Source organism: Edaphosphingomonas fennica, from assembly GCF_003034225.1.
GTDB classification, from domain to species: domain Bacteria; phylum Pseudomonadota; class Alphaproteobacteria; order Sphingomonadales; family Sphingomonadaceae; genus Sphingomonas_E; species Sphingomonas_E fennica.
Map to the genome: position 1 here is coordinate 1 of NZ_PHHF01000042.1, position 170,528 is coordinate 170,528.

The 170,528-nt window shown below is 68.2% G+C and carries 163 protein-coding genes and 1 pseudogene; 71 read left to right on the forward strand and 93 right to left on the reverse strand.

Annotated elements, in window-relative coordinates; all coding sequences use genetic code 11:
• Positions 1 to 15: 15 nt before the first annotated feature.
• The 13 genes from CV103_RS09370 to CV103_RS09430 all read right to left on the reverse strand — a co-directional run bounded on the left by CV103_RS09370 (position 16) and on the right by CV103_RS09430 (position 13,089).
• On the reverse strand, positions 16 to 2,796 hold the full coding sequence (locus tag CV103_RS09370) for a glycosyltransferase (protein ID WP_107394749.1): 2,781 nt from the start codon (positions 2,794 to 2,796) through the stop codon (positions 16 to 18).
• Between the two features lie 37 nt (positions 2,797 to 2,833).
• On the reverse strand, positions 2,834 to 3,742 hold the full coding sequence (locus CV103_RS22125) for a class I SAM-dependent methyltransferase (RefSeq protein ID WP_146163407.1): 909 nt from the start codon (positions 3,740 to 3,742) through the stop codon (positions 2,834 to 2,836).
• A 169-nt stretch (positions 3,743 to 3,911) separates the two neighbouring features.
• Positions 3,912 to 4,883 carry a glucokinase gene (gene glk / locus CV103_RS09380; RefSeq protein ID WP_107394751.1) on the reverse strand — a complete coding sequence of 324 codons (972 nt, stop codon included), beginning with the start codon at positions 4,881 to 4,883 and terminating at the stop codon, positions 3,912 to 3,914.
• Between the two features lie 4 nt (positions 4,884 to 4,887).
• Complete coding sequence (gene ribH / locus CV103_RS09385) at positions 4,888 to 5,310, reverse strand: 6,7-dimethyl-8-ribityllumazine synthase (protein WP_015458938.1); 423 nt, start codon at positions 5,308 to 5,310, stop codon at positions 4,888 to 4,890.
• A gap of 7 nt (positions 5,311 to 5,317) precedes the next feature.
• On the reverse strand, positions 5,318 to 6,466 hold the full coding sequence (ribB, locus tag CV103_RS09390) for a 3,4-dihydroxy-2-butanone-4-phosphate synthase (RefSeq protein WP_015458939.1): 1,149 nt from the start codon (positions 6,464 to 6,466) through the stop codon (positions 5,318 to 5,320).
• Positions 6,456 to 7,067, reverse strand: coding sequence for a riboflavin synthase (locus CV103_RS09395; protein ID WP_107394752.1), 612 nt, complete (start codon positions 7,065 to 7,067; stop codon positions 6,456 to 6,458). The genes ribB and CV103_RS09395 overlap by 11 nt, the downstream gene beginning before the upstream one ends.
• A 12-nt stretch (positions 7,068 to 7,079) precedes the next feature.
• Positions 7,080 to 8,027, reverse strand: a complete 948-nt coding sequence (gene ribD / locus CV103_RS09400; RefSeq protein ID WP_107394753.1) for a bifunctional diaminohydroxyphosphoribosylaminopyrimidine deaminase/5-amino-6-(5-phosphoribosylamino)uracil reductase RibD — start codon at positions 8,025 to 8,027, stop codon at positions 7,080 to 7,082.
• Positions 8,028 to 8,049: 22 nt separating this feature from the next.
• Positions 8,050 to 8,373: a hypothetical protein gene (locus tag CV103_RS09405; RefSeq protein ID WP_015458942.1), complete on the reverse strand. Its 324-nt coding sequence runs from the start codon at positions 8,371 to 8,373 to the stop codon at positions 8,050 to 8,052.
• Positions 8,374 to 8,510: 137 nt separating this feature from the next.
• Positions 8,511 to 9,155, reverse strand: coding sequence for an energy transducer TonB (locus CV103_RS09410; protein ID WP_015458943.1), 645 nt, complete (start codon positions 9,153 to 9,155; stop codon positions 8,511 to 8,513).
• Positions 9,156 to 9,531: 376 nt separating this feature from the next.
• Positions 9,532 to 10,416, reverse strand: coding sequence for an alpha/beta fold hydrolase (locus tag CV103_RS09415; protein ID WP_107394754.1), 885 nt, complete (start codon positions 10,414 to 10,416; stop codon positions 9,532 to 9,534).
• 16 nt (positions 10,417 to 10,432) lie between these two features.
• Entirely contained in the window at positions 10,433 to 11,815 is a 1,383-nt protein-coding gene (gene pgmG / locus CV103_RS09420) for a phosphoglucomutase/phosphomannomutase PgmG (RefSeq protein ID WP_015458945.1), read from the reverse strand.
• 63 nt (positions 11,816 to 11,878) lie between these two features.
• Entirely contained in the window at positions 11,879 to 12,298 is a 420-nt protein-coding gene (locus tag CV103_RS09425; RefSeq protein ID WP_070931888.1) for a J domain-containing protein, read from the reverse strand.
• Positions 12,298 to 13,089 carry a division plane positioning ATPase MipZ gene (locus CV103_RS09430; RefSeq protein ID WP_015458947.1) on the reverse strand — a complete coding sequence of 264 codons (792 nt, stop codon included), beginning with the start codon at positions 13,087 to 13,089 and terminating at the stop codon, positions 12,298 to 12,300. Before CV103_RS09430 ends, CV103_RS09425 begins: the two co-directional genes overlap by 1 nt.
• 93 nt (positions 13,090 to 13,182) lie before the next feature.
• On the opposite strand from CV103_RS09430, the gene panC reads away from it, so the two are divergent.
• Together panC and CV103_RS09440 are read left to right on the forward strand one after the other, a co-directional pair.
• A complete protein-coding gene (panC, locus tag CV103_RS09435) occupies positions 13,183 to 14,028 on the forward strand; it encodes a pantoate--beta-alanine ligase (protein ID WP_107394755.1) in 846 nt (281 codons plus the stop codon).
• 117 nt (positions 14,029 to 14,145) lie between these two features.
• On the forward strand, positions 14,146 to 14,442 hold the full coding sequence (locus CV103_RS09440; protein ID WP_070935352.1) for an SEL1-like repeat protein: 297 nt from the start codon (positions 14,146 to 14,148) through the stop codon (positions 14,440 to 14,442).
• Positions 14,443 to 14,469: 27 nt separating this feature from the next.
• Here CV103_RS09440 and CV103_RS09445 read toward each other — a convergent pair whose 3' ends face one another.
• The 3 genes from CV103_RS09445 to mutS all read right to left on the reverse strand — a co-directional run bounded on the left by CV103_RS09445 (position 14,470) and on the right by mutS (position 18,712).
• Positions 14,470 to 15,153, reverse strand: coding sequence for a Fe2+-dependent dioxygenase (locus tag CV103_RS09445; RefSeq protein WP_015458950.1), 684 nt, complete (start codon positions 15,151 to 15,153; stop codon positions 14,470 to 14,472).
• 47 nt (positions 15,154 to 15,200) lie between these two features.
• Positions 15,201 to 15,953, reverse strand: a complete 753-nt coding sequence (locus tag CV103_RS09450; RefSeq protein ID WP_107394756.1) for an energy transducer TonB — start codon at positions 15,951 to 15,953, stop codon at positions 15,201 to 15,203.
• 143 nt (positions 15,954 to 16,096) lie between these two features.
• Entirely contained in the window at positions 16,097 to 18,712 is a 2,616-nt protein-coding gene (gene mutS / locus CV103_RS09455; RefSeq protein ID WP_107394757.1) for a DNA mismatch repair protein MutS, read from the reverse strand.
• 202 nt (positions 18,713 to 18,914) lie between these two features.
• Between mutS and CV103_RS09460 the strand changes: the two genes are divergently transcribed.
• Positions 18,915 to 21,179, forward strand: a complete 2,265-nt coding sequence (locus tag CV103_RS09460; RefSeq protein ID WP_107394758.1) for an NADP-dependent malic enzyme — start codon at positions 18,915 to 18,917, stop codon at positions 21,177 to 21,179.
• Positions 21,180 to 21,302: 123 nt separating this feature from the next.
• Here CV103_RS09460 and CV103_RS09465 read toward each other — a convergent pair whose 3' ends face one another.
• Complete coding sequence (locus CV103_RS09465) at positions 21,303 to 21,794, reverse strand: outer membrane protein assembly factor BamE (protein WP_015458954.1); 492 nt, start codon at positions 21,792 to 21,794, stop codon at positions 21,303 to 21,305.
• 150 nt (positions 21,795 to 21,944) lie between these two features.
• Between CV103_RS09465 and CV103_RS09470 the strand changes: the two genes are divergently transcribed.
• From CV103_RS09470 to CV103_RS09490, 5 genes are all read left to right on the forward strand, one after another.
• Positions 21,945 to 22,463, forward strand: coding sequence for a ubiquinol-cytochrome C chaperone family protein (locus CV103_RS09470; RefSeq protein WP_015458955.1), 519 nt, complete (start codon positions 21,945 to 21,947; stop codon positions 22,461 to 22,463).
• The gene (locus tag CV103_RS09475; RefSeq protein WP_015458956.1) at positions 22,460 to 22,996 is read left to right on the forward strand and encodes a YceD family protein; all 537 of its coding nucleotides are present in this window, start codon (positions 22,460 to 22,462) and stop codon (positions 22,994 to 22,996) included. Before CV103_RS09470 ends, CV103_RS09475 begins: the two co-directional genes overlap by 4 nt.
• 158 nt (positions 22,997 to 23,154) lie before the next feature.
• Positions 23,155 to 23,694 carry a translation initiation factor IF-3 gene (gene infC / locus CV103_RS09480; RefSeq protein WP_041864887.1) on the forward strand — a complete coding sequence of 180 codons (540 nt, stop codon included), beginning with the start codon at positions 23,155 to 23,157 and terminating at the stop codon, positions 23,692 to 23,694.
• A gap of 229 nt (positions 23,695 to 23,923) precedes the next feature.
• Entirely contained in the window at positions 23,924 to 24,682 is a 759-nt protein-coding gene (gene rlmB, locus CV103_RS09485; protein WP_107394759.1) for a 23S rRNA (guanosine(2251)-2'-O)-methyltransferase RlmB, read from the forward strand.
• Entirely contained in the window at positions 24,679 to 25,374 is a 696-nt protein-coding gene (locus CV103_RS09490) for a hypothetical protein (protein ID WP_015458959.1), read from the forward strand. Before rlmB ends, CV103_RS09490 begins: the two co-directional genes overlap by 4 nt.
• 16 nt (positions 25,375 to 25,390) lie before the next feature.
• On the opposite strand, the gene CV103_RS09495 is transcribed toward CV103_RS09490, so the two are convergent.
• Positions 25,391 to 26,062 carry an HAD family hydrolase gene (locus tag CV103_RS09495; RefSeq protein ID WP_015458960.1) on the reverse strand — a complete coding sequence of 224 codons (672 nt, stop codon included), beginning with the start codon at positions 26,060 to 26,062 and terminating at the stop codon, positions 25,391 to 25,393.
• Between the two features lie 183 nt (positions 26,063 to 26,245).
• Here CV103_RS09495 and CV103_RS09505 point away from each other — a divergent pair, with 183 nt between their 5' ends.
• From CV103_RS09505 to CV103_RS09520, 4 genes are read left to right on the forward strand one after another with little or no spacing between them, the layout of a single operon-like run.
• A complete protein-coding gene (locus CV103_RS09505) occupies positions 26,246 to 27,346 on the forward strand; it encodes an ABC transporter permease (protein ID WP_015458962.1) in 1,101 nt (366 codons plus the stop codon).
• Entirely contained in the window at positions 27,346 to 28,152 is an 807-nt protein-coding gene (locus CV103_RS09510) for an ABC transporter ATP-binding protein (protein WP_084653414.1), read from the forward strand. Before CV103_RS09505 ends, CV103_RS09510 begins: the two co-directional genes overlap by 1 nt.
• A 6-nt stretch (positions 28,153 to 28,158) precedes the next feature.
• On the forward strand, positions 28,159 to 29,112 hold the full coding sequence (locus CV103_RS09515) for an MlaD family protein (RefSeq protein ID WP_015458964.1): 954 nt from the start codon (positions 28,159 to 28,161) through the stop codon (positions 29,110 to 29,112).
• Between the two features lie 5 nt (positions 29,113 to 29,117).
• Positions 29,118 to 29,699 (forward strand): ABC-type transport auxiliary lipoprotein family protein, encoded by a 582-nt coding sequence (locus CV103_RS09520; RefSeq protein ID WP_107394761.1) that lies wholly within the window; start codon positions 29,118 to 29,120, stop codon positions 29,697 to 29,699.
• Positions 29,700 to 29,928: 229 nt separating this feature from the next.
• Here CV103_RS09520 and ppc read toward each other — a convergent pair whose 3' ends face one another.
• The 5 genes from ppc to CV103_RS09545 all read right to left on the reverse strand — a co-directional run bounded on the left by ppc (position 29,929) and on the right by CV103_RS09545 (position 35,464).
• Positions 29,929 to 32,610, reverse strand: coding sequence for a phosphoenolpyruvate carboxylase (gene ppc, locus CV103_RS09525; protein ID WP_107394762.1), 2,682 nt, complete (start codon positions 32,608 to 32,610; stop codon positions 29,929 to 29,931).
• A 54-nt stretch (positions 32,611 to 32,664) separates the two neighbouring features.
• Positions 32,665 to 33,075 carry a hypothetical protein gene (locus CV103_RS09530; protein ID WP_015458967.1) on the reverse strand — a complete coding sequence of 137 codons (411 nt, stop codon included), beginning with the start codon at positions 33,073 to 33,075 and terminating at the stop codon, positions 32,665 to 32,667.
• Between the two features lie 186 nt (positions 33,076 to 33,261).
• On the reverse strand, positions 33,262 to 33,990 hold the full coding sequence (gene gloB / locus CV103_RS09535) for a hydroxyacylglutathione hydrolase (protein ID WP_107394763.1): 729 nt from the start codon (positions 33,988 to 33,990) through the stop codon (positions 33,262 to 33,264).
• Positions 33,987 to 35,054, reverse strand: coding sequence for an NAD(P)H-dependent flavin oxidoreductase (locus tag CV103_RS09540; RefSeq protein WP_107394764.1), 1,068 nt, complete (start codon positions 35,052 to 35,054; stop codon positions 33,987 to 33,989). The genes gloB and CV103_RS09540 overlap by 4 nt, the downstream gene beginning before the upstream one ends.
• The gene (locus CV103_RS09545; protein WP_107394765.1) at positions 35,048 to 35,464 is read right to left on the reverse strand and encodes a VOC family protein; all 417 of its coding nucleotides are present in this window, start codon (positions 35,462 to 35,464) and stop codon (positions 35,048 to 35,050) included. The genes CV103_RS09540 and CV103_RS09545 overlap by 7 nt, the downstream gene beginning before the upstream one ends.
• 322 nt (positions 35,465 to 35,786) lie before the next feature.
• On the opposite strand from CV103_RS09545, the gene CV103_RS09550 reads away from it, so the two are divergent.
• A complete protein-coding gene (locus CV103_RS09550; protein WP_015458971.1) occupies positions 35,787 to 36,152 on the forward strand; it encodes a UrcA family protein in 366 nt (121 codons plus the stop codon).
• A gap of 134 nt (positions 36,153 to 36,286) precedes the next feature.
• Here the strand turns inward: CV103_RS09550 and CV103_RS09555 are convergent, their stop codons facing one another.
• Positions 36,287 to 37,039: a LytR/AlgR family response regulator transcription factor gene (locus tag CV103_RS09555; protein WP_107394766.1), complete on the reverse strand. Its 753-nt coding sequence runs from the start codon at positions 37,037 to 37,039 to the stop codon at positions 36,287 to 36,289.
• The gene (locus CV103_RS09560) at positions 37,029 to 38,300 is read right to left on the reverse strand and encodes a sensor histidine kinase (RefSeq protein ID WP_015458973.1); all 1,272 of its coding nucleotides are present in this window, start codon (positions 38,298 to 38,300) and stop codon (positions 37,029 to 37,031) included. The genes CV103_RS09555 and CV103_RS09560 overlap by 11 nt, the downstream gene beginning before the upstream one ends.
• Positions 38,301 to 38,532: 232 nt before the next feature.
• On the opposite strand from CV103_RS09560, the gene CV103_RS09565 reads away from it, so the two are divergent.
• A complete protein-coding gene (locus CV103_RS09565) occupies positions 38,533 to 38,796 on the forward strand; it encodes a hypothetical protein (protein ID WP_236626767.1) in 264 nt (87 codons plus the stop codon).
• 269 nt (positions 38,797 to 39,065) lie between these two features.
• Here the strand turns inward: CV103_RS09565 and CV103_RS09570 are convergent, their stop codons facing one another.
• The 4 genes from CV103_RS09570 to CV103_RS22400 are packed head-to-tail and all read right to left on the reverse strand — an operon-like array spanning position 39,066 to position 41,627.
• The gene (locus CV103_RS09570) at positions 39,066 to 39,758 is read right to left on the reverse strand and encodes an endonuclease/exonuclease/phosphatase family protein (protein ID WP_070931922.1); all 693 of its coding nucleotides are present in this window, start codon (positions 39,756 to 39,758) and stop codon (positions 39,066 to 39,068) included.
• A gap of 11 nt (positions 39,759 to 39,769) precedes the next feature.
• The gene (tldD, locus tag CV103_RS09575) at positions 39,770 to 41,200 is read right to left on the reverse strand and encodes a metalloprotease TldD (protein ID WP_107394767.1); all 1,431 of its coding nucleotides are present in this window, start codon (positions 41,198 to 41,200) and stop codon (positions 39,770 to 39,772) included.
• A 43-nt stretch (positions 41,201 to 41,243) separates the two neighbouring features.
• The gene (locus CV103_RS09580; protein ID WP_107394768.1) at positions 41,244 to 41,450 is read right to left on the reverse strand and encodes a zinc-finger domain-containing protein; all 207 of its coding nucleotides are present in this window, start codon (positions 41,448 to 41,450) and stop codon (positions 41,244 to 41,246) included.
• Positions 41,451 to 41,483: 33 nt separating this feature from the next.
• Complete coding sequence (locus CV103_RS22400; protein WP_170112600.1) at positions 41,484 to 41,627, reverse strand: hypothetical protein; 144 nt, start codon at positions 41,625 to 41,627, stop codon at positions 41,484 to 41,486.
• A 147-nt stretch (positions 41,628 to 41,774) separates the two neighbouring features.
• Here CV103_RS22400 and CV103_RS09585 point away from each other — a divergent pair, with 147 nt between their 5' ends.
• From CV103_RS09585 to CV103_RS09600, 4 genes are all read left to right on the forward strand, one after another.
• Positions 41,775 to 42,698, forward strand: a complete 924-nt coding sequence (locus tag CV103_RS09585; protein WP_015458978.1) for an ABC transporter ATP-binding protein — start codon at positions 41,775 to 41,777, stop codon at positions 42,696 to 42,698.
• A 48-nt stretch (positions 42,699 to 42,746) separates the two neighbouring features.
• The gene (gene nadB / locus CV103_RS09590; protein WP_015458979.1) at positions 42,747 to 44,339 is read left to right on the forward strand and encodes an L-aspartate oxidase; all 1,593 of its coding nucleotides are present in this window, start codon (positions 42,747 to 42,749) and stop codon (positions 44,337 to 44,339) included.
• Between the two features lie 780 nt (positions 44,340 to 45,119).
• Entirely contained in the window at positions 45,120 to 47,909 is a 2,790-nt protein-coding gene (gene polA / locus CV103_RS09595) for a DNA polymerase I (protein ID WP_107394769.1), read from the forward strand.
• A 142-nt stretch (positions 47,910 to 48,051) separates the two neighbouring features.
• Entirely contained in the window at positions 48,052 to 48,558 is a 507-nt protein-coding gene (locus CV103_RS09600; RefSeq protein WP_015458981.1) for a Dps family protein, read from the forward strand.
• Between the two features lie 234 nt (positions 48,559 to 48,792).
• Here the strand turns inward: CV103_RS09600 and CV103_RS22825 are convergent, their stop codons facing one another.
• The gene (locus tag CV103_RS22825) at positions 48,793 to 49,458 is read right to left on the reverse strand and encodes an Npun_F0296 family exosortase-dependent surface protein (protein ID WP_170112601.1); all 666 of its coding nucleotides are present in this window, start codon (positions 49,456 to 49,458) and stop codon (positions 48,793 to 48,795) included.
• Positions 49,459 to 49,836: 378 nt separating this feature from the next.
• Here CV103_RS22825 and CV103_RS09610 point away from each other — a divergent pair, with 378 nt between their 5' ends.
• Positions 49,837 to 50,010, forward strand: a complete 174-nt coding sequence (locus tag CV103_RS09610; protein WP_015458983.1) for a DUF1328 family protein — start codon at positions 49,837 to 49,839, stop codon at positions 50,008 to 50,010.
• 25 nt (positions 50,011 to 50,035) lie between these two features.
• Here CV103_RS09610 and CV103_RS09615 read toward each other — a convergent pair whose 3' ends face one another.
• Positions 50,036 to 51,034 (reverse strand): ligase-associated DNA damage response exonuclease, encoded by a 999-nt coding sequence (locus CV103_RS09615; RefSeq protein WP_107394771.1) that lies wholly within the window; start codon positions 51,032 to 51,034, stop codon positions 50,036 to 50,038.
• 63 nt (positions 51,035 to 51,097) lie between these two features.
• On the reverse strand, positions 51,098 to 51,274 hold the full coding sequence (locus CV103_RS22405) for a hypothetical protein (protein WP_170112602.1): 177 nt from the start codon (positions 51,272 to 51,274) through the stop codon (positions 51,098 to 51,100).
• Positions 51,275 to 51,336: 62 nt separating this feature from the next.
• Between CV103_RS22405 and CV103_RS09620 the strand changes: the two genes are divergently transcribed.
• Positions 51,337 to 53,745, forward strand: a complete 2,409-nt coding sequence (locus tag CV103_RS09620; RefSeq protein ID WP_107394772.1) for a ligase-associated DNA damage response DEXH box helicase — start codon at positions 51,337 to 51,339, stop codon at positions 53,743 to 53,745.
• On the opposite strand, the gene CV103_RS09625 is transcribed toward CV103_RS09620, so the two are convergent.
• Positions 53,742 to 54,161, reverse strand: coding sequence for an Rrf2 family transcriptional regulator (locus tag CV103_RS09625; protein WP_015458987.1), 420 nt, complete (start codon positions 54,159 to 54,161; stop codon positions 53,742 to 53,744). The two genes, CV103_RS09620 and CV103_RS09625, sit on opposite strands and share 4 nt — an antisense overlap.
• A gap of 83 nt (positions 54,162 to 54,244) precedes the next feature.
• On the opposite strand from CV103_RS09625, the gene CV103_RS09630 reads away from it, so the two are divergent.
• On the forward strand, positions 54,245 to 54,691 hold the full coding sequence (locus CV103_RS09630; protein ID WP_015458988.1) for a globin domain-containing protein: 447 nt from the start codon (positions 54,245 to 54,247) through the stop codon (positions 54,689 to 54,691).
• Between the two features lie 97 nt (positions 54,692 to 54,788).
• Here the strand turns inward: CV103_RS09630 and CV103_RS09635 are convergent, their stop codons facing one another.
• The 4 genes from CV103_RS09635 to CV103_RS09650 all read right to left on the reverse strand — a co-directional run bounded on the left by CV103_RS09635 (position 54,789) and on the right by CV103_RS09650 (position 58,494).
• Positions 54,789 to 55,646, reverse strand: a complete 858-nt coding sequence (locus CV103_RS09635) for an SDR family NAD(P)-dependent oxidoreductase (protein ID WP_107394773.1) — start codon at positions 55,644 to 55,646, stop codon at positions 54,789 to 54,791.
• Positions 55,647 to 55,663: 17 nt separating this feature from the next.
• Complete coding sequence (locus tag CV103_RS09640; protein ID WP_070935357.1) at positions 55,664 to 56,422, reverse strand: glucose 1-dehydrogenase; 759 nt, start codon at positions 56,420 to 56,422, stop codon at positions 55,664 to 55,666.
• A 110-nt stretch (positions 56,423 to 56,532) separates the two neighbouring features.
• A complete protein-coding gene (locus CV103_RS09645) occupies positions 56,533 to 57,294 on the reverse strand; it encodes an SDR family NAD(P)-dependent oxidoreductase (RefSeq protein ID WP_107394775.1) in 762 nt (253 codons plus the stop codon).
• 15 nt (positions 57,295 to 57,309) lie between these two features.
• The gene (locus tag CV103_RS09650) at positions 57,310 to 58,494 is read right to left on the reverse strand and encodes an acetyl-CoA C-acyltransferase (RefSeq protein ID WP_107394776.1); all 1,185 of its coding nucleotides are present in this window, start codon (positions 58,492 to 58,494) and stop codon (positions 57,310 to 57,312) included.
• Positions 58,495 to 58,632: 138 nt separating this feature from the next.
• Between CV103_RS09650 and CV103_RS09655 the strand changes: the two genes are divergently transcribed.
• Positions 58,633 to 59,469, forward strand: coding sequence for a class I mannose-6-phosphate isomerase (locus CV103_RS09655; RefSeq protein WP_107394777.1), 837 nt, complete (start codon positions 58,633 to 58,635; stop codon positions 59,467 to 59,469).
• Between the two features lie 20 nt (positions 59,470 to 59,489).
• On the opposite strand, the gene CV103_RS09660 is transcribed toward CV103_RS09655, so the two are convergent.
• Positions 59,490 to 61,370, reverse strand: coding sequence for an ABC-F family ATP-binding cassette domain-containing protein (locus CV103_RS09660; protein ID WP_107394778.1), 1,881 nt, complete (start codon positions 61,368 to 61,370; stop codon positions 59,490 to 59,492).
• A gap of 81 nt (positions 61,371 to 61,451) precedes the next feature.
• Positions 61,452 to 62,054, reverse strand: coding sequence for a DUF4142 domain-containing protein (locus CV103_RS09665; protein WP_107394836.1), 603 nt, complete (start codon positions 62,052 to 62,054; stop codon positions 61,452 to 61,454).
• A gap of 194 nt (positions 62,055 to 62,248) precedes the next feature.
• On the opposite strand from CV103_RS09665, the gene CV103_RS09670 reads away from it, so the two are divergent.
• Positions 62,249 to 62,608, forward strand: coding sequence for an EF-hand domain-containing protein (locus CV103_RS09670; protein WP_107394779.1), 360 nt, complete (start codon positions 62,249 to 62,251; stop codon positions 62,606 to 62,608).
• Between the two features lie 131 nt (positions 62,609 to 62,739).
• Entirely contained in the window at positions 62,740 to 63,021 is a 282-nt protein-coding gene (locus CV103_RS09675) for a DUF3175 domain-containing protein (RefSeq protein WP_015458997.1), read from the forward strand.
• A gap of 41 nt (positions 63,022 to 63,062) precedes the next feature.
• Here the strand turns inward: CV103_RS09675 and CV103_RS09680 are convergent, their stop codons facing one another.
• Genes CV103_RS09680 through CV103_RS09690 form a run of 3 tightly spaced genes read right to left on the reverse strand, consistent with a single transcriptional unit; the run spans position 63,063 to position 65,986 of the window.
• Positions 63,063 to 63,260, reverse strand: coding sequence for a KTSC domain-containing protein (locus tag CV103_RS09680; protein ID WP_107394780.1), 198 nt, complete (start codon positions 63,258 to 63,260; stop codon positions 63,063 to 63,065).
• A gap of 13 nt (positions 63,261 to 63,273) precedes the next feature.
• Entirely contained in the window at positions 63,274 to 64,128 is an 855-nt protein-coding gene (locus CV103_RS09685; protein WP_107394781.1) for a glucose 1-dehydrogenase, read from the reverse strand.
• A gap of 58 nt (positions 64,129 to 64,186) precedes the next feature.
• A complete protein-coding gene (locus tag CV103_RS09690; protein WP_245896752.1) occupies positions 64,187 to 65,986 on the reverse strand; it encodes a tetratricopeptide repeat protein in 1,800 nt (599 codons plus the stop codon).
• 546 nt (positions 65,987 to 66,532) lie between these two features.
• Between CV103_RS09690 and CV103_RS09695 the strand changes: the two genes are divergently transcribed.
• Positions 66,533 to 68,344 (forward strand): ABCB family ABC transporter ATP-binding protein/permease, encoded by a 1,812-nt coding sequence (locus CV103_RS09695; protein ID WP_107394783.1) that lies wholly within the window; start codon positions 66,533 to 66,535, stop codon positions 68,342 to 68,344.
• Between the two features lie 2 nt (positions 68,345 to 68,346).
• Here the strand turns inward: CV103_RS09695 and CV103_RS09700 are convergent, their stop codons facing one another.
• The 8 genes from CV103_RS09700 to CV103_RS22410 form a co-directional block, all read right to left on the reverse strand.
• A complete protein-coding gene (locus CV103_RS09700; protein WP_107394784.1) occupies positions 68,347 to 69,102 on the reverse strand; it encodes a CPBP family glutamic-type intramembrane protease in 756 nt (251 codons plus the stop codon).
• A gap of 441 nt (positions 69,103 to 69,543) precedes the next feature.
• A complete protein-coding gene (locus tag CV103_RS09705) occupies positions 69,544 to 70,917 on the reverse strand; it encodes a glutamate--cysteine ligase (RefSeq protein ID WP_015459003.1) in 1,374 nt (457 codons plus the stop codon).
• Between the two features lie 64 nt (positions 70,918 to 70,981).
• Positions 70,982 to 71,341: a DUF4870 family protein gene (locus tag CV103_RS09710; RefSeq protein WP_107394785.1), complete on the reverse strand. Its 360-nt coding sequence runs from the start codon at positions 71,339 to 71,341 to the stop codon at positions 70,982 to 70,984.
• Positions 71,342 to 71,398: 57 nt separating this feature from the next.
• Positions 71,399 to 72,154 (reverse strand): 16S rRNA (uracil(1498)-N(3))-methyltransferase, encoded by a 756-nt coding sequence (locus CV103_RS09715; RefSeq protein ID WP_107394786.1) that lies wholly within the window; start codon positions 72,152 to 72,154, stop codon positions 71,399 to 71,401.
• A 41-nt stretch (positions 72,155 to 72,195) separates the two neighbouring features.
• Positions 72,196 to 74,394, reverse strand: a complete 2,199-nt coding sequence (locus tag CV103_RS09720) for a putative bifunctional diguanylate cyclase/phosphodiesterase (protein ID WP_107394787.1) — start codon at positions 74,392 to 74,394, stop codon at positions 72,196 to 72,198.
• Between the two features lie 237 nt (positions 74,395 to 74,631).
• Positions 74,632 to 75,915 carry a UDP-N-acetylglucosamine 1-carboxyvinyltransferase gene (gene murA, locus CV103_RS09725; protein WP_107394788.1) on the reverse strand — a complete coding sequence of 428 codons (1,284 nt, stop codon included), beginning with the start codon at positions 75,913 to 75,915 and terminating at the stop codon, positions 74,632 to 74,634.
• A 230-nt stretch (positions 75,916 to 76,145) separates the two neighbouring features.
• On the reverse strand, positions 76,146 to 76,922 hold the full coding sequence (locus tag CV103_RS23065) for a cold-shock protein (RefSeq protein ID WP_070931961.1): 777 nt from the start codon (positions 76,920 to 76,922) through the stop codon (positions 76,146 to 76,148).
• Positions 76,923 to 77,023: 101 nt separating this feature from the next.
• Positions 77,024 to 77,179: a hypothetical protein gene (locus tag CV103_RS22410; protein ID WP_170112604.1), complete on the reverse strand. Its 156-nt coding sequence runs from the start codon at positions 77,177 to 77,179 to the stop codon at positions 77,024 to 77,026.
• On the opposite strand from CV103_RS22410, the gene CV103_RS09735 reads away from it, so the two are divergent.
• The 4 genes from CV103_RS09735 to CV103_RS09750 are packed head-to-tail and all read left to right on the forward strand — an operon-like array spanning position 77,178 to position 79,808.
• Positions 77,178 to 77,975: a TerC family protein gene (locus CV103_RS09735; protein ID WP_107394789.1), complete on the forward strand. Its 798-nt coding sequence runs from the start codon at positions 77,178 to 77,180 to the stop codon at positions 77,973 to 77,975. The genes CV103_RS22410 and CV103_RS09735 overlap by 2 nt on opposite strands.
• Positions 77,976 to 78,026: 51 nt before the next feature.
• Positions 78,027 to 78,644, forward strand: coding sequence for a ribonuclease D (locus CV103_RS09740; RefSeq protein ID WP_015459010.1), 618 nt, complete (start codon positions 78,027 to 78,029; stop codon positions 78,642 to 78,644).
• Positions 78,637 to 79,275, forward strand: a complete 639-nt coding sequence (lptC, locus tag CV103_RS09745) for an LPS export ABC transporter periplasmic protein LptC (protein ID WP_107394790.1) — start codon at positions 78,637 to 78,639, stop codon at positions 79,273 to 79,275. The genes CV103_RS09740 and lptC overlap by 8 nt, the downstream gene beginning before the upstream one ends.
• Positions 79,276 to 79,280: 5 nt before the next feature.
• Positions 79,281 to 79,808 carry an LptA/OstA family protein gene (locus CV103_RS09750; RefSeq protein ID WP_015459012.1) on the forward strand — a complete coding sequence of 176 codons (528 nt, stop codon included), beginning with the start codon at positions 79,281 to 79,283 and terminating at the stop codon, positions 79,806 to 79,808.
• A gap of 38 nt (positions 79,809 to 79,846) precedes the next feature.
• On the opposite strand, the gene CV103_RS09755 is transcribed toward CV103_RS09750, so the two are convergent.
• The gene (locus CV103_RS09755; protein WP_070931964.1) at positions 79,847 to 80,842 is read right to left on the reverse strand and encodes an adenosine kinase; all 996 of its coding nucleotides are present in this window, start codon (positions 80,840 to 80,842) and stop codon (positions 79,847 to 79,849) included.
• An 83-nt stretch (positions 80,843 to 80,925) separates the two neighbouring features.
• On the opposite strand from CV103_RS09755, the gene CV103_RS09760 reads away from it, so the two are divergent.
• From CV103_RS09760 to CV103_RS09770, 3 genes are all read left to right on the forward strand, one after another.
• On the forward strand, positions 80,926 to 81,615 hold the full coding sequence (locus tag CV103_RS09760) for an EI24 domain-containing protein (RefSeq protein WP_107394791.1): 690 nt from the start codon (positions 80,926 to 80,928) through the stop codon (positions 81,613 to 81,615).
• Positions 81,612 to 81,983: a hypothetical protein gene (locus CV103_RS09765; protein ID WP_107394792.1), complete on the forward strand. Its 372-nt coding sequence runs from the start codon at positions 81,612 to 81,614 to the stop codon at positions 81,981 to 81,983. Before CV103_RS09760 ends, CV103_RS09765 begins: the two co-directional genes overlap by 4 nt.
• 183 nt (positions 81,984 to 82,166) lie before the next feature.
• On the forward strand, positions 82,167 to 83,102 hold the full coding sequence (locus CV103_RS09770; protein WP_107394793.1) for an alpha/beta fold hydrolase: 936 nt from the start codon (positions 82,167 to 82,169) through the stop codon (positions 83,100 to 83,102).
• Positions 83,103 to 83,123: 21 nt separating this feature from the next.
• Here CV103_RS09770 and queG read toward each other — a convergent pair whose 3' ends face one another.
• On the reverse strand, positions 83,124 to 84,275 hold the full coding sequence (queG, locus tag CV103_RS09775) for a tRNA epoxyqueuosine(34) reductase QueG (RefSeq protein ID WP_245896753.1): 1,152 nt from the start codon (positions 84,273 to 84,275) through the stop codon (positions 83,124 to 83,126).
• Positions 84,276 to 84,386: 111 nt separating this feature from the next.
• On the opposite strand from queG, the gene CV103_RS09780 reads away from it, so the two are divergent.
• From CV103_RS09780 to msrB, 3 genes are all read left to right on the forward strand, one after another.
• Positions 84,387 to 85,325, forward strand: coding sequence for an ABC transporter ATP-binding protein (locus CV103_RS09780; protein WP_107394794.1), 939 nt, complete (start codon positions 84,387 to 84,389; stop codon positions 85,323 to 85,325).
• Positions 85,322 to 86,545 carry an ABC transporter permease gene (locus tag CV103_RS09785; RefSeq protein ID WP_015459018.1) on the forward strand — a complete coding sequence of 408 codons (1,224 nt, stop codon included), beginning with the start codon at positions 85,322 to 85,324 and terminating at the stop codon, positions 86,543 to 86,545. The genes CV103_RS09780 and CV103_RS09785 overlap by 4 nt, the downstream gene beginning before the upstream one ends.
• A gap of 105 nt (positions 86,546 to 86,650) precedes the next feature.
• Positions 86,651 to 87,151 carry a peptide-methionine (R)-S-oxide reductase MsrB gene (msrB, locus tag CV103_RS09790; RefSeq protein WP_107394795.1) on the forward strand — a complete coding sequence of 167 codons (501 nt, stop codon included), beginning with the start codon at positions 86,651 to 86,653 and terminating at the stop codon, positions 87,149 to 87,151.
• Between the two features lie 12 nt (positions 87,152 to 87,163).
• On the opposite strand, the gene CV103_RS09795 is transcribed toward msrB, so the two are convergent.
• The 3 genes from CV103_RS09795 to CV103_RS09805 form a co-directional block, all read right to left on the reverse strand.
• Complete coding sequence (locus CV103_RS09795; protein ID WP_107394796.1) at positions 87,164 to 87,919, reverse strand: isocitrate lyase/PEP mutase family protein; 756 nt, start codon at positions 87,917 to 87,919, stop codon at positions 87,164 to 87,166.
• 104 nt (positions 87,920 to 88,023) lie between these two features.
• Complete coding sequence (locus tag CV103_RS09800; protein ID WP_015459021.1) at positions 88,024 to 88,824, reverse strand: LytR/AlgR family response regulator transcription factor; 801 nt, start codon at positions 88,822 to 88,824, stop codon at positions 88,024 to 88,026.
• Positions 88,821 to 89,915 (reverse strand): sensor histidine kinase, encoded by a 1,095-nt coding sequence (locus CV103_RS09805; RefSeq protein WP_015459022.1) that lies wholly within the window; start codon positions 89,913 to 89,915, stop codon positions 88,821 to 88,823. Before CV103_RS09805 ends, CV103_RS09800 begins: the two co-directional genes overlap by 4 nt.
• Positions 89,916 to 90,590: 675 nt before the next feature.
• Between CV103_RS09805 and CV103_RS09810 the strand changes: the two genes are divergently transcribed.
• Together CV103_RS09810 and CV103_RS09815 are read left to right on the forward strand one after the other, a co-directional pair.
• A complete protein-coding gene (locus CV103_RS09810; protein ID WP_245896756.1) occupies positions 90,591 to 92,474 on the forward strand; it encodes a putative bifunctional diguanylate cyclase/phosphodiesterase in 1,884 nt (627 codons plus the stop codon).
• A complete protein-coding gene (locus CV103_RS09815; RefSeq protein WP_107394798.1) occupies positions 92,471 to 94,375 on the forward strand; it encodes an ATP-binding protein in 1,905 nt (634 codons plus the stop codon). Before CV103_RS09810 ends, CV103_RS09815 begins: the two co-directional genes overlap by 4 nt.
• Here CV103_RS09815 and CV103_RS09820 read toward each other — a convergent pair.
• Positions 94,347 to 95,225, reverse strand: coding sequence for a LysR family transcriptional regulator (locus tag CV103_RS09820; protein WP_245896754.1), 879 nt, complete (start codon positions 95,223 to 95,225; stop codon positions 94,347 to 94,349). The two genes, CV103_RS09815 and CV103_RS09820, sit on opposite strands and share 29 nt — an antisense overlap.
• A gap of 139 nt (positions 95,226 to 95,364) precedes the next feature.
• Here CV103_RS09820 and CV103_RS09825 point away from each other — a divergent pair, with 139 nt between their 5' ends.
• From CV103_RS09825 to purT, 8 genes are all read left to right on the forward strand, one after another.
• On the forward strand, positions 95,365 to 96,447 hold the full coding sequence (locus CV103_RS09825) for an aromatic ring-hydroxylating dioxygenase subunit alpha (protein WP_107394800.1): 1,083 nt from the start codon (positions 95,365 to 95,367) through the stop codon (positions 96,445 to 96,447).
• Positions 96,448 to 96,578: 131 nt separating this feature from the next.
• Entirely contained in the window at positions 96,579 to 97,103 is a 525-nt protein-coding gene (locus CV103_RS09830; RefSeq protein ID WP_015459027.1) for an RNA polymerase sigma factor, read from the forward strand.
• Positions 97,100 to 98,134, forward strand: a complete 1,035-nt coding sequence (locus CV103_RS09835; protein ID WP_107394801.1) for a FecR family protein — start codon at positions 97,100 to 97,102, stop codon at positions 98,132 to 98,134. Before CV103_RS09830 ends, CV103_RS09835 begins: the two co-directional genes overlap by 4 nt.
• Positions 98,135 to 98,228: 94 nt before the next feature.
• On the forward strand, positions 98,229 to 101,333 hold the full coding sequence (locus CV103_RS09840; protein ID WP_107394802.1) for a TonB-dependent receptor: 3,105 nt from the start codon (positions 98,229 to 98,231) through the stop codon (positions 101,331 to 101,333).
• 59 nt (positions 101,334 to 101,392) lie between these two features.
• On the forward strand, positions 101,393 to 102,157 hold the full coding sequence (locus CV103_RS09845) for a phosphatase PAP2 family protein (RefSeq protein WP_170112605.1): 765 nt from the start codon (positions 101,393 to 101,395) through the stop codon (positions 102,155 to 102,157).
• Positions 102,154 to 103,185 carry a BPSS1187 family protein gene (locus CV103_RS09850; RefSeq protein WP_146163408.1) on the forward strand — a complete coding sequence of 344 codons (1,032 nt, stop codon included), beginning with the start codon at positions 102,154 to 102,156 and terminating at the stop codon, positions 103,183 to 103,185. Before CV103_RS09845 ends, CV103_RS09850 begins: the two co-directional genes overlap by 4 nt.
• A 34-nt stretch (positions 103,186 to 103,219) precedes the next feature.
• On the forward strand, positions 103,220 to 104,563 hold the full coding sequence (locus CV103_RS09855) for an L-serine ammonia-lyase (protein WP_107394805.1): 1,344 nt from the start codon (positions 103,220 to 103,222) through the stop codon (positions 104,561 to 104,563).
• Positions 104,564 to 104,667: 104 nt separating this feature from the next.
• On the forward strand, positions 104,668 to 105,837 hold the full coding sequence (gene purT / locus CV103_RS09860) for a formate-dependent phosphoribosylglycinamide formyltransferase (RefSeq protein WP_107394806.1): 1,170 nt from the start codon (positions 104,668 to 104,670) through the stop codon (positions 105,835 to 105,837).
• Here the strand turns inward: purT and CV103_RS09865 are convergent.
• Together CV103_RS09865 and CV103_RS09870 are read right to left on the reverse strand one after the other, a co-directional pair.
• The gene (locus tag CV103_RS09865) at positions 105,825 to 106,853 is read right to left on the reverse strand and encodes an alpha/beta hydrolase (protein ID WP_107394807.1); all 1,029 of its coding nucleotides are present in this window, start codon (positions 106,851 to 106,853) and stop codon (positions 105,825 to 105,827) included. The two genes, purT and CV103_RS09865, sit on opposite strands and share 13 nt — an antisense overlap.
• A 99-nt stretch (positions 106,854 to 106,952) precedes the next feature.
• A complete protein-coding gene (locus CV103_RS09870) occupies positions 106,953 to 109,286 on the reverse strand; it encodes a GH92 family glycosyl hydrolase (protein WP_107394808.1) in 2,334 nt (777 codons plus the stop codon).
• A gap of 155 nt (positions 109,287 to 109,441) precedes the next feature.
• Here CV103_RS09870 and CV103_RS09875 point away from each other — a divergent pair, with 155 nt between their 5' ends.
• Positions 109,442 to 110,002, forward strand: a complete 561-nt coding sequence (locus tag CV103_RS09875; protein ID WP_107394809.1) for a hypothetical protein — start codon at positions 109,442 to 109,444, stop codon at positions 110,000 to 110,002.
• A 34-nt stretch (positions 110,003 to 110,036) separates the two neighbouring features.
• On the opposite strand, the gene gyrB is transcribed toward CV103_RS09875, so the two are convergent.
• Both gyrB and CV103_RS09885 read right to left on the reverse strand, forming a co-directional pair.
• Positions 110,037 to 112,532 carry a DNA topoisomerase (ATP-hydrolyzing) subunit B gene (gene gyrB, locus CV103_RS09880; RefSeq protein ID WP_413818408.1) on the reverse strand — a complete coding sequence of 832 codons (2,496 nt, stop codon included), beginning with the start codon at positions 112,530 to 112,532 and terminating at the stop codon, positions 110,037 to 110,039.
• A 103-nt stretch (positions 112,533 to 112,635) separates the two neighbouring features.
• Positions 112,636 to 113,205, reverse strand: coding sequence for an energy transducer TonB (locus CV103_RS09885; RefSeq protein WP_107394810.1), 570 nt, complete (start codon positions 113,203 to 113,205; stop codon positions 112,636 to 112,638).
• 140 nt (positions 113,206 to 113,345) lie between these two features.
• Here CV103_RS09885 and CV103_RS09890 point away from each other — a divergent pair, with 140 nt between their 5' ends.
• On the forward strand, positions 113,346 to 113,936 hold the full coding sequence (locus tag CV103_RS09890; RefSeq protein WP_107394811.1) for a hypothetical protein: 591 nt from the start codon (positions 113,346 to 113,348) through the stop codon (positions 113,934 to 113,936).
• Here CV103_RS09890 and recF read toward each other — a convergent pair.
• The 6 genes from recF to CV103_RS09920 form a co-directional block, all read right to left on the reverse strand.
• A complete protein-coding gene (gene recF / locus CV103_RS09895; RefSeq protein ID WP_015459040.1) occupies positions 113,918 to 115,024 on the reverse strand; it encodes a DNA replication/repair protein RecF in 1,107 nt (368 codons plus the stop codon). The two genes, CV103_RS09890 and recF, sit on opposite strands and share 19 nt — an antisense overlap.
• Positions 115,025 to 115,107: 83 nt before the next feature.
• The gene (locus CV103_RS09900; protein WP_015459041.1) at positions 115,108 to 116,118 is read right to left on the reverse strand and encodes a GGDEF domain-containing protein; all 1,011 of its coding nucleotides are present in this window, start codon (positions 116,116 to 116,118) and stop codon (positions 115,108 to 115,110) included.
• 125 nt (positions 116,119 to 116,243) lie between these two features.
• Entirely contained in the window at positions 116,244 to 117,803 is a 1,560-nt protein-coding gene (gene rpoN, locus CV103_RS09905) for an RNA polymerase factor sigma-54 (RefSeq protein ID WP_107394812.1), read from the reverse strand.
• 45 nt (positions 117,804 to 117,848) lie between these two features.
• Positions 117,849 to 118,628, reverse strand: coding sequence for an LPS export ABC transporter ATP-binding protein (gene lptB, locus CV103_RS09910; protein ID WP_015459043.1), 780 nt, complete (start codon positions 118,626 to 118,628; stop codon positions 117,849 to 117,851).
• A gap of 211 nt (positions 118,629 to 118,839) precedes the next feature.
• Positions 118,840 to 120,048 (reverse strand): dual-specificity RNA methyltransferase RlmN, encoded by a 1,209-nt coding sequence (rlmN, locus tag CV103_RS09915; RefSeq protein ID WP_107394840.1) that lies wholly within the window; start codon positions 120,046 to 120,048, stop codon positions 118,840 to 118,842.
• Positions 120,049 to 120,159: 111 nt separating this feature from the next.
• A complete protein-coding gene (locus CV103_RS09920) occupies positions 120,160 to 120,648 on the reverse strand; it encodes a hypothetical protein (RefSeq protein WP_070932007.1) in 489 nt (162 codons plus the stop codon).
• A 153-nt stretch (positions 120,649 to 120,801) separates the two neighbouring features.
• Here CV103_RS09920 and CV103_RS09925 point away from each other — a divergent pair, with 153 nt between their 5' ends.
• The 3 genes from CV103_RS09925 (at position 120,802) to dnaN (ending at position 123,448) form a co-directional block, all read left to right on the forward strand.
• Complete coding sequence (locus CV103_RS09925; protein WP_107394813.1) at positions 120,802 to 121,377, forward strand: outer membrane protein; 576 nt, start codon at positions 120,802 to 120,804, stop codon at positions 121,375 to 121,377.
• A gap of 290 nt (positions 121,378 to 121,667) precedes the next feature.
• A complete protein-coding gene (locus tag CV103_RS09930; protein WP_015459047.1) occupies positions 121,668 to 122,183 on the forward strand; it encodes an outer membrane protein in 516 nt (171 codons plus the stop codon).
• A gap of 152 nt (positions 122,184 to 122,335) precedes the next feature.
• Positions 122,336 to 123,448: a DNA polymerase III subunit beta gene (gene dnaN / locus CV103_RS09935; protein ID WP_015459048.1), complete on the forward strand. Its 1,113-nt coding sequence runs from the start codon at positions 122,336 to 122,338 to the stop codon at positions 123,446 to 123,448.
• Between the two features lie 386 nt (positions 123,449 to 123,834).
• Here the strand turns inward: dnaN and CV103_RS09940 are convergent, their stop codons facing one another.
• From CV103_RS09940 to CV103_RS09950, 3 genes are all read right to left on the reverse strand, one after another.
• Entirely contained in the window at positions 123,835 to 125,334 is a 1,500-nt protein-coding gene (locus tag CV103_RS09940) for a catalase (RefSeq protein ID WP_107394814.1), read from the reverse strand.
• A 97-nt stretch (positions 125,335 to 125,431) separates the two neighbouring features.
• Entirely contained in the window at positions 125,432 to 126,004 is a 573-nt protein-coding gene (locus CV103_RS09945; RefSeq protein WP_107394841.1) for a DUF2585 domain-containing protein, read from the reverse strand.
• A complete protein-coding gene (locus CV103_RS09950; RefSeq protein WP_015459051.1) occupies positions 126,001 to 126,435 on the reverse strand; it encodes a lipocalin-like domain-containing protein in 435 nt (144 codons plus the stop codon). Before CV103_RS09950 ends, CV103_RS09945 begins: the two co-directional genes overlap by 4 nt.
• Positions 126,436 to 126,602: 167 nt before the next feature.
• Here CV103_RS09950 and gmk point away from each other — a divergent pair, with 167 nt between their 5' ends.
• The 3 genes from gmk (at position 126,603) to CV103_RS09965 (ending at position 128,346) form a co-directional block, all read left to right on the forward strand.
• Complete coding sequence (gene gmk, locus CV103_RS09955; RefSeq protein WP_015459052.1) at positions 126,603 to 127,235, forward strand: guanylate kinase; 633 nt, start codon at positions 126,603 to 126,605, stop codon at positions 127,233 to 127,235.
• 89 nt (positions 127,236 to 127,324) lie between these two features.
• Positions 127,325 to 127,885, forward strand: coding sequence for a hypothetical protein (locus CV103_RS09960; protein WP_015459053.1), 561 nt, complete (start codon positions 127,325 to 127,327; stop codon positions 127,883 to 127,885).
• Entirely contained in the window at positions 127,882 to 128,346 is a 465-nt protein-coding gene (locus CV103_RS09965) for a cupin domain-containing protein (RefSeq protein ID WP_107394815.1), read from the forward strand. The genes CV103_RS09960 and CV103_RS09965 overlap by 4 nt, the downstream gene beginning before the upstream one ends.
• A 19-nt stretch (positions 128,347 to 128,365) precedes the next feature.
• Here CV103_RS09965 and CV103_RS23215 read toward each other — a convergent pair.
• Positions 128,366 to 128,692 (reverse strand): annotated as a pseudogene (locus tag CV103_RS23215) (glycine zipper 2TM domain-containing protein); the annotation flags it as partial.
• A 540-nt stretch (positions 128,693 to 129,232) separates the two neighbouring features.
• Entirely contained in the window at positions 129,233 to 129,982 is a 750-nt protein-coding gene (locus CV103_RS09975; RefSeq protein WP_041865374.1) for a sulfite exporter TauE/SafE family protein, read from the reverse strand.
• Between the two features lie 136 nt (positions 129,983 to 130,118).
• On the opposite strand from CV103_RS09975, the gene CV103_RS09980 reads away from it, so the two are divergent.
• The gene (locus CV103_RS09980; RefSeq protein WP_107394816.1) at positions 130,119 to 130,610 is read left to right on the forward strand and encodes a hypothetical protein; all 492 of its coding nucleotides are present in this window, start codon (positions 130,119 to 130,121) and stop codon (positions 130,608 to 130,610) included.
• Between the two features lie 28 nt (positions 130,611 to 130,638).
• On the opposite strand, the gene CV103_RS09985 is transcribed toward CV103_RS09980, so the two are convergent.
• From CV103_RS09985 to hemC, 4 genes are all read right to left on the reverse strand, one after another.
• Positions 130,639 to 131,334, reverse strand: coding sequence for a pirin family protein (locus CV103_RS09985; RefSeq protein WP_015459058.1), 696 nt, complete (start codon positions 131,332 to 131,334; stop codon positions 130,639 to 130,641).
• Positions 131,335 to 131,462: 128 nt separating this feature from the next.
• Complete coding sequence (locus CV103_RS09990) at positions 131,463 to 132,386, reverse strand: hypothetical protein (protein ID WP_041864893.1); 924 nt, start codon at positions 132,384 to 132,386, stop codon at positions 131,463 to 131,465.
• Positions 132,387 to 132,401: 15 nt separating this feature from the next.
• A complete protein-coding gene (locus CV103_RS09995; protein WP_107394817.1) occupies positions 132,402 to 133,094 on the reverse strand; it encodes a uroporphyrinogen-III synthase in 693 nt (230 codons plus the stop codon).
• Positions 133,091 to 134,005 carry a hydroxymethylbilane synthase gene (hemC, locus tag CV103_RS10000; protein WP_107394818.1) on the reverse strand — a complete coding sequence of 305 codons (915 nt, stop codon included), beginning with the start codon at positions 134,003 to 134,005 and terminating at the stop codon, positions 133,091 to 133,093. The genes CV103_RS09995 and hemC overlap by 4 nt, the downstream gene beginning before the upstream one ends.
• Before the next feature lie 42 nt (positions 134,006 to 134,047).
• Here hemC and tsaD point away from each other — a divergent pair, with 42 nt between their 5' ends.
• The 3 genes from tsaD to opgC all read left to right on the forward strand — a co-directional run bounded on the left by tsaD (position 134,048) and on the right by opgC (position 137,266).
• Positions 134,048 to 135,079 carry a tRNA (adenosine(37)-N6)-threonylcarbamoyltransferase complex transferase subunit TsaD gene (tsaD, locus tag CV103_RS10005; RefSeq protein WP_015459062.1) on the forward strand — a complete coding sequence of 344 codons (1,032 nt, stop codon included), beginning with the start codon at positions 134,048 to 134,050 and terminating at the stop codon, positions 135,077 to 135,079.
• Positions 135,076 to 136,053, forward strand: a complete 978-nt coding sequence (locus CV103_RS10010; protein WP_107394819.1) for an NAD(P)H-dependent glycerol-3-phosphate dehydrogenase — start codon at positions 135,076 to 135,078, stop codon at positions 136,051 to 136,053. The genes tsaD and CV103_RS10010 overlap by 4 nt, the downstream gene beginning before the upstream one ends.
• Positions 136,054 to 136,162: 109 nt before the next feature.
• Positions 136,163 to 137,266 (forward strand): OpgC domain-containing protein, encoded by a 1,104-nt coding sequence (gene opgC / locus CV103_RS10015; protein WP_245896758.1) that lies wholly within the window; start codon positions 136,163 to 136,165, stop codon positions 137,264 to 137,266.
• A gap of 6 nt (positions 137,267 to 137,272) precedes the next feature.
• Here opgC and CV103_RS10020 read toward each other — a convergent pair whose 3' ends face one another.
• The 3 genes from CV103_RS10020 to CV103_RS10030 all read right to left on the reverse strand — a co-directional run bounded on the left by CV103_RS10020 (position 137,273) and on the right by CV103_RS10030 (position 141,344).
• A complete protein-coding gene (locus tag CV103_RS10020) occupies positions 137,273 to 138,790 on the reverse strand; it encodes a lipopolysaccharide biosynthesis protein (RefSeq protein WP_015459065.1) in 1,518 nt (505 codons plus the stop codon).
• Positions 138,791 to 138,837: 47 nt separating this feature from the next.
• Positions 138,838 to 140,934, reverse strand: a complete 2,097-nt coding sequence (locus tag CV103_RS10025; RefSeq protein ID WP_015459066.1) for a RelA/SpoT family protein — start codon at positions 140,932 to 140,934, stop codon at positions 138,838 to 138,840.
• 104 nt (positions 140,935 to 141,038) lie between these two features.
• Positions 141,039 to 141,344 (reverse strand): CC_3452 family protein, encoded by a 306-nt coding sequence (locus CV103_RS10030; RefSeq protein WP_107394821.1) that lies wholly within the window; start codon positions 141,342 to 141,344, stop codon positions 141,039 to 141,041.
• Between the two features lie 122 nt (positions 141,345 to 141,466).
• Between CV103_RS10030 and CV103_RS10035 the strand changes: the two genes are divergently transcribed.
• Entirely contained in the window at positions 141,467 to 141,979 is a 513-nt protein-coding gene (locus CV103_RS10035; protein ID WP_051128838.1) for a winged helix-turn-helix transcriptional regulator, read from the forward strand.
• A gap of 84 nt (positions 141,980 to 142,063) precedes the next feature.
• On the opposite strand, the gene rpoZ is transcribed toward CV103_RS10035, so the two are convergent.
• The gene (gene rpoZ / locus CV103_RS10040) at positions 142,064 to 142,405 is read right to left on the reverse strand and encodes a DNA-directed RNA polymerase subunit omega (RefSeq protein ID WP_015459069.1); all 342 of its coding nucleotides are present in this window, start codon (positions 142,403 to 142,405) and stop codon (positions 142,064 to 142,066) included.
• A 163-nt stretch (positions 142,406 to 142,568) separates the two neighbouring features.
• Here rpoZ and CV103_RS10045 point away from each other — a divergent pair, with 163 nt between their 5' ends.
• The 7 genes from CV103_RS10045 to CV103_RS10075 all read left to right on the forward strand — a co-directional run bounded on the left by CV103_RS10045 (position 142,569) and on the right by CV103_RS10075 (position 151,235).
• Positions 142,569 to 143,771: a phospholipase D-like domain-containing protein gene (locus CV103_RS10045; protein ID WP_245896755.1), complete on the forward strand. Its 1,203-nt coding sequence runs from the start codon at positions 142,569 to 142,571 to the stop codon at positions 143,769 to 143,771.
• Between the two features lie 131 nt (positions 143,772 to 143,902).
• Positions 143,903 to 144,106: a 50S ribosomal protein L35 gene (gene rpmI, locus CV103_RS10050; protein ID WP_015459071.1), complete on the forward strand. Its 204-nt coding sequence runs from the start codon at positions 143,903 to 143,905 to the stop codon at positions 144,104 to 144,106.
• A 12-nt stretch (positions 144,107 to 144,118) separates the two neighbouring features.
• Positions 144,119 to 144,496 (forward strand): 50S ribosomal protein L20, encoded by a 378-nt coding sequence (gene rplT, locus CV103_RS10055; RefSeq protein ID WP_070932031.1) that lies wholly within the window; start codon positions 144,119 to 144,121, stop codon positions 144,494 to 144,496.
• 201 nt (positions 144,497 to 144,697) lie between these two features.
• Complete coding sequence (locus tag CV103_RS10060) at positions 144,698 to 145,012, forward strand: GIY-YIG nuclease family protein (RefSeq protein WP_107394822.1); 315 nt, start codon at positions 144,698 to 144,700, stop codon at positions 145,010 to 145,012.
• A gap of 41 nt (positions 145,013 to 145,053) precedes the next feature.
• Positions 145,054 to 146,136, forward strand: coding sequence for a phenylalanine--tRNA ligase subunit alpha (gene pheS / locus CV103_RS10065; RefSeq protein WP_015459074.1), 1,083 nt, complete (start codon positions 145,054 to 145,056; stop codon positions 146,134 to 146,136).
• A complete protein-coding gene (pheT, locus tag CV103_RS10070; protein ID WP_107394823.1) occupies positions 146,133 to 148,502 on the forward strand; it encodes a phenylalanine--tRNA ligase subunit beta in 2,370 nt (789 codons plus the stop codon). Before pheS ends, pheT begins: the two co-directional genes overlap by 4 nt.
• Before the next feature lie 120 nt (positions 148,503 to 148,622).
• Entirely contained in the window at positions 148,623 to 151,235 is a 2,613-nt protein-coding gene (locus CV103_RS10075; protein WP_107394824.1) for a M1 family metallopeptidase, read from the forward strand.
• A 57-nt stretch (positions 151,236 to 151,292) separates the two neighbouring features.
• Here CV103_RS10075 and CV103_RS10080 read toward each other — a convergent pair whose 3' ends face one another.
• Together CV103_RS10080 and CV103_RS22415 are read right to left on the reverse strand one after the other, a co-directional pair.
• Positions 151,293 to 151,643, reverse strand: a complete 351-nt coding sequence (locus CV103_RS10080; protein WP_015459077.1) for a hypothetical protein — start codon at positions 151,641 to 151,643, stop codon at positions 151,293 to 151,295.
• Positions 151,644 to 151,655: 12 nt separating this feature from the next.
• Entirely contained in the window at positions 151,656 to 151,820 is a 165-nt protein-coding gene (locus CV103_RS22415; RefSeq protein WP_015459078.1) for a hypothetical protein, read from the reverse strand.
• Positions 151,821 to 151,916: 96 nt separating this feature from the next.
• Here CV103_RS22415 and gcvA point away from each other — a divergent pair, with 96 nt between their 5' ends.
• The gene (gcvA, locus tag CV103_RS10085; protein WP_107394825.1) at positions 151,917 to 152,843 is read left to right on the forward strand and encodes a transcriptional regulator GcvA; all 927 of its coding nucleotides are present in this window, start codon (positions 151,917 to 151,919) and stop codon (positions 152,841 to 152,843) included.
• A gap of 5 nt (positions 152,844 to 152,848) precedes the next feature.
• Here gcvA and CV103_RS10090 read toward each other — a convergent pair whose 3' ends face one another.
• Genes CV103_RS10090 through CV103_RS10105 form a run of 4 tightly spaced genes read right to left on the reverse strand, consistent with a single transcriptional unit; the run spans position 152,849 to position 156,359 of the window.
• Positions 152,849 to 153,634, reverse strand: coding sequence for a 3'(2'),5'-bisphosphate nucleotidase CysQ (locus CV103_RS10090; protein WP_070932045.1), 786 nt, complete (start codon positions 153,632 to 153,634; stop codon positions 152,849 to 152,851).
• Complete coding sequence (locus CV103_RS10095) at positions 153,621 to 154,967, reverse strand: TldD/PmbA family protein (RefSeq protein ID WP_107394826.1); 1,347 nt, start codon at positions 154,965 to 154,967, stop codon at positions 153,621 to 153,623. The genes CV103_RS10090 and CV103_RS10095 overlap by 14 nt, the downstream gene beginning before the upstream one ends.
• A gap of 58 nt (positions 154,968 to 155,025) precedes the next feature.
• Positions 155,026 to 155,943, reverse strand: a complete 918-nt coding sequence (ubiA, locus tag CV103_RS10100) for a 4-hydroxybenzoate octaprenyltransferase (RefSeq protein ID WP_107394844.1) — start codon at positions 155,941 to 155,943, stop codon at positions 155,026 to 155,028.
• A gap of 32 nt (positions 155,944 to 155,975) precedes the next feature.
• Positions 155,976 to 156,359: a VOC family protein gene (locus CV103_RS10105; protein ID WP_107394827.1), complete on the reverse strand. Its 384-nt coding sequence runs from the start codon at positions 156,357 to 156,359 to the stop codon at positions 155,976 to 155,978.
• A gap of 202 nt (positions 156,360 to 156,561) precedes the next feature.
• Between CV103_RS10105 and CV103_RS10110 the strand changes: the two genes are divergently transcribed.
• Positions 156,562 to 159,333, forward strand: coding sequence for a TonB-dependent receptor (locus CV103_RS10110; protein ID WP_170112607.1), 2,772 nt, complete (start codon positions 156,562 to 156,564; stop codon positions 159,331 to 159,333).
• A gap of 99 nt (positions 159,334 to 159,432) precedes the next feature.
• Here CV103_RS10110 and CV103_RS10115 read toward each other — a convergent pair whose 3' ends face one another.
• Positions 159,433 to 160,203, reverse strand: a complete 771-nt coding sequence (locus CV103_RS10115) for a VOC family protein (RefSeq protein WP_107394829.1) — start codon at positions 160,201 to 160,203, stop codon at positions 159,433 to 159,435.
• 29 nt (positions 160,204 to 160,232) lie between these two features.
• Positions 160,233 to 160,991 carry a DUF899 domain-containing protein gene (locus CV103_RS10120; protein ID WP_107394830.1) on the reverse strand — a complete coding sequence of 253 codons (759 nt, stop codon included), beginning with the start codon at positions 160,989 to 160,991 and terminating at the stop codon, positions 160,233 to 160,235.
• 104 nt (positions 160,992 to 161,095) lie between these two features.
• Between CV103_RS10120 and CV103_RS10125 the strand changes: the two genes are divergently transcribed.
• A complete protein-coding gene (locus CV103_RS10125) occupies positions 161,096 to 161,536 on the forward strand; it encodes a MarR family winged helix-turn-helix transcriptional regulator (RefSeq protein ID WP_107394831.1) in 441 nt (146 codons plus the stop codon).
• A gap of 90 nt (positions 161,537 to 161,626) precedes the next feature.
• Complete coding sequence (locus CV103_RS10130; RefSeq protein WP_107394832.1) at positions 161,627 to 164,065, forward strand: zinc-dependent metalloprotease; 2,439 nt, start codon at positions 161,627 to 161,629, stop codon at positions 164,063 to 164,065.
• Between the two features lie 120 nt (positions 164,066 to 164,185).
• On the opposite strand, the gene CV103_RS10135 is transcribed toward CV103_RS10130, so the two are convergent.
• The 5 genes from CV103_RS10135 to rpmF all read right to left on the reverse strand — a co-directional run bounded on the left by CV103_RS10135 (position 164,186) and on the right by rpmF (position 167,315).
• Positions 164,186 to 164,548 carry a MerR family transcriptional regulator gene (locus CV103_RS10135; protein WP_015459089.1) on the reverse strand — a complete coding sequence of 121 codons (363 nt, stop codon included), beginning with the start codon at positions 164,546 to 164,548 and terminating at the stop codon, positions 164,186 to 164,188.
• 22 nt (positions 164,549 to 164,570) lie between these two features.
• Positions 164,571 to 164,870 carry an integration host factor subunit alpha gene (locus CV103_RS10140; RefSeq protein WP_015459090.1) on the reverse strand — a complete coding sequence of 100 codons (300 nt, stop codon included), beginning with the start codon at positions 164,868 to 164,870 and terminating at the stop codon, positions 164,571 to 164,573.
• Between the two features lie 114 nt (positions 164,871 to 164,984).
• A complete protein-coding gene (locus CV103_RS10145) occupies positions 164,985 to 165,947 on the reverse strand; it encodes a beta-ketoacyl-ACP synthase III (RefSeq protein WP_107394833.1) in 963 nt (320 codons plus the stop codon).
• Positions 165,944 to 166,981: a phosphate acyltransferase PlsX gene (gene plsX, locus CV103_RS10150; protein WP_015459092.1), complete on the reverse strand. Its 1,038-nt coding sequence runs from the start codon at positions 166,979 to 166,981 to the stop codon at positions 165,944 to 165,946. The genes CV103_RS10145 and plsX overlap by 4 nt, the downstream gene beginning before the upstream one ends.
• A gap of 154 nt (positions 166,982 to 167,135) precedes the next feature.
• Positions 167,136 to 167,315, reverse strand: a complete 180-nt coding sequence (gene rpmF, locus CV103_RS10155; RefSeq protein WP_015459093.1) for a 50S ribosomal protein L32 — start codon at positions 167,313 to 167,315, stop codon at positions 167,136 to 167,138.
• A gap of 197 nt (positions 167,316 to 167,512) precedes the next feature.
• Between rpmF and CV103_RS10160 the strand changes: the two genes are divergently transcribed.
• A complete protein-coding gene (locus CV103_RS10160) occupies positions 167,513 to 167,944 on the forward strand; it encodes an MAPEG family protein (protein WP_015459094.1) in 432 nt (143 codons plus the stop codon).
• A gap of 20 nt (positions 167,945 to 167,964) precedes the next feature.
• Here the strand turns inward: CV103_RS10160 and CV103_RS10165 are convergent, their stop codons facing one another.
• A complete protein-coding gene (locus CV103_RS10165) occupies positions 167,965 to 168,633 on the reverse strand; it encodes an MBL fold metallo-hydrolase (protein WP_107394834.1) in 669 nt (222 codons plus the stop codon).
• A 44-nt stretch (positions 168,634 to 168,677) separates the two neighbouring features.
• Here CV103_RS10165 and pabB point away from each other — a divergent pair, with 44 nt between their 5' ends.
• Positions 168,678 to 170,438 carry an aminodeoxychorismate synthase component I gene (gene pabB / locus CV103_RS10170; RefSeq protein WP_107394835.1) on the forward strand — a complete coding sequence of 587 codons (1,761 nt, stop codon included), beginning with the start codon at positions 168,678 to 168,680 and terminating at the stop codon, positions 170,436 to 170,438.
• Positions 170,439 to 170,528 lie beyond the last annotated feature (90 nt).

Genomic DNA, 170,528 nt, shown 5'->3' on the forward strand with positions numbered 1-170,528 from the left:
AAAAGTGGACGACTTTTACGCCGCCCGCAGCCGGACAATCCCGCCGCTACCGTGGTCTAGTTTTCCACCGCCGTTCTCACCGGAAGCCAGGGCTTCCGCTAGAGCATTGGGGAATCCTTCAAACCGCGATGGCAGGACGAAGAGCTTCGCCTGGGCAAGCGCATCGAATATATACTTGGTCTCTCCCTTCAGCAGGACCCGACCGGCCAATCCGAGCGACTGGGTCAGTTCCTCTAACGCTGCGGCGCCGCCAGCTTGATCCTTGCCATAGAGAACCAGGCGATATTGTGGGAATTCCTCAGCTATCTCCGCAAAAGCGCGGACAAGCAAATCCTGTTGTTTCTGTTCCAGAAATAGCCGGGCGACACAAATGATCTGATTCTCTCGTTGAATATCCTCGTGAGCTCGAATGGCGGGAACCGGGTTGGGAATCGTTCTCATCTTCCGCTGCACAGCTTTTGGGAAATACCTGCGAAAGCTATTAAACTGCACCGCTACCAGCGTCGCTTTGCGATAAGCATTAATATAATCCGATTTTTTGAAATCCTTCCAATAGGTTTGAAAAGATTCCGCAGGATCGGCTCGCTCAGAGAGCAAAAATGGTATCTTTCGCGAGGAAAGTGCGGATACGAACTCCCGTACCACCGGTCCGGAAGCCAATATCATCGCAGCGCGAAATTTATAACGATCGATCATCTTATCGATTGCTGCCCGATCTCCCACTCGAATATTATGGAGCCGAACGTTGTCCGGCAGCGGGAATACCGGACGCGGATGCCTAACCGAAGGATCTCCCGACGTTAATATAACAACGTTATAATTCTGATCCAAATCGGACGCTATATATGAAACAACGCGTTCCACGCCACCCCTAACCCTGGTCAGAGCCGGGCAGTATATGAGGATTGTCTTCAATCCCCGTCGTAATGTCCGATCATTTCTGTTAAAATAGATATCATGCAACGACCTTGCGTCGGCGGTTGACATGCTGTCTTCGTGAGGAAGCTGGTGGAAAAGGGCCGCGTCGGTTGGATACTTCCAAAGTGCCCGGAAAGTCCGATCAAAATGCCCGGAATCAAAGGGTACATTCAGACACTTGTGCCCAAAGCGTTCAGTAAGATCCTGTACGAAGGCCAGCGCTCCATCTTGCACAGCTAGAATATTCTGACGCTGAAGATCGGACAGAGATGGCGTCGAGAAAACCGGAGTGCCACTTTCATCAAAATATTCGACCGATCCGGACGTGGAAGATAGCAACGCTTCGAATAATATTGTATCGAGCTTGGACGACTTCTCGCCGAGATGAATGTGATTATAGAAAGTGAAAAATTCATTAGCCAATAGAGTTTTGTTTATATCGGAATGGGTTACCACATATGCGCCAATAACATCTTTCTTCAAGGTATGATGGAAGAAAGATTGAAACGTGCCTTTTCGGCCGACGTCAAATATCAGGCTTCGGCTGTTATCGGGCAAAGCGGCGCTATAATATATGTCTGCTGCCTTGCAGCGGTTTCGCATCGCTACGAGTATCATTGGTTCATGGTGCTGCAATGCATCGATAAGCCTATCCCGAACATCAACAACAGCACTGCCTGCCATCGCTTGAAGATCAGCGTCACTCGCGAGGAGAGAGTCCGTCAAATCTCGTCCAAGGCGATGACTCAGGAAATCACGTACCTGAAAATCTTTCGCAAACGCTATATCAAATAATGTACTGACAACGCCGCCTTCAAGGACACGGTAGGGTAAAATCGCCTTCCTCGATACATATACATAGTTCGTGTCAATTTTCTGCTTTGGAGCAGCCGCTGCCTGCATCAGGTCAAAAGCGGCTTTTGGGAGATAGCCGTCCCTAGCGAGAAAAATCAGATTACTGCAACCGTTCGTTCTTGCATGATTTGCTAGCCAGGCACTTAGTTCTGCAAGAAAAGGTCCCAAAAGAGAATATCCAAGATCATACAGATTTCCTCTAAAGATATCTCTTGGTTCTAATCTATTAATATTATTGCGATTAAGTTTATGGGATATTAGGCCAATATTTATACTTTTAGCCAATGAGATGCGATTTGTGTTTTCCCATAATATAGCTGCTGGGCGCGCCTTCGCCACGACATCATCGCTATTTTTGCGATAGTTTAATACAAATATCCCATGCTCTTTTGCGCGTTCTACGTCAGATTTGAAATTATCCCCTATATGAAGAACATTCTCAAAATCAACCCTTATTATATCCCGGACGGCGGGATATATATTTCCAAATTTTTTTGCGAGGTTCATTTCATTCGATACGAATATATCTTCGTATTGCGTGAATCCGGCGTTGTGCAGTATAGTTTTCACAATATCTTTGGAGAGATAAGTGTCCGTGATAAATATCACTCGCTTGCCAGACGAAATGGCATGCTTATAGATCGCAAAAATACGCTCGTTCTTATAGCACATCCCACATTCAGCCGATAGTTCAAGCTGAAGTATCTCGTTTCTATATGGTTCCAGTCCGGGATGGGAATCGCATAACTGATCATAAATCTGATCTATATTAGGGTCGCTTTTTATTTCAGCGGCTTCCATGGCGATTCGAACATCTTTTTCCGCCTTCATACGGATTTTGCGGAAATCTATGTTGAAGTTTCCAACAATTTCTCGAACATCTCGGCCGATAAACTCGAAAAGATCATCGGGCCGCAGGAACGGACGCACGACTGCCGTGTCAAAAACATCGAAGCTCACAACCTGGATGGATGGTTTCGATATTGTACCTGCAACCGGGAATAATTCGACATCGAGATTCATGGCTTTGAGTTCTCTGTTGCAAATGATTTTAGAAAGATTATTTATCTTTTAGAATTTCTTCAATAGTAATTCCCGTGCTCATGGCCTCCGCGTTGCCTACTTCGGGTGGGTATTGAAAGGCGTTTTCGGAGAATGAACGAATTTCTTCTGATGTAACGTCGAGCTTAATTGCAGCCATATTGTAACACATTCCCCAACCGATTACTTTCTGTCCGGGCCATAGGGTGCTGACAAGATTGCCGCCTCTGCATGGCGTGGGGCAGGGAACGCCCAACTCCACGCTATTGGCTAACCATCTCTCCATGACCTGCGTATCCTGATGGAGAACCCAAGAGTTTTTGGGCAGCATCCGTGTCATCGCTAGCGTATCAATGAGGGGCCAGGGATGCATGTGATTGGCATCTATGAAGCCGAGGCTGGGCTGATCCGCTCTTATGGCGTTCAGAATATCCGGTCTATGCAGCACAGCGTCCGGCATCGTGGTTTCCACGATCAGATTCCAATAGGGCAGCAGGTCCGGATGATTGAGCCGCACAACCTGGCCGACTTCATTCTTCGCTGGGCCGTGAAAGCGTAGAAGGTCGATGCTGTGGAGGAATTTCCGACCTTCTTTAAGCAAGCCCAGCTTGCGTCCGGCATAAAGCGTAAACGCGGAGGATACGCCAGCGCAGACGCCTACTTCGATCACAGATTTCGGGCGCTTCGCCGCCAAGAATGCCGCCATGAAGAAGGCGTCTCCCGGGGTAATGGGCCCGCCAAATCGCCCCTTGATCGGAGACTTGAAGAATGACTTTACGATATCAAGTATATTTTCCCAATCTTTGCGATCTATGTCTGCAAAATCTTGAAGATTATTTAATATGCTTATGACCTGGCTGGTTCCGGCATCTAGTTTTTCAATTTCCGTTCCGAAAAATATGTCTTTCAAAAGTCTGTTCTTTATCACGCTTCTCTCCGCCGTAACGATGGTCGTTCATCGCTAACATGTGAAGAGATATTCGTCGATAGAATGGCTGCCCGATTTCAGGAGGCCCCATGGCGGAGCCGAGATCGGTGCCCAAGACGTCATTGAAGGATGGCCGCTTACCCTCAGGGGCAGGTAGTGAGCAAGGCGATCAAGCGCCTTTATCCCGCTCCCCGAACGCCACCGCCGCGCCCAGCAGGCCGGGCTGGGGGTGGGTGATGAGGCGGATGGGCATGGCGGCCATCATTTCCTGGTAGCGGCCCTTGGCGACGAAGCGGTCGGCGAAGCCGGAGCGGGGGAGGTGGCGGGCCAGGCGCGCGCCGACGCCGCCGGCGATCACCACGGCGTTGGCGCCCTGCACCAGCGCGATGTCGCCCGCGACGCTGCCGAGCGCGAGGCAGAAGCGGTCGAGCGCGGCGGCCGCCAGCGGATCGCTGCCCTCGATCGCGGCGGTCCACAGGTCCTTGTCCTCGCGCGGCGGCACCGGCTGGCCTTCGATGGCGGCGATGGCGGCGTGGATCGCGGCGAGGCCGGGGCCGGCCACCACTCGTTCGGTGGAGACGCGGCGATGCTGCGCGCGCAGCCGGGCGAGCACGGCCTCCTCCAGCGGATCGAGCGGGGCATAGTCGCCATGGCCGCCCTCGGTCTCGATCACGAACTGCCGGCCGCCGCGCCGGAGCAGCGAGGCGACGCCGAGGCCGGTGCCGGGGCCGACGATCGAGATCACGCCTTCCGTGGGCAGCGGCCGGTCAGGCCCCGCGATGTGGAGGAAATCCTCCGGCCCGGCATGGGCCACGGCATGGCCGACCGCGCCGAAATCGTTGATCAGCACCAGCTCGTCGACGCCGATCTCGTCCGCCAGCGTTGCCGGGCGGATCAACCAGCTATTGTTGGTGAGCTTCAGCGTATCGCCGCGGATGGGGGCGGCCACCGCGATGCCGGCGGCGCGCGGCAGCGGCCGGCCGATCCGCTGGGCGAAGGCCGCCCAGGCGAGCGGCAGGCTGGCATGGGCGGATGTCGGCAGCGTCACCGGATCGCCCAGATGGGTGACGCGGCCGTTCTCGATCGTCGCCAGGGCGAAGCGGGCGTTGGTTCCCCCGATATCGCCGGCGACGATCTCCATGCCGTCAGTGGCCGAAGCGCTCGCGCAGCGCCAGCATGGCCAGCGCCGCCTTGGCGGCCTCGCCGCCCTTGTCCTTCTCGTCGGGACGGGCGCGGGTCAGCGCCTGCGCCTCGTTCTCCACGGTCAATATGCCGTTGCCGATGGCGATGCCGTCCATGCTGAGCGCCATCAGGCCGCGCGCGCTTTCGTTGGAAACCACCTCGAAATGATAGGTTTCGCCGCGGATGACGACGCCGATCGCCACGAAGGCGTCGTAGCGGCCGGTTTCGGCCGCCAGCGCGATCGCGCCGGGTATCTCCAGCGCGCCCGGCACGGTCACCGTCTCATGCTTGTGGCCGCCTTCCTCGATCGCGGCGCGCGCGCCCTCGATCAGCAGGTCGTTCAGATGGTCGTAGAACCGCGCCTCGACGATCAGCACCTTCGCCATGGTCGTATCAGAGCCCTTCGGTGGAGATCGGCTGCTCGCCGATGATGTTGAGGCCGTAGCCCGAAAGCGCGATCAGCGTGTGATGCGAATTGGTGAGCAGGATCATGTCGTGGATCCCCAGCTCCGCCAGGATCTGCGCGCCGATGCCGTAATCGCGCAGCTCGTTCATGTCGTCCGAATCCGGGCCCTTGCCCTCGGCGCGGGCGCGCACCACGGTGGACATCGCGTTCACCAGCGCGCGGTTGATGATGACCACCACGCCCGATCCCGCTTCGTCGATCGCGCGCATCGCGCCTTGCAGCATGCCCGAACGGTCGTTCAGCTCGCCCAGCGAATCGTTGAAGATGTTGAGCGTGTGCATCCGCACCAGGGTGGGCTTGGCCGGATCGATATGGCCCTTCACCAGCGCCAGCGTCTCGGTGCCCACCGCCTTGTTGCGATAGGTGATCGCCCGCCATTCGCCGCCATAGCGGCTGTCGAACTTCGTCTCGGCCACCTTCTCGACATTATGGTCGTGGCGGCGGCGATAGGCGATCAGATCGCGGATCGTGCCAATCTTCAGATTGTGGAGCTGGGCGAAGGCGACGAGATCGTCCAGCCGCGCCATCGTCCCGTCATCCTTCATGATCTCGCAGATCACGCCGGAGGGGTTGAGGCCGGCCAGCCGCGCCACGTCCACCGCCGCCTCGGTATGGCCGGCGCGCACCAGCACGCCGCCCGGCCGGGCGACCAGCGGGAACACATGGCCCGGCGTCACGATATGCTCGGGGCCCTTGGAGGCGTCGATGGCGACCGCGATGGTGCGGGCGCGGTCGGCCGCGGAGATGCCGGTGGAAACCCCGTCGCGCGCCTCGATCGAAACGGTGAAGGCGGTTTCGTGGCGGGTGCCGTTGTGCCGGCTCATCAGGTTGAGGCCGAGCTGGTCGACCCGCTCCTTGGCCATGGCGAGGCAGATCAGTCCGCGGCCATATTTGGCCATGAAGTTGATCGCGTCCGGCGTCGCCATCTGCGCGGGGATGACGAGGTCGCCCTCATTCTCACGGTCCTCGTCGTCGACGAGGATGAACATGCGCCCGTTCTTGGCCTCGTCGATGATCTCTTCGGGGCTCGAAAGGAAGGCGTGGCGCAGGCGGGAAAGCTCTGGGTTACTGGACATGGCGTAGCTGCTCCATCCGCCCGAGATAGCGGGCGAGAATGTCGATTTCGACATGGATCGCGCGGCCGGGCGCGATGGTGTCGAAGGTTGTGTTCCGGGCGGTGTGGGGGATGATGTTGACGCCGAAATGCACGGCCCCGCCGGGCGCGTCGGCCACGTCGTTCACCGTCAGCGATATGCCGTCCAGCGCCACCGATCCCTTGGCCGCGATATAGGGGGCGATTTCCGGGCCGCCGGCGATCACGATGCGCTGCGAATCGCCCTCCGGCGTCACGGAAAGCACCTCGGCGATGCCGTCGACATGGCCGGTCACGATATGGCCGCCCAGTTCGTCGCCCACCTTCAGCGCGCGCTCCAGGTTCAGGCGCTCGCCCTCGTTCCAGCGGCCCCGCGCGGTGCGGGCCAGCGTTTCGGCGGAAATGTCCACGGCGAACCAGCCGGGGCCCTTGTCGACCACCGTCAGGCAGGCGCCCGAACAGGCGATCGACGCCCCCATGTCGATGGTCGCGGTGTCGTAGGCGGTGGCGATCCGGGCGCGCAGGTCGCCGCGCTGCTCGGTCGCGGTGATGGTGCCGATGTCCGTGATGATTCCGGTGAACATGCAGATGGGGTCCTATTCTCGGACGCGCTCGTAAACCTCAAGCCGATCGATGCCAAGCATCCGCTGATCGTGCAGCCGCCAGCGCCCGTGCGCGCCCTCCAGATGGACGAGGCCGATATCGGCGATGCCGGGCCGGCCCCCGCCGATGACGATCGGCGCGCGGTAGACCAGCAGGCGATCGACGAGGTCGGCGGCGAGGAAGGCGGCCGCCGCGCCCGCGCCGCCTTCCACCAGCACGTCCAGGGCCGGCGTGTCGGCGATCGCTTCCGGCCGGTCCACGGCGATCCAGCCGAACGGCGCGGCGCCATGGCCCAGCACGGCGCGCGCGGGCGATCGATGCGCCAGCCCCGGCAGCCGCACGTCCAGCTTCGGGGCGTCCGCCTCCAGCGTGCCGCGCCCCACCAGGATCAGCTCGGCGCGGGCGCGTTCCAGATGCGCGTGGGCGCGGGCGGCGGGGCCGGTGATCCAGCGGCTCTCGCCCGATGCCAGCGCGATGCACCCGTCGATCGAAAGGCCAAGCTTCAGCGTCACATGCGGCCGGCCGTGCCTGGCCCGCATCAGGAAGCCGGCCATGGCGCGTTCCGCCTCGCGCGCGGCGATGCCGGTGGCGGTGGCGATGCCGGCCGCTTCCAGCCGGGCGATGCCGCGGCCGTCGGTGCGGGGATCGGGATCGCGGCAGGCGATCACAGCGCGGGCGATGCCGCTTGCGGCCAGCAGGTCGGCGCAGGCGGGGCCGCGCGGCGATTCATGCGCGCAGGGTTCCAGCGTCACATAAGCGGTGGCGCCGCGCGCGGCGGGGCCGGCGGCCTCCAGCGCCATCGCCTCGGCATGGGGGCGCCCGCCCGGCTGGGTCCAGCCCCGGCCGACGACGCGGCCGTCGCGCACGATCACGCAGCCGACGGCGGGGTTGGGCGCGGTCTGCCCCCGGCCGCGCGCGGCCAGCGCCAGCGCCGCGCCCATCCAGCGCGCGTCCCGGGCGGTGTCAGTCAACCTTGATGCCGAGCTGATCGGCCAGCCGGCGATATTCCTGCCGCTTCGCCTCGCGCTTCGCGTCCAGCTTCTTCTGGTCGATCTTCTGCTGGGCGATGATCTCGGCATCGCTGCGCGTGGCGGGCCAGCTCGGGATGAAATACATTTGGGGCTTGGGCGGATCGACCCGCGAATCGACATAGAATCCCGCCACCAGCAGCGCCGGGATTAGGACGGATATCAGGCCGATCAGCAGCTTGTGCCGCTGGTTGCCCGCCATGAAGGCGCGCAGGTCGCGCCACACGGCGGATGGCTTGGAAGGGCGGGGTATGGCCATGGCCGCCTAGATAAGCCCAGTGGGCCGCTTATGCCACCCTTGGCCGAAGGGCCGCCCCGCCGGGCCCGAAGGCGGCGGGGCGGGTGGCGCCGGGGAGAGGGAGAAGAGCCGGCGCCGGTATCGGCCGGGGTTCGCCGTCAGGCCTGCATCTCGAACTTCACCCGCATCGTCCGCCAGCTTTCCACCGCCACGCCGTCGCGGGTGGCGGGGCGGAAGCGCCATGCGCGCAGCGCCTGCCGTTTCGTCGCCTCGAAGAAGGCGGGATCGGTGGCGGAAACCTGCTCCACCGCCTTCACCCGCCCATCGGCGCCGATCAGCACGCGCACCACCACCACGCCCTCGATCTCCTGCCGCGCCATCCGCGCCGGATAATCGGGCTGGAAGGGCACGCGCGGGTCGATCACCGCATCGGTCAGCACTGGGGCGGTGGGGGGCACGATCTCCTCGCCCTTCGGCAGGGGCGGGGGATCGATCGGCTTCGGATCGTCCGTGCCGGTCCGCGTGAAGATGGTCTCGTTCGTCGTCTGCGTGGCGACTTCGGTTTCGGGCCTGGTCACGGGCCGCTCGGCCCTTGCGACCGGCGGGGCCTCCTTCACCTCCACCGGCGGCGGTGGCGGCGTTTCCGTGATCGGGATCAGGGGGAATACCGGCATTTCATGGACGATGAAGCTCGGCGGAAACAGGATCAGCGCCGCGATCGCCGCGCCGTGCAATCCCGCCACGATCGCCACGCCGGCGGGGCTGCGATTGCGTTGATTGAGGAAACCTGCCTGCTCTTGCATGACGCCCTCCTGTTTCGGTGATGATACACCGTAACAGAAACGTTATACTATTTCATTGCCGTGGAAAGAGGGTTTTTGGTGGGCCCGGATCTTGCGATCCGCCGGGCGGGTGCGCGGGGACGCTGTCGCATCGCCCCCTGAAATCGCTGAGGTGCCCGCATTTGGGCGCGCTGAACGACCATTGGCAGGCACTGTTTGCTGGAAGCGGAGAGGCGGGCGCGCCGACAGATCCGTCTCTCCCGCGCAGGCGGGAATCCATTGTGTCGGGTGCTATCGAGCCAACCGCGCCCATGGATCAGCTACGCTGGCCTCCCGCTCCCGCCTGCGCGGGAATGACGATCGGAGGGGTGCTGAAATATCCGCGGCAAGCCCCGTATCAGCCGATGAAGGCGCGCATCATCGCGATGAAGGCGTCGCGGTGATCGTGGTGCAGCCAGTGGCCGGCATCGTCGAACATCTCCACCCGCGCATCGCGGAAATGGGTCGCGCGGCCGTCCTCGGCGGGGCTGGAGGCCCAGCTTTCGCGGCCATAGGCCAGGATCACCGGGCACGCGACGGCCGCCCACAACGCATGCTTCTCCGTCTGCAGCAGGTCGACCGGGGACATGGCGCCCACCGCCGGATCGAACTTGAACCGCACCCGCCCGTCCGCGCCGGTCCGCGATCCGTGGATGGTCAGGTGACGGGCCAGGTCGGACGCCAGCCGGGGATTGGCCGCCATCATCCGCGCGGTCGCGGCCTCGATCGAATCATAGCTGCGCTGCCCGGCGGCGCTCATCCGCTGCTGCCGCGCGATCCAGTCGCGCATCCGCGCGACGATCGGCTCGGCGGCGATCTCTGCGGCGCGGGCGGGCGACGGGCCGAGGCCCTCGATCACGATCAGCCGGCTCACCCGCTCGGGATAGAGGCCGGCATGGCGCAGCGATATGTTGCCGCCCAGCGAATGGCCGACGACGGCGGCCCGCTCCACGCCCAGGGCCGGGAACAGAGCGGCCATGTCGGCGACCAGATCGGCCATCTCATAGCTGCCGTCCGATACCCAGTCGCTGTCGCCATGGCCGCGCAGGTCGGGCGCGATCACGCGGAATCGATCGGCAAAGGCGGCGGCGATCGCATCCCAGCTGCGGGCATGGTCGCGCCCGCCATGCACCAGCAGCAGGGGCGGGGCGGCGGGATCGCCCCATTCGGCATAATGCAGCTTCAGCCGCTGAGTGGTGAACCACCCGTCGCGCGGTTCCGCCGCCTTCCCGCCGCCCGCCATGCCCCGCCCGCCCGGATCAGTGCCCGGCGGCAAGCACCGGCTTCACGCCCGAAGCCTCGAGCTGGGCGTTGATCTGCGCCACCAGCCGGTCCAGTCCCGCCTGGTCCTTCGCCTCGGCTCGGGCGACCAGCACGTCCTGGGTGTTGGATGCGCGCAGCAGCCACCAGCCGTCGGGCGTCGTCACCCGCGCGCCGTCGGTGCGGTTCACGTCGGCGCCGGCGGCGGCCAGCCGGTCCAGCACTTCCTCCACCACCTTGAACTTGCGGTCCTCGGACGATTGGAAGCGCAGCTCCGGCGTGTTCACCATCTTCGGCATGGCATCCTTCAGCGCCGTCAGCGATCCGCCCAGCAGGCGGACGGCGCGGATCAGGCGGACGGCGGCATATTGCGCGTCGTCGAAGCCGTAATAATCGTGCGCGAAGAAGATGTGCCCGCTCATCTCGCCGGCCAGCGGCGCGTTGGTCTCGCGCATCTTGGTCTTGATCAGGCTGTGGCCGGTCTTCCACATCAGCGGCTTGCCGCCCAGCTCGGCGATCCGGTCGTAGAGCGCCTGGCTGGCCTTCACGTCGGCGATGATGGTGGCGCCGGGCTCCTCGCGCAGCACCGGCTCGGCCAGGATGGCGAGAAGCTGGTCGCCCCATACCACGCGGCCCTTGCCGTCGATCGCGCCGATGCGGTCGCCGTCGCCGTCGAAGGCCAGGCCGAAGTCCAGCCCCTTCTCCGCCACCAGCGCCTTCAGGTCGGCGAGGTTCTTTTCCTCGGTCGGATCGGGATGGTGGTTGGGGAAGGTGCCATCCACCTCGGTGAACAGCAGATGGTGCTCGCCGGGCAGCAGCTTCACCAGCTTCTCGATCACCGGGCCGGCCGCGCCGTTGCCGCAATCCCAGCCGATGCGGAAGGCGCCGCCGGCATAGCCCGCCAGCAGCCGGCCGACATAATTGTCCATCACGTCGGCATTGGTCACGGCGCCCTCGCCGCTCTCCCAATCGTCCTCGGCCGCCATCCGGCCGATATCCTGGATGTCCTCGCCGAAGAAGGGCTTGTGCTGCAGCACCATCTTGAAGCCGTTATAGTCGGCCGGATTGTGGCTGCCGGTGATCTGGATGCCGCCGTCCACCTCCAGCGTGGCTTCGGCATAATAGAGCATCGGTGTGGGGCCGAGGCCGATCCGCACCACGTCCACGCCGCCCTGGGTCAGCCCCTCGATCAGCGCGGTTTCCAGCACCGGGGAGGATATCCGCCCGTCATATCCCACCGCGACGCGGGTGCCGCCGGCGCGGCGCACGCGCGTGGCGAAGCCGCGGCCGATCGCATAGGCGTCGGGCGGGCCGAGCGTCTTACCCACGATGCCGCGTATGTCATATTCGCGCAGGCTCGTGGGATCGAAACGGTGGCTCATGAAAGGGTCTCCTCGGGTAATTCCATGGTCAAGACGCGCCCGGGCCGTTGTGGTTCAATCTGGTCACCGACGATATCGCTCGCGCTGCTCGATCGCGCCCAGCAGCGTATCGCGCGCCAGGTTCACCCGCCGGGTCAGCGCGGCCGATCCGCCCGCATCGGGATGGACGCGGCGGATCAGCCGGCGATGCTCGGCGCGGATCGTATCGGCATCGGCATCGGCCGGCACGTCCAGCACCGCGCGCGCTTCCTCGATCGACATGGCGGGCAGGGCGCGGTCCTGGATGCGGCGGGCGCGGTTCAGCATCATCGCCGCGCCGATCAGCAGAGGAATGCCGATGATCGGCTTGCCCTTGGCGGCGGAAGCCGCGCCGGCGATGCCCAGCAATATCGCGATCGCCTCGGCCGGGGTCGGCGCGCGCAGCCGCCCTTTCTTCCAGGCCCAGGCGATCAGCGCCAGGGCGGCGATGGCGATCCACGCCATCAGCCGTTGGCCGCGCGCTGCACCGGCCAGTCGGGCAGCGCCAGCCCCGATACCATCTCGCGCAGTTCCTGCCGGGCGGCGATATGGGCGATGCCTGGCTCGCCGATGGCCGAAAGGTCCAGCAGCGTCACCCCCTTGGGGAACAGCTCGCGATAGATCACGCGTTCGGAAAGGCCGGGGATCACGCGGAAGCCCACGCGCCGCGCCAGTTCGTCCAGCGCATTGGCCACGCGGCGCATGTTGCGCGCCTCCACATGCTGCAGGCGGTTGCGCAGCAGCACCCAGTCCACCGTCTTGCCGTCGGTCTTGGCGCGCGCCTTGCGGGCATCCCACACCACCTCGGCATAGAAGCTGGGCCGGCGGATCTTGTAGGTTTCGGGATCGACCTGGCCGATCAGGTCGAGGTCGATGAAGCTGTCGTTGATCGGCGTCACCAGCGTGTCGGCGCGCGCGATCGCGGCCAGCGCGTGCTGGTCGTCGCGGCCGGGCGTGTCGATCACCACCACGTCGGCGTCGGCGGCCAGCCGGTCGATCTGCTCGTTGATCGGCTCGCCTCTGGCGGGGTCGAAGGTCTCCGCCCTGGGCGTCGGCAGCTCGATCAGCTGGCGGCGCGACGTCGCCTCGCGATTTTCCATGTAGCGGCCCAGCGTGCGCTGGCGCGTGTCGAGGTCCAGCGCGGCCACGCGGCGCCCGGCGGCGGCCAGCGCCACGGCGACATGCACCGCCGTGGTCGACTTGCCGGAACCGCCCTTCTCGTTGGCGAATACAATCAGGTGGGCAGCGGCGGCCATGCGTGTCGGGTTCCCTGCTCTTGATTCCGCCCGCGGCGGCCCCCAAAGACGCCCCGGACGATCCGTCCAGCGCTTATCGGAGGTTCCCTGCCCGTGCAAATCGTTCGTACCGTCGCCGCGCTTCGCGAGGCCGTGGCCGCGCTTCGGGCCGATGGCGGCCGGGTGGCGCTGGTGCCGACGATGGGCGCGCTCCATGCCGGGCATCTGGCGCTGGTGGCGGAAGGCCGCGCGCGTGGCCCGCATGTCGTCGTCTCGATCTTCGTCAATCCCACCCAGTTCGGCCCGAACGAGGATTTCGATGCCTATCCCCGACGCGAGGCGGCCGATGCCCGCCTGCTGGAGGATGCCGGCGTCGCCATCCTCTGGGCGCCGACGGTGGAGGAGATGTATCCCCAGGGCTTCGCCACCTCCATCACCGTCGCCGGCATCACCGAGGGGCTGGATGGCGCCGCCCGGCCCGGCCATTTCGATGGCGTCGCCACGGTGGTGAACAAGCTGTTCGCGCAGGTCCGCCCCGATGTCGCGCTGTTCGGGGAGAAGGATTATCAGCAATTGGCGGTGATCCGGCGGATGGCCGCCGATCTCGATACCGGGGTGGAGATCGTCGGCGTCCCCACCCAGCGCGACGATGACGGCCTCGCTCTCTCCTCGCGCAACGCCTATCTCCAGCCCGAGGAGCGGCAGGCCGCCCGCGCGCTGCCCCGCGCGCTGGGCGAGGCGGCGGCCGCGATCGCCGCCGGCGGCGATGTCGCCCAGGCGCTGGAGGTCGCGCGCGGCCGGCTGACGGACGCGGGCTTCGCGCCGATCGATTATGTCCTGCTCTGCGATGCCGCGACGCTGGAACCCCTGTCCCGCGCCGATCGCCCGGCCCGGCTGCTCGCCGCCGCCAGGATGGGCCGCACCCGCCTGATCGACAATCTCGAAGTCTCGGCGGCGTAAAGATCGCGGCTTATCTTGCCGCCATCTTTCCTGCTATTTCCGCCGATCGTGCGTTAACCATTTATTTCTTCCTCTCATGACACTCCTTGTCCGGTGAAGAACCGGCAGGGGGCCGAAATGGGACAAGTTCTGAAAAGCGTGGACGCGCTGCTCGAAAGCCGGCTGGCGCAGGCGGCCAACGGCAATCCCCGCGCCTGCTTCGATCTCGGCATCGCTTATTCCACCGGCGCGGCCGGGGTGGAGGTCGATCTCGTCGCGGCGCATAAATGGTTCAACCTCGCGGCGCTGGGCGGCCATGCCGAGGCCCAGGCCTGCCGCGCCGAGATTTCCGAGGACATGACCGCGCGCGAGATCGCCGAGGCCCAGCGCCAGGCCCGCGCCTGGCTGCAGCTCACCACCCGCCAGGCGGCGTGATGCTTTCAGGCGCCGCCAGCTGACCCGTCAGGCATCCGCCCAGCGGCGGAGCAGGTTGTGATAGACGCCGGTCAGCCGGATGATCGCCGGGTCGTCCTGCCCGCGATCGGCGGCCACCGCCTGGATCGAGGTGTCGAGGTCGAACAGGGTGCGCCGGGCGCCGTCGTCGCGCACCATGCTCTGGATCCAGAAGAAGCTCGCCACCCGCGTGCCGCGCGTGATCGGCTCCACCCGATGCAGGCTGGAGGCCGGATAGAGGATCATGTGCCCGGCCGGCAGCTTCACCGCCTGCACGCCGAACTGGTCCTCCACCACCAGCTCGCCGCCGTCATAGCTGTCCGGATCGGCGAGGAAGAGCGTGGCGGAAAGATCGCTGCGGATGCGGAAGTCGGTGCCGCGCTGGATGCGCACGGCATTGTCGATATGGGTGCCGAAGGTCTGCCCCGGCCCATAACGGTTGAACAGGGGCGGGAACACCTTGAGCGGCAGCGCGGCCGCCACGAACAGCGGCGACCGGCCGAGCGCGTCGAGGATGATCGCGCCGGCCTCGCGCGCGGCGTCCGAATCCTCGGGCAGCTGCTCGTTCTGCTTGGCGAGCGCCGATTGCCGGCCGGAGGTGACGTTGCCGTCCACCCATTGGGCCGCATCGATCAGCGCGCGCACCCGCGCCAGCGCGCCCGCATCCAGCAGGTCGGGAATGGCGATCATCATAGGGAATTGGGCATCATAAGGAAATCGGCGTCATCGAGGGATAGGCTCTAGCTCTTGAGGACGAAGGGGATTTCCACCACGCCCCGCACCATCATCGGCTGGCCGCCGCGCATGGTGGGGGACCAGCGCCATTGCCGCACCGCTTCCAGCGCCGCCTTGTCGAGCCGTTCGAACCCGCTCGACGTCTGCACCGAGATATCGGCCACGGCGCCGTCCGTGCCCAGCAGCAGCGCCAGCACCACCGTGCCCTGTTCCTTGCGCCGCCGGCATTCCACCGGATAGCGGGGCGCCTTGAAGGAAATCATGTTGGACGAAAGGTCGCCCGCGCTGATGGGCGCGGCGGAAGGCGCTGCCGGGGCCGCCTTGGGCGCCACGATCACCGATTGCGGCGGGGGCGGCGTCGCCGTCGTCACCACAAGCGGCGGCGGGGCGGGTGTCTTCACGATCGGCGCGGGCGCCACGATCACGGGCTCGATCGGCTTTACCGGCTTCACCTTCTGCTCGGGCGGTGCGGGCGGCGGGGCGGGCGGCTCGGCCAGCAGCTCCACCACCAGCGGCGCGGCCTTGATCCGCTTCACCGGGATGACGTTCATCTGGATCAGCGCGGTGAACAGCGCCGCATGCACCAGCGCCACCGCGCCGATCGCCGGCCAGTTGGCCCCGCTGCGCGCGCCGTAGCGGGCGGGGGCCGACTCGATCGCCGCCTCGGCCTCGGCCGGCGGCGGATCGATCGGGAAGCTCGCATGGAACACGGCCTCGCGGCGGGCCTCGCCGGCATCGCGCAGGGAAACCGTGTGCATTCGTCTCACCTCGCCACCGCCCCCTTGCGGGCGATCCAGACACATTCTGACATGTGCCGGTAGCGCGAATACTATTGCGGATCAATCGCAAGAATCGAAGGGGAGGCGGCTATTCGGTATAAAGCCGGCCCTCGCCGAACCGTTCAGCCGGTCGCGATCCCCTTCAGGCGATAGAGCAGGTCCAGCGCCTCGCGCGGCGAAAGCGCATCGGGCTGGATCGCGTCCAGCGCCTCGCGCAGGGGATCGGCGGCGGGTTCGGGCGCCTGGGCCGCGGCGGCGAACAGGGGCAGGTCGTCCAGCCCCGCCGCGATGCCGCCGGTCGCCGCCCGGCCGCTTTCCAGCTTGGCCAGCACCGATTTCGCCCGCGCCAGAACGGCGGGCGGCAGCCCGGCCAGCTTGGCGACGGCGATGCCGTAGCTGCGGTCCGCCGGCCCGTCGGCCAGCTCGTGCAGCAGCACCAGATCGCCCTTCCACTCGCGCGCGCGGACATGGTGGAGCGATAGCGCGTCCAGCCGCTCCGCCAGCCGGGTCAGCTCATGATAATGCGTCGCGAACAGGCAGCGGCAGCGGTTCATGTCGTGCACCGCCTCCACCACCGCCCAGGCGATGGCCAGGCCGTCATAGGTGGATGTGCCGCGCCCCACCTCGTCCAGGATCACCAGCGATCGTTCGGTCGCCTGCGCCAGGATGGCGGCGGTCTCGACCATCTCGACCATGAAGGTCGATCGCCCGCGCGCCAGATTGTCCGAAGCGCCCACCCGGCTGAACAGCCGGTCCACCAGCCCCAGCCGCGCGGACGTCGCCGGCACATAGCCGCCGGCCTGCGCCAGCACCGCGATCAGCGCGTTCTGGCGCAGGAAGGTGGATTTGCCGCCCATGTTCGGGCCGGTGACCAGCCACAGCCGCCGGTCCGGCTCCAGCCGGCAGTCATTGGCGACGAAGCGTTCGCCCGTCGCCGCCACCGCCGCTTCCACCACCGGATGCCGCCCGCCCTCCACCGCGAAGCAGGGCTCGTCGGCAAAGGCCGGCCGGCACCAGCCGCCCTCGATCGCCCGCGTCGCCAGCCCCGCCGCCACGTCCAGCCGGGCCAGCGCGTCGGCCGTCGCGGCGATCTCCGCCTTGGCGGCGAGCGCGGCGGCGATCAGCTCCTCCAGATGCGCGGCCTCGGCCGCCAGCGCGTGCGCGCCCGCCTGGCCCACCCGCATCGCCTGCTCGTGCAGGTCCGGCGCGTTGAACCGCACCACGCCCGCCAGCGTCTGGCGGTGGGTGAAGCCGGATTCGGGCCGCATCAGCGGATCGGCATGCCTGGCCTGCACCTCGACATGATAGCCCAGCACGCCATTGTGGCGGATCTTCAGGCCGGCGATGCCGGTCTGCTCGCGATAGCGCGCCTCCAGCGCGGCGATGGCGCGCCGGCCCTCGCCGCCGGCCGCGCGCAGCTCGTCCAGCGCCGGATCATATCCTTCCGCGATATAGCCGCCCTGCGCGGTATCGATCGGCGGCTGCGGCACCAGCGCGCGGGCCAGAAGGTCGATCAGCGCGCCGTGCCCGCGCAGCCGGGGCAGCAGCGCGTCCATCAGCGCCGGCCGCGCGGCCAGCCCCAGCAGCCGTTCGTGCAGGCCGTGCGCCTCGTCCAGCCCGTCGCGCAGCAGGCCCAGGTCGCGCGGGGAGCCGCGCCCCGCCACCAGCCGGCCCAGCGCGCGGCCGATATCGGGCGCGGCCTTCAGGTTGGCGCGGATCGATTCCCTGAGGCCCCCGTCCTCGACGAAGCGTTCCACCAGGTCCAGCCGCGCCTCGATCGTCGCGCGCTCGGCCAGCGGCGCGCCGATGTCGGCCGCCAGCATCCGCGCGCCCGCGCCGGTGACGGTGCGGTCCACCGCGTCCAGCAGGCTGCCCTTGCGGCCGCCGCCCTGCGCCTGCGTCAATTCCAGGCTTTCGCGGGTGGCGGCGTCGATCAGCATATGATCGGCCGGCTGGCGGCGCGCGGGCGGCTGCAGGAAGGGCAGCTTGCCCTGTCCCGCCCGGTCCAGATAGGCGATCAGCCCCGCCGCTGCCGCCAGCTCCGCCCGGCCGAACCCGCCATATCCGTCCAGCGTCGCCACGCCGAACAACGCCTTCAGCCGCGCCTCGCCGGCCGCGCTGTCGAACAGGCGGGGCTCCTGCGGGATGGCGTCCGCCGGGGCGCCGGCCATGCCCTCGGGCACGATCGTCTCGGCCGCCGCCAGCCGGGCAAGCTCCGCGTCCAGGCTGCCTTCGGCGATCGCCGCCAGCTCGAACCGGCCGGTGGAAATGTCCGCCGCCGCCAGCCCGGTGCGCCCGCCGGCCTCGGCCAGCGCCACCAGCCAGTTGGCGGCGCGCGCGTCCAGCAGCGCTTCCTCGGTCAGCGTGCCGGCCGTCACCACGCGGATGATCGCGCGGCCCACCAGCGCCTTCGATCCGCCGCGTTTCTTGGCCTCGGCGGGCGTCTCGGTCTGGTCGGCGATGGCGACGCGGTGGCCGGCCTTGATCAGCCGCGCCAGATAGCCTTCGGCGGAATGGGCCGGCACGCCGCACATGGGCACGCCGTCCCCGCGCGATGTGAGCGCTATATCGAGGCACGCCGCCGCGATCTTCGCATCGTCGAAGAAAAGTTCGAAAAAATCCCCCATGCGGTAGAAGAGCAGGCAATCCCGCGCTTCCGCCTTCAGGGCGTGATACTGGGCCATCATCGGCGTCTGCGCCGTGGGTTCCGTAACGGTTTCATTGGTTCCGCGAGCCATATCGGCGCTGATAGCGGCTTGTCCCCAAGCCGGCCATGCCCCAAAAGGCCCTTCAGAGCCTGCGTCGGTATTGTCCGGCAGGATAGTGAGAGATTCTTCGTGCCCGGCGCGGGCATCCGCCCGCCTGCCCGACCCGGACCGGTTTCGACACAGGCTCCCGAAAGAGCATGCGACAACCGGTGTCCCAAGGAGCAGCACGACGATGAGTGAAGGCAGCAACGTCCAGTTTTCGGAGCGCGAAGCGCTGCTGTTCCACTCGCACGGCCGCCCCGGAAAGATCGAGATCGTCGCCTCCAAGCCGATGGCGACCCAGCGGGACCTGAGCCTCGCTTATTCGCCGGGCGTCGCCGTGCCGGTGCGGGCCATCGCCGAGGACCCGGCGACCGCTTATGATTATACCGCCAAGGGCAATCTCGTCGCCGTCATCTCCAACGGCACCGCCATTCTCGGCCTCGGCAATCTCGGCGCGCTGGCGTCGAAGCCGGTGATGGAGGGCAAGGCGGTGCTGTTCAAGCGCTTCGCCGACGTCGATTCGATCGATATCGAGGTCGCGACCGAGGACGTCGAGAAGTTCGTGGAGGCGGTCGCCCTGCTCGAACCCAGCTTCGGCGGCATCAATCTGGAAGACATCGCCGCCCCGGGCTGCTTCATCATCGAGCAGGCGCTGCGGGAACGGATGAACATCCCGGTCATGCATGACGACCAGCACGGCACCGCGATCATCGCGGCGGCCGGCCTCATCAACGCCTGCCACCTCACCGGCCGCGACATCCGCGACATCAACGTCGTCGTGAACGGCGCCGGCGCCGCCGCGATCGCCTGCGCCGCGCTCATCAAGTCGATGGGCGTGCCGTCCGATCGCGTCATCATGTGCGATCGTTCGGGCGTGATCTACCAGGGCCGCGAAACCGGCATGGACCAGTGGAAGTCCGCCCATGCGGTGAAGACGGACAAGCGCACGCTGGCCGAGGCGATGGTCGGCGCGGACGTGTTCCTCGGCCTGTCGGCGGCCGGCGCGCTCAAGCCGGAAATGGTGAAGACGATGGCGGACAAGCCGATCATCTTCGCCATGGCCAATCCCGATCCGGAAATCACCCCGCCCGAAGCCAAGAAGGCGCGGCCCGACGCGATCGTCGCCACCGGCCGGTCGGATTATCCGAACCAGGTCAACAATGTGCTGGGCTTCCCCTTCATCTTCCGCGGCGCGCTCGACGTGCGGGCGACCACGATCAACGAGGAGATGAAGATCGCCGCCGCCCAGGCGCTGGCGGAGCTGGCGCGCGAGCAGGTGCCGGAGGAAGTCGCGCTCGCTTATGGCGGCGCGGCGCCGCATTTCGGCAACGACTATATCATCCCCGCGCCGTTCGATCCGCGGCTCATGGAAATCGTGCCGGTCGCCGTCGCCAGGGCGGCGATGGATTCGGGCGTCGCGCGCAAGCCGATCCTCGATCTCGCGGCCTACAGGGAGGAGCTGAAGGCCCGGCTCAACCCCACCACCTCGGTGCTGACGCTGGCTTATGAAGGCGCCAAGGCGCACCCCAAGCGCGTCGTCTTCGCCGAGGCGGAGGAGGAAGTGGTGCTGCGCGCCGCCATCCAGTTCCGCGACGGCGGCTATGGCATCCCCGTGCTGGTCGGCCGCGATGACGTGCCCGAACGGCTGCGCGCGCTCGGCGTCGACAAGCCCGAGGAGTTCGAGCTGCACAACAGCCGCGTCTCGCCGCTGGTGCCCAAGATGGTCGACTATCTCTACCAGCGGCTGCAGCGGCGCGGCTATCTGCGCCGCGATGTCGAGCTGATGGTCAATCAGGATCGCAACATCTTCGGCTCGCTGCTGGTCGCCCTGGGCGAGGCGGATGCGATGATCACCGGCGTCACCCGCACCTATTCGCAGACGATGCGGCAGGTCCGCCGCGTGATCGATCCCGCCGCCGGCCGCAAGCCGTTCGGCATCCACGTCCTCGTCGGGCAGAGCCACACGGTGTTCATGGCCGATACCACGATCACCGAACGGCCGACCGCGGAGGAACTGGCCGACATCGCCGAGCGCACCGCCGCCGTCGCCCGCAGCATGGGGCATGAACCGCGCGTCGCCTTCCTGTCCTATTCCACCTTCGGCAATCCGTCCGGCAACTGGCTGGAACCGATCCGGGGCGCGGTGTCGCTGCTCGACGAACGCGGCGTCAGCTTCGAATATGAAGGCGAAATGGCGCCGGACGTCGCGCTCAACCCCAAGGTGCAGAAGAATTATCCCTTCATCCGCCTGTCGGGCCCGGCCAATGTGCTGATCATGCCGGGCCTCCAGTCGGCCAACGTCTCGGCCAAGCTGCTGCGCGAGCTGGGCGGCGATTCGGTGATCGGGCCGATGCTGGTCGGCATGGAAAAGCCGGTGCAGATCGCGACCATGGGCGCGTCCGCGTCCGAACTGGTCACGCTCGCGGTGCTGGCCGCCGGCGGCATCGCCCGCTGATCGGCCGGCCCGGCCCGCGCACAGCAAAAAGGGGGCCGTCGAGCCCCCTTTTTCATGCCGCTTGTTCCTTGCATCCCCCCGAATCAGGCACGGGGTGACGGCGCTTCCTAAAAAGCGCGCCGCTTATTGGGGATTGTCGGTCGTGCCGCCGCCCACCGGCGCGCCGACGCCGCCGACCCGGCCGATATTGCCGAACAGCTCGGCGAAGAAGCCGCGATCGCGGCCCAGGGTCGGCGTCTTGTCGCCATTGGGGCTCAGCGTCACCACCTTCTCCAGCCCGCTCTTGTCGACGGCGGTCACGTTGCCCGCCTTGTCGAACCGCACCGCCAGCGTCATCTGCGAAACGGGGCGGGGGCTGGCGAAGGCGAGCTGGCGGGTGTCGCGGCTGATATAATACCAGCTTTCCGCGCCGCCCTTGTCGAACTGCCCGGCGAAGCTCGGCCGGCCCAGCGTCTTCGACACCGAATCCTTGTTGTCGATGCCCGGCTGCACCGAATCGATCAGGGTCGCATCGACCACATAGCCCTTATGGTCGCGGATGCGCGCGCAGCCCGCGGTCGCCAGCACGGTCAGTGCCAGGGCCGCCGTTCCGAGGCGCGAAAGCGTAAGCGACATAATAAGGCATCTCCTGATCGGCGCATCTGCGGGCGGCCCATGCGCGGGCGCGCTGCCGAATGCCATTGCATCGGCGCCCGCCCGCCTCAATATGCGGGGAAGCCGTGCCGACGCAAGCGCGGCGAGACAGACCGGAAAGTGCCTGCCCTCGTGTCCATCCTCCGCCGCCTCTTCCCCGAACGCGATCAGCGCGCGCCCTATCGCCCGCTCTACGATGCCATCGTCGCCGAAGCCCGCCAGCCCGCCTGGTATCTGGAAGGCGGCGCGCCCGATACGGTGGACGGCCGGTTCGACATGGTGGCCTTGGTGCTGGCGCTGGTGCTGATCCGGCTGGAGGCGGAAGGCGTGCCGGGCCGGCTGCCCTCCACCCTGCTCACCGAATTGTTCGTGGACGACATGGACGGCCAGCTCCGCCAGATCGGCGTCGGTGATGTCGTGGTCGGCAAGCATGTCGGCCGGATGATGAGCGCGCTCGGCGGCCGCATCAGCGCCTATCGCGCGGCGCTGGCCGATGGCGGGCCTTTGGCGGACGCGCTCGGCCGCAATCTGTGGCGCGGGGCGCCCCCGGCCGATACCGGCCCCGCCGAGGCCCGCGTCCGCGCCCTCTACGCCGCGCTCGCCGCCATGCCGGCCGATGCCCTCTATGCCGGCGGGATGCCCAGGCTGTGACGACCGCGCCCGAATTCGCCCGCCCCATCCGCTTCGATTCGATCGGCGAGGCGGAACGCGCCGTCGATCTGGAGGCGACGCCGGAAGAGCGCGCCGCGCTCGCCCGCCGCTTCGGCCTGATCGCGCTCGATCGGCTGGTGGCCGAGGCCCGCCTTCACCGCCAGGGCCAGGCCGTCCTGGCCGAAGGCCGGCTCGCCGCCGAGGTGCAGCAGGCCTGCGTCGCGACCGGCGAGCCGGTGCCGGCCGCGATCGACGAATCGTTCCGCCTGCGTTTCGTGCCGGAGGCGGAGATGTCCGCCGAAGGCGACGAGATCGAGCTTTCCGAGGAGGACTGCGACACCATCCCCTTCGACGGCGCCCTGATCGACATCGGCGAGGCGGTGGCCGAGACGCTGGCCCTCGCGCTCGATCCCTTTCCGCGCAGCCCCGATGCCGCCGCCACGCTCAAGGCGGCGGGCGTGCTGCTGGAAGGGGAGGAGGAAACCGGGCCGTTCGCGGCGCTCAAGGCGCTGCGCGACAAGCTGGGCGGCTGAACGGCGGACGGCACGGGGGCGAAAAGCGCGTCCGCCCTGCAACAATCGCCACGAATCTGCATGTGCGGGCGCCGCCGCATCTTCCAAAATGCCCCTCCGCGCATTACATCGCGCCCTTGCTGAAAGCCTCGACAGGAGAAACTGCTATACGTCCGCCCATGATGCGCCGCCCGCTGGGGCAGCCGCCGATGCCGCTCAATGGCCCGCGATATAATGAGTTCATCCAGTCGCCCAAGGTACGGGTGATTGATGAAAACGGCGAGAATCTGGGCGTGATGTACACGCGCGAAGCGATGGAGCAGGCCCAGGAGGTCGGGCTCGATCTGGTCGAGGTCTCTCCCAACGCCGATCCGCCCGTGGCCAAGTTCCTGGACGTGGGCAAGTTCAAGTACGAGGCGCAGAAAAAGGCCAACCTCGCCCGCAAGAGCCAGAAGACGCAGGAGATCAAGGAGATCAAGATGCGTCCGAACATCGATGACCATGATTACGACACCAAGATGAAGAAGGTGTTCGAGTTCATCGAGGAAGGCGACAAGGTGAAGGTGACGCTGCGCTTCCGCGGGCGCGAGCTGGCGCACGGCCAGCTCGGCATGCAGGTGCTGCAGCGCGTCCAGGCCGACACCAACGAAGTGGCCAAGGTGGAACAGTTCCCCCGCATGGAAGGCCGCCAGATGCTGATGGTGCTGGCGCCCAAATAAGAGCGGGTTTTTCCTCACCTTCACTCATTTTCCGGCCGTCATCCTGACGAAGGCATGTCCCGGGCGAAGTCACGGGGGTCAGGATCCATTGCCGCTCCGGCCGTTATCGGGCGCTGCGGGCAATGGATGCTGAATCAAGTTCAGCATGACGGTGGATGGGCGGCGAATAATGCGGCAGGCCCCCACGGCCCGCTTGCGTCCGGCCCCGCTCCCCGCCAAACACGCGGGCATGCGTAGAGGCCATCGTCCATCCGCGCCGGCTTCGGGCCGGCCCCGTTTCTGGGGGCGCCATGCGGTTATCGCCGCGCTCGCCAATCCCGATCGCACCGTCCGCCGCATGTGGGGCACGCGGGAGGCGCTGGCCGCGCTCGATGTGCCGCCCGTCATCCCCGTCACCTTCGCCGATGTCGCCGATCTCGGCCGGCTGGTGCCGTCCGATGCGCCGCATCAGGGGCTGGTGATCGAGGTCGATCCGCTGCCCGATATCTGGCTGGGCGACCTGCTGGAACGCGGGCGCGACGATCGCCGCCCGCTGATCGTGCTCGATCAGGTGACGGATCCGCACAATGTCGGCGCGGTCCTGCGCTCGGCGGCCGCCTTCGACGCGCTCGGCATCGTCACCCAGGATCGCCACGCGCCGCCCGAATCGGGCGCGCTGGCGCGGGCCGCCTCGGGCGCGCTGGAGATCGTGCCCTGGGTCCGCGTCGTCAACCTCGCCCGCGCGCTCGACGAGATCGCCGAGGCCGGCTTCTGGCGGATCGGCCTGAGCGGCCATGCGAAGCAGTCGCTGGGCCAGGCGATCGGCACGGCGCGCGTGGCGCTGGTGCTGGGCGCGGAGGGCGAGGGCATGCGCGCCAATACCGAGGCGCATTGCGACGAGCTTGCCAAGCTGCCGATCAGCCCGCGTGTCGAAAGCCTCAATATTTCCAATGCCGCGGCGATCGCGCTCTATGCGGTGGCGACGCGCGACCAGGGGATTGATCGATGAAGCTGGCGCGTCTCGCAGTGGCCTTTCTCGCGCCGCTCCTGCTCGCGGCCTGCGTGCTGCAGCCGGGCAAGTTCGCCTCCGCGCTCACCGTCAAGGCGGATCGCAGCTTCACCTTCGCCTATAAGGGCGAGGTGATCGCCATCGATCCGGCGGAGATGATGTCTTCCAGCCTGGCGACATCGTCTTCCGACGACGGGGATGGCGAGGCGGCGGCCGATCGGAAGGCGGAAAAGGCGAAGGAGGCCGGCGAGAACGAGGCCAAGCGCAAGGCGATCGCCGAAGCGCTGATGAAGGAGGAGGGCTATCGCGCCGTCACCTATCTCGGCGGCGGCAAATATCTGATCGACTATGAGATTTCGGGCAAGCTCGATCACGGCTTCGTCTATCCGTTCAATTCGGATGCGGAGGTGCTCTTCCCCTTCATCGCGATCGAGCTGCGCAAGGACGGCCTGGTCCGCGTCTCCGCCCCGGCCTTCGTCGGCTCGACCAAGAAGGCGGGCGGCGCGCCGGGCATGCCGAGCAGCAACGATGCGGTGGACGGCAGCTTCACGCTGACCACCGATGCCGAGATCACCATGCACAATAACGAGGCCGGCGCGCAGCCCGGCCCCGGCGGCATGAAGACGCTCAGCTGGCGGGTGACGCCGATCAGCAAGGACGCGCCGACGGCCGCCCTGCGGCTGGCGCGCTAGGCCCCGGAACGGGGCGTCAGCCCCATTCGGCGGTCGGCCAGCCGCGCTCGGCCGCCAGCCGGCGCAGCCGGTCGTGCGCGTTGACGGCGAAGGGCTCGTCCGCCCATTCCATCACCGGCGCGTCCGAGGCGTGATCCGAATAGAAACGGATGTGGCAGGCCTCGCGCGCCAGCCCTTCGGCGGCCATCCAGGCCTGGATCATCCGCAGCTTGGCCGGGCCGTAATTATTCTCCCCGTCGATCCGCGCCCGGATCCGGCCATCCAGCCCGATCACGCTGTTGGTGGCGATCACGTCGTCGAAGCCCAGCCGTTCGCCGATCGCCTCCGAATAGAGCCGGTAGGATGCCGTCGCCATCACCAGCCGCCGTCCGGCGGCGCGATCGGCGGCGATCTGGGTGAGCGCGCCGGGATGGATGTTGGCCGCCACCGTCCGGTCGGCGAAGCTTTCGGCCACCGGCGCCAGATCGGCCGGCGATATCGCGCGGCCCAGCAGCAGCATGTGGTTGATCTCCTTCAGCCTGCCCCGATCGATCAGCTTCAGCACGTAAGCCAGCATGGACAGCAGCACGATCGGCACGAACAGCAGCCGCCACGGCGCCCGCCGCCGCGCCGCGTGGAGCAGGAAGGGCGTGTAGGTGGCGATCCGCGTGATGGTGCGGTCCATGTCGTAGATGGCAAGCTCGGTCATGTCCGCGCCTTAGAGCCTGTTCGGCCGGGATTGAAGGGTCGCGCGGCCGCGATCGGCGGATGAATCGCCGCCGCCGTCCGCTTCGCTTCGCCCCGCGCGACGGAAAAGAACGCGATCTCCGCGATTTCGCGGGTCAGCTTCCCGGCTTGCCGCGCGGACGATCCTCCCCCATGGTTGTCGGGCATGAGCGACGCTGCGGATTTCACGATAGACGACCAGCGGGTCCTCCGGCTTTCCGGGGAATGGACGCTGGCGCGCCTGGGCGAGGTGCCCCGCCGGATCGAGGCGCTCGATACGCCGCCGGCGCGGATCGACCTCAGCGATGTGCCGCGCATCGACACGGTCGGCGCCTGGCTGGTGCACCGGCTGTCGCGCGACAGCGGCGCCGCGATCGACGGCACCAATGCCGATGCCGCGCAGCTCATCGACCAGGTGGCCAAGGCCGATCAGGCCACCACCGTCCGTGCCGAGCATGTATCGCCCACCACGCGCATCCTTTCCCAGGTCGGCCTGGCCACCGTCACCGCCGGGCAGACGCTGGTCGGGCTGGTCGGCTTCTTCGGTGCGATCCTCATTTCCTTCTGGTCGGTCGTCCGCCATCCCCGCCGGTTCCGGGGCAATGCCGTCACCCGCCAGTTCGAGGTGGTCGGCGTCGACGCGCTCGGCATCATCGGGCTGATGAGCTTCCTGATCGGTATCGTCATCGCCCAGCAGGGGGCGGTGCAGCTCCGCCAGTTCGGGGCGGAGGTGTTCACGATCAACCTGATCGGCCGCATCACCCTGCGCGAGCTGGGCGTGCTGATGACGGCGATCATGGTCGCCGGCCGGTCGGGATCGGCCTTCGCCGCGCAGATCGGATCGATGAAGCTCGCCGAGGAGGTGGATGCGATGCGCACCATCGGCATCGCGCCGATGGAGGCGCTGGTGCTGCCGCGCGTGATCGCCACCGTCGTGCTGATGCCGCTGCTGGGTTTCTATGCCTCGCTGGTCGCGATCGTGGGCGGCGGCATCCTGTGCTGGATCTCGCTCGATATCCCTCCCGCCACCTATATCCAGCGCATGCGCGAGGTGGTGCCGATGACCGATCTCTGGGTCGGCCTGGTCAAGGCGCCGGTGTTCGGCGCGATCATCGCCATGGCGGGATGCTTCCAGGGCATGCAGGTGCAGGGCAATGCCGAGGAAGTGGGCCTGCGCACCACGGCGGCGGTGGTGCAGGCGATCTTCCTGGTGATCGTGCTCGACGCCTTCTTCGCGGTGTTCTTCTCGTCGATCGGATGGATCTGATGGCGGGGGAGGACGATATCGCCATCCGGGTCGAAGGGCTGAAGAACGCCTTTGGCGACCAGGTGGTGCACGAGAATCTCGATCTCGAGGTCCGGCGCGGCGAGATCATCGGCGTCGTCGGCGGATCGGGCACGGGCAAGTCCGTGCTGATGCGATCGATCATCGGCCTCCAGCGCCCGGAAGCCGGCGAGGTGACGGTGTTCGGCGTGCCGATGACGGGCGAATCGCTCCACACGCCGGAGGCCGAGGCGATCCGGCGGCGCTGGGGCGTGCTGTTCCAGAACGGCGCGCTCTTCTCCACGCTCACCGTGGCCGAGAATGTGGAAGTGCCGCTCCGCGAATATTATCCCGCGCTCGATCAGGAATTGCTGGACGAGATCGCCGGCTACAAGATCGTGATGTCGGGCCTGCCGGTCGATGCCGGCCCCAAATTCCCGTCGGAGCTTTCGGGCGGCATGCGCAAGCGCGCCGGGCTGGCGCGGGCCCTCGCGCTCGATCCCGAGCTTCTGTTCCTGGACGAGCCGACGGCCGGCCTCGATCCGATCGGCGCGGCCGCCTTCGACGAATTGCTGCACGATCTCAGCAGGACGCTGGGCCTCACCGTGTTCCTCATCACCCACGATCTCGATACGCTCTATGCGATCTGCGATCGGGTGGCGGTGCTGGCCGATCGCCGGGTGATCGCGGTCGGCACCATCCCGGAACTATTGGCGTTGGACCATCCGTGGATTCAGGAATATTTCAACGGGCCGCGTGGAAGGAACGCCGCGCAATCCGCGGAGCGGGCCGGAACGGGGAGAGACTGACGAATCATGGAGACCCGTTCTAACCACGTCCTGGTCGGCAGCGTCGTGCTGGCGCTGCTCGCCGCCGTGCTGCTCTTCACGGTATGGCTCGCGCGGCTTTCCGGCGCGAACGAGCATGAGTTCGACATCTTCTTCAAGCAGTCGGTCGATGGCCTGGCCAAGGGCACGGCGGTCACCTTCTCGGGCGTGCCGGTGGGGCAGATCAAGGAAATCGTGCTGATGCCCGATCAGCCGGAATTCGTGCGCGTGCGGATATCGGTGAAGGGCGACGTGCCGATCCTGCAGGGCACCACCGCCACGATCAGCGGCGTCGGCTTCACCGGGGTCAGCCAGATCAACCTCGACGGCGCGATCCGGGGCCAGCCGCCGATCGCCTGCCCGGACGACGATCGCAGCGCCCAATGCCCCTATGGCCGCCCGGTGATCCCCACCAAGCCCGGCACGCTGGGCGAGCTGCTTAACAGCGCCCCCCAGCTCATGGAGCGGCTGTCGACGCTCACCGAGCGGCTGGGCGAGCTGGTGAACGACAAGAACCAGAATTCGGTGGCCCACATCCTCGCCAATCTCGAACGGCTGAGCGGGTCGCTCGCCGATCGCGGGCCGGAATTGCAGGGCGTGCTGGCGGACAGCCGCGTCGCCATCCGCCAGGCGGGCGATGCGGCCGAGCAGATCGGCGCGCTGGCCAGCAGCACCAACGGCCAGCTCCAGCCGATCGCCGCCGATCTGCGCCGCACCGTCCAGTCGGCGGAGCGCAGCATGGCGGAGCTGGAAGGGGCGATCGGCGATGCCCGGCCGGGCCTCAAGGCCTTTTCTACCCAGACGATCCCCGAGGTCGGCCAGCTCGTCCGCGATCTGACGGAGATGTCGGAGGCGCTGACCGGCGTCGCCAACAAGCTCGATCGCGGCGGCGCGGGCGCGGTGCTGGGGGGCAGCAAGCTTCCGGACTACAAACCGAAATGAGGCGCATGAAACCGCATCCGATCCTGATCGCGGCAGTGCTGCTGCCGCTCGCCGCCTGCGTGCGCATCGGCGAAAAGCCGCCCGCCAGCCTGATGACGCTCACCTCCACCGCCGCGCTGCCGGCCGGCCCGCCGCGTACGGCGCGCGATGGCCAGGCGGTCGCCGTGCTGGTGCCCAGCGTGCCCCAGGCGCTCAACGTGCTGCGCGTGCCGGTGCAGACGGGGCCGACCGGGCTCGCCTATCTCAAGGATGCGCAGTGGGTGGAACCGCCCGCCCGCCTGTTCCGCAACCTGCTGGCCGAAACCATCGCCGCGCGCACCGGGCGGCCCGTGCTCGATCTGCGGCAATATTCGCTGGCGCCCGGCATGCGGCTGGCCGGCCGGCTCCAGCAATTCGGGCTGGATGCGGGTAGCGGCGAGGTCGTGGTGATCTACGATGCCACGCTGGCGCGCGGCAACGATGTCGAAACCCGCCGGTTCGAGGCGCGGACGAAGGTGACGCGCGAGGAGCCCGGCCCGGTCTCCGCCGCGCTCAACCAGGGCGCGAACGAGATCGCCGTGCAGGTGGCCGACTGGATCGGCGCCTGATCCGGCCCGCGCCGGCATTTTAGGCGGCGTGGGGGAAATAAGTGTCGGCGAGGAGGCCGACGCTTAAAAAAGCCCTCCCCCCGTCATTCCCGCTAAAGCGGGAATCCATTGTGTCGGAAGCTATCGGCTCAATCGAGCCAACCGCGTCCACGGATTAGCTGCGCTGGCCTCCGGCCCCCGCCTGCGTGGGGAATAACGAGGGAGGGCGTCCGCCCACCCCCGATCCTTGTCACCCGCTGTTGCGCAGCGCCGTGGCGATGGCGTTGATCGAAAGCTGGATGCCTTCGTGGATGCGGGGATCGTCCTCGCCGGCGCGGTGGCGCTTCAGCAGCTCGATCTGCAGGTGATTGAGCGGCTCTATATAAGGCAGCCGGAGCCGGATCGATTCGTCGAGCGCCGGGCTCTTTTCCAGCAACCGGCTCTGCCCGGTGATGTCGAGCAGATTGTCCCGCGTGACATGCCAGCCGTCGCGGATGCGATCGAAGATCGTCTGGCCATGCGCCTGATCCTCGACCAGCGCGACATAATGGCCGGCAATCTCCATGTCGGACTTGGCGAGCACCATTTCGAGATTGGCCAGCGTCGATTGCAGGAAGGGCCAGCCCTCCACCATCTCGGCCAGCAGCCCGCGATCCTCGAACGCCGCCAGCGCCTGGCCCACGCCATACCAGCCGGGCAGCATCACGCGGGCCTGCGCCCAGGAGAATACCCAGGGGATGGCGCGCAGGTCCTCGATCCGGTCGCTCTTGGTGCGGCTGGCGGGGCGCGATCCGATCTTGAGGTCGGCGATCTCGGCGATCGGCGTGAACTGGCGGAAGAAGGTGCGGAAGCCCTCGGTGCCGTAGACGAGGTCGCGATAGGCGTGGAAGGCGGTGTCCGAAAGCTTGGCCATCGCGCCCGCGAACCGCTCATATTCGGCCTCGGCGAGCTGCGGCGGCTCCAGGCTGGCCAGCAAGGTGGCGGATGCCATGGCCTCCAGATTGGTGACGGCACTTTCGCGGGTGCCATATTTGGCGGCGATCACCTCGCCCTGCTCGGTGATGCGGATGCGGCCCGCGACCGTGCCGGGCGGCTGCGCGCGGATCGCCATGAAGGATGATCCGCCGCCCCGGCCCACCGCGCCGCCCCGGCCGTGGAACAGCTGCATCGCCGCGCCCGCGCGTTCGAACACCGGCGCCAGCGCCCGGCTCGCCTGGTGCAGGCTCCACACCGAGGTGAGGTAGCCGCCATCCTTGTTCGAATCCGAATAGCCGACCATCACCTCCTGCACGCCGCGCGCGGCGGTGATCGTCGCGGCCTCGGGCAGGGCGAACCAGGCGGTCATCACCTTCGGCGCGTTTTCGAGGTCGGCGATGGTCTCGAACAGCGGCACCACCATGATCGCGGACGTGGGTGTGTCGCCGGGGACGTAGAGGCCGGCTTCCTTGAGGAGGATATGGACCTCCAGCAGGTCCGACACGCTTTCCGCCTTGGAGATGATGTAGGTGGTGATGGCCTCGGCCCCGTAGCGGGCGTGCGCCTCGGCCGCGGCGTGGACGATCGCCAGCTCGGACGCGGTCTCGTCCGAATAGGTGACATAGGGGCTGGAAAGCGGGCGGGAACTGGCCAGCTCCCGCCGCAGCAGGGCGACGCGGCCTTCCTCGTCCAGCGCGCGATAATCCGCCTCGACGCCGGCGCTGTTCAGCAGCTCCGCCACCACGCGCTCGTGCACGTCGGCATTCTGGCGCAGGTCGAGCGTGGCGAGGTGGAAACCGAAGGTCTCGACCGCGCGGATCAGCCGGCCCAAGCCACCGCCGCCCGCCAGCGCGCCATCGCCGTCGCGGGCCAGGGCATGGGCGATCGCGACCAGATCGGCGCGGAAGTCGGCCGGATAGGCATAAGGTTCGGCATCGGCCGAGGCCGGCGGCCGGGGCGGCTCGCGGCCGACCAGCACGCGATACGTCGCCGCCAGCCGCGAATAGACGCCGGTGATCGCGCGGCGGAAGGGCTCGTCGCTGCGGCTGGGGGAATCGTCGCCGCTGCGTTCGGCCAGCGCGATCACCTCCTCGGTCACGGGCGTCAGCTCGGTCGAGATCGAAAGCTCGGCGCCCAGCCGGTGCAGCAGGTCGAGATAATGGCCGATCACGGTCTCCGCCGCCCGGCCCAGCGCCAGCCGCAGCGAATCGGCCGTCACGTTGGGATTGCCGTCGCGATCGCCGCCGATCCAGCTTCCCGGCCTCAGGAAGCTGGGCGGGCGCTGGCCCAGCGCGCGTTCCCAGCGGGCGTGGAGCGCGGGGATGACGGGCAGGAACACGTCGCGCAGATAGGCGAGCGCGGTCTCCACCTCGTCGGCGACATAGAGCCGCTCGCGCCGCAGCGGCCGCGTCTGCCAGAGCAACGCGATCTGGCGGTAGATCGCCTCCTCCACCAGCTCGCCGCCGTCGGTTTCCGTGCGGCCCATGTCGCGCAGCTTCATCAGCTCGGCGATGTGGTTGCGGTGGTCGATGGTGGACTTGCGCCGCACTTCGGTCGGGTGCGCGGTCAGCACCGGCGCCACCAGCGCCTGCTGCAGCAGCGCCGTCACCCGATCGCGGTCGATCCCCTCCGCCTCCAGCCGCGCGATCGCCTGGGCGACGTCGGCCCCCGGCTCGGCCGCCACGCCCTGCCGGTCCTCGGCCAGGTTGGCGAGCATCGAGAACAGCATGAAGCCGCGCACGAAGGAGATGGTGTCGTCGAGGGTGAGCGCGTCCAGCCCTAGCTCGATCGAATCCGGCGCGGCGATGCCGCGATGCCGGTCGACCGAGGCGGACCGGATATATTCCACCCGCCGGAACAGCGCGTCGCCGCCATAGGCCCGGATGACGTCGCCGAGCAGGCGGCCGAGGAAGCGGATGTCGGGGTTCTGGCGGGTATGGGGGATCGCGATGCGCATGCGGCGACGCTGCAACGCAACAATCGTGGCGTCAATGCCTCGCTTGGCCGAATATCATTGTTTCTTGCGATATTCGGTGAAGGTGCCGAGCGGGCAGGCGCCATATTGGATCGGCGAGGGCGGATCGATCACGGTGACGAGATCGAGGTTGCACAGATTGCCCGTGGTGATGCGGGTGACGAGCGCGCGGTCCTTGCGCAGCCCGGTGCAGCGTCCGCCGGCGGGCTGGTTCACATAAAGCCGGTTGGACGTGATCTCGTAGATGATCGCGGTCGGATCGATGATCCGGCTGCTGCGCACCTGGCTCAGCGGGATGCAGTTCGCCGTGCCGACGGGCTCATAGCCGGCAAGCGCCTTCTGGGCGGCTTCGCTCAATGGGGCGTCGGCCTTGCTGTCGGCGGCATAGGCGCAGCCGCCGATCGTCATGGATGCGGCCAGGGCGGCGACAAGATGGAGGTTGCGCATTGGTCTGTCTCCCGGATCCCATCCCCTGATGGCGCGCATCATAGCATGGGCTGGGCTGGCTGTTTTGAAAATCCGGCTTTCGCCGGATTTCGGCGGCACCGGCCCGCTCCCCCACCCGGCCGCCCATTAAGATACTGCCGTTGGGCAGCCGGTGGGGGAGCGGGCCGGTGCGGCGCTGACAAGCCCTCAGCCCCGGAACGAATCCTTGGCGGCGCGGCGTTCGGCCAGCTCCTCGATCGATGCGGCCCGCATGAAGGGGTTGGTGGCGCGTTCCAGCGCGATGGTGGTGGGCACGGTCGCCTCGCCCCGGGCGCGCAGGGCGTCGACTTCGGCCATGCGCCGGGCGATCGCTTCATTGCCCGGTTCCGCCGCCAGCGCGTAGCGTCCGTTGGACTGGGTATATTCGTGCGCGCAATAGACGGCGGTGTCGCCCGGCAGCGCCTCCAGCTTGCGCATGTTGGCGAACATCTCGGCCGCCGTGCCCTCGAACAGCCGGCCGCAGCCCATGGCGAACAGCGTGTCGCCCACGAACGCGGCCTTCGCCGCCGGCATCAGATAGGCGATATGGCCCGCCGTATGGGCCGGCACGTCGATCACCCGCGCGGCATGGCCGCCGAGATGGACGACATCCCCTTCCGCCACCAGCCGGTCGAGCGTCGGGATGCGTTCCGCCTCGGCCGCCGGGCCGGTGACGGTGCAGCCCGTGGCCTGCCTGATCTCCGCATTGCCGCCGGTGTGGTCGGGATGCCAGTGGGTGTTCCAGATCTGCGTGATCCGCCAGCCCCGCGCCTCGGCGGCGGCGAGCACGGGCCCGGCGACGGCGGGGTCGATCGCCGCCGTCTCACCGCTTTCGCCGTCATGGACCAGCCAGATATAATTATCGGTCAGCACGGGGATGCGGGCGATTTCGATCATAGCTGCCAGCCTGTATCGGTCCGGCCGAGCAGCGCAAGCGCATCCGCCGCGAGATGCTCGGTCAGCGTCCTTGCCGGCAGCGGCCGGCCGATCCGTGCCGCCTGCCCCGCCCAGCAGGGGCCGAAGCCCTCGGGATCGGCGGTGCGCAGCCGCGCCAGCGCCGTGGAGGCATAAGGGAAGCGCGGCGCCTCCTCGCGGATCGGGCCCAGCGCCTTCATCAGCCGGTTGGGAATGCCGCGGGCGAGGCCGCCGCTGAACAGGTTGGTGAAAAGGCTATGCTCGGCCGCCTCGCTCGCCAGCAGGTCGCGGTGCGGCTCATGGATCAGGCTTTCCGGGCAGTGGAGATAGGCGCTGCCGATCTGCACCGCGCTCGCGCCCAGCAGCAGGGCGGCGGCGATGCCCCGGCCGTCGGCGATGCCGCCCGCCGCGATCACCGGCACGTCGACCGCGTCGACGACCTGCGGCACCAGCGCCATCAGCCCCATCTGCGCCGCCGGGTCCTCGCCCAGGAAGCGGCCCGCATGGCCGCCGGCTTCCCAGCCTTGCGCGATCACCGCGTCCACGCCGTGCGCCGCCAGCCAGCGCGCCTCGGCCACGCTGGTGGCGCTCGCCAGGATCAGCGCGCCGGCGCCGCGCGCGCGGTCCATCAGCGGGGGATCGGGCAGGCCGAAGTGGAAGCTGACGATCTCGGGGCGCAATTCCTCCACCAGATCGGCCATCGCGGCGTCGAACGGCGCGCGCAGCGGCGGCGGCGTGGTGGGCGGGCCGACATGGAATTCGGCGTAGAAGGGCTCCAGCAGCGCCCGCCACGCGCTGTCGTCTGGCTCGGCGCCCAGCCGGTGGCAGAAGAAGTTGAGGTTGATCGGGCCGGCGGCCCGCGCACGCAATTCGCTATACTGGCTGCGCAGCGCGCCGGGGGACAGCATGGCGCAGGGCAGGGTGCCCACCGCGCCGCCCGCCATGGCGCCCGCCGCCAGGCCCACCCCGCCGGCGCCCGCCATGGGCGCCAGCAATATGGGGTGGGCGGACCCCAATCGTTTCAGGAAGGAGGCGCGGGTTACCATGTCCCCGTATTGGGCATCGAGGCCCAGGGCTCCTGCGGCGGCAGATGGCCGTCCTGGAGCAGCTCGATCGAGATATTGTCCGGCGTGCGGACGAAGGCCATGTGGCCGTCGCGCGGCGGGCGGTTGATCGTCACGCCGGCCTCCATCAGCCGCTGGCAGGTCTCGTAGATATTGTCGACGCGATAGGCGAGGTGGCCGAAATTGCGGCCGCCATCATAGCCGCCTTTCTCGTCCCAATTGTGGGTCAGCTCGACCTGGGCCTCCTCGTCGCCCGGCGCGGCGAGGAAGATCAGGGTGTAGCGCCCTGCCTCATTTTCCATGCGGTTCACTTCCCTGAGGCCCAGCAGCTCGAAGAAGCGGATGGTCGCGTCCGGGTCGGACACGCGGATCATGGTGTGCAGATATTTCATCCTGCCTATCCTAGGCGCGGATGCCCGCCGGTTGAAGGGGAAAGCGGCGGATGCCCGCAGGCTTCCGCCCGAATCGAATCGCGGGGAAGGCCGCCGTCACCCCTCGCCGCCCGCGCTCAGGTCGTTCGTCGGTGGCTTTTGCATGTTCGTCGCAATCGCGGGGAATTGGTAGAGCGAAGGGGCGCTCCGGTCGAACCTGTAATGCGTGCGAAGCCAGCTTTCCGTAGGGAAAATGCATGGCGACGGGGCAGTCCGTTCACCGTCTCCAACAGGATCGCAAATCCGGCCGAAAGGCCCTGTATCGGTTCGAAGGAGAGTTACCATGTTCACGCGTTTCACCCGCTCCGCTCTTTTAGGCAGTCTTGGTGCCGTGGTTGCTTCCGCGACGCTGCTGGCGGCTCCCGCCTCCGCCCAGAGCGAACCCCGCACCGCCGTCGTCCGCTACGGCGATCTGGATCTGAACTCGAGCGACGGCGTCGCCGCCCTCGACAGCCGCGTCCGCCGGGCCGTCGCCAATGTCTGCGGCGTCGGTGACTCGCAGACGCTCACCGAAATCGCCCAGTCGCGCAAATGCGCCCGCACGGCGATGAACGAAGCCAATGGCCGGGTCCAGTTCGCGGTTGCCGCCGCCCGGTCCAAGCAGGGCTATGCCAGCAACGACGTCACGGTGAAGACGCCGGCCCGCTGATCGGCCCGTCACACGGAATATCGCCGGCGCAGAACTGGAAATCAGTCCCTTCCACGGCGTCTGCGATGCGCCCCCGGGGTTCCCTTGCCCCGGGGGCGCTTATTCATGGGCCCGTGCCGGCTGGAAACCGGCGCTCAGCGCCCCGTGATCGCCTTGGCGGCCTGCAGATAGGTGCGGCCGATCCGCACCTCGGTGCCGTCGGCCAGGTCGGCATGCCACACGCCCAGCCCGTCGTGGCGCAGCTTGGCGATATGATCGCGGCGGACGATGGTCGATCGGTGCAGGCGGATGAAGCGGTTGGGGTCCAGGCGCCGTTCCAGCTCGCTGATCGTCTGGTGCAGCAGGAAGCTGCGCTGGCCGATATGCAGCCGCATATAATCGCGCTCCGCCTCGATCCGGTCGATATCGGCGGCGGCGACGCGGATCATCTCCGATCGGTGCGGCACCCAGAATTCCTCGGTCCAGCCGGTCGGCTGCGGCTTTTCCGTCGGCGGCTGGCGCAGTTTGTCGTGCACGCGGGCGACGGCCTTGCTCAGGCGCTCGCCAGAGACCGGCTTCAGCAGATAATCGACCGCCGCCACGTCGAAGGCGGCGACGGCGAACTGGTCGAAGGCGGTGCAGAAGATGATCGCCGGCCGGTCCGCCTGTTTTTCCAGCGCCTGCGCCACGCCCATGCCGTCCAGCCCCGGCATGGCGATGTCGCATAGCAGCAGGTCCGGCTTCAGCGCCTCCACCAGCCGCAGCGCGGCCTCGCCGTCGCTGGCCGTGCCGACAAGGTCGATGCCGTCGGTCTGGGCGCAGAGGATCTGCAGCCGCTCGATCGCCAGCGGCTCGTCATCGACGATCAGCGTGCGAAGCGCGCGTTCGGGCGCGGTATCAGCAGCCATGGCGCGACAGCGGCAGGAACAGGGTTACGGCGAAGCCGCCGCCCGGCAGCGGCCCCCAGCGGCAGCTGCTGTCGCTGCCGAAGCGGGCGGCCAGCCGTTCGCGCACGTTGCGCAGGCCCACGCCCGTGCCGCCGTTCATCTCATTTTCCGGCATCGGGTCCCCATCATCCTCCACCGTCAGCACCAGCCCGTCCGAATCCTCGCGGGCCTTGATGCGGATCGTAACCGGACGGCGCGCACGCGAAACCCCATATTTGACGGCATTCTCGACCAGCGGCTGGAGGATGAGGCCCGGCACGCATGCGGTGCGCAGCGGATCGGGCACCTCCACCTCCACCTTCAGCCTGTCCGGGAAGCGCACCGCCTCTATGTCCAGATAGAGGCGCTGCAGCCGGATCTCCTCGTAAAGCGGCACATCCTCGGTCGGGTCGCCGGTCAGGCTGGTGCGGAAGAAGGTGGAAAGGTTCATGATCATCCGCTCGGCCTCGGCCTTCTTGTCGGTCATCACCAGCGAGGAGAGGGAGTTGAGCGTGTTGAACAGGAAATGCGGGTTCACCTGATAGCGCAGCGCGCGCAGTTCGGCCGATTGGGCGGCGGCGCGGAAGCTCGCCGTCTCGCGCTCCGCCCCGCGCACGGCGGCGGCATAGCAGAGCGCGAGATAGAGGGCGGCCCAGCAGGAGAAGAAGAAGAAGCCGTTCGCCCCCTGATCGGCGATCACCATGATCGGCTTCTTTTCCTCGTCGGTCATGTCCTCCTCGTCGCCGCCCACCTGGATGGTCACCTGGCGGCTGGCAGACGGCGCGGGCGGCGACGGCGGGGCGGGCGGCGCCATCACGCCGCCGGGCAAGGCGGGCGGCGCGGCCGGCGCGGGCGGGGCCTCGCCCTTCTCGATGATGACCTTGGTGGTCTTGCGATCATGCTTGCTGGGGAAATGGCGGTCGAGATGCTCGAACGCGATCCAGTTGACCGTCGCATAGGTCAGCGCCGCCGGCACCGCGAGCAGCGCCGCCGCCGCGATCGCATGCTTCAGCGAACGGCCCACCACCCGCCGCAGGATCAGGTAGACGAGGAAGGTGATCCCCATGCTGATCAGGGTGACGACGGCGCGATAGCCGAGCATCACCACCTGATGATCGTAACCCAGCCCGGCACCGCGCAGCGTTATGATCGTGAAATAGAAAAGCCAGAAGCCGACGATGGAGAGCAGGGCGACGCGGTGGCTGATCTGGACCTTGGAAGACTCGTCGTGATCGTTATGCATCGTCCATCTATAACGCTCCCTGCCTTAATCGGGAGTGGCGTGTCGCCGCCGTCCGTCGAACCCGGCCCTACGTTCATCGAAAGTTCAGGTTGAACGCCCCGGTTGCACCGACGGAACATGCCCCTGTCGCCGCGCGTTTTTGTCCAAACGAGAGGCCGGAATGCGGGCCTCCGGATCGGCCCCGATACGAGCCGGGGCCGTGATTTCCAACGCGAATGGCCGAGAGGATCGGATGATGGACGCACATGGCGGCAAGCCGAGCACGGATGACTATCCCACCACCAAGATCAGGACCGCGCACGATGCGAGCGACGACCGGCGCCTGCGCCGCGATCCATCGGACGAGGATGCCAAGCTGGACGTGGCGCTCGACGAAAGCTTCCCCACCTCCGATGCGCCCTCACTCACCCAGCCCGCCAAGGGCAAGGACCCGGCGCCCTCCTCCGGCTATGACGAGGCGGCCGAACGCAAGCGGGCGGAGAAAGCGAAAGGCTAGGCGGCGCGGAGGAATGATCGGCAGGAAGCCTGCGCTTTGCTTTCGCGTGGAGTAGAAACGCCCCACCGACATAGCCCCAAATCCGTCATTCCCGCGCAGGCGGGCGCCATTAGGCCATCGCAGCTAATCCCCAGCGCAGCTAATCCATTGTGTCGGGTGCTATCGACTCAATCGGGCCAGCCGCCTTCCATGGATGCCCTGCGCGGGAATGACGGATTTGGAATCGCCGCCCCCCGAAAGACACTCCGCGTCAGGCCGAGGCGGACGGATCAGATGGAAAGCCGCGCCCAGATCGGCAGGTGATCGGACGCGGCCGAGGACCGGGCCGAACGGTGCACGCCGCAGTCGCGCGGCGTGAACTGCCGGTCGATCAGGATGCGGTCGAGGCTGGCGAGGGGGCGGCGGCTGTGGAAGCTGCGGCCCGTGTCCAGCGTGCGGAAGCCGCCGGCGGCGAATTCGGCAAGGCAGCCGCCGGTCTTCGCCCATTCGTTGAGGTCGCCCATCATCACCGTCGGCTGCGGCGCGCGCTCGGCAAGCTGGGCCAGGATGGAGCGCACCTGCCGCCGCCGCCACAGGCCCGAAAGATCGAGGTGCATGCCCACCACCCGGATCGGCCGGCCATGGACGCTGAGGTCCGCCCACACCGCGCCGCGCGGCTCGATCACCGGCAGGTGGATCGGCGCGTGGGCGACGATTTCCACATGACGCTTCACCAATATCGCATTGCCGTGCCAGCCGATGCCGCCGGGGCGGATATCGTAATCGACGGGCTTGTAGCCGCTATGCTCGGCGATCATGTCCACCGGGATCGCCGAGGTGCGCGATCCGAAGCGCAGGTCCGCTTCCTGCAGCGCCACGATATCGGCGTCGATCTCGTGCAGCACGTTCAGGATGCGGGCCGGATCGCGCCGCCTGTCGGTGCCGACCGCCTTGTGGATGTTGTAGCTGGCGACGGTGATCATCGCCGGCATGGTCAGGCCGCCGTTCCGCCTACGGTGAGCCCCTCGATCAGCAGCGTCGGCTGGCCCACGCCCGCCGGCACCGATTGGCCGCCCTTGCCGCAGATGCCGATGCCCTCGTCCAGCGCCATGTCGTTGCCGATGGCGCGCACCTTGGTCAGCACGGAAGGCCCGTCGCCGATCAGGGTGGCGCCCTTGATCGGCGCGCCGATGCGGCCGTTCTCGATGCGATAGGCCTCGGTGCAGGAGAAGACGAACTTGCCCGAGGTGATGTCCACCTGCCCGCCGCCGAAGCTGGTGGCGTAGATGCCATTCTTCACGCCGGCGATGATGCCGGCCGGGTCGTCCCTGCCGCCCAGCATGAAGGTGTTGGTCATGCGCGGCATCGGCGCATGGGCGAAGCTTTCGCGCCGGCCGTTGCCGGTGGCGGGCACGCCCATCAGCCGGGCGTTCAGCCGGTCCTGCATATAGCCGACGAGGATGCCGTCCTCGATCAGCACGTTGCGCTGGGTGGGCGTGCCCTCGTCGTCGATGGTGAGCGATCCGCGCCGCCCGGCGATCGATCCGTCGTCCACCACGGTGACGCCGGGCGCCGCCACCCGCTCGCCGATCCGGCCGGAGAAGGCGGAGCTGCCCTTGCGGTTGAAATCGCCCTCCAGCCCGTGGCCGATCGCCTCGTGCAGCAGCACGCCGGGCCAGCCGGGGCCGCACACCACCGTCATCTCGCCGGCCGGCGCCGGCACCGATTCGAGGTTGACGAGCGCCTGGGCCAGCGCCGCGTCGATCGCCCGGTTCCAGTTCGCCTCGGCGAACAGGTCGTCATAGAGATAACGGCCGCCCAGCCCGAAGAAGCCGCTCTCGCGCCGCCCGTTCTGTTCGGCCACGATCGAGACGTTGAGGCGCACGAGCGGCCGCACGTCATGCGCGACGAAGCCGTCGGGCCGGACGATCGCCACCACGCTCCACGATCCCGAAAGCGCCACCGTCACCTGCGCCACGCGCGGGTCGCGGGCGCGGGCCGCCGCGTCGATCTGCTGGCACAATGCCACCTTCTTCGCGAAGGGCACCAGGTTCAGCGGATTTTCGGCGGTGTAGAGCGCGGCGTTGGTGCGGCGCGGCGGTGCGGCCCTGGCGCCCTTGGCCGGATCGAGCAGGGTCATCGTCTCGGCCGCGCGGCGGATTGCCGCCTCGCTGATCTCGTTGGCGTGGGCGAAGGCGGTGGTCTCGCCCGAAACGCCGCGCAGGCCGAATCCCGCCTGCGTGTTGAAATCGGCGGTCTTCAGCCGGCCGTCGTCGAAGCCGAAGCTCTCGGACGCGGCATATTGCAGGTAGAGCTCCCCGTCGTCGCAACCCTTCAGCGCGTCCGCCGTCAGGCGCAGCGCGCCATCGGGGTCCAGCGCATTGTCGCGATAGAGGAAGCGGCGGGGATCGGGGAAGATGCTCATGCCCCCCGATATAGGCATGTCCCCGGCAAAGTCGAAGGGAGGATCAGTGGCCGGTGCCGGTGCCTTTATCGGCCGGGCCGCCGATCAGGATGAAGCGGCGGTCGCAATAGCCGCAATCGGCATAGCCCTTCTCGTCGATCTCGATCCACACGCGCGGATGGCCGAGCGCGGCCCCGCCGGGAATGTCGGAAGCCCCGTCGCAGGCGACGCGGGCGGTGGAGACGCGGACGGATTCGGGCGGCGGCAGCATGAATTTCCCCCTAGCGCAGCCGTGGGCCGCGGTTCAAGCGGTCTGATGCGCCGGAACGGTGGCCGCGCGGGCGGGGTGCACGGTGGTGAGCGTCGCCAGCATCGCGGCCAGCATGGCGGCGGCGGCAAGCGCGCGGCGCGATCGGCGGAGGTGGAGCTGGTGAAACATGCGGCCCATCTGCGCGCGCGCGGGTAAACTTCGTGTGAAGGAACATGGTTAGCGGAATGCTTGGGAAAAGGCCGCGAAGGCCTCGGGTCCATCCGCCTGGCACCCGAATCGCCGACTCCCTTTGCGCGCCCGGCTCCGGCCGGCTAAAGCCCCGGCATGACCGAAGCCGCCATCCGCATCATCGATCTCGCCAAAACCTATGCCGGCGGCAAGCAGGCGCTGAAGGGCGTCAGCTTCGATGTGCCGCGCGGCCAGATTTTCGGCCTGCTCGGCCCCAATGGCGCGGGCAAGTCCACCCTGATCAACATCCTGTCGGGCATGGTGAACAAGACCTCGGGCACCGCCGAGATCTGGGGCTTCGACATCGATCGCGACGCGCGCAACGCCAAGGGATCGATCGGCATCGTGCCGCAGGAGATCGTGTTCGATCCCTTCTTCACCCCGCTGGAAACGCTGGAGAACCAGGCCGGCCTCTATGGCGTGCCGAAAAGCCAGCGCCGCTCGATGGAGCTGCTGCGCGCCGTCCATCTCGACGACAAGGCCAATGCCTATGCCCGCTCGCTTTCGGGCGGCATGAAGCGGCGGCTGCTGGTCGCCAAGGCGATGGTCCATTCGCCGCCCGTGCTGGTGCTGGACGAGCCGACCGCCGGCGTGGACGTGGAATTGCGCCAGCAGCTCTGGGCCTATGTGCGCGAACTCAACCGCGGCGGCGTCACCGTCGTCCTCACCACCCATTATCTCGAGGAGGCCGAGGAACTGTGCGATCGCATCGCGATCATCAACCACGGCCAGCTCATCGCCAACGAACCGACGCGCAAGCTCGTCGGCATGGCGCGGGAAAAGGTGGTCGAGGTCACGGTCGATCGCGATCTCGCGACGGTCCCGTCCTCGCCCTTCTTCGACAAGATCGAGCTGAAGGGCGAACGCACCGTCGTCATCACCTATAACAAGGATCGCCTGAACGCCGGCGGCGTGCTGGCGGCGCTGCAGGGCGAAGGCCTCGGCATCGTCGACGTCTCCACCCGCGAGGCCGATCTGGAGGACGTCTTCCTCAACCTCACCCGGGCTGTGAACGGCTGACCCCCGCAAGGCCGCCCGCGCCGCGGCGGGCGGGAAGAGAGCATTGCCTTGACCGATCAGAACCACGCTTTCGATGTCGTCATCATCGGCTCCGGCGCCGCGGGATTGACGGCCGCGCTCAACCTCGCGCCCAGCCATCGCGTGGCGGTCCTCGCCAAGGGCGCGCTTTCGGAAGGGTCGACCGCGCACGCCCAGGGCGGCATCGCCGCCGTGCTGGAACCGGGCGACACGTTCGACGCCCATGTCGAGGATACGATGATCGCCGGCGCGGGCCTCAACAACCGCGCGACCGTGGAATATGTCGTGGAGAACGCGCCCGCCGCGATCGAGCGGCTGGCGGCGCTGGGCGTGCCCTTCAACCCCGGCGAATCCGAACGCTGGCACCTGACGCGCGAGGGCGGGCACAGCCACCGCCGCATCGTCCATGTCGACGATGCGACCGGCTGGGCGGTGCAGCAGGCGCTGGAGGATGCGGCGCGCGATCATCCCAATATCACCCTCGTGCCCGATATGGTGGCGATCGATCTCGCCACCGGGCGGCACGGCCAGCGTTATTCGGGCGAAGGCCATGTCTGGGGCGTCTATGCGCTCAACCGGCGCAACGGCCGGGTGGAGCTGTTCACCGGCCGCGCGACCATCCTCGCCACCGGCGGCGCTGGCCGCGCCTATCTCTATTCCACCGCGCCCAGGGGGGCCACGGGGGACGGCATCGCCATGGCGTGGCGCGCGGGCGCGCGGGTTTCGAACATGGAATTCATGCAGTTCCACCCGACCTGCCTCTACAATCTGGAGGTCAAGAACTTCCTGATTACCGAGGCGGTGCGCGGTGAGGGCGGCCATCTGAAGATCCCGACGACCGGCCACCGCTTCATGCCCGATTTCGATCCGCGCGCCGAACTGGCGCCGCGCGATATCGTGGCGCGCGCCATCGATCATGAGATCAAGCGCCTCGGCCTCGATTATGTCCACCTCGACATCAGCCACATGCCGGCCGATTTCGTGCGCGAACATTTCCCCAACATCTATACCAAGCTGATCGGCCTCGGCATCGATATCACCACCCAGCCCATCCCGGTGGTGCCCGCGCAGCATTATACCTGCGGCGGCGTGGTGGTGGACCTCAAGGGCCGCACCGATCTGCCCGGCCTCTATGCGGCGGGGGAGGTGACGCAGTCGGGCCTGCACGGCGCCAATCGCCTCGCCTCCAACTCGCTCCTCGAATGCCTCGTCTTCGGCGAGGCGGCGGCCGGCCATATCATGCGCCACTGGGATGATCTGCCGGCGCCGCCGCCGATCCGCCCGTGGGACGAAAGCCGCGTCTCCGATTCGGACGAGGAAGTGATCGTCCAGCATAATTGGCGCGAGATCCGCCGCTTCATGTGGGATTATGTCGGCATCGTCCGCACCACCAAGCGGCTGGAACGCGCCCACCACCGCATCCGCCTGCTCCGCCGCGAGGTGGAGGAATATTACGGCAATTTCCGCGTCACCCCCGACCTGATCGAGCTGCGCAACCTCGTCGATGTCGCCGAACTCATCATCCGCTCCGCCCTCCGCCGCAAGGAAAGCCGCGGCCTCCACTACACGCTCGACTATCCCGACACGCTGATCGACGCGCAGGACACGATTTTGGTGCCGTGATCCCGTCGGGTAGCGACGGCGGCGCGGTCTGCCGCGCTGCCGAAGCGGGTCTTTCCGGGTCGGCCCCAACCCGCCATTCCCGCGAGGCGGGAGCCGTAGGCCATCCATGGACGCGGTTGGCTCGATTGAGCCGATAGCTCCCGACACAATGGATTCCCGCCTTCGCGGGAATGACGGTTGGGGCCATCGGTCCGGAGCCAACGGCCATCGAGAGGATGGGAGTTGGGCGACACGAAGGAATCGTCACCCTGAACTCGTTTCAGGGTCCATCGTGCGACAAGCGATGTCGGCGCAAGCGAAGGATGGATGCCGAGCCAGGATCCCGAAGGCGTGGCTGAGGCGATCCCTGCTAGGACCGCCGACTGCCCCGGCGGAACCCACCCCCAGCCCCTCCCTTCCAGGGAGGGGAGAAAGAACGAAGGTTTCTTCCCCTGCTTCCCGGCTCGGGGGTGACGAGGCCGGAGGCGAGATGTCCGTCCGCGCGGCGTGACCCGAGCCAGCCCAGTGTCACGCTGCCCGCCCGCGCCGGTTGCGCTCGCCGCTGTCCTACAGCCCCACCGCGATGCTATAAACGGAAGCAGAAATGGCCGGAATCCACCATTTTTGGCTCTTTCTCACGATCGATCACGGCCCCTTGCGGGGGAGGTGGAAAAACCGCTCGCAATCCTCAACTTCCTCAACTTCGCTTAAATTTTAGGCAGGATTTTCGGCTGCCCCGACGGCCTCTCCGCTGCGCGATGACGGTGGATGGCGCGGCCGGCTTGGGCTAGACGATTGGCCATGGCTTCCAACCACCTCTATCTCGTCGACGGCTCGGGCTATATCTTCCGCGCCTATCACCGGCTGCCGCCGCTCACCAATCGCCACGGCGTTCCGGCCGGCGCCGTCTACGGCTTCACGACGATGCTGTGGAAGCTGGTCAACGATCTCCACAAGGCCGATGGGCCGACCCATCTCGCCGTCATCCTCGATGCCTCGTCCCGCACGTTCCGCAACGAGATGTATGACGGCTACAAGGCGAACCGCCCGCCCCCGCCCGAGGATCTGATCCCGCAATTCCCGCTGATCCGCGTCGCGACCCGCGCTTTCTCCGTCCCCTGCATCGAGACCGAGGGGCTGGAGGCGGACGACATCATCGCCTGCTATGTCGAGGCCGCGCAGGCCGCCGGCTGGGCGACGACGATCGTCTCGTCGGACAAGGATCTGATGCAGCTCGTCCGCCCCGGCGTCGACATGCTCGATACCATGGCCAACAAGCGCATCGGCCGCGAGGAGGTGATCGAGAAATGGGGCGTGCCGCCCGAGCAGCTCGGCGACGTGCTGGCGCTGATGGGCGACAGCGTCGATAACGTCCCCGGCGTCCCCGGCATCGGGCCGAAGACGGCCGCCCAGCTCATCCAGCAATATGGCGACGTCGAAACCGTGCTCGCCTCGGTGGAGGAGATCCGCAAGCCCAAGCTCAAGCAGTCGCTGATCGATCACGCGGCCAATGCCCGGATGAGCCGCGAGCTGGTCCGCCTGAAATGCGATGCTCCGCTGCCCGAGCCGCTCGACGATCTCGCGCTCAAGGGTTTACCGCCGGAGCCGCTGCGCGCCTTCCTCGAGGATCAGGGCTTCAAGTCGCTGCTGCTGAAGGTCGATGGTGGCGGCAATGATTATCGTCCGCCCGCCGCCGCGCTGCCGCCGGTGACGGCGCCAGCCGCCACCCGGCCGGCCGCGCCCGAGGCGGCGGAGCAGCCCGCCTTCGATCATGCCGCCTATGAAACGGTGGTGACGGAGGAGGCGCTGGATCGCTGGATCGCCGCCGCGATCGCCGCCGGCGCGGTCGCGGTCGATACCGAGACGGACGACATCGATTGCATCCGTGCCGAGCTGGTCGGCATCAGCCTCTCGGTCGATCCGGGCAGGGCCTGCTACATCCCGATCGGCCATCGCGGCGATGGGCTGCTGAGCGAGGTGCCGCCCCAGTTGCCGCGCGCGCTGGTGCTGGAGAAGCTCCGCACCGTGCTCGAGCATCCGGGCGTGCTCAAGATCGGCCAGAATCTGAAATATGATCTGATCATGTTCCGCCGCAACGGCATCGATGTCGCGCCCTATGACGATACGATGCTGCTCAGCTACGATCTCGACGCCGGCCTGCGCGGGCATGGCATGGACGAGCTTTCGGTCGCCCATTTCGGCCACGCCCCGATCGCGTTCAAGGATGTCTGCGGCACGGGCAAGAGCCAGATCAGCTTCGACAAGGTGCAGCTCGATCGCGCCACGGCCTATGCCGCCGAGGATGCGGACGTCACGCTGCGGCTCTGGCGGAAGCTGAAGCCCCGGCTGGCGCGGGAGGAGGCGACGCGCGTCTATGAGCTGGTCGATCGGCCGCTGGTGCCGGTCGTGGCCGAAATGGAGATGGCCGGCATCCGCGTCGACCGCGAGGAGCTGGCCCGGCTTTCCGGCGAATTCGCCACTCGCATCGCCGTGCTGGAGGGCGAGATCCACGCGCTTGCCGGCGGCCCCTTCACCATCGGCAGCCCCAAGCAGCTGGGCGAGGTGCTGTTCGACCGGCTGGGCCTGAAGGGCGGGCGCAAGGGCAAGTCCGGCGTCTATTCGACCGACGTGAACGAGATGGAGCGGCTGGCCGAGGACGGCGTGGAAATCGCCACCAAGGTGCTCGACTGGCGGCAGCTTTCGAAGCTGAAGTCCACCTATACCGATGCGCTGCAGGCGCAGATCAATCCCGCGTCCGGCCGGGTCCATACCAGCTTCAGCCTGGCGGTGGCGCAGACGGGGCGGCTGTCCTCCACCGATCCCAACCTCCAGAACATCCCGATCCGCACCGATATCGGCCGCCGCATCCGCGACGCCTTCGTGGCGGACAAGGGCTATGTGCTGCTGTCGGCCGATTATTCGCAGATCGAGCTGCGGCTCGCCGCGCACATGGCGGACGTGCCCCAGCTCAAGGCCGCCTTCGCCGACGGGCAGGATATCCACGCGCTCACCGCGCAGGAACTGTTCGGCGAGGTCAACCGCGATACGCGCGGCCGGGCCAAGACGATCAACTTCTCGATCCTCTACGGCATCTCCGCCTTCGGCCTCGCCGGCCGGCTGGGCGTCGACCGGGCGGAGGCGCAGGCGATGATCAACCGCTATTTCGATCGCTTCCCCGGCATCCGCGACTATATCGCCGAAACGCTCACCGCCGTGCGCGACAAGGGCTATGTGACCACGCTCTTCGGCCGCAAGACGCATCTGCCGGGCATCCGTTCGGCCAAGCAGGGCGAGCGGCAGGCGGCCGAGCGGCAGGCGATCAACGCGCCGATCCAGGGCACCAGCGCCGACATCATCAAGCGGGCGATGGCGCGCATGGGGCCGGCGCTCAACGCGGCGGGGCTGGAACAGGTGCGCATGCTGCTGCAGGTGCATGACGAACTGGTGTTCGAGCTGCCGCCCGAGGATGTCGAGGCCGCGAGCGCGGTCATCCGCGCGGTGATGGCGGGCGCGGCGGAGCCGGCGGTGAGGCTCAGCGTGCCCCTGGGCGTGGAGATCGGCACCGGCCAAAGCTGGGGGGCGGCGCATTGATCGCCCTTGCTTTTCCTGCCCTTCCGATCAGATTGATCGAAGAAATGCCGCGCGAAAAAGCGGGCATCGCCTGCCACCTTTTCCTATCTTGATCGTTAGAGACGCGAATCGATAAACTCAGCCGCCCAATAGGAGGACATTCATGGCGAAGACGCCCAAGGCCAAGCCCAAGCTCGCGACCCCGACCGACCTGGCGAGCAATCAGGTGAGCAATGTCGCGGATGCGCTGAATGCGATTCTGGCGGACAGCTTCGCCCTGTACCTCAAGACCAAGAATTTCCATTGGCACGTCTCCGGCCCGCATTTCCGGGATTATCACCTGATGCTGGACGATCAGGCGACCGATATTCTCGGCACGACCGACGAGATCGCCGAGCGCATCCGCAAGACGGGCGGCACCACGTTGCGTTCGATCGGCCACATCGCGCGCCTCCAGTCGATCAAGGATAACGACGCCGATTTCGTGCCCGCAGGCGACATGCTGCGCGAGCTGCGCGACGACAATCTGAAGCTGGTGGAGAAGCTCCACGAGGCGAAGGATATCGTCGATGCCGCCAAGGACAATGCGACCAGCGGCGTGCTCGACGACTGGACCGACCGCGCCGAACGCCGCGCCTGGTTCCTGTTCGAGGCCAGCCAGGGCGCCTGACCGGGCCTTCCAGTCAACCGGTTCACCGGCGGAAGGGGCGGGCTGCCATGGCGGCCCGCCCTTTTTCTTGGCGGCGGCGAGAGGCCGGCGCCGCTCGGGTTAGCTTTCACCCCGGAGGATATCGGCGCTGCGGTCATGAGCCCCCGCCGATCCCGCACATATCGAAGATGAAATAGAAAAAGCGCCGCCGGCCCCCTGACCGACGGCGCTTTTCTCGCGCGATATTCGAAAAGATCAGGCGAAGAACACCCGCGTCCGCCGGATACGCATGGACGCGCCGATCAGGCCGAAGCCCGCGATCATCATCGCCCAGGTCGCCGGTTCGGGAACCGGATTGTTCTGGGGAAGAAGGCGTTCGATGAAGACATTGTCGAACTCGAACGCATTCTGGCCGCCCGAGGTGAAGACCAGCTTGGCCAGGTTCGTGCGATCGTCGCCGGTGATGGTGAACGTCACCAGCCGGTTCGAATCGGCGCTCGTCTGGTTGCCGTCGGCAGGCGCGATGCCGTCGGAGCCGCCCGTGAAGGTCGCCAGCACATTACCCAGCGCATCCTGGAACTCGACCTGGTTGTAGTCGTCGATCGAACCCCAGATGAAGCTCAGCGAAAGGATCGCGTTGGGACCCGTCACGTCGAGCGTGCCGGGCGACACGCCGCCATCCGGATCGGCGCCGACCGAGGCATAGCCGCCGGTGCTGCCGAAGGGCTGGGCGCGATGGCCGCTGAGCGAATCGAAGAAGACCGATCCGTCCCAGGCTGCCGTCGGGCTGTCGAAATTATAGGTCGGCGCCGGCCCCGCATAGGGATCCGATCCGGGCACGCTGGATACGACGATGGCTGCGTGCGCGGGCAGCGCGACGGCGGTGCAGGCGGCAAGTGTAAGCAAAGCTTTCTTCAACACGGCGCTTCTCCTGTCGAAACCGACGACATAGATGCATAGCGCGTGCCAACATGGTGAATATCTGTATTTCAAGGATAATCCGATTCCGGTGGAATCGACTATGTAAAATCCGCCGACTCATTTCACGCATCGTTCGTTGAGCGTGTGAAATGACTATACGTAGTCTTTCGGTGATTTCGTCGGTGAATCCCAAGAAATGATCGGATTCGCCTGATCATATATGTGTATTTATTGTAACCTTCATGGATTCTTGCGCCTTCCGCGAGAGATGGATTCCGCGGAGATATCGGCAAAAGGATCAGGATAATCCTTCCACGATGATGGAACGGGCTGATTCAGCCGGCGTTGTTCACGCATGAAGCCGTTGGGAGAAAATAGATGCTGAAATGGGCGCTGATCTTCCTGGTGTTGGGCGCGATTCTGGGGTTGCTGGGCTTTGGCGGGATCGGCGGCGCGTTCGTCGGCATCGCCAAGATCCTGTTCGTCGTGGCCATCGCCCTGTTCCTGCTGTTCGTCGTGCTGGGCATCGTCGCCGGCAAGAAGGTGGCGTGACGGCCGAGAAGGCCTGGACGAAGGCCTAATCGTCCTCGTCCTCGCGGCCCGCCAGGTCCAGCGCGCGGGCGCTGATCTGGCGGGTCGCGCACCAATGGGCAAGCGCATCCTCGCGCCCGTGGGTGATCCACACCTCCCCCGGCGCGATTTGGTGCAGGGTGGCGGTCAGTTCGTCCCAATCGGCATGGTCGGATATCACCAGCGGCAATTCCACGTTCCGCTGGCGCGCGCGCTGGCGGATGCGCATCCAGCCCGATGCCATGGCCGTGACCGGATCGGGCAGGCGCCGGGACCAGCGATCGTTGAGGGCGGATGGCGGCGCCAGCACCACATGGCCCCGGATATCGGCGGCGACCCTGCCCGTCGCCGGTTCCAGCGGCCCGAGATCCACCCCGAACTGCCGGTAGAGATCGCATAGCCGCTGCAATGCGCCGTGGATGAAGATCGGTGCGTCATGCCCGCGCCCCCGCAGCTCCGCGATCACCCGCTGCGCCTTGCCGAGCGCATAGGCGCCCACCAGCACGCAGCGATCGGGATTGGCATGGAGGGTGGCGAGCAGCCGATCGATCTCCGATCCCGTATCGGGATGGCGGAATATCGGGAGGGCGAACGTGGCCTCGGTGACGAAGATGTCGCAGGGCACAGGCTCGAAGGGCGCGCACGTCGGATCGGGGCGGCGCTTATAGTCGCCGGAGACGACGATGCGGGTGCCCGCTTGTTCCAGCACGATCTGGGCCGATCCCAGCACATGCCCGGCGGGCACGAAGCGCACCGCCATGCCGCCCGGCCGCACGGTCTCGCCATAAGCGACGGCCTGGCCGTTCTGCGGCCCGTAGCGGGTTTCCATGATCGCCAGCGTCTCGGCCGTCGCCAGCACGCTTCCATGGCCGCCCCTGGCATGATCGGCATGGCCGTGGGTGACGATCGCGCGGGCGACCGGCCCGGCCGGATCGATCCACGCATCCGCTTCCGGCAGGTAAATGCCTTCCGCTTGAGGCCGTATCCAGGCGATCGATTGCCGCATGGAGGTTATATGGTCGATGCGCCGTCAGGTTCCATGCGCGGTGGTGCGCCGGCCCGGCAGCGCTCAGTGCAGCTTGGTGATCCTGATGCCGTCCTGCTTGGCGCGGTCCTTCACCGATTCCTCGCTGCGGGTCAGCGCCTTGGCGATGGCGCGCAGCGCCATGCCCTTTTCGGCCAGGCGGCGGAGCTTGGTGAGCTCGTCGGCGGTCCAGGGTTGTTTGTGCCGGACGAATTCGGCCATGGGCGTTTCCTTTCGTGCTTCCTCCTATCGCGGAGCATGCGGGCCGGATAGTCGTTGTCGCGATGATGGAGCTGCCGCCCGCGATCGCCCGATGGTTCGCCGCCCGTGGCTGGCGGCCGCGCCGGCACCAGCTCGAGATGCTGGAAGCCGCGCGCGAGGGGCGCGATGCGCTGCTGGTCGCGGCGACGGGCGCGGGCAAGACGCTGGCGGGCTTCCTGCCCAGCATCGCCGACCTGATCGAACGGCCGGCGGAAGGGCTGCACACCCTCTATGTCTCGCCGCTGAAGGCGCTGGCGGCGGACGTGCAGCGCAACCTGCTGACGCCGATCGCCGAGATGGGTCTGCCGATCCGAGTGGAGACGCGGACGGGCGACACCGCATCCAGCACCAAGGCCCGCCAGCGGGCGCGGCCGCCGCAGATGCTGCTGACCACGCCCGAATCGCTCAGCCTGCTGCTCTCCTATCCGGAAAGCCCGGCTCTGTTCGCGACGCTGAAGACGGTGGTGATCGACGAGGTCCACGCCTTCGCCAACGGCAAGCGGGGCGACCTGCTGGCCCTGTCGCTTTCCCGGTTGCAGGCGCTGGCGCCGGGGATGCGGCGCGTCGCCCTGTCCGCCACGGTGGCCGATCCCGATGCCTATCGCGGCTGGCTTTCGGCCGATGGCGATATCGATGCGGTCGCGCTGGTCGAAGGCGAGCCGGGCGCGCCGGCGGAGATAGCGATATTGCTGCCGCAGGGGCATGTGCCCTGGTCGGGCCATTCGGGGCGCTATGCCGCCGCCGACGTGATGGCCCAGATCGCGGCGCACCGCACCACCATCATCTTCTGCAACACCCGCAGCCTGGCCGAGCTGATCTTCCAGGATCTCTGGAAGGTGAACGAGGCGTCGCTGCCGATCGGCATCCATCACGGTTCGCTGAGCCCGGAGGCGCGCGCCAAGGTGGAAGGGGCGATGGCGGAAGGGCGGCTGCGCGCGCTCGTCGCCACCGCCAGCCTCGACCTCGGCGTCGACTGGGGAGATGTCGATCTCGTCATCCAGATGGGCGCGCCCAAGGGGTCGTCGCGCCTGCTCCAGCGGATCGGCCGCGCCAACCATCGGCTGGACGAGCCCTCCCGCGCGCTGATCGTGCCGGGCAACCGCTTCGAATATCTGGAGGCGCGCGCGGCGCTGGATGCCGTGGAGGAAGGCGCGCTGGATGCGGAGACCTTCCGCCACGGCGCGCTGGACGTGCTGGCCCAGCACATTATGGCCATGGCCTGCGCCAGCCCCTTCCGGGCCGACGACCTGTTCGCGGAAGTCGGCCAAGCCGCGCCCTATGCCGCCCTGCCGCGCGAGACCTTCGATCAGGTGCTCCGCTTCATCGAGAATGGCGGCTATGCGCTGCGCGCCTATGATCGCTTCCGCCGCCTGACCGAGGGCGCGGACGGCCTGTGGCGCGTGAGCCATCCGAAGTTCATCGTCCAGCACCGGATGAACGCGGGCATCATCGTCGATGCGCCGATGCTGGACGTCCGCTTCCGCAACGGGCGCAGCCTGGGCCGGGTGGAGGAAGGCTTCGCCGCCTCGCTCACGCCCGGCGATACCTTCTTCTTCGCCGGTCTCAGCCTGGAGGTGCAGAAGGTCGACCTGACCGACCTGATCGTGCGCGCCACCAGCCGGTCGGCCCGCATCCCCACCTATATGGGCGCGCGCATGCCGATCAGCACCAACCTAGCCGATCGGGTGCGCGCCTATCTGGCGGACAGCGGCGCATGGCGGCGGTTCCCGGACGAGGTGCGTGAATGGCTGGAGGCGCAGGCGCAGCGATCGGCGCTGCCCGAGCCGGGGCAATTGCTGGTCGAAACCTTCCCGCACGAGGGGCGGCATTTCATGGTCGCCTACAGCTTCGAAGGCTGGAACGCGCACCAGTCGCTGGGCATGCTGCTCACCCGGCGCATGGAGACGATGGGGCTGATGCCGCTGGGCTTCGTCGCCAACGATTATGCGATCGCCACCTATTCGCTCCATCCGGTCGCCGATCCGGCCAAGCTCTTCTCGCCGGACATATTGGAGGACGAATTCGTCCAGTGGGTGCAGCAGTCGGCGTTGCTGAAACGCGCTTTCCGCGAGGTGGCGGTGATCGGCGGGCTGGTCGAGCGCCAGCATCCGGGCAAGCGCAAGTCGGGCCGGCAGGTCACCTTCTCGACCGACCTGATCTATGATGTGCTGCGCCGCTACGAGCCCGAGCATCTGCTGCTGCGCGCCGCCTGGGCGGATGCGCGCGCGCGGATGACCGATGTCGGTCGGCTGGGCGACCTGCTGGATCGCGCGGCCGATACGATGCTGCATATCGATCTGCCCCGCGTCACGCCGATGGCGGTGCCCGTGCTGGTGATGATCGGGCGGGAGACGGTGGCGCAGGGCCTGGCCGACGATGCCCTGCTGATCGAGGCGGAGGCGCTGGCGGCCGAGGCGATGCGGGCCGACTAGGGCGACGTTTCCAGCAAGGTCGCGATCCGGGCGCGCTGGCGGCTGATGTCCGCCAGGGTATAGCTGTCCAGCACGGTGATGAAGGCGCGGGTGGCGCTGGCGAGCGCGCCGGTCAGCCCGCAGGCGGGCGCGATGATGCAGTCGCCGCAGTCCACGACGTCCAGATCCTCGGTGTCGCGCACCACGGCGCCGATATTGATCTCCGCCGCCGGGCGGGCGAGGCGAAGCCCGCCATTGCGCCCGCGCACCGCATCGACATGGCCGGCGCGCGCAAGCTCGTTGGCGACCTTCATCAGATGGTTCTGCGAAATGTCATAGGCGCGGGCGATCTCGGCGATCGAGCAGAGCCTGTCGGGCCGCGCCGCCAGGTAGAGCAGCACGCGCAGGGCATAGTCGGTATGGCGGGTCAGCTTCACCCGCCGATAATATGCATTTCTCTTGCATCTTTCCAGCGAGGCAAATAGATGCATTTTGGAAGCATGATTATACGGAGATGCATATGGCCGCCCGTCTGAGCCCCGAAGCCACCGCGATCGTGAAGGCTACCGCGCCCGCGCTGCAGAAGCATGGCCTCGCCATCACCACGCGGATGTATGAGCGGCTCTTCGTCGATGCCGACATCAAGGCGATGTTCGATCAGGCGGCCCAGCAATCGGGCGAGCAGCCGAAGCGGCTGGCGGCCGCCATCCTCGCCTTCGCGCAGAATGTGGACAAGCTGGAGGCGCTGACCGGCGCCGTCGAGCGGATGGCCGCGCGCCATGTCGCCACCGGCGTCCGCCCGGAACATTATCCCGCCGTCGCCGCGGCCCTGCTACCGGCGATCCGCGACGTGCTGGGCGAGGACGTCGCGACCGACGCGGTGCTCGCTGCCTGGGCCGAAGCCTATGGCGTGCTGGCGGATATCCTCATCGGCCGCGAGGCGAGCCTCTACGCCGAAGCGGCCTGACCGGCGGCCTTATACCGGGGCGCCGGGATGCTGACGCATCACGCCCCGGAAAGGCTCGGGTGCCGCACGGGCTTAACCAGGGATCGATGAGGGACGCTCACCGAGCCCTGCCATTGGGCGCTTCCTCGCCGCGCAGCACGGCGTCGATCGTTTCGGAACCGAAGATGCCGCGCGCGAGATGGGTGAGATCCGGGTTGCGCCGCAGCTCGTGCCCGCCGTCGACCGCCAGGCTCTGTCCCGTCACCCACCCCGATTCCGGGCCGGCGAGGAAGCGCACGCCGCGGGCGATATCCTCGGGCGCGCCCGCCCGGCCCATCGGCATCTGATCGATGAAGGGCTGGATGATCGCCGGATCGTCGAACATCGCGCCGGTCGCCTCGCTGCGCGTCATGCCGGGGCGGATGGCGTTGATGCGGACATTGGCGCCGGCCAGCTCGTCGGCGGCGGTGCGGACGAACTGCTCCAGCCCGCCCTTCGCCGTGCAATAGGCGCCCAGCCAGGGGAAGGGCATCATCGCCGCCGTCGAGGATATCAGCACGATCGATCCGCCCGCCTTCATGCGCGGCACGCCGTAGCGCACGGCCAGGAAGGCGGTGATGATGTTATAGTCCAGCTCGGCCCGGAACGAATCCGCGTCGTGCATCAGGATCGGGCGAAAGCCGCCGCCGCCGACGGTGGGCACGATGATGTCCAGCCGCCCGCTCATCGCCACGGCCTTGTCGAGCCCCGCCTCGACATCGGCCTGCTGGCCGGCATCGCCGACATGAAGATCGATCCGGGCGCCGGGCACGTCGGCGATCAGCGCCTCGCGCGTCCGCTCCAGCGCCTCGCCCCGCCGGCCCATCAGCAGCACCTCGGCCCCGTCCTGCAGCAGCAGGCGGGCGGTGGCGCTGCCGATGCCGCCGCTGCCGCCGGTGATGAACGCCGTCTGTCCTTCCAGCACGCGATCCGCCATCGCCCTGATCCTTCCGCTTACTGGACCGAAAGGCCCCCATCGACGAGCAGCCCGTGGCCGACCACGAAGCCCGATGCCGGCGATGCCAGCCACAGGATCGCCTGGGCGATATCGTCCGGTTCGGCGGCGCGGCCGATCGGGTGGGCGGCGCCGACGGCGGCGGCGGCCTCGGCCGAGGTGCCGACATTGTCGATCAGGATCGCGGTGCGCACCGCCGCCGGGCAGACCGCGTTGATGCGGATGCCGCTCGACGCGTATTGCAGGGCGGCCGCGCGGGTCATGCCCAGCACGGCATGCTTGCTGGCGGTATAGGCCGGCTTGTTGGCGACGCCGTTCACCGAGGCGAGCGACCCGACATTGACGATCGCGCCGCCCTTGCCTTCCATCGCGGCGATTTCCGCCTTCATGCACAGGAACACGCCGCGCGTGTTGATGCTGTGGATGCGATCGAAATCCTCGAGCTTCCACTGCGCGACCGGCACCACCTCCAGGTCGACGCCGGCATTGTTCACGGCGATGTCCAGCCCGCCATAGCTGTTCACGGCATGATCGACGATCGCCTGCACGTCCTCCGGCTTGCTCACGTCGCAGCGCACGAAGCTGGCGGTGCCGCCCCTGGCCGCGATCAGCGCCACGGTTTCCTCGCCGCCTTTTTCCGATACGTCGCCCACGACGACCCTGGCGCCGCTGGCCGCCAGCGCCTCGGCCGTCGCCCGGCCGATCCCGCCGCCGGCGCCGGTGACGAGCGCGACCTTGCCCGAAAAATCATACGTCATGCGCATCTCTCCATTGATCCCTATCGGGTAGCCGCCCGCCACCGCCGCTGCCAGCGGCAGGCGACGGCGGCATTCGCGATAGGGACATTAAATAGGGATGGGCGTGTGCCTTATTTCGGCGCCATGCGGATCGCCCCGTCGAGACGGATCACCTCGCCGTTCAGCATCGGATTGGCGACGATGCTTTCGACGAGCTGGGCATATTCCTCGGGCTTGCCGAGCCGGTTGGGGAAGGGCACCTGCCGGCCCAGCGATTCCGTTGCGGCCGGGGGCAGGCCGGCCAGCATCGGCGTCCAGAAGATGCCCGGCGCGATGGTGACGACGCGGATCGCATATTGGGCGAGATCGCGCGCCACCGGCAAGGTGAGGCCGACGACGCCGCCCTTGGAGGCGGCATAGGCGGCCTGGCCGATTTGCCCGTCATAAGCGGCGACCGAGGCGGTGTTGACGATCACGCCGCGCTCCTCGCCCACGGGATCGGCCTGCGCCAGCCGGGCCGCGAACTTGGACAGCAGGTTGAACGTGCCGACCAGGTTGATCTCCACCGCCTTGCGGAAGGAATCGAGCGGGTGGGGCACGAACTCCCGATTGAACGTCTTGATCGCGGGCGCGATGCCGGCGCAGTTGACGAGAATGCGGGCCACCCCGTGCGCGGCCTCGGCCTCCGCGATGGTATCCGCGACGCAGGCGTCGTCGGTCACGTCCACCTTGAAGAAAAGCCCGCCGATCTTCGCGGCGGCGGCTTTGCCGGCCTCCTCGTTCAGGTCGAAGATGGCGACCTTGGCGCCCTTGGCGGCGAGCATCTCCGCCGTGGCGCCGCCCAGTCCCGATGCGCCGCCGGTGACGATGGCGGCTTCACCCCTGATATCCATTTTCAGCCTTCCGTTTCAGCAGAGTTCGAGGGCGACGGCCGTGGCCTCGCCGCCGCCGATGCAGAGGCTGGCGACGCCGCGCTTCAGCCCGCGTTGCTGGAGCGCCGCGACCAGCGTGGCGATGATCCGCGCCCCCGATGCGCCGATGGGATGGCCGAGCGCCGTCGCCCCGCCATTGACGTTCAGCTTGTCCACCGGGATGCCGAGGTCCTTGGCGGCGATCATCGGCACCACGGCGAAGGCCTCGTTCACCTCGAACAGGTCGACATCGTCCACGCTCCACCCGGCCTTTTCCAGCACCTTGCGCATCGCATCCACCGGGGCGGTGGTGAACAGCGCCGGGGCATGGGCGTGCGCCGCCTGGGCCACGATCCGCGCCACCGGCTTCAGCCCCTGCGCGTCCGCCGTGCTTTGCCGCGTCATCACCAGGGCGGCGGCGCCGTCGGAGATGGAGGCGGAGCTGGCGGCCGTGATCGTGCCGTCCCTGGCGAAAGCGGGCTTCAGATTGGGTATCTTGTCCGGCATGGCATTGCCGGGCTGTTCGTCGGTGTCGACCGTCACCGGCCCCTTGCGGGTGACGACGTCGACCGCCACGATCTCGCCGGCGAAGGCGCCGCTTTCGATCGCGGCCTTGGCGCGGGACAGCGAGCGGAGGGCATATTCGTCCTGTTCCTCGCGGGTGAACTGATAGTCGCGCGCCGTATCCTCGGCGAAGGCGCCCATCGGCCTGCCCTTGTCATAGGCATCCTCCAGCCCGTCCATCATCATCGTATCGATCACGCGGTCATGGCCGATGCGCGCGCCCGAACGGTGCTTGGGCAGCGCATAGGGAGCGTTGGTCATGCTCTCCATCCCGCCCGCGACGATGATGTCGGCCGATCCAGCGGCGATCGCCTCCGCCGCCATGATCGCCGCCTGCATGCCCGATCCGCACATCTTGTTGACGGTCGTGGCCTCGACCGACTGGGGCAGGCCCGCCCCCAGCGCCGCCTGCCGCGCCGGCGCCTGGCCCAGCCCGGCCGGCAGCACGCAGCCCATGTAGATCCGCTCGATCGCGGCGGGGTCGACGCCGGCCCGCTCCACCGCCGCGCGCACCGCCGTCGCGCCCAGATCGGTCGCGGATGCCCCCGCCAGCGCGCCCTGGAAGCCGCCCATCGGCGTCCGCGCATAGGACAGGATCACCACGGGATCGCTGCTCATAACTCCAAGCCTTTCAAATATCAGGCGGGGGCGCATAAGGCCTCGCCTCCGGGAACCTGTTGTCTAGATATCCCCCCTTCGCCATTACTCAAGGGAACAGGCGACGTCCCCTCATGTTGTGCTGATTCGGAGATAGTCATGCCCGCCATCCGCCTCACGACCAAGCGTGTCGAGAAACCCTGGGGCCGCATGAAATTGTGGCCGGGCTTCGCCGATGTTCCGGCCGGCGGCGATCCGGTGGGCGAGATCTGGTTCCAGGCGCCGGAAGGGCGCGATCCGGTGCTGCTCGTCAAATATCTCTTCACCAGCGAGAAGCTGTCGATCCAGGTGCATCCCGATGACGAGCAGGCGCGGGCGCACGGCTATTCGCGCGGCAAGGACGAGGCGTGGGTGGTGCTGGCGGCGGAGGCGCATGCCACGATCGCCATCGGCACCCGTTTCCCGATGACCCGCGAGGAGCTGCGCGAGGCGGCGCTCGACGGATCGATCGAGGACAAGATGTGCTGGAAGACGGTGAAATCCGGCGACGTCTATTATTCGCCCGCCGGCACCGTGCATGCGATCGGCGAAGGGCTGACGCTGGTGGAGGTGCAGCAGAATGTGGACCTCACCTATCGGCTCTACGATTATGGCCGCCCGCGCGAGCTGCATCTGGACGACGGGATCGCGGCATCCGATCCGGTCCCTTACGTCGCCACCTATATCCCGCGCGAGGTGGCGGCCGGGCGGATGGTGTTCGCCGACGGGCCGGCCTTCGTGCTGGAACGGTGGACGGGCGCGCGGCGCACCGCGATCAAGGCGGGCGAGGGGCGGCCGATCTGGCTGATCCCGATCGGCGGCGGCGAGGGCCGGATCGACGGCGAACCCTTCACCGCCGGCGGGGTGTGGATGATCGAGGACGAGGCGACGCTGGACGTGGGGGACGATGCCAACCTGCTGGTCGCCTATCCGGGGCAAGGCGTGATCGGGTTATAACGCCCGACCCGGCTGGACCGTCACGGCGTTGATTCGAGCGCCTCGCTCGCTTCCAGCCATTCCGCCTCGGCGGTCTCGAGCTTCGCTTCGACATCGGCGCGGCGCTTCATCAGCGTCGTCATCGTCTGGTCGCGGTCCTGCGGATCGGCGCTGGCGGGATCGAACATCGCCCGGTCGAGCGCGGAGCGCCGTTCGCCGAGCTTCCTGATCTGCTCCTCCGCCGCCTTCACCCGCTTGCGAAGCGCGGCGTTGCGCTCTCGCGCCTCGGCCGCCGCGCGGCGATCGTCCTTGCGGCTGGTCTTCGCCTCGCCGCTGCCGGATGCAGCGCGCGCCTGCTCGCCCCGGCCGAGGACGAGATCGGTATAATCGTCGAGCGTGCCGGCAAATTCGCGCGCGGTGCCGCCGTCGACCAGCACCAGGCGGTCGGCGGTCAGTTCCAGCATGTGGCGATCATGGCTGACCACGACCACCGCGCCTTCATAATCGTTGAGGGCCTGGACCAGCGCCTCGCGCGCATCGACGTCGAGATGGTTGGTCGGCTCGTCGAGGATCAGCATGTGCGGCGCATCGCGGGTGATGAGCGCGAGCGCCAGCCGCGCGCGCTCGCCGCCGGATAGCTTGCCGACCTCGATCGTCGCCTTGTCGCCCGAAAAGCCGAAGCGGCCGAGCTGCGCGCGCACGGCGGCGGGCTTCGCATCGGGCATCAGCCGGCTCATATGCTGGAGCGGCGTATCGGCGGCGTCCAGCTCCTCCACCTGATATTGGGTGAAATAGCCGACGCGCATCCGGCCGGCGGTGGTAACGGTGCCTTCCATCGGCACGAGCTGGGCCGCCAGCAGCCGCGCCAGCGTCGTCTTGCCGTTGCCGTTGCGGCCGAGCAGCGCGATGCGATCGTCGGGATCGAGCCGCAGGTTGAGCCGCGACAGGATGGTGCGATCGCCATAGCCGACGGCGGCAAGGTCGAGCGTGATGAGCGGTGGCTTCAGCCCGTTTTCGGGGCTGGGGAAATCGAAGCTCATCGTCGGATCCTCGACGAGGGCGGCGATCGGCTCCATCTTCGCCAGCGCCTTCACCCGGCTCTGCGCCTGCTTGGCCTTGGTGGCCTTGGCGCGCCAGCGATCGACGAAGGCCTGCAGCTTGGCGCGCTGGGCAAGCTGCTTCTCGCGCGAGCTGGCCTGCAGCGCGAGCCGCTCGGCCCGCTGCTTCTCGAACGCGTCATAGCCGCCCGGATAGAGCGTCACCCGCCCCTTATCGAGGTGGAGGATGTGATCGACGACATTGTTGAGCAGGTCGCGCTCATGGCTGACGACGAGGATCGTGGCGCGATAGCTTTTGAGGAAATTCTCCAGCCACAAGGTCGCTTCGAGATCGAGATGGTTCGAAGGCTCGTCGAGCAGCAGCAGGTCGGGCTCGGAGAAGAGGAGGGCGGCGAGCGCCACGCGCATCCGCCAGCCGCCCGAGAAGCTGTCGAGCGGGCGATGCTGCATCTCCTCGTCGAAACCGAGGCCGATCAGGATCTTGGCCGCGCGCGCGGGGGCCGAATGGGCGTCGATCGCGTTCAGCCGCTCATGAATCTCGCCCAGCCGGTCGGGATCGTGGCTGTGCTCCGCCTCGGCGAGCAGGGCGGCGCGCTCGATATCGGCGGCGAGCACGGTTTCGAAGGGGCTGGCGGACCCGGCCGGCGCCTCCTGCGCGATATAGCCCATGCGCGCGCCCTTCGGCATGTCGACCGATCCGCTGTCCGCCTCGCCCTGGCCGGCGATGACGCGCATCAGCGTGGACTTGCCGGCGCCGTTCCGGCCGATCAGCCCGACGCGGCTGCGTGGCGGCAGCGCCGCCGTCGCATTGTCGAGGATGAGGCGGCCGCCGAGCCGCACCGTGATTCCGTTGATTGTCAACATGGAGCGGGCCGATAGCAGGGACGGCGCGCCGGACAAAGCCGCCCGCCGCCGGATTGCCGGCGGGCGGGCGGAAAGAGGGCCTTACAGGCTGTTCTTGAGCGTCCTCGCCATATCGAGATGCTTCTCGACGACGGGCACGATCTCCTGCGCGGCGGTCTTAAGCGGCAGGATATCGCCTTTTTCGGCATAGGCCCGCAGCAGCGACAGCACGTCCTCATGCGCGTCGACCTGGCCGGCGATATAGGCCTTGTCGAAATCGGCGCCCTTGAGCTTGTCGAGATCGGCCAGCTTCGCGCCCTGATCCCTGGTGAGCGAGGCATCGGGGGTGAGCGCGGGCCGCGCCTCCTTGGCCGCGTCCTTCAGCTTGGCGGTGGACTGGGTATGCGCCTCCACCATCATCACGGCGAAATCCTTCACCTTCTGGCTGGCGGCGTGATCCGCCGCGAGGCGGGCGGCGGCGATCTCGAACGCATCGCCGCGTGCTGCCTTGTCGACGAATTCCTGGTTGCCGGGGGTGGGCGTCAGCGCATCGACGGTAGCATCCACGGCGTTGCCCGCGACGTTGCCGGCGGCCTCCATAGACTGATCGACGGCGTTGGCCACACCCTCCGCGGACTGTTCGGCCTTGGGGCCGCAGGCGGCGAGCGCCAGGGCGAGCCCCGCGACCGATGCCGTTCGCAGCATTGCTTTCATCCTGTCCTCCTTTCCGAAGGGAAGGGAACGCATCGGCATGGTCGCCGTTCCGGCCGGCCCGCCGGGGCGCGTCGGATGGACATTTCCGGCCCCTCATCGGTTGATGCCGGTACGAACGACGGCGAGCCCCGGCGCACGGACGCCCAGGGCCGGCCCCGCATCATGAACAGTCAAGGAGAAATGCCATGAAACGCAGCCTGATCGCGATCGTCCTGTTGATAGGAACGGCATCGGCGGCTTCGGCGAACGATGGGAAATCGATGGACGCCAACGGCGACGGGACCGTCACCAGGGCGGAATATGACGCCGCCACCCAGGCCGCCTGGACCAGGATGGATGCCAATGGCGACGGCAAGCTTTCCGCGGCCGAGGCCGGCGCCAAGGGCGGCGCGGGTTGGAAGACGGCGGACGCGGACGGGGACGGCCAGCTATCCTCCGCCGAGTTCAGCGCCAAGAAGGGCGCCTGGTTCGCCATGGCCGACACCGACAAGGACGGCAGCCTGAGCAAGGCCGAGCTGACCGCTGCGAAAGCGATGAAGCATTGAGGACCTGAAGGTCGGCCGGCCCCTGGGGGCGGGCCGGCTGGTCTCCCATTCGGGCACCAGCGAAATGATTGGAACCGGCAGCGCCGCGTCCGGTTGATTCGGGCTTTCACGGACAATCGCAGGGCATCGCCATGACGAGGAAATGGTCGCAGGAAGTTACGGAGCATTCCGACGCGCTCGATCTGGACGAGGGCGTTTTCGCCGGGGACGATCCCGCCAGGATCGCGGCGTCGCTCAAGCATTCGGCCGAGCATAGCCGGCGCCGCAAGGGCACGCCCTTCCAGTCCGCCATGAGCATGCTGACCTTCTACATCAACCGCGCCGGCAAGCAGCTGCCGGCCAGCCGGCGTCGCACCCTCAACGAAGCGAAGGACGAGCTGCGCAAGGCGTTCGGCCGGCCCGCGCACGGATAAGCGACTTTTCCGGTGATCGGAGCCAAATCGCTTGGCTGGGATCAGTCGATCCGCTCCGCCGGGAAGCGATCGCGGATGCGGCGGTTGAAGAAGCGGCCCCGCGACGGCGCGGCACGGAACTGGCGGACAATCTCGGCCGGAACGTCGCTGTAGCGATAGAGCCGGCCGCCGACGAAGCGGACGATCAGCCGGTGCCCGTCCGGATCGTAATCGAAGGCGCGGATCACGCTGGACGGCATGGCGCCGCCATCCTCAGCCGTTCACCACCGTGCCGCCATTGGGGTGCAGCACCTGGCCGGACATGTAGGACGCATCCTCGCACGCCAGGAACAGGAAGGCAGGCGCGACCTCGTTGGGCTGGCCGGGGCGGCCCATCGGCGTGCTTTCCCCGAAGGTCGCGAGCTTTTCCGGCGAGGCGCCGCCGCTGGGGTTGAGCGGGGTCCAGATCGGACCGGGGGCGACGGCGTTGACGCGGATGCCCTCGCCCACCAGATTTTCGGACAAAGCACGGGTGAAGGCGGTGATCGCGCCCTTGGTGGCGCTGTAGTCCAGCAGCTCCTTCGATCCCTGATAGCTCGTCACCGACGTGCAGTTCACGATCGCCGAACCCGGTTCCAGATGCGGGCGCACCGCCTGCGTGATGAAGAACATGCCGAAGATGTTGGTCTGGAAGGTGCGGCGGAGCTGCTGCTCGCTGATATCGGTGATGTCCTGATCGGGATGCTGTTCCCCGGCATTGTTGACGAGCACGTCGATCCGGCCGAGCTTCGCCACGACTTCCGCCACGGCCCGCTCGCAGAAGGCCTTGTCGCCGATGTCGCCGGCAATGGCGATCGCGCGGCGCCCTTCGGCGCGGACGATGGCGGCGGCGGCTTCGGCATCCTCATGCTCGCAGAGGTAGAGGATGGCGATATCCGCGCCTTCGCGCGCGAAGAGGGCGGCGACGGCGCGGCCGATGCCGCTGTCCGCCCCGGTTATGAGCGCGACCTTGCCGGCGAGGCGGCCCGAGCCCGGATAGCGGGGGCGCCAGTCCGGCGCGGGATCGAGATTCGCCTCGCTGCCCGGAAGCGCATCCTCATGGATCATCGGTTGCGGCGCCTGTGCCATCCTGCCTCTCCTCCTCGATCCGCCCGCATGCGGGAAAACCGGCGAAGAAGGCGGAGGTTCAGGGCGCTGCGGCGGACGGAGCGCGCGGCGGGATCAAGCCTGCGCGGGCGAGCACGGCGAGGCTGTGATCGCGCAGGCGCTGCGGCATCATCCAGCGGCGATACATGGAATCGGGGTCCTGCGCGGTTTGCGGGTCCACCGCCTCCAGCCGCGCCCAGGCCGCCTTCGCCTTCGCCATATCCCCAGCGCTGGCGGCGACGACGGCGCGCACCAGCTCGTTGGAAGCCTGGATGGTGGCGGTTGGCGGCGGCAGCGCATCCACCATCCGCTGGGCGGTGGCGATGTCGTTCCTGTCGAGCGCGAGGTAGATCAGCATGTTGCGGGTGCCGAGCGGCGCTTCCGGATCGAGCTTCACCGCCCGGCGGATCAGATCCTCGGCATCGGGCTGCCCGCAGTTCAGCAGCAGCAGGCCGGCAATCCCCATCAGATCGGGGTCATAGGGGTTGAGCTCCAGCGCGCGGCGGCTGCTGCGGACGGTGAGCGCGCGGGTGCCCGCGAACTGGGAAGCGCGGGCGAGCGTGAGCTGGATGAAGGCGTTGTAGGGATCGGCCATCGCCGCGCGCCGGGCATAGGCCAGGCTGGTGACGGCGATATCGTCCGGCGCGGACGGATCGAGCCGGTAGACCTTGCGGTCGAGCTCCAGGAAGGATTTGGCGGCAAGCGCCATCGCATGGCCGGGCTCGAGCGCGAGCGTGTGATCGACGCATTCGCGCAGGCGCAGGTTGAGCGCGGCGTTGCGATCGCGGCGATAGCGATCGAATTCCAAGAGGCAGCGGTGGCCCGGCGCGAAACGGTCGCCTTCCACCGCGCGGGTGGCGGTGGCGATCACGCCATAAGGCTGGATCAGCTCGGTGACGATAGGCGAGAGCGCGGTCCTGATCGCGTCCGGCCCGTCGCCGATCGCGGCCTGGCCCGTCCAGACCAGTTCACCCGAACGGATGTTGGTGAGCTGGAGCTGAAGCTCGGGCTCGGCGCCGCTGGTGAGCGTGCCGGTCAGGCGGAAATAGGGACGGCGATTCGGCGGTTCCTGCGCCAGCTCGCGGCGGACGGCCTCGCTCGCCTCGGCCTGGGTGACGCCCTTTTCCTCCTCGTGCAGGCGGATCAGCCAGCTCCGCCTGAGGCCGTCGACCAGGAAGGTATCGATGGACCGTTCGATCGCGGTGCTGTCGGCAGGGCCGGTGATCGGCGCGAAGCTCAGCTCGGGCGGCAGGGTGAGGCGATTGGGGTCGCCCGTCATATCCGTGTCGGCGGGATGGGTAAGGTAGATGGCGGCGCCGACCAGGGCGGCGACCACGATCGCCAGCAGGGTGCCGACGATGGCGATCCAGGGCGGTGACGTGGCGGGCGCCCCGCCTTCGCCCGCCATGGGCGGGGTGGCAGTTCCCGTTGCGGGTTCGCCGATGGCGGTGGACGAATCGGGCGCGGCGGCCGGCGATGGGACATCCGATTCGAAAAAGACCCGATACTGGCCCGGCGGAATGTGGAGGCGGATGCCGTCCGCCACGCCTTCGCGGGCGTAGAAGGCCTCCAGCATGCGGCGCAGGCGGCCGACCTGAACGCGGGGATAGCTATCGGCCTGGGCATCGAAATCGTCGGGGCGGCCGAGACCATCCACCGCCACGGCATAGGCCTTCAGCGAATCGCCGCGGCCGGCCAGCGTTTCGGCGACAAGGAAGTCCAGCAGCCGGCGCATGACGGGCGCGCGCGCGAAATCGGTCGCGGCGGAGATGCGCGCCACCTCCGCTTCGATTCGCCGGCCGTCCACCCCGCGAGGAACAATGTCAGCCTGGTCTGCCACACCCCCTCATTTCCGGCCGCCTGTCCCACCGGCCGCGATTCTCCGCCCGGCGCTGTAACGGTAACAGCGTAGGCGTTACGTTTCGATAAACCCAGAAAGTCGATGTGTCACCATCGGTTGCGCTGCATGCGACGAACGGGGGAACCGAGCAGTAAAATGCGGTCTCTTACTTAGTTTCGGGGGGCGATCGGGGCATAAACGGGATCAGCGGAGGCTAAGCGCCACCGCGAAGCGATCCGGCTTCGAGTGCCGGCGGGTTGGAGGTTCTGGTCCCCCCAAAACGCCGGTGAAGACGGTCGCCAAGAGTGGTCGAGCCCGCGTTCAATGTTCTGCCCCCACGGAACGAACGCGGTGCATCTACCGGCCTCGCTCTTCCGGCTGCGGCCCACCCCCACTGGGCCGCAGCCGGCACGAGCCGGACAACCCGGCTTTCTTCCCGAAACCTTCCCTTTTCGCCGCGCTGATCGCATCCTGCGGGCGTTCGTAACCGATGCTTGCGCCCGGCAGGCACTGGCGTTCGGCCAAGCGTGCTCTATCTAGGGCGCCATGCCGCCTGATCGCCCATCCGACACCGCCAGCCCGGAAGCCGGCCTCGCCGCGCTGAAGCGCTTCCTCCCCTATCTGTGGCCCGCCGACAATCCGGCGCTGCGGCTGCGCGTGGTGGTGGCGCTGGCGCTGGTGCTGCTGGCCAAGGCGGCGACGCTGGTCATGCCCTTCGCCTACAAGGCGGCGATCGACCGGATGGCGCCGGGGCTGGAGCCGGCGGTGGGCCTCGCGGTCGCGCTGGTGGTCGCCTACACCGCCGCCCGCTTCGGCGGCGTGCTGTTCGACAATATCCGCAACGCCATCTTCGAACGCGTCGGCCAGGATGCCGCGCGGCGGCTGAGCGAGGACGTGTTCCGCCACCTCCACGCGCTGTCGCTGCGCTACCACCTCGAACGCCGCACCGGCGCGCTGACCCGCATCATCGAGCGCGGCACCAAGAGCATCGACACGATGCTCTATTTCCTGCTGTTCAACATCGCGCCGACGATCATCGAGCTTGTGGCGGTATGCGCCATCTTCCTCGTAAAGTTCGGCTGGGGGATGGTGGCGGCGACGCTGGTGATGGTGGCCGCCTATATCCTCTTCACCCGCCGCGTGACCGAATGGCGCATGGCGGTGCGCCGGCTGTGGGCCGAGCAGGACGGCGCCGCCACCCAGCGTGCGGTGGATTCGCTGCTGAATTACGAGACGGTCAAATATTTCAACGCCGAGGATGTCGAGCAGCGCCGCTACGCCACCGCCGTCCGCCGGCTGACCGACACGACGGTGAAGGTGGAGACGTCGCTCGCCGCGCTCAATATCGGCCAGTCGCTGATCACCAACCTGATGATGGCGGGCGCCATGGCCTATACGGTGTGGGGATGGTCGCGCGGCATGTTCACCACCGGCGATGTCGTGCTGGTCAACACGCTGCTGGCCCAGCTTTTCCGTCCGCTCGACATGCTGGGCATGGTCTATCGCGAGATCCGCCAGGGGCTGATCGACATGGAGGCGATGTTCGGCCTGATCGATACGCCGCCCGAGGTGGTGGACAGGCCCGGCGCGCCCGCGCTCAAGGTCGCGGGCGGCGCGCTGCGTTTCGAGGACGTGCGCTTCGGCTACGATCCCGACAGGCAGATATTGAAGGGCGTGAGCTTCGCCATCCCGGCGGGGGGCACGCTGGCGGTGGTCGGGCCTTCGGGCGCGGGCAAGTCCACGCTCGCCCGGCTGATCTACCGATTCTACGAGATCAGCGGCGGCCGCATCACCATCGACGGGCAGGACATAAGGGAGGTCAGCCAGTCGAGCCTGCGCCGCGCGATCGGCATCGTGCCGCAGGATACGGTGCTGTTCAACGATACGATCGGCTACAACATCGCTTATGGCCGCGACGGCGCGACGCACGAGGACGTGGAGGCGGCGGCGCGCGGGGCGGCGATCGACAGCTTCATCCGGTCGCTGCCGCAGGGCTATGACACGCGGGTGGGCGAACGCGGCCTCAAGCTTTCGGGCGGCGAGAAGCAGCGCGTTGCGATCGCCCGCACGCTGCTGAAGAATCCGCCGATCCTGATCCTGGACGAGGCGACCAGCGCGCTCGACAGCCGCACCGAGGACGAGATCCAAACGACGCTGGATGCGATTTCGGAACGGCGCACGACGATCATCATCGCCCACCGTCTTTCCACCGTGGTCCATGCCGACGAGATCGTGGTGATGGAGGCGGGCCGCGTCGTCGAGCGTGGATCGCATGCCGCCCTGCTGGAGGAACGCGGCGTCTATGCCGAGATGTGGGCGCGCCAGCAGGCGGAGCGCGCGGCCGAGCTGGTGGAGTAAGATCAGGCCCGCGCCGGCCGCCGGAACTTCCAGACCAGAAGGAGGGCGAGCGCGGCGCTGCCGAGGCGGAGGCCGATGCCCAGCCAGCCCGAGGCTGCGTTTTCCGACACGGAGAATATCGCCCAGGCGGCGTTGAGCGAGGCGTGGAGCACCCAGCCGCTCCAGATGCCGTAGCCGTCCAGCGCATCGAGCAGCGCGAAGATCGCGCCGCCCAGGCCGGTGATGACGAAGATCTGCAGGGCCATGGCGCTGAATTCACCGCCGCCCGATCCGATCCAGTGGACGAGGCCGAAGCCGATTGCCTGCACGGCCACCGCCAGCCCGAGCGGCCAGCCCAGCGCCCGCCGGGCGAAGATGAAGCCGAAGCCGCGAAAGGCGATCTCCTCGGCCAGCGGGAAGGCGAAGGCGAGCAGCGCGAGATCGAGCGCGGACCAGTCGCGCGCCAGCGTGCCGCTGACCGCGAGGCCGATCCAGCAGGGCAGGGTGGCCAGCGCGGTGAGCAGCGGCCCGCGCCAGCCGTTGAAGCCAAGGCCGAGGCTGCGGGGCACCCCGGCGAAACGGCGGAGCAGCAGGGCGGCGCCGGCCATGACGATGGCGACCGCCAGCAGATTATCGAGGATCGACCCGCCATAAGGGATGGGCAGGCGGGGAATCGGCAGCCCCACAGCGGCCGCGAGATCGCGCGCCTCCTGCGAAAGCGCGAGGATCAGGACGACAGCGACGCCGGACAGCCAGTCGCGAAGCGCGTTCCGTTGCAAGACCGTGAGCCCCCATTTGCTTCATGCGAGTGGCTTACTGTGTTGCATGGGTGATACGGTGAGGCAATGGGTTGCGCCAGGATCGTGAGCGAAGTCCGGGCTGCGCGGACAGGCCCCGGCCGATAGGTTGCCGGGTTTCGGAATGCCGGACGGGCCTGACTGACGACCGAAAACCGAGGGAGCGGACATTTCGCAGTCTCCTCCCTCCCCCCAAAAAAACGTCATTCCCGCGCAGGCGGGAATCCATGGACGGCGGCTGGCTCGATTGAGTCGATAGCTCCTGACACAATGGATTCCCGCCTGCGCGGAGTGACGAGTGGGAAAAGGTAAGTTGGCGGCCTCTCCACCGCTGCTGAAACGCGTTCGGCAGGGGGGCGAGGAGGGGGCGAGTCCCCCCCCTGCTTCCCGCCCGCGCTGGCCCGACGATCTGGGGCGGCCCCCTTAGAAGCGCATGTCCTCATAGACGCGGGAGATGTCGCCGCCCCATTCGCCATGATATTTGTCGAGGAGGCGTTCGGCCGGGGTCTTGCCGGATTCGACGATCTCGCGGATCGGATCGAGATAGCCCTGTTCGCTGTCGCCGGCGCCGTTGAGGCGGGCGCGGGCCGAAAGGCCGGCATCGGCGATGGCGAGGATCTGCTGGCCGAGCTGCTGGAAGGTGCGGCCGCGCGGTCCCTGGGCCTTGAGGCCGAGCCTCGGCACCTCGGCGCGGATGCGGTGATGGTCCTCGATCGTCCAGTGCTTCACCTCGTCCCACGCGGCGTCGAGCGCGGTCTGATCGTAGAGCAGGCCCACCCAGAAGGCGGGCAGCGCGCAGATCCGGCCCCAGGGGCCGCCATCGGCGCCGCGCATCTCCAGGAAGCTTTTCAGCCGCACTTCGGGGAAGGCGGTGGAAAGATGATCGTTCCAGTCGCCCAGGCGCGGCTTTTCGCCCGGCAGCGCCGGCAGCTCGCCCTTCAGGAAGTCGCGGAAGCTCTGGCCGGCGGCATCGACATAGCCGCCGTCGCGGAAGACGAAATACATCGGCACGTCGAGCATGTAATCGGCATAGCGTTCATAGCCGAAGCCGTCCTCGAACACGAAGGGCAGCATGCCGGTGCGGTGCGGATCGGTATCCGTCCAGATATGGCTGCGGAAGGAGAGGAAGCCGTTGGGCTTGCCTTCGGTGAAGGGCGAATTGGCGAAGATCGCGGTGGCGAGCGGCTGGAGCGCCAGGCTGACGCGGAACTTCTTCACCATGTCCGCTTCGCTGGAATAATCCAGATTGGCCTGGATGGTGCAGGTGCGCAGCATCATGTCCAGCCCGAGGCTGCCGACGCGCGGCATGTGGCGGAGCATGATCTCGTAGCGGCCCTTGGGCATGATCGGCAGGTCGGCGCGGGTCTTGTCCGGCCAGAAGCCGAGGCCGAGATAGCCGAGGCCGAGCCGGTCGCCCACCGCCTTCACCTGTTCCAGATGACGGCCGGTTTCCGCGCAGGTCTGGTGCAGGTTCTCGAGCGGCGCGCCCGAAAGCTCGAGCTGGCCGGCCGGCTCCAGGCTGACATTGCCGTCCGGGCCGGCGAGCGCGATGACGTTCTCGCCCTCATAGACCGGTTCCCAGCCATATTTGGTGAGCCCGATCAGCAGCGCGTGGATGCCGCCCGGCTCCTCATAGGAAGGCGCGCGATGATCCTTGAGCCAATAGACGAACTTCTCATGCTCGGTGCCGACGCGCCAGCGTTCGCGGGGCTTTTCGCCGTTCGCGAAGATGGAGAGAAGGTCGTCGCGACCCTCGATCAAGGGGTCTTCCTGGCCCGATGCGGTGCGCGTGCTCATTCTCGCGCCCATAGCGACCGGAGCGGCCCTTAGCCAGTGATCAGTTGCGGTTGGAGACGCGCCGCTACCAGAGCCAGCTTTCCGGGTTGGCGATGGGCTGGCGCTTCTGCGCGGCGAGAAGGGCGAGCACGGTGCGCACCACCACCCAGATGCCGATCACCACGAAGCCGATGAAGCCGATCAGCACCAGCATCAGCACCGTCGACACGCAAGCGGCGACCAGCGCGATCCAGAAAGTGCGGATGTGGAAGGTGTAATGGCTCGTCTCCCAGCCCGATCCGGCTTCGCCCCGCCAGACATAAGCGAGGACCAGGCCGATCAGCGCGGTGATGCCGACCACGAAGCTGCCGAGATAAAGCAGCGCGATGATCGTGGGATGATTGAGGTCGAAGCCCGCCTGCGGGCTGGTGCCGGGTTCGTTCATTGCGATCCTGCCCCCGTTCCTGTTGGCCCAGGGAGGATGGCAGGCCCGCGATATTTTTCAAATATTTTCCGAGCGCCAGTCCCCGGCCGTCGCCATCCAGATCGCGATGGCGGCGGCGGCGGCGGTCTCCGCGCGCAGGATGCGGGGGCCGAGCGTGACCGGCACCGCCTGCGGCAGGGCGCGGATCGCGGCGCGCTCCTCGTCGGTGAAGCCGCCTTCGGGGCCGATCAGGATCGCGGCCGGGCCGGGGCGGGCGACGGCGGCAAGCGGCCGCGCATCGCCCGCCTCGTCGGCGAAATAGAGCGCGCGATCGGCGGGCCAGACGCGGAGCAGGGCGTCGAGCTTCTCCGGCTCGGCAAGGGTGGGCAGCGCGGTGCGGCCGCATTGCTCGGCCGCCTCGATCATGTGGGCGCGCAGCCGTTCGCCGTTCAGCCGATCGACGATGGTGCGCCGGGTGATGACGGGGGCGAGGCGGGCGACGCCCAGCTCGCACGCCTTTTCGGCCACCCAGTCGATCCGGCCCTTCTTGATGGGCGCGGCGAGCAGCCACAGGTCGGGCACCGCCTCGCGCGGGGCGAGATGGCCCGTGACGGCGAGGCGGAGCGCGCGCTTCGATATCTCCGCCACCTCGGCAAGCCATTCGCCGCTCCGGTCATCGAACAAGCGGACGGGATCGCCCGGCTTCAGCCGCATGACGTTGCCGAGATAATTGGCGGCGGCGCCTTCGACCGGAACGGAAATCCCGGTATCGAGCGGGGTATCGACGAACAGGCGGGGCGTGCTGACCGGCGGCCAGGCGGGGGTTGCGGGCATGATCCGGCTCCTACCGGAATCGCCGGGGCCGGGAAATCCCCTCAGGCGGCGATGCCGGCGTCGAACCAGCTGCCGATCGCGCGGGCGGGCATCGGCTTCGACATCAGATAGCCCTGCAGGGTGCCGCAGCCGATCGCCGCCAGCCATTCGGCCTGGCCGTCGGTTTCGACGCCCTCGGCGGTGACGGCGATGCCGCGCGCATTGGCGAGGCCGACGATGGCGCGGATGATGGCGCTGCCGCCTTCCCGCCGGTTGATGCCGGCGACGAAGGAACGGTCCACCTTGATGCGATCCACCGCGAAGGTGCGCAGATGGGTGAAGGAGGAATAGCCGGTGCCGAAATCGTCGAGCGCGATCCGCACGCCTTGCGCGCGCAGCGCCGCGACATTGGCGCGGCAGATATCCTCATCCTCGACGAAGCTGGTCTCGGTGATCTCCAGCTCGACGCGGCGGGGCTCGATGCCGCTCGCCATGATCGCCCCCTGGACGATATCGACGAGCGCCGGATTGCGGAGCTGCACCGCCGAAAGATTGATGGCGATGCTTTCCAGCGGCCAGTCGCGCGCGGCGGCCAGCGCCTCGCGCAGCACCCATTCGCCGATCGGCTCGATCAGGCCGCATTCCTCGGCGATCGGCACGAAGGTGGCCGGCGCCATCAGCCCGAGCAGGGGATGGCGCCAGCGGACCAGCGCCTCCGCGCCGATCACCGCGCGGGTGCGGGCATCGTGGACGGGCTGGTAGTAAAGCTCGAACTGGTTGCCGGCGGCGATCGCCTCGCGCAGGTCCTTCTCGATCGCCTGGCGGCGCTGGACGGAGGCGTCCATCGCTTCCTCGAACAGGACGACGCGGCCCCGGCCGCGCGCCTTGGCCTCGTAGAGGGCGATATCCGCCTTGCGGCCGAGGTCGACGCGATCGGTGCTGTGGAGCGGCGCGATCGCCACGCCGATGCTGACGCCGACGCAAACCATGGTGCCGTCGACGTCGAACGGCTCGTTGAGGGCGGTGGCGATGCGCTGGCACAGCCGCTCGACGCTTTCGATGGTGGGGGCATGCGCCTGGATGATGGCGAATTCGTCCCCGCCGAGGCGCGAGACCGTGTCGGTATCGCGCGTCACCGCCTTCAGCCGCGCGCTGACCTGGCAGAGCAGCTGATCGCCGGCGGGATGGCCCAGCGTGTCGTTGACCGGCTTGAAGCGATCGAGATCGAGGCACAGCATGGCAAGCGGCGTGCCGCCGCGCCGGACGGCGACGAGCGCCAGATCCATGCGGCTGCGGAACAGGGTGCGGTTGGCGAGCCCGGTGAGGTTGTCGTGGAGCGCGAGATGCTGGGCGTGCGCCTCGCTGGCCCTGAGGGCCGCGAGCGTGCGGCGGATGTGGAGCAGCAGCAGGGCCACGATCAGCGTGATCGCCAGCAGCGCCACGATCAGCACCGGCGCCACCTTGCCCATCACGCGGCTGCCCGGCGCGAAGCTGTTCCAGACCAGATAGCCCACCGTTTCGCCCCGGCGGGATCGGATCACGGCATGGGATTGGCCGGGGACGGGCTGGAGAGCCCAGGAGAAACGGGCGCCGTCCAGCAGATATTGCCTGGCCATCGCTTCAAGGAACGGCCCGTCGAGATGCTGGACGCTGACGAGCAGCGGCTCGGAATCCGGCGCCTGCGCCGCCCGGTCCTGATCCCCGACGATCGGCTTGACGCTGACCACCGCCGGATGGCCGTCGATGACGGTGATGTCGCTGGCGCCGGGGCTGTAGCCGCTGGTCGCGGGGTCGACGGCGTCCCCCCGGTCCGGCGCGCGCAGGCTGGCGCGCAGCGCGGCGACCAGCGGCAGGGCTTCGCCGCCGATCGCGCCGAAGGCGGTGGGGGCCGCGCGACGCCCGCCGCGCAGCGCATAGATCGGCCGGTTGGCGGCATCGAGGATGAAGACGTCGTCATGGCCGTAATAGGTGTGCAGCCAGCGGCCGATATTGCCGTCGATCCAGTCGAGATCGGGCGGGTCGGCGCGCACGCCGCGCAGCGCTTCATCCCACAGCGTGATCGCTTCCTGATCGTGGGCGACGCGGGCGGCATTATCCTTGAGGATGGTATCGACCATCATGGCCTGGCGACGCTCGGAAAGCGCATCCGCCTCGCGCGTCGCCCAGACCAGCAGGACCGCCACAGTCGCGGCGAACAGCACCACCACCGCCGTGATCGGCAGGAGGAACTGACGGAGGAAATCGTTCGTCCGCTTCGCCATCGGGCACCATGTTCAAGGACCGCCAAGTCCTATCTTAGGTGCGAATATTTAACAGTCTGCGCGGAGGACAAATTTAATTGGACGAGGTCGGAGCGGATTTCACGGTTACTATCCGCCACTTGGGTGGATGCCATGATCGCGGCCCCTGTCGGCGATACCGTAAAATCCGCCCGGCCGCTCGTTTCTGATCCTCAACCAACCAAGGGCGGTGGCCGGCGAATCGCCGCGCGCGCGGGATCAGTCCCCGCCCGCGCGCTCGATATCGGCACCGACCTGGGAGAGCTTCTCCTCCAGCCGTTCATAGCCGCGATCGAGATGATAGACGCGGTGGACCTGGGTTTCGCCCTCGGCGGCGAGGCCGGCGAGCACCAGGCTCATCGAAGCGCGCAGATCGGTGGCCATCACCTCGGCGCCGCGCAGCTTCTCGACCCCGCGCACCACGGCGGTGCGGCCGCGCACCTGGATATCCGCGCCCATGCGGGTGAGTTCCGGCACGTGCATGTAGCGGTTCTCGAAGATGGTTTCGGTAAGCACGCTGGCTCCGTCCGCCAGCGCCAGCATCGCCATGAACTGGGCCTGCATGTCGGTGGGGAAGGCGGGGAAGGGCGCGGTGGACAAGGTCAGCGCACGCAGCCGGCCGTCGGCGGCGACGGTGATGCCGCCGTCGCGCACGGCGACATGGACGCCGGCCTGGCGCAGATCGTCGATCACGGCCTGCATGTCGTCCGCCTTCGCGCCGACGAGATCGAGCTCGCCCCCGGTGATCGCGGCCGCGCAGGCATAGCTGCCGGCCTCGATGCGATCGGGCATGACGCGATATTCGGCGCCGTGCAGCCGGGGCTTGCCCTGGATGACGAGCCGTTCGGTGCCGATGCCGTCGATCTCCGCGCCCATGGCGACCAGGCAGTTGCAGAGATCGGTGATCTCGGGCTCGCGCGCGGCATTGTCGATGATCGTCTCGCCGCTGGCGAGGACGGCGGCCATCACCGCATTTTCCGTCGCGCCGACCGATACGACCGGGAAGACGATCCGCCCGCCCTTGAGGCCGCCGTCCGGCGCGATGGCGCGGACATAGCCGGCGGCCAGCTCGATCTCCGCCCCCAGCGCTTCCAGCGCCTTCAGGTGCAGATCGATCGGTCGGTTGCCGATCGCGCAGCCGCCGGGCAGCGACACCGTCGCCTCGCCGGCGCGGGCCAGCAGCGGCCCCAGCACCAGGATCGAAGCGCGCATCTTGCGGACGATATCGTAGGGCGCGACGGTGGCGGCGATGCGCTGCGCATCCATCGTCATCACGCGGCCATATTCGCCGTCCGGCCCGCGCGAGACCTTCGTTGTCACGCCCAGCTCGTTGAGAAGATGGCCGAAGCTGTCGACATCGGCGAGGCGCGGCAGGTTGCCGAGCGTCAGCTTGTCGTCGGACAGCAGCGAACAGGGCATGAGGGTGAGGGCGGCGTTCTTGGCGCCCGAAATCGGCAAGCGGCCGGCGAGGCGCTGGCCGCCGCGAATGATGATGCGATCCATGAAAAGGCTTCTATCGTTTCGCGCCGCGCGCGCAAGCGGCGGCAGCGGCGCGGCATGGGCGGGCGGGGCCCGATTCGCGATGGATGGGCCGGATGGGCCGGGCGAACGTGAGCGATCGTGGGCGACGTGGCCTGCGGTTGCGGCGCGCCGCCAGCAAAAAGCCCGGCGCCGCCTTGGGGCGGGCCGGGCCTTTCATGCGATCCAGCGGGCCGAAGCCCGCCAGCCGGAGCTTACTGGATCGGATTCAGGTTCACCGCGGCATATTTGCCGCGACGATCGACCTCGAGTTCGAACTCCAGCCGATCACCCTCGTTGAGGTTGGTCATGCCGGCCCGTTCGACGGCCGAGATGTGGACGAAGGCGTCCGGCTGGCCGTCATCGCGCTGGATGAAGCCGAATCCCTTCATCGCGTTGAAGAACTTCACCGTGCCGCTGGCGCGTTCGCCGGTCAGCTGGCGCTGCGGGCCGCCACGGGCGCCGGCATCGCGCGGCGCGCGATCCTCGACCGGAAGCGGTTCGCCGTCGATCTTGAGATCGGTGGCCGAGATACGGCCGCCGCGATCGACGAGGGTGAAGCCCAGCGGCTGCCCTTCGGCAAGACCGGTGAGGCCGGCCTGTTCGACCGCCGAGATGTGGACGAACACGTCTTCGCCGCCATCGTCGCGGACGATGAAGCCGAAGCCCTTCTGTCCGTTGAAGAATTTAACGACGCCAGTGCCTTCGCCGATCACCTGGGCGGGCATGCCGCGGCCACCGCCGCCGAAGCCGCCACCACCGCCGCCGCCGAAGCCGCCACCGCCGCCACGGAAACCGCCGCCGCCGCCACCGCCGCCGAAGCGATCGCCGCCGCCGCCATAACCGCCGCCGCCGAAGCCGCCACCGCCGAAGCGATCGCCGCCGCCGCCGAAGCGGTCACCGCCACCGAAGCCGCCATAGCTTTCGTCGCCGAAACTGTCGCGCTTGTCCCTGCCGCCGCGCTGCCCGCGCCGTCCTCTATCGAAACTCATGCTTTGCCCAAGTCTTTCCCGTCGCCCCACGAATTTTCAAGTCCTCAAAGCCGGGCGCGGCCACGAGACTTCCGGCGCCGAAACCAGCGCGCCAGCCACTATCAATAGCGGAAAAAGAGCCCTGGCGCGAGAGCTTTCGACTCATCGCCCGCAAGGATGGGGCAACCGGTGTAGGATCGCAGCCGAATCCACGCTTTACAGTTTGTCGCATAGCCGCGCTTGTGAGGGACAAAACCAAGCGGCAAGGTGATCTTCATGACAGATATGCTTGCGATCTTCGCCGATCCCGCCGTGTGGGCGGCGCTGGTGACGCTGGTGGTGATGGAAGTCGTGCTCGGCATCGACAACCTCATCTTCATTTCCATCCTTTCGAACAAGTTGCCGCAGCATCAGCAGCGTCGCGCGCGGCGGCTGGGAATCGGCCTGGCGCTGGTTATGCGGCTGGCGCTGCTGTCGATGATCGCCTGGATCGTGGGGTTGACCGCGCCGGTGTTCGACCTGGGCTGGCAGGGCGTGCCGGATGCGCATGGCGTGCCCTCCTTCGAGACGCGATTTTCCTGGCGGGACATCATCCTGATCGTCGGCGGGCTGTTCCTGGTATGGAAGGCCACCACCGAGATCCACCATTCGGTGGACCCATCGCCGTCCGAGGATCTGCTGGACAAGAAGGCGCATGTGGCGCTGGGATTCGGCACCGCGATCATCCAGATCCTGCTGCTCGACATGGTGTTCTCGATCGATTCGATCCTGACCGCGGTGGGCATGACCGATCATCTGCCGGTGATGGTGATCGCCGTGATCACCGCCGTCGCCGTGATGCTGCTGGCGGCCGATCCGCTGGCCGAGTTCATCGAACGCAACCCCACGGTGGTTATGCTGGCGCTGGGATTCCTGCTGATGATCGGCGCGGTGCTAATCGCCGACGGCTTCGGCGTGCATGTGCCCAAGGGCTATATCTACGCGGCGATGGCCTTTTCGGCGGGCGTCGAGGCGCTCAACATCTGGCAGCGGCGCGCCCAGGCGAGGCGCGCCGAACGGCGGCAGGGGGCGTGAGCGGCCGATTCGGTTGTTGAGCGCGGGGCCTTGCGCGCTTATGCGGATGGGATGACCGTTCATTTCCACGAAGAGGACCTGCCGGCAGGCGTGCTCGCCCCCGGCCCCGTCGCCATCGATACCGAGACGATGGGGCTCGTCACCCAGCGCGACCGGCTGTGCGTCGTCCAGATATCCGACGGCCATGGCGACGAGCATCTCGTCCGCTTCGGCCCCGGCAGCGCCTATGACGCGCCCAATCTGAAGGCGGTGCTGGCCGATCCCGCGCGGCTCAAGCTCTATCATTTCGCCCGGTTCGATCTGGCGGCGATCAAATATTGGCTCGGGGTGATGGCCGAGCCCGTTTATTGCACCAAGACCGCATCGCGCCTGATTCGCACCTATACCGACCGGCATGGCCTGAAGGAGCTGGTGCGCGAGATCCTCGGCCAGGAAGTCTCCAAGCAGCAGCAGTCGTCCGACTGGGGCGCGCCCGAGCTGACCGACGCGCAGCGCGACTATGCGGCGTCCGACGTGCGCTTCCTCCACCAGCTTCGCGAGAAGCTGGACGAGCGGCTGGCGCGGGAGGGGCGGACCGCGCTGGCGCAGGCCTGCTTCGATTTCCTGCCGCACCGCGCGGCGCTGGACCTTGCCGGCTGGCCTGAGATCGACATCTTCGCGCATGTCTAAAGCCGCCGATCTTGCGCGCGGCGATCGCCAGTCCTGGGCCGCGCCGGGCGCGGGCCATGACCGCGTGATCGCCGCGCTCAGGATCCTGCTGCCCTGCGCGATCGGCGCGCTCGTCGCCATCCTCGCCGTGGCGCCGCTGACGATGGGGCGCGACATCTCCTTCGTCCTCGCCAAGGATCGGGTGGAGGTGGCCAGGGAAAGGCTGCGGGTCGCCGACGCCATCTATCGCGGCGAGGATTCGAAGGGCCAGCCCTTCGCCATCCGCGCGGGATCGGCAGTGCAGAAAAGCTCACGCGATCCGGTGGTGAAGCTCGCCAATCTTTCCGCCGAGATCCAGCTGGCCGACGGCCCCGCCACCATCGGCGCCAAGACCGGCCGCTACGACATGGACAGCGAGAAGGTCTATATCGACGGCCCAGTGCGCTTCGACGGACCGGACCAGTATCGCCTCGACACGCGCGACGTGGAGGTCGACCTGAAGACCCGGCAGGTGGAAAGCGGGGGCGCGGTGGACGGGCAGATGCGGCTCGGCAATTTCAGCGCCAACCGGATGACCGCGGATCTCGCCGCCCGCACCGTCGTGCTCGATGGCCGTGCCCGCTTGCATATCGTGCAGCGCGGCGGCAGATGAGCAGCATGACCCGCCGACCAGCCATCCTCGCCACGATCCTGATCGGCCTCGCCGCCGGCCCCGCGATGAGCCAGAATTCGGTTTCGGCGCTCAAGGGGCATGACAGCAACGCGCCGGTGGACGTGGAGGCGGACCGCATCGAGGTGCAGGACCGCGCCGATCGCGCTATCTTCTCCGGCAACGTCAATGTCCGCCAGACCGACCTGACGATGAATTCGGCGCGGTTGACCGTGGCCTATGCCGGCGGCGCCAGCGGCACCCAGATCAAGCGGCTGGATGCGTCCGGCGGCGTGACGGTGCGCAGCCCATCGGAAACGGCGCGCGGATCGGTGGCGATCTATGATCTCGACCGCCGGCTGATCACCATGCTGGGCAATGTGACGCTGAACCAGGGCCAGAACACGGTGAACGGCAACCGGCTGGTGATCGACCTCAACAGCGGCCGTTCGACGATCGACGGCCAGGGCGTCGCCGGCGGCCAGGGCGGCCGCGTCACCGGGCGCTTCACCGTCCGGCAATCCAGCGGCAATTGAAGGGAAACCGGGCGGGTCGCCCCGCCCGGGGATCGCGATCAGCCCAGTTTTCGGGCGACCAGCGCCTTGATGTCGGCCACCGGACGGGGGCCGAAATGCGAAATCACCTCGGCCGCCGCGATCGCGCCCATGGTGAGGCTGTCCACCACCGAACGGCCTTCGGCCTGGCCGGCGAGGAAGCCGGCGGCGAACAGGTCGCCCGCGCCGGTGGTATCGACCACGGCATCGATCGGCTGGGCGGGAACCGCGAAGCGCTCGCCGCCGCGCACGGCGATGGCGCCCTTTTCCGAACGGGTGACGACCAGGGTTTCGACCTGGCCGGCGGTGGCGGCGACGGCGGCCTCGAAATCCTCGGTCTGGTTGAGCGACAGGATCTCCGTTTCGTTGGCAAAGAGGATGTCGATCGCGCCGTCGGCGATCAGCGCCTTGAAGTCGTCGCGATGGCGCTCGATGCAGAAGGCGTCGGAAAGCGTGAAGGCAACCTTGCGGCCGGCATCCCGCGCGATGCGGATCGCCGTCTGCATCGCCGCGCGCGGCTCCGCCGGATCCCACAGATAGCCTTCGAGATACAGGATCGCGGCGGACGCGATCATGTCGCGATCCAGCGCCTCGGCCGGCAGGAACTGCGACGCGCCGAGATAGGTGTTCATCGTGCGCTGGCCGTCGGGGGTGACGAGGATCAGACAGCGCGCCGTCGGCGGCTCGCCTTCGCGGGCGGGGGTGGCGAATTCCACGCCGAGCGCGCGGATATCATGGACGAACACCTCGCCGAGCTGATCCTGGGCCACCTGGCCGATGAAGCCGCAGCGCCGGCCGAGCGCGGCCGCGCCCGCCACCGTGTTGGCGGCCGAACCGCCGCTCGCCTCGATCGCCTGGCCCATGCGGCCATAGAGGCCGGTCGCGGTTTCGGTGTCGATCAGCCGCATCGATCCCTTGGCGACGCCTTCGTTCGCGATGAAGGCATCATCGGCCTGGGCAATGACATCGACGATGGCATTGCCGATCGCGACGATATCGAGGCGGGGTTCGGTCACGCGGGTCTCCCTGAGGTGGAAAAGCCGCGCCTAGACGGACGACGGGGATGGCGCAACCGGGGATGGGGCGGATAGATAGGGCCATGGTCCGCGCGCTCATGCTTTCGATCGGCCAGTTGGGCGATCCCCGCATCCGCCGGGTGCTGGTGAAATCCGTCACGCTGACGCTGGCGATCTTCGCCGTCACTGGCTTCGTGCTGGGCTGGGTGCTGACCGGGCGCGACCCTTGCACGATCGTGAAGGGATATAGCTGCGCCATCGGATCGGCCGAGGGCGGGATCGCCGCCGCGCTGCTGGTGATCCTGGGCCTGTGGCTGCTGTTCCCGGCGATCGCGGTGGGGGTGATCGGCCTGTTTTCCGACGAGGTGGTCGCCGCCGTGGAGGAACGCCATTATCCGGCCGAGGCGGCGCGCGCGCGGCCGCCCGGCTGGGGCGAGGCGCTGCGGCTGGGCCTGGGATCGGCGGGGCGGATGATCGGATATAATCTGCTGGCGCTGCCTTTCTATCTGCTGCTGTTGCTGACGGCGATCGGCCCGGTCGCCCTGTTCCTGGTGGTGAACGCTATCGCGCTCGGCCGCGACCTCGACGAGATGGTGGCGGTGCGCCATCTGGACGCGGCCGCGCGCAAGGCCCGCCTCGCGCCCACCCGTGGCGGCCGCGCGCTGACCGGGCTTGTCGCCGCCGGCCTGTTCATGATCCCTGTCGTCAACCTCCTCGCCCCCGTGATCGGTGCGGCGCTGGCGACGCATCGTTTTCATGGGAGCCGCGGTTGAAGCGCAGATATTCGGTCCTGATCCTGCCCCTGCTGGCGCTGGCCGGCGCCTGCACCACCGCCGGCGGCGAGCACCCGGCCCCGATCGTGAACGCCCCGCCGCCGGCGATGGGGCTCGATCGGGTGCTGGGCAAGGACGCCCGCGCGCTCCACATGCTGTTCGGCGTGCCCGACCTCGATGTGCGCGAGGCGCAGGCGCGCAAGCTGCAATATACGGGGCCGGTTTGCGTGCTGGACGCCTATCTCTATCCGCCCGCGGCCGGGCAGGAGCCGGTGGTGCGCTACCTCGACGCGCGGACGCCGGCGGGCGAGGATTTCGACCGGGCATCCTGCATCGCGGCGCTCAGCCGCCGGGTGGAGGCGCGCTGATCCGGCCCCGACGGCGCGGCGCCGGTTGCGCGGACAGCCGGAAGCTGACACCTAATGGCTGTCTTTCATGCCACCCCGACCCGGCGGGGTGGGTGGTCGGTGCCGGGCGAGCTCCGCCAATTCCGGGCAGGCCCCGATAGAGCCTTGCCGGCGATGGGGGATATTCGGAGACGGGAGAAGATCATGAAGCGCATGATGATCGCGATCCTTGCCCTGTTCCTCCCCTTGCTGGCACCGCCGCCGGCAGCCGCGCTGGAATTCGGTTTCCCGAAGGGATTCCGATCCGAGGAAATCGCCACGAACGGCACCACGCTGCATGTCCGTTTCGGCGGATCGGGGCCGGCGGTGCTGCTGATCCATGGGTATGGCGACACCGGCGACATGTGGGTGCCGCTCGCCAGCCGTCTGATGCGCGATCATCTGGTGATCGTGCCAGACCTGCGTGGCCTGGGCCTTTCGGCCGTCGCCACGGGTGGCTTCACCAAGAAGAATCAGGCGGCGGACATGGCTGGTATCCTCGACCATCTCCACGCGGTGCGGGCCGATGTCGTCGGCCACGATATCGGCAACATGGTGGCCTTCGCGTTCGCTGAATCCTATCCCGAACGCACCACGCGCCTCGTGATGATGGACGCCCCCGTGCCCGGCGTCGGCCCGTGGGACGAGATACTGAAGAACCCGCTGCTCTGGCATTTCCGGTTCGGCGGGCCCGACATGGAGCGCCTCGTCGCGGGGCGTGAGCGCATCTATCTCGACCGGTTCTGGAACGAGTTCGCGGCGAGCCGGACCGCCTTTCCCGAGGATGCGCGGGTCCATTATGCGGCGCTTTATGCCGCGCCGGGGCGGATGCATGCGGGCTTTTCGCAATTCGCGGCGTTCGATGGGGACGTGATCGACAATCGCGCCTTCGTCGCCCGCGGTCCGCTGAAGATGCCGGTGCTGGCGATCGGCGGCAGCCAGTCCCTCGGCGGCACGATGGCGGCCATCATGCGATCGGCGGCGGACGACGTGACGGAGCTGGCCATTCCCGATTCCGGCCACTGGCTGATGGAGGAGCAGCCCCGCGCGACCGTCGACGCCATCGCCGCATTTCTGGAAGGACCAGTCCGGCCGCGATGAAGGCGGCGCGCCTGCGGGCCGCTATGCTTCCATCGCCATGCCCAACCATTCGGCGCGGACGGAGGCGTCGGCCTCGGCCGGCAGGCGGCTTGCGCGCGCGGCCGCGAAGCCGGCGGGATCGATGCGTTCGAGCGCCCAGATCGCGGCGCCGCGCACCATGGGGGTGGGATCGTCCAGCAGGTGGAGGACGGCCGGCAGCAGGTGACGGCCGCGATCGTTGCCGGCGGCGATGAGCGCGTTGCGGACCATGCGGTCCCGGCCGATGCGCTTGATCGGCGATCCGGCGAAGACCGCGCGGAAGGCGGGATCGTCGAGCGCGAGGAGATCGGCGATCTCGGGCGCGGCCAGCTCCGCCCGCGCGGCGAAGGCGCGGTTGGCGGCGGCGGTGGCGGCGAACTTGTTCCACGGGCAGACGGCCAGGCAATCGTCGCAGCCATAGATGCGGTTGCCCATCGCCGCGCGAAATTCGTGCGGGATCGGGCCTTTGTTCTCGATGGTGAGGTAGGAGATGCAGCGCCGGGCATCGAGCCGGTAGGGCGCGGGAAAGGCGGCGGTGGGGCAGGCCCGCTGGCAGGCGTCGCACGATCCGCAGCCGCCCCGGCCGGGGTCGTCCGCCGCCAGATCGAGCGTCGTCATGATCGCGCCCAGGAACAGCCAGCTGCCATGATCGCGGCTGACGAGGTTGGTGTGCTTGCCCTGCCAGCCGAGGCCGGCCGCTTCGGCCAGCGGCTTTTCCATCACCGGCGCGGTATCGACGAACACCTTGAGATCGCCGCCCGCCCGATCGACTAGCCAGCGGGCCAGCGCCTTCAGCGCCTTCTTGACGATATCGTGATAATCCTGCCCCTGCGCATAGGCCGAAATGCGGGCGATGCCGGGCGCGTCCGCCAGCCGCAGCGGATCTTCGGCGGGCGCGTAGCTCATCCCCAGCATCACCACCGATTTCACGTCCGGCCAGAGCGCGCGGGGCGAGCCGCGCTGGCCGGCGCGTTCCTCCATCCACAGCATGTCGCCATGCGCGCCGCTATCCAGCCATTCGCGCAGGCGCATGGCCGAATCGGGCGTGGCATCGGCCGGCGCCACCCCGCAGGCGACGAAGCCGAGGCGGCGGGCCTCGATTTTCAGCTCCGCCGTCAACGCCTTGTTGTCGATATGATGGGATGGATGGGGCACGAAGGGCGGGAAACCTCGTCGATCTGGGTGGATGCGCCCCTTCCTTAGCCCGAACGGGCGGAAACGGGGAGGTGGGCATGGCGCCGGGCGGCGGCAGGACGGGATGCGGACGTGAACGGACATGCGATCGAGGCGCACGGGCTGGTAAAGGATTTCGGCGGATTCCGGGCCGTCGACGGCATCGACCTCGCGGTGCCGGCGGGGTCGATATTCGGCGTGCTCGGCCCCAATGGCGCGGGCAAGACCACCACCTTGCGGATGCTGCTGGGCATCATCGATCCCGATGCCGGGCATCGCACCCTGCTGGGCGAGGCGCGGCCGCTGAAGGTGGCGCGGCAGGTGGGCTATCTGCCCGAGGAACGCGGCCTCTATCCCGGCATGCAGGCGCGCGAGGCGATCGCCTTCATGGGCGCGCTGCGCGGGCTGCCGCTGAAGGAAGGCCGCGCGCGGGCCGATCAAATGCTGGAGGCGCATGGCCTGGGCGCGGCGCGCCGCAAGCCGATCCGCACCCTTTCCAAGGGCATGGCGCAGACGGTGCAGCTATTGGGCACGCTGGTCCACCGGCCCCGGCTGATCGTGCTGGACGAGCCCTTTTCCGGGTTGGATGCCCTGAATCAGGAACGGCTGGAAGCGGTGATCCGTGCGCAGGCGGCGGACGGCGTGACCATCCTCTTTTCCACCCATGTGATCGCCCATGCCGAACGATTGTGCCAGCGCGTGGCGATCATCGCCGGCGGGCGGGTGCGGTTCGAAGGCGGGGTGGAGGAGGCGCGCGCGCGGCTGAAGCCCGAGGTGCGGCTGGCGACGCGGGCGGCGGACGGGCCGTGGCGCGCGGCGCTGCCGTCCGGCGCGGTGCGTGAGGGCCACCTCTGGCGGTTCGCGCTGCCCGACAGCGGGGTCGAGCCGCTTTTGAAGGCGCTGATCGACGGCGGCGCGGGGATCGAGACGCTGTCGATCGAGCGGCCGGGGCTGCACGACGCCTTCGTCGCGATCGCCGGCGAGGCGGCGGCCAAGGCGATGGACGGGCATGCGCTGGAGGACGCGGCATGATCGACGTGATTCGCGCCGCCTGGGTGATCGCCCGCCGCGATTATGTGGCGAGCGTGTTCTCGCGCGCCTTCCTGCTGTTCCTGATCGGGCCGCTGCTGCCGATCCTGGCCGGGCTGCTGTTCAGCATCGCGGGTGCCGGCGGCGGCGCGGACCAGAAACGGCCGGCGGTGGCGGTGATCGCCGGCCCGGCGGAGGCGGAGCTGCTCCATGCCGCGCGCGGGCGGCTGGCCGAACGGCTCGGCGATGCGATGCTGCCGATGCTCCATATCGCGGCGCCCGAAGGCGGGGCAGAGGCCCAGACCCGGCGGTTGCTGGCGGACCGGAGCGACGGCGTGGTGGCGGTGGCGCGCGGCGGAATCGATGCGCCTAGGCTGATCGGCCCGCGGGCGGGCGTGGCCGACGTGCGCGGGCGGCTGGCGCTGATCTATGACGAGGCGCGCGCCGCCCGTGCGATGGCGGATGCCGGCGCGGCCGCGCCGGGGCCGGTGGCCTTCCGCGAGACGGTGGTGGAGCGCGCGGCCGGCCCCGATGCGGCGGGCCATGCCGCCACGGCGCGGGCGGGGCAGCTGGTGCTGATGTTCCTCACCATGATCCTGGCGGGCATGCTGCTGTCCAACCTGATCGAGGAAAAATCGAACAAGGTGATCGAGGTGCTGGCCGCCGCCGTGCCGGTGGACGCGATCTTCCTGGGCAAGCTGGCGGCGATGCTCGCCATGTCGCTGACCGGGATCGCGGTGTGGGGGGCGATGGCCCTGCTGGCGCTGCGCGGCCTGTTCCCGGCGGTGACGCTGCCGGTGCCGGCGGTGGGCTGGGGCGCGTTCGTGGCGCTCGGCACCGTCTATTTCGTCGCCTGCTATCTGCTGCTGGGGGCGCTGTTCCTCGGCATCGGCGCGCAGGCATCGAGCGTGCGCGAGGTGCAGACGCTCTCCATGCCGGTGACGATGGGGCAATTGGGGGTGGTGGCGCTCGCCTCCAGCGTGGTGGCGGCGCCCGAGAGCGGGCTGGCGAAGGCGGCGACGGTCTTTCCGTGGAGTTCCCCCTTCGCGATGATCGCGCGGGCCGCCCAGGCGCCGGAGATCTGGCCGCACCTGCTGGCGATCGGCTGGCAGGCGCTGTGGATCGGCCTGATCATCCGCTTCGCGGCGCGGCGGTTCCGGGTGAGCGTGCTGAAATCGGGCGGGCCGCGCCGCCGCTGGTTCCGGCGGTGGCGGACCAGCTGAGCGGGCCGGCGCCGGGCCAGAATGTGATGTTCCGCGCATCTTCGGGCCGGGCCTGACAAGCGGAGGTGCCGTCCCCATATCGGTCCTGCAAGGCAGGAGGCCGGCATGGCGATGGACAGGCGGCAGATGCTGGGGGTCGGCGGCTTAGCGCTGGCGGCGGTGGCGATCGGCGCGGGGCGGCTGCTGGCGGGCGATGCCAGGGCGGAGGAGACCTTCCCCTACCGGCTTTCCGATGCCGAATGGCGGCGCAGGCTGGGGCCGGACGCCTATGCCGTGCTGCGCCGCGAGGCGACCGAGCCGCCGGGATCGAGCCCGCTGCTGAAGGAGCATCGCCCCGGCACCTTCACCTGCCGGGGCTGCGCGCTGCCGCTTTTCTCCTCGCGCACCAAATATGACAGCGGCACCGGCTGGCCGAGCTTCTGGCGGCCTCTGCCCGATGCGGTCGGCACGCGCGGCGATCGCAGCCTGGGCTATGCCCGCACCGAGGTGCATTGCCGGTGCTGCGGCGGGCATCTGGGCCATGTGTTCGACGACGGGCCGAGGCCGACGGGCAAGCGTTACTGCATGAACGGACTGGCGCTGGCCTTCGTGCCCGGAAAGGCCTGAGCAGCCCCGCCTTCAGGGATAGAGCGCGCGGGCGGCCTCGGTGACGGCGGCCATCGCCAGCCGGTAGGGGCCGGGGCCGTGGCTGATGCGGGCGACGCCGAGTTCGGCGAGGCGGGCGGCGGGCGGCACGGCCGGGAACATCATGATGTTGACGGGCAATGGCGATCGTTCGCACAGCCGGGCGATCAGCCGTTCATCGGCCAGGCCGGGGGCGAAGAAGCCGCTGGCGCCGGCATCGGCATAGGCCTGCGCGCGGACGAGGGCGTCGTCGATCGCGGCATCGTCATGCGCGGCGGCGGGCGCCTTCAGGAAGATGTCGGTGCGGGCGTTGACGAAGGCGTGGGGCGCCGCCGCCCGCATCGCGGCGATGCGGGCCTGCTGGTCGCCGATCGGGCGGAGGCCGTTCCCGCCGATCTGCTGGTCCTCGATATTGAAGCCGATCGCGCCGATTCCGGCCGCGCTGGCGGCGGACCGGCCGACTTCGTCGGCCGTGGCGCCGTAGCCGCCCTCGAAATCCAGCGTCACCGGCAGATCGACCGCGGCGACGATCCGTTCGAGATTGGCGAGGACGAGGGTGAGCGGCAGCGCCTCGCCGTCATCGAGGCCGTGGGCCGCCGCGACCGACCAGCTTCCCGTCGCCAGCGCCGGGGCGCCGGCATCGGCCACCGCCCGCGCGCTGCCCGCATCCCAGATGTTGAAGAGCTGGAGCGGACGCCCCGGCACGTGGAGATCGGCGAAGATGCGGGCTTTGTCGGCGGCGGTCGGCACGGGCGGTCCCTTATGTTTGCGTGGACCCGCTCCTATCCCGCGACCGCCGGGACGGCATCCCGGCGATTGCGTTCAAGGCGCGGGCGCCGCTTCCCGGACGCGCCTCAGTGGACGAAGCGCGCCACCACGTCGCGATAGGAACGGCTGACCTTCACCTGCGCGCCCGAATCCAGCACCAGGAAGCATTCGCCGTTGGTGTGGGGCTTCACCTGCTTCACCAGATCGAGGTTGACGATGGTGGAACGGTGGACGCGCTGGAAGCGGCGCGGATCGAGCCGCTTTTCCAGATCCTTCATCGTTTCGCGCAGGATCAGCGTGTTGTCGCCGGTATAGATGCACATATAGTCGCCGGCGGCATCGATCCGCTCGATCGTGTCGACGTCGACGCGGAAGATCTGGCCGCGATCCTTGATGTTGATCAGCTTTTCGAAGCGGCTGGAGGCCGGCGCGTCGGTTGCGTCGGGCATCGCCTCGGCGGCTTCGGGTGCATGTTCGGCCAGCGCCTCCTTGAGGCGGCCGGCTTCCTCGATGCTGCGCTTTTCGGCCAGCCGCTGGCGGACGCGATCGAGCGTGTCGGCCAGCCGTTCATTCTCGACCGGCTTCATCAGATAGTCCACGGCATCGGCCTCGAAGGCGCGCAGCGCGTGATCCGAATAAGCGGTGACGAACACGAACAGCGGCGGTTCGACCTCCATCAACCCCTGGACCACCGAGAAGCCGTCGAAGCCGGGCATCTGGATATCGAGGAAGACGAGGTCGGGCTTATGCGTCTTGATGGCGCGGATGGCTTCCCTGCCGTTGGTGCAGGTTTCGATGATTTCGACATCCTCATGCGCTTCCAGGCGGAGCTGCAGGCCCTGGATGGCTAGCGGCTCGTCGTCGACAAGGATGGTGCGGATGGTCATGCGGGTTCCTTGGGCTCTTCCGTCCTGAACGGTATTTCGATCATGACGCCGAACCCGGCCCCCCGTTCCCCCTGGATCTCGAAACGGTGGTCGGCGCCATAAGCCTGTGCCAGCCTGTCGCGGATATTCGCCAGGCCGACACCGGTCGAATATGTGGGGCGGTTCACCGCGTCGTGCAAGCCGGGTCCCGTATCGGACACGGTGATCTGCACCCGATCCCCGGCAAGCCGCGCGGATACGGCGATTTCCGCGCCCTCCTCCAAAGGCGTGACCGCATATTTTATCGCGTTTTCGACGAGCGGCTGAAGGAGAAGCGAGGGCAGCCGGGCCTGCGACACCGCCGGATCGATGTCGAAGCTAGGGCGGAGCCGGTCCTCGAACCGCATCTTCTCGATCTCCAGATAGAGCTTCAGCGTCTCCACCTCCTGCGCCAGCGTGACCTGGCCGGTGGGCTCGTTCACCAGCGTATAGCGCAGGAAGGAGGAAAGCCGCGACAGCATCGCATTGGCGCGATCGGTCTGCTTCAGCAGCACGAGCGTGGATATGGAGTTCAGCGTGTTGAACAGGAAATGCGGGTTGAGCTGGTAACGCAGCATCGCGAGCTGGGCGGCCGACGCCTGGGTTTCCAGCTTCTGCAGCTGATCCGATTGCTGTTCGAGCAGCAGGTAGAAATTGATGCCGTAATAAAGCGCCGACCAGGCGGCGAGCAGCGCGAAATCGAGCAGGATGGCGCCGAGGAACTGGACGCCCGACGGCATCTCTCCCGGTCGGTAGAAGGTGGCGTGCGCCCATACCTCGATCGTCGAGAAGGCGGCCGACGCGATCATCACCACGATGATCGATACGCCCCAGGTGATGATCGGCTTCTGGTGGATCAGCCGGCGGAAGATCGACGCCATCAGCAGGGTGAGCGAATAGCCGGTGGCGGTGTTGAGCGCGCTCGGCACCAGGAAGAGTACGCCCATGCCGTTGGCGAGCCCGCCCAGCGAGCGCAGGAGCAGATAGCCTGCCCATCCCGCCGACTGGAGAATCCAGAAGGCGCGGTTCTTATCGTCGAAAAAGGGTTTCGAGCCGAGGCTGAAGAGGGCCATGCGCCTCTGCATAGAGGCATTTCGCGCAATGGGGAATCACCCAACGCATGAGGAAGAAGGCGGCGGCGCGGGCACGGATGCGCGGTGCTGCCAAGTCCTTGAAGATGCAATTTGGTCGACGGGCATGACGTTTTTGTCGACAGGCGACCGGCCCGTCGTCTCATCGCGCAGGCCCGTCGACGCCCCCGCGACGCGCGCGGCCGTGCCGCCCTAGCAAAAGACCTGCGATTTGGTTCGGGGAAGTCGTTGCCGTGTCCGTGAAGCTGAGCTTGTTCCGTGATCGGGCTCCGTTCGCCGGGCAACCGCATCGGCCGGCACCTCTGGCCGGGCGTTTCGGAGAGCGGGCGGATGGCCCGCCCGAGACGGCCGAGGAGGGCGCCGATAGCCGCTGGGCCGAGTTGTTCGCGCGGACTCCCAAATCTCCGCGCCAGTGAAGGTTGCTTGATGTTCCCTCTTCCGTCGCCGGAAACGGTGACGGGGCGGCAGGCCAGTCCTGCCGATCCGCCGCCCGCCACAGCCACGCGACCCCTGTGGCGGGCGGTGGATCATGCCGCACCTGTCCGATTTCTTGGGCGGAGCCGGGTGTAAACGAAATATTATCCCTCTTCGTCTACCCGTTACTTGGGAACATATGGGGTGGAAGTGCGCGTCCTCATCGTAGATGACGAACCGGCGATGCATGATGCCTACCGGCGGACGCTGGGCGTCGCGCCGGGCGCATCCGCGCGCGACGCGCTGGCGGCCCTCGCCTCCGAGCTTTTCGCCGACGGCCCCGCCGTCCGGCCGGCGGGGCATGGGCCGGCGGAGGAAGCGGATGCCTTCCGCCTCGATCATGCCGATTGCGGCACGGCGGCGGTGGCGCTGGCCGAAGCCGCGATCCGCGCCGGCGATCCCTATGCTGTCGCCTTCATCGACGTGCGCATGCCGCCCGGCATCGACGGCAAGGAGACCGCGGCGCGCATCCGCGCGATCGATCCCGATATCAACATCGTCATCGTCACCGGCTATTCCGATCACGGCCCGGTTGACATCGCCAGGGCGGCGGGGCCGGTGGAAAAGCTGTTCTACGTCACCAAGCCGTTCGACGTGACGGGCCTTCGCCAGACGGCGCGCGCGCTCTGCCGGCGATGGGAGGTGGACCCGGACCTGGCCCGGACCCGCGAGCAGCTGGCCGCGGAAGTGCGCCGGCTGGAGGAACGGACCATCACCCTGGCCGCCAACGAGGCGCGCGCGGTGCACATGGCCAGCCACGATCCCCTGACCGGCGCGCCCAACCGCCTGGCCTTCCTGCGCGAGCTGGGCGAGCGGATGCAGGCGGCGCGGCGGCGCGGCGGCTTCGCGATCGGCATGCTCGATCTCGACCGCTTCAAGAATGTGAACGACACGCTGGGCCATGCCGCCGGGGACGAGCTGATCCGCGAGGTGTGCCAGCGGCTGACGGTGGGGATCGGCCCCGGCCCCGGCATGGTGGCGCGGCTGGGAGGCGACGAGTTCGCCTTGCTGTTCGACGCGGCCGATGCCGCCGAGGTGCTGGCGCGGGGCGAGCGCATCGTCCGCGCCTGCTCCACCAATTACATGATCCTCGATCATATGGTGCAGGTGAGCGCATCGCTGGGACTGGTGCTGGTCGAGCCGGGCGCGGATGCCGGAGCCACCGATCCGATGCGGCTCGCCGATCTTGCGCTCTACGAGGCGAAGCGCGGCGGGCGCAGCCAGGTGCGGCTGTTCGACCGGAGCATGGACGAGAGCGCCCGCTTCCGCCATTCGATCGAGGCGGGGCTGCGGCAGGCGATCGCGAAGCGCGAGCTGGAAGTGGTCTATCAGCCGATCATCGCGCGCGAGGCCGCCGAGGTCGTCGGCTTCGAGGCGCTGCTGCGCTGGAACAGCGCCGAACATGGCGAGATTCCGCCATCGGTGTTCATCCCCATCGCCGAGGAAAGCAACCTGATCCACGACCTGGGCGAATGGGTGACGGCGGAGGCGTTGGCCGAATGCCGGCGCTGGCCGGGCCATTTCGTTTCGATCAACGTTTCCGCGCGCCAGTTCCGCCGGCAGGATTTCGTCGATGCGCTGGCCGCGCGGGTGGCGGCCGCCGGCATTTCCCCCGATCGGGTGCAGATCGAGATCACCGAGACGGCGATCTTCGACGACGATGCGCGCGCCGCCGAGACCTTGCGGCGGCTGCGGGACGCGGGCTTCCGCGTCGCGCTGGACGATTTCGGCACCGGCTATTCCAGCCTGTTCAACATCCGCAACTATGCACTCGACTGCCTGAAGATCGACAAGAGCTTCATCGACGGCCTCGGCCGTGAGGTGGAGGCGGCGGCGATCGTCAATTCGGTGACGCATCTCGCCCGCTCGCTCGGCATGGGCGTGGTGGCCGAAGGCGTGGAGACCGAGACGCAGAACCAGGCGCTGCGGCTGGCCGGCTGCTCGCACCTCCAGGGATTTTATTACGGCCATCCCGCCGATGCCGACGCCACCGCCGCACTGGCGCTGGCGGGGGAAGCGCCGGCGCAGGGCGGCCATCCCGGCGCCGGGGCCGTCGGGCGGCCGTGACCGCCACCGGGGCGCGGCGCCTTCTTTCCCGCATCATCCCGCAGGACAGGACGCTCGCCTTCAAGCTGACGGCGGTGCTGACCCTGGCCGGGATCGCCGGCTTCCTCGGCATATGGGGGCTGCTCTACGCCGTCGTCATCCCCAGCTTCGACCGGCTGGAGACGGATGCGGTGCGCGGCCATATCGAGCGCACCCGCGCCGCGCTGGAGGAACATGCCGCCAAGATGGAATATGCCGCGCGCGACTATGGCGTGTGGGACGAAAGCTACGGCTATCTGCGCCATGGCGACCGCGCCTTCGAACGGCGCGTGCTTTCGCTGCTGGCGCTTTCCAACCTGGACATGAACGGCATGGCGCTGGTCCATCGCGACGGGACGGTGGCCGCTGCACGCTACATCGATCCCAAGGCGCAGGCGGACGATCATGAGCGCGGCGGCGACTTCGTGGCGCTTGCCCGCTCGCAGGCGGTGCGCGCGCGGATCGGGCGCGAGCCATCGGCCCATTTCTACGCCCGGCTGGGCGACCGGGTGGCGGCGATCGGCCTGTCGCGCGTCACGCTGAGCGACGGCAGCGGGGAAAGCCCCGGCTATGTCGTCGTCGCGCGCGAAATGACGTCCGCGCAGCTCGGCCGCCTCCTCCAGCTGGAAGCGCGCTTCGGGCTGGGGCGGGCGCATGAGCCCACCGGCGTCCGCAGGCGGGACCGGACGCTGGACATCGCCGTCGACATAGACGGGCCGAACCGCATCCATGTCGCCAACGCCACCTTCGTCGTGCCGCGCGATTTCACCCTGCTGGGCCACAGGCTGCTGGCGATGATGTTCGTCGGCACGGTGGCGGTGCTGGCGCTGGTGCTGATGGTGCTGCGCCTGCTGATCGGGCGCGAGGTGATCGCCCCGCTCGCCCGGATCGAGCGGCACATGCAGGCGGTGTCGGCGTCCGGCGCGCCGCTGCCGCTGGCGATCGGCGATCGCGGCGACGAGATCGGATCGCTGGCGCGGAGCCTGGATGCGATGCTGGCCCAGCTGGGCCGCCTGCGCGAGCGGGTGGAGGCGCAATCCTTCCGCCTGGGCCGCAGCGAAAGCGCGATCGGGGTGATGCATAATGTGCGCAACGGCCTCAATCCGATCAGCGTGATCGTGGCGCAGGGGCTGGCGGCCGAGCCGGTGGCGGCCGATGCGGATGTGCGCCGCGCGCTCGACGAGCTGGCGCGCGCCGATGTGCCGGCGGCGCGGCGGCGCAAGCTCGCCGCTTTCCTGGGTTCGGCCCATGACAGCTATCTCGCCCAGTTCGAGCGCCAGCGCGCCGATCTGGCGGCGGCCGACGAAAGCCTGTCGCACCTGATCGAGATCATCGGCGGCCAGCAGGCGGAGGCGCATGGCGGGCTGGAGATCGAGCCGTGCGACATCGTGGCGCTGGTCCGCCGCAACGCCGCGATCGTGCATTATGCCGCGGGCGGGCCGATCGCCTTCCAGTGCCCGGATGCGGCGTGCCCGGTGCTGGCGAGCCCGCTGCTGCTGAGCCAGGTGATCGGCAATCTGCTGGCCAATGCGATCGAGGCGATCGAGGCGCGCGGCGCGGGCGGCGGGCCGGGGCGGATCGCCGTGACGATCGAGCGGATCGCCGGGGCCGAGGGCGACCGGATCGCGCTCGGCATAACCGACAATGGCGAAGGCTTCGATCCGGCGCGGGGCGAGCGGCTGTTCCATCGCGGCTTTTCCACCCGCGCCCACAAGAGCGGCGGCCTCGGCCTCCATTGGTGCGCCAATGCGGTGAACGCGATGCAGGGCAGCCTGACGCTGGAGAGCGACGGGCCTGGGCGGGGCGCCACCGCCGTCATCCGGCTGCGCGGCGCGCGGCAGGGCAGCGCGAGCCTCAATCCGCCGGAGCGATCCGCCGGCTGAGACGATCGGCCATGTCGTGCAGGAAGGCGCGGGTGGCCTGCTCCATCGGCACGTCGTCGCGCACCAGCAGCCACAGGTCGATGCCGATCGCCGGATCGGGCGGCGCGATGCGGCGGAGGCCCGGCGCGGGATCGGCGGCGAAGGTCCAGAGAAAGGCCGCGCCCAGCCCCTGGTCGACCGCGCCGCGCAGCGCCGCCCAGCTATCGACATAGGCGGCCACCGCCGCGCGATCGGCAATGGCGCCGTCCCAGCGGCGCATCGCCGGCAAAGGCGGGCGGCCGGCGCAGCATATCCAGTGCGCCACCGCGCCCGGATCGGCGGGCTTTTCCCGATCGGCATAAGCGACGGCCGCATAGGGCGCCTGGCGCAGCGTGCCGACGCGGCGGCCGCGCAGATGATCGGGCTGCTGATCGACGAGGCAGAGGCCGATGTCGCTCTTGCGCTGGATCACATCCTCGCACGGATCGGCCGAGGACTGGATCGACAGCCGGATATCGGGATGGGCGGCGGCGAAGGCGGCGAGATCGGGCATCAGTTCCGCCCCGAGATCGGCGGCGATGATGACGCGGACATGGCCGGCCGGCGCGCGGGCGCGGCCGCCAATCTCCTCCGCCAGGCCATCGGCCAGCTCCTCCATGCGATCGGCGATTTCGAGCACGCGGCGGCCGGCGACGGTGGGGTGGTAGCCATCCTCGCCCTGCTCGAACAACGGCACTCCAAGCTGGCGTTCCAGCCGGTCGAGCCGGCGGCCGACGGTGGTGCGATCGATCCGCAGCCGGCGGGCGGCGGCGGTATAGTTGCCGGCGCGGACTGCCGTCAGGAAAATGCGCAGATTATCCCAGTCCAGCATCGGGCCGGTCTGGCACGCGCGGGAAGGGCTGTCATGTGCATAAATGCACATTTGGCGGGCGACATGCGGTCTTGTTCCACGGCGGCCGAGGGGCCAGCCTTGGCCCATTCGGGAAAGCCGGAATCGACTGGAGAGAGCCATGGCGGGCACCGCCGACTATAAGCTGGGCAGCTTCACCTATCCGCGCGGCTGGTTCATGATCGCCGACGCGGCGACGCTGGACGCCGGGCCGACCACGCTCCATTTCTTCGGCAAGGACATGGTGTTCTATCGCGGCGAGAGCGGGAAGCCGCACCTCGTCCATGCCTATTGCCCGCACATGGGCGCGCATATCGGCCACAACAGCACATCCTATGTCGTGCGCGATGGCGATCGGGTGCAGGGCGAATCGATCCGCTGCCCCTTCCACGGCTGGCGCTTCGGCCCGGACGGGCAGTGCGACGATATCCCCTATTCGCCCAACTTCATTCCCAAGGCGGCCTGCCTGAAGACATACCGCGTGATCGAGCGGGCCGGCATCATCTGGATGTGGCACGATCCCGAAGGCGGCGCGCCCGATCAGGAGCTGCCGCCCTTCACCCAATGGGATCAGGAAGCCGACGGCTGGGTGCGCTGGCTGGTCGACGATTTCGGCACGCTGCCGATCCACCCGATCGAGATCGTCGATAACATGGCGGATTTCGGCCATATGTCGCCGATCCACGGCAGCGTGGACTGCCGTTATTTCGACAATCTGTTCGAGGACGACCGGCTGGTCCAGCGCTTCGATGCCGGCCACCGGACGCTGACCGACGGGGCATCGGGCGTGCTGTCGCTCGATACCTGGTATCAGGGGCCGGGCATTCTGCAGGCGGCGATGCAGGGCGCCTATCCCTCGCACATGCTGATCGCGCATACGCCGGTGGCCGATGGCGTGGTGCGGCTGTGGCACGCGCTGATGGTGAAGGTGCCGCGAGACGGCGGCACGGACGAGGCGGGCCGGATCGCGCTGGCCCGCGCCTACCAGCGGGCGAGCCGCGATGCGCTGGGCCAGGATGTGGAGATCTGGGCCAACAAGGAGCCCAGCTTCAACCCGATGCAGATCCCGGCGGACGGCCCCTATGGCAAGGTGCGCATCTGGTATCGCCAGTTCTACAACCCGCGCGAGGAAGCGGAGGCGTTCCGCCGCCGCGTGCGCGGCCAGGTGGTGACGTTCGGCGAGGACCGCGCCTCCGCCGCCTGATCTTTCCCTTTCGGGCATCGCGACAGGGCCGGAAAACCCGCTATAGGGCGAACCCATGTCGATGCCGCTGTCCCTCGGCGCCCCTGCCGCGTCTTACCTCGTGGCCGTGGCGCCATGAAAGGGCAGCGGGAGTGGTGCGCGAAGAAGGGATACGGAAGGATACGGTGCGCGAGGTCCAGCAGATCAACCGTCGCTGGCGTCCCGCGCTGATGGCGTTCTTCCTGCGCCGGGTGCGCAACCATGCGGAGGCCGAGGACCTGACGCAGGAGGTTTTCGTGCGCATGCTGAACAGCAGCGAGAGCGAAGGCGCGCCCGATGCCTATGTCTTCCAGATCGCGGCCAACCTGCTGACCGATCAGGCGCGCCGCGCCAGGGTGCGAGCCGGCTATCGCGAGACGCTGGCCGGCATGGACGGGCTGGGCGTCGAGCAGGTCGATCCCTATCGCATCGCCGCCGGGCGCGATCAGCTTGCCGCCCTGGCCGCGGCGCTCAACGAGCTGCCCGAGCGGCAACGGACGATGTTCACCCTCTATCGCATCGAGAATATGAGCCAGGAGATGATCGGCGAGGCGTTCGGCATCTCCAAGAGCGCGGTGAAGCAGCAGGTGGCCAAGGCGATGGCCTTCCTGATGGCGCGCATGCGGGAAACGCAATGAACGGCCCCGTCGATACCACGCCCCCCAGCCGCGACGAGCAGGCGGTGGAATGGTGCATCGCGCTTGCCGAGGGCCATCTGGCCGGCGAGGAGCAGCGCCAGTTCGACGCCTGGGTCGCGGACCCGGACAATGCCCGCGCGCTCGATGAGGCGGTGCGGCTGTGGCAGGCGGCCGAATCCGCCGCCAACCTGCCCGAGCTGATCCACATCCGCAGCGCCGCGCTGGAAAGCTATCGCCGCGCCAACAGCCGGCGCTGGACGGGCGGCATCGCCTGGAACCGGCCATGGGCGGCCGCGCTGGCGGCGGTGCTGGTGGCGATGCTGTTCACCGGCCTGCTGTGGCTGCGCGACGCCGCCAACACCTATGCCACCGGCATCGGCGAACGGCGGGTGGCGATGCTGGCCGACGGATCGAAGCTGACGCTGGACGGCGATACCGAGGTGAAGGTTTCCCTCCAGGCCGGCCGGCGCGCGCTGACGCTGGTGAAGGGCCGCGCCAAGTTCGACGTGGCGAAGGACCCGCTGCGGCCGTTCAGCGTGGCCGCCGCCGACAAGATCGTGGTGGCGACGGGCACCTCGTTCAGCGTGGAGCTGCTGGGCGACAAGGTGCATGTGGTGCTGCTGGAAGGCCATGTCGCGATGCTGACCGAGCGGGACGGGCGGACGGTGCCCCAGATGGCGCGCGCGCGCCATGCCGCGGTGGCCGCCGACCAGATCCTGCAGCCGGGCGGGGAGCTGGTGGCGCAGGTGGAATCGCTGGCGCCCGCCGTGCTGACGCAAAGCGAGCCGGTCGGGCCGTCCTGGGAAGCCGGGCTGCTGAACTTCGACGATGAGCCGCTGGCGACGGCGGTGGCACGGATGAACCGTTACAGCCGGCAGCAGCTGGTGATCGCCGACGCCCGCATCGCCGGCCTCAAGGTGAACGGCGTGTTCGCGGCCGGGGATGTCGAGACCTTCATCGAGGGCGTGAGCGTGCTGGACGGGGTGCGCGCGACGCGAACCGGCGAGGCGATCGTCCTGCGGCGCAACTGATCGCGAAAAATTCGAATCCGGGGCTGCATCGCTGCTGTCCCGCCGCCGATGAAGTGCGTCCTACCCGATGATCGTTCGAAAACAGGGGGAACGAATGGGGATTCGGATTTCGCGCATCATGGGTTTGCGGGGCGGGGCAGCGCTGGCGGCGCTCGCGATTTTCAGCCAGGCGGTGCCGGCCTATGCGCAGCAGCAGGGCTTCGACCTGGATATTCCGGCGCAGGATCTGGGATCGGCGCTGCGGGCGTTCGCGCGGAGCACGAACCAGCAGGTGACCTTCGCGTCGGCCGACGTGCGCGGCAAGCAGGCTCCGGCGGTCAAGGGCCGCTATACCGTGCCGGCCGCGCTCGACATCCTGCTTTCGGGATCGGGGCTGGTGGTCCAGAACGGGCATAGCGGCGTCATCATCATCCGGAGGGCGGTTCGGGGTGAAACCCGCGCGACGGCCTCCGCCGAGCCGCGGCTGACCAGCGACATCATCGTCACCGGATCGCGCCTGCAGCATTCGAGCTTCGACAGCCCGATCCCGGTGGCCGAGGTCGACCGGACCGACCTGCTCGAGGACGGCTATACCGACATCGCCGAGGCGCTGGACGACGTGCCGGGCATCGACCAGGCCGACAGCCTTGCCAACAACCAGAGCGCGATCCAGGCGAGCGGGCTTTCCACGATCAGCCTGCGTGGCCTGGGTTCCAACCGCACGCTGACCCTGATCGACGGACGCCGCACCGTTTCCAACGCGGGCAACAAGAATGCGGTGAGCCTCAGCTCCATCCCGCAATATTTCGTCGATCGCGTGGACGTCAGCACCGGCGGCGCATCGGCGGTCTACGGATCGGATGCGATCGCGGGCGTCGTCAACGTCGTCACCAGCCGGTTCGATGGCGTGAAGGCCCGCGCGGTCGGCTCCGCCACCTATGACGGCGGCGGCGATTCCGTGGAATATTCGGGCGGCGTCGGCAAGCATCTGATGGACGACCGGCTCTATGTGATGGCGGGCGTCACCTATGAGCGGCAATATCGCCTCGCCGCCACCGATCGCGACTGGGCGATGGATTCGGTGACCTATGATTTCGAGGACAACACGCTTTCGCGTCCCGACCTCAGCTCCACCATTCCGGGCGGGCGCTTCAACAGCAACGATTTCTATTATGACGAGACCGGGCTCCACCGGAATTTCGTGACCGCCAAGAACGGCTATGAGGATCGGCTGAGCAAGACCCTCATCACGCCGCGCAAGTCGCTGAGCGCCGCCGGCAAGGTCGAATATCAGATCACCGACGACGTGAAGTTCACCGCCGACTATATCTACAACAAGGTGACGACGCGCTCGACCGCCGAGCCGGAGACGGTGAGCTATTCCACCACCTTCGGCCAGAATGACGAGTTCGAGGTGGGGCGGATCGCCCGCAACAACCCGTTCGTCCCGGCGGAGATCGCCGCCGATTCCTCCAGCAGCGGCGTCAAATTCTACCGGCGCCTGCCGGAGCTGGGCAATCAGCAGCGCTACAACCGCCGCACCACCAATCGCGGCTGGGCGGGCCTGGAAGGCAAGGTGTTCGGCGACTGGGATTGGGCGCTGACCTACGGCTACGGCAAGTTCGAGCAATATCAGGTTCGCACCAACTATCTGAACATGCAGAATGTTCAGTATGCGCTGAGCGCCGAAAAGCTGTCCGACGGCACGATCCAGTGCCGCAACGCGGATGCGCGCGCCGCTGGCTGCGTGCCGCTCAACCTGTTCGGGCTCAATTCCATCACGCCGGAAATGGCGGACTATATCCGCGCCAATTCCGAATTCTTCGCCAAGAACCGGCAGGATACGGTGGAAGGCTATGTCAGCGGATCGCCCTTCTCGCTGCCGGCGGGCCCGGTGCAGGTGGCGGCCGGCTTCTCCTGGCGGAGCGACCGGAGCAGCAGCATGACCGATGCGCTGACCCAGACGGGCCTCAGCAGCGCATCCTACATCCCCGACTTCACCGGCAAGATCGAGGCCAAGGAAGCCTATATGGAGCTGGGCGTGCCGCTGCTGCGCGACATGCCCTTCGCCTACCGGCTGAGCCTGGACGGCGCGCTGCGCGTGGCGGATTACAATATCGACACGGTGGGCACGACGGTGAGCTTCCGGGCGGGCGCGCAGTGGGCGCCGGTGCGGGGCCTCAACTTCCGTTCCACCTTCAGCCGCGCCCAGCGCGCGCCGGACACGACCGAGCTGTTCTCGCCCGCGCGCGACGATTATGACGACGTGATCGACGTGTGCCGCGGCGTCACCGCGACGTCGACGGGCACGGTATCGCAGAACTGCCGCGCCGATCCGCGCATCGCCGCCGCCATCGCGGCCGCGCCCGACGGCAAGTTCACCCAGATCGGCACCGAGGTATTCGCCCCGAATGCCGGCAACCCGGATCTGCATGAGGAGACGGCGAACACCTGGACGGCGGGCGTCGTGCTGGCCCCGGCCTTCCTGCCGGGCTTCCAGATGAGCGTCGATTATTACGACATCCGCATCAAGGGCGCGATCTCGTCGCTCGACAATAGCAGCCTGCTGTTCGAATGCTATTCGGACCCGAACGGCATCGACAACAAGTTCTGCGATGCGATCACCCGCGATTCCGACGGCCAGCTTTCCAAGATCATCAACCGCGACGAGAATCTGAACCAGATGCGCGCGCAGGGCATCGACGCGGCCTTGGCCTATCGCTTCGATCTCGATCGCTTCAACCTGCCGGGCAGGCTCAACCTGCAGATCCGCTACACCCACCGGTTTAAGCTGGAGAGCAAGTTCGACGGCGCCGCCGGCGAGGACAAGGCCGATTATGTCGGCGAGGTCGGCGTGTCGAAGGACGAAGCCACCGGCAGCATCGAATGGGCGACCAAGCGGGTCTCGATCAAGTGGAAGGCCGTCTATCTCGGCCCCGTCGTCGACAGCAACGAGATGAAGGAATATTTCGCGGAGAGCGACATCACCGATCCGCTGTTCCTGCATGTCGGCGCCTATTGGCGGCATGACCTGAGCTTCAAGCTCACGCCCTCGCGCGAGAATCCGAAGCTGCGCGTGTTCGGCAACATCCGCAATATCTTCAACAAGTACGGGCCTTTCCTGCCGGACGGGACCGACAGCGGCAGCGCGCTCAACTATAATTCGGTCTACGACGTGCGCGGCCGCACCTTCATGTTCGGCGTCGAGACCGAATTCTGATGACGGACCGGGCGCCCGATCCGGTTCGGGCGCCCGGCGATACAGGCAGGAGAGAGCCCATGAAACGGTCCACAGCAGGCCGGGCGCTGCTGATCGCGCTGGCGATCGGCGGGGCGGCATCGGCCGCGCGCGCCGCATCCCCCGAATGGGAGGCGCCGGCGATCAGCCACAAGGATGTGAAGCCCTATTTCGACGATGTCGCGATCAAGGGCCTCGTCCTGCCGCCGCCGCCTGCCGAGGGATCGCTGGCCGATGCCGATGATGTCGCGGCGGTGATGCGCGGCCAGCAGGTGGATGCCGCCCGCCGGGCCGTGGCCGAGGAGGATGGTGCCTGGCTTTACGATCGCTTCGCCGAAGCCTTCGGCCGGCCGATCCGGCGGGATAGCGCGCCCGCGCTGGTGGCGCTGCTCAACCGGGTCGAGCGGCAGGTGAGCGGGCCGGTGTTCGCCGCCAAGAAGGATCATGGCCGCACGCGGCCCTATCAGCGGCTGCAGCTCAGCCATGTCTGCGGCGAGGTGAAGGCGCCGGCGCCGGACCCCGATGCGAAGAAGCGCACCTCCTACCCGTCGGGCCACAGCGCCTATGGCTGGGCGGCGGCGCTGATCCTGGCCAGGCTGGCGCCGGAGCGCGCGCCGGCCATCCTCCAGCGCGCGATGGATTATGGCGAGAGCCGGGTGATCTGCGGCATGCATTTCCCGAGCGACGTGGCGGCGGCGCGGGTGGTGGCGACGGCGGTGGTCGCGCGGCTCGATCGGTCGCCCGAATTTCTCGCCGATCTGGAACAGGCGCGGCAGGAGCTGGCGCGGGCGGAGCAGGGCCGATGAGGGCCGCTGCCAGCGCATTGGCCCTGATGATCGGGCTCGCAGCCGCCGTCGCGGGGGCGAAGCCCGTGCCCGGCACCGCCACCAGCGACGAATATCTCGGCCTGCAGCGGCCCTCGACCGCCCAGCAGCTCGAGCGCAACTGGGTGCCGGACCCGCGCCGCACCGTCCATTATGTCGCGCCGGCCGAGGCCGATCCGGCGGTGCGGCGCTATCTGCGGCACAATATCGCGTTGTTCCGGCGCGATATCGCCACCGCGCAATCGCCGCTCTTCCTCTTCCTGCCCGGCACCGGCGGCGCGCCCGATCATTCCAAATGGCTGCTGAGCGCGGCGGCCGACCAGGGCTATCGCGCGATCGGGCTGATGTATGACGACATGCCCGCCACGGCCGAGGCGTGCAGCCACGATCCCGATCCGACCTGCGCGGGGCGGCTCAGGGCGAAGCGCATCTTCGGCGAGCCGGTGTCCGACGATATCGACGACCTGCCGGCCGAGGCGGTGGTCAGCCGCCTCGTCGCCACGCTCAAATGGCTGGCGGCGCATCATCCGGACGAAGGCTGGGAGACCTATCTCGACGCCCAGGGCGCGCCCTTATGGTCGCGCATCGCGGTTTCGGGCCATTCGCAGGGCGCCGGCATCGCCGCCTTCATCGCCAAGCGGCGTGAGGTGGCGCGCGTCGCGCTCTTTTCGAGCCCGTGGGACTATTATCACGCCATGGTGGACGGCACCGACCAGCGCGTGGTCGCGCCGTGGGTTTCCGCGCCGGAAAGCGCCACGCCGCCCGACCGCTGGTTCGCCGTGCTGCACGCCGCCGAGCCGCAGGCGCGCAACATATTGAAGGCCTATCGCGCGCTCCGGGTGCCGGCGGCGCATGTCCATGTGCTGGCGTTGCCGCCGCGCGGCAAGGGCAGCGCGCACGGCAGCGTCTCCAGCGATTTCACCACGCCGCTTGATGCTGCGGGCGCGCCGGCCTATCTCGGCGACTGGCGCTTCCTTCTGGGCCAGCCGGTCGCAGGGCCGACCGGTTGAGGACGTCCATCCCTTCCTCGATCTGCCAGCGGTAATGAGCGTCACGGAACTTTTCATCCTCGGCATCGGCCCGTCCAGTTCGCACACGGTGGGGCCGATGCGCGCCGCCTGCCGCTTCGCGCGCGGGCTTGTCGAAAGCGGGCAGCCGGTGGCGCGGGTGCGCTGCACGCTGCACGGATCGCTGGCGCTCACCGGGCGGGGCCATGCCACCGACACGGCGGTGCTGCTGGGGCTGGCGGGATGGGAACCGGACGCCATCGATCCCGATGCCGCGCCCGGCCTGATCGCGGCGATCCGCGCCGAAGGGCGGCTGCCGCTGGGCGGTGGGCCGAGCATCGCCTTCGCCGAGGATCGCGACCTGCGCTTTTCCGAGACCTTCCTGCCCGAACATCCCAACGGCATGGTGTTCGAAGCGGTGCTGGAGGATGGCAGCCGGATCGAGCGGCGCTTCCTTTCAACGGGCGGGGGCGCGATCCGCGAGGCGGGCGTGGAGCCGCCGCGCGTGAACGTGGTCGAGCCGCATCCCTTCGAATCCGCCGCCGAGCTGCTGGCGATGTGCGAGGCGGGCGGGATGACGCTGGCGGATGCCGTGCGCCGCAACGAGGCCGCCTGGCGCGACGAGGCGGAGACGGACGCCTTCCTCGATCGGGTGCGCGCCACCATGTTCGCCTGCATCGAACGCGGGCTGAAGGGCGAGGGCGAGCTTCCCGGCGGATTGCGGGTGAAGCGCCGCGCGCGGGCGATGCACGATTCGCTGCTGGCGCGCGGCCCGCGATCCGATCCTTCGGCGGTGTTCGAATGGGTCAGCCTGTGGGCGCTGGCGGTGAACGAGGAGAATGCGGCCGGCGGCCGTGTCGTCACCGCGCCCACCAATGGAGCTGCGGGCGTGATCCCGGCGGTGCTGCGCTATTACGAAACCTTCGTCCATGGCGGCGGCCCGGCCGGATCGCGGCTGTTCCTCTACACCGCCGCCGCCATCGGCTTCCTCTACAAGAAGCGCGCGTCGATATCGGCGGCGGAGATGGGGTGCCAGGGCGAGGTCGGCGTCGCCTGCTCGATGGCGGCGGCGGGCCTGGCGGCGGCGCTGGGCGGCAGCAACGCCCAGATCGAGAATGCCGCCGAGATCGGCATGGAGCATAATCTGGGCCTCACCTGCGATCCGATCGGCGGGCTGGTGCAGATCCCCTGCATCGAACGCAACACGATGGGCGCGATCAAGGCGATCAACGCCGCCTATCTGGCGCTGCACGGCGACGGCGGCCATGTCGTGAGCCTGGATGCGGTGATCGAGACGATGCGCCAGACCGGCGAGGACATGAAATCACAGTATAAGGAAACCAGCCTCGGCGGGCTGGCGGTGAACGTGGTCGCCTGCTGAGGGCTGGCGCGGCACAAAACCGTGATTGACGGGACCGCCGCCGGGACGGCATCGGGCGGTATCGGCAAACAGCGCTGGCCGCGATCGGCCCCGGAAGGCATGGCATGACATTCACCGCAAGGATCCTGTTGCTCGGTTCGGGCGAGCTTGGCCGGGAGTTCGTGATCTCCGCCAAGCGGCTCGGCTGCCATGTCATCGCCTGCGACAGCTATGCGGGCGCGCCGGCGATGCAGGTGGCCGACGGGTTCGAGATATTCTCGATGCTGGATGCGGACCTGCTGCGCGCGGCGATCGAGCGGCACAGGCCCGATTTCGTGGTGCCGGAGATCGAGGCGATCCGCACCGAGGTGCTGGCCGAGATGGAGGCCGGGGGCGTGACGATCGTGCCCTCCGCCCGCGCCACGATCATGACCATGAACCGCGATCGCATCCGCGAGGTGGCGGCGACCGAGCTTGGCCTGCGCACGTCGCGCTACCGCTATGCCGAGACGCTGGAGGAGGTGCGGGCGGGCGCCGCCCATACCGGCCTGCCCTGCGTGATCAAGCCGGTGATGTCGTCATCCGGCAAGGGCCAGAGCACGGTGAAGACGGCGGACGATCTGGAGCGGGCCTGGGACTATGCCGTCGCCAACATGCGCGGCGACCGGAAGAGGGTGATCGTCGAGGAGTTCGTCGATTTCGATTATGAGATCACCCTGCTGACGGTGCGGGCGCGCGACGGCGTGCATTTCTGCCCGCCGATCGGCCATCGGCAGGAACGCGGCGACTATCAGGAATCCTGGCAGCCGACGCCCATGTCCAGGGCGGCGCTGGCCGCCGCCGAGGATATGGCGCGCAAGGTGGTGGACGATCTGGGCGGCTACGGCATCTTCGGCGTCGAATTCTTCGTGAAGGGCGAGGAGGTGATCTTCTCCGAGCTTTCGCCGCGCCCGCACGATACCGGCATGGTGACGCTCGTCAGCCAGAACCTCAACGAGTTCGATCTCCACGCCCGCGCCATATTGGGCCTGCCGATCCCGGAGATACGGCTCTACGGCCCGTCCGCCTCGGCGGTGATCCTGGCCGATCGCGATGCCGGCGATTTCTGCTTCGAAGGGCTGGGCGATGCGCTGGCGGTGCCGGGCGGCGAGGTGGACCTGCGCATCTTCGCCAAGCCGGTGACGCGCCCGAACCGGCGGATGGGCGTGGCGCTGGCGCGGGCCGGCAGCGTCGAGGACGCCCGCCGCATCGCCGCCGAGGCGGCCGGCCGCGTGCGGATCGATTACGGCGCCTGACCCGGCCCGGCGGCGGCGGCGGGCGGAGATGCGGGCGCATCCTCCTCGATGAAGGCCAGCATCGCCGCCAGCGCCTGCCTGCCGGCCGCGGTATCGAGGTTGAACTGATATTCGTGGGGCAGGGGCGGGCGGTAGTCCGCCGGGAAGAAGAGCGTGTCCGTCTCCACGCCGATGCTCCGCAGCTTTTCCGCCAGCGCCACCGCCTGCGGCGCCAGCGGATCGGCATTGCCGCTCGACAGGAAGCTGCGCGGGAAGGCCGGCGTCACGTTGGGCGTGATCGAGGCGAGGCGGAAGCGATCGTCCTCCAGGAAGTTCCTCGTGCCCGAATAGGCCCAGAGCACGGTCTTGAGGAACCAGCCATGGTCGCCCTCCAGATTGATGGTACCGACATCATAGGCGCCGGATACCAGCAGCAGGGCGGAAAGCTGGCCGGGCCGCAGCGCGGGGGCGATGCCGACCGCGCGGGCATAAGCGGGATCGGTGGTGAGCAGCGCGATCTGGGCCGCGATCTGCGCGCCGGCGGAATCCCCCGCCAGCACGATCCGGCCGGGCGCGATGCCGAGCGCGCCGGCTTCGCGCACGAGATGGCCGAGGGCGGCGTTCACCTGCTCCACCGGCCTGGGATAGGTGGAGCCGAAGCCCGTGGAATATTCCACCGCCACCGTCGCATAGCCGTGGCCGGCCAGCACTTTCAGATAATTGGCGACGCCATCCTTGCTGCCGGCGATCCAGGCGCCGCCATGCACCCAGACGATCATGCGGCGCGGCGCCGTGGAGCCGGCCGGATGATAGAGGTCGAACCGCTCGTCCCGGCCGGGGCCGTAGGCGAGGTCGCGCCGCGCGACGATGCCGGCGGGCACATGCTTTTCGAGCGCGGCCTCCGACGCATCGTCCCCGCGCGAGAACATGTAGGTGATGACGGCGGCGGACGGCCACGGGCTGAGCCGGAAGGCCAGCAGCAGGAGGAGCAGGAGAAGCGCGACAATGCCGGCGGCCCATAAAGATGCGCGTTTCATGCCTGCCTCCTCCCCGCCCGTCCGTAGGGAAGGGATGATGGTGCCCCCGCCGCCGTCATCGCGCAATCGGGGGCGGCCCGTGCCGCCTTGCCCCTCGCGCTATCTTTCGGGCCGGGCGGTGCTCATCGAATAGGGCCTGGCGGCGGGCGCCGTGCCCCACGTCCTTTCGGGCCCGGGCTGCATGGTGAAGCGCAGCTCGCCCCCGGCCATGATCTCGTCATGCCGCAGATAGGCCCGGTCCAGCGGCTTGCCGTTCAGCGCCACCCGGCCGACATAGCGGTTCGCATCCGACAGGCCGTCCGCGACGATCAGCAGCCGCTTGCCGTTGGGCAGGGCCAGCGTCGCCCGGTCGACGAAGGGGCGGCCGATCACATATTCGTTCGATCCCGGCGCCACCGGGTAGAAGCCCAGCGCGGTGAAGACCAGCCAGGCGGACATCTGGCCGAGATCGTCATTGCCCGAAAGCCCGTCGGGCGTGGGCTTATACTGGCTTTCCACGATCTGCTTCAGCCGTTCCTGCGTGCGCCAGGGCTGGCCGGCATAGGCGTAGAGATAGGCGACATGGTGGCTCGGCTCGTTGCCGTGGATATATTGGCCGATCAGGCCGGCAATATCCTCGGCATGGCTGTAATCGAGCTTCGAATTGTCGAATTCGAACATCCGGTCGAGCTTGGCCGCCGCCGCCGCATCGCCGCCGAGCAGCGCGAACATCGCCGCCTGATCCTGGGGCACGAACCAGCTATATTGCCAGGCATTTCCCTCGGTATAGTCGCTGCCATAGTTGATGGCGGTGGGATCGAAGGGCGTGCGGAAGCTGCCGTCAACCTTGCGCGCGCGCAGGAAGCCGCTCTGCGCGTCGAAGCTGTTGCGCCAGTTGCCGGCGCGGCGTTCGAACCGCCGGGCGATGCCGGCCCGGCCCATTGCCCCGGCCATGCGGGCGATGGTCCAGTCGTCATAGGCATATTCGACTGTCTTGGACGCGGCCTCCGGCTCGCGGTCGATTGGCACGAAGCCCAGCTTCATATAATCGTCCAGCCCGCCATAGGGGCCGTAGCTGGCGCTCCTGACCATGGCGTCGAGCGCGGCATCGGCATCGAAGCCGCGCAATCCCTTCAGATAGGCGTCGGCGATGACGGGCACGGCATGATAGCCGATCATCGTCCAGGTCTCGCGCCCGTGGAACTGCCACACGGGCAGCAGGCCGAAGGGGCTCGCCTGCTGGCTGGCGAGCAGCGACTTCACGAAATCCAGGTTCCGCGATTCCGGCTGGACCAGCAGCAGCAGCGGATGTTCGGCGCGGAACGTGTCCCACAGCGAAAAGGTGGAATGGAAGGTGAAGCCCTCCGCCCGATGGACCTGATCGTCCGGCCCCCGATAGCGGCCGTCCGCGTCGGAAAAGATGCTCGGCGCCAGCAATGCATGGTAGAGCGCGGTGGCCACCATGCGCTTCATCGGCGCGGGGGCATCGATCTCGACGGCGCCGAGCGCCTGTTCCCACGCTGCCCTGGTGCGGGCGCGGATCGCATCGAAATCGCCCGCCTCGCTTTCGAGGTTGGCGATCGCCGCATCCTCGTCGACGCTGGAGATGGCGACCTTTACCTCGAGCGGCGAGGCCAGCTTGCCGAAATCCAGCCTCGCGACGAGCGCGCGGCCCTGAAGCTGCACCACATCCTCCCGGCCGCGCCCCGGCCCCTGGAAGCCGCGATAGGGGATGTTTTCCTCGCGATCGAGGAAGGCGTGGCCCTGGAGCGGAACGTTCGGGCGGATGGCGAAGAACAGCTTGCGCGCCGGCGCCCAGCCGCGCGTTTCGCGCGATCCGGTGATCGTGCCGTCGGCGCGGAGGCGGACCGACGACCAGAGGATCTTGCCCGGATAATTGTAGAGCGAGCTGCGCAGGTCGAGCACGACATGCGCCGCCTTGCCGGCCGGAAAGGCATAGCGATGCACGCCGACGCGCGGCCCGGCGGTAAGCTCCGCCCGCACGCCGTGGTCGATGAGCGAGACCGCATAATAGCCGGGCCGCGCGACCTCTTGGTCATGCGAGAAGCGCGACCGATAGCCGGACCTGGGCTTGGCGGGATCACCCGGCTCCAGCGGCACCGCGTCGCCGGCCACCGGCATCAGCAGAAAATCGCCGAGATCGGAATGGCCGGCGCCGGAAAAATGGGTCTGCGAAAAGCCCTGGATGGTCGGATCGCCATGGCGATAGCCGGCGGCATGGCCGTAGCAGTCGCGTATCTCGCAGCCGGTGTCCGTATCCGGGCTGACCTGGACCATCCCGAACGGCGCGACCGCGCCGGGGAAGGTATGGCCTTCGCCGCCGGTGCCGATGAACGGATCGGCGCTGTCATAGGTGGTCTGCGCCGCCACCGGAGCGGCGATGACGGCGGTGGCGAGAAGGGCGGATAGCAGGCGGTGCGCGCGTGGTGACATCCCCGCACTAGAGCATGGCGGCCGGCCGGTTCCAAGCGCCTGCCGGGGTGCCAGGCATCGAGAGGCTGGCCTTCGCGCCCGGCCCGGTGATAATCACCCCGATCGAACCGAGCCGAGGGAATATCATTCCACACCGTTTTCGGGGCCGATCCGGATTGGCCCTTTTTCTCCTGTCGCTGATGGGCACCGCCTGCATTCCCCGGCCGGTCGCGCCGCCGCCGAAGCCGCCATCGGTGGCGCGCGCCTCCCAGCCGGAGCCGGACCCGGTGGAGGCGGTCGCCCGCAAGACCGGGGATATCGTCAGCCAGCCGGCGCAGGATGTCGGCATCATGGAAAAGAAGATCCCGCCGGTGCTGATCGCCGCCGCGCAATATCCCTATGCCATGGAGGGGGTGGGGAGCTGCGACCAGATCGGCCATGCGCTGGCGGAGCTGGATGCGGTGCTGGGGCCGGACCTGGAAGGAACCGTGGCGAAGGAGAACAAGGCCGCCAAGCTGGCCGAGGCCGGCGGCAAGATGATCGTGAACGGCATCCTTCCCTTTCGCGGCCTGGTGCGCGAGGTTTCCGGCGCCGCCCCCGCGCAGCGCCGCCTGAATGCCGCGATCGATGCGGGCTATGCCCGTCGCGGCTTCCTGCGCGGACTGGAGGCCGCCCGTAACTGCCGCCTCCGCCAGCGCACCGCCGACACTCCGTCCGCCAGCCAGAAGCGATCCTGACCGCGACGGAGCGCCGGGCGCGCCGGCGATCCGATCACACGTCGAGATTGGCGACGGAGAGGGCGTTTTCCTGGATGAATTCGCGGCGCGGCTCGACGATGTCGCCCATCAGGCGGGTGAAGATCTCGTCGGCCACGTCGGCCTGCGACACCTCGACTTGCAGCATCGAGCGGTTGGCCGGATCGAGCGTGGTTTCCCAGAGCTGCTCGGCATTCATCTCGCCCAGGCCCTTGTAGCGGCTGATCGACAGGCCCTTGCGGCCGGCGGCGAAGATCGCCTCCAGCAGCTCGGACGGGCGCGTCACCGGCTTGCCGCGCGTGTCGATCGCGGGCTCGTCGCCCTCCTCGGCCTCGGCCGCCTTTTCCGCCGCCTTGACCGCGACGATGCGCGCGGTGGTGGCATAGGTATTCGCCTGCTCGGCGGCCAGCGTGTGGAGCTTGCGCGCTTCCTGCGAGGCGACGAAGGCGCCGTCGATGACGTGGTGATCGCTCACCCCGCGCCACAGGCGGACGAGATGATAGCCGCCGTCGGAGGTGGCGGTGCCGCTCCAGCTCGCTTCCGGGTCGCCACGGCCGAGCCAGCCGGCCACGCGCGCGGCGGCCTCGGCATGGGCTTCCGGCGAACCGGCGGGATCGAGCGCGCCGGTCAGCGCCAGCGCCTCGACGATCGCGGGATCGTAGCGGCGCGGCACATAGCCCATCAGCGTGCGCATGCGGCGGGCATGGTCGATCAGCCCGCGCAGATCCTCGCCCGAGCGCGCGCCGCCGGCGGTTTCCAGCACCATCGATCCGATGCCGGCATCGACCAGATATTCGTCGAGCGCGGCATTATCCTTGAGGTAGACCTCGGACCGGCCCTTGGCCACCTTGTAGAGCGGCGGCTGGGCGATGAAGAGGTGCCCCTTCTCGATGATGTCCGGCATCTGCCGGTAGAAGAAGGTGAGCAGCAGCGTGCGGATGTGGGCGCCGTCCACGTCGGCGTCCGTCATGATGACGATCTTGTGGTAGCGCAGCTTCTCGATGTTGAAATCGTCGCGGCCGATGCCGGTGCCGAGCGCCTGGATCAGGGTGCCGATTTCCTTGGACGACAGCATCCGGTCGAACCGCGCGCGCTCTACGTTCAGGATCTTGCCCTTGAGCGGCAGGATCGCCTGATAATGGCGGTCACGGCCCTGCTTGGCAGAGCCGCCGGCCGAATCACCCTCGACCAGGAACAGTTCGGACTTGGCGGGATCGCGCTCCTGGCAATCGGCAAGCTTGCCGGGCAGCGAGGCGATGTCCATCACGCCTTTGCGCCGGGTCAGCTCGCGCGCCTTGCGGGCGGCCTCGCGCGCGGCGGCGGCGTCGATCACCTTCTGGATGATCGCGCGGGCATGGGCGGGATTTTCCTCCAGCCAGTCGGCCAGCTTGTCCGCCATCAGCGCCTCGAGCGGCTGGCGCACCTCGGACGAGACGAGCTTGTCCTTGGTCTGCGAGCTGAACTTCGGATCGGGCAGCTTGACCGAGACGATCGCGGTAAGGCCCTCGCGCATGTCGTCGCCCGTCAGCGTCACCTTCTCCTTCTTCAGGAGGCCGGACTTGTCGGCATAGGCGTTGAGCGTGCGGGTGAGCGCCGCGCGGAAGGCGGCGAGGTGGGTGCCGCCGTCGCGCTGCGGGATGTTGTTGGTGAAGCAGAGAACCTGCTCGTAATAGCTGTCATTCCATTCCAGCGCGACATCGATGCCGACATCGTCGCGCTGGCCGGTGATCGCCACCGGCTCCGGCATCAGCGGGGTCTTGGCGCGATCGAGATATTTCACGAAGGCGGCGATGCCCCCTTCGTAGAACAGCTCCACCTCCTTCTTCTCGGCATGGCGGGCATCGATCAGGAATAGCCGCACGCCGGAATTGAGGAAGGCGAGCTCGCGATAGCGATGCTCCAGCTTGTCGAAATCGAACTCGGTGACGTTCTTGAACGTGTCCGTCGAAGGCAGGAAGGTGACGCGCGTGCCCTTCTTCCCGTTGGACGGGCCGACCACCTTGAGCGGAGCCACGGCATCGCCGCGCTGGAAGCGCATATAATGCTCCTCCCCGTCGCGCCAGATGGTGAGATCGAGGAAATCGGACAGCGCGTTCACCACCGACACGCCGACGCCGTGGAGGCCGCCCGAAACCTTGTAGGCGTTGGAATCCGACGTGTTGTCGAACTTACCGCCGGCATGGAGCTGGGTCATGATGACCTCGGCCGCCGACACGCCTTCCTCGGCATGGATGCCGGTGGGGATGCCGCGGCCATTATCCTCGACCGAGACCGATCCGTCGGGGTTGAGGGTGATCAGGATCAGGTCGCAATGCCCGGCCAGCGCCTCGTCGATCGCATTGTCCGAAACCTCGAACACCATATGGTGCAGGCCCGAACCGTCATCGGTATCGCCGATATACATGCCGGGCCGCTTGCGCACGGCATCGAGGCCCTTCAGGACCTTGATCGAATCGGCGCCATAATCGTTGGGGGAAGGGGTGTTCTCGGGTTCGCTAGCCATGTCGAGCATATAGGGAATCGAAGCGCCAAACCCAAGCGAAATGGGTGGCGGCGGGCCCTTCGGGCGCGCGGTTCGCGCTGGCCCGCGGCCCGGATGCCGCGGCGCCGGCGCTTCACCGCTTCGGCGGCGCTTCCCACGCCACGTCGCGCATGCCGATGGCGCGGACCGGGTGGCCTTTCAGCGTCGCCGGCATGTAGCGGGCGCGGGCGAGGATGAGGGTGCAGGATCGCTGGTCGAGATCGGCCGATCCGCTGGAAAGGAACACCCAGCAGGCGGCCGCCTTGCCGGTCTCGTCCACCTCCACCACCGCGCGCGTCGTGCCGGAATCGCCGCGCCTGGCCGCGCGTTCGGGATAGTCGGCGGGCGTCACCAGCGGCTGGGCGTCCGCCACCGGCAGGGCGGGCTTGATGTCGCGGGGCACGCCGCGATTGCGCAGCGTATCGCAGGCGCGATAGTCGCGGCGGACGGATTTGGTGCTGACGATCGCCGTGCACTGGCTGATATTGCCCATGCCGTCGGCCGTGTAGGCGAGCGTCGCCTTGTCGATCATCACGGCCGGAAACAACGCTCCGTCACGGGTGGTGCCGCTCGGAAAGATCACGGCGGCGGCGGGCGCGGCCGCCCCGGCGATCAGCAGGATGGCGAGCAGGCGGGCGCGGAGCGGCCGCGTGGACGATGGCATTATGATCCCCCCGGATATCTGTTCGATGCGATTGTCGCAGCCGCCAGCCTAATGGCGGAGGGCAGCAAGGAAAAGGCCGGTTTTTGGCGGTAGGGGAATGGGATGATAGGCTCGCTGCCCGATGGGATGGAGCGCCGCCGATGCCGCCGGAACCCGACAGCCACGAAATCTACCTGCATCTGCGGGTGCTGATCGGGGTGGTGCTGGGCCTCAGCCTCACCCGCATCCTTTCCGGCCTGTCCCGGCTGGTGCAGCATCCCGGCCGGGTGCCGCTTTATGCGCCGCACCTCTTGTGGGTGCTGGTGATCCTGGTTTCGGCGATCCATTTCTGGTGGTGGGAATTCGGGCTGGCCACGATCCGCGTCTGGCGGTTCGAGCTGTTCGTCTTCATCCTGTTCTACGCCTTCCTCTGGTTCCTGCTGGCGAGCCTGCTCTTCCCGGACGATTTGGCCGAATATGCCGGTTATGAGGATTATTTCCTGTCGCGGCGGCGCTGGTTCTTCGGGCTGTTCGCGCTCACCTTCGTGGTCGATTATTTCGATACAATCCTGAAGGGGCCGGCGCGGCTGGCGCAGCTCGGGCCGGAATATGAGGTCCGGCTGGTAGTGGGGGTGCTGCTGTGCCTCGCGGCGATGGCGACGCGCAATCGCGCCTTCCACCTCGCCTTCGCCGGCCTGTTCCTGCTCTATGACCTGAGCTGGATCGAGCGGGCCTATGACCTGCTGGGATGAGCGACCGGAACGACGGCCCCGGCGGCGACGGTGAGGTGCTGGGCACCGGCGGGCGCGGCCTCGAACAAGGCGGGCTCCGTGCCGGTCATCCACACCTGGCCGCCGCCGGCCGCCAGCCGATCGAACAGGGCGGCGCGGCGCAGCGGATCGAGATGGGCGGCGACCTCGTCGAGCAGCAGCACCGGCCGGCGGCCGACCCGTTCGGCGACCAGATCGGCATGGGCGAGGACGATGCCGAGCAGCAGCGCCTTCTGCTCGCCGGTCGACGCGCGTGCGGCCGGCTGGCCCTTGGCGCGATGGATGACGGCAAGATCGGCGCGGTGGGGGCCGGTGAGCGTCCTCCCCGCCACGGCATCGCGGGCGCGGCCGGCGGCGAGCGCCTCGCGCAGCGCGGCCTCCGCCATCGCCTCGCCGCCTTCGATCGCCAGCGCGGCGCGGGCGAAGGGGCCTTCGGGCTGGCGGGCGATGCGCTCGTCCAGCGCCGTGACGGTGCGCGCCCGCGCTTCCGCCACCGCCGCGCCATGTTCCGCCATCGCCGCTTCCAGCGAGGCGAGCCAGGCGGGATCGGCGCGGCGGCCGCTGTCCCGCTCCTCCGCCAGCAGCCGGTTGCGCGCGCGCATCGCCGCCTCGTAGCGCGCGGCATGGGCGGCGTGGCCGGGTTCCAGCGCCAGCACCAGCCGGTCGAGGAAGCGGCGGCGGCCGCCCGCGCCCTCCACGAACAGCCGGTCCATCGCCGGGGTGAGCCACAGCACCGCCAGCCATTCCGAAAGCGCGTTGGCCGATGCCGCCGCCCCGTTGATCCGCACCTGCCGCCGTTCGGGTGCAGAGGCGAGCGTGCCGGTGCCGATCTCGACATCGCCGGCCAGCCGCGCGGCGACGGCGAAGCCGCCCGGCCCGTCGCTGCGGGCCATTTCGGAAAGCGCCGCCCCGCGCAGCCCCCGGCCGGGGGTGAGCAGCGAGACGGCCTCCAATATATTGGTCTTGCCCGCGCCATTCTCGCCGGTCAGCACGATCAGCCCCGGCTCGCAGGCGAGCAGCGCCTGGCCATAGGATCGGAAATCGGTGAGCGCGAGGCGGGTGACGGCCATGCCATCCCCTAGAGCGGTTTCGAGGCGGATGGAATCATCCGCTGATCGGGCGCCCGCCGGTCAGCGCATTTCCGGGCGGGCGCTCAATCCGCCGCGTAGATGCGGTTGCGGCCGTCGCTCTTGGCCCGATAGAGCGCGTCGTCCGCCGCCTTCAGCATGGCCGAGGTGTCGCGCCGCCCGCGCATGCCGGCGATGCCGGCCGAGAAGGTGACGCGGCCGAGCGTCTCGCCCGTCTGGCGCAAGGTCACCTGCCGGGCGGCGACATCGGCGCGGATCGTATCGAGCTGGGCCATGGCGTCGCGCGGCTCGGCGCCGTCGAAGACGACGACGAACTCCTCGCCGCCATAACGCGCGACGAACAGGCTGTCCGATCCCACGCGGGAAAGGGCGGACGCGATCAGCCGGATCACCTGATCGCCGATCGGATGGCCGTGCGTGTCGTTGATCCGCTTGAAATTATCGATGTCGCAGATGGCGAGGGAGAAGGTGCGGCGCTGGGCGCGCGCGGCCTCGAAGGCGTCGCGCAGCCGCGCCTCCAGCGCGCGGCGGTTGGGCAGGCCGGTCAAGGGATCGCTGTTGGCCGATACCGATGCCTCGGCAAGGCGGGTGCGCAGCTCCTGTATCTCGTCGGATGCCTTGCGGATGCGGTCCTCGGCCGCCCAGGCGCGCTCGGTCATCAGCCGGGTTTCGGCCAGCAGCTCGGCGATCACCGCCTCCGGCCCCTCGCCGGTCGCGAGCGTGACGGCACCCGCCTCCAGCACGTCGGCGAAGCGGCGGGTGTCGCCCTGTGTCTCGCCGATCACATGGGCGGCTTCCTCGGCCTTCTGCCGGGCCTGCTGGGCGAAGCGCATGATCTCGTCGCTGGTGACGGTGCGGCTGTGGACCGCCATCAGCCCGGCCAGCGCCGTGCGGGTCAGCCCGCCATGGCGCTCTATCGCCTGGTCGAAGGTCTTCACCAGCGCGGTATCGCCCATCACATAACGGCGGCAGAGATCGAAATTGGCGACCGTCGGCTCCAGCCCGTGCGTGAACAGGAGATCGCCGATGCGATCCCATGTCCGCCGCGCTTCCGATCTCTCCGGCATGTCCGGCATGAATATGGTCGCTCCCCCCCGGCGGATCGAAACGGGCGGACGCCCGATACAGACGCCTGTTACCCCGGCTTCCGTTTCCGGGCTGTTAACGTAACGATCTGGAAAAATCCGCTAAACGCAGATGGTTAAGCGGCGTGCCGGGAAAGGGCCCGCTGGCGGCGGCGCTGGACGGACGATCCGAGGCCCAGGCCTTCGCGATATTTGGCGACGGTGCGGCGCGCGATATCGAAGCCGCGGGCCTTCAGCAGCTCGACCAGCTTGTCGTCGGACAGGATATCGTCGCCCTCGGCCGCGATCAGCTTGGCGATGTGGCTCTTCACCGCCTCGGCCGAAACCGCGTCGCCGCCGTCGGACGCCTGGATCGCGCTGGTGAAGAAATATTTCAGCTCGAACAGCCCGCGCTCGCACGACAGATATTTGTTGGATGTCACGCGGCTGACGGTGGATTCGTGCATGCCGATGGCGTCCGCCACCGCCTTCAGCGTCAGCGGGCGGAGATGCTCGACGCCGCGCGTGAAGAAGGCTTCCTGCTGCTGCACCAGCTCGCTCGCGACCTTCATGATCGTGCGGGCGCGCTGATCGAGCGCCTTCACCAGCCAGTTGGCGCTGGCCAGGCAATCCGAAAGCCAGGCCTTGCTCGCCTTGTCACGGGGGCCGCGCGCCAGTTCGACATAATAGGATCGGTTGACCAGCACGCGCGGCAGCGTGGCGGCGTTGAGCTCGATCGCCCAGCCGCCGGCGGTGCGCGCGACGAACAGGTCGGGCGTCACCGGCTGGATGCGCCCGCCGCCGAAGCGCAGGCCCGGTTTCGGATCATAATTGCGCAGCTCGCGGATCATGTCCGCCATATCCTCCTCGTCCACCCCGCAGATGCGGCGGAGCTGGGGGAGGGCGCCGCGCGCGAGCAGATCGAGATTGTCGATCAGCCGGGCCATGGCGGGGTCGTAGCGATCGACCTCTCTGGCCTGCAGCGCGATGCATTCGGCGAGCGTGCGGGCGCCGACGCCGGTGGGATCGAAGGTCTGGATCGTCGCCAGCACGCGCTCGACCTGCGCCAGCGGCACGCCCAGGCGCTGCGAGAGATCGAGCGGGGCGCCGGTGAAATAGCCGGCCTCGTCGATCAGGTCGACGATCATGCCGGCGATTATGAGGTCGTTGCCGGACAGGCTGCTGCCCGCCTGCGCCAGCAGATGATCCTGGAGGGACAGATCCTCCGCCATCGCCGAGAAATCGGGGCCGTCCTCCGAATATCTGCCGCCCGAGGTGGCGATATCGAGGCCGAGGCCGCCGTCCAGCCCGCGCGCCGAATCGATCGCGCTGTCATGCTGGAACACGTCCGCGTCATAATCCACGTCCAGCGGCGCATCCGCCGTGGCGTCGCCGGTTTCGAACAGGCGGTCGGCGGTGGCGGGCTCCGGCCCTTCCCCGTCGAAATCGCCGCCGTCGCCATCGCCCGGCGCATCGTCGGAAAAATCGGGGGCGTCGCGGGTCTCGCCCGCGCCGTCGCGCTCGCCTTCGCCGGATGCCGCGCCCGCCTCCAGCAGCGGGTTCTTCTCCACCTCCTCGGCGATGAAGGCTTCGATTTCGAGGTTGGACAGCGCCAGCAGCTTGATCGCCTGCTGGAGCTGCGGCGTCATCACCAGCGACTGGCTCTGTCGCAGATCGAGGCGAGGCCCCAGCCCCATCAGCGGCGCTCCTCTGCGGCGAAGGCGAGGACGGCGCGCATCATCTCAAAGCGCGAAGCTTTCGCCCAGATAGAGGCGGCGGACATTCTCGTCGGCCACCAGCGCCTCCGGGCTTCCCGAAAAGAGCACGCGCCCGTCATAGATGATGCAGGCGCGATCGACGATGTCGAGCGTTTCGCGGACGTTGTGATCGGTGATCAGCACGCCGATGTCGCGGCGCTTCAGATCCTTCACCAGATCGCGGATGTCGGCGATGGAGAGAGGGTCGATGCCGGCGAAGGGCTCGTCCAGCAGCATGATCGAGGGATCGGCCGCCAGCGCGCGGGCGATCTCGCAGCGCCGCCGCTCGCCGCCCGAAAGCGCCATCGCGGCCGAACCGCGCAGCCGTTCGATGTGAAATTCCGCGAGGAGGGTTTCCAGCCGCTGGGCGCGGACATCCTTGTCCGGCTCCACCATCTCCAGCACGGCGAGGATGTTCTGCTCCACCGTCAGCCCCCGGAAGATCGAGGTTTCCTGTGGCAGATAGCCCAGGCCCAGGATCGCGCGGCGATACATGGGCAGGCGGGTGATATCCTGTCCGTCCAGCAGGATGCGCCCGGCATCGGGCTTCACCAGCCCCATCACCGAATAGAAGCAGGTCGTCTTGCCCGCGCCGTTGGGGCCGAGCAGGCCCACCACCTCGCCGCGCGCCACGTCCAGCGAAACGTCCGTCAGCACCTGCCGGCGATCATAGGCCTTGGCGATCGACACGATCGAAAGCCCGCGCGCCACGCCTTCGGCTTCCGGAAAATGGGACGGCCTTTCGATGGTGGCGCTGTCGTTCATGCCGGGTCCGTTCGCATGGCAATGGTTGGCAAAGGGTTAGCCAAGCCGAATTGGCAGGCTTCATGCATGATAGCATCCCCGCCGGCAAGAAAAAGGGCGAAGCCGACAGGGCGAGCGGGAGGGCGCGATCGGCCGTGTTGCCGAAACGCATCGCAAGGGTGCGCAAACCGGGCGAAGGCATCGGGAGGCGCGATCCTCCCGATATCCCTGTTCAGCCGAGCGCGGCCTGCTTTTCGGCGGCGCGGCGATCGAGCTCGGCGCGGCTGATCTTTTCCGCGGCCGACTTGAGCTGGCCGCAGGCGGCCATGATGTCCCGCCCGCGCGGCTGGCGGACCGGCGCGGAGATGCCGGCCTTGAACACGATGTCCGAGAAGCGCTGGATGCGCTCGTCGGTCGAGCATTCATAGGGCACGCCCGGCCAGGGGTTGAACGGGATCAGGTTGACCTTGGCGGGCAGCTTGTAATGGCGGATCAGGCGGACCAGCTCGCGCGCGTCCTCGTCGCTGTCATTCTTGTCCTTCAGCATCACATATTCGAAGGTGATGCGCCGGGCGTTGTTGGCGCCGGGATAGGCGGCGCAGGCGGACAGCAGCTCCTCGATGCCGTATTTCTTGTTGATAGGCACGATCTCGTCGCGGATCTCCTTGGTGACGGCATGGAGCGACACGGCGAGGTTCACGCCGATCTCCTTGCCGGCGCGCTCCATCATCGGCACCACGCCGCTGGTGGAAAGCGTGATCCGCCGCTTGGAAAGCGCCAGCCCGTCCCCGTCCATGACGAGCGTCAGCGCATCGCGGACATTGTCGAAATTGTAGAGCGGCTCGCCCATGCCCATCATCACGATGTTGGTGAGCATGCGGCCCTCGGGCTGGCTGGGCCATTCGCCGAGCGCGTCGCGCGCCAGCATCACCTGGCCGACGATCTCGCCCGCCGTCAGGTTGCGGACCAGCTTCATCGTGCCGGTGTGGCAGAAGCGGCAGTTGAGCGTGCAGCCCACCTGGCTCGAAACGCAGAGCGTGCCCCGATCGGCATCGGGGATGAACACCATCTCATAATCCTGGCCGTCGTCCGACCGCAGCAGCCACTTGCGCGTGCCGTCCGTGGAGACCTGCGCCTGCACCACCTGCGGGCGGCCGATGACGAAGCGTTCCTCCAGCCAGGGATGCATCGTCTTGGCGATGTCCGTCATCGCGGTGAAATCGGTGGTGCCGCGATTATAGATCCAGTGCCAGAGCTGTTTCGCCCGCAATTTCGCCTGCTTGGGCTCCAGCCCGGCCTCGGCCAGCAGCGCGCGGAGCTGATCGCGGGTAAGGCCGATCAGGTCGACGCGGCCGTCGGCGCGGGGCACGGCGGCGCGCGGAACCGGCACAGGATCGATGCCGCCGGGAATCGGCATGGTGATGGGCTGGGGGGCGTTCATGCGCGCCCACATAGTGAAATCGGGCGGATTTTGCCAGTGAGAGGCTGTTTGGGCGAATCCGGCCTCACCGGATTTGTGGGCGCCGGTGGGCGCTGCCGCGCCGAAACAGCTTCAGCGGCCGGGCGCGCAGGCGATCGCGGCGGCATCGATCGCGGTGGCGGCGCCGCGCAGCTCATAATGGTCGCTCATCCGCTTGCCGTCCTCGCCGCGCGTTTCCACCCGCATCGAATCCCCGCCGCGCATCGCCGCGACGATCGCGGCATCGGTGGCGGCATCGGGCGCCCAGGCATCCGCGCCGCCGGCGACCAGCGTGAAGCGCCGGCCGTCCACCGCCAGGGTCACCGGCGCGCCGCGCTGCTTCACCGCGCGCAGTCTGATGTGGAGCTGGCCGCGCACCTGCCGGCCGGGCCAGTGGGCGATCGAGGCGAAGGGGCGCCACTTGCCGGTGAGCGGCGCGTCGACCGCCTCGGCGATCGCATAGCAGCGCAGCGGCCGCACGTCGCGGAACGCCCCCCAGCCGCCGAACAGCCCCAGCGGCTCGCGCGCCTGCGCGGCACCGCCCAGCGCCGTCGCCAGCAATGTCGCTGCCATCCATATCATCGCCGAATCCCCACCAGCGGCCTCATCCGCTTATTGTTGCATCATTGCAACAGGGCAGACGCAGTCGCGCATCGTTCATCCGGGCGACAGGTGGGGCGGTGCCTTAAGGCCCCCGTCCCGCGATCGGGGCCAAGTACCTGATGGAGCTTTCTTATGCGTAAAGTAGCAACCGCCCTTCTGCTCGCCTCCGCCGTGGCCGCGACGCCCGCGCTGGCGCAGGACAATGCCGGTTCCTTCGCCGGTCCGCGCGTCGAGGGCGTGATCGGCTGGGATCGCACGCAGGCCAATGGCGGTCACGACGATGGCGTGCTCTACGGCATCGGCGCCGGCTACGACTTCCAGCGTGGCAACACCGTGTTCGGGCTTGAGACCGAACTCACCGATTCGGACGTGAAGCAGTGCATCGGCGCTGCGACGGCCGCCGATCCGCGCCTGTGCGCCAAGGCTGGCCGCGACATCTATGTCGGCGGTCGCGTCGGCTATGTCGTCGGCGGCTCGACCCTGCTCTACGCGAAGGCCGGCTACACCAACGGCCGCTACAAGGTTTCGGCCGATGACGGCACGGTCCGCATCTCGGGCGGCCAGAATCTCGATGGCATCCGCGTCGGCGCCGGCGCCGAATATGCGATCGGCCCGAACTCCTACCTGAAGGCCGAATATCGCTATTCGAACTATGAGCAGGGCGTTTCGCGCCACCAGGCGCTCGCCGGCTTCGGCTTCCGCTTCTGATGCGGGCCTGAGGCCGGGCGACAGCCTGGCCGCCCTGCCCCTGATTACGGGCGGGAAACATTCGGAAAAGGGCGTCGGCAGGCTGCTGTCGGCGCCCTTTCTATTGTTGTATTAATGCAACTATTCCCGGCATATTATCCCAGATCGGCCATATTTTATTGGGTTTGACATGTTGTATATCGGCAACATCGCGAATTTTGCACTGGCTGACGCACATTCGTATTCCTAGATGGCGCTCTGCCGGTCGTTCGAAAACCCAAATAAGGCCGGCCAGAAAGCAGGAGTTTAGTATGAAGCGTTTTGCAGCCGCCGCCGTCGCGGCCCTCGTCGTCGCTACCCCGGCCCTCGCCCAGGACAGCGCCTCCTTCACCGGCCCGCGCGTCGAAGCCGTGCTCGGCTATGACGTCGTCTCCACCCCCGGCGTGAGCGATCCCGATGGCTTCCTCTACGGCGTCGGCGTCGGCTACGACGTTCAGGTGAAGGGCGTCGTGCTCGGCCTCGAGGGCGAGTGGACCGATTCCACCACCAAGAAGTATGGCGTGAACTCGGATCGCGACCTCTATGTCGGCGGCCGTATCGGCGTTCCGATCAGCAACGTCGCGCTGCTCTACGGCAAGGTCGGCTACACCAACGCCCGCCTCGAGAGCGACGTCTACAGCAAGAACCTCGACGGCATCCGCCTCGGCGCCGGCATGGAATATGCGATCGGCGGCAACATGTTCGTGAAGGGCGAATATCGCTACTCGAACTATGAAGACGATCTTTCGCGTCACCAGGTCGTCGGCGGCTTCGGCATCCGCTTCTGATGCCGGCCCGCCCGCAAGGATGCGGGCGGCGATGAAAGAGGGGGCCGGGGCGGTAATGCCCCGGCCTCTTTTTTATGCGCAACCCACTGGCGGGCGCGGGAAGCCGCGCTATAACGCATATCCGTTTTGGCTGCGGGGAATCCGGGGAAGGTATGAAGGCTACGATCGAGCGGGCAACGCTGTTGAAGAGCCTGAGCCACGTCCAATCGGTGGTGGAACGGCGCAATACGATCCCCATCCTTTCCAACGTGCTGATCGAGGCGGCCGCCGATGGCGGGCTGAAGCTGATGGCGACGGACCTCGACCTGCAGATCGTCGAGACGATCGAGGCGGCGGTGGACGTGCCGGGCGCGACGACGGTTTCGGCGCACACCCTGTTCGAAATCGCGCGCAAGCTGCCAGAGGGATCGCAGGTCGAGCTTTCGGCCGCGGACGGCAAGATGAAGATCGTCGCCGGCCGGTCCAACTTCAATCTGCCGACGCTGCCGCGCGACGACTTCCCGGTGATCGCGGAAGGCGAGCTGCCGACCCGGTTCGAACTGCCGGCCGCCACGCTGCGCCAGATCATCGACAAGACGCGCTTCGCCATCTCGACCGAAGAGACGCGCTATTATCTGAACGGAATCTTCCTGCACGTGTCGGACGAGGCGCAGCCGGTGCTGAAGGCCGCCGCGACCGACGGTCACCGCCTCGCCCGCGTCACCGTGGCGCGGCCGGACGGCGCGGCCGGCATGCCGGACGTCATCATCCCGCGCAAATGCGTGGGCGAGCTGCGCAAGCTGCTGGACGAGCTGGACGGCACGGTGGAGGTGTCGCTCTCCCCCACCAAGATCCGCTTCGGGCTGGGATCGGCGATCCTCACCTCCAAGCTGATCGACGGCACCTTCCCCGATTATACGCGCGTCATCCCGACCGCGAACGACAAGCTGCTCAAGCTCGACCCCAAGAGCTTCATGCAGGGCGTCGACCGCGTCGCCACCATCGCGAGCGAGAAGACCCGCGCGGTGAAGATGTCGCTCGATCGCGACAAGATCACGCTCTCCGTCACCAGCCCGGAAAACGGCACGGCGGCGGAGGAAGTGCCCGGCGAATATGTCGCCGACAGCTTCGATATCGGCTTCAACGCCCGCTACCTGATGGACATCCTCGGCCAGATCGAGGGCGACATGGTGGAAGTGCACCTGGCCGATGCCGCGGCGCCGACCCTGATCCGTGAGAACGACACCGCACCGGCACTCTACGTGCTGATGCCGATGCGCGTCTGAGGACATGAGGGCCGGGCGTGGGTGCCCGGCCCCCCTGACGGCGTTTCCGATCGGGCGAAACGCATCCCGAACATGGCGGACCGCGACGGCGCATCACGCCGTTGATCAAGCGCAAACCGGCGATCGTCATCGCCGGTATCGTCGCCGCCTTTGCTGGACCGGATGCCGGGTCGGAAGGGGGGAGCCACCCGCCCGGGATGGCGCTTCCCATACCGGCGCGGACCCCGGTAGCGGATGAATCCCATGGCGACGTGACGCGGCGATGACCTGTCGATGGCATCGCCGTTACCGGCCGTGCCCCCGCGTCCCGATCCGGCCCGGAAAAGGGAAAGGCCGCGGGCGATGGTTCGCCCGCGGCCTCCGCGCCTCATTCGATCATGATCCGCTTATTCGGCGGGCTCGAAGGCCGGCGGCTGGGTGTCGCGCGCATCCTCGAAGCCCGATCCTTCGGCCAGCGCGGCGCGCACGCCTGCGGCATAGGCCGGATCGATCTTCTCGAAATGGCCGATCTGGCGATCGACGATATGCTGCGGCACGCCCTGCATCGCCGCCGCGAGGTTGCGGAACAGGCGGTAGCGCTGGGCATCGTCGAACAGGTGGAACAGCGCGCGGGGCTGGGAATAATCGTCATTCCCCTCGCGATGGTCGTAACGCATCGCCTCGCCCGAGATGCGCAGCGGCGGCTCCAGAAATTTCCTGTCCTCCACCGGGCCGCCGAAGCTGTTGGGCTCGTAATAGGCATCGGGGTTGCCGGTATCGTTGCGGAAGAACCGCATCGCGCCGTCCTTGTGGTAATGGTGGACGGGGCAGCGCGGCGCGTTCACCGGCAGCGCCTCATAATGCGTGCCCAGCCGGTGGCGATGCGCATCGGCATAAGAGAAGATTCGCCCCTGCAGCATCTTGTCCGGCGAGAAGCCGATGCCGCGCACGATGTTGGAAGGCGAGAAGGCGGCCTGCTCGATCTCGGCGAAATAATTGTCCGGGTTGCGGTTCAGCTCGACCACGCCGACCTCGATCAGCGGATAATCGCCGTGCGGCCATACCTTGGTGAGGTCAAACGGATCATAAGGCGTCTTGCCCACGTCGGTTTCGGGCATGATCTGCACGAACATGTTCCAGCGCGGATATTCGCCGCGCTCGATCCCGCCGAATAAGGCCTCCTGGTAGGATTCGCGGGTGTGGCCGATCACGCCCACCGATTCCTCGTTGGTGTAATGGCGGTGGCCCTGCTGGGTCTTGAAGTGGAACTTCACCCAATAACGTTCGCCCGCGTCGTTCCAGAAGGAATAAGTGTGGCTGCCATAGCCGTTCATGAATTGCGGCCCGATCGGCAGCCCGCGATCGGAGAACAGGATCGTCACCTGGTGGAGCGATTCGGGGCTCAGCGACCAGAAATCCCACATCGCCGTGGGCGATCGCATGTTGGTGCGGGGATGGCGCTTCTGGGTGCGGATGAAATCGGGGAATTTCAGCGGATCGCGCACGAAGAAGACGGGCGTGTTGTTGCCCACCAGATCCCAATTGCCTTCCTCGGTATAGAATTTGATGGCGAAGCCGCGCACGTCGCGCTCGGCATCCGCCGCGCCCTGTTCGCCGGCCACGGTGGAGAAGCGGATCAGCAGGTCCGTCTTCTTGCCGACCTGGGCAAAGACCCTGGCATTGGTGTAGCGGCTGATGTCGTTGGTGATGGTGAGCTGCCCGAAGGCGCCCCAGCCCTTGGCATGGACCACGCGCTCGGGAATCCGCTCGCGATTCTGGTGGGCGAGCTTTTCGATCAGCTGATAGTCCTGCAGCAGCAGCGGACCATGGCGCCCGGCGCTCAGCGAGTTCTGGTTGTCGCCCACCGGGGCGCCGGCAGTGGTCGTCAACGTCGTTCGGTCAGCCATGGTCGAGCCTTTCCTGAGAAGCGAGGACTGGGAAGGTGTCGGGTCTGGGTCTGCGACTCCAACGATTAAAGGCGCTGGCAGTGATCGGGCCTGTCGATCAGGTGCCGCCCTGCCAGGCGCGGACGGCCTCGATAGGCCACAGCAACATTAGCACGTTGAGCGTGAGATTGTCGCGGATCACCCACAAGGCGAGCAGCTCGAGCGCGGCGGCAAGGGCGACGGTGGCGGCGACCGGCAGGCGCCACGCCAGAAGGAAGCCCAGCACCATCCAGCCGATATCGGCGGCGGAATTGAGCACGCTGTCGCCGGTATAGCCGAGCGCGATCGTCGCCTCGCGATAGCGGTCGATGACGAAGGGGGTGTTCTCGATCACCTCCCACGCCGCCTCGATGAGGACGGCCAGCACCAGCCGCTCACCCACCGGCCGCCGGCGCAGCAGCAGCCAGCCGAGCGCGTAGAAGAGGAAGCCGTGGACGACGTGGCTGGGCGTATACCAGTCGGCGACATGCTGGCTGTTGCCGGCGTCGACCGCGCCATGCCACAGCTCGATCGTGCCGCAGGTGCAGATCGGCGGGCGGCCCATCGCCAGGAGCGTGGCGATCGCGATCGCGGCGATCGCGGCGGCGATCAGGATATGGGTACGGGCGAGACCCCTGCGCGCCGGCCTCACGCCCCCGCCCGGCGCCACTCGATCGTCACCCAGCCGGTCGGCGCCTCGCCCTCCAGGAACAGATGGTCGTCGACGATCCGGCAGTGGCGCACCTGATCGCCCTTCACGTCCGGGTGCCAGGCGCCGTCGATATGATGGACGACGATGCAATGGGCGGCATCGACCGTGAAGCGGCCGAAATAGCCGACGAAGCCGTTGAAGGCCGCCCGCAGCTTTTCGATCGGGGCGCTGGCCGGCGGCGCGCCCAGCGGCTGGACGCCGGGACGCACCATCTGCACGGACATATGCCCGTCGGCGGTGTAGACCAGCAGCCCGCGCGCATCGCGGCCGAAGGGATAGTCCATATCCTCGTCGTGGCGGCGGTTCTTCCACAGCACCAGTTCCCAGGCGCCCAGCAGCTTGCGGCGCAGCTTCTCGTCATCCGCGGTCATGCGCTGTCCTCTCGATCGTCCCCTTGCGGCATCGCATCCGTCGCATCCTATGCTGTTGAACGCCCGATCGTTCCTTCGGGTGCCAGGCCCCGAAAGCGCTATCCTGCCTTCTTGCGCGGCAAAGCGCCACCCGTTGACCGAACCGGCGCGTGGAGGCAAAGGCGGCCATGCCTTACGCCAATCTCGCCCGTCGCGGTGTCCTCTTCGTGCTGTCCTCGCCGTCGGGCGCGGGCAAGTCGACCATAGCGCGCAAGCTGCTGGCCGCGGACAAGGGCATCACCATGTCGGTTTCCGCGACGACCCGGCCGATGCGCCCCGGCGAGCAGGAGGGGATCGACTATCATTTCGTCGACCTCACCGAATTCCGCCGGATGGTGGCGGACGGCGAGTTCCTGGAATGGGCGCATGTGTTCGACAACCGCTACGGCACGCCCAAGGCGCCGGTGCATGCCGCGCTCGAATCGGGCCGCGACGTGCTGTTCGATATCGACTGGCAGGGCGCGCAGCAGCTCCACCAGCAGGCCGGCGGCGATACGGTGCGCGTCTTCATCCTGCCGCCGTCGCTGGACGAGCTGCGCCGCCGCCTGACCGGGCGGGGCACCGACGACGCGGAGGTGATCGCCCGGCGCATGGAGCGCGCGGCGTCCGAGATCAGCCACTGGGACGGCTATGACTATGTGCTGGTCAACGACGATGTCGATCGCTGCTTCGAACAGGTCCGCACGATCCTGGAGGCCGAACGGCTGAAGCGGCGCCGCCAGACGGGGCTGATCGGCTTCACTCGCAAGCTGATGGGCTGAGGGGGCCGGCCCCGGAATCCGGCCTGCCTCTTCCGGCGGAACAGGAACGCGCCTAACCTGTTCATCATCCATACCTTGGGGAGGATGGCATGATCAGGCTGGGGCTGGGTGCGATCGCGGGCGGAATCGCCCAATGGCTGGTGGGCTTCATCTTCTGGGCGACGCCGCTCAGCGGGCTGGCCTTCAAGGTCGCCAACGAAAGCGAGAATGCCGCCGTGCAGGCCGCGCTCGCGCAGAATCTGACGCGGTCCGGCACCGGCACCTACATGGTGCCATGGCCCAACACCGCGCAGGGCACCACGCTCTACGGCCAGGGGCCGATCGCGACGATCCACTATAACAGCGCCGGCTTCCCGCTGGTGGATGCGGGATCGCTGTTCGGCGGGCTGACCCTGTCGATCATCACCGCCGCGCTGATCGGGCTGGCATTGTGGAGCGTCGCCGGGCGCGCCGCTTCCTTTGCCGAACGGCTGAAGCTGGTGGTGCTCTTCGCCGCCGCCGCCGTGCTCTACCTCGATCTCGGCCAGCCGGTGTTCAACCATTATGGCTGGGGCCACTTCATCTACATGGCGATCGGCGATTTCATCGGCCTCGTCGTGGCGGGCGCGGTGATCGCGCGCTGGTTCATGGCGACGCCCGCGCCGCGATGACGGGGGCGGGCGAGAGCGAGGCCGCGCGGCTGATCGCCGATCTCGCGCTGGCGCCGCATCCCGAGGGCGGCTGGTATCGCGAAACCTGGCGCGCCGATGCGGCGGACGGCGCCCGGCCCGGCGGCACGGCCATCCTGTTCCTGCTGGAGGAAGGCCAGCGATCCCACTGGCACCGGGTCGATGCGACGGAAATCTGGCTGTGGCATGCGGGATCGCCGCTGCGCCTGTCGGTGGCCGGCGGCGATGGCGGCGATGACGATGCCGGGGAGGAGGTGCGGGAGGTGCGGCTTGGCGGCGATCTCCTCGCCGGGGAGATTCCCCAATATGTGATCGCTCCCCACCGCTGGCAGGCGGCGGCGGCCGATCGCGGCTGGGCGCTGGTTTCCTGCGTCGTCTCGCCCGGCTTCCGCTTCGAGGGGTTCGAGCTAGCGCCGCCCGGCTGGTCCCCGGACGGCGCCTGATCGAGGGCGGATCAGCCCGTCAGCGGCAGCGCACGCCGCCGCGATCGATCTCCCGCCCCAGCAGCGCGCCCGCGCCCGCGCCGATCAGCGTGCCCAATATCTGGGAATCGCCGTAGGTGAGCGAGTTGCCGAGAATGCCGCCGATCGCGCCGCCGATCAGCAGGCCGGTGGTGCCATCGGGCCGGCGGCAATAATAGCGCCCGTCATAGCCGCGATAGACGCGATCGTAACGGCCGAGCTGCCGTTCCCGATAATAGCGCCCGTCGCGATAATAACGCTGCGCGTCATAGCCGCCGTAACGGGAATCGTAGCGGTTCCAGTCATAGTTGCGGTAGTTCCGCCAGTCGCCATAGGGCGTGTAACGCTGGGGCGACGTGGGCCGGTAGACCGGCCTGAGCGACGGCGCATGGTTGGGAGGCCGCGTCGTGGGCGGGCGATGCTGCGGCGGGCGCGTGTTCGGCGGCCGGTGATTGGGCGGGCGGCTGCTGGATGGCGGCCGGTGCTGTGGTGGACGCGTTTGCGGTGGCCGGTTCTGCGGCGGACGAGCCTGGGGCGGCCTGTTCTGCGGGGGTCGCGCATTTTGCGGCGGCCGCGAATTCTGCGGGGGGCGCGTATTGGGCGGCCGGTTCGGCGCCGGCTTGGTGCTCGGCTGGCGATTGGGGGCCGGGGCCGGGCGGGCTGCCGGCGCGGACGGGTTTGCCGGGCGCAGCGAGGGGGCGCCGGAAGGGGTGTTGGTCTGGGCATCGACGGCCGGAGTGGCCATCACCGCGATCAGGCCTGCCAGGATGAATGGGCGCATGCGGAACTCCCTTCATGGGTGGGATGGAAACTCCCGTCCGCGCCACCGGTTGCTTTCTCGCGCAAAAATATTCCGTAGCTGAAACGGTCAGGCCAGGGCATCCCACAGCAGCTTGGCGCCGACGAGGATCAGCAGCACGTAGATCAAGGTGTAGAAGCGTTCGGCGGATACCTTGCGCACCAGCACCACCCCGGCGAAGGTAGCCAGGATCGCGACCGGCATCAGCACGGCCGTGGCGGCGAGGTTGGTTCTGGTGAACTGGCCGAGCGCGGCATAGGCCGGCACCTTGATCCAGTTGACCGCCGCGAAGAAGATCGCGTTGGTGCCGACGAAGATGTCGCGCGGCAGCCGGCGCGGCAGCACCCACATCTGGAAGGGCGGGGCGCCGGCATGGGCGATCTGGCTGGTGAAGCCGGATATCATGCCGAAGATCGATCCCACCCAGCCGGGCGATTGCGAGGATGCGGTGATCGCCCCGCGCCGTTCGATCCACAGGCGATGGATGCCGAACAGCATCGCGATCACGCCCACCGCCGCCAGCACCGCATCCGCCGATACCCGCGCCGCCAGCAGCCATCCCAGGAAGATGCCGATCGCGGCGCCCGGCAGCGTGACCGCCAGCACATGGCCGTCCCATGTCTTGCGGAAGGCCCATACGCCCACCGCATCCTGCACGATCAGGATCGGCAGCAGGATCGCGGCCGCCTGCACCGGCGGCAGCGCCAGCGCCATCAATGGCATGCCGAGCGATCCCAGCCCGGCGAAGCCGCCCTTGGCGAGGCCCACCAGGATCACGGCGGGAATGGCGAAGGCGTAGAAGGTCCATTCGGTGGGCATCGGCATCTCGCAAGGAAGGAAGCGGGCTGGAAACTTGCCTTCGGCCCGCGCCATCTAACCCCTTTCGGTGCCGTTGCAATTGGTGCAAGCTGCCTATCGTTGCGACAGGCATTGGCTGTGGACAGGGGAGGGACATGTGGTCGGACCCAGGATCTTCGGCACCTTCGCCGTGCTGGCGGTGGCTGGATGCGGCACCGGATCGACAACCGGCGTCGCCGAGGCCTCGCCAGATACCGGCATCATGATCGATCGGCGCCCGATGGGGCCGGAAAGCCATCTGGGCGCGCATCAGGTGGTGGTCGATTATTATGCGCTGCTTGCCAAGCGGCGCTACGACGATGCGTGGAAGCTGTGGGCGGACGCCGGCCGGGCGACGGGCAAGACGCCCGCCGAATTCGCCGAGGGCTTCGCCGACGTCGCCCGCTACGAGCCCAAGGTCGGCGGGATCGGGGCGATGCAGCGCGAGGGGGACAGGTTCACCATCACCGTCTATGTCGAGGTGAATGGCGAACATACCGACGGCGCGCCGATCCACCAGCAGGGATGGGTGAGCCTGAGCCGGCCGAAGGATGTGGGCGATGCCCCCTCCGGCCAGCCCGTATGGCATATCACCGGGGTGCCCGGATAAGGCACCCCGATGGGTTCGGGCGGATCGTTCAGGCCGCGTCGACCAGCACGATCTCCGCATCCTCGATCGCCGTCACCGTGATGGTGTCGAGATCGCGGATGGCGGCGCCGTCGCGGGCGTTCACCTCCACGCCGTTGACGCTCACCCGGCCGGCGGCCGGCACCATATAGCCGCGCCGGTCGGCGCCCAGCCGGTAGGTCGCGCTCTCGCCCGCCTTCAAGGTCGCGCCGAGCACGCGGGCATCGGTGCGGATGCGCAGCGCGTCGTCATCGTCATAGCCGCTCGCCAGCACGACGAACTGGCCGGCCCGGTCGCCCTTGGGGAAGGGGCGGGCGCCCCAGCTCGGGCTTTCGCCCCGGCTGGTGGGCAGGATCCAGATCTGGAAGATGCGGGTGTCGACATCCTCCATATTATATTCGCTGTGGGCGATGCCGGTGCCGGCGGACATCACCTGGACGTCCCCGGCCTCGGTGCGGCCGTGATTGCCCAGATTGTCCTTGTGGGTGATCGCACCCTCGCGGACATAGGTGATGATCTCCATGTCCGAATGCGGATGGGGCGGGAAACCCGTCTTCGGCGCGATCACGTCATCATTCCACACGCGCAGGTTGCCCCAGCCCATCCGGGCCGGATCATGATAGTTGGCGAAGGAGAAATGATGGTGCGCATCGAGCCAGCCGTGGTTCGCGGCGCCGAGGCTCGAGAAGGGGCGAAGTTCGATCATGGTCGTGTCTCCCGAAGGGCGCCTGGAAAATGCGCCCTTGCTTGCAGGGAGAGATAGCCCCGACGGACCGCATTATAAATGCGAATGATCGAAAAGCATCGTTTCCGATCTTGGAGGGATGCCACCCCTCAGGCCGGGGGCGCGGCGGGTGCTCGCTCGCTCGCCGGCGCACCGGGGGCCGGGGTTTCCGCGGCCGGCGGGGTATGGGCCGGCGCGCGGGGCGCCAGCAGCGCCGCCGTCTCGATGGTATCGAGCGCGTCGCGCGCGCCGGCATAGCGGCGGGCGGCGGCGATCCAGTCCTGCGCGCGCTCGCGGCCGGGCATGCGCGAAACCTCGGCCAGCGCCTCGGTTACGCGGCCGCCTTCCAGCGCGCGGCGGGCGCGGGCCAGCCGGTCGGCCGGCGCGGGCGAAGGCCGGTTGGCCTTGCGGATCACGATCATGCCGGCGATCTCGCGCTTCACGCCGTCCCACCAGCTTTCATTGGGGGCCTGCGAGGCCAGCGCCGGGGCGACGTCGCTCAGGCCGGATCGCAGGTCGTCCAGCGTCACCGGCTGGCGGCTGGCGGCGATGATCGTCGCCACCGCCTGCGGCTGGCTTTCGCCGAAACGGTCGCGCAGCAGGCCCTCGATATAGCCGAGCTGGACACCGCGATCGAGCGCGCGGCGCGCGGCGAAGGCGACCAGCAGCCCTTCGGCGCGATCGGCATTGCCGACGGCGGCGCTGGCCCGCGCATCGATCCGGCCCAGCCGCGCCTCGATATCCGAAACGCGCTGGTCGATCGCGGCCTGCGCCATCGGATCGATGAGGGGGAGGGAGGGGGCCGCCTGCGGCGGCGGCGGTGCCTCCACGATCGGGGGCTGGGCGGGGCCGGCCGGCTGGGTCAGCAGCTCCGCCGCCGGGCGCCAGCTATGGACGGCATAGGCGGTGATGCCCGCGCCCAGCACGAAGGCCGTGGTGGCCAGAAGCAAGGAGGGGCCTCGGCCGCGCTGCCGTTCCATCGTCACCGTCGCGGGCGCCGGCTGCGCTTCATGCTCCGTGCCTGGTTCGTCCATTCGGTGCGCCATGCCTCATCCGTTTCGCAATCGATCCGCTTGATCGCACAGCGCGGCCGCCACCGCCAGTAGGGCCGCGTCGTCGGGGCGATCGGCGATGCCGATGGCAGCCCAGCCCTTGCCGGCGGCTTCGGCCACGGCCGGGCTGATCGCGGCGATGCCGATGCCCGCCGCCCGATCGACCAGGCCGGCGAAGTGGCGCGCCGCGCGCGGCGAATGGAGCAGCGCCACGGCGCCCTCCGCCAGGGCCACCCGCGCCGGCCGGGGCAGCGCCTCCACGGCATCGGCCGCATAGACGATCGCGCGATCGATGGCGATCGCCGGATGCGCCGCCGCGCGATGCTCGCGACCGGCGAGGTGCAGCAGGCGGCGGTGGCCGGCGGCGGCGATCCGCTCCAGCAGGGCCGGTGCATCGGCATCGCCGGCCCGGATATCGGCAAAGCCCGCCGCCCGCGCGGCATCGGCGGTGGCGGCGCCCACCGCGAACACGGGCAGCGCGCGATAGGCGGCCAGCCCGTCTCCGCCCAGCCGGGCGGCGGCGGCGGATGTCAGCATCACCGCATCGAACCGGTCCGCCGGCGGCGGTTGCCAGGGCAGCGGCCGGGTGACGAAGAGCGGGGCGACCACCGCCTCCAGCCCCAGCGCGGCCGCCCGCGCGGCGGTGGCCGACGCGCCCGGCTCGGGCCGCAGGATGAGGACGCGCCTCACCGGCCGAACAGGCGCCTCAGCCGCGGGCTGGCGCGGGCCAGCAGGTTGGCGGCAAGGGCGGCCGCCTCGTCGGGGCCGTGGACGATGGCCTCGCCGCCCGATTGCTCGCCGCCATCCTCGGTCAGGATTTCGGCGCGCAGGCGATAGGCGCCGTCGGCGGCGGGTTCGGCGAGGGCCGCCACGGGCGATCGGCAATCGGCGGCCAGCGCGGCGAGCAGCGCGCGCTCGATCCGGACGCAAGCGCTGGTCGGGGCATGATCGATCGCCGCCAGCGCCGCGCGCATGTCCGCATTGGCGGCCAGCGTCTCGATGCCCACCGCGCCCTGGGCGGGGGCAGGCAGCATGGTTTCGATCGGGATCGGCGCGCCCACGTCCGGCCGGTCCAGCCGGCTGAGGCCGGCGGCGGCGAGCAGGGTGGCGTCCGCCTCGCCGGCGACGAGCTTCGCCAGCCGCGTGTCGACATTGCCGCGGAACAGCGTGACGCTCGCATCGGGCCGCGCGCGGCGCACCTGCGCGGCGCGGCGCGGGGATGAGGTGCCGATCACCGCGCCCTCGGGCAACGCCGCCAGGCTTTCCGCGCCGATCAGCCGGTCCCGCACGTCGGCGCGGGGCAGCATCGCCGCGATCACGATCTCGGCCGGGCGGATCGTCTCGACATCCTTCATCGAATGGACGGCGAAATGAATCTCGCCATCCGCCAGCGCCCGGTCCAGCTCCTTGGTCCACAGCGCCTTGCCCCCTACATCGGCCAGCGCGCGATCCTGGATGCGATCGCCGCTGGTGCGGATGGGGACGATCTCGATCGCGTCGTCCGCCCAGCCATGCGCCGCCATCAGCGCGGACTTGACCATATTGGCCTGGGTGAGGGCGAGCGGCGATCCGCGCGTGCCGAGACGAAGAGGAAATTGCATGAAGGTTGCCCTAACGCGCCGCGCGGTGGCAGGGAAGCGGGCATGACCCTGATCCTCGGCCTCGAATCCTCCTGTGATGAAACCGCCGCCGCCCTCGTCACCGCCGATCGCGCGATCCGCGCCCATCAGCTCGCCGGGCAGGAAGCCGATCATCGCCCCTTCGGCGGCGTCGTGCCGGAAATCGCCGCGCGCGCGCATGTCGAGGCGCTGACCCCGCTGGTCGCGGCGGCGCTCGCCGAAGCCGGCGTGTCGCTGGCCGATGTCGATGCGATCGCCGCCACCGCCGGGCCGGGGCTGATCGGCGGGGTGATGGTGGGCCTCGTCACCGGCAAGGCGCTGGCGCTGGCCGCCGGCAAGCCGCTGATCGCGGTCAACCATCTGGAAGGCCATGCGCTTTCGCCGCGGCTGGCCGATCCCGACCTGGAATTCCCCTATCTGTTGCTGCTGGTTTCCGGCGGGCATTGCCAGCTTTTGCTGGTGGAAGGCGTCGGCGCCTATCGCCGGCTGGCCACCACGATCGACGATGCGGCGGGCGAGGCCTTCGACAAGACGGCCAAGCTGCTGGGCCTCGGCTTTCCCGGCGGCCCGGCGGTGGAGAAGGCGGCGCTGGCGGGCGATCCCAAGGCGGTGCCGCTGCCGCGCCCGCTGGTGGGATCGGGCGAGCCGCATTTCTCCTTCGCCGGCCTCAAGAGCGCGGTGCTGCGCGCGCGCGATTCGGGGCAATATGCGGCGGAGGATATCGCCGCTTCCTTCCAGCAGGCGGTGGTGGATTGCCTGATCGATCGCACGCGCCGCCAGCTCGGCGCGGTCGAGGCGACGGCACTGGTGGTGGCCGGCGGGGTCGCCGCCAACAAGGCGGTGCGGGCCGCGCTGGAAGGGCTTGCGGCCGAACATGGCCTGCGCTTCGTCGCCCCGCCGCAATGGCTGTGCACCGATAATGCGGCGATGATCGCCTGGGCGGGGGCCGAACGCTTCCGCGCCGGGCTGGTGGACGGGCTCGATGCGCCGGCGCGGGCTCGCTGGCCGCTCGATCCCCATGCGGAAAAGGCGCGCGGCGCGGGGGTGAAGGCATGATCGGTATCATCGGCGGCGGCGCCTGGGGCACCGCGCTCGCGCAGGTCGCATCGGCGGAAGGCACGCGCGAGGTGCGGCTCTGGGCGCGCGAGGAGGAGGTCGTCGCCTCGATCAACGACGCCCACGAAAACACGCTGTTCCTGCCCGGCGTGCCGCTGGCGCCCTCGATCCGGGCGAGCGGTGACCTAGGCTGGGTGGCGGAGGCCGATCCGCTGCTGGTGGTGACGCCGTCGCAGCATATGCGCGCCGTGCTCGCCCAGCTCGATGCCCGGCCGCGCCACCTGATCCTCTGCGCCAAGGGGATCGAGGCGGGCACGATGCGGCTGATGCACGAGGTGGCGCACGAGGCCTGCCCCACTGCCGCGCTCTCCGTGCTGTCCGGCCCCACCTTCGCGCATGAGGTGGCGAAGGGCCTGCCCACCGCGATCACGCTTGCCTGCGAGGATGCCGATACTGGCGCGCGCATCGCCGCGCTGATCGCCCGGCCGGCCTTCCGCCCCTATGCCGCGACCGACGTGGTAGGGGCCGAGATCGGCGGCGCGGTGAAGAATGTGCTGGCGATCGCCTGCGGCGTGGTCGAGGGTCGCGCGCTCGGCCAGAATGCGCGGGCGGCGCTGATCAGCCGGGGCTTCGCGGAAATGACGCGCTTCGGCCTCGCCCGTGGCGCGCGGGCGGAAACGCTGGCCGGCCTTTCGGGGCTGGGCGATCTGGTGCTGACCTGCAGCTCCACCAGCTCGCGCAACTTCTCGCTGGGCCTCGGCCTCGGCCAGGGGAAGGCGGCGGCCGATCTGCTGGCCGATCGCCGCACCGTGGCCGAAGGCGCGTTCACGGCGCCGGTGCTGCGCGCGGCGGCGCGGGAGGCCGGGGTCGACATGCCGATCACCGAGGCGGTGTGCGCGCTGCTCGAAGGGCGGATGGCGGTGGACGAGGTGGTCGATGCGCTGCTCGCCCGGCCGCTGCGGGCGGAGCATTGAACGGGACGAAGCGCCCATCAATGCGTTTGGCGGATCACGCCGCCGTCCCTTAAAAGACCCGGGCAATGCCGGCGGCAGGGCCGTGGCATGCCCCGAGGAGACGATCGTGATGGAGCGCGACCAACGTATCGATATCCTTCGCGGCATAGCGATCGTCACCATCCTGCTGAATCACATCTCGATCCCGCTGCGGACGTTGTTCCACTATCACGGGCCCACCATCCCGACGCTGACGCAATATGGCTATTCCTCCGCCGCGTCGCTCTTCGTCGCCATGTCCGGCTACATGGTCGGGATGGTCTATCTGAAGCGCCCCAGCCCGATGAAGGCGGCGGTGAAGCGGGCGGGCGAGCTCTACGTCATCAACCTGATCGTGCTCGCGGTGATCGTGCCGCTGGCCTATGCCGCCCCGCCGGCGTTGGACAGCTATTGGAAGCTGCGGCCGATGATCGAGCCGCCCTTCGCCGCGCTGATCCGCTTCCTCACCCTGCTGGATGCGCCGGCCTTCCTCGATGTCCTCCAGCTCTATGTCGCGCTGCTGCTGTTGACGCCGGTCGCGATCCTGCTGCTGCGCCGGTCGCCGCTGCTGCTGGCGGGATGCTCGATCCTGCTCTGGGCGGCCATGCAGGTCGCGGGCGTCGTCTTCACGCCCGATACGGTGCTGCTCAGCAACGGCCATTCGCTCAACGTGCTGGCCTGGCAGCTTACCTTCTTCCTGCCGCTGATCGCCGGCGCGCTGCGGCTGCACCACCGCATCTTCGCCTGGTTCGAGGCGCGGCCGGCGGCGACGGCGTGGATCTGGGGAGCGCTTGCGGTCAGCGCGCTGGCGCGGATCGTCGCGGCGGAACGGGTGCTGCCGCTGACATATGAGCTGGTGAACCGCCCGCTCAACTCGCCGGTCTGGCTGTTCCATTCGGTGCTGGTGCTGGCGGGCTATATCGGCCTGCTCACCTGGTTGAGGGGGCATTTGCAGCTCTGGCCGTTCCAGCTCCTCGCCAGCCTCGGCCGCAACAGCCTCAACGTCTTCGCGGCGAGCATTCCGCTGATCTACGTGCTGAGCTGGGGCTTCGGCTCGCTCGACTGGGGCTTTGCCGGCTATCTGCTGGCCTTTGCCACCCTGCTCGGCCTGTCGCTGGCGATTGCCGCCTGGGGGGACCGGCGCAAGCACCGGAAGAAGGCTCGCCCGCCGGTGGCCGCATCGCAGGCGGCCTGAGCGGGATCAGCGTTCCGAAGCCAGCGGCGCCGGCCCGCTGCCGCCCAGCTTGAAGAGGACCCGGTCCTCGGGCGTGAAGCCCTTATACCAGATGACGAGGCCGTAGCTCAGCAGGATCAGCGGCACGCCTACCGTCAGCTCCAGCCATTCGGGCACCTGGATGGCGATGAAGCCGACCACGGCCGCCGCCGCCGCCGCCCAGATCAGCGCCCAGCGCCAGCCCGATACCGGGGCGCCGAGCAGCTTCGACAGCAGTCGCGCCTTGGCGATCGAGGCGAAGCCCAGCGCCACCGGCAGGGCAACGGCCGGCCCCACCGCCTGCACGGCGAGCGGCAGGCCCAGCGCGCGCGCGCCGAGGATGAAGGCGAAGCTCAGCGCCACCTGCAGGCTGATCGTCGCCAGCGAGATCATCAGGTTGCGATGGCGGGCGATGTAGATGAGCGCCGATTCGGAAACCACCGCGGTTGCCGCCACCACCTCCGCCAGCAGCAGGAAGGCGAGCGCCGCGGTGCCGCCCACGAATTCCGGCCCGGCCAGCCCCATCACCGCCTCGCCGGGGATGGACAGCGACAGGGCGATGCCGGCCTGCGCGGCGATGATCCAGAAGCCCACCTGCCGCACCTGCGCGGCGACGGCCGCCTTGTTGCCGGCTTCCAGATTCTGGGTGATCACCGGCCCCAATATGGGATCGAAGCTGGTCTTCAGCTTCTGCGGCAGCGTCACGATCTGTTGCGCGACCCAGTAGATGCCGACGGTGGCCGGCGGGAAGAACAGGCCGAGGATGAAGCGATCCACGTTGCGCGTGCCCCATTCGATCGCGTCGGCGGCGGCGAGCGGCATGTTGCGCCGGGCGATGGCGAACAGGGGGCGCGGCTCCGGGTGCCAGCCGCGCGGCAGGCCGTAGGCGCGGATGAAGGGATAGAGCGAGGCGGCGAGCGCGGCCACCATCGACAGCGCATAGGCCAAGATCAGCCCGTCGCGCTGCGAATAGAAATAGAATCCGAACGCGGCGATGCTGATCGTCCACGGCTCGATGATCGCGCGCGCACGCACCGTGGCGGCGACGTTGTGGCGATAGGCGAGCGCCGCCAGTGACACGTCCGACCAGGCGATCGCGAAGATGATCAGCGGCATCAGCTGCTCGAGGCCGTTGATCTTGCTGTTGGGGAACATGAGCTGGGGCAGCGCCGCGAGGATCGCCGCCGCGATCGCCGATGCGCAGCCCGCGATCAGCAGCGCATCCCACACGATATGGACGTGCGGCCGCTCGTTCCGCGACAATTGCTGGGCCAGCCCGCGCTTCAGCCCGAGCGTGGCGAGCTGGGCGGCGAATTCGAGGACGAGGATGGCCAGCGCGAAGCGGCCGAGCTCGGTCGGGCCATAGAGGCGGCCGGCGATGAACAGGAAGGGGATGCGCGCGACAAGCCGGAGCAGGAAGCCGAAAAAGTTCGTGCGTCCGCCCTTCGCCAGATCGGCGATATCATCCTGCTGTTCTGCCGCCGCCAGCGACCCCGGCCTCTCCATCGGACGCTCTTAGTGCGGGATCGCCCGCTGTTGAAGCGTAAAGCGCGTCAGGCGCGCTCGGCCGAGGAGATGGCGTCCGCGGCCCTTAGGGCAGCCAGGATGCGCATCAGGTGCGTAACGTCATGCACCTCGATCGAAAGCTGGAAGGTGTGGAAGCTCGAATCGCGGTGGACCAGCGCGAGATTGACGATGTTCGCCTGCTGCGCGCCGAGGATGCTGGCCATCACGCCCAGCGATCCGGGCTCGTTCTTGACGATCACCGTCAGCCGCGCGGTGCCGCCGTCGCTGCCGTCGCCCCAGGCGAGGTCGACCCAGTCGGCATCCACCCCGTCGGCCAGCGTCGGGCAGTCGATCGCATGCACCTCCACCGCCTCGTCCGGCCGGCGCAGGCCGACGATGCGGTCGCCCGGCACGGGGTTGCAGCAGGGCGCGAGCGTGAAGGCGACGCCGGGGGTGAGGCCCTTGATAGATATCGCCTCGCGCTGCTGCGGCGCCGGCCGCGCGCCGGCGACGTCGCCGCCGCCCGCGCCCGGCATCAGCGCCTCCATCACCTCCGCGTCCGATATGGAGCCGCGCGCGATCGCCTCCATCAGCACGTCCTGATCGGCCATGTTGAGCCGCTTGAGCGCGGCGGCGAGCGCCTCCTGGCCCAGCTGGGCGGGCAGGCGACGGACGATCTCGTCATAGAATTTGCGGCCCAGCGCGATGCTCTCGTCACGTTCCTTGTGGCGCACGAAGCGGCGGATCGCCGCGCGGGCCTTGCCGGTGACGACGAAGTTGAGCCAGCCGGGCTGCGGTTCCTGCGCCTTGGATCGCAGGATCTGCACCTGATCGCCATTCTCGATCGGCGTGCGCAGCGGCACGACGCGGCTGTTGATCTTGGCGCCCACCGCCTGATCGCCGAGATCGGTGTGGACGGCATAAGCGAAATCCACCGGCGTCGCGCCCTTGGGAAGCTGGATCAGCTCGCCATTGGGGGTGAAGGCGAAGATCCGGTCCTGATACATCGCCATGCGGGTATGCTCGAGGATCTCCTCCGCCGATTCGGCATGCTCCAGGATTTCCAGGAGGTCGCGGATCCAGTTGGCCTGCGCGTCGGGCTGGCCGTTGCCCTGCTTGTAGGCCCAGTGGGCGGCCAGGCCATATTCGGCCTGGGCATGCATCTCCGCCGACCGGATCTGGATTTCGATGCGCGCCTTCTCGCCATGGATCACCGATGTGTGGAGCGATCGGTAGCCGTTGCGCTTGGGGGTTGAGATATAATCCTTGAACCGGCCCGGAACCATCGGCCACTTCTGGTGGATGATCCCCAGCGCGCGATAGCATTCGGCCTCGTCCGCCACGATGACGCGGAAAGCCATGATATCGGACAATTGCTCGAAGCTGATGTGCCGTTCGGCCATCTTGCGCCAGATCGAATAGGGATGCTTCTCCCGCCCGGTCACGTCGGCATTCACCCCGGCGCGGCCCAGCAGCATGCGGATGCCCGATCCGATCCGCGATATGCGGTCGCCGCCGCCGTCCTGAAGCTGCTCCAGCCGCTTGGTGATCGAGGCATAGGCATCGGGCTCGAGCTCCCGGAAGGCGAGCGTCTGCATCTCCTTCATGAACTCGTACATGCCGATCCGCTCGGCGAGCGGGGCATAGATGTCCATCGTCTCGCGCGCGATCCGCCGCCTCTTGTCGGCATTGGGGATGTGGTGGAGCGTGCGCATATTGTGCAGCCGGTCGGCCAGCTTCACCAGCAGCACGCGGATATCGCCCGACATGGCGAGCAGGAACTTGCGGAGATTCTCCGCCGCCCGCTCATTCTCGGTCTGGGCCTCGATCTTCGAAAGCTTGGTCACGCCGTCGACCAGCCGGGCGACGTTGGGGCCGAACGTCTTTTCGATCTGCTCGGGCGTGGCGACGGTATCCTCGATCGTGTCGTGGAGGATCGCGGTGGCGATCGTCTCGTCGTCGAGGTGGAGGTCGGTCAATATGCCGGCGACCTCGATGGGATGGCTGAAATAAGGGTCGCCCGATGCCCGCTTCTGGCTGCCATGGGCCTGCATGGAAAACACATAGGCGCGGTTAAGCAGCGCCTCATCGGCGTTGGGATCGTAGCTCAGGACCCGATCGACTAGTTCATACTGGCGCAACACGCTGCCATGATGTGGCGTCGCCACGCATCTTTGCAACACAAGAAAGCAATGGACCGCTCAAGAAACCGCCCCAGCCCGCAAGCAGGGGCGTGAGGTGGGAGCGATCAGCCGTGGCCGGCGGCGAGGTTGCACTTGTCGATGGCGGCCTGATCGAAGGTGCGGGGGCCGGCGGAGAAGCTGGTGACCGGCCCCAGCTTGCGCGCCACGGCCGAGCAGACGTTGACGTCGGGCGAGGTGCCGTTGCGAATCGCCGAGCAGCTGTCGCCGATGCACGACCAACGCAGATCCTTGACGACCAGCGTGGCGGTGAGCGGCTTGGCGAGACCCGCGCGATACATGGGCTGCACCTGCGCCTGGGCGGGGAGTGCGGCCGCAAGCGCGATCATGGGGAGAAGGATGGAGCGCAACATGGAATCCCTCCTATAAGTTGCGATGTGAAACTTACCTGCTTAGATTGCAGATTGCAACTTAAATGGCGGATGCGTTGCGGAGCCGGAAGGCTTTGCCAGCGGCGCCGGAAAGGCTTAGCTTCATGGCCATGAGATCGGCCGACCAGATCAAGCGGATCGTGATCCAGTGCAGCCTGCCCGCCGCGCTGGAGGCGATGGGCGAGCGCTGGTCCTTCATGATCCTGCGCGCGACCTTTAACGGCCTCAGCCATTTCGAACAGTTCCAGACGACGCTGGGCATCGCCCGCAACATCCTGGCCAACCGGCTGGGGCGGCTGGTCGAACATGGCATATTGGAACGGCGCGATTGCCCCGAGGACCGCCGCAAGGTGGAATATCGGCTGACGCCCAAGGGCGAGGCGCTGCTGCCCACGCTGATCGCGCTGCGCCAATGGGGCGAGAAGTGGGAAGCCGGCGTGCCCAACAATCCGGTGTTGGTGGATGCGCGCGACGGCAAGCCGGTGGCGGACGTCATCGTCCGCGCCGAGGACGGCCGGCCGCTGGGGCTGCATGACCTGCGCTGGGTGGACCGCGCCGATCTGGAGCGGGCGGAGGCCCGCTGCATCTATACGGGCGAGCCGATCGGCGCCAAATAGCCGCGCCCCCGGCCCGGCCCCAAGAAACTCGGCCCCAAAAAGAAAAGGGGGCCGAAGCCCCCTTGTCCCGTCATTATCGTCCGGTCACTCGTAGTCGCCGCCGATATTCTGGTTGCGCGGCGGCGCGGCGGCGGTGAGGCGCAGCGCCTCGGCCGAAGCGGCGAGCGAGCCGACCTCGTCCGGCGCGTCGTCATCGTCCACGCGCACGCGCTGGAGGTTGGAGACGACCGCCTCGTGCAGGTTGTCCGGCGTGACGGTCTGCTCGGCGATCTCGCGCAGCGCGACCACGGGGTTTTTGTCGCGATCGCGGTCGAGCGTCAGCTCTGCGCCGCCGGAAATCTGCCGGGCGCGCTGCGCCGCGAGCAGCACCAGATCGAACCGGTTCGGAATCTTGTCGACGCAATCCTCGACGGTTACGCGCGCCATCTGTCGCTCCGCTTGGTTGTTGAAGCTTCGGGAAAGGCTGGCCGCTAGCAGCAGGGCGACCCTGAGTCAATGAAACTGCGGCGGCCCGTGGCGCGGGCGGCCCGTCGCAAGCGCCGCGGCCGCCCGATTGCGCGGCGCCCGGCCTTGGCGCATGCAGGGGGCAATGACGGAGCGGGACGCCACAGGAAAGGCGATCGGGGGCGATGCCGGCCGCGTGGAGCATGGCGGCGATTTCGTCGTCGCCGGCAGCCGACTGGCGCTGCTGACCGAGGGGCCGGAGCGGCTGGAGGCGCTGATCGCGCTGATCGCCGATGCGCGAGCCAGCCTGCGCCTGCTTTATTACACCTACGCCGCCGATCAGGCGGGCCGCGCGGTGCGGGACGCGCTGCTGGCCGCGCTCGATCGCGGGGTGCGGGTGTCGCTGATCGTCGATGGGTTCGGCAGCCCCGCCAACCAGGCCTTCTTCCACCCGCTGGAGGCGCGCGGCGCCGATATCTGCCGCTTCATCCCCCGCTTCGGCCGCCGCTATCTGCTGCGCAACCACCAGAAGCTGGCGCTGGCCGATGACGGCCGCGCGCTGATCGGCGGCTTCAATATCGAGGATGCCTATTTCGCCCCGCCCTCCCGGCCGGAGGCGTGGCGCGATCTCGGCCTCGTGGTGGAAGGGCCGGCGGCGGAACGGCTGGCCGGCTATTTCGACGCGCTGGCTGCCTGGGCGGCGACGCCGCGCGCCCGGATGCGGGACCTGCGCCGCGCGCTCGGCCAGTGGAGCCAGCTTGCCGGCCCGGTGCGCTGGCTGATCGGCGGGCCGACGCGCCGGCTGAACCCCTGGGCGCGCGCCGTGAAGGATGATATCCGCGCCGCCCGCCGGCTGGACATGATCGCCGCTTATTTCATCCCCAACCCGGCGATGGTGCGGCGGATCGGCAATGCCGCGCAGCGGGGGCCGGTGCGCATCGTCACCGCCGCGAAATCGGACAGCCTCTCCACCGTCGCCGCCGCCCGCCACACCTATAGGCGGCTGCTCCGGCGCGGGGTGGGGATCTACGAATTTCAGCCGTGCAAGCTGCACACCAAGCTGATCGTCGTCGACGACACCGTCTATATCGGCTCGGCCAATTTCGATATCCGCAGCCTCTACCTCAATCTGGAGCTGATGCTCCGGATCGAGGACCGGGCCTTCGCCGATCATCTGCACGGCTATGTGGACGGGGAATGCGCGGCCTCCCGCCATGTCACCCGCGCGATCCACCGCCGGGAAAGCGGCTGGCTCGCCCGGCTGCGCTGGCGGATGGCCTATTATCTGCTCGCCGTCGTCGATGCGCGGCTCACCTGGCGGCTGAACTTCGGCGTGGATGCGGATTGAGCGAGACGGCTGGCCGGTTGCCAAAGCGGGCCTGCTCCGCTAAAGGCGCCGGCTTCCGCGATTCTGCAGGACTGCCCGGCCGGTATGGGCTGCCGTGGCCGTCCCATGACGTCGCATATCAGGAGACGAAAATGCCCAAACTCAAGACCAAGAGCGGGGTCAAGAAGCGCTTCAAGCTTACCGCCACCGGTAAGGTGAAGCATGGCGTGGCCGGCAAGCGCCACCGCCTGATCTCGCACAACGCCAAGTATATCCGCCAGAACCGCGGCACCACCGTGCTCTCCGATGCCGATTCGCGCACCGTGAAGCTCTGGGCGCCCTACGGCCTGAACTAAGGAGACTGACGGATGGCACGCGTAAAGCGGGGTGTTACCACCCGGGCGAAGCATAATCGCATTCTCGAGTCGGCGAAGGGCTATTATGGCCGTCGCAAGAACACGATCCGCATCGCCCGCCAGGCGGTGGAGAAGGCGGGTCAGTATGCCTATCGCGACCGCAAGGTTAAGAAGCGCTCGTTCCGCGCTCTCTGGATCCAGCGCATCAACGCCGCGGTCCGCGTCGAAGGCCTGACCTACGGCGTGTTCATGCACGGCCTGAAGCTGGCCGGCATCGAGCTGGACCGCAAGGTGCTGGCCGACATGGCGATGCACGAAGGCGCCGCGTTTAGCGCCATCGTCGCCCAGGCCAAGGCCGCCCTGCCGGAAGGCGCCCGCGTCGCGGCGTAACCGGCACCAGGCCTGAAGCTCGAAAAGGGGCGCGGACTGCTGAAGTGGTCCGCGCCCTTTTTCTTTGTCCCCTCGTTCGCCCTCGATCGTCATTCCCGCGCAGGCGGGATCCCTATTCTCCGAGGTTGCGGCTCCGTCGCGAACGCTGGAGTTTAGGGATAGCCGCAGCGCAAGGATGACGGGCGAGGGAGGGGGAACAGAATGGACCGGCAGCCCTTCGCCTACATCCTTGCGAGCGGAAAGCCCGGAACGCTCTATATCGGTGCGACATCCGATCCGGCGAAACGGCTGCATGAGCATCGCGAAGGCTTGATAAAGGGCTTCACCAGCCGCTACGGCATCACGCGCCTCGTCTATTTCGAGAGCTTCGACGACATGCACTCCGCCATCGCGCGTGAGAAGCAGCTCAAGAAATGGCGACGGGAATGGAAGCTCAACCTGATCGAAGCCTCCAATCCCGGCTGGGTTGATCTGGCGCCGGGACTTCGCCTCGGCTCTGCAATCCCGCAGCGCTAGAGTTTATGGATCCCCGCCTTCGCGGGGATGACGGGGTAGACATGACCGATCTGAATCTGATCCGATCGAAGCTGCTTTCGATCACCGAAGCCGCCGACAGCCTCGAAGCCATCGAGGCGGTGCGTGTGACCGCGCTGGGCAAGGCGAGCGAGATCGCGGCACTGATGAAGACGCTGGGCGGCATGAGCCCGGAGGAGCGGCAGGTGCAGGCGCCGCTGATCCAGGGGCTGCGCACCGAGGTGGCCGACGCGATCGCCGCCCGCAAGGCCGCGCTGGAAGGCGCCGCGCTGGAGGCCCGCCTCGCCACCGAAACGATCGACCTGACGCTGCCGGCCGCATCCGCGCCGCAGGGTTCGGTCCATCCCGTCGCGCAGGTGATGGACGAGCTGGCGGAAATCTTCGCCGATCTCGGCTTCGCGGTGGCGACCGGGCCGGAGATCGAGGACGACTGGCATAATTTCACCGCGCTCAACATCCCGGAAACCCATCCGGCGCGCGCCATGCACGACACCTTCTATTTCCCGGACGAGAAGGACGGGAAGAAGATGCTGCTGCGCACCCACACCTCGCCCGTCCAGATCCGGACGATGACCTCGCAGGAGCCGCCGATCCGCATCATCGCGCCCGGCCGCACCTATCGTTCGGATTCGGATGCCACCCATACGCCGATGTTCCATCAGGTCGAAGGGCTGGTGATCGATCGCGGCATCACGCTCGGCCATCTGAAGTGGACGCTCGAAACCTTCGTGAAGGCCTATTTCGAGCGCGACGATATCGTGCTGCGCCTGCGCCCCAGCTATTTTCCCTTCACCGAGCCTTCGGCCGAGGTGGACGTGGGCTACACGCTGGTCGACGGCCGCCGCGTCGTCGGCGGGGCGGAGCCGGACGGCTGGATGGAGATCCTCGGCTCCGGCATGGTCCATCCGCGCGTCATCGCCGCCTGCGGGCTCGATCCCGATGAGTGGCAGGGCTTCGCCTTCGGCTGCGGCATCGATCGTCTGGCGATGCTCAAATATGGCATGGACGATCTGCGCGCCTTCTTCGACGGCGATCTGCGCTGGCTGAGGCATTATGGCTTCGCCGCGCTCGACGTCCCCACCCTTTCCGCTGGAGTCGGCGCATGAAGTTCACGCTTTCCTGGCTCAAGGACCATCTCGATACGCAGGCGGGCCTAGACGAGATACTGGTCGCGCTCACCCAGGTCGGCCTCGAGGTCGAAGGGGTGGAGGATCCGGCCGCCAGGCTCGGCGCCTTCCGCATCGCCCGCGTGCTGACGGCGGAGCGCCATCCGCAGGCGGACAAGCTGCAGGTGCTTTCGGTCGATACCGGCGAGGGCGAGCCGCTGCAGGTCGTCTGCGGCGCGCCCAATGCGCGGGCCGGGCTGGTCGGCGTGTTCGGTGCGCCCGGCACCTATGTGCCCGGCCTCGACGTCACCTTGAAGATCGCCGCCATCCGCGGCGTCGAATCGCGCGGCATGATGTGCTCGATGCGCGAGCTGGAGCTGTCGGACGCGCATGAGGGGATCATCGAGCTGCCGGCCGACGCGCCGGTGGGCGCAAGCTATGCCGAATGGGCCGGCCTCACCGATCCGGTGATCGACGTCGCCATCACCCCCAACCGGCAGGATTGCATGGGCGTGCGCGGCATCGCCCGCGATCTGGCGGCGGCGGGGCTGGGCGAGCTGAAGCCGCTCGATATCCCCACGATCCGCGGCGCCTTCCCCTGCCCGGTCGAAATCCGCACCGACGATCCCGAAGGCTGCCCGGCCTTCTTCGGCCGCGTCGTGCGCGGCGTGAAGAACGGCCCGTCGCCGGAATGGCTGGCCAACCGGCTGAAGGCGATCGGCCAGCGGCCGATCTCCGCGCTGGTCGACATCACCAATTATGTGATGTTCGATCATGGCCGGCCGCTCCACGTCTATGACGTCGCAACGCTGAAGGGCGCGCTGGTCGCGCGGCGGGCGAAGGCGGGCGAAAGCGTGCTGGCGCTGAACGGCAAGAGCTATGCGCTGGACCCGGAGATCACCGTGATCGCCGACGATGCGCAGGTCCACGACATCGGCGGCATCATGGGCGGCGAGCATTCGGGCGTGACCGAAGCGACCACCGACGTGCTGATCGAATGCGCTTACTTCACGCCGGAAAATATCGCGCGGACCGGGCAGAAATTGGGGCTGACCAGCGATGCGCGCAGCCGTTTCGAACGCGGCGTCGATCCCGCCTTCCTGGGCGACGGCCTCGCCATCGCCACCCGGCTGGTGCAGGATCTGTGCGGCGGCGAGGCATCCGACGCGGTGGAGGCGGGGGAGCCGCCGCTGGCGCTGCGCACGCTGAAGTTCGATACCGGGCTTACCGAGCGGCTGGCCGGCCTCGCCGTCTCGCCCGATCGCCAGCGCGCGATCCTGGCGGCGCTGGGCTTCAAGGTCGATGCCGGCTGGACGGTGCTGATCCCGAGCTGGCGGCGCGACGTGGACGGCCCGGCCGATATCGTCGAGGAGATCGTCCGCATCGAAGGCATCGACAAGGTGCCCTCCACCCCGCTGCCGCGCGTCGACGGCGTGGCCCGGCCGACCGCGACGCCCGCCCAGCTCGTCGAGCGCAAGGTGCGCCGCGCGGCGGCTGCGCGCGGCCTCAACGAGGCGGTGACGTGGAGCTTCGTGTCCGAGGCCGAGGCCGGCGTGTTCGGCGGCGGCGCCTGGACGCTCGCCAACCCGATCAGCGAGGAGCTGAAGGTGATGCGGCCGTCGCTGCTGCCCGGCCTGATCGCGGCGGCCAAGCGCAACGCCGATCGCGGCGCGGCTTCGATCCGCCTGTTCGAGATCGGCCGCCGCTATCTGGCGGATGCCGAGCGCCCGACGCTGGGCTTCGTGCTGGCGGGCGATCGCGCCCCGCGCAGCTGGCAGGCCGGCCGCGCGCAGGCCTTCGACGCCTATGATGCGAAGGCGGAGGCGCTGGCGATCCTGGCGGCCGCCGGCGCGCCGGTCGATCGGCTGCAGGTGATGGAGGCGGTGTCGCCCGTCTATCATCCCGGCCGCTCGGCCACGCTGCGCCTCGGCCCCAAGACGGTGCTGGCCGAATTCGGCGAGCTTCACCCCGGCACGGCGCGCGCCTTCGATGTCGAAGGCACGCTGATCGCGGGCGAGGTCTATCTGGATGCGATCCCCGCCAAGCGGGCGAGCGGCCATATGCGCACCGCCTTCGCCCCGCCGGCCTTGCAGCCGGTGACGCGCGATTTCGCCTTCCTCGTCCCCGCCGATCGCGCGGCGGACGATCTGGTGCGCGCGGTGAAGGGCGCGGACAAGGCGGCCATCGTCGACGCCCGCCTGTTCGACGTCTTCACCGGCGCCGGCGTGCCCGAGGGCCAGAAATCGCTGGCGATCGAAGTGACGCTCCAGCCGGGCGAGAAGAGCTTCACCGACGCCGATCTGCAGGCGATCGCCGCCAGGGTGGTGGCCGCCGCCACGAAGATCGGCGCGACGCTCAGGGCCTGATCCGCGAAAGGGGAGGCGGATGTCCGTCCACCTCCCCTCGCACCGTCATAGTGCCTTATTGCAGTGGCACACGGGTCGGGGCTACATCCGGTCATCCTCACGATCGGAAAGCCTGCTTCCATGCGCAACTTGCTCTTTGGTGTCTCCGCCCTGCTGATCCCGGCGGCCGCTCAGGCCCAGAATGTCCCCACCGGCCGCCTGCCGGATACGGCGACGCCGGTGGCCTATCGGCTGGACCTGGCCGTCGATCCCGAAAAGCCGCGCTTTTCCGGCCATACCGAGATCGACGTGGAGGTGAAGGCGGCCACCCGCACGCTCTTCCTCCACGGTCGCGACCTCAAGGTATCGAAGGCCTGGGCCAAGGCGGGCGGCAGCACCATCGCCGCCACCTATACGCAGGTCCACCAGCTCGGCGTCGTCCGCCTCGATTTCGCCAGGCCGCTGCCGGCGGGCAAGGCCACGCTGGCCTTCGATTATGACGCCGCCTTTGGCGACGGCGCGGCCGGGCTCTACCGCATCAAGGTGGGCGATCGTTATTATGCCTGGACGCAGTTCGAATCGATCGATGCCCGCGCCGCCTTCCCGAGCTTCGACGAGCCCGGCTTCAAGACCCCCTTCACCGTCACGCTGACGACGCCGGCCGACGATGTCGCCATCAGCAACGGCGCGGAGACCGGCACCGCCAAGGCCGGCGGCATGGTGCGCCACACCTATTCGGTGACGGAGAAGCTGCCGACCTATCTGGTCGCCTTCGCCGTCGGCCCGTTCGATGTGGTGGAAGGCACCGTGCCGGCGACCCCGCAGCGCCCCACGCCGCTGCCGCTGCGCATCGTCGCCACCAAGGGCCAGAAGGACAAGATGGCCTATGCGCTGCGGGAAACGCCGCGCATCGTGCAGCTTCTGGAAAATTATTTCGGATCGGCCTTCCCCTTCCCCAAGCTGGATCAGATCGCCTCGCCGGTGATGGGCGGCGCGATGGAGAATGCGGGCGCTGTCGTCTATGACGATACGCTGCTGATCCTGGACGATGCCTCGCCCACCCGGCAGAAGCAGAATTTCGGCATGGTCGTGGCGCATGAGCTGGGCCACCAGTGGTTCGGCGATCTCGTCACCCCCGCCTGGTGGGACGATATCTGGCTGAACGAAAGCTTCGCCAACTGGATCGGCTACCGCATCGCCGACGAGTGGCGGCCGGAGCTGAACATCGGCGTCGGCGCGATCGACGAGGCGCTGTCCGCCATGGATATCGACGCGCTCAAGGTCGGCCGCCCGATCCGCGAGCCGATCGAGGACAGCGGCGAGATCGACAGCGCCTTCGACGCCATCACCTATGGCAAGGGCGGCCAGGTGGTCGCCATGGTCGAAAGCTATATGGGCCGCGACACCTTCCAGAAGGGCGTCCAGCTTCACCTGTCCCGCCATGCGCGCGGCAATGCCACCGCCGACGATTTCTTCGGATCGCTGGCGGAGGCCGCGGGCGATCCGCGCATCGTCACCAGCATGAAGGGCTTCGTCGACCAGCAGGGCGTGCCGGTGGTCGATGTCCGCCGCGCGGGCAATGATCTGGCGCTGTCGCAGAAGCGCTATGCCGCGATCGGCGCGGGCGAGGTGCCGGCGACGACCTGGACGATCCCCTTCTGCGTCGACAATGGCGGCGAGAAGGGCTGCACCCTGATCGATCAGCCGCAGGGGCGGATGACGATCAAGGGCGCCGGGCCGCTGGTGCCCAATGCCGGCGGCAACGGCTATTACCGCTTCGATCTGGGCGATGCGGACTGGTCCGCGCTGATCGCCGCCGCGCCGCGCCTGCCCTCGGGCGAGGCGCTGGCCGCGATCGATAGCCTGTGGGCCAGCTTCCGCGCCGGCCATGCCGCGCCCGCCCGCCTGGTGGAAGCGGCGAAGGCCTTCGTCGCCAACCCCGATTCCAACGCGGCCGTCAGCGGCGGTTCGCGGCTGGCCGAGCTGGATCGTCGCGGGGTGGTGAGCGGCAAGGGGCGTGACGGGCTGCACCGCACGCTGCTGGCCACCTACCTGCCCAAGCTGGCGGCGATCGGCTTCGATCCGGCGCGCGGCGCGCACGCCAAGGACAGCCCGGACGTGCAGAAGCTGCGCACCGATCTCGTCACGCTGGTGACGCGCGATGCGCATGATCCCGCCACCCGCGCCAAGCTCGCCGCCGCCGCCACCGCCTATCTGGGCGGCAATGCCGATGCGCTCGATCCGGCCTTCCTCGGCACGGCGCTCAGGGTGCAGGTGGAAGATGGCGGCGCGCCGGTGGCGGAATCGCTGTTCGAACGCGCCATGGGATCGACCGACGCCTATTTCCGTGGCCGCGCCGTGATCGCGATCGCCGCGTCCGGCCGGCCGGAAGTGGCCAACTGGCTGATCGGCAAGATGGGCGACCAGCGCCTGCGCTCCAGCGAGAAGGTAAGCATCGTCAACGGCATCACCGCCACGCTCCCCACCCAGCCGATCGGCGTCGATTATCTCACCGCCAATTTCGAGAAGCTGGCGCGGGAAACCAACCTCACCAGCGTCAATTCGATGCTGTCGATTCCGTCGGCGGTCTGCTCGGTCGAGCAGGCGGGCGTGCTGGAAGCGGCGCTCAAGCCGCAGGTCGCCGCCTTCGGCCGCGGCGCGCTGACGCTCGACCGCACGATCGAGAAGGTGCGGAGCTGCGGCGCGCTGAAGGCCGCGCGCGGCAAGGAGATCGACGCCGCCTTCGCCGGCTGATCCCCGGCAGGGCGCCTGTTCGGGCCGGATCGCCTCGGTGGCGGTCCGGCCTTTTTTTCAGGCCGGCCCCGGCCATTGCAGCTGCGATGCCCGGACGAGATGATGCTCGACATGGTCGGGCCGCGCGATCAGGAAATGATCGTCCTCGGGATAATAACGCGGGCGCGACACGTCCTCGCCGGCAAAGAGGCGGACGGCCTCCATCGATCGCCACCAGCTCAGCGTCGTCACCTCGGTCGTGCCGTCGCCCAGGTCGCGGGTGACGAGCTGGAAGCCGATATTGCCGGGCGTGGCCGCATAATCCATCGCCCCGGTGCGCGCGATATAGGCGGTGTAGGTCGCCGCATCCTCGGTGCGGATGCGGCCGGCCCATCGCCGCAGGATGAAGCTGTCGCCGCTGTTCGTCATGGCATCGGTCCTTCAGCGGGCCTTATGCAGGCGCGCCTCCTGCCTGGTCTGGATGGCCGGATCGCCCGCCCGGCCGGGCACTGGCAGATTGGCGGCCCAGCGCAGCGCGTCGGCGATGGTTTCGGCCCATAAACGATGATTGTCGGCCCATGCGGCACCCAGAAATTCGTCTCTCATGGCCTGTTTCCTGTGTCTGGTCGGAGGCCAGTCTGGTCTCGACAGACCAAGGGAACAACGCGATATTCGGCATGAATCCATAAGGAGGCCTTGGGCTTGTCGCGCATATCGCTCCCGCCGCTCGCCGCCGTCCGCGCCTTCGAGGCGGCGGCCCGCCACGAAAGCTTCACCCGCGCGGCCGACGAGCTGGGGATGACGCAGGCGGCCGTCAGCTACCAGATCCGCCTGCTGGAGGAGCGGCTGGGCGCGCGGCTGTTCCTGCGCAAGGCGCGGCAGGTGGTGCTCACCGATGTCGGCCGGCGGCTTTCGCCCGTCGTCACCGGCGCGTTCGATCAGCTTGTGGCGGCCTTCGCCAATGCCAGCGAGGATCTGGGCGGGGTGCTGCGGATCAGCGCGGTCCACAGCTTCGCGGCGCTGTGGCTCGCCCCCCGGCTCGGCGGGTTCCAGATCGCCCAGCCGGATATCGCCGTCGCGCTGGATACCGACAACCGGATCATCGATTTCGCCCGCGAGGAGTTCGACTGCGCGATCCGCAGCGGCGACGGCGAATGGCCGGGCCTCGTCCGCCATTTCCTGTTCCGCGTCCATTTCGCGCCGGTGTGCAGCCCTGCGCTGCTGCCGGCGGACGGCACGCCGCTCACCCCGGCCGATCTGCTGCGCCAGCCGCGCCTCAGCCCCGAGGATGTGTGGTGGATCGACTGGTTCGCCGCCAAGGGGATCGATGTGGCGGAGGCGCCGCACCGCCCGTCGATCCGGCTCGATTCCCAGGCCATCGAAGGCGCCGCCGCCGTCGCCGGCCAGGGCTTCGCCATCCTCGCCCCGGCATTGTGGCACGCGGATATCGCTGCCGGCCGGCTGGTGCGCCCGTTCGACGACGTCGTCTTCGGCGGTGGGGCCTTCTGGCTGGTTTATCCGGAATATAAGCGCAACACGCCCAAGATCCGGGCGTTCCGCGATTGGCTGCTGGCCCGCGTCGCCGAACATGCGGCGATCGACGATACCGGGGCGTTCCGGCCGGCCTGAGCCGCTTATCGCACCACGGCGGAAGCGGCGCGGCTCGCCAGCCGATCGATCGCGGCGGCGTGGATGCCGGGCGTCGCTGCCAGCACGCCGAAGGCCTCGCCCTTGGTGGAATTGTAGCGGAGCGGCCGGCCGAGCGCGTCCGTCACCGTAGCGCCGGCTTCCTGCGCGATCAGGGCGGCGGCGGCGATATCCCATTCATGCCCCCAGCGCAGCGTGGCGAGCAGGTCCGCCTCGCCGGCCGCGACCATCGCGATCCTGAGCGCGATCGAATTGGGCTTGGCCACCGCCACCAGATCGGAATCCACCTTGGGCAGCGAATCCGCCGGCACGCGCGCGCCGGGGAATTGCGTGCGGCCGCTGACATGGATGGGGGCGCCGTTGCGGGTGGCGCCGCCGCCCGTCTGCGCCCGCCAATGTTCGCCGCGCGCGGGCGCGTCCAGCACGCCGATCAGCGGGCGGCCGCCCTCGACCAGCGCGATCGATACCGACCAGCCCGGCCGCCCGCGCAGGAAATCGCGCGTCCCGTCGATTGGATCGACCACCCAGGTGCGCACGCCCAGCAGGCGTTCCGCGCTGTCGGCAGTTTCTTCGGAAAGCCAGCCCGCTTCCGGGTCCAGCTCGCTCAGTTGCTGGCGCAGCAGGCCGTCCAGCTCGATGTCGACCTCGCACACCGGATGGCCCGGTTCCTTCTCCCAGCGGCGATATTCGCCCTGCTGGCGGCGCAGGGCGAGGCGGCCGGCCGCCGATGCGATGGCGCTTACTTTTTCTAGGAGGGCGTCAAGCGCCGGCAATGGTCATCCCTTCCACGCGGATCGTCGGCACGTCCACGCCGCGCCGAAATTCCAGGTCGCTCGCCGGGGTGAGGCGGCGGAACATATCGATCAAATTGCCGGCGATGGTGATTTCCGCCACCGGCTCGGCAAGCCGGCCGTCACGGATCACGAAGCCGGATGCGCCCCGGCTGTAATCCCCCGTCACCGGGTTCACCCCCTGGCCGATCAGCTCGGTGACGTAGAGGCCCAGCTTCACGTCGCCCATCAGATCGGCGGGCGAAAGCGCGCCGGCCGCCAGATGGAGGTTGGTGGCGCCCGCCCCCGGCGCGCCGCCGATGCCGCGCACCGCATGGCCGGTCGGCGCCAGGCCGAGCTGGCGGGCGGAAGCGGAATCGAGCAGCCAGCCCGTCAGCACGCCGTCGGCGATCAGATCCGCCGGCGCGGTGGGCAGGCCCTCGCCGTCAAAGGGCTTGGAGCGCAGGCCGCGAACGCGGTGCGGATCGTCGCGGACGACGATGCCCGGCGCGAACACGGCCTCGCCCATCTTGTCGAGCAGGAAGCTCGTCCGCCGCGCCACCGCCGCCCCGGTGATGGCGCCCGCGAAATGGCCGAGCAGGCTGGCGCCCGCGCGCGGATCGAACAATACCGGCATCGCGCCGCTGGCGAGCCGGCCGGGGTTGAGCCGCGCCACCGCGCGCTCGCCGGCGCGGCGGCCGATCGCGTCGGCGGCCTCCAGATCGGCGAAGTGGCGCGTGCTGTGATAGGCATAATCGCGCTGCATGCCGAGACCCTCGCCCGCGATCACGCTGGCGGACGAGCTGTAGCCCGTCGTCGAATAGCCGCGCGCGAAGCCGTGGCTGGTGGCGAGCGCGATCACCGATCGGCCGGCGGATGCGCTGGCGCCCTCGCTGTTGGTGACGCCGGCGATGGCCCGCGCGGCATCCTCGGCCGCCAGCGCGCGCTCGCGCAGCGCGGCGGGGGCGGGATCGGCGCCGTCGTCGGCCTCCAGATCGGGTGCGGCGCCGGTCAGCAGCCGATCGGCGGGGGCAAGGCCGGCCCAGGGGTCTTCGGGCGCCTCGCGCGCCATCGCCACCGCGCGCTCGACCAGCGCGGCCAGCGCGTCGGCGGAGAGATCGGAGGAGGAGACGCTGGCCGATCGGCGGCCGACGAACACCCGCAGGCCGATATCCTCGCCTTCCGATCGCTCGACATCCTCGAGCTGGCCGAGCCGCACGGAAACCTGGGTCGAGGCATCGCAGACGTAGAGCGCGTCGGCCGCATCCGCGCCGGCCTTGCGGGCGGCGGCGATCAGGGTGGAGACGCGGTCTTCGGCTTGGGTGATGGTAAGCATCCGCCGGACTTAGGTTGGGCGCGGGCCAAGGTCACGCCCAAAATGGCGGGAAGGCCTATCAGGCCGCGCCCACCACGCCGCAGGCCAGGAACATCAGCAGGCCGGCGAAGCGGTTCGAGCGGAACTTGGCAAGCGCGTCCGCCACGTCCGCCGTGCGCAGCGCCGCGATCTGCCAGCCGAGGTGGAGCGCCATCGGGATCAGGGCGGCCAGCGCGAGCGGCTGCGGGCGGATCGACCAGAGCGCCGCCGCCCAGAAGAGCAGCGCCACGGCGTAGAGGCCGGCGACGCCGGGGCGGGCATGGCGGCCGAGCGCGCGGGCGGAGGATTTCACGCCCGCCAGCGCATCGTCCTCGATATCCTGGAGCGCGTAGATGGTGTCGTAGCCGATCACCCAGCAGACCGCGCCGGCATAGAGGAGGAGGGCGGGGGGATCGATCCGGCCGGCCACCGCCGCCCAGCCGACCAGCGCCGCCCAGGAGAAGACGAGGCCCAGCCAGGCCTGCGGCCACCAGGTGATGCGCTTCATGAAGGGATAGGCGGCGACGAGCGCGAGGCTGGCGATCGCGATGATCTGCGCCGTGGGGTTCAGCATCAGGTTGATGCCGAGGCCGGCGAGGCAGAGCGCGATCAGGAAGCCCCAGGCCAGCTTCAGCGGTATCCGCCCCGAGGCGAGCGGGCGGCTGCGCGTGCGTTCGACCTTGCGGTCCAGATCGCGGTCGACGATGTCGTTATAGACGCAGCCCGCGCCGCGCATGACGATGGCGCCCGCGGCGAACAGCAGCAACAGATCCCAGCGCCACGGCGCGCCGGCCAGCGCGATCGCCCAGGCGCCGGGCCAGAAGAGCAGCCACGCGCCGATCGGGCGATCGAAGCGGCCGAGCTGGACGAGATCGCGCGCGCGCGACGGCAGCGCCGCGACGATCGCGCGCTGTTCGGAATCGGGGACGATCGCGGGTTCGGCGGCGGGCTCGGTCATGAACGCCGTCCTAGCGCCCTCGTCCTGCCCTGTCAGGCCCCGGCGGGCGGTTCCCACAATTCGATCGGATTGCCTTCCGGGTCGCGGATGCGGGCGAAGCGGCCGGTTTCGGGCGTATCCCAATCGTCGCGGGTGATGATGGCGATGCCGGCGGCGCGGAGGCGTTGGAGGAGCGCGTCGAGCCCTTCGACCCTGAGGTTCAGCATCCATTGATGATCGGCCGCGAAATAATCGGTGTCGGCGGCGAAGGGCTGGAAGACGACCGGGCCGGCGGCGACCCGCCATGCCCAGTCGTCCGGGCTGTCGCCCGCCGGGCCGCACCCCGCCCCGACGCCGAGATGATCGCGATACCAGGCCGTCAAGGCTTGCGGATCGGCGGCGCGAAAGAAAAGGCCGCCTATGCCAAGCACACCCATTTTCCCACTCCTTTGTCAAAGCCAAGCATTCCGTAAGGGAAGGTGGAGAAATTAAGTATCAGATTGAAATCTATTTAGTCTGGTCTGTTGCAGAAACGTCGCAAGTCCCCGCTTTTTCCTATCCCGATGCACGGATTGCACTTGGCCGCCGGGAAGTTGTGAGCTTACGTATACGGCAATCAGAAAAATTGGGGGAGTGATGATGAACAAGGCGCTTTGGCTGCTCTCATCCGCTTTTGTGGGGTTCGCGGCACCCGCTCTGGCCCAGGACCAGGCCGAAACCGCCGCGCGGGACGCGGCGATCGTGCAGCAGGGAGACATTATCGTCACGGCGACGCGGCGCAGCCAGGCGCTGTCGGACGTGCCGATCGCAGTTTCGGCGATCACGGCGGATACGCTGCAGAATTCGGGCGCGTCGGATATCCGCCAGCTCAACCAGGTATCGCCCTCGCTGCTCGTTTCCTCCACCTCGTCCGAAGCGGGCGCGGGCGTGGCGCGCATCCGCGGCGTCGGCACGGTGGGCGACAATCCGGGCCTGGAAAGCTCGGTCGCGACCTTCATCGACGGCGTCTACCGCAACCGATCGGGCGTGGGCCTGACGGAGCTTGGCGCGATCGACCGGATCGAGGTGCTGCGCGGCCCGCAGGGCACGCTGTTCGGCCGCAACGCTTCCGCCGGCCTGATCTCCGTCATCACCGCCAAGCCCAAGTTCGAGCATGAGGGCACCGCCGAGCTTACCTACGGCAATTACGATTATTGGCGCGCCCAGCTCGGCCTGACCGGGCCGATCACCGATACGCTCGCCTTCCGGCTGGACGGCGTCTATGCCAAGCGCGACGGCTTCATCAAGGATCTGATTTCCGGCCGCGACATCAACAATCGCGATCGCTGGCTGGCGCGCGGCCAGTTGCTCTACGAACCCACCGACGAGCTTTCGGTGCGGATCATCGGCGACTATTCCGATCGTAACGAGGAATGCTGCGCGGCGCCCTATCTGCCGGCGCGCAACGTGACGCGCGCGGCGGACGGCAGCCTCGTCTTCGGCCCGTCCACCGTGGCGGGCATCCTGCGCGGCCTGGGCGCTACCGTCCCGCAGGATCCCTATGCCCGCCGCGTTGCCATCACGCCGGGCCAGTCCTATCGCGGCGACGTGCGCGACTGGGGCCTTTCGGGCGAGGTGAATTACGATCTGGGCGAGGCGCAGATCACCTCGATCACCGCCTATCGCAACTGGCGGTGGAAGCGCGGCCAGGACGCGGATTTCAACAATCTCGATCTGCTGCACCGCCAGGACGACGGCAGCGCCAACCAGCGCTTCAAGACCTTCACGCAGGAATTGCGGGTGCAGGGCAAGGCCTTCGACGGCAAGCTGGACTGGCTGGTCGGCGGCTATTTCGCCAATGAAGACCTGACCTTGAACGACAATCTGACGTTGGGTTCGGACTTCCAGGACTTCGCCAACTGCCTGCTGGCGGCGAACCTGGGCGCGCAGCTCGGCGCGCCGAGCCTGCTGTCGCTGCAGGGCACGAACTGCTTCAACCCCGCCGTGGGCGGGGCGATCGCCAGCAATCCCGGCGTGCCGGCGAATATCCGCCAGCTCGTGGGCCTGCTGAGCGGGCTGGCGCCGGGCGTGCCGGTGGGCGGATATAATGCGCTGGCGGCCGCGCTGGGCATGCCGGGCGCCTCGCTCAGCAATGTCGGCAGCCGCGATCATTACAAGCAGAACAGCCGCAACTTCGCCTTCTTCACCCATAATGTGTTCGAGGTGACCGACCAGATCAGCGTCACGCTGGGCGGCCGCTACACCAACGAACGCAAGACGCTGGATGCCAGCTTCCAGGATATCGACAACGATATCTGCCCGGCGATCAGCGTGTCGCCCTTCTCCGCGCTCCAGCAGCTCGCCTGCCTGATACCGTCGGTGCCCGGCGGCGCCTTCGCGCAGGACAATGCGAAGAAGAAGGAGGACGAATTCACCTATACGGCCGTGCTGAGCTACAAGCCGATCGAGGAGCTGCTGCTCTATGCCAGCTATTCGAAGGGCTATAAGGCCGGCGGCTTCAATCTCGATCGCAACAGCCTCGATCGCGCGGGCCGGATCGCCTACACGGACGGATCGACGCTGGTGAACGGCACCGGCGCGATCGGCGCCGGCAATGCGCGCGCGCCCAACCTGCAGCAGCTCACCTTCAAGCCCGAAGGCGTGCACGCCACCGAAATCGGCGCCAAGTTCAACGGGCGCGGCTTCGACCTCAATCTTTCCGCTTTCTACCAGGTGTTCGACAACTTCCAGCTCAACACTTTCAACGGCGTGAACTTCGTGGTCGAGAGCATCAACGCCTGCAAGTCGGACCTGGGCGGCGCGCCGACCGATAATGACAGCACCAATGGCGCCTGCCCCGGCAAGACCAAGGGCGGCGTGGTCAGCAAGGGCGTCGAGGCGGAAGCCTATATGACGCTTTCGCCCAACTTCATGGTGATGCAGGGCTTCACCTACGCCGACACCAAATATCGCAAGAATCTGGTGGGTGCGGACGGCAAGCCGCTGAACGCCGCCTTCTTCCAGCTTCCCGGATCGCGGCTGTCCAACTCCTCGCTCTATACCCTGACCGGATCGGCGACCTGGACGCCCGATATCGGATGGAACGGGCTGAAGGGCCTGGTCTATGCCGACTATCGCTATCAGAGCGGGATCAACACCGGCTCGGACCTCGATATCGAAAAGCGGCAGCAGGGCGTGATGGTGGTCAATGCCCGCGTCGGCCTGACGGGCGGCGACGGCCAGTGGGGCATCGAATTCTGGGGCCAGAACCTGTTCAACACCAACTACATGCAGGTGGCCTTCGATTCCCCCGGTCAGGGCAGCGGCACCACCGGGCAGACCGCCGCCTTCGGCACGCCTTCCACCCAGCTGTTCAACGCCTTCCTGGCGGAACCGCGCACCTATGGCGTGACGGTGCGGACGAAGTTCTGATCGGCACGGGCGGGCCGGGGGAGGGGATGTCCTTCCCCGGCCCGCCGGCCCGACTGGAAAGGGGCGGCCATCGGCCCGCCCCTTTTTTCCTGGCGGTTTTCAGCGCTTCGGCGCGACCAGCGCGAACATCGCGCCCTGGGGATCGGTCGCCTGGATGATCCAGGCGCCGCCCGGCACCTCCATCGGCCCGTTGACCACGGTGCCGCCTGCCGCCTTCACCCGGTCGACCGCGGCGTCGATCGCATCGACATCGAAATAATAGCACCAGGCCGGGCCGTCGAAGCCGTCCGGGCGGCGCATCATGCCGCCGATGATCTGGTCGCCGGGGCCATAGAGCTGGTAGGTGCCCATCGGCCCCATGTCGATCGCGTCGCCCTTCCGCCAGCCGAAGCGGCCGGCATAGAAATCGAGCGCGGCGGCGGGATCGGGGGATAGCAGCTCGTGCCAGGAACCGTGGCCGGGTTCCATCGGCTTCAGCCGGGCGGCGGTGGCGTCCACGGGTTCGGTGATGAGGGCGATGGTGGCGCCCTGCGGATCGGAAACGATCGCGAAGCGGCCGACGCCGGGTATGTCGTGCGGTCCCATATGCAGCTTGCCGCCATTGGCCGCGAAATCGGCGGCCGACGCATCGACGTCCTCGACCGCGACATAGCCGATCCAGCCGGGCTTGCCGTCCGCGCCCATGCCGTCGGCAATGGCCATCGATCCGCCGATGGGGACCCCGTTCACCGTGAACAGGCCGTAATCGACGCCGGGCATGCCCGAATCCTGCACCTGCCAGCCGACGACCTTCGCATAGAAATCCCGCGCGGCGGCGGGCGCGTCGGTCAGCAGCTCATACCAGGCGAAGCGGCCATGATGGGGGTTCATCGCGCGATCTCCATCTTCCGGGGCAAGGATCAGGCGGCGGCCTGGGAGGATGCGCTGCCGCAGCAGCTTGCCGGGGCCGCATCCTCATATTCGTCATGCCGGCGCAGCCAGTCCATCGTGCTTTCCTCGTTGCGGCCGAACGGCGCGCGATCGAGGATCATGTAGGTGCCCAGCACCTCCTCCAGCCCGCGCCCGTAAGTGGAATAGGTGTGGAAGATCTGGCCCGCCTCGTCCTTGTGGAAGGCGCTGAGGCCGGGCATCTCGCCGGTCGCGGAGGTGGGCTCGTAATTATAGATGGCGGTGCCGGCGGCGACGTCCTCAGCCGTGAAGGTCACGCCGAAATCGCGGTTGAAATCGGAATCGTGGGAGGATGCCCAGGGGAAATGCCAGCCCATGCGGCGGCGATAGGCCTCGATCCGGTCCAGCGGCGCGCGGGATACGGCCGTGACGGTGACGTCATGATGGTTGAGATGGGCGAGCGTGCCGCCGAGATGATCGGCAAGGAAGGAACAGCCCGGACAGCCGGCCTCCCATTCGGGCGGCAGCATGAAATGATAGATGACGAGCTGGCTGCGCCCGTCGAACAGATCGGCCAGCGATCGGCGGCCGGCGGGCGTATCGAACATGTAATCCTTGTCGATCCGCACCCAGGGCAGCGCCAGGCGCTTGGCCGTCAGGCGATCCCGCTCGCGGGTATAGGCCTTTTCCTGCGCGAGGAGGGCCTTGCGCGCCTCCAGCCATTCCTCGCGGCTGGCGACGGCGTGATGGGTGGTGGACTGGGTCTGCATCGTCACTCTCCTGGGCCTTGCGGAGGGGCGGCCGCGCCCCGGCGACGTCCCGTTTTCCCCGAGTCTCGCTTGACTTTTTAGGTTGATATCAACATATATCGATCATGTCAAAAGCGGTCGCCGTTCCTTTTGAAACCACGCTGCTCGTGCGCGATTCCTGCCTCTGCCTGCATGTGCAGCGGGCGGCGCGGGCGCTGGCCCGCCGGTTCGACGAGGCCCTGCGCCCCGTGGGGCTGACCAGCGGGCAATTCTCGCTGATGATGTCCCTCAACCGGCCGTTTCCGCCGACGATGAAGGCGGTAGCGGAGCTGCTGGCGATGGACCGGACGACGCTGACCGCCGCGTTGAAGCCGCTGGAACGGCGCGGATTGGTGACGGTGGCGGTCGACCCGGACGACCGGCGCAGCCGGCGGCTGGCGTTGACCGAGGCGGGCCGCACTCTGCTCGCGGCCGCCGTGCCGATCTGGGAACGCACCCATGCCGCGATCGAGGTGCAGGCGGGCGATGCCGATGCGCTGCGCGGCAGCCTGCGCGCCATCGCCTGATCCCTTTATTTTCCTCATTCCGCGAAGGGCTTGTCGCCGCCTCCCGCCACCGGTAGCGACGAGTGAGGGAAATCGAGGGCGAGGGGGCATATGATCCGCAACTTCCTGATCGGAACCGCGCTGGCCGCGCTTGTGGCGCCGGCCGTCCATGCCGCGCCCGCCGCGCCGCAAAAGGCGCTCGAAGGCACGGTGCGGGCGGAAGGGCTGCTGCCCGTGCATGTCGATCGCGATCGCGGCCGTATCCTGCTGTCGCTGCCGGCGCCGGATGCGGACGGGATAGCGGGCCGCTTCCTCTATGCCACCGCGCTCCGCACCGGCGTGGGCTCCGCGCCGATCGGGCTCGACAAGGCGCTCAACGGGCCGACCCAGATCCTCGTCTTCCGCCGGATCGGCGGCAAGATCGCCGTGGAGTTCGAAAATCCCCGTTTCCGGGCGACCGGGGCGCCCGCGCCCGAGCAGGCGGCGGCGCGGGACAGCTTCGCCTACAGCACGATCTGGATGGGCGATGTCGCCGGCACCGAGGTCGGCGGCCGCCTGCTTGTCGACATATCGGGCTTCCTCACGCGCGACGTGATCGGCATCGCCGATGCGCTGAAGCGGGGCGGGGCGCCGGGCTTCAAGCTGATCGATGCGCTGAGCGCGGCCGATCCGGCGGCGGTGAAGGTGTTTCCCGACAATATCGAACTGGAGGCGCGGCAGACCTATGCCTCCGAAACGCCGGGGGAGGAGATCGCCAACATCGCCCCCGATCCGCGCCAGATCAGCCTCGTCGTCCGCCATTCGCTTATCCGCCTGCCGGATGCCGGCTACCAGCCGCGCCGGTTCGATCCTCGCGCGGGCGGCTTCGCCAGCCAGGCGGTGGATTATGCCGTGCCGCTGGGCAGCCCGATCGTCTACGATCTCGCCAACCGCTTCCGGCTGGAGAAGCTGGACCCGGCTGCGCCGCGATCGAAGGTGAGGAAGCCGATCGTCTTCTACATCGATCGCTCCGCGCCGGAGCCGATCCGCAGCGCGCTGCGCGACGGCGTCGCCTGGTGGGCGAAGGCGTTCGAGGCGGCGGGCTATGAGGATGCGTTCCGCGCCGAGATATTGCCCGAGGGCGCCGATCCGCTCGACGTGCGCTACAATGTCGTCAACTGGGTGAACCGGGCGACGCGGGGATGGTCCTACGGCCAGGTGATCGCCGATCCGCGCACGGGCGAGATCGTCAAGGGATCGGTGCTGCTGGGCTCGCTGCGCGTGCGGCAGGACATGCTGATCTTCGAAGGGCTGGTGGGGGCCGACAAGGTGGGATCGGGCGGGCCCGATGATCCGGCGCAGGTCGCGCTCGCCCGGCTGCGGCAGCTCGCCGCGCACGAGGTGGGGCATGCGCTGGGCCTCGTCCACAATTTCGCGGCCAGCACGCAGGATCGCGCATCGGTGATGGATTATCCGGCGCCGCGCATCGGCCTGAAGGATGGCGTGCCCGACCTTTCCGATGCCTATGGCGTGGGCGTGGGCCGGTGGGACCTGTTCGCGGTCGACTGGCTTTATGGCGCGCCGGCGCCCGGCGAGGATGCCGATCGCGCGGCGGCGGCCAAGGCGGCGGCGATGCAGGCGGCGGGCCTCCGCTTCGCCAGCGACGGCGATGCGCGCGCCGTGGACACCAGCCACCGCTGGGCGAGCCTGTGGGACGACGGCGCCGATCCGGTGGCGGAGCTGAATCGCATGATGGCGGTGCGCCGCGCCGCGATCGGCCATTTCGGGCTGGCGGCGCTCCATCCCGGCGAACCGGTGAGCAACCTGCGCCGCAAGTTCGTGCCGATCTGGCTGCTGCATCGCTATCAGGTGGAGGCGGCCGCCAAGCTGATCGGCGGCGTGGACTTCGCTTATGCCGTGCGCGGCGACGGGCATGAGGTGGCGCGGCCCGTGCCGGCCGATGCGCAGGCGGCGGCGATCGATGCGCTGATCGCCACGCTTTCGCCCGAGGCGTTGACGGTGCCCGCCGGCCTGCTGCCGCTGATGTCGGCCGGCAAGGAAGGCAATGACGATCGCCAGTTCGATATCGAGGTGTTCGCCAATGCCGGCGGGCCGATCTTCGATCCGCTGGCCGCTGCCGATGCCGCCGCGACGGTGACGCTGAACGCGCTGCTGGCACCCGAGCGGCTGACGCGGGTGGCGCGGCAGGACGGGCCGGGCGTGGCCGGCCTGATCGACAGGCTGACGGCGGCGGTGATCGACAACCGGCCCGGCGAGCTCGGCCGCCGCGTCGCCTGGCGCACCCTGCTGACGCTGGCGGCCACGGCGCGCGACGGGGATAGCGATCCCGGCGTCGCGGCGCTGATCGAGGATCGGCTGGCCGGCATCGCGACGCGGCTGGCGAAGGTTTCGGGCGCCACGGCCGATGCGGCCTGGAGCCGCAGCACGGGCCGGTTGCTGCAGGATCGCAGCGCGCTGGACAAGCTCGCCGCCGCCCAGTCCAAGGTATCGCGCGTGCCGCCGGGCATGCCCATCGGCGGCGGCGAGAGCGACTGGATGGCCCTGCCCTGAGGCGGACGGAGGGGACGGCTGCGCGAGCGAATCGCCACCCCCGTTTCAGGCCCTTGGGCGTCGCGGGGCAAATGCCGATCGGCTCTGGAATCCGCCGCTGGCTTGCCGGCGCGGTGGGGCTCAGTCGGCGGCGAGAGCGGCGCGCAGTTCGTCCCGCACCGATTCGAGCGCGGCGATCAGATCGTCATCGTTGGGCGCGGGCGCCGGTGCGGAATCGGCGGGCGCCGTGGCCGATGCTGCAAGCAATTGCTGCACGCCCTTGATGGTATAGCCCTCGCGGTTGAGCAGCGCATCGATGCGGCGGACGAGCGCGATATCGGCAGGGCGATAATAACGGCGGTTGCCGGCGCGCTGCAGCGGGCGAAGCTGCGGAAAGCGCGTTTCCCAATAACGCAGCACATGCTGCGCGATGCCCAGGTCCTGGGCGACCTCGCCGATCGTGCGGAAGGCGGAATCGGCCTTGTCTGTGCGACCCGATTCCACGCGACCGGCCAGGTTTATCCGCTCAGCCCGCCTTGACGATGCGATCGCGCATCATCTGGCTGGCGCGGAAGGTGAGCACGCGGCGGGGCGCGATCGGCACTTCCACCCCCGTCTTCGGATTGCGGCCCATGCGTTCCCCCTTGTCGCGCAGCACGAAGCTGCCGAATCCGGAGATCTTCACATTCTCGCCGCGCTCCAGCGCCTTGCTCATATGGTCCAGTATCTGTTCAACCATTCCCGCCGATTCGGCCCTGGAAAGGCCGATATTGCGGTGAACAGCTTCGGCCAGGTCCGCTCTGGTCAGGGTGCCTGCCTCGGTCATCAACGTCCCCTTCGTCAAGTCCGTGGGAGAATGACCATACGCCGCAAGGAACGCGACGCAAAGGGTTGATTCCGCAGCCCGTGTGCCAGTTCAGGCCGATGAGGACATCGGCTTTCAGTAGCGGATCGCCGCCGCCCCCCAGGTGAAGCCGCCGCCCATCGCCTCGAACACCAGCAGGTCGCCGCGCTTGATGCGTCCGTCGCGCACCGCCGTATCGAAGGCGAGCGGAACCGACGCGGCCGAGGTGTTGGCGTGCTGGTCGACGGTGACGATCACCTTTTCCGGCGCGAGATGGAGCTTGCGGGCGGTGGCATCGAGGATGCGGCGGTTGGCCTGGTGCGGCACTACCCAATCCACGTCCGCCACGCTGAGGCCGGCCTTGGCCAGCGTTTCGCCCAGCACCGCGGCGAGATTGACCACCGCATGCTTGAACACTTCCGGCCCCTTCATGCGCAGCTTGCCCACCGTCTGCGTGGTCGAAGGGCCGCCATCGACATAAAGAAGCTGGTTGTGCCGGCCGTCGGCATGCAGCGCGACGGAGAGGACGCCGGCGTCGCCGCCTTCCTCGGCCCGTAGCACGATGGCGCCGGCGCCGTCGCCGAACAGCACGCAGGTGGTGCGATCCTCCCAATCGAGGATGCGGCTGAAGGTTTCCGCGCCGATGACGAGCGCGTTGGTGGCGCCGCCCGCGCGGATCATGCTGTCCGCCACCGACAAGGCATAGAGGAAGCCCGAGCAGACCGCCTGCACGTCGAAGGCGACGCAATCGTCGATGCCGAGCGCTGCCTGCACCTTGGTGGCGGTGGCCGGGAAGGTCTGGTCCGGCGTTGCGGTGGCGAGCACGATCAGGTCGATATCGGCGGCGGCCATGCCGGCGGCCTCGAGCGCGCGGCGCGCGGCATCGGTGGCCAGCGTGGCGGTGGTCTCGCCCTCGCCGGCGACGTGGCGGAAGCGGATGCCGGTGCGCTCGACGATCCACTCGTCCGACGTATCGACGGTCTCGGCCAGTTCCGCGTTGGAGATTCGGCGGGCCGGCAGCGCCGATCCGCTACCCGCGATCACGGCCCGGCGGCTCATGCCTTCACCTCGTGCGCGCGGACCTGATCGAGATCCTCGGCGATGCGCCGTCCCAGATCGTTCTTCACCAGACTTGCCGCCACGCCGATCGCATTCGCCACACCTTGTGCATTGGCCCCGCCGTGGCTTTTCACCACCACGCCGTTGAGGCCGAGGAAGACCGCGCCATTATGATTGTTGGGATCGAGACGGTGGCGCAGCAATTCCGTGGCCGGCCGCGAGATCAGGAAGCCGATCTTCGAGCGGACGGAGCTGGTGAAGGCGCGGCGCAGCAGATCGGCGACGAAGCGGGCGGTGCCCTCCATCGTCTTCAGCGCGATATTGCCGGAAAAGCCGTCCGTCACCACGACATCGGTTTCGCCGCGGCCGAGCCGGTCGGCCTCGATGAAGCCTTCGAAGCTCAGATGCAGATGATCCTCGGCGCGCAGGCGGGCGGCGGCATCGCGCAGCTCGTCCGTGCCCTTCAGTTCCTCGGTGCCGATGTTCAGCAGGCTGACGCGCGGCCGTTCGATGCCCAGGGCGCAGCGCGAATAGGCCGCGCCCATGACCGCGAATTCCACGAGGTTGCGGGCATCGCATTCGGTGTTGGCGCCGAGATCCAGCATCACCAGATCATTGTCGCCCAGCGTCGGCAACAGGGCGGCGAGCGCGGGGCGGTCGATGCCCTTCATGGTGCGCAGCGCGAGCTTGGCCATCGCCATCAGCGCGCCGGTATTGCCGGCGGAGACGGCGGCTTCGGCCTGATGCTGCTTCACCGCCGCGATGGCGAGGCCCATCGACGTGGTCTTGGCGCGGCGGATCGCCTGGCTGGGCTTGTCCTCGCCGCTGATCGCCTCGGGCGCGTGGGCGATTTCCGCCCGTCCGGCGAGGGCGGGATGGCGCGCGAGTTCGGGCCCGACGACGCTTTCGTCGCCGAACAGGATGAAGCTGAGCGATGGATCGCGCGCGGCGGCCAGCGCCGCGCCTTCCAGCATGATCGCGGGGCCGCCGTCGCCGCCCATCGCATCGATGGCGATTCGCGGCGTTCCTGCCATGACCCCTCTTCTCCTCAGACCCCGATCCGACGGGCGCGAATCGCCACCGTCGATCCCATCAAGGTCTCAACCGCTGGAACAGGCCGGACCGGCGATCCAAATCGCGGCGCCAGGCGCCCCGATTCGCTATCGCCAGAAAGACCGGCCGACCGGTTCAGGCTTCGACCGAAACGATCTCGCGACCATTATAGTGGCCGCACGCGTTGCACAGGTTGTGCGGGCGCTTCAGCTCGCCGCAGTTCGGGCATTCCTGAAAGGATTCGACCGAAAGCGCATCGTGGCTGCGGCGCATGTTACGCCGCGACGGCGAAGTTTTTCTCTTAGGGACGGCCATCTCGGCACCTGTTCCATCTGTGCAAAAAAGAATAAGCGACGAGTTTCGCCGCCAGCGGACCCGCACCCGTCGGGGTGGAGGACCAAGCGGCCAGGCTCGTCGCGAACGGGTGCCCTATAGCGATTTCGGTCCATGTTGCAAGCTGCCGTGCGCCGTGCGAACCAGTTCATTGACAAAAATGGAGGGGGAACAGCCGCATGACGATCCTGCCGATCACGCTGACCTTCGCCGCGGCGGCGACGATCATCAACCTCTGGCTGGGCTTCCGGGTGAGCCAGATCCGCACCAGCGCCAAGGTGCTGACCGGCGACGGCGGCAATCCGCTGCTTCTCGCCCGAATGCGCGCGCATGCCAACTATACGGAATATACGCCCTTCTTCCTGATCCTGGTCGGCCTGATCGAGCTGGCGCGCGGATCGCAGCTCTGGCTGTCGATTCTGGCGGCGGCCTTCGTGGTGGGGCGCATCCTCCACGCCTTCGGGATGGACAGCGTGGATAAGCCCGCCAAGGGGCGGATCATCGGCATCCTCGTCACATGGCTGGTGCTGATCGGCCTTGCCGGCTGGGCGCTGGTGATCGCCTATCTCGGCATGCCGACGCCGGTGACGGCGGACATGGTGGCCGGCTGATTCGGATCGGCGCGGCGGGCTTATCCCCGCGCCAGCACCTGATCGGCGACGAACGGGTTGGTCTGCCGTTCGTGGCCGAAGGTGGACATCGGGCCATGGCCGCAGACGAAGGCGGTTTCCGCCCCCAGCGGCCAGAGCTTGCGGGTGATCGCGTCGATCAGGTCGGCATGGTTGCCCATCGGAAAGTCGGTCCGGCCGATCGATCCCTGGAACAGCACGTCGCCGACGATGGCCAGCCGCGAGGGCGCGTGGTGGAACACGACATGGCCGGGCGTGTGGCCGGGGCAGTGGATCACGTCCAGCACCAGATCGCCCACCGTCACCGTGTCGCCGTCGCCAAGCCAGCGATCGGGCTCGAACGGCTGGCCCTCGATCCCGTAATTGCGGCCGTCGTCGGCCAGCCGCGCGATCCAGAAGCGGTCGTCCTCGTGCGGGCCTTCGATCGGCACGCCAAGCTCCCGGGCGAGGATGCCGGTGCCACCGCAATGATCGATATGGCCGTGGGTGACGAGCAGCTTTTCCACGGTGACGCCCGCTTTCTCCGCCGCCGCCTTCAGCCGGGGCAGATCGCCGCCGGCATCGATGAAGGCGCCGCGCATCGTCCGGGTGCACCAGATCAGCGTGCAATTCTGCTGGAGCGGAGTGACGGGCACGATGGCCGCGCGGAGCGGGGGGACGGTCTCAGTCATCGACGGGGGTTTACGAAAGGGCTTCCGGCGCGGCAACAGGCGGCGTGACGATCGACAGCGACCAGCCCTTCATCCTCCTGGACGACGCCCGCACGGACGGCGGCGGCGCGCGGCTCTACGTGCGGCCCATCGAGGTGGTTTCGGCGTCGCGGCTGGATGAGGTGGCGCCCGCGCTGGCGGCGCTGCGCGCGGCTGCCGCGCGGGGCCTGCATGCGGCGGGCTATATCGGTTACGAGGCCGGGCTGGCGCTGGAAGGGCGGCTCGATCGGCTGCCGGTGGCCCAGGGCGGCGCGCCGCTTCTGTGGTTCGGGCTGTTCGAGGGATTTTCCCGGCCCGATGCGGATGCGCTCGCCGCGATGCTGGGCGATCCGGCGGGGGCATGGGCGGGGGCCCCGCGCCCGCGCATCGCCTTTGCGGCCTATGCCGCCGCCTTCGATCGGGTGGCGGGCTATATTGCGGCGGGCGACATCTATCAGGCGAATCTCAGCTTCCGGGCCGACGTCCCAATGGCCGGCGATCCGCTTGCGCTCTACGCCGCGATGCGCAGCGCCAGCCGGGGCGGCTGGGGCGGGGTGGTCTTCACCGGCCGGCACTGGCTGCTCTCCTGCTCGCCGGAGCTGTTCTTCACGCTGGAGGAAGGGCGCCTCACCGCCCGGCCGATGAAGGGAACCGCGCGGCGCGATGCCGATCCCGCCCGCGATGCGGCGCTGGCCGGGTCGCTGGCCGCCGATGCCAAGGAACGCGCCGAGAATCTGATGATCGTCGATCTGCTGCGCAACGATCTCGCCCGCGTGGCGGAGGCCGGCAGCGTGGCGGTGCCCGCTCTGTTCACCGTGGAAACATACCCGACCATCCACACCCTCACCTCCACCGTCGCCGCGCGGCTGGCGCCGGGGCGCGACGCGGTGGACGTATTGGCGGCGATATTCCCTTGCGGATCGGTGACGGGCGCCCCCAAGATCCGCGCGATGGAAATCATCGCCGGGGTGGAGGCCGACGCCCGCGGCCCCTATACGGGGTCGATCGGCTGGCTCGATCCGGCGGGCGATGCGGCGTTCAACGTCGCGATTCGCACGCTGGCGATGGAACAGGGGAGCAGGGTTGCGGAACTGGGGCTGGGATCGGCGGTGGTCGCCGATTCGACCGCGGCGGGCGAATGGCGCGAGTGCCTGGCCAAGGGCGCGTTCGTGACGGCGGCTATGCGCCCGTTCGATCTGATCGAGACGATGCGGTTCGACGCCGCCGGCGGGCTGGTGGAGCTGGAACGCCACCTCGCCCGCATGAAGGCATCGGCCGATGCGCTGGATTTCCCGTTCGACCGCCACGTCGCCCGCAACGAATTGCAGGCCGCGACCTTCCGGTTGCGCGATCCGCGCCGCGTGCGCCTGATGCTTTCGCCGAGCGGGGCGCTGGCGGTGGAGGTGCGGCCGCTGCCCGCCAATCCCGCCGTGGCGAACGTGGCCATGGCGCCGCTGCCGGTGGCGCCGGGCGATTTCCGCCTGCGGCACAAGACCAGCGATCGCGCCGCGCATGATGATGCGCGCCGCGCCGCCGGCACTTTCGAGGTGCTGTTCACCGATCCCGAAGGCCGGCTGACCGAGGGCAGCTTCACCAGCCTGTTCGTGGCGCGCGGCGGCCGGCTGGTGACGCCGCCGCTGGAGCGCGGGCTGCTGCCCGGCATCCTCCGCGAGGTGCTGATCGCCGAGGGCCGCGCCGAGGAGGGGGACGTCGCGCCCGCCGACCTGGCCGGCGGCTTCTTCATCGGCAATTCGCTGCGTGGGCTGATCCCGGCGCGACTGGTTTGAAACTTCGCTGCTAGGGCCGGGACTCATAACCACCATGTGATGGCGGCGGCGAGGTGGATGCTGCCGAGGAAGACATCGGCGCGGCGGTCA

What these genes read in the sequence shown, in the direction of transcription:
- CV103_RS09545 (WP_107394765.1), bottom strand. Translation starts at nt 35,464, where the DNA reads ATGAAATATCTGCACACCATGATCCGCGTGTCCGACCCGGACGCGACC.
- CV103_RS09975 (WP_041865374.1), bottom strand. Translation starts at nt 129,982, where the DNA reads ATGCCCACCGAATGGACCTTCTACGCCTTCGCCATTCCCGCCGTGATC.
- CV103_RS09720 (WP_107394787.1), bottom strand. Translation starts at nt 74,394, where the DNA reads ATGGCGAAGCGGACGAACGATTTCCTCCGTCAGTTCCTCCTGCCGATC.
- CV103_RS09495 (WP_015458960.1), bottom strand. Translation starts at nt 26,062, where the DNA reads ATGACCGAGCTTGCCATCTACGACATGGACCGCACCATCACGCGGATC.
- CV103_RS09425 (WP_070931888.1), bottom strand. Translation starts at nt 12,298, where the DNA reads ATGGCGTGGATCGCCATCGCCGCCCTGGCGCTGATCGCCTGGGCCTGG.
- lptC (WP_107394790.1), top strand. Translation starts at nt 78,637, where the DNA reads ATGTCTAAAGCCGCCGATCTTGCGCGCGGCGATCGCCAGTCCTGGGCC.
- CV103_RS09565 (WP_236626767.1), top strand. Translation starts at nt 38,533, where the DNA reads ATGATGGACGCACATGGCGGCAAGCCGAGCACGGATGACTATCCCACC.
- CV103_RS09940 (WP_107394814.1), bottom strand. Translation starts at nt 125,334, where the DNA reads ATGGCTGACCGAACGACGTTGACGACCACTGCCGGCGCCCCGGTGGGC.
- CV103_RS09825 (WP_107394800.1), top strand. Translation starts at nt 95,365, where the DNA reads ATGGCGGGCACCGCCGACTATAAGCTGGGCAGCTTCACCTATCCGCGC.
- ribD (WP_107394753.1), bottom strand. Translation starts at nt 8,027, where the DNA reads ATGGGCGCGGCGCTGGCGCTGGCCGCGCGCGGCCGGGGGCAGACCGCG.
- CV103_RS09890 (WP_107394811.1), top strand. Translation starts at nt 113,346, where the DNA reads ATGCCGCCGGAACCCGACAGCCACGAAATCTACCTGCATCTGCGGGTG.
- CV103_RS09710 (WP_107394785.1), bottom strand. Translation starts at nt 71,341, where the DNA reads ATGAACGAACCCGGCACCAGCCCGCAGGCGGGCTTCGACCTCAATCAT.
- CV103_RS22405 (WP_170112602.1), bottom strand. Translation starts at nt 51,274, where the DNA reads ATGGCCGAATTCGTCCGGCACAAACAACCCTGGACCGCCGACGAGCTC.
- CV103_RS09715 (WP_107394786.1), bottom strand. Translation starts at nt 72,154, where the DNA reads ATGCCCGCAACCCCCGCCTGGCCGCCGGTCAGCACGCCCCGCCTGTTC.
- CV103_RS10030 (WP_107394821.1), bottom strand. Translation starts at nt 141,344, where the DNA reads ATGTTGCGCTCCATCCTTCTCCCCATGATCGCGCTTGCGGCCGCACTC.
- ribH (WP_015458938.1), bottom strand. Translation starts at nt 5,310, where the DNA reads ATGGCGAAGGTGCTGATCGTCGAGGCGCGGTTCTACGACCATCTGAAC.
- pheT (WP_107394823.1), top strand. Translation starts at nt 146,133, where the DNA reads ATGAAGTTCACGCTTTCCTGGCTCAAGGACCATCTCGATACGCAGGCG.
- CV103_RS09465 (WP_015458954.1), bottom strand. Translation starts at nt 21,794, where the DNA reads ATGTCGCTTACGCTTTCGCGCCTCGGAACGGCGGCCCTGGCACTGACC.
- CV103_RS09515 (WP_015458964.1), top strand. Translation starts at nt 28,159, where the DNA reads ATGGAGACCCGTTCTAACCACGTCCTGGTCGGCAGCGTCGTGCTGGCG.
- CV103_RS09680 (WP_107394780.1), bottom strand. Translation starts at nt 63,260, where the DNA reads ATGCCGTCCAGCGTGATCCGCGCCTTCGATTACGATCCGGACGGGCAC.
- CV103_RS09805 (WP_015459022.1), bottom strand. Translation starts at nt 89,915, where the DNA reads ATGGCCCTCTTCAGCCTCGGCTCGAAACCCTTTTTCGACGATAAGAAC.
- CV103_RS10145 (WP_107394833.1), bottom strand. Translation starts at nt 165,947, where the DNA reads ATGAGCCGCCGGGCCGTGATCGCGGGTAGCGGATCGGCGCTGCCGGCC.
- CV103_RS10045 (WP_245896755.1), top strand. Translation starts at nt 142,569, where the DNA reads ATGACGGAGCGGGACGCCACAGGAAAGGCGATCGGGGGCGATGCCGGC.
- CV103_RS09610 (WP_015458983.1), top strand. Translation starts at nt 49,837, where the DNA reads ATGCTGAAATGGGCGCTGATCTTCCTGGTGTTGGGCGCGATTCTGGGG.
- dnaN (WP_015459048.1), top strand. Translation starts at nt 122,336, where the DNA reads ATGAAGGCTACGATCGAGCGGGCAACGCTGTTGAAGAGCCTGAGCCAC.
- CV103_RS09615 (WP_107394771.1), bottom strand. Translation starts at nt 51,034, where the DNA reads ATGCGGCAATCGATCGCCTGGATACGGCCTCAAGCGGAAGGCATTTAC.
- gyrB (WP_413818408.1), bottom strand. Translation starts at nt 112,532, where the DNA reads ATGCTCGACATGGCTAGCGAACCCGAGAACACCCCTTCCCCCAACGAT.
- CV103_RS09965 (WP_107394815.1), top strand. Translation starts at nt 127,882, where the DNA reads ATGACGGGGGCGGGCGAGAGCGAGGCCGCGCGGCTGATCGCCGATCTC.
- CV103_RS09430 (WP_015458947.1), bottom strand. Translation starts at nt 13,089, where the DNA reads ATGGCCGCCGCTGCCCACCTGATTGTATTCGCCAACGAGAAGGGCGGT.
- CV103_RS09820 (WP_245896754.1), bottom strand. Translation starts at nt 95,225, where the DNA reads ATGCTGGACTGGGATAATCTGCGCATTTTCCTGACGGCAGTCCGCGCC.
- CV103_RS10060 (WP_107394822.1), top strand. Translation starts at nt 144,698, where the DNA reads ATGGACCGGCAGCCCTTCGCCTACATCCTTGCGAGCGGAAAGCCCGGA.
- CV103_RS10080 (WP_015459077.1), bottom strand. Translation starts at nt 151,643, where the DNA reads ATGACGAACAGCGGCGACAGCTTCATCCTGCGGCGATGGGCCGGCCGC.
- CV103_RS09885 (WP_107394810.1), bottom strand. Translation starts at nt 113,205, where the DNA reads ATGCCATCGTCCACGCGGCCGCTCCGCGCCCGCCTGCTCGCCATCCTG.
- CV103_RS10105 (WP_107394827.1), bottom strand. Translation starts at nt 156,359, where the DNA reads ATGGGTGTGCTTGGCATAGGCGGCCTTTTCTTTCGCGCCGCCGATCCG.
- CV103_RS09920 (WP_070932007.1), bottom strand. Translation starts at nt 120,648, where the DNA reads ATGATATGGATGGCAGCGACATTGCTGGCGACGGCGCTGGGCGGTGCC.
- CV103_RS09760 (WP_107394791.1), top strand. Translation starts at nt 80,926, where the DNA reads ATGGTCCGCGCGCTCATGCTTTCGATCGGCCAGTTGGGCGATCCCCGC.
- CV103_RS09870 (WP_107394808.1), bottom strand. Translation starts at nt 109,286, where the DNA reads ATGTCACCACGCGCGCACCGCCTGCTATCCGCCCTTCTCGCCACCGCC.
- CV103_RS09650 (WP_107394776.1), bottom strand. Translation starts at nt 58,494, where the DNA reads ATGAGCAGCGATCCCGTGGTGATCCTGTCCTATGCGCGGACGCCGATG.
- CV103_RS09750 (WP_015459012.1), top strand. Translation starts at nt 79,281, where the DNA reads ATGACCCGCCGACCAGCCATCCTCGCCACGATCCTGATCGGCCTCGCC.
- infC (WP_041864887.1), top strand. Translation starts at nt 23,155, where the DNA reads ATGATGCGCCGCCCGCTGGGGCAGCCGCCGATGCCGCTCAATGGCCCG.
- lptB (WP_015459043.1), bottom strand. Translation starts at nt 118,628, where the DNA reads ATGAACGACAGCGCCACCATCGAAAGGCCGTCCCATTTTCCGGAAGCC.
- CV103_RS09670 (WP_107394779.1), top strand. Translation starts at nt 62,249, where the DNA reads ATGAAACGCAGCCTGATCGCGATCGTCCTGTTGATAGGAACGGCATCG.
- CV103_RS22410 (WP_170112604.1), bottom strand. Translation starts at nt 77,179, where the DNA reads ATGAAGATCACCTTGCCGCTTGGTTTTGTCCCTCACAAGCGCGGCTAT.
- CV103_RS09930 (WP_015459047.1), top strand. Translation starts at nt 121,668, where the DNA reads ATGAAGCGTTTTGCAGCCGCCGCCGTCGCGGCCCTCGTCGTCGCTACC.
- CV103_RS10035 (WP_051128838.1), top strand. Translation starts at nt 141,467, where the DNA reads ATGGCCATGAGATCGGCCGACCAGATCAAGCGGATCGTGATCCAGTGC.
- CV103_RS09440 (WP_070935352.1), top strand. Translation starts at nt 14,146, where the DNA reads ATGGGACAAGTTCTGAAAAGCGTGGACGCGCTGCTCGAAAGCCGGCTG.
- CV103_RS10075 (WP_107394824.1), top strand. Translation starts at nt 148,623, where the DNA reads ATGCGCAACTTGCTCTTTGGTGTCTCCGCCCTGCTGATCCCGGCGGCC.
- CV103_RS09415 (WP_107394754.1), bottom strand. Translation starts at nt 10,416, where the DNA reads ATGGCGGGCGGCGGGAAGGCGGCGGAACCGCGCGACGGGTGGTTCACC.
- CV103_RS10120 (WP_107394830.1), bottom strand. Translation starts at nt 160,991, where the DNA reads ATGCAGACCCAGTCCACCACCCATCACGCCGTCGCCAGCCGCGAGGAA.
- CV103_RS09580 (WP_107394768.1), bottom strand. Translation starts at nt 41,450, where the DNA reads ATGCTGCCGCCGCCCGAATCCGTCCGCGTCTCCACCGCCCGCGTCGCC.
- CV103_RS10130 (WP_107394832.1), top strand. Translation starts at nt 161,627, where the DNA reads ATGATCCGCAACTTCCTGATCGGAACCGCGCTGGCCGCGCTTGTGGCG.
- murA (WP_107394788.1), bottom strand. Translation starts at nt 75,915, where the DNA reads ATGGATCGCATCATCATTCGCGGCGGCCAGCGCCTCGCCGGCCGCTTG.
- ubiA (WP_107394844.1), bottom strand. Translation starts at nt 155,943, where the DNA reads ATGACCGAGCCCGCCGCCGAACCCGCGATCGTCCCCGATTCCGAACAG.
- CV103_RS09600 (WP_015458981.1), top strand. Translation starts at nt 48,052, where the DNA reads ATGGCGAAGACGCCCAAGGCCAAGCCCAAGCTCGCGACCCCGACCGAC.
- ribB (WP_015458939.1), bottom strand. Translation starts at nt 6,466, where the DNA reads ATGTCCAGTAACCCAGAGCTTTCCCGCCTGCGCCACGCCTTCCTTTCG.
- CV103_RS10140 (WP_015459090.1), bottom strand. Translation starts at nt 164,870, where the DNA reads ATGACCGAGGCAGGCACCCTGACCAGAGCGGACCTGGCCGAAGCTGTT.
- CV103_RS09735 (WP_107394789.1), top strand. Translation starts at nt 77,178, where the DNA reads ATGACAGATATGCTTGCGATCTTCGCCGATCCCGCCGTGTGGGCGGCG.
- CV103_RS23065 (WP_070931961.1), bottom strand. Translation starts at nt 76,922, where the DNA reads ATGAGTTTCGATAGAGGACGGCGCGGGCAGCGCGGCGGCAGGGACAAG.
- rplT (WP_070932031.1), top strand. Translation starts at nt 144,119, where the DNA reads ATGGCACGCGTAAAGCGGGGTGTTACCACCCGGGCGAAGCATAATCGC.
- CV103_RS09645 (WP_107394775.1), bottom strand. Translation starts at nt 57,294, where the DNA reads ATGGATATCAGGGGTGAAGCCGCCATCGTCACCGGCGGCGCATCGGGA.
- opgC (WP_245896758.1), top strand. Translation starts at nt 136,163, where the DNA reads ATGGAGCGCGACCAACGTATCGATATCCTTCGCGGCATAGCGATCGTC.
- CV103_RS09410 (WP_015458943.1), bottom strand. Translation starts at nt 9,155, where the DNA reads ATGCAAGAGCAGGCAGGTTTCCTCAATCAACGCAATCGCAGCCCCGCC.
- CV103_RS09620 (WP_107394772.1), top strand. Translation starts at nt 51,337, where the DNA reads ATGATGGAGCTGCCGCCCGCGATCGCCCGATGGTTCGCCGCCCGTGGC.
- CV103_RS09530 (WP_015458967.1), bottom strand. Translation starts at nt 33,075, where the DNA reads ATGCGCAACCTCCATCTTGTCGCCGCCCTGGCCGCATCCATGACGATC.
- ppc (WP_107394762.1), bottom strand. Translation starts at nt 32,610, where the DNA reads ATGCGCATCGCGATCCCCCATACCCGCCAGAACCCCGACATCCGCTTC.
- CV103_RS09665 (WP_107394836.1), bottom strand. Translation starts at nt 62,054, where the DNA reads ATGCTGCGAACGGCATCGGTCGCGGGGCTCGCCCTGGCGCTCGCCGCC.
- CV103_RS09370 (WP_107394749.1), bottom strand. Translation starts at nt 2,796, where the DNA reads ATGAATCTCGATGTCGAATTATTCCCGGTTGCAGGTACAATATCGAAA.
- CV103_RS09810 (WP_245896756.1), top strand. Translation starts at nt 90,591, where the DNA reads ATGCATGATGCCTACCGGCGGACGCTGGGCGTCGCGCCGGGCGCATCC.
- CV103_RS09865 (WP_107394807.1), bottom strand. Translation starts at nt 106,853, where the DNA reads ATGAAACGCGCATCTTTATGGGCCGCCGGCATTGTCGCGCTTCTCCTG.
- rpoN (WP_107394812.1), bottom strand. Translation starts at nt 117,803, where the DNA reads ATGGGGCTGGGGCCTCGCCTCGATCTGCGACAGAGCCAGTCGCTGGTG.
- CV103_RS09540 (WP_107394764.1), bottom strand. Translation starts at nt 35,054, where the DNA reads ATGGTAACCCGCGCCTCCTTCCTGAAACGATTGGGGTCCGCCCACCCC.
- CV103_RS09855 (WP_107394805.1), top strand. Translation starts at nt 103,220, where the DNA reads ATGAGCGTCACGGAACTTTTCATCCTCGGCATCGGCCCGTCCAGTTCG.
- gmk (WP_015459052.1), top strand. Translation starts at nt 126,603, where the DNA reads ATGCCTTACGCCAATCTCGCCCGTCGCGGTGTCCTCTTCGTGCTGTCC.
- CV103_RS09695 (WP_107394783.1), top strand. Translation starts at nt 66,533, where the DNA reads ATGCCGCCTGATCGCCCATCCGACACCGCCAGCCCGGAAGCCGGCCTC.
- CV103_RS09405 (WP_015458942.1), bottom strand. Translation starts at nt 8,373, where the DNA reads ATGGCCATACCCCGCCCTTCCAAGCCATCCGCCGTGTGGCGCGACCTG.
- CV103_RS10110 (WP_170112607.1), top strand. Translation starts at nt 156,562, where the DNA reads ATGAACAAGGCGCTTTGGCTGCTCTCATCCGCTTTTGTGGGGTTCGCG.
- CV103_RS10165 (WP_107394834.1), bottom strand. Translation starts at nt 168,633, where the DNA reads ATGACTGAGACCGTCCCCCCGCTCCGCGCGGCCATCGTGCCCGTCACT.
- purT (WP_107394806.1), top strand. Translation starts at nt 104,668, where the DNA reads ATGACATTCACCGCAAGGATCCTGTTGCTCGGTTCGGGCGAGCTTGGC.
- glk (WP_107394751.1), bottom strand. Translation starts at nt 4,883, where the DNA reads ATGGAGATCGTCGCCGGCGATATCGGGGGAACCAACGCCCGCTTCGCC.
- CV103_RS09960 (WP_015459053.1), top strand. Translation starts at nt 127,325, where the DNA reads ATGATCAGGCTGGGGCTGGGTGCGATCGCGGGCGGAATCGCCCAATGG.
- CV103_RS10095 (WP_107394826.1), bottom strand. Translation starts at nt 154,967, where the DNA reads ATGCTTACCATCACCCAAGCCGAAGACCGCGTCTCCACCCTGATCGCC.
- CV103_RS09840 (WP_107394802.1), top strand. Translation starts at nt 98,229, where the DNA reads ATGGGGATTCGGATTTCGCGCATCATGGGTTTGCGGGGCGGGGCAGCG.
- CV103_RS09990 (WP_041864893.1), bottom strand. Translation starts at nt 132,386, where the DNA reads ATGGACGAACCAGGCACGGAGCATGAAGCGCAGCCGGCGCCCGCGACG.
- CV103_RS09985 (WP_015459058.1), bottom strand. Translation starts at nt 131,334, where the DNA reads ATGATCGAACTTCGCCCCTTCTCGAGCCTCGGCGCCGCGAACCACGGC.
- CV103_RS09570 (WP_070931922.1), bottom strand. Translation starts at nt 39,758, where the DNA reads ATGATCACCGTCGCCAGCTACAACATCCACAAGGCGGTCGGCACCGAC.
- CV103_RS09505 (WP_015458962.1), top strand. Translation starts at nt 26,246, where the DNA reads ATGAGCGACGCTGCGGATTTCACGATAGACGACCAGCGGGTCCTCCGG.
- CV103_RS09555 (WP_107394766.1), bottom strand. Translation starts at nt 37,039, where the DNA reads ATGGCTGCTGATACCGCGCCCGAACGCGCGCTTCGCACGCTGATCGTC.
- CV103_RS22400 (WP_170112600.1), bottom strand. Translation starts at nt 41,627, where the DNA reads ATGGGCCGCATGTTTCACCAGCTCCACCTCCGCCGATCGCGCCGCGCG.
- CV103_RS09550 (WP_015458971.1), top strand. Translation starts at nt 35,787, where the DNA reads ATGTTCACGCGTTTCACCCGCTCCGCTCTTTTAGGCAGTCTTGGTGCC.
- CV103_RS09835 (WP_107394801.1), top strand. Translation starts at nt 97,100, where the DNA reads ATGAACGGCCCCGTCGATACCACGCCCCCCAGCCGCGACGAGCAGGCG.
- CV103_RS09635 (WP_107394773.1), bottom strand. Translation starts at nt 55,646, where the DNA reads ATGGCGGATCGCGTGCTGGAAGGACAGACGGCGTTCATCACCGGCGGC.
- CV103_RS09925 (WP_107394813.1), top strand. Translation starts at nt 120,802, where the DNA reads ATGCGTAAAGTAGCAACCGCCCTTCTGCTCGCCTCCGCCGTGGCCGCG.
- gloB (WP_107394763.1), bottom strand. Translation starts at nt 33,990, where the DNA reads ATGATCGAAATCGCCCGCATCCCCGTGCTGACCGATAATTATATCTGG.
- CV103_RS10125 (WP_107394831.1), top strand. Translation starts at nt 161,096, where the DNA reads ATGTCAAAAGCGGTCGCCGTTCCTTTTGAAACCACGCTGCTCGTGCGC.
- CV103_RS09630 (WP_015458988.1), top strand. Translation starts at nt 54,245, where the DNA reads ATGGCCGCCCGTCTGAGCCCCGAAGCCACCGCGATCGTGAAGGCTACC.
- CV103_RS10115 (WP_107394829.1), bottom strand. Translation starts at nt 160,203, where the DNA reads ATGAACCCCCATCATGGCCGCTTCGCCTGGTATGAGCTGCTGACCGAC.
- CV103_RS09560 (WP_015458973.1), bottom strand. Translation starts at nt 38,300, where the DNA reads ATGCATAACGATCACGACGAGTCTTCCAAGGTCCAGATCAGCCACCGC.
- CV103_RS09450 (WP_107394756.1), bottom strand. Translation starts at nt 15,953, where the DNA reads ATGCACACGGTTTCCCTGCGCGATGCCGGCGAGGCCCGCCGCGAGGCC.
- CV103_RS09770 (WP_107394793.1), top strand. Translation starts at nt 82,167, where the DNA reads ATGAAGCGCATGATGATCGCGATCCTTGCCCTGTTCCTCCCCTTGCTG.
- rlmB (WP_107394759.1), top strand. Translation starts at nt 23,924, where the DNA reads ATGCGTAGAGGCCATCGTCCATCCGCGCCGGCTTCGGGCCGGCCCCGT.
- CV103_RS09585 (WP_015458978.1), top strand. Translation starts at nt 41,775, where the DNA reads ATGACCGAAGCCGCCATCCGCATCATCGATCTCGCCAAAACCTATGCC.
- CV103_RS09675 (WP_015458997.1), top strand. Translation starts at nt 62,740, where the DNA reads ATGACGAGGAAATGGTCGCAGGAAGTTACGGAGCATTCCGACGCGCTC.
- CV103_RS10020 (WP_015459065.1), bottom strand. Translation starts at nt 138,790, where the DNA reads ATGGAGAGGCCGGGGTCGCTGGCGGCGGCAGAACAGCAGGATGATATC.
- CV103_RS09785 (WP_015459018.1), top strand. Translation starts at nt 85,322, where the DNA reads ATGATCGACGTGATTCGCGCCGCCTGGGTGATCGCCCGCCGCGATTAT.
- rpmI (WP_015459071.1), top strand. Translation starts at nt 143,903, where the DNA reads ATGCCCAAACTCAAGACCAAGAGCGGGGTCAAGAAGCGCTTCAAGCTT.
- rpoZ (WP_015459069.1), bottom strand. Translation starts at nt 142,405, where the DNA reads ATGGCGCGCGTAACCGTCGAGGATTGCGTCGACAAGATTCCGAACCGG.
- CV103_RS09705 (WP_015459003.1), bottom strand. Translation starts at nt 70,917, where the DNA reads ATGAGCACGCGCACCGCATCGGGCCAGGAAGACCCCTTGATCGAGGGT.
- CV103_RS09660 (WP_107394778.1), bottom strand. Translation starts at nt 61,370, where the DNA reads ATGTTGACAATCAACGGAATCACGGTGCGGCTCGGCGGCCGCCTCATC.
- CV103_RS09900 (WP_015459041.1), bottom strand. Translation starts at nt 116,118, where the DNA reads ATGCCGGACATGCCGGAGAGATCGGAAGCGCGGCGGACATGGGATCGC.
- CV103_RS10160 (WP_015459094.1), top strand. Translation starts at nt 167,513, where the DNA reads ATGACGATCCTGCCGATCACGCTGACCTTCGCCGCGGCGGCGACGATC.
- tsaD (WP_015459062.1), top strand. Translation starts at nt 134,048, where the DNA reads ATGACCCTGATCCTCGGCCTCGAATCCTCCTGTGATGAAACCGCCGCC.
- CV103_RS09490 (WP_015458959.1), top strand. Translation starts at nt 24,679, where the DNA reads ATGAAGCTGGCGCGTCTCGCAGTGGCCTTTCTCGCGCCGCTCCTGCTC.
- CV103_RS09640 (WP_070935357.1), bottom strand. Translation starts at nt 56,422, where the DNA reads ATGACGTATGATTTTTCGGGCAAGGTCGCGCTCGTCACCGGCGCCGGC.
- tldD (WP_107394767.1), bottom strand. Translation starts at nt 41,200, where the DNA reads ATGAGCATCTTCCCCGATCCCCGCCGCTTCCTCTATCGCGACAATGCG.
- hemC (WP_107394818.1), bottom strand. Translation starts at nt 134,005, where the DNA reads ATGCAATTTCCTCTTCGTCTCGGCACGCGCGGATCGCCGCTCGCCCTC.
- rpmF (WP_015459093.1), bottom strand. Translation starts at nt 167,315, where the DNA reads ATGGCCGTCCCTAAGAGAAAAACTTCGCCGTCGCGGCGTAACATGCGC.
- mutS (WP_107394757.1), bottom strand. Translation starts at nt 18,712, where the DNA reads ATGGCTCGCGGAACCAATGAAACCGTTACGGAACCCACGGCGCAGACG.
- pheS (WP_015459074.1), top strand. Translation starts at nt 145,054, where the DNA reads ATGACCGATCTGAATCTGATCCGATCGAAGCTGCTTTCGATCACCGAA.
- CV103_RS09950 (WP_015459051.1), bottom strand. Translation starts at nt 126,435, where the DNA reads ATGACCGCGGATGACGAGAAGCTGCGCCGCAAGCTGCTGGGCGCCTGG.
- CV103_RS09460 (WP_107394758.1), top strand. Translation starts at nt 18,915, where the DNA reads ATGAGTGAAGGCAGCAACGTCCAGTTTTCGGAGCGCGAAGCGCTGCTG.
- CV103_RS09520 (WP_107394761.1), top strand. Translation starts at nt 29,118, where the DNA reads ATGAAACCGCATCCGATCCTGATCGCGGCAGTGCTGCTGCCGCTCGCC.
- CV103_RS09510 (WP_084653414.1), top strand. Translation starts at nt 27,346, where the DNA reads ATGGCGGGGGAGGACGATATCGCCATCCGGGTCGAAGGGCTGAAGAAC.
- CV103_RS09850 (WP_146163408.1), top strand. Translation starts at nt 102,154, where the DNA reads ATGAGGGCCGCTGCCAGCGCATTGGCCCTGATGATCGGGCTCGCAGCC.
- CV103_RS09740 (WP_015459010.1), top strand. Translation starts at nt 78,027, where the DNA reads ATGACCGTTCATTTCCACGAAGAGGACCTGCCGGCAGGCGTGCTCGCC.
- rlmN (WP_107394840.1), bottom strand. Translation starts at nt 120,048, where the DNA reads ATGAACGCCCCCCAGCCCATCACCATGCCGATTCCCGGCGGCATCGAT.
- CV103_RS09800 (WP_015459021.1), bottom strand. Translation starts at nt 88,824, where the DNA reads ATGACCATCCGCACCATCCTTGTCGACGACGAGCCGCTAGCCATCCAG.
- recF (WP_015459040.1), bottom strand. Translation starts at nt 115,024, where the DNA reads ATGGCCGTCACCCGCCTCGCGCTCACCGATTTCCGATCCTATGGCCAG.
- CV103_RS09395 (WP_107394752.1), bottom strand. Translation starts at nt 7,067, where the DNA reads ATGTTCACCGGAATCATCACGGACATCGGCACCATCACCGCGACCGAG.
- CV103_RS09685 (WP_107394781.1), bottom strand. Translation starts at nt 64,128, where the DNA reads ATGGCACAGGCGCCGCAACCGATGATCCATGAGGATGCGCTTCCGGGC.
- CV103_RS22415 (WP_015459078.1), bottom strand. Translation starts at nt 151,820, where the DNA reads ATGAGAGACGAATTTCTGGGTGCCGCATGGGCCGACAATCATCGTTTA.
- CV103_RS10010 (WP_107394819.1), top strand. Translation starts at nt 135,076, where the DNA reads ATGATCGGTATCATCGGCGGCGGCGCCTGGGGCACCGCGCTCGCGCAG.
- plsX (WP_015459092.1), bottom strand. Translation starts at nt 166,981, where the DNA reads ATGGCAGGAACGCCGCGAATCGCCATCGATGCGATGGGCGGCGACGGC.
- polA (WP_107394769.1), top strand. Translation starts at nt 45,120, where the DNA reads ATGGCTTCCAACCACCTCTATCTCGTCGACGGCTCGGGCTATATCTTC.
- pgmG (WP_015458945.1), bottom strand. Translation starts at nt 11,815, where the DNA reads ATGAGCCACCGTTTCGATCCCACGAGCCTGCGCGAATATGACATACGC.
- msrB (WP_107394795.1), top strand. Translation starts at nt 86,651, where the DNA reads ATGGCGATGGACAGGCGGCAGATGCTGGGGGTCGGCGGCTTAGCGCTG.
- CV103_RS09845 (WP_170112605.1), top strand. Translation starts at nt 101,393, where the DNA reads ATGAAACGGTCCACAGCAGGCCGGGCGCTGCTGATCGCGCTGGCGATC.
- CV103_RS09445 (WP_015458950.1), bottom strand. Translation starts at nt 15,153, where the DNA reads ATGATGATCGCCATTCCCGACCTGCTGGATGCGGGCGCGCTGGCGCGG.
- CV103_RS09655 (WP_107394777.1), top strand. Translation starts at nt 58,633, where the DNA reads ATGCCCGCCATCCGCCTCACGACCAAGCGTGTCGAGAAACCCTGGGGC.